At 70.0% G+C, this 230,686-nt stretch carries 194 protein-coding genes, 1 tRNA gene and 10 pseudogenes (2 of these 205 cut by a window edge); 77 read left to right on the forward strand and 128 right to left on the reverse strand.

Going from position 1 to position 230,686, the window contains the following annotated elements; all coding sequences use genetic code 11:
• Positions 1-408, forward strand: the final stretch of a protein-coding gene (locus tag OG574_RS07755) for an amino acid permease (RefSeq protein WP_326772498.1). It extends 1,113 nt beyond the left edge of the window; 408 of the gene's 1,521 nt are visible here — the last part of the coding sequence; the start codon falls outside the window, past its left edge; its stop codon occupies positions 406-408.
• Between the two features lie 83 nt (positions 409-491).
• Here OG574_RS07755 and OG574_RS07760 read toward each other — a convergent pair.
• Positions 492-565 (reverse strand) — tRNA-Pro (locus tag OG574_RS07760).
• A gap of 111 nt (positions 566-676) precedes the next feature.
• Here OG574_RS07760 and OG574_RS07765 point away from each other — a divergent pair.
• Positions 677-1,183 (forward strand): DUF309 domain-containing protein, encoded by a 507-nt coding sequence (locus OG574_RS07765; RefSeq protein ID WP_326772499.1) that lies wholly within the window; start codon positions 677-679, stop codon positions 1,181-1,183.
• Between the two features lie 104 nt (positions 1,184-1,287).
• Positions 1,288-2,127: pseudogene (locus OG574_RS07770) on the forward strand (MFS transporter); the annotation flags it as partial.
• Between the two features lie 7 nt (positions 2,128-2,134).
• On the opposite strand, the gene OG574_RS07775 reads toward OG574_RS07770, so the two are convergent.
• The 4 genes from OG574_RS07775 to OG574_RS07790 all read right to left on the reverse strand — a co-directional run bounded on the left by OG574_RS07775 (position 2,135) and on the right by OG574_RS07790 (position 5,944).
• Positions 2,135-2,890, reverse strand: a complete 756-nt coding sequence (locus tag OG574_RS07775; RefSeq protein ID WP_326772500.1) for a sulfite exporter TauE/SafE family protein — start codon at positions 2,888-2,890, stop codon at positions 2,135-2,137.
• Positions 2,891-2,978: 88 nt separating this feature from the next.
• Complete coding sequence (locus OG574_RS07780; RefSeq protein WP_326772501.1) at positions 2,979-4,499, reverse strand: long-chain-fatty-acid--CoA ligase; 1,521 nt, start codon at positions 4,497-4,499, stop codon at positions 2,979-2,981.
• A 67-nt stretch (positions 4,500-4,566) separates the two neighbouring features.
• The gene (locus OG574_RS07785) at positions 4,567-4,725 is read right to left on the reverse strand and encodes a hypothetical protein (protein ID WP_326772502.1); all 159 of its coding nucleotides are present in this window, start codon (positions 4,723-4,725) and stop codon (positions 4,567-4,569) included.
• Positions 4,726-4,756: 31 nt separating this feature from the next.
• Positions 4,757-5,944, reverse strand: coding sequence for a thiolase family protein (locus tag OG574_RS07790; protein WP_100592896.1), 1,188 nt, complete (start codon positions 5,942-5,944; stop codon positions 4,757-4,759).
• Positions 5,945-6,043: 99 nt separating this feature from the next.
• Here OG574_RS07790 and OG574_RS07795 point away from each other — a divergent pair, with 99 nt between their 5' ends.
• Positions 6,044-6,685, forward strand: a complete 642-nt coding sequence (locus OG574_RS07795; protein ID WP_326772503.1) for a precorrin-8X methylmutase — start codon at positions 6,044-6,046, stop codon at positions 6,683-6,685.
• A gap of 92 nt (positions 6,686-6,777) precedes the next feature.
• Here OG574_RS07795 and OG574_RS07800 read toward each other — a convergent pair whose 3' ends face one another.
• A complete protein-coding gene (locus OG574_RS07800; RefSeq protein WP_326772504.1) occupies positions 6,778-7,521 on the reverse strand; it encodes a cobalt-precorrin-6A reductase in 744 nt (247 codons plus the stop codon).
• 17 nt (positions 7,522-7,538) lie between these two features.
• Between OG574_RS07800 and OG574_RS07805 the strand changes: the two genes are divergently transcribed.
• A complete protein-coding gene (locus OG574_RS07805; protein WP_326772505.1) occupies positions 7,539-8,651 on the forward strand; it encodes a cobalt-precorrin-5B (C(1))-methyltransferase in 1,113 nt (370 codons plus the stop codon).
• Positions 8,652-8,866: 215 nt separating this feature from the next.
• On the opposite strand, the gene OG574_RS07810 is transcribed toward OG574_RS07805, so the two are convergent.
• Both OG574_RS07810 and OG574_RS07815 read right to left on the reverse strand, forming a co-directional pair.
• Positions 8,867-9,505, reverse strand: a complete 639-nt coding sequence (locus OG574_RS07810) for a response regulator (RefSeq protein WP_442816919.1) — start codon at positions 9,503-9,505, stop codon at positions 8,867-8,869.
• Positions 9,502-11,256: a sensor histidine kinase gene (locus tag OG574_RS07815; RefSeq protein ID WP_326772507.1), complete on the reverse strand. Its 1,755-nt coding sequence runs from the start codon at positions 11,254-11,256 to the stop codon at positions 9,502-9,504. The genes OG574_RS07810 and OG574_RS07815 overlap by 4 nt, the downstream gene beginning before the upstream one ends.
• Before the next feature lie 134 nt (positions 11,257-11,390).
• Here OG574_RS07815 and OG574_RS07820 point away from each other — a divergent pair, with 134 nt between their 5' ends.
• Positions 11,391-14,372 carry an NACHT domain-containing protein gene (locus OG574_RS07820; protein ID WP_326772508.1) on the forward strand — a complete coding sequence of 994 codons (2,982 nt, stop codon included), beginning with the start codon at positions 11,391-11,393 and terminating at the stop codon, positions 14,370-14,372.
• A gap of 1 nt (position 14,373) precedes the next feature.
• Here OG574_RS07820 and OG574_RS07825 read toward each other — a convergent pair whose 3' ends face one another.
• From OG574_RS07825 to OG574_RS07860, 8 genes are all read right to left on the reverse strand, one after another.
• Positions 14,374-16,758 carry a beta-N-acetylglucosaminidase domain-containing protein gene (locus tag OG574_RS07825; protein ID WP_326772509.1) on the reverse strand — a complete coding sequence of 795 codons (2,385 nt, stop codon included), beginning with the start codon at positions 16,756-16,758 and terminating at the stop codon, positions 14,374-14,376.
• A 49-nt stretch (positions 16,759-16,807) separates the two neighbouring features.
• Positions 16,808-18,067, reverse strand: coding sequence for an alpha-L-fucosidase (locus OG574_RS07830; protein WP_326778401.1), 1,260 nt, complete (start codon positions 18,065-18,067; stop codon positions 16,808-16,810).
• Entirely contained in the window at positions 18,067-19,086 is a 1,020-nt protein-coding gene (locus OG574_RS07835; RefSeq protein ID WP_326772510.1) for an ABC transporter ATP-binding protein, read from the reverse strand. The genes OG574_RS07830 and OG574_RS07835 overlap by 1 nt, the downstream gene beginning before the upstream one ends.
• The gene (locus tag OG574_RS07840) at positions 19,070-20,146 is read right to left on the reverse strand and encodes an ABC transporter ATP-binding protein (RefSeq protein ID WP_326772511.1); all 1,077 of its coding nucleotides are present in this window, start codon (positions 20,144-20,146) and stop codon (positions 19,070-19,072) included. Before OG574_RS07840 ends, OG574_RS07835 begins: the two co-directional genes overlap by 17 nt.
• The gene (locus OG574_RS07845) at positions 20,143-21,135 is read right to left on the reverse strand and encodes an ABC transporter permease (protein ID WP_326772512.1); all 993 of its coding nucleotides are present in this window, start codon (positions 21,133-21,135) and stop codon (positions 20,143-20,145) included. Before OG574_RS07845 ends, OG574_RS07840 begins: the two co-directional genes overlap by 4 nt.
• Positions 21,132-22,208 (reverse strand): ABC transporter permease, encoded by a 1,077-nt coding sequence (locus OG574_RS07850; protein WP_326772513.1) that lies wholly within the window; start codon positions 22,206-22,208, stop codon positions 21,132-21,134. Before OG574_RS07850 ends, OG574_RS07845 begins: the two co-directional genes overlap by 4 nt.
• A gap of 7 nt (positions 22,209-22,215) precedes the next feature.
• Complete coding sequence (locus OG574_RS07855) at positions 22,216-23,895, reverse strand: ABC transporter substrate-binding protein (protein ID WP_326772514.1); 1,680 nt, start codon at positions 23,893-23,895, stop codon at positions 22,216-22,218.
• A 96-nt stretch (positions 23,896-23,991) separates the two neighbouring features.
• The gene (locus OG574_RS07860; protein ID WP_326772515.1) at positions 23,992-25,038 is read right to left on the reverse strand and encodes a LacI family DNA-binding transcriptional regulator; all 1,047 of its coding nucleotides are present in this window, start codon (positions 25,036-25,038) and stop codon (positions 23,992-23,994) included.
• 198 nt (positions 25,039-25,236) lie between these two features.
• Here OG574_RS07860 and OG574_RS07865 point away from each other — a divergent pair, with 198 nt between their 5' ends.
• From OG574_RS07865 to OG574_RS07890, 6 genes are all read left to right on the forward strand, one after another.
• Positions 25,237-26,478, forward strand: coding sequence for a glycoside hydrolase 5 family protein (locus OG574_RS07865; protein ID WP_326772516.1), 1,242 nt, complete (start codon positions 25,237-25,239; stop codon positions 26,476-26,478).
• A gap of 48 nt (positions 26,479-26,526) precedes the next feature.
• Entirely contained in the window at positions 26,527-28,545 is a 2,019-nt protein-coding gene (locus OG574_RS07870; protein ID WP_326772517.1) for an endo-beta-N-acetylglucosaminidase, read from the forward strand.
• 116 nt (positions 28,546-28,661) lie between these two features.
• The gene (locus OG574_RS07875) at positions 28,662-29,519 is read left to right on the forward strand and encodes a TetR/AcrR family transcriptional regulator (RefSeq protein WP_326772518.1); all 858 of its coding nucleotides are present in this window, start codon (positions 28,662-28,664) and stop codon (positions 29,517-29,519) included.
• Positions 29,520-29,581: 62 nt separating this feature from the next.
• Positions 29,582-30,502, forward strand: a complete 921-nt coding sequence (locus tag OG574_RS07880; protein ID WP_326772519.1) for a 3-keto-5-aminohexanoate cleavage protein — start codon at positions 29,582-29,584, stop codon at positions 30,500-30,502.
• 2 nt (positions 30,503-30,504) lie between these two features.
• Positions 30,505-31,473: a 3-hydroxyacyl-CoA dehydrogenase NAD-binding domain-containing protein gene (locus OG574_RS07885; RefSeq protein ID WP_326772520.1), complete on the forward strand. Its 969-nt coding sequence runs from the start codon at positions 30,505-30,507 to the stop codon at positions 31,471-31,473.
• Positions 31,470-31,946 carry a thioesterase family protein gene (locus OG574_RS07890; protein WP_326772521.1) on the forward strand — a complete coding sequence of 159 codons (477 nt, stop codon included), beginning with the start codon at positions 31,470-31,472 and terminating at the stop codon, positions 31,944-31,946. Before OG574_RS07885 ends, OG574_RS07890 begins: the two co-directional genes overlap by 4 nt.
• Positions 31,947-31,955: 9 nt before the next feature.
• Here OG574_RS07890 and OG574_RS07895 read toward each other — a convergent pair whose 3' ends face one another.
• Entirely contained in the window at positions 31,956-32,879 is a 924-nt protein-coding gene (locus tag OG574_RS07895; RefSeq protein ID WP_326772522.1) for an EamA family transporter, read from the reverse strand.
• A 39-nt stretch (positions 32,880-32,918) separates the two neighbouring features.
• Between OG574_RS07895 and OG574_RS07900 the strand changes: the two genes are divergently transcribed.
• From OG574_RS07900 to OG574_RS07925, 6 genes are all read left to right on the forward strand, one after another.
• The gene (locus OG574_RS07900) at positions 32,919-33,461 is read left to right on the forward strand and encodes a MarR family winged helix-turn-helix transcriptional regulator (RefSeq protein WP_326772523.1); all 543 of its coding nucleotides are present in this window, start codon (positions 32,919-32,921) and stop codon (positions 33,459-33,461) included.
• Positions 33,462-33,617: 156 nt separating this feature from the next.
• Entirely contained in the window at positions 33,618-35,603 is a 1,986-nt protein-coding gene (locus OG574_RS07905) for a hypothetical protein (protein ID WP_326772524.1), read from the forward strand.
• Entirely contained in the window at positions 35,600-37,099 is a 1,500-nt protein-coding gene (locus tag OG574_RS07910) for a branched-chain amino acid ABC transporter substrate-binding protein (protein ID WP_326772525.1), read from the forward strand. The genes OG574_RS07905 and OG574_RS07910 overlap by 4 nt, the downstream gene beginning before the upstream one ends.
• A gap of 214 nt (positions 37,100-37,313) precedes the next feature.
• Positions 37,314-38,399: a toll/interleukin-1 receptor domain-containing protein gene (locus OG574_RS07915; RefSeq protein ID WP_326772526.1), complete on the forward strand. Its 1,086-nt coding sequence runs from the start codon at positions 37,314-37,316 to the stop codon at positions 38,397-38,399.
• Positions 38,396-40,618, forward strand: a complete 2,223-nt coding sequence (locus tag OG574_RS07920) for a toll/interleukin-1 receptor domain-containing protein (RefSeq protein WP_326772527.1) — start codon at positions 38,396-38,398, stop codon at positions 40,616-40,618. Before OG574_RS07915 ends, OG574_RS07920 begins: the two co-directional genes overlap by 4 nt.
• Positions 40,600-41,130 carry an HIT family protein gene (locus OG574_RS07925; RefSeq protein ID WP_326772528.1) on the forward strand — a complete coding sequence of 177 codons (531 nt, stop codon included), beginning with the start codon at positions 40,600-40,602 and terminating at the stop codon, positions 41,128-41,130. Before OG574_RS07920 ends, OG574_RS07925 begins: the two co-directional genes overlap by 19 nt.
• Here the strand turns inward: OG574_RS07925 and OG574_RS07930 are convergent.
• Positions 41,044-41,472 (reverse strand): hypothetical protein, encoded by a 429-nt coding sequence (locus tag OG574_RS07930; protein ID WP_326772529.1) that lies wholly within the window; start codon positions 41,470-41,472, stop codon positions 41,044-41,046. The two genes, OG574_RS07925 and OG574_RS07930, sit on opposite strands and share 87 nt — an antisense overlap.
• 163 nt (positions 41,473-41,635) lie before the next feature.
• On the opposite strand from OG574_RS07930, the gene OG574_RS07935 reads away from it, so the two are divergent.
• Entirely contained in the window at positions 41,636-43,432 is a 1,797-nt protein-coding gene (locus OG574_RS07935) for an acyl-CoA dehydrogenase (protein ID WP_326772530.1), read from the forward strand.
• Here the strand turns inward: OG574_RS07935 and OG574_RS07940 are convergent.
• The 7 genes from OG574_RS07940 to OG574_RS07970 all read right to left on the reverse strand — a co-directional run bounded on the left by OG574_RS07940 (position 43,374) and on the right by OG574_RS07970 (position 49,967).
• Positions 43,374-44,057: a DUF6629 family protein gene (locus tag OG574_RS07940; protein WP_326772531.1), complete on the reverse strand. Its 684-nt coding sequence runs from the start codon at positions 44,055-44,057 to the stop codon at positions 43,374-43,376. The genes OG574_RS07935 and OG574_RS07940 overlap by 59 nt on opposite strands.
• A gap of 141 nt (positions 44,058-44,198) precedes the next feature.
• Positions 44,199-44,882: a GntR family transcriptional regulator gene (locus tag OG574_RS07945; protein WP_326772532.1), complete on the reverse strand. Its 684-nt coding sequence runs from the start codon at positions 44,880-44,882 to the stop codon at positions 44,199-44,201.
• 119 nt (positions 44,883-45,001) lie between these two features.
• On the reverse strand, positions 45,002-46,003 hold the full coding sequence (locus tag OG574_RS07950) for a proline racemase family protein (RefSeq protein ID WP_326772533.1): 1,002 nt from the start codon (positions 46,001-46,003) through the stop codon (positions 45,002-45,004).
• A gap of 58 nt (positions 46,004-46,061) precedes the next feature.
• Entirely contained in the window at positions 46,062-46,958 is an 897-nt protein-coding gene (locus OG574_RS07955; RefSeq protein WP_326772534.1) for a dihydrodipicolinate synthase family protein, read from the reverse strand.
• A 101-nt stretch (positions 46,959-47,059) separates the two neighbouring features.
• Positions 47,060-48,475, reverse strand: coding sequence for an NAD(P)/FAD-dependent oxidoreductase (locus OG574_RS07960; protein ID WP_326772535.1), 1,416 nt, complete (start codon positions 48,473-48,475; stop codon positions 47,060-47,062).
• Positions 48,472-48,804 (reverse strand): (2Fe-2S)-binding protein, encoded by a 333-nt coding sequence (locus tag OG574_RS07965; protein WP_326772536.1) that lies wholly within the window; start codon positions 48,802-48,804, stop codon positions 48,472-48,474. The genes OG574_RS07960 and OG574_RS07965 overlap by 4 nt, the downstream gene beginning before the upstream one ends.
• Positions 48,801-49,967: an NAD(P)/FAD-dependent oxidoreductase gene (locus OG574_RS07970; protein ID WP_326772537.1), complete on the reverse strand. Its 1,167-nt coding sequence runs from the start codon at positions 49,965-49,967 to the stop codon at positions 48,801-48,803. The genes OG574_RS07965 and OG574_RS07970 overlap by 4 nt, the downstream gene beginning before the upstream one ends.
• A 236-nt stretch (positions 49,968-50,203) precedes the next feature.
• Here OG574_RS07970 and OG574_RS07975 point away from each other — a divergent pair, with 236 nt between their 5' ends.
• The gene (locus OG574_RS07975) at positions 50,204-51,562 is read left to right on the forward strand and encodes an aminopeptidase P family protein (protein ID WP_326778402.1); all 1,359 of its coding nucleotides are present in this window, start codon (positions 50,204-50,206) and stop codon (positions 51,560-51,562) included.
• Positions 51,563-51,637: 75 nt separating this feature from the next.
• On the opposite strand, the gene OG574_RS07980 is transcribed toward OG574_RS07975, so the two are convergent.
• From OG574_RS07980 to OG574_RS08020, 9 genes are all read right to left on the reverse strand, one after another.
• Positions 51,638-53,083, reverse strand: a complete 1,446-nt coding sequence (locus OG574_RS07980; RefSeq protein WP_326772538.1) for a glyceraldehyde-3-phosphate dehydrogenase — start codon at positions 53,081-53,083, stop codon at positions 51,638-51,640.
• 140 nt (positions 53,084-53,223) lie between these two features.
• On the reverse strand, positions 53,224-53,820 hold the full coding sequence (locus OG574_RS07985) for a bifunctional 4-hydroxy-2-oxoglutarate aldolase/2-dehydro-3-deoxy-phosphogluconate aldolase (protein ID WP_326772539.1): 597 nt from the start codon (positions 53,818-53,820) through the stop codon (positions 53,224-53,226).
• Positions 53,821-53,853: 33 nt separating this feature from the next.
• Positions 53,854-55,407, reverse strand: a complete 1,554-nt coding sequence (locus OG574_RS07990) for a DgaE family pyridoxal phosphate-dependent ammonia lyase (protein WP_326772540.1) — start codon at positions 55,405-55,407, stop codon at positions 53,854-53,856.
• 67 nt (positions 55,408-55,474) lie between these two features.
• Positions 55,475-56,191 (reverse strand): DUF4310 family protein, encoded by a 717-nt coding sequence (locus tag OG574_RS07995; RefSeq protein ID WP_100592860.1) that lies wholly within the window; start codon positions 56,189-56,191, stop codon positions 55,475-55,477.
• Between the two features lie 13 nt (positions 56,192-56,204).
• Positions 56,205-56,996: a DUF4311 domain-containing protein gene (locus tag OG574_RS08000; protein WP_326772541.1), complete on the reverse strand. Its 792-nt coding sequence runs from the start codon at positions 56,994-56,996 to the stop codon at positions 56,205-56,207.
• A 10-nt stretch (positions 56,997-57,006) separates the two neighbouring features.
• Positions 57,007-57,342 carry a DUF4312 family protein gene (locus OG574_RS08005; protein ID WP_100592858.1) on the reverse strand — a complete coding sequence of 112 codons (336 nt, stop codon included), beginning with the start codon at positions 57,340-57,342 and terminating at the stop codon, positions 57,007-57,009.
• The gene (locus OG574_RS08010) at positions 57,339-57,704 is read right to left on the reverse strand and encodes an SFCGS family glycine-rich protein (protein ID WP_100592857.1); all 366 of its coding nucleotides are present in this window, start codon (positions 57,702-57,704) and stop codon (positions 57,339-57,341) included. The genes OG574_RS08005 and OG574_RS08010 overlap by 4 nt, the downstream gene beginning before the upstream one ends.
• Positions 57,705-57,760: 56 nt before the next feature.
• Positions 57,761-58,171: a hypothetical protein gene (locus OG574_RS08015; protein ID WP_326772542.1), complete on the reverse strand. Its 411-nt coding sequence runs from the start codon at positions 58,169-58,171 to the stop codon at positions 57,761-57,763.
• The gene (locus tag OG574_RS08020; protein WP_326772543.1) at positions 58,168-59,337 is read right to left on the reverse strand and encodes an amidohydrolase/deacetylase family metallohydrolase; all 1,170 of its coding nucleotides are present in this window, start codon (positions 59,335-59,337) and stop codon (positions 58,168-58,170) included. Before OG574_RS08020 ends, OG574_RS08015 begins: the two co-directional genes overlap by 4 nt.
• A 134-nt stretch (positions 59,338-59,471) precedes the next feature.
• Between OG574_RS08020 and OG574_RS08025 the strand changes: the two genes are divergently transcribed.
• Positions 59,472-60,338 (forward strand): IclR family transcriptional regulator, encoded by an 867-nt coding sequence (locus OG574_RS08025; protein ID WP_326772544.1) that lies wholly within the window; start codon positions 59,472-59,474, stop codon positions 60,336-60,338.
• A gap of 104 nt (positions 60,339-60,442) precedes the next feature.
• Here the strand turns inward: OG574_RS08025 and OG574_RS08030 are convergent, their stop codons facing one another.
• Positions 60,443-61,909, reverse strand: a complete 1,467-nt coding sequence (locus OG574_RS08030) for a family 43 glycosylhydrolase (protein ID WP_326772545.1) — start codon at positions 61,907-61,909, stop codon at positions 60,443-60,445.
• 224 nt (positions 61,910-62,133) lie between these two features.
• Here OG574_RS08030 and OG574_RS08035 point away from each other — a divergent pair.
• Positions 62,134-62,876 (forward strand): annotated as a pseudogene (locus OG574_RS08035) (NAD(P)/FAD-dependent oxidoreductase).
• A gap of 47 nt (positions 62,877-62,923) precedes the next feature.
• Here OG574_RS08035 and OG574_RS08040 read toward each other — a convergent pair.
• The 10 genes from OG574_RS08040 to OG574_RS08085 all read right to left on the reverse strand — a co-directional run bounded on the left by OG574_RS08040 (position 62,924) and on the right by OG574_RS08085 (position 75,402).
• Positions 62,924-64,510 carry a carboxylesterase/lipase family protein gene (locus OG574_RS08040; protein WP_326772546.1) on the reverse strand — a complete coding sequence of 529 codons (1,587 nt, stop codon included), beginning with the start codon at positions 64,508-64,510 and terminating at the stop codon, positions 62,924-62,926.
• 59 nt (positions 64,511-64,569) lie between these two features.
• Positions 64,570-65,664 (reverse strand): 5'/3'-nucleotidase SurE, encoded by a 1,095-nt coding sequence (gene surE, locus OG574_RS08045; RefSeq protein ID WP_326772547.1) that lies wholly within the window; start codon positions 65,662-65,664, stop codon positions 64,570-64,572.
• 103 nt (positions 65,665-65,767) lie between these two features.
• The gene (locus OG574_RS08050; RefSeq protein WP_326772548.1) at positions 65,768-67,552 is read right to left on the reverse strand and encodes a glycoside hydrolase family 3 protein; all 1,785 of its coding nucleotides are present in this window, start codon (positions 67,550-67,552) and stop codon (positions 65,768-65,770) included.
• Positions 67,553-67,684: 132 nt separating this feature from the next.
• Positions 67,685-69,019: an MFS transporter gene (locus tag OG574_RS08055; protein ID WP_326772549.1), complete on the reverse strand. Its 1,335-nt coding sequence runs from the start codon at positions 69,017-69,019 to the stop codon at positions 67,685-67,687.
• A 255-nt stretch (positions 69,020-69,274) separates the two neighbouring features.
• Positions 69,275-70,300, reverse strand: coding sequence for a LacI family DNA-binding transcriptional regulator (locus OG574_RS08060; RefSeq protein ID WP_326772550.1), 1,026 nt, complete (start codon positions 70,298-70,300; stop codon positions 69,275-69,277).
• Positions 70,301-70,552: 252 nt separating this feature from the next.
• Entirely contained in the window at positions 70,553-71,686 is a 1,134-nt protein-coding gene (locus OG574_RS08065; RefSeq protein ID WP_326772551.1) for an MASE1 domain-containing protein, read from the reverse strand.
• Positions 71,687-71,789: 103 nt separating this feature from the next.
• Positions 71,790-73,124, reverse strand: coding sequence for a PP2C family protein-serine/threonine phosphatase (locus OG574_RS08070; RefSeq protein ID WP_398376600.1), 1,335 nt, complete (start codon positions 73,122-73,124; stop codon positions 71,790-71,792).
• Positions 73,125-73,368: 244 nt separating this feature from the next.
• A complete protein-coding gene (locus tag OG574_RS08075; protein WP_326772553.1) occupies positions 73,369-73,620 on the reverse strand; it encodes a hypothetical protein in 252 nt (83 codons plus the stop codon).
• An 866-nt stretch (positions 73,621-74,486) separates the two neighbouring features.
• Entirely contained in the window at positions 74,487-74,867 is a 381-nt protein-coding gene (locus tag OG574_RS08080; RefSeq protein WP_326772554.1) for an amphi-Trp domain-containing protein, read from the reverse strand.
• 70 nt (positions 74,868-74,937) lie between these two features.
• Positions 74,938-75,402, reverse strand: a complete 465-nt coding sequence (locus tag OG574_RS08085) for a DUF7144 family membrane protein (RefSeq protein ID WP_442816797.1) — start codon at positions 75,400-75,402, stop codon at positions 74,938-74,940.
• A gap of 326 nt (positions 75,403-75,728) precedes the next feature.
• Here OG574_RS08085 and OG574_RS08090 point away from each other — a divergent pair, with 326 nt between their 5' ends.
• A complete protein-coding gene (locus tag OG574_RS08090; protein ID WP_326772555.1) occupies positions 75,729-76,055 on the forward strand; it encodes a carboxymuconolactone decarboxylase family protein in 327 nt (108 codons plus the stop codon).
• A gap of 223 nt (positions 76,056-76,278) precedes the next feature.
• On the opposite strand, the gene OG574_RS08095 is transcribed toward OG574_RS08090, so the two are convergent.
• Both OG574_RS08095 and OG574_RS08100 read right to left on the reverse strand, forming a co-directional pair.
• Complete coding sequence (locus tag OG574_RS08095) at positions 76,279-77,187, reverse strand: NAD(P)H-binding protein (RefSeq protein WP_326772556.1); 909 nt, start codon at positions 77,185-77,187, stop codon at positions 76,279-76,281.
• A gap of 494 nt (positions 77,188-77,681) precedes the next feature.
• Complete coding sequence (locus OG574_RS08100) at positions 77,682-78,116, reverse strand: MarR family winged helix-turn-helix transcriptional regulator (protein WP_326772557.1); 435 nt, start codon at positions 78,114-78,116, stop codon at positions 77,682-77,684.
• A gap of 118 nt (positions 78,117-78,234) precedes the next feature.
• Here OG574_RS08100 and OG574_RS08105 point away from each other — a divergent pair, with 118 nt between their 5' ends.
• Positions 78,235-78,792, forward strand: coding sequence for a quercetin 2,3-dioxygenase (locus tag OG574_RS08105; RefSeq protein ID WP_326772558.1), 558 nt, complete (start codon positions 78,235-78,237; stop codon positions 78,790-78,792).
• On the forward strand, positions 78,789-79,706 hold the full coding sequence (locus OG574_RS08110) for an alpha/beta hydrolase (RefSeq protein ID WP_326772559.1): 918 nt from the start codon (positions 78,789-78,791) through the stop codon (positions 79,704-79,706). The genes OG574_RS08105 and OG574_RS08110 overlap by 4 nt, the downstream gene beginning before the upstream one ends.
• A gap of 242 nt (positions 79,707-79,948) precedes the next feature.
• Here the strand turns inward: OG574_RS08110 and OG574_RS08115 are convergent, their stop codons facing one another.
• The 7 genes from OG574_RS08115 to OG574_RS08145 all read right to left on the reverse strand — a co-directional run bounded on the left by OG574_RS08115 (position 79,949) and on the right by OG574_RS08145 (position 89,447).
• The gene (locus tag OG574_RS08115; protein WP_326772560.1) at positions 79,949-81,223 is read right to left on the reverse strand and encodes an SGNH/GDSL hydrolase family protein; all 1,275 of its coding nucleotides are present in this window, start codon (positions 81,221-81,223) and stop codon (positions 79,949-79,951) included.
• Positions 81,224-81,364: 141 nt separating this feature from the next.
• A complete protein-coding gene (locus OG574_RS08120) occupies positions 81,365-83,725 on the reverse strand; it encodes a glycoside hydrolase family 95 protein (RefSeq protein WP_326772561.1) in 2,361 nt (786 codons plus the stop codon).
• Positions 83,726-83,752: 27 nt separating this feature from the next.
• Positions 83,753-85,093, reverse strand: coding sequence for a glycoside hydrolase family 27 protein (locus OG574_RS08125; protein WP_326772562.1), 1,341 nt, complete (start codon positions 85,091-85,093; stop codon positions 83,753-83,755).
• A gap of 33 nt (positions 85,094-85,126) precedes the next feature.
• Complete coding sequence (locus tag OG574_RS08130; RefSeq protein WP_100592823.1) at positions 85,127-85,966, reverse strand: carbohydrate ABC transporter permease; 840 nt, start codon at positions 85,964-85,966, stop codon at positions 85,127-85,129.
• Between the two features lie 19 nt (positions 85,967-85,985).
• Entirely contained in the window at positions 85,986-86,963 is a 978-nt protein-coding gene (locus OG574_RS08135) for a carbohydrate ABC transporter permease (protein ID WP_326772563.1), read from the reverse strand.
• Positions 86,964-86,968: 5 nt separating this feature from the next.
• On the reverse strand, positions 86,969-88,237 hold the full coding sequence (locus tag OG574_RS08140) for an ABC transporter substrate-binding protein (RefSeq protein WP_326772564.1): 1,269 nt from the start codon (positions 88,235-88,237) through the stop codon (positions 86,969-86,971).
• 55 nt (positions 88,238-88,292) lie between these two features.
• A complete protein-coding gene (locus OG574_RS08145; RefSeq protein WP_199841707.1) occupies positions 88,293-89,447 on the reverse strand; it encodes an ROK family transcriptional regulator in 1,155 nt (384 codons plus the stop codon).
• A gap of 73 nt (positions 89,448-89,520) precedes the next feature.
• Here OG574_RS08145 and OG574_RS08150 point away from each other — a divergent pair, with 73 nt between their 5' ends.
• Positions 89,521-91,584: an alpha-galactosidase gene (locus OG574_RS08150; RefSeq protein ID WP_326772565.1), complete on the forward strand. Its 2,064-nt coding sequence runs from the start codon at positions 89,521-89,523 to the stop codon at positions 91,582-91,584.
• A 143-nt stretch (positions 91,585-91,727) separates the two neighbouring features.
• On the opposite strand, the gene OG574_RS08155 is transcribed toward OG574_RS08150, so the two are convergent.
• Together OG574_RS08155 and OG574_RS08160 are read right to left on the reverse strand one after the other, a co-directional pair.
• Positions 91,728-93,482 carry an alpha-1,3-galactosidase-related protein gene (locus OG574_RS08155; RefSeq protein WP_326772566.1) on the reverse strand — a complete coding sequence of 585 codons (1,755 nt, stop codon included), beginning with the start codon at positions 93,480-93,482 and terminating at the stop codon, positions 91,728-91,730.
• A 261-nt stretch (positions 93,483-93,743) separates the two neighbouring features.
• Entirely contained in the window at positions 93,744-94,742 is a 999-nt protein-coding gene (locus OG574_RS08160) for a LacI family DNA-binding transcriptional regulator (protein WP_326772567.1), read from the reverse strand.
• Positions 94,743-94,988: 246 nt separating this feature from the next.
• Between OG574_RS08160 and OG574_RS08165 the strand changes: the two genes are divergently transcribed.
• Genes OG574_RS08165 through OG574_RS08180 form a run of 4 tightly spaced genes read left to right on the forward strand, consistent with a single transcriptional unit; the run spans position 94,989 to position 98,688 of the window.
• Positions 94,989-96,908 (forward strand): hypothetical protein, encoded by a 1,920-nt coding sequence (locus OG574_RS08165; RefSeq protein WP_326772568.1) that lies wholly within the window; start codon positions 94,989-94,991, stop codon positions 96,906-96,908.
• 20 nt (positions 96,909-96,928) lie between these two features.
• Positions 96,929-97,189 (forward strand): hypothetical protein, encoded by a 261-nt coding sequence (locus OG574_RS08170; RefSeq protein ID WP_326772569.1) that lies wholly within the window; start codon positions 96,929-96,931, stop codon positions 97,187-97,189.
• A 52-nt stretch (positions 97,190-97,241) separates the two neighbouring features.
• On the forward strand, positions 97,242-98,405 hold the full coding sequence (locus tag OG574_RS08175; protein ID WP_326772570.1) for a winged helix DNA-binding domain-containing protein: 1,164 nt from the start codon (positions 97,242-97,244) through the stop codon (positions 98,403-98,405).
• Positions 98,406-98,445: 40 nt separating this feature from the next.
• Positions 98,446-98,688, forward strand: coding sequence for a hypothetical protein (locus OG574_RS08180; protein WP_326772571.1), 243 nt, complete (start codon positions 98,446-98,448; stop codon positions 98,686-98,688).
• Between the two features lie 151 nt (positions 98,689-98,839).
• Here the strand turns inward: OG574_RS08180 and OG574_RS08185 are convergent, their stop codons facing one another.
• From OG574_RS08185 to OG574_RS08210, 6 genes are all read right to left on the reverse strand, one after another.
• The gene (locus tag OG574_RS08185; RefSeq protein WP_326772572.1) at positions 98,840-99,913 is read right to left on the reverse strand and encodes an LLM class flavin-dependent oxidoreductase; all 1,074 of its coding nucleotides are present in this window, start codon (positions 99,911-99,913) and stop codon (positions 98,840-98,842) included.
• Positions 99,852-100,604: an MFS transporter gene (locus tag OG574_RS08190; RefSeq protein ID WP_326772573.1), complete on the reverse strand. Its 753-nt coding sequence runs from the start codon at positions 100,602-100,604 to the stop codon at positions 99,852-99,854. The genes OG574_RS08185 and OG574_RS08190 overlap by 62 nt, the downstream gene beginning before the upstream one ends.
• Positions 100,605-101,429: a TauD/TfdA dioxygenase family protein gene (locus OG574_RS08195; protein ID WP_326772574.1), complete on the reverse strand. Its 825-nt coding sequence runs from the start codon at positions 101,427-101,429 to the stop codon at positions 100,605-100,607.
• Between the two features lie 122 nt (positions 101,430-101,551).
• A complete protein-coding gene (locus OG574_RS08200) occupies positions 101,552-102,295 on the reverse strand; it encodes an ABC transporter ATP-binding protein (protein ID WP_326772575.1) in 744 nt (247 codons plus the stop codon).
• Positions 102,271-103,143 carry an ABC transporter permease gene (locus OG574_RS08205; RefSeq protein ID WP_326772576.1) on the reverse strand — a complete coding sequence of 291 codons (873 nt, stop codon included), beginning with the start codon at positions 103,141-103,143 and terminating at the stop codon, positions 102,271-102,273. The genes OG574_RS08200 and OG574_RS08205 overlap by 25 nt, the downstream gene beginning before the upstream one ends.
• A complete protein-coding gene (locus OG574_RS08210; protein WP_326772577.1) occupies positions 103,140-104,216 on the reverse strand; it encodes an ABC transporter substrate-binding protein in 1,077 nt (358 codons plus the stop codon). Before OG574_RS08210 ends, OG574_RS08205 begins: the two co-directional genes overlap by 4 nt.
• A 687-nt stretch (positions 104,217-104,903) precedes the next feature.
• Here OG574_RS08210 and OG574_RS08215 point away from each other — a divergent pair.
• The 3 genes from OG574_RS08215 (at position 104,904) to OG574_RS08225 (ending at position 108,288) form a co-directional block, all read left to right on the forward strand.
• Complete coding sequence (locus tag OG574_RS08215; RefSeq protein ID WP_326772578.1) at positions 104,904-105,440, forward strand: helix-turn-helix domain-containing protein; 537 nt, start codon at positions 104,904-104,906, stop codon at positions 105,438-105,440.
• 126 nt (positions 105,441-105,566) lie between these two features.
• A complete protein-coding gene (locus tag OG574_RS08220) occupies positions 105,567-106,724 on the forward strand; it encodes an aminotransferase class V-fold PLP-dependent enzyme (RefSeq protein WP_326772579.1) in 1,158 nt (385 codons plus the stop codon).
• A gap of 178 nt (positions 106,725-106,902) precedes the next feature.
• Entirely contained in the window at positions 106,903-108,288 is a 1,386-nt protein-coding gene (locus OG574_RS08225; protein WP_326772580.1) for an amino acid permease, read from the forward strand.
• Between the two features lie 132 nt (positions 108,289-108,420).
• Here OG574_RS08225 and OG574_RS08230 read toward each other — a convergent pair whose 3' ends face one another.
• The 5 genes from OG574_RS08230 to OG574_RS08250 form a co-directional block, all read right to left on the reverse strand.
• On the reverse strand, positions 108,421-109,026 hold the full coding sequence (locus OG574_RS08230; RefSeq protein WP_326772581.1) for a muconolactone Delta-isomerase family protein: 606 nt from the start codon (positions 109,024-109,026) through the stop codon (positions 108,421-108,423).
• 242 nt (positions 109,027-109,268) lie between these two features.
• Positions 109,269-109,937, reverse strand: coding sequence for a class I SAM-dependent methyltransferase (locus OG574_RS08235; protein WP_326772582.1), 669 nt, complete (start codon positions 109,935-109,937; stop codon positions 109,269-109,271).
• Between the two features lie 84 nt (positions 109,938-110,021).
• Complete coding sequence (locus OG574_RS08240) at positions 110,022-110,966, reverse strand: TauD/TfdA dioxygenase family protein (RefSeq protein WP_326772583.1); 945 nt, start codon at positions 110,964-110,966, stop codon at positions 110,022-110,024.
• Positions 110,967-111,393: 427 nt separating this feature from the next.
• Positions 111,394-112,557 carry an acyl-CoA dehydrogenase family protein gene (locus OG574_RS08245; protein ID WP_326772584.1) on the reverse strand — a complete coding sequence of 388 codons (1,164 nt, stop codon included), beginning with the start codon at positions 112,555-112,557 and terminating at the stop codon, positions 111,394-111,396.
• A 106-nt stretch (positions 112,558-112,663) separates the two neighbouring features.
• Entirely contained in the window at positions 112,664-114,349 is a 1,686-nt protein-coding gene (locus OG574_RS08250) for a succinic semialdehyde dehydrogenase (RefSeq protein WP_326772585.1), read from the reverse strand.
• A 265-nt stretch (positions 114,350-114,614) separates the two neighbouring features.
• Here OG574_RS08250 and OG574_RS08255 point away from each other — a divergent pair, with 265 nt between their 5' ends.
• Both OG574_RS08255 and OG574_RS08260 read left to right on the forward strand, forming a co-directional pair.
• Positions 114,615-115,823, forward strand: a complete 1,209-nt coding sequence (locus tag OG574_RS08255) for an oxygenase MpaB family protein (RefSeq protein ID WP_326772586.1) — start codon at positions 114,615-114,617, stop codon at positions 115,821-115,823.
• A gap of 425 nt (positions 115,824-116,248) precedes the next feature.
• Entirely contained in the window at positions 116,249-116,635 is a 387-nt protein-coding gene (locus OG574_RS08260; protein ID WP_326772587.1) for a hypothetical protein, read from the forward strand.
• Here OG574_RS08260 and OG574_RS08265 read toward each other — a convergent pair.
• Entirely contained in the window at positions 116,607-117,422 is an 816-nt protein-coding gene (locus tag OG574_RS08265) for an IS5 family transposase (protein ID WP_326772588.1), read from the reverse strand. The genes OG574_RS08260 and OG574_RS08265 overlap by 29 nt on opposite strands.
• Before the next feature lie 285 nt (positions 117,423-117,707).
• Complete coding sequence (locus tag OG574_RS08270) at positions 117,708-118,871, reverse strand: TetR/AcrR family transcriptional regulator (RefSeq protein WP_326772589.1); 1,164 nt, start codon at positions 118,869-118,871, stop codon at positions 117,708-117,710.
• Positions 118,872-119,103: 232 nt separating this feature from the next.
• Here OG574_RS08270 and OG574_RS08275 point away from each other — a divergent pair, with 232 nt between their 5' ends.
• The gene (locus OG574_RS08275; protein ID WP_326772590.1) at positions 119,104-120,690 is read left to right on the forward strand and encodes a long-chain-fatty-acid--CoA ligase; all 1,587 of its coding nucleotides are present in this window, start codon (positions 119,104-119,106) and stop codon (positions 120,688-120,690) included.
• A gap of 312 nt (positions 120,691-121,002) precedes the next feature.
• Here OG574_RS08275 and OG574_RS08280 read toward each other — a convergent pair whose 3' ends face one another.
• On the reverse strand, positions 121,003-121,695 hold the full coding sequence (locus tag OG574_RS08280) for a DUF6226 family protein (RefSeq protein WP_326772591.1): 693 nt from the start codon (positions 121,693-121,695) through the stop codon (positions 121,003-121,005).
• 40 nt (positions 121,696-121,735) lie between these two features.
• Between OG574_RS08280 and OG574_RS52685 the strand changes: the two genes are divergently transcribed.
• On the forward strand, positions 121,736-122,155 hold the full coding sequence (locus OG574_RS52685) for a hypothetical protein (RefSeq protein WP_442816798.1): 420 nt from the start codon (positions 121,736-121,738) through the stop codon (positions 122,153-122,155).
• A gap of 281 nt (positions 122,156-122,436) precedes the next feature.
• Here the strand turns inward: OG574_RS52685 and OG574_RS08290 are convergent, their stop codons facing one another.
• On the reverse strand, positions 122,437-123,498 hold the full coding sequence (locus OG574_RS08290) for a PucR family transcriptional regulator (protein WP_326772592.1): 1,062 nt from the start codon (positions 123,496-123,498) through the stop codon (positions 122,437-122,439).
• 315 nt (positions 123,499-123,813) lie between these two features.
• Between OG574_RS08290 and OG574_RS08295 the strand changes: the two genes are divergently transcribed.
• Positions 123,814-124,467 (forward strand): TetR/AcrR family transcriptional regulator, encoded by a 654-nt coding sequence (locus OG574_RS08295; RefSeq protein ID WP_326772593.1) that lies wholly within the window; start codon positions 123,814-123,816, stop codon positions 124,465-124,467.
• A 181-nt stretch (positions 124,468-124,648) separates the two neighbouring features.
• Here OG574_RS08295 and OG574_RS08300 read toward each other — a convergent pair whose 3' ends face one another.
• The gene (locus OG574_RS08300) at positions 124,649-125,029 is read right to left on the reverse strand and encodes a hypothetical protein (RefSeq protein ID WP_326772594.1); all 381 of its coding nucleotides are present in this window, start codon (positions 125,027-125,029) and stop codon (positions 124,649-124,651) included.
• A gap of 205 nt (positions 125,030-125,234) precedes the next feature.
• Entirely contained in the window at positions 125,235-125,693 is a 459-nt protein-coding gene (locus OG574_RS08305) for an ATP-binding protein (protein WP_326772595.1), read from the reverse strand.
• 316 nt (positions 125,694-126,009) lie between these two features.
• Here OG574_RS08305 and OG574_RS08310 point away from each other — a divergent pair, with 316 nt between their 5' ends.
• The 3 genes from OG574_RS08310 (at position 126,010) to OG574_RS08320 (ending at position 128,025) form a co-directional block, all read left to right on the forward strand.
• On the forward strand, positions 126,010-126,876 hold the full coding sequence (locus tag OG574_RS08310; protein ID WP_326772596.1) for a helix-turn-helix domain-containing protein: 867 nt from the start codon (positions 126,010-126,012) through the stop codon (positions 126,874-126,876).
• Positions 126,873-127,124 (forward strand): DUF397 domain-containing protein, encoded by a 252-nt coding sequence (locus OG574_RS08315; RefSeq protein ID WP_326772597.1) that lies wholly within the window; start codon positions 126,873-126,875, stop codon positions 127,122-127,124. The genes OG574_RS08310 and OG574_RS08315 overlap by 4 nt, the downstream gene beginning before the upstream one ends.
• An 85-nt stretch (positions 127,125-127,209) precedes the next feature.
• The gene (locus OG574_RS08320) at positions 127,210-128,025 is read left to right on the forward strand and encodes an SAM-dependent methyltransferase (RefSeq protein ID WP_326772598.1); all 816 of its coding nucleotides are present in this window, start codon (positions 127,210-127,212) and stop codon (positions 128,023-128,025) included.
• Between the two features lie 152 nt (positions 128,026-128,177).
• Here OG574_RS08320 and OG574_RS08325 read toward each other — a convergent pair.
• Positions 128,178-129,707, reverse strand: a pseudogene (locus OG574_RS08325) (alpha/beta hydrolase); the annotation flags it as partial.
• A gap of 480 nt (positions 129,708-130,187) precedes the next feature.
• Between OG574_RS08325 and OG574_RS08330 the strand changes: the two are divergent.
• The 8 genes from OG574_RS08330 (at position 130,188) to OG574_RS08365 (ending at position 140,646) form a co-directional block, all read left to right on the forward strand.
• Positions 130,188-131,162, forward strand: coding sequence for a DUF1259 domain-containing protein (locus OG574_RS08330; protein ID WP_326772599.1), 975 nt, complete (start codon positions 130,188-130,190; stop codon positions 131,160-131,162).
• Positions 131,163-131,726: 564 nt separating this feature from the next.
• The gene (locus tag OG574_RS08335) at positions 131,727-132,569 is read left to right on the forward strand and encodes a helix-turn-helix transcriptional regulator (RefSeq protein WP_326772600.1); all 843 of its coding nucleotides are present in this window, start codon (positions 131,727-131,729) and stop codon (positions 132,567-132,569) included.
• Between the two features lie 318 nt (positions 132,570-132,887).
• Positions 132,888-134,087, forward strand: coding sequence for an 8-amino-7-oxononanoate synthase family protein (locus OG574_RS08340; protein ID WP_326772601.1), 1,200 nt, complete (start codon positions 132,888-132,890; stop codon positions 134,085-134,087).
• A gap of 100 nt (positions 134,088-134,187) precedes the next feature.
• Positions 134,188-135,369, forward strand: a complete 1,182-nt coding sequence (locus tag OG574_RS08345) for an MFS transporter (protein ID WP_326772602.1) — start codon at positions 134,188-134,190, stop codon at positions 135,367-135,369.
• A 1-nt stretch (position 135,370) separates the two neighbouring features.
• A complete protein-coding gene (locus tag OG574_RS08350) occupies positions 135,371-136,975 on the forward strand; it encodes a carboxyl transferase domain-containing protein (RefSeq protein ID WP_326772603.1) in 1,605 nt (534 codons plus the stop codon).
• Positions 136,976-136,984: 9 nt separating this feature from the next.
• A complete protein-coding gene (locus OG574_RS08355) occupies positions 136,985-138,982 on the forward strand; it encodes an acetyl/propionyl/methylcrotonyl-CoA carboxylase subunit alpha (protein ID WP_326772604.1) in 1,998 nt (665 codons plus the stop codon).
• Positions 138,983-139,076: 94 nt separating this feature from the next.
• Positions 139,077-139,937, forward strand: a complete 861-nt coding sequence (locus OG574_RS08360) for a 3-hydroxybutyryl-CoA dehydrogenase (RefSeq protein WP_326772605.1) — start codon at positions 139,077-139,079, stop codon at positions 139,935-139,937.
• Positions 139,938-140,010: 73 nt separating this feature from the next.
• Positions 140,011-140,646 (forward strand): biotin transporter BioY, encoded by a 636-nt coding sequence (locus OG574_RS08365; protein ID WP_326778404.1) that lies wholly within the window; start codon positions 140,011-140,013, stop codon positions 140,644-140,646.
• Positions 140,647-140,969: 323 nt separating this feature from the next.
• Here the strand turns inward: OG574_RS08365 and OG574_RS08370 are convergent, their stop codons facing one another.
• The 6 genes from OG574_RS08370 to OG574_RS08395 form a co-directional block, all read right to left on the reverse strand.
• The gene (locus OG574_RS08370; RefSeq protein ID WP_326772606.1) at positions 140,970-141,455 is read right to left on the reverse strand and encodes a DoxX family protein; all 486 of its coding nucleotides are present in this window, start codon (positions 141,453-141,455) and stop codon (positions 140,970-140,972) included.
• A 260-nt stretch (positions 141,456-141,715) separates the two neighbouring features.
• Positions 141,716-142,468, reverse strand: a complete 753-nt coding sequence (locus OG574_RS08375; RefSeq protein WP_326772607.1) for a helix-turn-helix transcriptional regulator — start codon at positions 142,466-142,468, stop codon at positions 141,716-141,718.
• 156 nt (positions 142,469-142,624) lie between these two features.
• Complete coding sequence (locus OG574_RS08380) at positions 142,625-142,819, reverse strand: lantibiotic dehydratase C-terminal domain-containing protein (RefSeq protein WP_326772608.1); 195 nt, start codon at positions 142,817-142,819, stop codon at positions 142,625-142,627.
• 221 nt (positions 142,820-143,040) lie between these two features.
• Complete coding sequence (locus OG574_RS08385; protein ID WP_326772609.1) at positions 143,041-143,400, reverse strand: YkvA family protein; 360 nt, start codon at positions 143,398-143,400, stop codon at positions 143,041-143,043.
• A gap of 70 nt (positions 143,401-143,470) precedes the next feature.
• Positions 143,471-144,559 carry a PP2C family protein-serine/threonine phosphatase gene (locus OG574_RS08390; protein ID WP_326772610.1) on the reverse strand — a complete coding sequence of 363 codons (1,089 nt, stop codon included), beginning with the start codon at positions 144,557-144,559 and terminating at the stop codon, positions 143,471-143,473.
• A 210-nt stretch (positions 144,560-144,769) separates the two neighbouring features.
• On the reverse strand, positions 144,770-144,997 hold the full coding sequence (locus tag OG574_RS08395; RefSeq protein ID WP_326772611.1) for a Scr1 family TA system antitoxin-like transcriptional regulator: 228 nt from the start codon (positions 144,995-144,997) through the stop codon (positions 144,770-144,772).
• 176 nt (positions 144,998-145,173) lie between these two features.
• On the opposite strand from OG574_RS08395, the pseudogene OG574_RS08400 reads away from it, so the two are divergent.
• Positions 145,174-145,670 (forward strand): annotated as a pseudogene (locus tag OG574_RS08400) (hypothetical protein); the annotation flags it as partial.
• Here OG574_RS08400 and OG574_RS08405 read toward each other — a convergent pair.
• Positions 145,620-146,186, reverse strand: a complete 567-nt coding sequence (locus tag OG574_RS08405; protein WP_326772612.1) for a DUF6817 domain-containing protein — start codon at positions 146,184-146,186, stop codon at positions 145,620-145,622. The pseudogene OG574_RS08400 and the gene OG574_RS08405 sit on opposite strands and share 51 nt — an antisense overlap.
• A gap of 354 nt (positions 146,187-146,540) precedes the next feature.
• On the opposite strand from OG574_RS08405, the gene OG574_RS08410 reads away from it, so the two are divergent.
• Complete coding sequence (locus OG574_RS08410) at positions 146,541-146,711, forward strand: hypothetical protein (RefSeq protein ID WP_326772613.1); 171 nt, start codon at positions 146,541-146,543, stop codon at positions 146,709-146,711.
• 193 nt (positions 146,712-146,904) lie between these two features.
• Here the strand turns inward: OG574_RS08410 and OG574_RS08415 are convergent, their stop codons facing one another.
• Positions 146,905-147,963, reverse strand: a complete 1,059-nt coding sequence (locus OG574_RS08415; RefSeq protein WP_326772614.1) for a zinc-dependent alcohol dehydrogenase family protein — start codon at positions 147,961-147,963, stop codon at positions 146,905-146,907.
• Between the two features lie 253 nt (positions 147,964-148,216).
• Between OG574_RS08415 and OG574_RS08420 the strand changes: the two are divergent.
• Together OG574_RS08420 and OG574_RS08425 are read left to right on the forward strand one after the other, a co-directional pair.
• Positions 148,217-148,442, forward strand: a pseudogene (locus OG574_RS08420) (GntR family transcriptional regulator); the annotation flags it as partial.
• A gap of 295 nt (positions 148,443-148,737) precedes the next feature.
• The gene (locus OG574_RS08425) at positions 148,738-150,006 is read left to right on the forward strand and encodes an AI-2E family transporter (RefSeq protein WP_442816799.1); all 1,269 of its coding nucleotides are present in this window, start codon (positions 148,738-148,740) and stop codon (positions 150,004-150,006) included.
• Positions 150,007-150,221: 215 nt separating this feature from the next.
• On the opposite strand, the gene OG574_RS08430 is transcribed toward OG574_RS08425, so the two are convergent.
• The 8 genes from OG574_RS08430 to OG574_RS08465 form a co-directional block, all read right to left on the reverse strand.
• Positions 150,222-150,869: a ThuA domain-containing protein gene (locus OG574_RS08430; protein WP_326772616.1), complete on the reverse strand. Its 648-nt coding sequence runs from the start codon at positions 150,867-150,869 to the stop codon at positions 150,222-150,224.
• 325 nt (positions 150,870-151,194) lie between these two features.
• The gene (locus OG574_RS08435) at positions 151,195-152,166 is read right to left on the reverse strand and encodes a hydroxyacid dehydrogenase (protein WP_326778405.1); all 972 of its coding nucleotides are present in this window, start codon (positions 152,164-152,166) and stop codon (positions 151,195-151,197) included.
• A 60-nt stretch (positions 152,167-152,226) separates the two neighbouring features.
• On the reverse strand, positions 152,227-153,180 hold the full coding sequence (locus tag OG574_RS08440) for a carbohydrate ABC transporter permease (RefSeq protein ID WP_326772617.1): 954 nt from the start codon (positions 153,178-153,180) through the stop codon (positions 152,227-152,229).
• Positions 153,177-154,073, reverse strand: a complete 897-nt coding sequence (locus tag OG574_RS08445; protein WP_326772618.1) for a carbohydrate ABC transporter permease — start codon at positions 154,071-154,073, stop codon at positions 153,177-153,179. Before OG574_RS08445 ends, OG574_RS08440 begins: the two co-directional genes overlap by 4 nt.
• Positions 154,074-154,157: 84 nt before the next feature.
• Positions 154,158-155,462, reverse strand: coding sequence for an extracellular solute-binding protein (locus OG574_RS08450; RefSeq protein ID WP_326772619.1), 1,305 nt, complete (start codon positions 155,460-155,462; stop codon positions 154,158-154,160).
• Between the two features lie 113 nt (positions 155,463-155,575).
• Complete coding sequence (locus OG574_RS08455; protein WP_326772620.1) at positions 155,576-156,667, reverse strand: LacI family DNA-binding transcriptional regulator; 1,092 nt, start codon at positions 156,665-156,667, stop codon at positions 155,576-155,578.
• A 118-nt stretch (positions 156,668-156,785) separates the two neighbouring features.
• Positions 156,786-158,807, reverse strand: coding sequence for an outer membrane protein assembly factor BamB family protein (locus OG574_RS08460; protein WP_326772621.1), 2,022 nt, complete (start codon positions 158,805-158,807; stop codon positions 156,786-156,788).
• A 49-nt stretch (positions 158,808-158,856) separates the two neighbouring features.
• Complete coding sequence (locus tag OG574_RS08465; RefSeq protein WP_326772622.1) at positions 158,857-159,684, reverse strand: heparin lyase I family protein; 828 nt, start codon at positions 159,682-159,684, stop codon at positions 158,857-158,859.
• 823 nt (positions 159,685-160,507) lie between these two features.
• On the opposite strand from OG574_RS08465, the gene OG574_RS08470 reads away from it, so the two are divergent.
• Complete coding sequence (locus OG574_RS08470; protein WP_326772623.1) at positions 160,508-160,849, forward strand: hypothetical protein; 342 nt, start codon at positions 160,508-160,510, stop codon at positions 160,847-160,849.
• A 205-nt stretch (positions 160,850-161,054) separates the two neighbouring features.
• On the forward strand, positions 161,055-161,366 hold the full coding sequence (locus OG574_RS08475) for a hypothetical protein (RefSeq protein ID WP_326772624.1): 312 nt from the start codon (positions 161,055-161,057) through the stop codon (positions 161,364-161,366).
• Between the two features lie 163 nt (positions 161,367-161,529).
• Here the strand turns inward: OG574_RS08475 and OG574_RS08480 are convergent, their stop codons facing one another.
• From OG574_RS08480 to OG574_RS08495, 4 genes are all read right to left on the reverse strand, one after another.
• Positions 161,530-161,718, reverse strand: coding sequence for a DUF6381 family protein (locus OG574_RS08480; protein WP_100592774.1), 189 nt, complete (start codon positions 161,716-161,718; stop codon positions 161,530-161,532).
• Positions 161,719-162,577: 859 nt separating this feature from the next.
• Positions 162,578-163,705: a catalase family protein gene (locus tag OG574_RS08485; protein ID WP_326772625.1), complete on the reverse strand. Its 1,128-nt coding sequence runs from the start codon at positions 163,703-163,705 to the stop codon at positions 162,578-162,580.
• 55 nt (positions 163,706-163,760) lie between these two features.
• Positions 163,761-165,113: a Dyp-type peroxidase gene (locus OG574_RS08490; RefSeq protein ID WP_326772212.1), complete on the reverse strand. Its 1,353-nt coding sequence runs from the start codon at positions 165,111-165,113 to the stop codon at positions 163,761-163,763.
• 117 nt (positions 165,114-165,230) lie between these two features.
• Positions 165,231-165,704, reverse strand: coding sequence for a hypothetical protein (locus OG574_RS08495; RefSeq protein ID WP_326772626.1), 474 nt, complete (start codon positions 165,702-165,704; stop codon positions 165,231-165,233).
• Between the two features lie 856 nt (positions 165,705-166,560).
• On the opposite strand from OG574_RS08495, the gene OG574_RS08500 reads away from it, so the two are divergent.
• On the forward strand, positions 166,561-167,238 hold the full coding sequence (locus OG574_RS08500) for a GAP family protein (RefSeq protein WP_326772627.1): 678 nt from the start codon (positions 166,561-166,563) through the stop codon (positions 167,236-167,238).
• Between the two features lie 204 nt (positions 167,239-167,442).
• On the opposite strand, the gene OG574_RS08505 is transcribed toward OG574_RS08500, so the two are convergent.
• From OG574_RS08505 to OG574_RS08520, 4 genes are all read right to left on the reverse strand, one after another.
• On the reverse strand, positions 167,443-168,807 hold the full coding sequence (locus tag OG574_RS08505; RefSeq protein ID WP_326772628.1) for a glutamate decarboxylase: 1,365 nt from the start codon (positions 168,805-168,807) through the stop codon (positions 167,443-167,445).
• A 257-nt stretch (positions 168,808-169,064) separates the two neighbouring features.
• Positions 169,065-169,559: a DUF3237 domain-containing protein gene (locus OG574_RS08510; RefSeq protein ID WP_326772629.1), complete on the reverse strand. Its 495-nt coding sequence runs from the start codon at positions 169,557-169,559 to the stop codon at positions 169,065-169,067.
• A 6-nt stretch (positions 169,560-169,565) separates the two neighbouring features.
• The gene (locus tag OG574_RS08515) at positions 169,566-170,054 is read right to left on the reverse strand and encodes an ester cyclase (protein ID WP_326772630.1); all 489 of its coding nucleotides are present in this window, start codon (positions 170,052-170,054) and stop codon (positions 169,566-169,568) included.
• A 435-nt stretch (positions 170,055-170,489) separates the two neighbouring features.
• Positions 170,490-171,062 carry a TetR/AcrR family transcriptional regulator gene (locus tag OG574_RS08520; protein ID WP_326772631.1) on the reverse strand — a complete coding sequence of 191 codons (573 nt, stop codon included), beginning with the start codon at positions 171,060-171,062 and terminating at the stop codon, positions 170,490-170,492.
• A 107-nt stretch (positions 171,063-171,169) separates the two neighbouring features.
• On the opposite strand from OG574_RS08520, the gene OG574_RS08525 reads away from it, so the two are divergent.
• A complete protein-coding gene (locus OG574_RS08525) occupies positions 171,170-172,192 on the forward strand; it encodes an NAD-dependent epimerase/dehydratase family protein (RefSeq protein ID WP_326772632.1) in 1,023 nt (340 codons plus the stop codon).
• A gap of 680 nt (positions 172,193-172,872) precedes the next feature.
• Here OG574_RS08525 and OG574_RS08530 read toward each other — a convergent pair.
• Entirely contained in the window at positions 172,873-173,328 is a 456-nt protein-coding gene (locus tag OG574_RS08530) for a nitroreductase family deazaflavin-dependent oxidoreductase (RefSeq protein WP_326772633.1), read from the reverse strand.
• 162 nt (positions 173,329-173,490) lie between these two features.
• Here OG574_RS08530 and OG574_RS08535 point away from each other — a divergent pair, with 162 nt between their 5' ends.
• Positions 173,491-173,661 (forward strand): hypothetical protein, encoded by a 171-nt coding sequence (locus tag OG574_RS08535; RefSeq protein ID WP_326772634.1) that lies wholly within the window; start codon positions 173,491-173,493, stop codon positions 173,659-173,661.
• Positions 173,662-173,817: 156 nt separating this feature from the next.
• Here the strand turns inward: OG574_RS08535 and OG574_RS08540 are convergent, their stop codons facing one another.
• Together OG574_RS08540 and OG574_RS08545 are read right to left on the reverse strand one after the other, a co-directional pair.
• The gene (locus OG574_RS08540) at positions 173,818-174,279 is read right to left on the reverse strand and encodes a pyridoxamine 5'-phosphate oxidase family protein (protein ID WP_326772635.1); all 462 of its coding nucleotides are present in this window, start codon (positions 174,277-174,279) and stop codon (positions 173,818-173,820) included.
• 342 nt (positions 174,280-174,621) lie between these two features.
• A pseudogene (locus OG574_RS08545) lies at positions 174,622-175,061 on the reverse strand (IS701 family transposase); the annotation flags it as partial.
• 556 nt (positions 175,062-175,617) lie between these two features.
• Between OG574_RS08545 and OG574_RS08550 the strand changes: the two are divergent.
• Positions 175,618-176,832 (forward strand): RNA-guided endonuclease InsQ/TnpB family protein, encoded by a 1,215-nt coding sequence (locus OG574_RS08550; protein WP_326778406.1) that lies wholly within the window; start codon positions 175,618-175,620, stop codon positions 176,830-176,832.
• Between the two features lie 321 nt (positions 176,833-177,153).
• On the opposite strand, the gene OG574_RS08555 is transcribed toward OG574_RS08550, so the two are convergent.
• The 4 genes from OG574_RS08555 to OG574_RS08570 all read right to left on the reverse strand — a co-directional run bounded on the left by OG574_RS08555 (position 177,154) and on the right by OG574_RS08570 (position 178,625).
• On the reverse strand, positions 177,154-177,426 hold the full coding sequence (locus tag OG574_RS08555; RefSeq protein ID WP_116506521.1) for a hypothetical protein: 273 nt from the start codon (positions 177,424-177,426) through the stop codon (positions 177,154-177,156).
• Between the two features lie 39 nt (positions 177,427-177,465).
• Positions 177,466-177,732: a hypothetical protein gene (locus OG574_RS08560; protein ID WP_326772636.1), complete on the reverse strand. Its 267-nt coding sequence runs from the start codon at positions 177,730-177,732 to the stop codon at positions 177,466-177,468.
• A gap of 101 nt (positions 177,733-177,833) precedes the next feature.
• Positions 177,834-178,043, reverse strand: coding sequence for a hypothetical protein (locus OG574_RS08565; RefSeq protein WP_326772637.1), 210 nt, complete (start codon positions 178,041-178,043; stop codon positions 177,834-177,836).
• Positions 178,044-178,046: 3 nt separating this feature from the next.
• Positions 178,047-178,625 carry a DUF5994 family protein gene (locus OG574_RS08570; RefSeq protein ID WP_326772638.1) on the reverse strand — a complete coding sequence of 193 codons (579 nt, stop codon included), beginning with the start codon at positions 178,623-178,625 and terminating at the stop codon, positions 178,047-178,049.
• A 279-nt stretch (positions 178,626-178,904) separates the two neighbouring features.
• On the opposite strand from OG574_RS08570, the gene OG574_RS08575 reads away from it, so the two are divergent.
• Both OG574_RS08575 and OG574_RS08580 read left to right on the forward strand, forming a co-directional pair.
• Entirely contained in the window at positions 178,905-179,399 is a 495-nt protein-coding gene (locus tag OG574_RS08575) for a DUF5994 family protein (protein WP_326772639.1), read from the forward strand.
• 401 nt (positions 179,400-179,800) lie between these two features.
• A pseudogene (locus OG574_RS08580) lies at positions 179,801-180,017 on the forward strand (helix-turn-helix domain-containing protein); the annotation flags it as partial.
• Positions 180,018-180,042: 25 nt separating this feature from the next.
• On the opposite strand, the pseudogene OG574_RS08585 reads toward OG574_RS08580, so the two are convergent.
• Positions 180,043-180,298: pseudogene (locus OG574_RS08585) on the reverse strand (aldehyde dehydrogenase family protein); the annotation flags it as partial.
• The gene (locus OG574_RS08590) at positions 180,249-180,515 is read right to left on the reverse strand and encodes a transposase (protein WP_326772640.1); all 267 of its coding nucleotides are present in this window, start codon (positions 180,513-180,515) and stop codon (positions 180,249-180,251) included. The pseudogene OG574_RS08585 and the gene OG574_RS08590, both read right to left, overlap by 50 nt.
• A 538-nt stretch (positions 180,516-181,053) precedes the next feature.
• Between OG574_RS08590 and OG574_RS08595 the strand changes: the two genes are divergently transcribed.
• Positions 181,054-182,538, forward strand: coding sequence for a UDP-N-acetylmuramoyl-L-alanyl-D-glutamate--2,6-diaminopimelate ligase (locus OG574_RS08595; protein WP_326772641.1), 1,485 nt, complete (start codon positions 181,054-181,056; stop codon positions 182,536-182,538).
• A gap of 407 nt (positions 182,539-182,945) precedes the next feature.
• On the opposite strand, the gene OG574_RS08600 is transcribed toward OG574_RS08595, so the two are convergent.
• The 3 genes from OG574_RS08600 to OG574_RS08610 form a co-directional block, all read right to left on the reverse strand.
• Positions 182,946-184,418 (reverse strand): sialidase family protein, encoded by a 1,473-nt coding sequence (locus OG574_RS08600; protein ID WP_326772642.1) that lies wholly within the window; start codon positions 184,416-184,418, stop codon positions 182,946-182,948.
• 368 nt (positions 184,419-184,786) lie between these two features.
• Positions 184,787-184,987 (reverse strand): hypothetical protein, encoded by a 201-nt coding sequence (locus OG574_RS08605; protein WP_326772643.1) that lies wholly within the window; start codon positions 184,985-184,987, stop codon positions 184,787-184,789.
• A gap of 685 nt (positions 184,988-185,672) precedes the next feature.
• Positions 185,673-185,948, reverse strand: coding sequence for a hypothetical protein (locus tag OG574_RS08610; protein WP_326772644.1), 276 nt, complete (start codon positions 185,946-185,948; stop codon positions 185,673-185,675).
• Positions 185,949-187,091: 1,143 nt separating this feature from the next.
• Between OG574_RS08610 and OG574_RS08620 the strand changes: the two genes are divergently transcribed.
• Positions 187,092-190,274 (forward strand): AfsR/SARP family transcriptional regulator, encoded by a 3,183-nt coding sequence (locus tag OG574_RS08620; protein WP_326772645.1) that lies wholly within the window; start codon positions 187,092-187,094, stop codon positions 190,272-190,274.
• A gap of 336 nt (positions 190,275-190,610) precedes the next feature.
• On the opposite strand, the gene OG574_RS08625 is transcribed toward OG574_RS08620, so the two are convergent.
• Positions 190,611-191,270, reverse strand: coding sequence for a TetR/AcrR family transcriptional regulator (locus tag OG574_RS08625; protein WP_326772646.1), 660 nt, complete (start codon positions 191,268-191,270; stop codon positions 190,611-190,613).
• 73 nt (positions 191,271-191,343) lie between these two features.
• On the opposite strand from OG574_RS08625, the gene OG574_RS08630 reads away from it, so the two are divergent.
• Positions 191,344-192,243 (forward strand): SDR family NAD(P)-dependent oxidoreductase, encoded by a 900-nt coding sequence (locus OG574_RS08630; RefSeq protein WP_326772647.1) that lies wholly within the window; start codon positions 191,344-191,346, stop codon positions 192,241-192,243.
• Between the two features lie 453 nt (positions 192,244-192,696).
• Here OG574_RS08630 and OG574_RS08635 read toward each other — a convergent pair whose 3' ends face one another.
• The 3 genes from OG574_RS08635 to OG574_RS08645 all read right to left on the reverse strand — a co-directional run bounded on the left by OG574_RS08635 (position 192,697) and on the right by OG574_RS08645 (position 195,606).
• Positions 192,697-193,467 carry a CAP domain-containing protein gene (locus OG574_RS08635; RefSeq protein ID WP_326772648.1) on the reverse strand — a complete coding sequence of 257 codons (771 nt, stop codon included), beginning with the start codon at positions 193,465-193,467 and terminating at the stop codon, positions 192,697-192,699.
• Positions 193,468-193,797: 330 nt separating this feature from the next.
• Positions 193,798-194,112 carry a DUF72 domain-containing protein gene (locus tag OG574_RS08640; protein WP_326772649.1) on the reverse strand — a complete coding sequence of 105 codons (315 nt, stop codon included), beginning with the start codon at positions 194,110-194,112 and terminating at the stop codon, positions 193,798-193,800.
• A 402-nt stretch (positions 194,113-194,514) separates the two neighbouring features.
• Positions 194,515-195,606 (reverse strand): PP2C family protein-serine/threonine phosphatase, encoded by a 1,092-nt coding sequence (locus tag OG574_RS08645; protein WP_326772650.1) that lies wholly within the window; start codon positions 195,604-195,606, stop codon positions 194,515-194,517.
• Between the two features lie 180 nt (positions 195,607-195,786).
• Here OG574_RS08645 and OG574_RS08650 point away from each other — a divergent pair, with 180 nt between their 5' ends.
• The 3 genes from OG574_RS08650 (at position 195,787) to OG574_RS08660 (ending at position 199,815) form a co-directional block, all read left to right on the forward strand.
• The gene (locus OG574_RS08650; RefSeq protein WP_326772651.1) at positions 195,787-196,548 is read left to right on the forward strand and encodes a DeoR/GlpR family DNA-binding transcription regulator; all 762 of its coding nucleotides are present in this window, start codon (positions 195,787-195,789) and stop codon (positions 196,546-196,548) included.
• A gap of 89 nt (positions 196,549-196,637) precedes the next feature.
• On the forward strand, positions 196,638-197,585 hold the full coding sequence (gene pfkB, locus OG574_RS08655; protein ID WP_326778407.1) for a 1-phosphofructokinase: 948 nt from the start codon (positions 196,638-196,640) through the stop codon (positions 197,583-197,585).
• A 178-nt stretch (positions 197,586-197,763) separates the two neighbouring features.
• Positions 197,764-199,815, forward strand: a complete 2,052-nt coding sequence (locus OG574_RS08660) for a PTS fructose transporter subunit IIABC (RefSeq protein WP_326772652.1) — start codon at positions 197,764-197,766, stop codon at positions 199,813-199,815.
• Positions 199,816-199,923: 108 nt separating this feature from the next.
• On the opposite strand, the pseudogene OG574_RS08665 reads toward OG574_RS08660, so the two are convergent.
• A pseudogene (locus tag OG574_RS08665) lies at positions 199,924-200,161 on the reverse strand (helix-turn-helix domain-containing protein); the annotation flags it as partial.
• Positions 200,162-200,356: 195 nt separating this feature from the next.
• Here OG574_RS08665 and OG574_RS08670 point away from each other — a divergent pair.
• The 3 genes from OG574_RS08670 (at position 200,357) to tnpB (ending at position 204,749) form a co-directional block, all read left to right on the forward strand.
• Complete coding sequence (locus OG574_RS08670; RefSeq protein ID WP_326772653.1) at positions 200,357-202,681, forward strand: SpoIIE family protein phosphatase; 2,325 nt, start codon at positions 200,357-200,359, stop codon at positions 202,679-202,681.
• A 12-nt stretch (positions 202,682-202,693) separates the two neighbouring features.
• Positions 202,694-203,125 (forward strand): aldo/keto reductase, encoded by a 432-nt coding sequence (locus OG574_RS52690; RefSeq protein ID WP_442816800.1) that lies wholly within the window; start codon positions 202,694-202,696, stop codon positions 203,123-203,125.
• A gap of 151 nt (positions 203,126-203,276) precedes the next feature.
• Positions 203,277-204,749, forward strand: a complete 1,473-nt coding sequence (tnpB, locus tag OG574_RS08680) for an IS607 family element RNA-guided endonuclease TnpB (protein WP_326772654.1) — start codon at positions 203,277-203,279, stop codon at positions 204,747-204,749.
• Between the two features lie 57 nt (positions 204,750-204,806).
• Here tnpB and OG574_RS08685 read toward each other — a convergent pair whose 3' ends face one another.
• The 6 genes from OG574_RS08685 to OG574_RS08710 form a co-directional block, all read right to left on the reverse strand.
• Entirely contained in the window at positions 204,807-205,421 is a 615-nt protein-coding gene (locus tag OG574_RS08685) for a GTP-binding protein (RefSeq protein WP_326772655.1), read from the reverse strand.
• Positions 205,402-205,839 (reverse strand): DUF742 domain-containing protein, encoded by a 438-nt coding sequence (locus OG574_RS08690; RefSeq protein ID WP_326772656.1) that lies wholly within the window; start codon positions 205,837-205,839, stop codon positions 205,402-205,404. Before OG574_RS08690 ends, OG574_RS08685 begins: the two co-directional genes overlap by 20 nt.
• On the reverse strand, positions 205,836-206,309 hold the full coding sequence (locus OG574_RS08695) for a roadblock/LC7 domain-containing protein (protein ID WP_326772657.1): 474 nt from the start codon (positions 206,307-206,309) through the stop codon (positions 205,836-205,838). The genes OG574_RS08690 and OG574_RS08695 overlap by 4 nt, the downstream gene beginning before the upstream one ends.
• Positions 206,306-208,744 carry a sensor histidine kinase gene (locus tag OG574_RS08700; RefSeq protein ID WP_326772658.1) on the reverse strand — a complete coding sequence of 813 codons (2,439 nt, stop codon included), beginning with the start codon at positions 208,742-208,744 and terminating at the stop codon, positions 206,306-206,308. Before OG574_RS08700 ends, OG574_RS08695 begins: the two co-directional genes overlap by 4 nt.
• 134 nt (positions 208,745-208,878) lie before the next feature.
• Positions 208,879-209,661: an MHYT domain-containing protein gene (locus tag OG574_RS08705; protein ID WP_326772659.1), complete on the reverse strand. Its 783-nt coding sequence runs from the start codon at positions 209,659-209,661 to the stop codon at positions 208,879-208,881.
• A 449-nt stretch (positions 209,662-210,110) separates the two neighbouring features.
• Positions 210,111-211,517 carry an extracellular catalytic domain type 1 short-chain-length polyhydroxyalkanoate depolymerase gene (locus OG574_RS08710; protein ID WP_326778408.1) on the reverse strand — a complete coding sequence of 469 codons (1,407 nt, stop codon included), beginning with the start codon at positions 211,515-211,517 and terminating at the stop codon, positions 210,111-210,113.
• A gap of 587 nt (positions 211,518-212,104) precedes the next feature.
• Between OG574_RS08710 and OG574_RS08715 the strand changes: the two genes are divergently transcribed.
• Positions 212,105-213,175 carry an NAD(+)/NADH kinase gene (locus tag OG574_RS08715; protein ID WP_326772660.1) on the forward strand — a complete coding sequence of 357 codons (1,071 nt, stop codon included), beginning with the start codon at positions 212,105-212,107 and terminating at the stop codon, positions 213,173-213,175.
• A gap of 136 nt (positions 213,176-213,311) precedes the next feature.
• On the opposite strand, the gene OG574_RS08720 is transcribed toward OG574_RS08715, so the two are convergent.
• The 3 genes from OG574_RS08720 to OG574_RS08730 form a co-directional block, all read right to left on the reverse strand.
• Positions 213,312-214,727 (reverse strand): FG-GAP repeat domain-containing protein, encoded by a 1,416-nt coding sequence (locus OG574_RS08720; protein WP_326772661.1) that lies wholly within the window; start codon positions 214,725-214,727, stop codon positions 213,312-213,314.
• A 495-nt stretch (positions 214,728-215,222) separates the two neighbouring features.
• On the reverse strand, positions 215,223-216,146 hold the full coding sequence (locus OG574_RS08725) for an endo-beta-N-acetylglucosaminidase H (protein WP_326772662.1): 924 nt from the start codon (positions 216,144-216,146) through the stop codon (positions 215,223-215,225).
• Positions 216,147-216,597: 451 nt separating this feature from the next.
• Positions 216,598-217,800, reverse strand: a complete 1,203-nt coding sequence (locus OG574_RS08730) for an RNA-guided endonuclease InsQ/TnpB family protein (RefSeq protein WP_326772663.1) — start codon at positions 217,798-217,800, stop codon at positions 216,598-216,600.
• Positions 217,801-217,979: 179 nt separating this feature from the next.
• Between OG574_RS08730 and OG574_RS08735 the strand changes: the two genes are divergently transcribed.
• From OG574_RS08735 to OG574_RS08750, 4 genes and pseudogenes are all read left to right on the forward strand, one after another.
• Entirely contained in the window at positions 217,980-221,417 is a 3,438-nt protein-coding gene (locus OG574_RS08735; protein WP_326772664.1) for a protein kinase domain-containing protein, read from the forward strand.
• A gap of 13 nt (positions 221,418-221,430) precedes the next feature.
• Positions 221,431-221,625, forward strand: coding sequence for an alpha-hydroxy-acid oxidizing protein (locus tag OG574_RS08740; protein ID WP_326772665.1), 195 nt, complete (start codon positions 221,431-221,433; stop codon positions 221,623-221,625).
• A gap of 280 nt (positions 221,626-221,905) precedes the next feature.
• Positions 221,906-223,516 carry a benzoylformate decarboxylase gene (mdlC, locus tag OG574_RS08745; RefSeq protein ID WP_326772666.1) on the forward strand — a complete coding sequence of 537 codons (1,611 nt, stop codon included), beginning with the start codon at positions 221,906-221,908 and terminating at the stop codon, positions 223,514-223,516.
• A 38-nt stretch (positions 223,517-223,554) separates the two neighbouring features.
• A pseudogene (locus tag OG574_RS08750) lies at positions 223,555-223,678 on the forward strand (KR domain-containing protein); the annotation flags it as partial.
• A gap of 28 nt (positions 223,679-223,706) precedes the next feature.
• On the opposite strand, the gene OG574_RS08755 reads toward OG574_RS08750, so the two are convergent.
• The gene (locus OG574_RS08755) at positions 223,707-225,806 is read right to left on the reverse strand and encodes a SpoIIE family protein phosphatase (protein ID WP_326772667.1); all 2,100 of its coding nucleotides are present in this window, start codon (positions 225,804-225,806) and stop codon (positions 223,707-223,709) included.
• Between the two features lie 400 nt (positions 225,807-226,206).
• On the opposite strand from OG574_RS08755, the gene OG574_RS08760 reads away from it, so the two are divergent.
• Both OG574_RS08760 and OG574_RS08765 read left to right on the forward strand, forming a co-directional pair.
• Positions 226,207-227,175: a DUF4331 family protein gene (locus OG574_RS08760; RefSeq protein ID WP_326772668.1), complete on the forward strand. Its 969-nt coding sequence runs from the start codon at positions 226,207-226,209 to the stop codon at positions 227,173-227,175.
• Positions 227,176-227,484: 309 nt separating this feature from the next.
• A complete protein-coding gene (locus OG574_RS08765) occupies positions 227,485-228,702 on the forward strand; it encodes a helix-turn-helix domain-containing protein (RefSeq protein WP_326772669.1) in 1,218 nt (405 codons plus the stop codon).
• A gap of 122 nt (positions 228,703-228,824) precedes the next feature.
• Here the strand turns inward: OG574_RS08765 and OG574_RS08770 are convergent, their stop codons facing one another.
• From OG574_RS08770 to OG574_RS08780, 3 genes are all read right to left on the reverse strand, one after another.
• Positions 228,825-229,532, reverse strand: a complete 708-nt coding sequence (locus tag OG574_RS08770) for a GntR family transcriptional regulator (protein ID WP_326772670.1) — start codon at positions 229,530-229,532, stop codon at positions 228,825-228,827.
• Between the two features lie 61 nt (positions 229,533-229,593).
• On the reverse strand, positions 229,594-229,917 hold the full coding sequence (locus OG574_RS08775; protein ID WP_326772671.1) for an L-rhamnose mutarotase: 324 nt from the start codon (positions 229,915-229,917) through the stop codon (positions 229,594-229,596).
• On the reverse strand, positions 229,914-230,686 hold the 3' portion of the coding sequence (locus OG574_RS08780) for a sugar ABC transporter ATP-binding protein (RefSeq protein WP_326772672.1). The gene runs 769 nt beyond the window's last position; the window shows 773 of its 1,542 coding nt (coding positions 770-1,542); the start codon falls outside the window, past its right edge; the stop codon is at positions 229,914-229,916. Before OG574_RS08780 ends, OG574_RS08775 begins: the two co-directional genes overlap by 4 nt.

Raw genomic sequence — 230,686 nt, forward strand, 5'->3', positions numbered from 1 at the left:
CGCACACCCGTTCCCGCGGTATGGCTGTCGGTGGGCCTGGCCGCAGTGATCGCGCTGCCGTCCCTGTACTCCACGACGGCATACGGAGCGGTCACGGCCATCAACGTCATCGGGATCACGCCCGCGTACGCGATCCCGATCCTCCTGCGCCTGCGAGCGGGCGACCGTTTCACCCCAGGACCCTGGAACCTGGGCCGCTGGAGCAGGCCGGTCGGCTGGACCGCGGTGACGTGGGTGGCCTTCGTGACGATCCTGTTCTGCCTGCCGCAGGCGTCACCGGTGACGGTCGACTCGATGAACTACGCGTCGGCGGCCCTGGCCGTGGTGCTGATCCTGGCGACGGTGTGGTGGTACGCGGCGCGCAACAAGTACGGGACGCCTCCGCCGAAGGAAGACGCCCCGGGATAACAGGAGTTCGGAGAGTTTCCGGAACGACCGAGGGGCCGTGTCAGATGTCTCTGGCACGGCCCCTGATCTGCGACTTCGAAAAGTCGGGACGACAGGATTTGAACCTGCGACCCCTTGACCCCCAGTCAAGTGCGCTACCAAGCTGCGCCACGTCCCGGTCGCGCCGCCCGGCGGGTTTTCCGCTTGGCGGCGCAGAAAGAACAATACCCCAAGCTCAGGGGTGGTCCGTCGCCGGTGCGAGGGGCCGCAGGCGCGGCACAATCGAGGCATGAGTGACGTGAGCAGTGGCCTGAACCGCGACCGTGACGAGGAGGGGCGGGCCCGGAACGCGCGCCCCCGCGATGGCCTCGGCCGTCCGCTGCCGTACGGCGCGGAGGGGGTGGCGCGGCAGCCGGAGGGGGTGGTGCGCACTCCCGAGGAAACGGTCGCGGAGGCGCAGGCCCTGCTCGACGCGGGTCGGCCGTTCCACGCGCACGAGGTGTTCGAGGACGCGTGGAAGTCGGGCCCCGAGGAGGAGCGCGGCCTGTGGCGCGCCCTGGCGCAGCTGGCGGTAGGCCTGACGCACGCGGCCCGAGGCAACACGGCGGGCGGCGCCCGCCTCCTGCTCCGCGGCGCCACGGGCCTCACCACCTGGCGCGAGGCGACGGCCCGGCCCACCCCGCACGGAATCGACCTGACGTCCCTGGAAACCTGGGCAACAACGCTGGCCGAGAAGGTGGAAGACCAACCCCCCACCCTGGACGCAGCAACAAACGCCCCCCGCCTACACCCATAACTGCTCGCCCAGGCCCCCGCAGAGAGCCACACCCGAATCCTCTTGCCCCCCTCACAAAGGGGCGCGGGGAACTGCGCGCCCAACCCCCACACACCCGCAGCGAATTCTTCCGTACGCTCGGCAGCTCCTTCGGTACGGCCGTGTTCGGCACCATTTACGCCAACGCGCTCAAGACGAACCTGACTGACGGGGTCGCCGCCGCGGCGCGGACGGGGGCCGCGCGGCCCGCGGTGATCGCCAAGGCGGCGCAGAGCCCGGAGGGGCTGCACCGGCTGCCCGCCCCGGCGCGTCAGCCGATCGTGGAGGCGTATGCCGACACGCTGCACACCGTGTTCCTCTGGACGGTCCCGGTCGCGCTGCTCGGCTTCGTCGTGGCCCTCTTCCTGAAGCAGGTTCAGCTGCGGGACAGTGCGCGGCTGGGGTCGTCCGACATGGGCGAGGGCTTCGCGTCGCCGCAGGGCGGGGACTCGGCGATCCTGCTCGAACGGGCCGTCGGCAACATCGTCAAGTCGGTGGACCTGGACACCGCCCGGCGCATCCTGGACGAGTCGGACACGCGGCTCGACACCGCGGGCGCGTGGGCCGTGATGCAGGTGGAGTTCTTCACGCGGATGGTGGGGCACGCGAGTCTCGGCATGATCGCCGCCCGCCGCCGCCTGCCGCCCGAGGTCCTTGTGCCGGTTTTCGACCGCATGGTCGAGGAGGGCTATCTGACGCGCACCGGCCACTACTTCTCGAACACGGATGCCGGGCAGCGCGAGGCGGATGTGATCAGTCACGCCTGGGGCTCGTGGCTGAGCCGCCAGGTGGAGGCAGACCTCGGCAAGCCGCCGGGCAAGGACCTGCGGGCCGCCGTGGACACCATCGCGAAGCGGCTGCTCGCCGAGGATCTGGAGCACGGCCTGCCGTCCCGCGGCCGGGACAAGGTGCTCTCCGCTTCGTGACGGTGGTTCAGCGCAGCAGGAGCTGCACCCCGCCGACGACGGTCGCCGCGATCACCAGGCGCTCGAACAGCCGCTGGTTGATGCGGTGCACGCAGGCCTTGCCGATGAACGCGCCGGGTACGACGAACAGGACGAGCGCCGCGTCGAGGAGCAGGGAGCGCCCGTTGATCAGGCCGAGGCCCACGCTGAAGGGCACCTTGGCCGAGTTGACGATGAGGAAGAACCACGCGGAGGTGCCCAGGAAGCCGAGCTTCCGGAAGCCCGCCGAGAGCAGATACATCGACATGACGGGCCCACCGGCGTTGGCGACCATGGTGGTGAAGCCGCCGAGCACGCCGTAGGAGCGGGCCTTCGCGCGGCCGGCGCGGCTTGCGGTCTCCTCGACGTCCGGCGCGTCCGCCCGGCGTCTGCGCCACACCGTGACGGCGGCCATCAGGAGCAGGATCGCCCCGATCGACGTACGCACCATGGCGTCGTCGGCCCACACCATGAAGAGCGTGCCGAGGACCACGCCGCCGGCCACGGCCGGAAAGAGGCGCCACAGGGTGGGCCAGTGGGCGTGTCTTCGGTAGGTCAGTACGGCGAGGATGTCGCCGGCGATGAGGACGGGCAGCAGGATGCCGGTGGACTCACGGGCCGGCAGGACCGCCGCGAAGATGGCGAGGCTGACCGTGTTGGCGCCGCTGACGGCCGTTTTCGAGAATCCGACGAGCACGGCCGCGGCGGCGAGCGCGGCGAATTCCCAGAGGGTTATGGAGTACATACCGGGGACAGATGCTAGACCCATCTATCCGGTCGGCGTCAGGGGGCGCCGCATGCTGGGACGCCGCCCCCTGCGCGTGCTCCCGGGGTCAGTCGGTGTACTGGGCGCGCAGTTCCCGCTTGAGGACCTTCATGCTCGGGCCGAGCGGCAGCTCGTCGGCGAACTCGATGCGGCGGGGGTACTTGTGGCGGCCCAGGTGCTCCTTGGACCACTCGGTGATCTCGTCGGCGCCGGCCGCGATCCCGTCGGTCTCCTTGCGGATGATCACGGCGCAGACCTCCTCGCCGTGCACGGGGTCGGGCAGGCCGATGACGGCGACCTGGGCGACGCCGGGGTGGCGCATCAGGACCTCCTCGACCTCGCGCGGGTACACGTTGTAGCCGCCGCGGATGATGACGTCCTTCTTGCGGTCGACGATGCGCAGATAGCCGTCCTCGTCCTTGGTGCCGAGGTCACCCGTGCGGAACCAGCCGTCGACGAGTGCCTCCGCGGTGGCCTCGGGGCGCCCCAGGTATCCGGTGAAGACGCAGTGGCCGCGCACGACGACCTCGCCGAGCTCGCCCTCGGGGAGCAGCTCCACGCGGTCCTCGACCTCGGCGCGGGCGATCTCCACGTCGATGCCCCACATGGGGTGCCCGATCGTGCCCGGACGCGCGCCGAAGATCGGCTGGTTGGTGGCGGCGGCCGGGGAGGTCTCGGAGAGCCCGTAACCCTCGTAGACCGTGGCGCCGAAGGCCTCCTGGAAGCGCTCCAGGACGGCGACGGGGAGCGATGCGCCGCCCGAGACGCAGACCTTGAGGGTGGGCAGCTTCTCGGCCGCTGCCGCCGCGGCCACCAGGTTCACGTACATGGTGGGTACGCCGTGGAAGGTGTTCACGCCCTCGGCGACCATCAGGTCGATGGCCTTGGCCGCGTCGAAGCGCGGGAGCAGGACGAGGGTGGCGCCGGCGCGCCACGTCGCGTTCATGGAGACGGTCTGCCCGAAGGCGTGGAAGAGCGGCAGCGCGCCGAGCGCGATGTCGTCGGAGCGCACGTCGTGGCCGTCGAAGGCGCTGACCGTCGCGTTCATCACCAGGTTGAAGTGGCTGAGGACGGCACCCTTGGGGACGCCGGTGGTGCCGCTGGTGTAGAAGACGACGGCCGGGTCGTCCGCGTCGCGGGTGAGGTACGTGGGCAGGGGCTCGGCGTCGTGCGTGAGCCGCTCCAGGTCGCCGCCCTCGCCGAGGGTCAGCATGCGCACGCCGGTCGCCTCGGCCGCCGCCCCGCCGGTCTTCGCCTGACCCGGGTGGCACAGGAGCAGCGTGGCGCCGCTGTCGCGCAGGACGTGCTCGACCTCTCCGGCGGAGAGGAGCAGGTGTACGGGGACGACGACGGCGCCCGCGGCGAGCGCCGCGTAGTACGCGCGCGGGAACTCGGCCACGTTGGGCGCCATCAGCGCCACCTTGTCCCCCGGCCGCACCCCGAGTCCGATGAGCGCGGCGGCCTGCTTGCGGGCCTGGAGCCACAGCTCCTTGAAGGTGATGCGCAGGTCGCCCTGGACGAGCCCGGCCTTGTCGGGACGGCGGCGGGCGGACTCGGCGAGGATCGCGGCGAGGGACAGGGTTGCCATGAGGGTGGTGCTCCGTTCGGTACTGACTTCTGGTGCGGCTCTGGACCAGGTACAGCTCAGCGATGGGTCAGCGCGCGAAGGTCGCCTCGACGGCGTCCTGAGCGGCGACGTCGCAGCCGTACGCGGATAGCTGTCCGCCCTTGGCGCGGATCGCCTCGACGGTGGCCTCGGCGCGCTCGGCCGTGACGTCGACGACGGCCACGCGGCCGGTGAACCTGCTGCTCATCTTCTTCGAGTTCCTTACGTTGTGCGGGAGTTCACGAGCGCTCGACGAGGACGGCCGAGCCCTGGCCGACGCCGATGCACATGGTGGCGAGGCCGCGCGAGCCGCCGGTGCGGCGCATGCGGTGGAGCAGGGTGGTGAGGATGCGGGCGCCGGAGCAGCCGAGCGGGTGGCCGAGCGCGATGGCGCCGCCGGTGGGGTTCACCAGCTCGGGGTCGATGCCGAGCGCGTCGACGCAGGCGAGGGCCTGGGCGGCGAACGCCTCGTTGAACTCCGCCTCCTGGATGTCGGCGACAGACCAGCCGACGCGGGCGAGCGCCTTCTGCGTGGCGGGCACGGGGCCGATGCCCATGACGTCGGGGTGCACTCCGGCTGAGGCTCCTGCCACGTAACGGCCGAGGGATTCGAGGCCCAGGTCGTGCAGGGCCTCCTCGCTGACCAGGAGCAGGCCCGCGGCGCCGTCGTTCATGGGCGAGGCGTTGCCCGCGGTGACGGTGCCCCCCTTGCGGAAGACCGGCTTGAGCGTGCCCAGCTTCTCCAGGGACGTGTCGGGGCGGATGCACTCGTCCTGGTCGACGACGACGCCGTCCGGGCGCGTGACGGGGAGGATCTCGGCGTCGAAGAGGCCGTTCTTGCGGGCCTCGGCGGCGTTGTGGTGGCTGCGCAGCGCGAAGGCGTCCTGGCGCTCACGTGGGACGTCGTAGCGCTCGGCGACCTCCTCGGCGGTCTCCCCCATGGCGAGGACGCCGTGCAGCTCCTTCATCTTCGGGTTGACCAGTCGCCAGCCCAGGCGTGTGTCGTACGTCTCCATCTTGTGCGGGAGCGCCTCGTCGGGGCGCTGGAGCACGAAGGGGGCGCGGCTCATGGACTCGGAGCCGCCCGCGAGGACGACGTCGGCCTCGCCGGAGGCGATGGTCCGGGCGGCGGTGGTGACGGCTTCGAGGCCGGAGGCGCACAGCCGGTTCACGGTCGCGCCGGGTACGGACTCGGGCAGGCCCGCGAGGAGGGCGGCCATGCGCGCGATGTTGCGGTTGTCCTCGCCGGCCTGGTTCGCCGCGCCCCAGTAGACGTCGTCGATCCGGGCCGGGTCGAGCTCAGGCACACCGGCGAGCAGGCCGCGGATGACGCCGGCCGCGAGGTCGTCCGGGCGCACGGTGGACAGGGACCCGCGCAGCTTTCCGATCGGGGTGCGGCGGGCGGCGGCGAAGTGGACGGGACGCACGTGCGGCTCCTGGGGGAAGTTAATTAGCACTGCTAGTTTTGGACTATAGACCCGGGCCCCGCACCCTGTGAAGTGCGCACCGCTGGATAGGCTCCCGCCGTGAGCACTGCGTTCGAGTACGAGAAGTCCGGGGCGGAGATCTACCGCCGGTCCTTCGCCACGATCCGCGCCGAGGCCGATCTCGGCGGGCTGCCCGCGGAGGTGGCCCAGGTCGCGGTCCGGATGATCCACGCGTGCGGGATGGTCGACCTGGCGGGCGACCTCGCGTACTCGCCGGACGTCGCGGTCCGCGCCCGTGAGGCGCTGCGCGGGGGCGCACCCGTCCTGTGCGACGTGTCCATGGTGGCCAGCGGCATCACCCGCAAGCGGCTGCCCGCGGACAACGACGTGGTGTGCACGCTGTCCGACCCGTCGGTTCCGGCGCTCGCCGAGCGGCTCGGCACGACGCGCTCCGCTGCGGCGCTGGAGCTGTGGCGGGAGCGGATGGGCGGGGCGGTGGTCGCTGTGGGCAATGCGCCCACGGCCCTCTTCCGGCTCCTGGAACTGGTGCGGGAGGGGGCGGCGCCGCCCGCCGCGGTGATCGGGGTTCCGGTCGGGTTCGTGGGGGCGGTCGAGTCGAAGGACGCGCTGGTGGAGCATGCGGAGGAATTGGGGCTGGAGTATTTGGTGGTGCGGGGGCGACGGGGCGGCAGTGCGATGGCCGCCGCGGCGGTCAACGCTGTTGCTTGTGCGGTGGAATAGGTTCGGGCTCACACCCCGGGGACTGCGCCCCCGGACCCCCGCTGTCGCCCTCCGGGCTCGTCCTCAAACGCCGGACGGGCTGGATTGTGCGCTCAGCACTGAACAGTCCCCGCCCACTCCACCGCCTCCGCCACCGATCCCACGTCTGCCACTCCCGCCGGCACGTCCGGCCGTCGTACCACCAGGACCGGGATCCGCGCCTCTCGCGCTGCGACAAGCTTCGGGGCCGTCGCCTCTCCCCCGCTGTCCTTCGTCACCAGCACATCGATGCCGTACTCCCGCAGGACCGCCCGCTCGCCCTCCACCGTGAACGGCCCACGGGCGAGCAGCACCTGCGACCGGGACGGCAGAGGCGGCTCAGGAGCATCCACGGAGCGCACGACGCAGAACACGTCACGGACGCCCGCAAAGGCCGAGAGGCCCAGCCGTCCGACCGTCAGGAACGCGCGTCGGCCCAGCGTCGGCAGACGCCTCGCCGCCTCCTCCAGCGAAGCGACACCGTGCCAGTCGTCGCCCGGAGCGGGGACCCAGCCGGGGCGGCGCAGTGCCAGCAGGGGAACATGGGCCGTGGCGGCCGCCTGTGCCGCGTGGAAACTGATCGTCCCGGCGAAAGGATGGGTGGCGTCGATGAGCGCGTCCACCTGGAGCTCGCGCAGCGCGCGGGCCAGGCCATCGGCTCCCCCGAAACCGCCGGTCCGCACCTCGCCCGCGGGCAGCAGGGGCCGGGCGACCCGGCCGGCCAGCGAGCTCGTCACGCGCCACCCGGGGTGGCCGGTGGTCAGGGCCTCCGCGAGGCGGCGGGCCTCGGTCGTGCCGCCGAGGATCAGTACGTGCACGGGTGCGGAATCCCTTCATGAGTGAGGCGGGCGGGGCCAAGGGCGGACGCGGCGCCCAACTCAAGCACACCGGGCTGCGGCCCGGCTGGACGACCGGAGCCTGTGCGACGGGCGCGGCCACGGCCGCGTACACCGCGCTTCTGACCGGCGACTTCCCGGACCCGGTGACGATCACGCTGCCGAAGGGGCAGACGCCCGCGTTCGCGCTGGCGGCCGAGGAGCTGACCCGTGAGCACGCCATGGCGGGCATCGTGAAGGACGCGGGCGACGACCCGGACGTCACGCACGGCGCGCTCGTGCGGGCGTCGGTGCGGCTGCTGCCCGCCGGGTCCGGCGTCGTGTTCCGGGCGGGCCCGGGCGTCGGCACCGTGACCCGCCCCGGGCTGCCCCTCGCCGTCGGGGAACCGGCGATCAACCCCGTGCCGCGGCAGATGATGCGGGACCACGTCGCGGCCGTCGCCCAGCGCCACGGCGGGAGCGGTGACGTCGAGATCACCGTGTCCGTCGATCACGGCGAGGAGATCGCCCGGTCGACCTGGAACCCGCGGCTCGGGATACTCGGCGGGCTGTCCGTCCTGGGGACGACGGGCATCGTGGTGCCGTACTCCTGCTCCGCGTGGATCGACTCGATCCGGCGCGGTGTGGACGTGGCGCGGGCCGCCGGGCGCACGCATGTGGCGGGCTGCACCGGGTCGACGTCCGAGAAGACCGTGGTCGCCGAGTACGGACTGCCCGAGGACGCGCTCCTCGACATGGGTGACTTCGCGGGCGCCGTCCTCAAGTACGTGCGCCGGCATCCCGTCGACCGGCTCACGGTCTGCGGCGGGTTCGCCAAACTCTCGAAGCTCGCGGCCGGGCATCTGGATCTGCATTCGGCGCGCTCGCAGGTCGACAAGTCGTTCCTGGCCGGGCTCGCGGCCGAGGCGGGCGCGGGCGCGGAGGTCGCGGCGGCGGTGGCGGACGCCAACACGGGCCTCGCCGCACTCCAGTTGTGGCCGCCGCTCGGCGACCTGGTGGCCGCGACCGCCCGCGACGAGGCTCTGCGCGTGTTGCGGGGCGCACCCGTTCAGGTCGATGTACTCTGCATCGACCGCGCGGGTGCGGTGGTCGGGCGCTGCGCACCCTGCTGAACACGGACTTCGTCCCCCGTGGCCCGGTTCCGGTAGCAACTACTCCGGATCTCAGGGCTGGCCCTGATGTCCCAGGCCCGCGCGCTGCCTAGAGTTGAGTTCACCGGCACCGCTCCGCAGTCGACGTACGGGGGAGCCACGGGGGCAAATCGGGGGACGACGTCGCCTTCGGAGCGGTCAGCCGGGACCTCTTCACTCCGCGCGCACGGGCGGGGTCAGGCGCGCAGGTAGGTCAGCACCGCGCGCACACGCCGGTGTTCGAGCAGATCCTGCTCCAGGCGCAGCTTGCCGAAGATGTTCCGTACGTGCGTCTCCACCGTTTTTCCGCCGATGACGAGACGCTGGGCTATCGCCTCGTTCGAGTGGCCCTCGGCCATCAGGGCCAGCACATCCCGCTCTCTGCCGGTGAGGTCGTCGAGAAGGCTCCTTGGGCGGGGGGTGTTCATGAGCTTGGCCACGACGAGCGGGTCGAGGACCGTCTCGCCGGACGCCACGCGCTTGAGCGCTCCGCCGAGTTCGTCGATGTCGGCGACGCGTTCCTTGAGGAGATAGCCGAAGCCCTCGGGCTGCTCCGCCAGGGCCCTGACGGTGTCGGTCGTCTCGACGTACTGGGACAGCAGCAGCACCCCCGTGCCGGGGTGCGCCGCGCGGATCGCGGCCGCCGCGATCAGACCCTCGTCGGTGTGCGTCGGCGGCATGCGGATGTCGAGGAGCACGGCATCCGGACGGTGCTCGGCGACGAGCGCGAGGAGCGGCCCCGTGTCGGAGCACTCCGCGGACACCTCGAACCCCTCGTCCGACAGCAGTCGTACGATCCCCTGCCGCAGCAGCGCCGAGTCCTCGGCAACGATCACCCGCACGGAAGCTCCGCCCTGATTCTGGTCCCGCCACCGGCGGGACTGTGTACATGCAACACTCCGTCGACGGCGGCGAGCCGGTCCGCGAGGCCGCGCAAGCCACTGCCGCGCGCGCTGTCCGCTCCCCCGACTCCGTCGTCGACGGTCTCGATGACGAGCCGGCCGTCGTGGTGCGTCGCGGAGACGCTGACGGCGCGGGCACCGGCGTGCTTGGCCGCGTTGGACAGGGCCTCGCACACCGTGAAGTAGGCGGTCGACTCGACGACCGCGTCGTAGCGCCGGGGTTCGGCCGCGACGACCACCGGCAGGGTCGCTTCCCTGGCCAGCGCCGTCAGCGCGGGGCCGAGGCCCTCGCGCGTGAGGACCGCCGGGTGCAGACCGTGGGCGAGGCCCCGCAGCTCCTCGATGGCGAGCCTGAGGCTGGACTCCGCCTCGGTCACGGATGCGCGCAGGGCTGCGTCGGGATGGTCGGCGAGGCCGCGCTCGACACGTCGCAGCGCCATCAGCGCGAAGACCAGCCTGGCCTGTGCCCCGTCGTGCAGATCCCGCTCCAGGCGCTTGCGCTCGGAGTCGGCCGCCTCCACTATCCGCGTGCTCACGTCCCTGGCGCGGGAGCGCAGCCACACGTTCTCCAGGGCGAGGCGCAGCGCGGCGGCCACCGACGCGAGGAGTTCCGGGTCGTCGATGAGCGCGGGGTCGTGGTGCAGGAGCGCGAGTGGCCGGCCGTCCGCCGCGCCGACGGGGGTGCGGCCGGGGCCGTCCACCGTCACCTCACGCCCGGAGCCGTCGACGTAGGCGCCCCGCTCCTCCCGCCACAGGCCGAGCCTCAGCGTCGGGTCGCCCAGGACGCGGGCCAGCGCCTCGCGCAGCCGGGCCGGGTCGGGGTCGGTGCCGACCTCGATGACGAGGCCGCTGACCTCGGCGCGCTGGAGGTGCATGCGCAGCAGGCCGGCGAGAAACGCGAACGGCACGGCGACCTGCGCGAGGTCGGACAGCAGATAGACGGCCTGCTCACCGGTGTCGCCGACGTGGCCGAACCACGGCACGACGTAGAAGAGCATGTCCCACATCAGGAACACGACGGCGACGGCGATGCCGATCCAGGCCGGGAGCAGCGCCTGCCTGCGGGCGGCCGAGGCGTGCCGCCAGCGCTGCACCACGGCCACCGCCGCGCCGGCGGAGATGACCCAGCCGAGCGCGTGGTACACGGTGTCGACGGGGCCGAAGAGGTCGTGGGTGCCGGGAATGAACAGGGCGTTCGGACCGCAGCCCACGCAGTCGAGATACGTCGCGCCGGTGGCCTGTGCCGGGTCGAACAGGAGCGTGCGCAGCAGGCCGCCGACCGCGACGAGCCCGTACGCGAACTGGACCAGACGCCGCGTCAGGACCGTCGTGAGGCGGCCCTCGGGGAAGCAGAGGATGAGGTGCAGGAGGATCGCCATGTTCAGCGCCTCCCACCAGGCGCCGAACGCGAACAGGGCGGGTACGGAGGTGCCTTGGAGGTTCCCGAGGAACCAGGTGATGCCCTCGGCGACCATCAGGGGGCCGGTCCGGTTGGCGGGCCTGCGCCGCCAGGCCACGATCCCCGCGGCCGCGTACGCCCAGCCCACGGAGAGGTCTCGCACCACGTCGCCCGCGGACCCACCGGCCCGCAGGTACGCCCACGAGCCCGCCGCTCCCGATACGGCGGCGAGCGCCGCGGCCCCGGTCAGGCGCAGCCGAACCGCACGCTTCCCCTGACTGTCCACGGCCCACACGGTAAGCCATTCGGAGGAACGGCGCGCACTCGGTGTCGCACAGCTTACGCACCGTGCTCGATGGACCCCGACCTCGTGTCCTGGCAGAGTGGCGGCCGTCCGCACATGATCCATGGGGGGTTCGGGTGGGTTCGCGCAGGCTGCTGTCGTTGTCGGACGCGTTGGTGCTGCTCGGCGCCGATCCGCCGCGCCTCGCGGCGCTCGACCGGTCGCTCGGCGGGGTGCTGGCCGTGGCGACGGGCGGTGTGAGCGACGGAATCCTCCGTATCGCGGACGCGCGGGGCCGGATCCTGGGGCTCGGCCGTGACGCGGTGCGCGGGGTCGGGGCGCGGCTCAGGGCGGCGGACGGGCGGGTCGAGCGGGGCGAGGTGCTGCGGGCCGCACACACGGTCGTCGTGGTCCTCGGCTGGTTCGAGGCGCTCGCGGAGCAGGACCTTCCGTTCTCCCTCGACGCGGTGCGCATGACCCGCGGCGAGCAGTTGTCGCTGGTCGGGGCCGGGGAACCGGACGCCGGTTTCGCGCGGGCCCTCGCCGCGGTGGACGCACCGTTCCCTGCGCCGCACCTCGCGCCGGAGGACGTGGCGCGGGAGCTCCGCGACTGGTACACGGCCCTGTCCCGGCGCTTTGTGCGGTTCGTGGCGGGCCTCGCGGTGTGGGACACGCTCACACCGGCGGGGCGGGATGCGGCGGAGCGGACCCTGACGGGTGCGCTGCCGGGTGCGGCGTGTGTCCACTATGACAGTCTGTACGCCCAACTCGCCCAACAGGCACCCGAGTTCGGGTTCTGGGCCACGTTGACCGAACACCGGGCGACGCGGGCCGGTGTCCGGCGGGCCCTCGCGGGGATCGAGGCGCTGCTGGCCGGTACGGCGTCGCACGCGCGGCCGCCCGTAGATGTCGCGGCCGCCCTGGCCCGCTCCCACGAGGCAGCGCTCTCCCGTCCGGTGCTGGACGCGGCGTCGGCGCCCGACGGCATCCGCGTACCGGCCCTGGAGGAGATGTATCTGGACCCGGACTTCCGGGTGCGGCCGGTGGCCGGGCAGCACGGGCCCGCCGACGAGGCGTGGTGGGAACGGGCCCCGGTGCGCGAGGACCTGACCCGGTATCTCGCCGGGGCGCTGACCTCGGCAGGACAGGAGCGGACCCCCCTGCTGGTGCTCGGGCAGCCCGGCGCAGGCAAGTCCGTCCTGACGCGGGTACTCGCGGCGCGGCTCCCCGCGGCAGGATTCCTGCCGGTGCGGGTGCCGCTGCGCGACGTACGCGCCGAGGACGATCTCCAGGAGCAGATCGAGCAGGCGGTGCGGGCCGCGACCGGCGAGCGCGTCACATGGCCCGATCTGGTCCGCTCGGCCGGGGGCGCGGTCCCGGTGCTCCTGCTCGACGGGTTCGACGAGCTGCTGCAGACGACCGGGGTGCACCACAACGACTTCCTGGTCCGCGTGGCCCGCTTCCAGGAGCGCGAGTCGGAACAGGGCCGTCCCCTGCTGGCCCTGGTGACCAGCCGCACGTCCGTCGCCGACCGCGCGCGCTACCCGGACGGCATGGTGGCGCTGCGCCTCGAGCCGTTCCGCGCCGCGCAGATCCAGCAGTGGCTCGCGGTGTGGAACGACGCCAACGCGGCCGGGTTCGCGGCGAGGAGCCTGCGCCCGCTGTCGTGGGAGGTGGTGTCGCGGCACGCGGCGCTCGCGGCGCAGCCGCTGCTCCTGACGATGCTGGCCCTGTACGACGTGGCGGGCAACGGCCTGCAGCGCGACGGCGGCGAACCGCTGGACGAGGCCGACCTGTACGAGGAGCTCCTGTTCTCCTTCGCGCGCCGTGAGGTCGGCAAGACGAGCGGGGACGCCGTGCCCGACGACCTCCTGCGCGAGCGCGCCGAGCTGGAGATGCAGCGCCTGTCCCTGGTCGCGTTCGCCCTGCTCAACCGGCGCCGTCAGTGGGTCTCGGCGGCCGAGCTCGAAGAGGATCTGGCCGCGCTCCTGGGCCGCTCGTCCCCCGGGGCCTCCGGGTTCCGCACGCCGCTCGGCGCGGCCGAGGTCGCGCTCGGCCGGTTCTACTTCGTGCAGCGCGCCCAGTCGGTGCGCGACGGCCTGGTCCTCGCGACGTACGAGTTCCTGCACGCCACGTTCGGCGAATATCTGGCGGTGCGGCTCGCGCTGCACGTACTGAGCGCGCTCGTACAGAACCGGCCCGCCCTCGCCCTCGGCGACCAGCGCGTGGACGACGATCTGGCGTACGCCCTGCTCTCGTACGCGCCCCTGTCCGGGCGCCAGATGCTGCGGTTCGCCGGCGCGATGGCGGCGCGGATGGATTCGGCCGAGCGGGACAGGCTCAGCCGCGTCCTGATCCGCGTACTCGACCAGCACGAGACCCGCACCGGTGACCAGCACCCCGCCTACCGGCCCGCGACGCTGAGGGTCGCGTCGCGGCACGGCCTCTACGGCGCCAATCTCGTCCTGGTCATCCTGCTGCTGACGGGCGGCACCACGGCCGCCGAGCTGTTCCCCGGCTCGGCGAACCCGGTCAGTGCCTGGCACCGGCACGCCCTGTTGTGGCGTTCGGCGCTCAACGAGGAGCAGTGGACGGACTTCGCGCTGTCGATGACCCTGCACCGGTCCTGGGACGCCGACGGCCGTCGCACGCTCGACGTCACGCCGCGGCACGGCGCGCCCGCACCGCCGGACCCGGTCGACGCGAACTGGCTCTACCGCTACCCGCGCGGGCACGGCGGGCCCGGCTGGTCCCGGCCCTACTGGGACGAGATCTGGCACAAGATGGAGGTGTCCGGCGGGACGAACGACTCCGTCGTGCGGCACGTCATGGACCCGGTGTTCGCGTGGCTGGGCCCTTCCGTGACCACGTTCGTGGCCACGGAAGGGGAGCCGGCCACCTCGCTCGCGCACGACCTCCTGCACCTCCTGCTCAGCGGCGGCGTGGAACTGACCGACACCGAGCTGGAATTGACGTACCGCCGGGTGCTGCGCGGCATGGAGGCCCTGCCGGGCAGCCACGTCCATCGCGTCACGGCGCTGCTGGCCACCGCCGCGGCGCGGGACGACGCGCGGCTGCCGGCGGACCTGCGGAGCGAGATCTACTCGTTCACGCGGTAGATCAGCTCCGCGCCCTGCCGTACACCTCGACCTCCGCCATGTTCAACTCGACGGGCTTCTCGCTCGCCAGCCACACCCGCACATAGCGGCCGTGTGCCGTCACCGGGATCGCCGTCGGGCCGCCGGCCTGCGCGGTCTCGTGGTGGGACCACACGCCGGGCTTGGTCAGCTGGTCGGCGAGGGTGCCGGTGAAGGGCTCGTCGGAGACCAGGACGTAGTAGTCCTTGGTGCGGTCCGCGCAGCAGTCGCTGCGGTTGTAGACGTCGACTCGCTCCAGGTCGGCGACGGAGCCGAGGTCGACCTGCCACCAGGGCTGTGCCTCCTTGCCGCTGGTGGTCGAGAAGTTGAAGCGGTCGCCGTCGGCCGCCTTGGCCGCGCCGTACGGGAACTCGCCGTCCGAGGCGTAGTCCGAGCTCTGCTTCGTGTCCTTGTTCAGGGCGAGCTGCCGCAGCGGCTCGAGGCCCTTCGAGGCGTCGTGCAGGTCCTGGACCTGGCTGACGAAGTCGCCGAGGAACGGGTCGGCGATCTTCACGGGTCCGGGCTGGTGGTGCTCGGCCGGGTCGATGGTGATGTGCGAGGCGGCGTCGGCCGCCTTCTCCATCGCGGCGCGCTCGTCGGCCGCCTTGTCCGCGTCATGGGCGTCGATGGCCTTCAGCGCGGCGAGGCCGTGCCCGAGGGCCTTGCCCCACAGCGCGGTGGAGTCCAGCCAGGGCCCGGCGTCGTGCAGGAACTGCTGGTCGGGCACGCCGGCGCGGAGGACCGCCGGGATGCGCCCGATGTTCGCCGCGGTCGGCGCGAAGGCGCGGATCGCGGCCGTCGGGTCACTCTCGTACGCCTTCCAGAACTTCTCGAGCTGCGCGCTGAGGATCGGCGACTGCGGCTGCCACGGCTTGGCGCCGAACGTCGGTGCCATGTGGTTGAGGTCGACGAAGGTCTGTACGGCGTCGGCGACGCGCGGGTCCCCGCCGGCCAGGTGCAGCGCGGACTGACGGGCGGAGCGGGTGCGGTCGTAACCGCGGTCGTTCCACGAGAAGTCGGACATGGTGAAGACGGCGAGCTTGCTGGCCGCCTCCTGGTTCATCGGGTTGGAGACGAGGCCGCTGAGGTGCTCGGAGAGGCCGGGCTCACGCTTGTCGTAGGGGGCGAGAAGGAGGCGTCCCGAGGTCCGCCCGAAGTCGTTGACCGGATAGTTGTCCCAGACGAACACCTTGCGCCCGAACAGCTCGGACGCCTTCTGCGCCTGGTCGTTGGTGATCTCCGGCGGGACGACGTCCGTGCCGGTCCACATGACCTCGATGTTCTTGTCGAGGTTCCCGCGGATCTCCTGCTTGTACGCGGTGTCGGTGAGGTCGCCGTACTCGGTGGGCACCATCTGGAGCGGGTTGGCGCCGTCGTGGGTCGCGATGAAGTCCTGCTGGACGGTGTTGAGCAGACCGACCTGGGCCTTCGCGGCGGGGCCGCGCCCCGGGGCGCCGAACTTCTGCTGGTCGGCGTCGCAGTTCCACTTGGTGTAGCTGATGTCGTCGAGCGGCACGGAGAACGAGCGCACGCCCAGGTCGTAGAGCGCCTGGAGCTTCGCGGTGAGGGCCTTCACGTCGGCCGGGTCCGAGTAGCAGACCGAGCCGCCCGGCGAGACGGCGAAGGTGAAGCGGACGTGGTTGGCGCGGGCCCGGTCGACGAGCGTGCCGAGCTGGGCGAGCTTGTCCGCCGGGTACGGCTCGCGCCACTTGTCGCGGTGGTACGGGTCGTCCTTGGGCGCGTACACATAGGTGTTGGACTTGACCTCACCGAGGAAGTCCATCTGGTCCAGGCGCTCCGCCTCCGTCCAGGGCGGTCCGTAGAAGCCCTCGATGGAGCCGCGCAGCCGCATGGACGGGAAGTCGGAGACGGACGCCCCCGCGATCTTGCCCTTGGTGACGAGCTGTCTGAACGTCTGGGCCGCGTAGAACTGGCCGGTCGCGTCGGTGCCGCCGAGCGCTGCGGTCCGTCCGGCGACGCGCACGGCGTAGCCCTCGTCCTGGGTGGGGACGTCGGTGCCGCGCAGGGCTTTCGCCACGTCGGGGCGGGTGGCCGGGCCGAGGAGCAGGGTCAGGGGCGCGTGCCCCGACGCCTTGGTGCGGACGTCGACGTGGCGGACTCCGTGGGCGCGCAGGGTGGCGGTGAGGAGGTCGCGGGCGGGTTTGTCGGTGGTGTCGCCGACGACGAGTTCGGCGCGCGACGGCAGGGCGACGTCGGCTCCGGTGCGGGTCATGTGCTGCGGGGTCGGCGAGACGACGGGCAGGCGGTGGTCCGGCGCGTGCGCCGATACGGGCGGGACGGCCGCGGCGGACGCGGCGACGAGCAGGGTGGCGACGGAACAGGCGTGCAGGGCTCTTCGGGCTGTCATGGGGCTCTGCCTCCGTGATATCGGGTCAGGGGGGTGGAGTGCGGGGGTGTCAGTCGCGGGTGTGTTCGCGGTACAGGTCGAGTTCGCCGTCGAGTTCGAGGGCGACGACCGTGCACAGGGGGTCGAGCTGGTCGTCGGTGACGTACAGGTACTCCCAGCCGGGCACCTCGCCGAGCCCGCCGACGCGCTCGTGGCGGACGTCCGTGCCGGACCCGAGGACCCGCGCCGAGCGGACGGCGTTGCGGACGCCGCGCAGCACGACGTACTCGTTGGGCCGGTCGAAGAGGAACAGGTAGAGGGTGCGGCGGTCTGCGGAGAGGGCGGAGGGGCCGTAGAAGTGGCCGTGGGGCAGGCCGCGCACGGTGTCGCGGACGGCGGGCCGGTGTCCGGCGATCCACTCGCCGAGCGCTTCGAGGCGCTCGGCCTGCACGGGCGGGATCGTGCCGTCGGCCTTCGGGCCCACGGCGAGCAGGAGGTTGCCTCCTCCGCCGACGGTCTCGGCGAAGACGCGGACCAGTTGACGGGGCGACTTGTGGTGGTCGTCCTGCGGCTGGAAGCCCCATGAGTCGTTGACGGTGAGGCAGAGCTCCCAGGGGCCCTTCGGCGGCTCGACGGGCACGCCCTGTTCAGGTGTCGCGTAGTCGCCGTGTCCGGTGAGGCGTCCGTTGACGACGGTGTGTGGGCTCAACTCCTTGATGAGTGCGGCGAGTTCGGCCATGTGCCACTGTTCCGGGCTGCGTTCCCACTCGCCGTCGAACCAGAGCAGGTCCGGCTGGAAGAGCCCGAGGAGCTCGCGGACCTGGGCGCGGTGGAAGGCGAGGAAGGCGTCCCAGCGCTCGGGTGACTCGTCACCGACGGCGGGCATCGAGTACGGGTTGCCGCGGTCGTCGGGGTCCTGCCCGTCCGGCCGGACCGTGGCGTAGTCCGGGTGGGACCAGTCGAGGTGCGAGTAGTACAGGCCGACCTTGAGACCGCGGCGGCGCAGCGCGTCCACGTACGGGGTGATGAGGTCGCGGGCGGCCGGGGTCCGCTTGACGACGGACAGGTCGTTCGCCTGCGTGTCCCACAGAGCGACCCCGTCGTGGTGCTTGGCGGTGAGGACCGCGTACGCGGCGCCCGCCTCGACGAACAGGTCGGCCCAGGCGTCCGGGTCCCACTTCTGGGCGTCGAACCCGTCGAGCTGCGCCATGTAGGTGTCGTACGGGACCTGCCCGTTGAAGAAGGACCAGGACTCGGCGACGCCGTCGACGCTGTAGATCCCCCAGTGCAGGAAGATGCCGAGCTTTCCGTCCGTGAACCAGGGCTGCATCATCGGTAGTTCTCCTCGTCGTAGCTCCAGCAGTGCACCCACTGTCCGTCGTCGAAATGTGTGCGCGGCGGGAACGCCGTGGCGCACACGGGTTTCGCGAGCGGGCAGCGCGGGTGGAAGCGGCAGCCCGCCGGCGGGTCGACGAGGCTCGGTGGTTCGCCGAGGGTCTCCTCGTCGTCGACGACCTCGGGCTCGTCGAGAATCCCTCCGTCGCGGTCGGGGTCGGGCGCGGACTCCAGGAGGAGCCGGGTGTACGGGTGCCTGGGCTGCTCCACGACCGTGTCGGCGGGCCCCGACTCCACGAGCTGGCCCGCGTACAGGACCTTGATCTCGTCGGCGAAGTAGCGGGCACCCGCGATGTCGTGGGTGATGTAGAGGATCGCGAGGCCCTCGTCGTCACGGAGCGTGCCGAGCAGGTTCAGGATGTCGAGGCGGATCGACACGTCGAGCATCGAGACGGGCTCGTCACCGAGGAGGACCTTCGGGCGCGCCGCCAGGGCACGTGCGATGGCGACGCGCTGGCGCTGGCCGCCGGACAGCTCGTGCGGGAACTTGTCGATGAACTGGTCGGCGGGGGTGAGGTTGACGCGGTTGAGGAGGTCGAGGATCTGCCGCTCGAGCTCCGCGCGCCCGGAGGCGTGGCCGTGCAGCTGGAGGGGGCGGCTGAGGATGTAGCGCAGGCGGTGCACGGGGCTGAGAGAGGAGAAGGGGTCCTGGAAGATCATCTGGACCTGGCGGTAGTACGCGCGTTTGGCGCGGGCCGTGCGGGCCTGCCTGACGGGGGCGCCGTCGAGGCGGATCTCGCCCTCGGTGGGCGGGTAGGCGAGGGCGAGCATGCGGGCGAGCGTGGACTTGCCGCTGCCGCTCTCGCCGACGAGTGCGGTGATGCGGCCGGCGTGCAGGGCGAGGCTGGTCGGCTCGACGGCGTGCACCTCCTTGCCGTGCCCGCCGGGCCCGTGCAGCGGGAACCGCTTGACGACGTCGCGTGCTTCGAGGACGGGTTCAGCGGGTGCGGGCATGGTGGTCCTCCTCGCCGCGTACGGTCTGATGCAGATGGCACGCGGCCTCACCGGCGCCGAGGGTGAGGAGCGGCGGGGTCGCCTTGTCGCAGGGTTCGAAGCGGCGGGCGCAGCGCGGGTGGAAGGCGCATCCCGCGGGCAGGGTGCGCAGTCCGGGCGGGGAGCCGGGGATGCCGGTGATCTCGCGGCGCGGCCCGTGCAGCGGCGGGAAGGCGCCGCGCAGGGCCTCGGTGTACGGGTGCTGCGGGTCGGTGTAGAGCTGCCGTGCGGGTCCGGTCTCGACGACCTTGCCCGCGTACATCACGGCGATCCGGTCGGCGATCTCGATGAGCAGGGACAGGTCGTGCGTGATGAACACGACGGAGAACCCCAACTCCCTTTTGAGGCGGGCGACTTGGCGCAGGATCTGGCGTTGCATCACCACGTCGACGGCGGTGGTCGGCTCGTCCATGACGACGAGGTCGGGCTCGCAGGCGAGGGCCAGGGCGATCGTGGCGCGCTGGCGCATGCCGCCTGACAGCTCATGGGCGTACGAGCGCAGCCGGTCGGCGGGGATGCCGACCATGGCGAGCAGTTCTCCTGCCCGCTCCCAGGCCTCCCGCTTGGAGAGGCGGCCGTGGCGGCGGAGGACGTCGGCGAACTGGTTGCCCAGGCGCAGGACGGGGTTGAGGGCGTTCATCGCGCTCTGGAAGACGATCGCGATGTTCTCCCAGCGCAGATCCGCCAGTTGACGTTCGGTCAGGCGCAGGACGTCGATGCTCTGGGTGCCGTCGTGGCCGTGGAAGACGACCGAGCCTGCGGTCGTGACGGCCGGGGGCCGCTCGAGCCGGGTGATGGCGGTGACGAGGGTGGACTTGCCGCAGCCGCTCTCCCCGACGATGCCGAGGGTTTCACCTCGGAGCAGGTCGAGGTCGACGCCGCTCACGGCGTGTACGGGGTCCGCCTTGTCGAAGTAGTCGACGTGGAGGCCACGGACGGTGAGCAGGGGGGTGCGGTCCTCGCTTCGACGAACCGTGTCCTGCTTCGAGATCGATGAGTGCGGCGTGCCGCTGCTGCTCATGACGCGGCCTCCTGAACAGGTGCGGGCTTCCCGGCCGTGGCCTTGGCCGCGGAGCCGCCGGCTGCCGCGTGCAGCCGGGCGGCGCGGGCCCGGGCGCGTACCTCTTTGGAGGGCTTGCGGAGCCGGGGATTGGATATTTCGTCGATTCCGAAGTTGATCAGGCCCGCGGCGACCCCGATCAGGGCGATGCACGCGCCCGGTGGCACGAACCACCACCAGGCGCCTCGGGTCAGGGCGCCTGCGTTCTGCGCCCAGTAGAGCATCGAGCCCCAGCTCGTGATGTTGATGTTGCCGAGCCCCATGAAGGAGAGGCCGGCGTCCGCGAACATCGAGCCGACGACCGCGCCCAGGAAGCTCACGGAGATGATCGGCGCGAGCGAGGGGATCAGCTCGCGGGTGATGACACCCCACCTGCTCTCCCCCGTCATCTCGGCCGCGGACACGAAGTCCCGGTGCCGGAGAGACAGTGTCTGCGCCCGCTTCTGCCGCGCGCCCCACGGCCAGGCCGTGAGCCCGATGACCAGGGCCACGGTGAGCCAGCCGCCGCGTCCCTGCACATAGCTCGCCACGATGATCAGCAGCGGCATGCCGGGGATGACGAGGCAGACGTTGGTGGCGGCGGTCAGGAAGGAGTCTGCGCGCCCGCCGAGATAGCCCCCCGCGACCCCGACGAGGACGGAGAGCGTGGTGGTGATGACGCCCGCCACGAGCCCGACGAGCAACGAGATCCTGCTGCCTACGACGAGCTGCGCGAAGACGTCCTCGCCAGTGGCGGTGGTACCCAACAGGTGCTCTGCGGAGGGGAGTTCCATGGCCTGCGCGGTGTCGACGTCACTGGGCGAGAGACCCATCACGTTCTGCACGACGAACGGGCCGAGCAGGGCGAGGAGCGCGAAGAAGACGAAGATCGCGATCCCGATGCGGACCTTGGGGTTCGGGGGCAGCTTCAGGCGGCGCAGGCTGTGCTTTCTGTGGACCGACGCACTCATGAGCGGGTCTCCCTCGCACGCGGGTCGATCAGCCCGTACACGGAGTCCGCGATGAAGTTCGCGGCGAGGACGGAGAGCGAGACGATCAGGAACAGGGCCTGCATCAGCGGGTAGTCGACACTGGAGACCGCCTGGTAGAGGAGGTATCCGACGCCCGGATAGGCGAAGACGATCTCCACGAGGAGTTGCCCGCTGACGACGGTCCCGATGGTGAGCGCGAACCCGGCGACGCTCGGCAGGACGGCGTTGCGGGCGGCGTACTGGAACATCACGCGCGCCTTGGACAGTCCCTTGGCGCGCGCGAGCAGCACATAGTCCTCGGAGACGGTCGTGACCATCATGTTCCGCATGCCGACGAGCCACCCCCCGACCGATGCCATCACCATCGTGAGCGCCGGAAGGATGCCGTGCTGCAGGACGCTGGCCAGGAACGGCCCGTTGAAGCCGGGCAGCATGTCGCCGTCGTACCCGCCGCTGGTCGGCAGCCAGCTGAGCTGCACCCCGAAGACGAGGACGAGGATCAGGGCGACCCAGAAGAACGGCAGCGACCCCATGAACATGGACGCGGGCGTCATGAACGAGTCGAAACGCGACCCCACGCGGGAGCCCGACACGACGCCGGCGGCGGTGCCGAGGACGAAGGACAGGACGGAGGTGAGGCCGACCAGGCCGACTGTCCAGGGCAGCCCGGTGCGGATCACTTCCCACACGGGAGTGGGGTAATAGGCCACGGATATACCGAAGTTGAAATGCAGGACCTGGTTCAGATACGTGACGTACTGGTCCCAGAGCGGCTCCCCCGGCGTCCCGAACAGGCGGTAGATGGCGTGCACCTGGTCGCCGGAGAGCGTCTGCTTCTGCTGCATCTGCGCGATGAGGGCGGAGGCGGGGTCGCCCGGCATCAGGCGTGGGATGAGGAAGTTGAGGGTGACGGCCAGGGCGGCGGCCACGGCGTAGAAGCCCAGTCGCCGCAGGAAGTAGCGGGCGGTGCCGAGCCTGGCGCTCCTGAGGCGGCGGCCGGGCCGGAGCTCGACGGCGGTGGCGTCCACCGAGCCGAGGGCGGGAACGGTCATGGCGTCGTCAGCCCTTCGCGGGGCGCAGGTTGAGCAGAATGCTCATGGAGTCGATCCCGCCGGCCCAGGGCGCGGGCTGCGCGTACGGGTTCTTCGCGGTCGGCCAGCCGGTCCAGTTCTTGCTGTTGTACTCGCTGGAGACACCGATGGTGATCAGCGGTGCGGCGGGCACGTCGTCGACCATCATTCCCTCGAGCTCGGCGGAGATCCTCTTGATCTCGGCCTGGTCGCCGGTCTCACCCAGCTCCTTGATGAGCGCGTCGGCCTTCTTGCTCTTGTAGTGGCCGTAGTTGGTCCACACGCCCGCGTTCCCGCTCCAGAGCATGTCCTTGAAGTAGTTGTACGGGGTGGAGTAGTACACCGCGCCGCCGATCAGGACGTCGAAGTCGCCCTTCTTGCGCTTGACGTCGAGCTGCGAGGCGTCGGTCGGCTTGACCGACACGTTCACACCCGCCTTCTCCAGCTGGCTGGCCACGACCTTGTCGAACTGGACGGCGTCGCCCCAGGTGGAGACCTCGATGATGGTGAAGGTGAGCTGCTTGCCGCTGCCGTCGACCAGCTTGCCGTTCTTCCTCGTGTAACCGGCCTTCTCGAACTCGGCCAGGGACTTGGCGAGTTCTGCCTTGGGCTGCTCGGCATCCTTGTACTTGGCGTCGATCCACTTGCCCTGAGTCCTGGAGTCCAGGCCGGTCAGGTTGAGCGTGTTGAACATGCCCGGGTTGGTGATGCCGAGCAGCTGGGTGCGGTCGACAGCCAGGGAGAGGGCGCGGCGTACATGCACATCGGTGAACGGTTTCTTCGTGTGGTTGAAGAACATGTACTGCCCGCCGTACGTGGGGTACCAGGCGTGGTGGTTCTTCGGGTCCTTGGAGATGTACTGCTTCTGCACGTCGGGCACGACCCCGCCGCTCCACTCCAGCTCCCCGCTGAGCAGCTTGGGCACCTCGGCAGCCTGGGTGATGACGGGCGCCTTGACCGTCTTGACCGGGATGTCCTTCTGCTTCCAGTAGTTGGCACGGGCCTGGAAGGTGAGCTGCTGGGCGCTGTACTGCCCGAGCTTGTAGGGGCCCGAGCCGACCGGGTTCGGGTTGGTGTACGTCTTGCCGTTCCTGCCCTGCCACTCCTTCTTCGGTACGGGGGTGATCCCGCCGATGGAGTCGAGCTTCGAGTAGGCGGGCTTGTCGAAGGTGATCTCGAGCGTGTGGTCGTCGGCCGCCGTCGCCTTCTTGTAGTCGAAGGCCCAGCTCGGGGGCAGCTTGTTGTCCCGTACGTAGTCCATCGTGAAGACCACGTCGGCGGCGGTGAGCTTGGAGCCGTCCGACCAGTTGGCGCGCTTGTCGAGGTCGATGGTGATCTTCTTGCCGCCGTCGGACCAGGTGTACTTGGTGCCGAGCCACGGCTTGAACTCGCCGCCCTTGAGGATGTTGAAGTCGAAGAGGGCCTCGTACTGGAAGCCGAAGGTGCCCTGCGACGCGGTCAGGGAGAACGGGTTGAAGTTCCGGGTGATGGTGGTGCCCGAGAAGCCCAGGTTCGCGGTGAGGGACGAGGCGCCCGCCCCTCCGGACGCCGTGGGCGTGGCCGAGCAGCCGGTCGCGGCGAGCGCGAGGGCGAGTGCCCCGAGGGTGCCGGTTCTGATCCCGTGGGTGCGGGACCGGCTCGTGGGGGTGGTGGCGTGCGTGCGCTTCATGGGGTTCATGGGGACCTGAAACCTCCGGGACGAGGGGTCGACATCGTTGTCCGAGCGGCGTTGCGTGTGGGGGGCGGCGCAGACGGTGGGTCCGGTTCAGGGCGCGGCGGCGGTGCTGCCGCGCTGTTCGAGATGAGGCAGTTCGTCCTCGACGCGCAGGGCCGGTCCGCCGTCGAGCAGGGCGAGCAGTTCCTCCGCCGCCCGTCGGCCGAAGGCTGTCGTGTCGCGGACGAGCGCGGTCAGCGAGGGGTGCGCGGTGCGGCACAGGACGGAGTCGTCCCAGGCCACGATGGAGAGCCGGTCCGGCACGAGGATGCCACGCCCGGCGGCGACGGCGAGCCCGGCGACGGCCAGGACGTCGTTGTCGTAGACGATCGCCGTCGGCGGGGCGTCGGACGCGAGGACGCGGCGTGTGACCTCGGCGCCCTCGGTGTCCGAGTAGTCCGTCGTGATCGACCGGACGTCGGTGAGGCCGCGCCGCTCCGCCTCGGTGCGCAGCGACTGGATGCGGCGCCGGGTGTGAGCGAGTTCGGGCAGGCCCGCGATGTGCACGATCCTGCGGTGTCCGAGGCCGTGCAGATGGCTCACGATGGACGCCATGGCGCGGGCGTCGTCGGCCCACAGGTTGGAGATGCCGGGGTGTCCGGTGCCGTCGTCGCCGGGCGGCAGCGAGCCGATGACGACGGCCGGCAGGCCGAGTTCGTCCAGGAGCGGCGGCCGGGGGTCGTCCGCCCGCGGGTCGACGACGAGGACGCCGTCCACGCGGCGCTCCGCCCACCAGCGCCGGTAGGCGTCGCACTCCGCGGAGAGGTCCTCGACGACCTGGAACAGCAGACCGAGGCGGCGCCTGGCGAGGACCTCCTGGATGCCGGAGACGAGCTGGAGGAAGAACGACTCGACGCCGAGCGTGCTGGCCGGGCGGGCCAGCACGAGGCCGACCGTGGCCACGCCCTCGCCCGACAGGGCTCGCGCCGCCGCGCTCGGCCGCCAGCCCAGCTGGTCGGCGACGCGGCGGACCCGGTCCCGAGTGGCTTCCGAGACACCGGGCCTGCCGTTGAGCGCGAAGGAGACGGCGCTCTCGGACACGCCCGAGCGCAGCGCGATGTCCTTGATGGTGGGGCGTCTGGCGGGGGTACGCCGCATGGCTTGGCTCCTGGATCCGCTTCGCCGGACGGTTCGCACGGCTGGCTAAAGCGCTTGAGTTCGGTGGAGACTAAAGCGCTAAAGCCGCCCCGGCAAGAGGGCTCGTAAAAATCTTCTGGAACTGCGCAAAGGGTGGATGGGAGCAAGGAGTTGAGGGCAGACTGCCCGGGATTCGATTCCGATAGCCGGGAGTCCGCGATGCGTTTCGGCGCCAACTACACGCCCAGCCAGGGGTGGTTCCACCACTGGCTCGACTTCGACCTCGACGCCGTGCGCGCCGACCTGGACGCGATCGCCGCGCTGGGCCTCGACCATGTGCGCGTGTTCCCGCTGTGGCCCGTCTTCCAGCCCAATCGCTCCCTGATCAGACCGCGGGCGGTCGAGCAGCTGGTGGCGCTCGCGGACGCGGCCGGCGAGCGCGGCCTCGATGTCAACGTGGACGGGCTCCAGGGGCACCTGTCGAGTTTCGACTTCCTGCCCGCGTGGACGCGGACCTGGCACCGCCGCAATATCTTCACCGATCCGGACGTCGTCTCGGCCCAGGAGGACTATCTCCGGACGCTCGCCTCCGCGCTCGCCGACCGGCCGAACTTCCTGGGAATGACGATCGGCAACGAGATCGCGCAGTTCGCGGCGGGCCCTCCGCATCCGGACCCGGACCGCATCACCCCCGAGCAGGCCGGGAGTTGGCTGGAGCGGGTGCTCGCCGCGTGCGAGGAGGGGGCGCCGGGGCTGCCACATCTGCACGCCGAGTACGACGCCTCCTGGTACCAGGACGACCAGCCGTTCACCCCGGCGCACGCGGCGCGGCTCGGCGCGATGACGGCGGTGCACTCGTGGGTGTTCAACGGCACGGCGCAGCGCCACGGCCGCAGCGGCCCGGCGACCTCCGGGCATGCCGCGTATCTGGTCGAGCTGTCGAAGGCGTGGGCGCTCGACCCACGGCGGCCGGTGTGGCTCCAGGAGGTGGGCGCCCCGCAGCCGCTGATCCCGGCCGAGTACGCGGCCGAGTTCACGGAGGCCACCGTCGAGGCCGCCCTGGACTGCCCGGATCTGTGGGGCGTCACCTGGTGGTGCTCGCACGACGTCAGCCGCGACCTCGCCGACTTCCCCGAACTCGAGTACTCCCTGGGCCTGTTGACGAACGACGGCGAGGTGAAACCGGCCGGCAAGTCCGTGTCCGCGATCGCCGCCCAGTGGCGGGGGCGCGAGCACGCGCCGGCTCCGCGCACGACGGCCCTGGTCGTGGACGCGGGCGACGAGGACCGGGCCCCGCACCGCTCGGTGTGCGCACCGGGCGGGCCCGTCTTCGAGGCGTTCACGCGTCTGACGGCGGACGGGGCGCGTCCGACGACGGTCCTGGCGGGCCTCGCGGACGACGCGGGGCATCTCGCGTCGCGCGGGATCACCGAGGTCGTGACGGTTGACAACGTTGCCTGACGCTCGCATCCGCCCCTGAACCCGTCCCCGCCCCACCGGAGTTGACTCATGGCTGACGACCACGCCCCCGCGCGCCCGTACATGCACGGCTACGACGCCGCCGCGCTCAAGAGCTGGAGCCCCGGGACCGACCGCTGGGCGCGCCACTTCCGCTCACGCGTCCCGCTCGCGCCGCGCATCCCCCCGTTCCCCGCCACACAGGCGCACCCGGACCTGGCGACGGGCCCGCAGCTGATGAACCTGACCTACGACTACGACGACGCCTTCTTCACGGCCCGCAAGTACGGCGACGCGTTCGCGCGCCGCCTGCTGCGCTTTTGGCAGTACTCCGACTTCTACGGCTCCTGGCACGGCCTCCCCGTCGACGGCTCGCCCACGGAAGACCCCGCGCACGGCCTGGTCAACCTGCCCAACCCCGCCTACACCGACGCGGCCCATCGCAACGGCGTGCGCAGCCTGGGCTGCTGGTTCTGGCCTCGCTCCGGGGACTTCGAGGACTATCTGGAGCAGCGCCCCGACGGCTCGTTCCCCGTGGCCGACAAGCTGATCGAGATGGCCGCGTACTTCGGCTTCGACGGCTACTTCATCAACCACGAGGCCGAGACACCACCCGGCCAGGCGGCGCGCCTTTACGGCCTGCTGCGCTCACTGCGGGAGCGCGCCCCGGAGGGATTCCACCTCCAGTGGTACGACACGATCACACCGGACGGACACCTCGACTACCTCAACCACCTCAACGCGGACAACGCCCCCTGGCTCGACGTCTCCGACAGCTTCTTCGCGAACTACTGGATGACGCCTGAGGGCGTCGAGACGTCCCGTGCGACGGCCCTGAAGGTGGGCCGCGACCCCTACGCGACGGTCTTCCACGGCACGGAGAACGAGCAGTTCGGCTTCGACCCCGAGTACGATCCGCGGCTGCTGTTCCCGCCGGGGGAAGCGGCGCGCACGAGCTGGGCGCTGTTCGGCTCGCACTTCGTGAAGGAGCTGGCCCCTCGCCACGACGAACCGGACGCCCAGGACGCGGTGTTCCGGCGCGAGCGCCGCTACTGGTCCGGGCCGCACGAGGACCCCACCCGTAGCGGCCGCCTCCTCCTCCACGACCGACAGACGCCACGCGACCGGGACGACCACCGGGCGTGGGACGGCGTGGCGCACCACATCACCGAGCGGTCGGTCATCGGCTCGTTCCCGTTCGTCACCCGCTTCAACACCGGTCACGGACGCGCCTTCTTCCTCGACGGACGGCGGGCCTCGGACGACGACTGGCACAACGCGTCCGTCCAGGACGTGCTGCCGACCTGGCAGTTCTGGACGCGGGCAGAGGGTACGGGCGCAGCGGGTACCGGCGCACAAGGTACGGGCGCCGAGGGCACGGGCCCGGAGAGTGCAGGCGCCCCTCTGTCGGTCGCCTTCGACCACGAGCTCGCGTACGACGGCGGGTCCTCGCTGCTCATCTCCGGTCCGCTCGGGCCGGACGGCGCGACGACGGTGCGCCTCTACAAGACGGCGCTGGCTGTCACCGGGCCCGAGCGCCTCGCCGTGACCGCCCACGGCACGGACGGCGCGGATCTGGAGGTGGGGCTGCTGTTCCAGGACGCGCCCGACGCCTTCACCTGGCTCGCGGCCGGGTCGGCGGCGGGCTGGCACACGACGACGCACGGCCTCGGCCCCTTCCGGGGACGGACGATCGCGGCCGTCGGCCTGCGCGTGTCGTCCCGTCGGCCGACCCGCTGCGCGATACGGATCGGCGAACTCGCCCTGCTCGGAGCCGAGTTCCTAGCACCCGCCCCGCCCGAGGACTTCACGGTCGACGACGTGCTCACGGACGGAGACACGGCCCATGTCTTCCTGTCCTGGCACCTCGCCGGACACGGGGTCCACCACTACGACCTGCTGCGCGACGACGACGGGAGCTGGCTCGGCCGGATCTACGACGACGTGTACTGCGTGAGCCTTCCCTCGCCCGCCACGTCGGAGACCGTCACACGGCTGCGGCTCGTGGCGGTCGCGCCGGACGGGTCCCGGAGCACGCCCGCGACAGCGGAGGCCCGCTGGTCCTGTTGAGCACGTGTTGAGCTGTTGACTGATGCGACAGTTAGTAGCTCAATATGCCGACTGATCTGGATTAATGTATGGCCGCGTGTTGAGATCTGCTCAACACGCGGCTAAGGTCGTCGACCGTGGAGCACGGAGACGAGAACCGAGACGCGGTCGCCGCCCGGGTGCGGGAGGTGATCACCGCCGCCGGGGTGAGCCAGCGCGAGTTCGCCCGGCGGATCGTCATGGACCCCTCCAAGCTGTCCCGGTCCCTGAGCGGCACGCGCCGCTTCACGGCGGCCGAGCTGGCCCGGATCGCCGACGAGGGGCAGGTGGACGCGGGCCGGCTGCTCGGCGCGCGGCACCGGCCCCCGGCCCGCCCGGCGAACACCGCCGTCCCGGTCGAGGGCGGCCGCCCCTCGCAGATCGTGCGCGAGACGGTCCGACTGATCGCCGAGCGCGGCTTCCACGCCGTACGGGTCTCCGACATCGCCGAGGCCTGCGCGACCAGTACGGCCGCCATCCACTACCACTTCCCCGGCCGCGCGGAACTCCTCGAGGCGGCCGTGCGGTGGTGCATGGACGAGGACACCGCCCACCGGGCGGCGCGCATTGCCGACGCGGCCGATCCGGCCGACGAGCTGCGCCAGCTCATCGCGCTCCAGACGCCGCGCACCGCGCAGCAGCGCAGGCAGTGGGCGGTGTGGCTGGACCTGTGGGCCGAGGCGGCCCGCTCCACGGCGGTCGGCGACCTGCACGCCGAGTACTACCGGCAGTGGCGCGAGACCGTCGCCGACGTGGTGCGGCGCGGTGTCGCGCGGGGTTCGTTCAGGCCCGTCGACCCGGAGACGGCCGCGCTCGCGCTCACCGCCCTGATCGACGGCCTGGCCACCCAGGTGCTCGCCACGGCTCCCGGCGCCCCCGGCACCGACGCCGAAGCGATGCACACGGCGCTGCTCGCGTACGTCGACTGCACCCTGACCGCGCCCGCCCCTCAATGAACTGACTCTCCCTCACATCCCCCTGCCCCCAACGGCCTTCGGGCCCAAGGAGCGATGTCCGCATGCCCATGAACCAGGACGTCATCATCACCTGCGCCCTCACCGGCGCCGGCGACACCGTCCGCAAAAGCCCCCACGTACCGGTCACCCCCGAGCAGATAGCCCGCTCCGCGGTGGAGGCGGCGGACGCGGGCGCCGCCGAGGTCCACATCCACGTACGCGACCCCGAGACCGGAGCGCCCTCGCGCGACCCGCGGCTGTACCGCGAGGTCGTCGAGCGGATCAAGGAGACCGGTACCGACGTCGTCATCAACCTCACCGCCGGGATGGGCGGTGACCTGGTCATCGACCCGGACGAACCGCTCAAGCAGCTGCCCGGGACCGACCTCGTCGGCGGCCTCGAAAGGCTCCCGCACGTCGAGGACCTGCTCCCCGACATCTGCACCCTGGACTGCGGCTCCCTCAACTTCGGCGACGGCAGCAACCTCTACGTCTCCACCCCGGACATGCTCCGCGCGGGCGCCCGGCGCATCCAGGAGCTGGACGTACGGCCCGAGTTGGAGATCTTCGACACGGGTCACCTCTGGTTCGCCAAGCAGCTGCTCGCCGAGGGCCTGCTCGACGACCCGACCGTCTTCCAGCTCTGCATGGGCATCCCGTGGGGCGCGCCCGCCGACCCGGGCGTACTCCAGTCGATGGTCAACATGCTGCCTGAGGGCGCCCAGTGGGCGAGCTTCGCGCTGGGCCGGATGCAGATGCCGTGGGTCGCGCAGTCCGTCGTGCTCGGCGGGCACGTCCGCGTGGGCCTGGAGGACAACCTCTACCTCGGCAAGGGCGTCAAGGCCACCAACGCGCAGCTCGTCGAGCGCGCCGTGACGATCGTCGAGGCGATGGGCGCCCGCGTCGCCACCCCGGACGAGGCCCGCCAGAAGCTCGGCCTCAAGCCCCGAGGCCGGTCCGTCGCCCAGGAAGGAGCCGCCTGATCATGACCTCGACCGAACCCGAGAACGTACGCCGCGTCGCCTGTGTGGGCGCCGGGGTGATCGGCGGCGGCTGGGTCGCCCACTTCCTGGCCCGCGGCTACGACGTCACGGCCTGGGACCCGGCGCCGGATGCGGAGCTGCGGCTGCGCCGTCTCGTCGACGCCGCGTGGCCCGCGCTCACCCAGCTGGGCCTCGCGGACGGTGCGTCCACGGACCGTCTCACGGTGACGGCCACCCTCGAAGAGGCCGTGGCGGACGCCGAGTTCGTCCAGGAGAGCGCCCCGGAGAAGCTGGACCTCAAGCGCGACCTGCTGGCCCGCCTGGACGCCGCGACGCCGCCCGGAGTCGTCATCGCCTCGTCCACGTCGGGCTATCCGATGACGGACATGCAGACGGACGCGGAGGGTGCGGGCCGCCTCGTCGTGGGGCACCCGTTCAACCCGCCGTACCTCATCCCGCTGGTCGAGGTGGTCGGCGGCGAGCGGACCTCGGCCGAGGCGGTGGCCTGGTCCTCCCGCTTCTACGAGGTGGCGGGGAAGTCCGTCATCACCATGGACCGCGAGGTGCCCGGCTTCATCGCCAACCGCCTCCAGGAAGCGCTGTGGCGCGAGGCCCTGCACATGGTCGCCAACGGCGAGGCCACGGTGAAGGAGATCGACGACTCCATCACCGAAGGACCTGGCCTGCGCTGGGCGTTCATGGGCCCGATGCTGACGTTCGCACTCGCGGGCGGCGAGGGCGGCATGGCACACATGCTGGACCACTTCGGCCCCTCGCTGAAGTCGCCGTGGACCCGCCTCGAAGCCCCCGAGCTCGACAAGGCGCTGTACGAATCCGTGGTTGCCGGCTGCGACGACGCGGCGGCCGGGCGAACCATCGCCGACCTCGTGGCCGAGCGCGACCAGGGCGTCATCGACGTACTGCGCGCGACGGGCCGCCTGCCGGGCGCGCGAAAGGAGGCCGGCAAGTGACACCGCTGCCCCTGCTGCACAGCACCGTCCGCACCGAGTGGATCGACTACAACGGCCATATGAGCGAGGCGTTCTACGTCCTCGTCTTCGGCCACGCCACCGACGCCCTGATGATCGAGACGGGCCTGCACTCCGGGTACCGCGAGTCCACCGGCTGCTCCCTCTACACGGTCGAGTCCCACCTGCGCTATCTGCGCGACGTGCCGGAGGGAGCGACACTCGCCGTCCGCAGCCGGGTCCTGGGCGCCGCCGCCAAGAAGGCCCGCTTCACCCACGAGATGTACATGGTCGCGGCCCCGGGCACGGAACCCGCCGAGGACGCGCAGCCGGTCGCCACGACGGAGCTGCTCGCCGTGCATGTCGACCAGAAGGCGGGGCGCGCGGCGCCGTTCCCCGACGAGGTCCGCGAGCGCTTCACCGAGCTGACCGAGCCGCCGCCCGAGTGGGCGGGAAGGTCGATCGCGGTGGTGTAGGTCCGGGGTTCACTCATGACGGTGCCCGGCCTCCGGAGCGGGGCCGGGCACCGTCACCGCTGCCGCGGTGACGCGGATCCTCGGGGCGCGGCGCACCCGCCGGCCGATGAGGATGCCGGCGAGGACCAGGAGCAGGCCGCAGACCTGGCGCGCGGTGAGCGACTCCCCCGCGACCAGCGTGCCCAGGAGTACCCCGGTCACCGGGTTGAGCAGCCCGACGAGTCCGACCGTCGCGGCGGGCAGGTGGCGCAGGCCCGCGAACCAGGCGGCGAACGCGAGCGCCGTCGCCACGACGGTGACGTAGCCGAAGCCCAGGACGGCCGGCGCGTCGAGCGACGGCGGCGCCCCCTCCACCATCACGGCGAACGGCAGCAGCAGGAGGCCTCCGGCAATCAGCTGCCAGGACGTCGACGCGAGCAGGTCGGACGCGTGGCTCCAGCGCTTGGCGAGGATGTAGCCGAGGGACGACATGCCCATCGCCGCGACGGAGGCGAGCACTCCGAGAGGGTCGGCCGACGCGGCCCCGGTCAGCAGCATCAGACAGATGCCGGCGATCCCGACGGCGGCACCCACGAGGTGCGCCGGGCTGGGCCGTTCGGCGAGTAGCGCCCAGGCGATGGCCATCATGACCACCGGGGACGTCGCCATGATCGTCGAGGCGGTGCTCGTCGGCAGGAGTTGCGCCGCGACGTAGACCAGGGCGAAGAAGGCGCCCATGTTGAGGGCGCCGAGGACGAGGGACTTCCACCACCACGATCCGCGGGGCAGCTCGCGCCGGACCCCCAGGAGCAGCAGCCCGGCCGGGAGGGCTCTGAGCACCGCCCCGTAGAGCGGGTTCCCCGCGGGCAGGTAGGCGTGGGTGACGAAGTAGGTCGTTCCCCATGCCACGGGCGCGATCGCCGTGACCATCGTCCAGCGCCGAGTAGCTTCCATGGAAGGCATTATGTCTTCCATGGAAGCTATAGTGAAGTCATGCCCCCGGAACAGCCCCACGGGCCCCACCGCCCCGGTCAGCCCCTCGACCACATCGCCCGCATCCAGGCCGAGTGGGCCCGCGAGCGGCCGGACGTCGACGTCACCCCCCAGGGAGTCATCGGCCGTCTGCACCGCCTGGGCGCACTGCTCACCGAGCAGTTGCGCCTCGTCTACCGGCGATACGGCCTGAGCGAAGGAGAGTTCGACGTCCTGGCCGCGCTGCGCCGCGCCGGCGAGCCCTTCGAGCGGGCCCCCGGCGAGCTGGCCGCGCACACCATGGTCACGACCGGAGCGATGACGAAGCGGATCGACCGCCTCGAACGCGGCGGCCTCGTCACGCGCCGCCGCGCGGCGGGGGACGGCCGGGGCCGGGTGGTGGCCCTCACGCCCGCGGGCCGGGACCTGATCGACGACGCGTTCAGCGAGCACATGACCAACGAACGCCGCCTCCTGGACACTCTCGGCCCGGACGAGGCCGCGCACCTGGAATCCCTGCTCACCTCGTGGCTCGCCCGCGTGGAGCCGCCACGCGGCGCCTGACATCGGGGCCGCGCCGGCAACAGCCGCAGGCCGCACCGCCAAAGATCAGCCAACTCCGCTGGAAACCTGAATACTTGACGTCACGGAGTGCCTCCTGTGGCATTCTCGCTGCACTGATGCCCTGCAGATCACCGAGATACGAGGGAGCAGGGGGCCGTGACGGAGCACTCGGCAGTCACCGGCATGCGAGGGCGCGGAGGCATCGTCTCGCTCGTGGAGTCGACGCTCGCGCTCGACCGCGCCGCGGAGCGTCCGCTGACGATGCTGCTCGGGCCACGCGGCAGCGGCACCAGCGAGCTGCTGTGCGTCCTGATGGAGCAGTTCGGGACCCAGTACCCGTTCGGATACGTCAAGTTCACGTCGGGCCAGGAGCTGCTGCCGCGCTACGCCCTCGGCCTGCTCGCCCGGCAGCTGGCCCGGAATCTGCCGAGCTACCGGCACACCTCGTTCCCGCGTCTCGCCCTGGGGCTGCTCGCCTCCGACCAGAACCTTCCGCACCAGGCCCTCACCGGCGGACAGCGCGGTATCAGGGGCGCCCTCACGGACCTCGAGAAGAAGGCCAAGCACCAGCACGGCGACTATCTGGGTGCCTACCTGACGGTTGCCCAGGCCTCGATCGACGCACCCGAAGGGGCGAGCCGGAGCGCGCGTACGCTGCTCTCCGCGGCGACCGACACGTCCGCGCGGTCCTGGGCCGGGCGCTGGGACCACTCGGCCGCCGCCTGGTTCGGACAGCACCGCCTCACCCACAGCTCCGACCCCTGGGAGTCCCTGCTCGAACTCAACCGCTGGCGTCACCAGGGCGAGGAGCGCGACAAGCTCCGGCTCGACCAACTCCTGTGCGCGGCCTTCCTGGAAGACCTCCGCACCAGCGTCAAGGGGCCCTTCCGGCCGCGCTCGTACCTGCTGCTGCTCGACGAGACGCACACCGACCACGGCCGCGAGTTCCTCGATCTGCTGCTCCAGGCCCGGCACGACGACACGGTGCTCGGGCGCCGCCCGTGCGACCCGCTGTCCGTCGTCGCGGGCTGCAACCGGTGGCTGCCCCGCTGGGGTCCCGCGACCGGCGAGGAGTGGCCGTGGCAGCCGCGCGAGCCCGACCGGGCCTCTCTCGCCGACTGGCGCGAGCACCGCCCGTCCGGGGACGGCCAGGACACCTGGTGGTATCCGCTGCGCATGCGCGACCTCGACCGGGAGGAGGTGCGCATCCATGTAGAGCAGCAGCTCAACACGCACCCCGAGCTCGGTCCCTTCACCACGCTCGCGCCGTTCGTCCACCGGCTCACCGGCGGTCTGCCCAAGGCCGTCCAGCAGGTCTTCGAAGTGCTCGGCGGGCCGAACGTGCCCCAGGTGCCGGGCCCGCAGCAGAACCTCTGGCTGCGCGACCTGCCGCAGCGCACCGTGTCGGCCGGGGGACGCAAGCCGTTGCTCGTGGACGCCGCGCTCGACGACCTGCTCGCCGACTTCGACGCCGCGGACCGCGACCGCCTCGCCCAATGTGCCGCCGCCGACGACCTGTTCGTGGGCGCGCAGCTGCTCGGCCGCGGCGCGGAGCTGTTCACCGACATCCGCAGCCGCTGGCTGCTGAGCGCTCCCGGCACCCTGTCCCTCCATCCCTGGCTCCGGCGGATGCTGCTGTGGCACCTGGCCGGTCGGGCCGGGGCCTGGGACACCGCGCACGAGGTCCTCGCAGAGCATTACGCGAACGGGGAGCAGCGCGTTCAGGAGCTCTACCACCTTCTCGCGCTGGAGAAGGTGGACGAGGTCGCCGAGTACCTCGTGACCCTGCGCAACACGGCGCGGACGGAGGAGTGGCTCAGTGCCTTCCACGCCATCACCTCGGCACCCAACCGGCTCGCCCACCCCGGCGGCCCGCTGGAACTGCGGGCGCGGCTCGCGCCGTCCGACCCCGGCGACCAGGTGACCGTCCCCGCCGTGATCCGCGACCTGGTGGTGGCGCGCTGGCTGTGGAGCGACCCGCTCACGGATCCCGGCAGGCAGCTCAGCCCGGTCCTCGCCGACGGCTTCGTGCACCTGTCCCGACTGTGGAGGAACTACAACGTGGCTCTGGTCAACGAGGCGGAGCGCTACCGGCTCACGACACCCACCCGTACGTCGCCGATACTCGGGAGCGGGACATGAGCCCTCTGGCCTGGCCTCGGTGGCGCGAGTGGTCCTGGCGGACGGTGAAGCTGGTCGCGGCCGGCGTGGCGCTCGCGGTGGTGTTGTCCGTCGCCGGATTCGTGATCGTCGACAAGGTCTCGGAGGCCCGCGCCCGCTGCGCCGACGGCGTGACGCATGTGGACCCGGACCGGGAGTGCGTCGGCGTCACCGACGGCTCGTACACGTTCGCCGGACATCTCAAGCGGGTCGAGAAGAAGATCGAGGAGGAGAACAAGCGGGTCTACGACCACCGCGGCACGGATCCGTACGTGACCGTCGCCTACCTCACCTCCTTCACGGTCACCGACGACGACAGCAACTCCGAGGACTCCGTTCGGCACGAGCTCGAAGGCGCCTATCTCGCGCAGATCCGGCACAACACGGGCGACCTCGCCGCCTCCCCGAAGATCCGGCTGCTCGTCGCCAACACCGGTAGTGGGGCGCGCCATTGGGAGCACACCGTCGACGAGCTGATCGCCCGTAAGAGTGCTCCCGACCGGCTCGTCGCCGTGGCGGGCCTCGGTCCGAGCACCGGCCCGGACGTGGAGGCGCTGCGCAAGCTGTCGAAGAACGGCATCGCCACGGTCTCCAGCATCATGACGGCGACCGACATCAAAGGGATACAGGGTTTCGTGCGGGTCGCGCCGACCAACGCGGACGAGGCGCGGGCGGGCGCCGCGTACCTCAAGCGGCAGAAGAACAAGTACCGCACCGCCGTCGTCATCCAGGACGCCGACAAGGACGACCTCTACGCGTCCACCCTCGGTGACGCGTTCAGCGCGGAGTACCCGGACAAGAAGCACCGCCTCGTCGCGGACCGGATCACCTACGACTCCTCGGTTCCCTCGGCCTGGCCCAACGAACTCCACTACACCGCGGAGCAGTTGTGCGGCCAGCGGCCCGAAGTGGTCTACTTCGCGGGGCGTGGACGCCATCTGTCGCACTTCCTGAACGCGCTCGCCAACCGCACCTGCCAGTCGCGGAACTTCACCGTGCTCACCGGCGACGACACGACGAACCTGACACCCGGGGAACTCGCCGCCGCCGCGCGCACCGGCGTGACCATGCTCTACACGGGCCTCGCCCACGCGGACATGTGGCGCAACGACCCGGGCGCGGTCTCGGGACCGTCGGCCGGCAGCTTCCAGCCGGGCGGCACTCTCGACAAGTGGTTCCCCGGCGACGCCCGTTACGACGGCCAGGACATCATGGGTCACGACGCGGTGCTCACGGCTGCGCAGGCGATCCGGATGGCGTCCAACTGGCAGGGCGAGGTGACGGGGCGCTCGGTCGGCCGGATGTTCCTCCAGCTCGACGGGGACCGCAAGGTGCCCGGCGCGAGCGGCTTCCTGTCGTTCAAGGACAACGGGGACCCGCGTGACAAGGCGGTCCCGATCCTGCGGCTCACGCCGAAGGGCGAGTCGGAGCTGGTGGACGTGTCGGCGCCGGGGGGCGAACCGGCCACGGGCGGGTAGGCCCTCTCGCCGCGGCACCTGAAAAGCGCCTGTACGCCTGCCGAATGCATCCACCAGGCACTTGTCGCTGTACCCACGGCGGTCAACCCGGCCTATTCTCAGGAGTGTTGAACTGGCAGACCTCGGAGCCCAACGGCACACCATGGATACCTCCGGTCCGACTCTGAGCGAGTGTCCGTCCCGCCGGACCGTCGGCGGCAGTTTGCGAGGGCGTGTGGATCCATCCGCTTTCTTCTACACGAGCTGCACCCGTGGCGACGGCTGGCCCGCGCTCACCCGTTTCCACGCCGATCTCGAGTACCGGCTGCGGGCGCAGGAGGGTTACGGCATCAGCGGCGCGCTCGGTGCGGCGATGAACCCCGACACGGTGCCGAGCAGCGCCATCACCAAGGCCGGCGTGATGATCGCGCTCTACTCGCCCAGGTATTTCCTGGACCGCGGCTGCGGCCTGGAGTGGGCCGTCATCCAGTCCCGGATGCGCCGCCGCGCGAACATCGAGGGCGTCCAGGTCCCGGGCTGTCTCATTCCGGTCTGCTGGAAACCCGTGGCCGAGCGTCTGATCCCGCAGGAGGTGCGCCGCTCCGAGTCGTTCCCCGGGCCCGGCGCCTTCGACTGGCTCAGGGAGCAGGGCCTGGAGGCCCTGGTGTCGTCGTCGGTCCCGGGCGCGGACGAGCGGTACTACGTGTTCGTCGAGCAGCTGACGAAGAGCATCCTGGAGGCCGGGCGCGCCGGGCTGGCACCGCTCGGGGCCGACGAAGCGCGCGACACGCTCCCCGCGTTCGGCTCCGCGCAGGGCGCGACCGGCGCAAGCGACCCCCGCCTCAGGGTGCCCGAGCAGCCTGGCCCCCGGCACGAGAGCGTCGCCGGTCAGCCCCGCTCGGTCGCGATCAGCTACGTCGGCGCCGACCAGGCGTGGGCCGACTGGATGGACGGCGTGCTCAGCGAGGAGGGCCACACCGTGCGGCTGCGGCGCCGGCGGGTCGGCCGCGAGACCCTGTCGCAGGCGGTGGAGCGCGCGCGGGACGGCGCCGACCGGGTCGTGGTCGTCTTCTCCCGCAGCTACTTCGACGCCGGGGACACCGCCCCCACCGACTGGGAGGCCGCCTTCACCCCACCCGCCTCCGACCCGTCCTGGCTCGTCGCCGTACAGATCGACGCGGCGCCCCGGCCCGTTCTCGTACGCGGAGTCAAGGTCCTCGCTCTGGAGGGCTCCGGTCCCGACCAGGCCGAACGGCTCCGCGAAGGCCTCATGGACACGGCGGGTACGGCGCCCCGCGACCCGGCGGGGGGAGCGCGTTGACCGGGTCGAGACGTTCCGCCACCGATCCGCCGCCGATTTCGAACCTGCCGGTCCAGGCGACCCCGTTCGTCGGCCGTGACGAAGAGATCGCCGCCGTCCACGACCTGTTCGAGGACCATCGCGCGGTCCTCCTCCACGACCCGACCGACCGGCAGCACGGGTACGGCAAGTCGGAGGCGGCGATCACCTACTGCCACCGCTACCGCATGCGCTACCGCGTGGCCTGGTGGTTCAACTGCTCCCACGAGAGCGATCCTCACCGGCTGCGTCAGCTGATCGAGCGCGGGACGGACGAGTTGCACACCCGGTACCGCGAGGTCCTGCGCGTCACGGACATCCCCGAACGGCCCGACGACAAGTGGCTGCTCCTGTACGACAACGTGGCCGATCCCGACCGTATCCAGGACCATTTCCCGGCCGGCGACGCCCGGATCCTGGTCACCTCCCGCCCGCCGGGCGGGGGGTGGGACGAGGCCGCCCGGCTCCCCGTCGGCGACCTCGACCCCGCCGAAGTGGCCAGCCTCTTCCGTCAGTTGGCCGAGATCAGACAGCCCGTGGCCGAAGACCTCGCCCGCGCGTTCGCGGGGCATCCGCAGCAGATCATCGCGGTGGCCGAGCAGATCCGCCGCGGCACCCCGCCCGCCACGTGCGTCGCGCTCGCCGACGCCGTACGGCTCGCGCCCGCGCCCGCACGGCCCGCACCGCCGCAGCCGTCGGGCCATGTGCGGATGAGCGCCCAGGACCGGGAGACGCTCATCGACACCCTGCTGTCCTCGCCGGTCTGCCGGGACCTCCCCAGCTACCGTGCCTGGATCAAGGCCATCGACCGGCGGGCGGCGGTATCGTCCGGCCTGCCGTCGGAGACGGAGACCATCCGCACGCGCGTCGTCGGCCTGGTGTCCATCGCCCTCAGCCGGGACGCTCCCGATGTCCTGCTGGCCCTCGCCGAAGCGTTCGAGGACAGGGCCGGCCGGCACGAGGCGCAGCTCGTCCGGGCGCTGATCGGCCCGGCGGCGGCGAACTGGAACGAGAACAAGGAGCCGATACGCGCCGTGCTGCCCCCTCGCCCCGCCGATGCCCCGTTCTTCTTCACCAGCTACGCGAACCGGGAGGACGACCAGGACCATGTCGCCGAGTTCCACGAGCGGCTCGAACAGGAGCTGCGCATCAAGCGCGGCCGCAACGTGACGAGTACGGGCTTCCTGGACCGCCGCAGTCTCCGACTCGGCCTCACCTGGCGGGAACCGATGGTCGAGGCGATCCGCTCGACGCGGCTGATGGTCGCGCTCATCACCGCGGACTACTTCGAGAGCGAGTGGTGCCGGCGCGAGTGGGCCGTGATGACGGAGCGCGCCCGCCGGGCCGGGCGTTCGCCGGGCGACGAGCCGGTCGCCATCCTGCCGCTGTTCTGGGTCAAGCCCCGCGGTCCGCTTCCCAAGGATCTGGCCGCCATCCAGTACAGCTCGCCCGCGCTGTTCGGCGGGAGCAAAGCCCCGGACAACCTGATCGACCTGCTGCGCGAGGACAAGAAGAAGGCCGCGGCCTTCATCCGCAGGCTCGCCGACACCATGATCGACGCGGCGGACCGCGATCTTCCGGCGCTCGACTCGGACGCCGTACGGGACATTCCGCTCGCCTTCGGCGAGTGGGACACGGGAGACACGTCGCTGTCGGGCTCCAAGGCGGGCTCGAGCCCTGGTACGGGCGATGCGCAGCCGCATCCCGAGCCGCAGCCGACGCCTGAGTCCGAACCGGACCCGGCGCCCCCCGAGCAGACCGAGCACACCCCTGCGCTCTCCCTCGTGCCGGACCCTCGCGTCTCTCCCGACCGGCCCGAGCCCCCGGTACGACCCACCGAACCCCCGCCCGTGACCGCCCCCGATCCCCCGGCGGCGTCCGACAAGACCCGGCTGATCGAGGCCCTGACGACCGGCCCGCTGCGCGAGCCCACGCGGTACACGCCCTGGGTCGAGGCCGTGCTCCGGGACGTCGACCGGGCGCACCATCCCGCGGTCACGCAGTTCGTCGACCCGCTCAGAAGACGGGTGCACCTGCTCGTGAACTTCGCCTACGACCAGACCACCCCCGACCTGTTCCGCGCCATGGCCCGGGCGCTCACGCTGGTCGACCCCGGCGGCGCCACCGCTCCCGACGAGACCGTGACCGCGGTGCACAGACTGGTGGACCGTATCGTCGCGGCATGGCCCCATCACACGTGACACCGAACCGAAGACCGGCGCGCGACTGCCCGTTCTGCCACATCGCCGCGGGTACAGGACCGGCCCGCCTGGTCGTCGACGGCCCGGACGTCATCGCCTTCCTGCCGCTGCGCCCGGTCCATCCGGGCCATGTCCTCGTCGTGCCGCGGCACCACCTGGAGGACATCTGGGAGCTGGACGAGGAGACGGCAACGGCCGTGACCCGTACGGTACTTCGGGTCGCGCACGCCGTGCGTGCGGTGTTCCGTCCCGACGGGCTCAACGTCATCCAGTCGTCGGGGGCCGCCGCGACCCAGACGGTGCCGCACCTGCACGTCCATGTGGTCCCGCGGTTCGCGAACGACCGGATGGGCGCCATCTGGCCCGCCCCCGCCGACGGGTCACCCGTCGCCCTGGACGACGCGGCGAGCCGGCTGTCCAAGGCCCTAGAAGAGGACGACCAGGGCGATGAGTTGGGCCAGGGCGAGGCCGCCGTAGAAGAGCGCGACCGTCAGGGAACCCGCGGCCCGTAGGGCGCCGGCCCGCTCCGCGCCGGCGCTCGCGTCGAGGCTGAAGGGCTCTATGCCGTTGCCCGGGCGCCGCACCTTGTCGTAGAGACGTCTGAACAGCCGCTCCTTGTACAGGAAGTACCCGTCGAGCAGCCAGAACGCCACGATGGGGACGAAGCCGGTGGCCGCCACCGTCCGGCTCTCGTTCCCGGCGGCGAAGGCGAGCAGCGCACCCATCAGGGTCAGCGCCCAGCCCTTGATCAGGAACGAGTTGTTGCCCATCCGCGCGACGACGGCCTGGATCAGTTCGAGGTGCCTGATCTGACCGTCGTCCAGAACGATCCGGCTCGCAGGTTCCCCTGTCACGGCATTCCCCCTTCGGGCGGAACCCTACCCAGCGGCACGTGGCGCCGTTAGCCCCGTCACTTACTGGCCGAAATAAGCGACTGCTTAGTACGCTGTACGGGCGGGGCTCGCCGGCCTCGTGGTCGGTACCGCCCGTCACCACCAGTGCGCCTGGAGTAAACGCATGGCATCCCTGCTGCTGTCCCGCCGCGATCTCGAGTTCCTGCTGTACGAGTGGCTCGACGTCTGCGCGCTCACGTCCCGGGAGCGGTACGCGGACCACTCCCGCGAGACCTTCGACGCGGCGCTCGAGCTGAGCGAGCAGATCGCGACGCGGCACTTCGCCCCGCACAACAAGAAGAACGACGCGCAGGAGCCCACCTTCGACGGGGAGCGGGTGCACATCATCCCCGAGGTGAAGGAGGCGCTCCGGGTCTTCGGGGAGTCGGGGCTCATCGCGAGCACCATGGACCACGAGGTGGGCGGCGGGCAGCTGCCGTCGGTGGTCGCCGACGCGTGCTTCGCCTGGTTCCAGGCCGCGAACGTCGGCACGGCCGCGTACCCGTTCCTCACGATCGGCAACGCCAACCTCGTCCTCGCGCACGGCTCGAAGGAGCAGATCGACACCTTCGTACGCCCCATGGTGGAGGGCCGCTTCCTGGGCACGATGTGCCTCTCGGAGCCGCAGGCGGGATCGTCGCTCGCCGATGTGCGTACGCGGGCCGAGCGGCAGGAGGACGGGACGTACCGCCTCTTCGGGAACAAGATGTGGATCTCCGGTGGCGAGCACGAGCTGTCGGAGAACATCGTGCACCTCGTGCTCGCCAGGAACCCCGACGGGCCGGCCGGCGTGAAAGGCCTGTCGCTGTTCATCGTCCCCAAGGTCCTTGTACACGGCGACGGTTCGCCGGGTGAACGCAACGACGTGGTCCTTGCGGGCCTCAACCACAAGATGGGCTACCGGGGCACGACGAACACCCTCCTCAACTTCGGTGAGGGCGCCCACCGGCCGGGCGGCGCGCCGGGCGCCGTCGGGTATCTCGTCGGTGAGGAGAACCGCGGGCTCTCCTACATGTTCCACATGATGAACGAGGCCCGGATCGGCGTCGGCCTGGGCGCCACCGCCCTCGGCTACACCGGCTATCTGCATGCTCTCGACTACGCCCGCACACGCCCGCAGGGCCGTCCTCTCGCGGGCAAGGACCCGGCCGCGCCGCAGGTCCCGATCCTCGCGCACGCCGACGTCCGCAGGATGCTCCTGGCCCAGAAGGCGTACGTGGAGGGGGCGTTGGCGCTCACCCTGTACTGCGGCCGCCTGCTCGACGAGCAGCACACCGGCGCCACGCCCGAGGCCCGCGCGCAGGCCCGGCTGCTGCTCGACGTGCTCACCCCGATCGCGAAGAGCTGGCCCTCGCAGTGGTGCCTGGAGGCCAACAGCCTCGCGATCCAGGTCCACGGGGGCTACGGCTACACACGCGAGTACAACGTCGAGCAGTTCTACCGCGACAACCGTCTCAACCCCATCCACGAGGGCACGCACGGCATCCACGGTCTCGACCTGCTCGGCCGCAAGGTCGTCATGGACGGCGGGGCCGGGCTCCGCCTCCTCGTGGAGCGCGTCACCGCGACGGCCGCCCGCGCGGCCGAAGCGGGCGGAGAAGCTGCCGAGTACGGCGCCCGGCTCGACGCCGCCGTACTCCGTGCGGTCGCCGTGACCCAGCGCCTGTGGTCGACCGGCGACCCGGAGACCGCCCTGGCCAACGCGAGCGTCTACCTCGAAGCCGTCGGGCACGTCGTCGTCGCCTGGATATGGCTGGAGCAGCTGCTGGCCGCGGCCTCCGGCACGGAGGCCGTCCACGAGGGCAAGCGCGGCGCGTGCCGCTACTTCTTCCGGCATGAACTGCCCAAGACAGATGCGCAGTTCAACCTTCTGGAGTCCCTGGACCGGACGGCTGTCGATCTCGCGGAGGACGCGTTCTGACCGGCTGACCGGCGCTGCGGCCCGTCCACCGGAGCAGGGCGACGGAGCAGACGGCCGCGAACGCGCACCACGTCGAGATGAACTCCCACCGCCACAGCGCGACACACGCCGCCGCGCCGGCCGCGACCAGCACACCGAGCAGTACGAGGCCGCGGTCGGCGGACAGGAGCAGGGAGCCGACCGTGGCCAGGAGGTACCCGGCGACCAGGAGCCCGGCGTGCGGCAGGCCGAGGGCGTACCCGACGGTGTGCCCGCGGATCTCGGCGCTCACGGTGCGGGTCGCCAGTGCGTACGCGAGTCCCGCCGCGGTCACGGCCCCGGCCGCGAGCGGGATCAGCAGCCGCCCGCGGGCGCGCCGGGGCGCCGCGCACACCACCCCGGCGGGCACCCACAGGGCCAGGACCGGGAGCGCGATCACGGCCCAGGCGAGGGTGGCGGGACCCGTCCCGCCACCGGACCGCCACAGGACGGACTCGACGATCTGATGGGCGCCGAGCAGCAGCGGCAGCGCCGCGAGCGGCAGGTCGCGGGGCCGTCGCGCGCGGACCGTCCGTGCGACGCATACGGCTCCCACGGCGGCGATCGCGGTGCCCGCCACGAGATCGGCCGTCGCGCTCCAGCACATGCCACATCACCACGGTTCCGGGTCGTGCGCGCCGACGCCCGTCGCCGTCCGCAGTGCGGCCACGCTACGACGCCGCGGGCCGCAGCCCGCCGCGCCGACACGGGAGCGGCGGGTCACGCGGCCGATCAGCCCGGCGGTGGGCTACTGCGCCCAGAGCCCTCGCACGTGCCCGAGGTGGCGGGTCATCACGGCGCGCACCGCCTCCTCGTCACGGGCGACCAGGGCGTCGAGGATCTCCAGGTGCTCCTCGGCCGACGCCTCCAGACGGCCCGCCTCGACCAGTGCGTTCAGCCCGTAGAGACGGGAACGCTTGCGCAGGTCGCCGACCACCTCGACCAGGTGCTCGTTGCCGGAGAGGGCGAGCAGCCCCAGGTGGAAGCGGATGTCCGCCTCGACGTACGCGATGAGGTCGCCGGCCACCGCCGCGTCGACGATCTCCCGCGCAACCGGGCGCAGCGCCTCCAGTGCCGCGAGGTCGGCGGTGATGGCGAGTTCCGCCGTGGTCGGGATCTCGATCAGTGAGCGGATGTGCTTGTACTCGTCGAGCTGCTTCTCGGAGACGGCCGTGACCCGGAAGCCCTTGTTCGGCACCGCGTCGACGAGGCCCTCTTTCGCGAGGTCGAGCATGGCCTCGCGCACCGGTGTCGCGGACACCCCGAAGCGGACGGCGAGGGTCGGCGCCGAATACACCTCGCCCGCCCGCAGCTCACCGGCGATCAGCGCGGCGCGCAGTGCGTCGGCGACCCGCTCGCGGTAGCTGCTGCGCGTCCCGCCGAGGCTGGGCAGGGCGGGAGCGGCGGACGGGGCGCTGCGCCGGTCGGCCATGGGGTGGTCCTCCTAGGTGACATGTCACGTTCCACAAGTATCCCGTGGCGGGTGGAGTGCTACGGGGCGGGTGCTACGGGAGAGGTGTTGCGGGACAGGTGGCTGTTACGGGACTGGCGCTACAGCACAAATCCCGCCGGAAAGGGGTCGTCCGGATCGAGCAGGTACTGAGCCGTCCCGGTCACCCACGCGCGGCCGGTGAAGCTGGGCAGCACCGCCGGGGTCCCGGCCACGTCGGTGGTGTCGAGCAGCCGTCCGGTGAACTGGGTGCCGATGAACGACTCGTTCACGAACTCCGTGTGCAGCGGCAGTTCGCCGCGCGCGTGCAGCTGGGCCATGCGCGCGCTCGTTCCCGTGCCACAGGGTGAGCGGTCGAACCAGCCGGGGTGGATCGCCATCGCGTGCCGGGAGTACCGGGCGGTCGCCCCGGGCGCGTACAGATGGACGTGATGGCAGCCGCGGATGGACGGGTCCTCGGGGTGTACGGGCTCGTCCTTCGCGTTGATCGCGTCCATCAGCGCGAGACCCGCCGCGAGGATGTCGTCCTTGCGTTCGCGCTCGAAGGGCAGGCCGAACCGGTCGAGCGGCAGGATCGCGTAGAAGTTGCCGCCGTAGGCCAGGTCGTACGTGACCGTGCGTCCGTCGGCGAGTGTGATCTCGCGGTCGAGGCCGACGGAGAACGACGGCACGTTCCGCAGGGTGACGGACTTCGCCGCACCGTTCTCCACGGCGACCTCGGCGACGACGAGCCCGGCGGGCGTGTCCAGGCGGATGGTGGTGACCGGTTCGACGACCTCGACCATGCCCGTCTCGACGAGGACGGTGGCGACGCCGATCGTCCCGTGCCCGCACATCGGGAGGTAGCCGGAGACCTCGATGTAGATGACGCCGAAGTCGCAGTCGGGCCTGGTCGGCGGCTGGAGGATCGCTCCGCTCATCGCGGCGTGCCCGCGCGGCTCGTTCATCAGGAGCTGCTTGATGTCGTCGCGGTGCTCACGGAAGTACAGGCGGCGTTCGTTCATCGTGGCGCCGGGGACGGTACCGATGCCGCCGGTGATCACCCGTGTCGGCATGCCCTCGGTGTGCGAGTCGACCGCGTGCAGGACGAGTTTGCTGCGCATGTCGGAAGCGGCTCCCTGGAAGTGGATGCGGTGGACGTATGCGAGTGCGGTCGCGTGGTCAGACGAGACCGGCGGCGACCGCCTGTTCGGTGGCGGTGCGCACCGCCTTCTCCTGGTCCGGCAGAAGCGGCATGCGCGGCGGGCGGCAGGGGCCTCCATGGCGGCCGATCATGTCCATGGACAGCTTGATGGCCTGGACGAACTCCGGCCGCGAGTCCCACCGCAGGAGCGGGTGGAGCTGCCGGTAGAGGGAGGTCGCGGTGGCGAGGTCGCCCGACACGGCGGCGCGGTACAGCTCGACGGACGCGGCGGGCAGCATGTTCGGGTACCCGGCGATCCAGCCCTTGGCGCCGGCCAGCGCCAGTTCGAGCAGGACGTCGTCCGCGCCGATCAACAGGTCGAGTTCCGGGGCGAGTTCGGCGATGCGGTACGCCCGCCGCACGTCTCCCGAGAACTCCTTGACCCCGCGGACGAACCCCTCGCGGTGCAGCTTCGCGAGCAGTTCCGGCACCAGGTCGACCTTGGTGTCGATGGGGTTGTTGTACGCGACGACGGGGAGGCCCACCGCGGCGACCGCCTCGTAGTGGGCGAGGACGGAACGCTCGTCGGCGCGGTAGGCGTTGGGCGGGAGCAGCATCACGGAGGCGCAGCCGGCGTCCTTGGCCTGCTCGGCCCAGCGGCCGGCCTCGGCGGAGCCGTAGGCGGCGACGCCGGGCATCACGCGCTGCCCGCCGATCGCGGCGACGGCCGTCTCGACGACCTTGGCACGCTCCTCCGGCGTGAGCACCTGGTACTCGCCGAGCGAGCCGTTGGGCACGACTCCGTCGCAGCCGTTCTCGACGAGCCAGGCACAATGCTCGGCGAATTTGGCGTAGTTGACGGAGAGGTCGTCGTTCAGCGGGAGCGGCGTGGCTACGAGGACGCCGTGCCAGGGGCTGCGCTCGGACGTGGTCATGGGCTGTGTCTCCTCTGTGCCTGTGGCGTGTGACATTGCACTTATGGCTACGGTCTGATGTGAACGATCTGATGGATGCGTCCGTTGGCGGGGTGTCCGGGTCACTCGTCGGGCAGGTCCTCCCCCGCCCGAGCGAGCACTCCGAGCGGCACGGGGCGGGCGAACGGCCTTTTGGTCGGCTGCAGTTCACATCCCGCAAGACCGGCGACGGCCGGTCCGCACACGCGGCCCTGGCACCATCCCATACCGGCCCGGGTCAGCAGTTTCACGGTGCGCGCGTCCGTGGCCCCGAGCTCGCCGACCGCCTCACGGATCGCGGAGGCCGGCACCTCCTCGCAGCGGCACACGACGGTGTCGTCGGTGACCTGCTCGGCCCAGTGCGCACGCGGCGCGAAGACAGCGTCGAGGGAGGCGATGAACTCCCTGCTCCTCGCACGGGACTTGGCGGCGGCCTCCCACGCCCGCGGTCGCCCCGCGAGCCGTGCCGCGGCGGAGCACCCCGCGATATGGCCCTCGGCGAGCGAGAGGGCGGCGCCGCCCACGCCGGTGGCCTCGCCCGCGGCCCACACTGCGTGGATGTCGGTGCGCTGCTCGTCGTCCACGGCCACGGCCGGGCCTTCGAGACGGCAGCCGAGCGTCTCGGCGAGGTCGGTGTGCGGCAGCAGGCCGTGGCCGACGGCGAGGGTGTCGCAGCGGACGACCTGCTCGGAGCCCGGCGCCACCCGCCCCTCGCGGTCGAGCGCGGCGATGGTGACGGCTTCGAGCGTGCCGTCACCATGCGCTTCCACGACGGTGTGCCTGGCCTTCAACCGCACCCGGCGGCGCATCAGTTCGGCGACGTACCCGGCCCCTTCGACGAGCTTGTCCGGGTGGGCGGACAGCGTACGCGCGTGCCGGGCCACGCTCTTCGCCCCGGCGGACTCGACCAGCGCGGCGACCTCGGCACCGGCCGCTGCCAGTCCGGCGGCGACCGGCAGCAGCAGGGGCCCGGTGCCCGCCACGACGGCCGTACGCCCCTGGAGCACGAGTCCGCCCTTGAGCATGGCCTGCGCGCCGCCCGCGGTGATCACACCCGGCAGGGTCCAGCCCGGGAAAGGCAGCACCTTCTCGTAGGCGCCGGTCGCCAGGATGACGGCGTCCGCACGCACCACGGACGGCTCCTCCTGGGCCGGACCGTGCAGCGTGTGGACGAGGAAGCCGGATGTCTCGTCGAGCCGTTCCACGCACCACACGTGATGATCCGTCAGGTGGGTGATGCGGCCCGTCGCGATCTGTGCGGCCAGGCCGTCCCGCAGCCGCTCCCAGGTCCGCCACTGGTGGTGGAGCGCCTGCGGGCGGCGGGCCCCCAGTTCCTCTGCGGGCTGGCGGTAGAACTGGCCGCCGGCCTGCGCGCCCGCGTCGATCAGCGTCACGCGGCTCCCGCGGACGGCCGCGGCGAGTGCGGCGGCCAGCCCGGCGGGCCCGGCGCCGATCACGGCGAGCGTGCGCGCCGAGCCCTCATGTGCGCCACGCTTCATGGCCCCTCCCCCTCCGCCGCGTCGTCGTGCCCGGTGCCGTGCTGCGTGCGGATGTCGTCGCCGGGTTCTGCCCGTACGAGGCAAGCCCGTTGGTTGGGGCGGCCGTTGACGGTCACGAGGCAGTCGAAGCAGACGCCGATGCCGCAGAAGACTCCCCGCGGCTCGCCCGTGCCGCGCGTGGTGCGCCATGCGGTGACGCCCGCCGACCACAGCGCCGCGGCGACGGTCTGCCCGGGCAGCACCGCGATCTGCGCGCCGTCGAACGTGGCGGTGTGAGCGGGTCCTGGTTCTGCCCTGACGAGATCCAGTGGTGTGCGCTTGCTGGTCAAGACGCCTCCTCGGGGAACCGGTCCGGGCGGAACGGCGCGAGCGCGGGATCCGGCCCTCCGCCGCCGAGCGCTCCGGCGATCAAGTGCCCTGTGCCCGTGGCGAGTCCGATGCCGGCGCCCTCGTGCCCGCAGGCGTGGAAGAGGCCGGGCACGCGCGCGTCCGGCCCGATGGCCGGCAGATGATCCGGCATGTACGGGCGGAAACCGAGGTAGGACCGCATCACTCGGACGCTCTCCAGGAAGGGGAACAGCCGTGCCGCCCCCGCCGCCAGCGACCGCACGACCGGCAGCGAGAACGCGCTGTCGAAGCCGACGCGTTCGCGGCTCGCGCCGATCAGCACGGGACCGGCCGCGGTGCCCTCGACGACCGGCGACGTCTGCAGGGCAGCCGAGTCGCTCGCGACGTCGGCCACGTAGTCGGCGGCGTACACCTTGTGCCGGACCAGGCGCGGCAGCGGCTCGGTGACGAGGACGAAACCGCGCCGCGGCAGCACCGGCAGCCGGACCCCGGCGAGGGCGGCCAGCTCGCCGCCCCAGGTACCTGCCGCGTTCACCACGGCGGGGGCGTGGATCTCGCCCCGGCCGGTACGGACGCCTCGTACGGAACCGTCCGCCGCCCGGAGCACCGCGGTGACGGGCGCGCCGGTCAGCAGCCGTGCTCCCGCCGCGCGCGCAAGGCGTACGAGGTGCGCGGCGGCCAGCGTGGGCATCACCTGGGCGTCCTGCGGGTAGTAAACGCCGCCCGGCATGCCGGGGGCGAGTTCCGGTTCGAGGACGTAGAGCTCGTCGGCCGTGACGGCGCGCGCGTCGACACCGGCGTCGCGCTGCTGCACGGCGAACTTCTCCAGTGCCGCCAGGCCTTCGCCGGACGACGCCACGACGACTCCGCCCTTGGCCTCGAACTCGACGGCCTCGGCCACCCCCGGCTCGGCGGTGAGTTCGGTCCACAACCGGGCGGAAAGCAGGGCGAGTTCGAGCTCGGGGCCCGGTTCCTTGTCGGAGACGAGCAGGTTCCCCTCGCCCGCGCCGGTGGTGCCTCCGGCCACGGGGCCCCGGTCCACCAGGGCGACGGAATGCCCCGCCCGCGCCGCATAGAGGGCACAGGCAGCGCCCACCATTCCGGCGCCGACCACCACAACATCGCAGGTCAGACGCGTAGTCACGCCAGTACTATGTCACATGTTCCCAAGCGCGCCAAGGGTCACTAGGCTGACAGGCAGCTCAGCCGAAACCACTACGGAACACAGCAGAAGGGTGCACCGTGTCCTCCTCCGAGCCCAGGCCACAGCCCACGACTCAGGCGACGTCACAGCCCACGACGCAGCCCGAGGCCCAACCCCGGCCCACGGGACGCAAGAACGGCCTCTACGCGGGCCTCTCCGACGAACTCTCCGCCCTGATGCGGACGGGCTGGGCCGACACCGAGCAGCGCGACCTGCGCCCGGACGAGCAGGCGCCGTACGCCGCCGGTCGCCGCGCCGCCCTGTCCGCGCGGTTCCCGGGCGAGCGGCTGGTGATCCCGTCCGGCAAGCTCAAGATCCGCTCGAACGACAGCCATTACCCCTTCCGTCCGTACTCGGCCTATGTGCACCTGACGGGAGATCAGGCGCGGGACAGCGCCGTCGTGTTCGAGCCACGCGAGGACGGCGGGCACGACGTCCACCTCTATCTGCTCCCCCGCGACAGCCGTGACACCGACGAGTTCTGGACCGGCATGACGTCCGAGCTGTGGATGGGCCGGCGCCGCAGCCTCGCGGAGTCCGAACTGGTCCTCGGCCTGCCCTGCCGTGACATCCGCGACGCGTCCGCCGAGCTGTCGGCCGCGCCCGGGGCACCGACCCGCATCGTCCGCGGCCACGACCCGGCACTCGAGGCCGCCGTGACGACGGACGCGGAGCGCGACGCCGGACTTGAGGAGGCGCTGTCCGAGCTGCGCCTGGTCAAGGACGAGTGGGAGATCGGCGAGCTGCGCAAGGCCGTCGACTCCACGGTGCGCGGATTCACCGACGTCGTACGCGAGCTGGCGACGGCGATCGCGACCTCGGAGCGCTGGATCGAGGGCACCTTCTTCCGCCGCGCCCGGCTGGAGGGCAATGCCGTCGGCTACGGCTCGATCTGCGCGGCCGGCGAGCACGCCACGATCATGCACTGGGAGCAGAACGACGGCCCGGTGCGCCCCGGCGAACTCCTGCTGCTCGACGCGGGCGTGGAGACCCACACGCTGTACACCGCGGACGTGACGCGCACGCTCCCGATCAGCGGCACGTTCACGCCGCTCCAGCGCAAGATCTACGACGCGGTGTACGAGGCCCAGGAGGCTGGCATCGCCGCCGTGAAGCCGGGTGCGGCCTACCGCGACTTCCACGACGCGGCGCAGCGCTACATGGCGGGCAAGCTCGTCGAGTGGGGCCTGCTGGAGGGCGACCCGGAGCGCGTCTTCGAGCTCGGTCTCCAGCGGCGCTTCACCATGGCGGGCACGGGCCACATGCTCGGCCTCGACGTCCACGACTGCGCTGCCGCGCGCACGGAGTCGTATGTGGGCGGCCCGCTGGAGCCCGGCATGGTGCTGACGGTCGAGCCCGGCCTGTACTTCCAGCCGGACGACCTGTCGGTGCCGCAGGAGTACCGCGGCATCGGCGTGCGGATCGAGGACGACCTCCTGGTCACGGCCGACGGCACGGAGAACCTGTCGGCGGGCCTGCCGCGGTCGGCGGACGAGGTCGAGGCGTGGATGCGCACGCTCGCGGGCGACCGGTAGGGGCCCCGCTGCTGTGACAACAGCCCGAGGGGGCCCGGCCGTCGGAACGGCCGGGCCCCCTCGGGCTGTCAAGGCTTACGCCGTCGGGACCGGGTAGGTCGGGTACTCCACCCCGGAGACGTGCTGGACGACGCGGATGACCTGGCACGAGTAGCCGAACTCGTTGTCGTACCAGAGGTAGAGGATCGCGTTGTCGCCGTCGACCTTGGTGGCACCGGCGTCCACGATGGAGGCGTGGCGCGAGCCGACGAAGTCCATGGAGACCGCGTCGGGAGCGGTGGTGAAGTCGATCTGGCGCTTGAGCGGCGAGTTCAGCGAGACGTCGCGGAGGTGGTCGAGGACTTCCTCGCGGGTGGTCTCACGGCCGAGGCGCAGGCTGAGGATCGCGATCGAGACGTCCGGCACCGGCACGCGGATCGAGCTGCCGGTGATCGGAGCCTTGAGGTCGGGCAGCGCCTTGGCGACGGCGGAGGCGGCGCCGGTCTCGGTGATGACCATGTTGAGCGGCGCGGAGCGGCCGCGGCGGTCGGCCTTGTGGTAATTGTCCAGCAGGTTCTGGTCGTTGGTGAACGAGTGGACGGTCTCCACGTGGCCGCGCAGCACCCCGTACTCGTCGTCCATCGCCTTCAGCGGCGGGACGATCGCGTTGGTGGTGCAGGACGCGCAGGACAGGATCTGCTCGTCCGGCTTGATCATGTCGTGGTTGACGCCGTGCACGATGTTCGGGACGTCGCCCTTGCCGGGAGCGGTCAGGACGACCTTCTCGACGCCGGGGCGGAGGTGCTTCGAAAGCCCCTCGCGGTCACGCCACTTGCCGGTGTTGTCGATCAGGATGGCGTCGTTGATGCCGTACGCCGTGTAGTCGACCTCGGACGGGTCGTTGGCGTAGATCACCTTGATCTCGTTGCCGTTGGCGACGATCGTGCTGTTCGCCTCGTCGACCGTGATCGTGCCGTTGAACTGGCCGTGGATGGAGTCGCGGCGCAGCAGCGAGGCACGCTTGACGAGATCCTGGTCGCCACCGCCGCGGACGACGATGGCGCGCAGGCGCAGACCGTTGCCGGAGCCGGCCTTCTCGATGAGCAGGCGGGCGACGAGGCGGCCGATGCGGCCGAAGCCGTAGAGGACCACGTCACGCGCCTGGCGGCGCTCGATCTTGTTCTCACCCGTGGCGCCGGAGACGGCCTCGGCGGTGAACTCCTCGACCGAGAGACCCCGGTCGTCGGCCCGGTGCGCCTCGGCGAGCAGGCCGATGTCGATCTGCGACGGGCCGAGGTCGAGCGCGGCCAGCGCCTGCAGGAACGGCATCGTCTCGGTGACCGACAGTTCCTCGCCGGCGATCTGGCGGGCGAACCGGTGGGTCTTGAGGATGCTCACCACCGACTTGTTCACCAAGGAGCGGCTGTGGAGCAGGACGGTGACGTCCCGCTCCCTGTGCATCTTCCCGATGATCGGGATCATCGACTCCGCGATCTCCTCGCGGTTCTTCCAGTTGGTGAACGAGTCGTCTTTGACAGTCACAGGTTTATCTTTCGAGCTAGGCGGCGCTCATATGCTAACCCGCCCCCATTTTGATCGTTCAAACGGTCCCCTGGTTGATCGTTCAGACGCTCCCGCCCAGCGAAAGCCTCCCCCGCACCCGGCACGCCCCTCGGTGTCGCTCAGCCGTCGAGGAGGGTGCGCAACCTGGTGGCGTTGCCCCTTATGTCGCTCCCGATGCTGACGGTGAAGGCGCCGGCGGCCAGCCACTCGGCCGTGTTGTCCACGGTGATTCCGCCGGTCGCCATGATCCGCGCGCCGGGCAGTACGGCGAGCAGCGACTTCAGGTAGGCGATGCCTCCGATGTGCGCCGGGAAGAGCTTCGCCACTCCGCGTTCGGCGGCGGTGCGCAGTTCCGAGGGGGTCAGTCCGCCCTCGACCAGCAGCCGGTCGGCGTCATCCGCGACGGGACGGACGTCGGGCACCTGGAACGGGCTGACCAGGAACTGCGCACCGGCGGCCAGCGCCTGCTCGGCGATCCGCGGTGAGGTCACCGTGCCGAGCCCGAACACCGCCTGCGGGAATTCCTGGTGCCAGCTCTTCACCAGGCCCTCCCAGCCGGGGGTGGTGGCCGTGAATTCGAAGGTGGTGAAACCGGCGTCGAGCAGCTCGCGGGCCAGTGCGTAGGCGGCGTCGGCGTCGGCGGCCCGTACGGTCGGCACGGCTCGGGCCTGCTGGAGGTGGTCGACGACGCTCTGGACGGCGGGGGTGAGAGACATGGCGGGGAGGTCCTTCGATGGGCGGGGGCGGAGTCAGGAGGATTCGGGTGCGGCGATGGCTGCCAGCTCGGCGAGTGCCTCGGCCGCCCCTTCGCCGCGCGCGCTGAGGACGATCTCCTCGCCGGAGCGGATGTTGAGCGACATCAGGGACAGCACGCTGCGGGCCGGGACCTCGCGTGTGTCGGCCGCGGAGCTGCCTTCGGTGCCGGCTCGGCGCACCGTCACGGCTGCCGTGCTGCGGCCCGCGGCCTGGGCGAAGGCCGCTGCCGGCCGGGCGTGCAGCCCCGCCGCCTCGGTCACCACCAGGCGGCGCTCCAAGGGCACCACCGGCGTCGTTGTGCCGTCCGAGTCCGCCGCGCGCTCGGGCGTTGTCCCGGCTGCCGGCCGACCGGTCACCTGCGCCTCCTGCTGGTCCGGTGCCGGTGTCCGCCCGGTCTCTGTCGGCTCTCCGTGACCGCGGGGCCCGGCGGTAACCCGCGCGCCACCCAGGATCCCGGTGAGCCGGGCCACGATCTGTTCTTCCTCGTGCAAAGTCAGCGGCCGGGGGTCGACGGCCAGCCTGCCGGTGGCGGCGTGGTGGTCCCGCAGGAAGACGGGCGGCTGACCCTGTGCCAGCTCCGCGGCGAGCTCGGTCGCGTTCCGGCCCGCCTCCTTCGGGTCGACGGTCAGTTCCGTCCGGTGGATGAGCCGGCCGGCCTCGTCGCGGACGACACGTGCGGAGAGTCCCGGCAGCATGTCGAGGCGTTCGGCGAGCCGCGTCATGCGGGCCTGCTGTTGTTCCGGGTCGACGGCCCCTGCTGCGGTCCCGTAGTCGCGCACCGCCCGCACGAGGCCGAGGACGGTTTCCTTGCCGACCTTCATCGGCCGCCCGATGCCGCCGTACTGTGCGCGGCACGCGGCGATCAGGTCGGCCGGCCCGCAGATCAGTCCGGAGGTGGGACCCCCGATGGCCTTGCCCCCGCTGTAGACGACAAGGTCGGCGCCGGTGGCCGGCCAGCGGCGCAGGTCCTCCTCGGCCGCCGCGTCCACGATCACCGGGATACCGTGCTCTCGCCCGATGGCCACCACCGTCTCCAGCGGGACCTGGCCCTTCTGTACGGCGTGGTGCGACTGGACGTACAGGAGAGCTGCGGTGCGGTCGGTGATCGCGGCGGTGAAGTGCTCGGGCCGTGCCTTGTTGACGGCGCCGACCTCGACGGGCCTGCCGCCGCCGATGGCGATCATCTGGCACACGGAGGCGCCGAAGTGGACGGCGTGGCCCTTCTGCAGCACCACCTCGTCGGGCGCACCTCCGGCGTCGGGCAGTCGCTCGATCCGGGCCGGGTCGGTGCCGGCGATGAGGGCGGCGACCGCGATCGCGATGCCGGCCGCGGCACCGGTGGTGGGGCAGGCGTCCTCGGCGCCGGTGGCGCGTGCGAGTTCCCGGCCGGCGGCGACGAGCAGGTCGTCCATGACCACATGACCGCGGGCGGCCTCGCCCATGGCGGCGATCACCCGGTCGTCGAGCCGGCTGCCGCCGAGGGCGGTCATCTTGCCGCTGGCGTTGATGGCGGGGGCGAGGCCGAGGTCCTCGTAGAGCGTGTTCATGGTGCCTTTCGTGGAGAGCCGATCGATGGGGGGTGAGGCCGACTTCTTCGGGGCGCGCCGAGAGGCCCTAGGTGCCCGCGATGGGGAAGAAGAGCCCGAAGAGCATGGCGCCGAGGATGGCGCCTCCGGTCAGCGGCTTCTTCCACCAGTAGAAGAGCGCGGCGCCCAGGGTGGAGCCGAGGCCCACGGGGAGGGAGGCGGTGGCCGCGGCGATGATCACCAAGGGGCCCAGATAGCGGCCGGCGGAGTTTCCGGCGCCCATCATCACGTCGGCGCCGAAGGTGGAGGTGCCGCCCGCCGAGTTCACCGTGGCCCGCCGGATGGCCAGGATCAGGGCCCCGATCAGCGCGCCCAGCAGGGCGCCGGTGGGCAGGGCCAGCCAGAAGTGCTCCAGAGGGGCGGTGATCCCGGCAGCCAGCAGCATCGCGGGGATGCCGATGCCGACGCCGGTCTGCAGCGAGCCGCCGATGTCGAGGATGCCGACCATCGGCCCCTCGATGATGCGGGCGAACAGGAAGCCGGCGCCGAAGGCCGCCGCCGCCCCGTAACTCCCGCTGTCCATACCGCCCTTGAGCATCGCGGTGACTGCGACATCGCTGAAGGTGCCGGTGCGGTAGACGTAGTACAGGTGCGTGCCGGCGAAGATGCCGGCGGCCAGGGCCGCCACGAAGAGCGGGAAGGCCCATTCCGAGAGCCAGAAGCTGCCCTCGCCGGGGACTTTGCCGCGGGTCCTGCCCGCGGGTGCCGCAGCTCCCGCGGTGGTGGTGGCGTCGTTCGTGGTCATCGCGGTGCCTCGCTCACTTCGTCGGGGTGGTGCCGGTCGCGTCGTGGAGCCGGCTCAGCCAATGCGGCACGTCCGCCTTCATCTGCTGCAGCAGCTGGATGTCCACGCCGCGCAGGAAGGCGCTGCCGACGAACAGCAACACCACCGCGCCGGCGAGCGCCTTGGTGACCCTGGTCCAGCCCAGGTCGTCGATGCCCTTGCCGACCACGATGCCGAGCACGATGCCGGGAACCGCGTTGCCCATCACGACGTGCGCCAGACCACCGAGTACGGTGCCCCAGCCTCCGCTGCGCCGCCCCGCGTCGACCGCCGCCATCCAGAAGACGATCGGCATGACGGGGTTGATCAGCCACTCCGAGGCGGGGCCGAGTACGTCGGCTGCGACGTTCTGCAGCGAGTGCGGAATGGACGCGGCGGTGGTGTTCAGAACCGTCACCAGGACCAGGCCGACGCCCGCCCCGTAGGCCGCCATCCGACGCGGGTTGTGCAGCGTCTCGTCGAGGTTGCGGTTCTTGGTCATCGACAGCGCGGCGGCCCAGTGGGGCACGATGCGGTGATCGACGTCCGAGGTCAGCGCGCCGGTGCCGACGGCGCTGGCCCAGGCGTTGAAGAAGAAGCCGAGGCCGAAGGAGAAGTGCGCGACCGGGTCGTTCTCGCAGGCGTTGAGTTCGCCCAGGGTCCGGAAGGCACCCATGCCCTGCACCTTGGGCGCGTGGAACATGCGGGCCACACCCGCGCTCGCCCCGAAGCCGATCAGGGCGCCGATGACCATCGACTCCAGTGCGATGGTGAGCGTCTCGTTCATGCGGGTGTCCTCACCTCATGTGGAGCGCGTGCTGGAGCGGCGTCAGCCGCTCCTCGCGTACGGAGAATGCGATGGCGTCCAGATCGAGTGCGGCGGTGCGCACCTCGATCCGAAGAGTCAGCTCGTAGCGGCGGCGCTCGCGAGCGAAGAGCAGACCCAGGAACCGTTCCGTCCAGCGGTGTTCGACCGCGGACGCGACCTCGACGGCGAGCGGCTCGACCCGGAAGCAGACGCCGTCCGTCAGCTTGCCGACGGCACCGGAGACCTGCTGCATGGCGGCGGCGAACGCCTTCTCGCGAGTGGGCCCGGTGCCGCTGACCCGGACCGTGTGCCGGTCCTCGATCACGCCGACTCCCCGAGCTTCTTCAGCAGCGCCTCGGTCACCTTGAAGCCGAGTTCCTCGCTGTCCAGGAAGCCGAAGCCCAGCACCGTCTTGCCCTGCTGCACAGCGGTGATCCCGGCCTGCGGAGAGCGCATGCCGAACTCGATGTCATGGCCGTACTTGGCCTTGGCCGTGACCGCGCCCGCGCCGCCACTGCCGCAGAACGAGATGCCGAGCGCCGCGCCTTCGGCGGCCATCACGTCGCCGACCTTCATGTCCGCGCCCGGGCCCGGGATCAGGATGGGTTCGCCACCCGCCGCCCGTATGCCGTCGGCGACGGCCTGGCCCTTGCCGAGCCGGTGTCCGATCACGATCTTGACTGCCATGGTGCACTTCCTTTTGTGGTGCGGTGATGTGCCTGGTCCGCTGGTGTGCGGGCCGGTCATGTCTGTGCGTTCTGTGGTGCCGGTGAGCGTTCCTGGAGCTGCCGCGCCGTCTCGAAGTGCAGGGCGAGCAGCACGACTTCGGTGGCGTGGGCGGCGTGATCCAGGGGCGCGCCGTACGTGTCGATCAGCTCGCGGGCGGCGGCCAGCGGGCCCGGCGTGATCTCGTCGGCCACTGTGGGGTCCAGCGCGTCGAGGTGTTCGCCGACTCGTACTCGGCGGACGAAGCCGAGGGCATGCACGGCGAGGGCGAGCCGGCGGTCCTCGTCGAAGGAGATCCGCTCGGCGGCGGCGCGTTCCTCGATCGTGGGGAGCAGCCGGGACAGGGCGCGGCGGTCCTCCTCGCGCACGGGTTCGGCGGTGTCCGCCACGGCGGCGGCGAGCGCCTCGATCAAGGGGTCGGCAGTCATACGGTGGCCTTTCGTATCGGCATCGGGCGTCCGGCACGGACGGTCGCGACGGGCGCGAGCCAGGGTCCTGCCGGGCGGGTGACCCCCTGGGAGTCGGTGAGCCGGTCCGGCGCGCCGCGGTCCTCGAGCAGACTCAGGTCGCCCGCGGCGCCGGGCCGCAGCGAACCCAACTCGCCTGACATGCCCAGCACTTCGGCCGGGTGCGTGGTGGCGCACCGGATGACCTCCGGCAGCGACATCCCCAGGGCGAGCAGTTTGGACAGGGTGCTGGTGAGGTCCCGCACCGGCCCGTTCATGTTGCGTGCGTGCAGGTCGGTGCTGATGGTGTACGGCCGGATACCGGCCGCCAGAGCGCGTTCCGCGGTGTCGAACGCGAAGCTGGCGCTGCCGTGTCCCACGTCGAACCGGACGCCGCGCTCCAGGGCCGCCCGGACCTGCGGCAGCGGTTCGGCTCCGTCGCCGAAGAGCCCGCCGGGCTTGCCGTGGAAGGCGTGGGTGACGACGTCGCCCGGCCCGAGCAGGTCGAGGACGTCGCCGAAGGCGGGCGGTGCGTTGCCGACGTGGACCATGACCGGCAGCGCGTGCGCGGCGGCGAGTTCTCTGGCCGCGCGCAGCGGCGCCAGACCGCTGTCGCCGAGGACCGACCGGCTCATGCGGACCTTGAGGCCCCGCACTGCCGCCGGGTTGTCGGCGAGGATCCGGTCAGTGGCCTTGACATCGATGTCTGCCGCGCCGCCGACGAGTTCTCGGGTGCCGTGCACGAGGCCGTGGCGGGAGATGTTGAGCCAGCTCAGCACGCGGGTGGCGGCCGGGGCGACGACCGAGGAGACGAAGTGCGGCCAGTCGTCGCTGCCACAGCTGCCCGCGTCGACGACGGTCGTCACACCCTGCCGCACACCGGCGTCGTCGGCGGGGATGCCGAGGCCGGTCGCTCCGTCGTAGATGTGGGCGTGCAGGTCGATCAGCCCGGGGGTGACCAGCAGCCCTTTCGCGTCGTACACCTCGGCGCCGGTCGGGTCGAGCGTCCCGGCCGGGCCGACCGCCGCGATCCGGTCGCCGGCGAGCGCGACATCGCCGGGCTCGACGGTGCCCCGCTCGGGGTCGACCACCTGCCCGCCAAGAATCACAAGATCGAATCGGTTTGCGTCGGATGCCTGCACAGCCATGGACGGCGGCCTTCCACTGAGCATGAGATAGGGCGCGAGGGGACAACCGCGGAGCACCTGGGCGTTCCGTAGGGTAGATTCGCGTTCCGTAGAACGGATTGACTGCACGCTAGCCGGATGCCTTCGGAGGGTCAATGGATCGCGAAGAGTCGCTGAAATCGACGGACGCCCCGACGAACGCCTCGTCAGCTACGCGGAAACCGACACCGTCGGAGCTCCGGCCACAGGAACCGCACGGGGCCACCCAGGGACAGTCCGAAACCTCGGGCCCGGTCAACTCCGTCGCCAAGGCGCTACGCGTCCTGCACGCCCTCGCCCACCCCGACGCCCCCCACAAGCTGGGCGAGATCGCCGAGCGCTCCGGTGTCCCCAAGGCCAGTACCCACCGCATCCTCGCGACCCTGATCGAGGAGGGCTACGCCGTCCCGGACGGCGAGGGGCGCTACGGCATCGGCACCCAGCTGCGCGCACTGGCCGCCCAAGTACTCTCGGACGACACCGTCGGCATCGACGCGGTCCTGCGGGCACTCCAGCAACGCCTGGGCCAGGCAGTCCACTTGGCGGTACTCAGCGGCGACCACGCCACCTACACCCACAAGGTCGACCCCGGCCTCGCCTACCGCATCGCCACCGAGGTGGGCACCCGCCTCCCCCTGCACGCCTCGGCCGCGGGCAAGGTGCTGCTGGCCCATCTGCCCGAGACGGAGACGAAGGCGCTGCTCGACCGGGCCGGCCTCCCGGCCCGCACCTCTCACACCGTCACCGACCGCACCACACTGCTCAGCCAGCTGGAAACGGTCCGGCACACCGGTTTCGCGACCGATTGCGAAGAAGCCGACGAGGCGATCTGCTCCCTCGCCGCTCCTGTCCTCGACACCGACGGCTCCCCGGTCGGCGCGGTCTCCGTGTCCTCCCTGGCCGCCCTCGTCACCGAGGAGCAACTCACCGCGTTCGCCCCGGCGGTCCGGCAGGCGGCCCAGGAGGTCTCCCGCAGACTGTGACGCGCACCCACGCCCACGGGACACGCAGGACGTGCGTGTCCCGTGGGTACGCGTTGTCGCCCGCCCCCTGTGCGGGCGACAACCGCAGGCGTGCGCAGCCGCATTCAGTCGGCGTAGACCTCCGCACGGTCGACGCTCACGAACGAGGCGGTGGACTGCGCGTTGTGCTGGCCCGTGACCCGTACGCGCAGCGTGTGGTGTCCGGACGGGAGCCTCGGGCTCAGGTACTGGACCGTTTCCCCCGTGCGGATGGCTCCGTAGAAGTCCACACGTTGCTCCGGACCACCGTCGATGCTCAGGTCCGCGTACCCGTTCCCCACGTCACGTACGGACAGCAGGGCGATGCGGGTGCCGTCGAAGGTGAAGGTGGCTGAGGCGTCGGTGCGGTCGCTCCAGTGGTCGTCGCTCCAGAAGCACTGCGTCGCACACCCGGTGCCCGAGTTCCAGGTACCGCTGTAGGTGACGGTCCCTGGACCGTCGGAGCGACCGTCGTCATTGATCCAGTAGTTGCCGGACCCGGGGTCCCCCGACGGCAGGTCCTGCGTGGCACCCATGGCGAGCGGCCGGCCGAAGTCCGGGCTGCCGTCCGCCTTCCAGCCGAACTTCTGGGCGCGCGTGGTGCGGTTGCTGTAGGTGAGGGCACTCGTCGTCTTCGCGTGGTAGACGATCCAGTCCTCGCTGCCGTCGGGCGACTTGAAGAACGCGTGGTGGCCCGGCCCGAAGACTCCGTGGTCGTCGGCGCGGGAGAAGACCGCGCCCTGGTGCTGCGTCCAGTTCCCCGGCACCAGTGGGTCGGCCGTGTCCGGAAGCGACATCATCCATACCTGGTAGTCCGGTTTGCCCGTGTCGCACGTCGAGTACGTCATCCACGTACGGCCGTTGCGATTCAGGAACTCCGGCCCCTCACGGACCTCCGGGCAGCCGCCCGCGCCGTTGATGGCCACCGCGTCGCCCGAGATCGTGTAGGGGTTGGAGAGCGGTGCGATGTTGAGGCCGTTGTGCTGGTACTGGTTGATGCCGCTGTAGGCGAGGTAGAGCCGCCCGTTGTGCTGCAGGATGCCCGCGTCGATGGCGAAGTCGTTCGCGTGGTTGGGCGGCGCGAGCTTGGCCTTGAAGTGGTACGGGCCTGCCGGATCGTCCCGGTCCGACTCCAGGACGTAGAGACGATGATGGTCGTCCACACCGTCGTCGGCGGTGTAGTACATGTACCAGCGGTCACCGAACCGGTAGAACTCCGGCGCCCAGATGTCGCGGTTGCGCGAGCTGTCCGTGTCGGTCCACACCGTGACCGGATCGGCCGTCAGCAGGGTGCTCAGCGACGGGGATCGCCACATTCTGATGCTGTCGCCCTGCGTCGTCGTGAGGTAGTAGTTGCCGTTCCAGTGCGTCATGTACGGATCGGGGCCGCTGTTCAGCGGATCACGGAATCCGCCCGCGGCAGCGGCAACCGGCTGCGGCGCGCCGGGCGACGGATCGGCGGACGCCGTGAGGCAGCCCCCGACGAGCGCCAGGAGCACACCGAACGAGACGACGGCCAGGCGGATGGTACGGACGGTGCTCGACAGGGACATGTGCAGCCCTTCGGAGGCGGCCCCCGAAGGAAAGCCGGCACGGGACGGCGACGTCGTTACATCGATGTAAATCTGTGGCGTTACCGTAGGGACGGCTGCGACAGCTGTCAATCACCCAGTAATGTCAAGGGACTTCGGGTCATTTCCCGGCCGCGCGTGGCAGAGGCCGATCGCCCCGGTCCGACTACGGCGAAGGCTCCGTCCGGCAGGCCAGGTAGAGGGCTATGCCCTCGGCGGGTTCGCGGACCGCAGGATGCGGGTCGGTCGACCCGTCCAGGTTCGTCGACAGCCTGGCCGCCCGGCTCCGGGACAACGGCGTACACATCGTGGAGGGCGCCCGGGTCACCTCGGTCGACGAGGTACGGGGCGGGGCGCAGGTGCGGTCCTCGGCCGGCACGTACGGCGCGGACCGTGCCGTGGTGGCCGCCGGCGTGTGGTCGCAGACGCTGCTGCGGGGGCTCGGTGTCGACCCCGGCTTGTTCCCCGGCAAGGGCTACAGCTTCTCGGTGCGCTCCAGGCAGCCGCTGCACCGGCTCGTACATCTGGGAACGGCACACGTGGTGCTCACCCGCTGGACGAGACCGGCGAACGGATCCGGGTCGCCGGCACGATGGAGTTCGAGGCCGACGCCGACCGCTACCGCGAGGCCCGGGTCCGGGCCGTCGTCGCGGCCGCTCGCCCCTACCTCGAGGGCGCCGACCGGGCGGACCGTGAGGAGGAGTGGGTGGGCGCCCGGCCGCTGACGCGTGACGGACTGCCCCTGATCGGTGCGGTCCCCGGCACCTCGCGGATCGTCGCGGCGGGCGGTCACAACATGCTCGGCCTGATGCTCGCCCCCGCCACCGGGCGCGCCGTCGCCGCCCTGGTGACCGGTGACCGCGCGGCTGCCGAGGCAACCCGCCCGTTCGCCTTGGAGCGGCTGGCCCGGCGGCCCCGTGCGAAGCGCCCGGCGACGCAGCGGGCCTGACACCGGCCGGTCACCGCACCCTTCGATCACTTACTTCAGTACTTACTTCAGCACTTACTTCCGCCGGGCGCCGTCGGAGACTTTGGTGCGGGGGCGGTGAGCAGAGCGCCTACGTCGGCGTAGCCGTCGCCCGTGTCGGAGGAGCGGGTGTCGAAGACCCGCGTGGTCGGGGCGCTGGAGATCCAGGGCGTCCATCCCGGCCTGCCGTCGCGGATGAACGCGACCGCCGCGCCGTGGACATCCGTGGCAAGGGCCTTGGGCGGCTCGGCACCGGCCACCGCAGTGACCCCTTCGGCGTCGAGGCAGTCGAAGTGGAACGGCACGTCGAGGCAGTGAGTGGCCAGGCCGAGGACGGGCGAGCGCCAGGCGAAGCGGTACAGCCAGGTGGGGGCGGATCCGCGGGCCCTGGCGACCCGGGCCACGGCTGTGCGGAAGAGATGGTCCGTGACGTACTGGCCGACGAGGTCGGCCGTGTCAAGGCCGGGGTGATCTGCGACGTACGCGGCGGCGACGGTCCCGTCCACGCCGCACCCGGCGAGGATCCGGGCCGGCCCCGCCGTGGCAAGTCGGTCCCGCATGGGGTGCAGCGCCATGGTGAACTCGTGGTCGGTGGCACCGAGTACGAGCTCCTTGCCGGCTCCCACGCCCGCGGCGAGGGCGTCCAGGGTGGCCTCGGGGATCAGGTCGCCGTCGACCATGGGGGCAAAGGGCAGGTTCTCGGCGATCAGGCCGGCGATCCCGGCCAGAGCATCGTCCGTGCCCGTGCCCGTGCCCGTGCCAGCGCCCGTATCCGTATCCGTATCCGTATCCGTATCCGTATCAGCATCGGTGTCCGCTGCCGGCGAGGACACCTGCTTCTGCAGATCAAGGATCTGCCCCTCGCTCAGCTGGGACAAGCCTGTTCGGGTCGGTGGCACGCCGCCCAGCTCGGCCAGCTTGCGGCCCAGACGTTCCGCCTCCGTCGTCGACACCTGCGAAACCGGGCCGGACAGACAGTGCACGCGGTGGAACAGGTGCTGCGCACGAGGCATACCCAGCAGGGTCAGCACGGCGGCACCGCCCGCCGACTGACCGGCGATGGTGACCCGGTCGGGGTCCCCTCCGAAGCCCCGGATGTTGTCCCGCACCCATTCAAGGGCCAGCAACCAGTCACGGACGGCGCGGTTGTGCGGTGCGTCGGAGATCCATCCGAAGCCGTCGAAGCCGAGCCGGTAGCCGATCGAGACGACGACCACCCCGTCGCGATTGAAGGCCGCGCCGTCGTACCAAGGGCTCGCCTGGGATCCGGCGAGGAAGCCACCTCCGTGGATCCAGACCATCACGGGCAAGCCGGCATCCGGGGAGAGGTCCGGGGTGAACACGTTGAGATTGAGCGTCCCGTCGCCCGGGATGCTCGGCTCGGGGATGAAGGTGACCTCTGCCAGGGGGCGACGCTGCGCGGTCGGTCCGTAGGCGGTGGCGTCCAGCACGTCGGACCACGGCTCGGGAGGGACGGGCGCGGCGAACCGGAGTGCGCCGACGGGGGGTTGGGCGTACGGGATGCCGAGGAATCGGACGCCGGTGTCGCGGCGCTCACCGCGCACAGGGCCGTGGGCGGTGCGGACGATGGGCGGCTCTGCGGCGTGGTTGGTCACTGGTTGCTCCTTGTGTCTTGTACGGCGTCGAGGTGGAGGAGTCGGGATCTGCTCCGGCCTTACGGGCGCGGGGCGTCCTGCTCGACGTAGTGCTTCAGCTTCCGCAGGTTCTTCCCGCCGTCAACGATGGCGCCGTAGGTGCGGTCCGCGGTGACGGGCGCGACGGCGACATGGCCGCTGAGCAGCGCGGTGGAGTCGGCCCGCCGCACGGTTTCCGTGCAGGAGTCGCCGGGCCTGTCCGCACAGACGCCGGGGACGATGTCGAAGGTGTCGCCGCTGCCTCGGCGTGCCGCGTAGTCGTGCCAGACGACCTTGCCGTGGCCGATGCCGGTCCACAGGGGCGCCTTGGCCCGCCGGCCCCCGCTGACGTCGGGGTAGTCGACCTTGACGGCGAACTTGCCGGTGAACAGGGAGCGTTCGCGCATTCCGGCGAGAAGACGGGCACCGAACTCGGCGTTGTCCCGGTAGTTGGCGACCGGGAAGTAGGTGTTGGTGCTGTCGCCGGATGAGGAGGAGAAGGCGATGGCGGGAACACCCTCGTCGATGGCCGCGACAGCGGCGCCGACCGTGCCGGAGTCGTTGACCTGCGCGCTGACGTTCGGCCCGGAGTTGATGCCGGTCACGACCACGTCGGGGCCGTCGGCCCAGCCGACCTTGGCGGCGAGGCCCGAGCGGAGGGCGAACTTGACGGTGTCGGCCGGCGTCGCGCTCGGTGTGCCGGCGCCACAGGCGTCGTCGGACAGACACACCCCGTAGACGGGCGAGCCGGACGGTGCGCCTGAGCAGTCGTTCTCGTAGCCGGCGGGCAGCCGTGTGCGCCGAGCCAGCGTGAGCGCACCGCCGTTGGTGACGGCGGTGCCCTTGCCGGACTGCACCTGCCACGGCGCCATGACGACGACGTCGGCGCCCGCGGCGCACAGCGCCTTGCGCATCTCGTAAAGGCCCAGCCCGTCGGCGTGGGAGGCCTTGGCTGCCTGCATGGAGTCGTCGTTGGACAGCAGGACGCGCAGTCCGGCCAGCGGTTCGGCCGAGGGTTCTGTGTGGGCGGCGGCCTCCGTGGCCTGCGGCAGGGCGTAGGCCATCGCGGTGAGACTGGCGAGTGCGGCGGTCGTGGCGGTGGCGAGCTTGATGCGGGAGCGGGAGGTGGTGGGCATGGCGGGCGTGTCCCTTTGTTCACGTCGGAGGCGGTGGCGGGCGCGGTTGCCTGCCACCCGGTGGCTGCGAGTCCCGAACAATTCCGGGAGTCGGAGGGGCGAGTCAGAGGGGCAGTCCGTGTCCGTGCGGGAAGACGGGGTCGGGGGTGTCGTTGGGTACGTCCGGACGCGAGGCCGCGACGGCCGCCATGGAGCGGGGCAGCTCGAACGGCAGGCGCCCCTCTCCGGCGGTCCGGCCGAAGGCGACGTCCAGCAGGGCGGTGTCACTCGCGCCGTAGTCGGCGATCAGCGCGGACGCCTTCTCGGCGATCTCCGGGATGACGGCCGGCCGCTCCAAGTTGATACAGACGAGAGTGGGCACGGATTCCAAGAGGCCCACGATGTCGCTCAGTTCCTTCTCGGGGAAGTCGAGTCGCCCGGAGTGGAAGAACGCTTCGAACCTGCCCTCTCGCGGCTCGTACGGCGTGCGTAGCCGCAGGATCGCCAGTTCGGCGGCGGCAGGGTCGGCGACCACCTCTCCGTAGGCGGCCGCCGCGTCCGACGAGACTCCGCGGACGTACAGCTTCGGCCGGGTCCCGGTGACCGGGAGTGTCCGCTCGTGGTTGGTCAGTACGGTCAGGGAGCGGCGCTGTGCGGCCTCGCCGGCCGCGCGGAACTCGCTGTTGCCGACTGTTTCCTCGGCCGTCCCGGGATCGACGAAGGGGCTGTCGAACAGTCCCAGGCGGAACTTGTCGCGCAGCAGGCGTCGCACGGAGGCGTCAATGCGGGACTCCAGGACGCGGCCCGAGCGGACCAGTTCCACGATCACCTCCGGGCAGGCTTCGCCGCCGAACTGGTCGGCTCCGGCGTCGAGGGCCTTTGCCGCTCGCTCGGCGACGCCGAGGTGTTCCACTCCCCAGGCGCGCGCCTGGTGCAGTTCGCCGAGGATCGGGGCGTCGGTCAGCAGCCCCCAGTCGGTGCACACGATGCCGGTGAAGCCCAGCTGCTCGCGCAACAGCCCGGTGACGACACCGCGGTTGAAACCGAATCCCACCTCTTCCCAGTCGGTGCCGATCGGCTGGCCGTAGTACGGCATGATCTGCGCGCACCCCGCGGCGATGGCGGCGCGGAAGGGCAGGAGGTGGTGGTCCCGCATTCCGCCGGGATAGACCTGCTCCTTGCCGTGCGCGAAGTGCGGGTCCTCACCGTCCTTCTGGGGGCCGCCGCCCGGGAAGTGCTTGACCATGGCGCTGACGGAGTGGCCGCCCAGCTCCGCCCCCTGCAGCCCGTGGACATACGCCTGCACCAGCTCGGCGGTCAGGGCGGCGTCCGAGCCGAAGGTGCCTGTCTGGCGGGACCAGCGCGGCTCGGTGGCCAGGTCGATCTGCGGGTGGAGAGCCACGCGCAGGCCGACGGCCAGGTACTCACGTCGGACGGTGTCGGCGAACTGGTGCACCAGTTCGGGATCGCGGGTCGCGGCCAGACCCAGCGGCTCGGGCCACGCGGAGAAAGGCCCTGCGGTGAAGGACGCACCCGGGTTGTCGGTGAAGGCGTGCCGCGGGTCGGTGGAGAGAGTGACCGGTATGCCGAGGCGGGTGCCGGCGGCGATCTCCTGAAGGGTGTTGTGCCATTCGGCCATCTGCCGGGCGCCCGCGGCGCCCAGGACGTTGAAGTGACTGATGAGACGTGTCCGGATCAGTCCGGTGGTGTCTGTGGGCACCATCGCCTCGTCGCCGTCCTCGACCGGGCGTCCGTCCGGATGGAGGGGGAGCACGGTGTGGAAGACCTGTCCGGCCTTCTCCGCGAGAGTCATGCGGGCCAGGAGATCCTCGACGCGCTCGTCGACGGGGCGGGACGGGTCCTGGTAGGGGTGGCCGTCGTCACGGGGCGCGGATGTGGTGGTGGTCATGGGTGCCTCCAGGGCGAAGGGGACGGAATCCGGGGTGGTTCGGCGCACGGCGCGGATCGGGACACGGCCGGCGCCCCGAGGACGGTGGTCACCGCGCGGACGCGGGAGGGACGGCGTGACGGGCCGGACGGCTCAGCGAACGCCCCGGACGCGGAGTACGCCCAGCGCGCCCACGAGGGAGACGGCCGCGACGACCGGGAACAAGGCCTCGTAGCCGCCGGCGGCGACGATCCAGCCGGCGAGGGTGGGGGCGAGAATCTGCGGTCCGGCGTTGGCGATGTTGATGACGCCCATGTCCTTGCCCACGTCGGCCGCGCGCGGCAGGACCTTGGTGATCAGGGCCATGTCGACGGCCATGTAGGCGCCGAACGCCAGGCCCCCGACGATGTTGTACGTGAGCATGCCGCCCTGAGTGGGCCACAGCATCGGAAGCGACAGGGCCAGCGCCGCGACGATGCCGGAGGCGAACACGAACGGCTTCACCCTGCCGACCTTGTCGGCGAGGGGCCCGAGGAGGACGGTGGCGGCGACCGTGCACAGCGCGTTGACGACCATCAGGAAGCCGACGGTCGGCAGCAGATCCTGGGGCGGGACCTTGATGTAGTCGGCGAGCAGGTACAGGTTGTAGGTGAGGACGATGAAATAGCCCAGCATGACCCCGAGTCGGGAGACGAAGGCCCAGCCGAAGTCCGGGTGCCGGCGGGGGCTGACCCAGAAGCCGCCGAGGAACTCCCTGAGTGAGAACGGCTCGCGCGGCAGGTCACGGGCGTCGCGGTCCCGGGACAGGACGACGAACACGAGCGCCGCGACGACGATGACGCCGGCTATCAGGTAGTAGCCGTTCTCACCGGCGAACCGACCGCCGAATCCGCCGATGACGCCGTCCAGGCCGAACTTCGTGCCGGGCACCCCGCCGATGATCAGTGCGGCGGCGATCGTGCCGAGGGGCACGCCCAGACCGACCAGCGCGGAAAAGGTTCCGTACCGGGCGACCGGGACCCGATCGGGCATCGCGGCGGTGAGGGCGGCCTGGTAGCCGTTCATGATGAACTGCACGACGCCCCAGCTCAGGCCGAGCGTCGCGATGCTCGTCGCGTGCGCCTGGGCGACCAGGGCCAGTGCGCCGAGCAGCGCGCACAGAAGGATCCACGGCGCCCGGCGGCCGAACCGGGACCGCGTGCGATCGGACAGTTGCCCGAACACCGGGTTGCCGATCGTCGCGAGGACGGCGCCCGTGGTGCTGGCCGCGGACAGGGCGGATGTGTCGTTCGTGCCGGTGATCTGGGCGACCTGGATGGGCAACAGGAAGCTGCCCACGCCGAGCCACAGCAGGTAGAGCGCGATGTTGGCGGCGGGCAGCGTGACGTAGAACCGCGCGAGGCGCCGGGGAGGCGCGGGTGCGGCGGCCTCGGTGTCGGCGCCGACGACAGCGGTCGCCGCCGCGTTTTCAGGAAGTGAATGGGTCATGGTGAGGCCCCTTGAAGAGCGATGCCGATGAATGCGGACGCGGTGGGGGCGCGCGTTGAGGAGGACAGTAGGTGACACGTGTAATCAGCGGAAGAGGTCTGACGGCACGAGTTGTGTTCGTCACCAGCTGCGGCACCACTCACGTGTTGAAAAGTTGAAGCCAGTGACCGACGCCGGAGCAACGCCTCCCTCAGCCACGACACGGTTGCCGCGTGCGGCGCCGCTGCTGTGACGTCACCTTGCCGACCGCCCTGACTAGGCGGTTTCCCGGATCACCAGACCGGTTCGGAGGTAGGAGCGGGTCTCCGCGGGCGTGTCGGGGGTGCCGATCAGGCGGTCCAGCATCGCCGCGATCTCACGTGCGGGCGTGAAATCCATGCGGACGGTCGTCAGCTTCGGACGGAGGAGTCTGCCGATCAGCAGATCGTCCGCACCCACGACGGCGACGTCCTCCGGGACACGCAGGCCGGCGTCCTGCAGGGCGCGCACGGCGACGGACGCGTACTCGTCGTTGTAGGCGAACAACCCGTCGGCCCCGGCCTGGACGAACAACTCGGCCCACCGCGCCGCCGCCTCCTCGCCGAGGGCGAGTTCCTGCCGCACGACGGTGACCGAAGCATGTGCGCTCGCCGCGGCCTCAGCCCCGGAGAGCCTGGGCACGGCGAACCCGCGCAGCGACGCGTCGGCGGGGACGATCACACCGATCTTCCTGCGTCCGGCAGCCACCAGGTGTTCCACAGCCACCGCGCCGACCTGCATCTGATCCGCCACCAGCGCGTGCGCGCCGGGCATCGGCACCGGCCCGGCGCTGACCACGACCCCGATCCCGGCTCGGTGCAGCACATCGACAGCGTGCTCATCCAGGCTGTCGTCCATCAGCGACAGCACCGCGTCGGGCCTCAACTCGGCCCACCGGCGAGCGGCCTCCGCGCCCCGGTGTCCCGTCGGGCCGTAGAGCACGGCCGTGTAGCCGAGCTCCGAAAGGGCCAACTGCAGCTCGGCGAAGTACTGGGCGAACAACGGCCCCGCGGTCACAGCCGGGGCGGTGAGCAGGACGACACCGCTCCGCCCCGCGCGCAGTGCCCGAGCCACGGCGTGCGGCACATAACCCAGCTGCCGGGCCGCTGCCCTCACCCGCTCCCGGGTCGCCTCACTGACGCGTCCGCTCCGGGTGTTGTTCAGGACGTACGAAACGGTGGCCCGCGACACCCCCGCGGCGCGCGCCACGTCCTCACTGGTGGGCGGCGTGCCGGCTGAACCGTGCGAGGACGTGGAGGCCATGATCACTCATCATCCCAGATGGGGACCGGTGCCGGTGAGGGAGCGCCTGTACCGAGTCAGGCGGAGGCACGCGACCCCTTTCCCCGCCTCCTGGCGGGGGCAGCATCCCCGCTCCCCGCGGAGAGGTCAGCTCGGCTCGGCGGTGAGCCACTCGGCCCGCCCCTTCCCCGTTCCAAGGTGCCCCGCCGGAGCGACGGCATCGCGCACGCTGCGAAGTTCCGACAAACCCCTGCCGGCGGAAAGCCCGGCTGATCACGCCGTTCTTCCGGTTCGTCCGCCGCGCCCTTCCCGTTCGTCCTCTTCGCCGGCCTTGATCTCTTCATCGGCCTTGTTCACTTCGCCGAGCTTGATCTCTTGATCGACCTTGTTCACCTCGCCGAGCTGGTTCTCTTCGTCGGCCCCGTTCACTTCGCCGAAGCGGAGGGGGAGCGTCGGCTGGTAGCCGCCCGCGGAGATCTTGGCCACCATCTCGGCGAGATACCCGCAGGCCTGCGAGATCTCCTGCTGGAACTGGTTGCGTTCACTGACGGCGGCCGCGACCAGCAGGGCGGTCAATGCGGAGGAACCGTTGAAAGCCTGCAGGGTGATCATGCTGGTGAGCAGATCGTGACCGGTGAACGGACCGGTCCCCCGGGCGGCGGCGATGATCGTGAAGGTGGACACGGCCAGTGCGCAGGGTGCGGCCCCGGCCAGCTGGAAGCGGAAGGCCGCCCAGATCAGCAGCGGGAAGCTCAGGAACATGAGGGGCGCGCTGCCGGTCGCGACAAGACCCACGCCGGCCGTGGCTGCGACGAGCAGGAACCCCTCCACCCAACGGAACGGTGGAGCGTCCTTCGGCCAGCGTGCCGAGCGGAGAACGAGCAGGACCGGCGTCACCACCAGGACGCCCATCGCGTCGCCGGTCCACCAGACAGACCACGTCGGCCAGAACCCGTCGGCGCCCACCACACCGGCGAGGGCCAGGGTTCCGCTGCCGATCGTCGCGCTGACCAGCATTCCGGTGAACGCACCGAGAAAGATCAGTGCGAGCACATCCCGCAGACGGGCCAGCTCGATACGGAATCCCGCACGACAGAGCAGTGCGTACGAGCAGACGGGCGCGAGGGTGTTGCCCGCCACGATGGCGAGCACGGCCGGCAGCGACGGGCCGAGGGAGATGTTGACGACGAGCGCGCCGAGCGCGATCCCGGGCCAGACCCGCGGGCCGCGCAGGAGCAGGCTGGCCAGGGCGATACCGGTCGGCGGCCACAACGGTGTTACCTGGCCTCGCACCAGCTGCTGGAGCAGTCCCAGCTTGGCCGAGCCGTAGTAGACCGCGGCCACCACACAGATCTCCAGGGCGGCCGCAGCGCCGCGCCGGAGCCGTTCTCGCCGGGCGGCTGTCATGGGTGCGGCCTCCGCTTCGACATCCCTCCGTGATCCATCATCCGCCGCTTCCCCGGGATCCTCCACGGCACCGTTGAGCCGGGTGTCCGGCGCGGACGCGCGGTCAGGCGGGCGGGGTGCGCAGGGCGAGAACGGCCATGTCGTCGTGACCGTCGCTGGGGTGGTGATCAGCCAGTGCCTGAACGAATTCCGGCAGGGGCAGGGCGGCGTACAGGGTGGCTAGTTCGGTGAGCTCGTCGAGGCTGTCGTCGATGGGCCGGGCAGGATGTTCGATCAGCCCGTCCGTGAAGAAGACCACGGTGGAGTCGGGCGGCATGTATCGGGAGTGATCGGGGCGGGGTTGTTCGGGGTCGACCCCGAGCGGCAGCCCCGGCTCGGCGAACAGGGTTTCCGCCCGGCGGCCAGGGACGATCAGCAGGGGCGGGACGTGGCCCGCGCTACTCCAGTGGAGGCGCCAGCCCGGTCCGGCCGGTTCGATCCGCGCCAGCGTCGTGGTGGTGATGGGGTTGCTTGTCATGGCCTGCAGGGTGCGGTCGAGCTGGGCGAGGACGGCACCGGGCGCACTGCCATGCTCGAACAGCAGAGCGCGCAGCATGTTGCGGGTGGAGGCCATGGAGGCCGCGGCCCGCAGATCGTGCCCGACCACATCACCGATGACGACCGCCACTACGTTGCCGGGCAGCGGGATGGCGTCGTACCAGTCTCCGCCGAGCTGGCTGGGCTCGGCTGCGGGCCGGTAGATCGCGGCCGCGGTGAAAGGCCGCAGGTCGGGAAGTGTCGGCAGCAGCAGCCGCTGGAACTGCTCGGCTCCCACCCGTACCCGCTCGAACAGGCGGACGTTCTCGATCGCGATCCCGGCGGCACCGGCCAGGGCGACGACGACGTTCTCGTCGTGAGCGTCAAAAGGCTGTCCGTCGCGCCGCTCGGAGAGGTAGAGATCGCCGTAGATCTCGCCGCGGACACTGATCGCGACGCCGAGCAAGCTACGCATACAAGGGTGGCCCGGCGGGAACCCGCTGGACGACGGGTGAGACACGATGCTCTCTACGCGCAGCGGCTCCGGATGGCGAATCAGGTGCCCGAGGACCCCCCGACCTCGGGGGAAACCGGCCTGGGCGAGATCAGCGCGTTCGTGTTCGGACAGGCCGGCCGCGATGAACCGCTCCAAATGGTCTCCGGACTCGTCGAGCACACCCATTGCCCCGTAGCGGGCGCCCACCAGATCCATGGCGGTGGTGACGATGCGGTTCAGCACCGCGGGCAGCTCCACCTCCCGGCTGATGGACACCACGGCATCCAGCAGGCCCTGAACTCGGTCCATGGCGTCCAGCAGAGACCGCAATTGCTCGTCGATCCGGCCCAGCTCGGCACGCAGACGTTCGTGCAGGTCCGGGGTATGTGGCTGCCTCGGGTGAATGCCGCGCTCGATTCCCGCCATCACAAGCGCCCGGGGACCGCACGGCCGCTCTCGCTCGCCTTCCGTCTGCGGCGATCGCTCCGCACCGTTGCCGGGTCCGCCCACACGATTGAGGAGTGCATTTCGGCCTCCTGGCAGGACCCTCGGTGATCGAGGTCATGGAATCACCCGACATAAGGGGCAATTGAGGTCATTATTTCAAACAAGTGAGGACGGCGTCGCCGGCGCCCGAGGGACCCGTCGGCTGAGAAGGTCTACACCCGTGTCAACGGTCCGCCGGAAGCCTGACCACAGTGGTTGCGCAGGACAGGTGCACGCGGTTGGCCGCCAGGGCGAGGGCGGTGCGGCCGATCCCGAGGTCCACGGGGGTCCAGCCGTCGTTCGCGATGCCGCTGCGGAAGGTCCACGGCGGGCGGCGCGTCTTCAGGTCAAGGGCCAGAAGCGGCTGCGGGACGTCCTCCGTGTCGCGGTAGAGAATCCCGCCGTGGATGGCCGGTGGGGGCCAAGTCTTCGTCATGGTGCGCAGCGGCCACCCGGCGCGCCCGCCTCGCCCACCTGGACGGGAACGCACGGGCCACGGACGGTCCACGGGCCCACCCGCGACCTGCGCTTCGAACTCAGCCGCCTCTCCTCCAGCGCCGCAACGGCGCCCGGTCGGTTCGGCGCCCAACCCCGTACAAGCGCAGAACCGTCGGGCGCCCCCCCCCCACAGGGGGGCGCCCGACGGCCCTCGTCCTGGGTGCGATGATCAGCGCGCGTCGTGGGCACGGTGCATCGTCTGTGTGACGTAACTGCCATTCGCATCAATCAACTTGACCTTGAGCGTGACGGGCTCGCCGTGATGGGTGACCCTTGCGAGGCCCCTGCCGTGCACATACAGAATCCTCACCCTTTGGGTGCACCACTGCTGGTCCGGGAAGCTCGCGTTGTCCGTCAGCGAGTCCCACTGAGCGGGAGTGGCAGGTCCGTTCACGGGGATGCGGCATCGATGTCCGTGCGAGGATCCCTCTCCCTCCCCCTGCGAGCCCGCGCGCTCTCCGGGGCGGGCACGGTCGTGCTTCTGGTGTTCCTGCCGGCGACCAGCGGCTCTCACCTGGGGCGCAGACCATAGCGCCCAGCCGACGCATTCGGGAGACCGAACGCGAAGCCGTTCCGGGGCGCGACGTCCAGTGCCTACGACGTCAGCGTTACGCGCGGGGTGTTCACGCTGGGGCACCCTCCGTTCGTCGTGCGCAGCTCAGCGCCTGCCGCTGACCGGCCGAGCAGAGGCGTGAGGATCGCGGCGTCGTCGAAAGGACTCCTCGGAGCCTGCAACTGCACATCGCGCGACGCCGCGCACGTCTCTGACGCGGTTCCAGCGGCCGGACCGGCCCTCGGCACTGCTCAGGACGTCTTCTTGGTCCTCGTAGCAGACTGCTTCCCGCTTTTGCTTCTGCCGGCGGAGCCCGTCGTGCTGCGCCTTGGTTTGGCGGGCACGCTCTTTCGCGCTGTGGCCTTTTCCGTGCCCGCGGCCGTCCGCGATGGCGCTGTCCGGGTCGGGGCCGTCGGCCACTTGAACTCGATCTCCAGCTCGATCTCGCCGTTGCCGACCTCGACCTCCACCTCACTGCGAAGGGCGTCGGGAACCCGCAGGCTCAGCGTCGCGGAACCGAGTTCCAGTTCGGCATCCCCGCCTTCCCTCAGTGCTGCTGCGAGCGCCGAGAGCTGGTCAGCCGCTTCAAGGCGTGACAGCGAGCGTTTCTGCTCAAATTTGAGGTCCTTCATGGGTGTCTCCGGTCCAGTGACGGCCCGGGTGTGGGGCCGCAGCGCGAGGACATCAGGACAAGCCCCTGCTTCATCGCTCCGACGGGCTGGGTGCGGCGCACAGCGCCCAGATCACGAAAGCGTTGATCGCGATCAGGACGATGGCCCACAACGGTGCGTACGGGGCCCACAGGAAGTTCGCGAGCATGGCCAGGCCGGTCAGCACAACGCCGGCAACCCTGGCCCAGGTGGCGCCCGTGAACAGGAGGGCGACTCCGACGAGAGCGATGATGACGCCCAGGATGAGATGGATCCAGCCCCATGCGGTGAGATCGAACTGATACACGTAGTGGCGGGTGACGACGAACACGTCGTCCTTCGCGATGGCGGCGATGCCCTGGAAGAGCATCATCAGGCCGCCGAAGACCATGAGGACAGCGGCGAAGACCAGCCAGCCGCTGCCTATGCCTATGCCTATGCCTATGCCTGTGCCTGTGCCTGTGCTCGGCGAACTCCTCGCCGTACCCGAGCCTGTTCCACTCACGTTGCTGGCCATTGCCGGCTCCTTCGCGTCGTACGGCCTCGCACAACCGCCCGTTCACGCTCGGCCGATCGGGCTACTTCCAATCTCTGCCCGCGGGGATCACTTCGCACCTCGGGGTGCCTGACCGGCAGCGCTCGGTAAGTGGTTCCCGGACCATCCGCGCAGGTCAGAGTGGCGCACCGCGCTACCCACCTGCCCCATGTCGCGGCAGACCTTGCGTCCCCTGCGTGAGGCCCGAAGGGGTTCTAGGGTTGAAGCGAGGCCCCACCCAAGCGGAAATCGGTTCCTTCCGCCTCACATCACCCTCGGGCTTGGAACTCGCCAGGAGGACGTGCGACATGTCCACTGCATCCGAAACCCCTGTCCTGGACACCTTGGCCGCCATGACGGTTGATTCGATCGAGCGTTGCGGGCTGACCCCGGACATGCTCATCCTCACGCGCATCGCGGCACTCGCCGCCTCGGACGCCCCGCCGATCTCCTACGCGGCCCACATCGACCCCGCTCTCAAGGCCGGCCTGACCGCCGAGCGGCTGCAGGACGTCCTGGTCGCGATCGCGCCCATCGTGGGCACCGCCCGCGTCATGACGGCAGCGGGCAACATCACCGAGGCACTCGGCATCGCCATCGCCGTCGCCGACGCCGAGATCGAGGCCCAGGGCTGAGAGCAGAGGTCCACCCGGCATCGAGATCCGCGCGGCCGGCATCGGGCGGAGCGCCACGGAGCTGCCCTTTTGAGCCGAGGTGCCCTGTGCCGGGCGTTCCAACGGCCGCAGGAGCAGGGCCGCAGGACCAGGTCAGGAGGATCTTCGATGTCCCAAGAACGCGATCACACGGCGATGCTCGCGTCACCCCACACCACGCCCGAGTCTGGCGGGCTTTGATCGGCTACTCGGCCGGGCGTTCCCGAAACGCGTCGGCGTGATCGGAGGCCCATTGACGAAACGTCCGTGCCGGAACTCCGAGGACGTCGGCCACAGTTGAAGTCACATACGCCGGGCGTCCGATCGTCGCACCCCATGCATCGAGCAGCATCTCCACGACCGGACCCGGCCAGATGCCTTCCGTCGCACGCCGGAACTCTTCGGGCGAGAGCTCCTCGAACGGGATCTGTCGGCCGAGGACGCTCCCGATCACGCCCACTTGCTCCGCCTGGCTCAGCGACTCGGGGCCGGTGAGGACGTAGTCACCGCCGGCGTGCCCTTCCTCATAGAGGGTGCGTGCCGCCACGGCCGCGAGGTCGCGTTCGTCGATCGGTGCGGTCTCGGCCGCGCCGTACGGCCACCGGACGACGCCGCCGTCACGGATCGTGGGCGCCCACCACAACTGCGCGTTCGAGGTGAACATCCCGGGCCGGATGAATGTCGACTCGAGTCCGCCGGCCGTGATCAGGCGCTCGATCTCGGCGTGCATGCGAGCCATGGGGTTCGGCTGCTGGAAGAAGGGATGGTCGATCCGGTGTGGCGAGGAGAGAAAGACGACCCTCCGCGCCCGCGACGCGAGCCGCTTGATGACGGCCTCAGCGGTGGCAGGCGGCGCGGTCCACAGGAGGAACACCGAGCGCACGCCCTGCAGCGCGGGGTCGAGCGACTCGGGCTCGGTGAAGTCGCCCGCCACGACCTCGACCTGTGCCGGCAGCCCGGCTGTCGCAGGGTTGCGCGTGAGCGCGCGTACCGGCACGCCTGCAGCCAAGAGCTCGGCGATCACCGCGCGCCCGATTCGGCCAGTGGCTCCCGTCACCAGGACGGGTTGCATCTTCCCCGGCTCGTTGTACGTCTGTTGTGCACTGCTGGTCACCAGGACTCCCGAACTTCCGTCTGACCTACCCCGCCATGGCGCCGAAAGAGCATCACATCGAGGGCGAGGTCAGGTGCCGTCTTTCCGTTGAGAATAACGTAACTCGGTTCAATTTCTTACCTGGTTTCATGTGGCCGGACGGAGACGGGCGGGGCACCCGGCGCCGTCACCGCGGCGGGTAAGAGGGCGGACGGCTCGGCCGCGTACGCGCGACCGGCGTACCCGCATACCCGCATACCCGCATACCCGCATACCCGCAGCAGGCGAAGTACAGCGGGCAGGGCGACAGGGGCGACGCCACGAGCTACCTCGCGTGCACCCGAAGGGCAGGACCGAGGACGACGCCGAGGAGTGGGCGGACGCGCCGTTCCGGTCCGGACACCAGGAGTGGTGCGCGAGCAACGACGGGCTGAGCACGGCCTGCACGCGTCGCAGGACGCGAAGCCGACTCCGGCGGCCGTACGTTCGGCATGCCGGGAGCGCGGCCCGCGTGATCAGCCGGTGGGCGGTTCGCCCCAGGGCTGTTCCAGCGCGGACCGCAGCGCCGCGACCACGTCCTTGCCGATGCGGTCGGCGAGTTGATCCTCAAGGCGGTCGAGGGCGCGCCGGGCTCGGTCGTGGGTCCGGCGCCCCTCCGCGGTGCGGCGGATCAGCCGGCGGCGGGCCGACGCGGGGTCCGGCACCTGCTCCAGGAGCCCGGTGGCGACGAGGGAGTGCACGGCCTGATGGACGGTCTGACGGGTGACACCCATCTGGCGGGCCAGTTCGGAGACGGTGGTGCCGTCCTGGTCGAGTGCGGCGAAGAGCTGCACCTGGGGCGGCGTGACCGCCGACACCCCCTCCGCCGCCAGGGCGGCGAGCAGCCCCTCCTCGAACCAGCGCCGGGCCTCGCCCAGGAGTTGCGGCAGGTCACGTCCGGTGCCGGTCATCGCTTCCTCTCCCTCGTGGGTCGTGGGCGTCCTGTACGGCACTTGCCTCCGTCCCCGTCACGTGTCAGGGTACCTGACGTATATCGTCAGGCAACCTGACATAGAGAGGTGAGCGGTCATGACCATGCAGTACGCCACGCGCTACCGGAGCGCGTCACGCATCCCCGCGGAGCCGGGCAAGCCGTACGTCATCGAGAAGGGCGAGGGCGACCGGGCTCATCTGTTCGCGGACTTGATCACCGTCTACGCGGGCGGCGAACAGACGGAGAACACGTTCAACTTCTTCACCTGCGAGGGGCCGAAGGGCGACATCATCCCGGCCCATCTGCACGAGGACACGTACGAGGTCTTCTACGTGACCCACGGCGCGGTCCGCCTGTTCGTCGAGGACACCGAGGGCGCGCAGCAGGAGCGGCTGCTCGGTCCGGGCGACTTCGGCTTCGTGCCGAAGAACTGCCCGCACGCCTACCGCATGGAGCGCCATCACTCCCAGGTCGTCGGGGTGGCGGCCGGACCGCACGGCACCTTCGAGCGCTTCTTCGAGACGCTGGGCACCCCGGCCGAGCAACTCGGCCTGCCACGCGAGCCGTTCGTGCCCGAACCGTCGAAGTTCGCCACGGTCCCACGCGAGTACGACGTCCGTTTCCTGCCCGACCATCAGTGGCGGACCAAGTGACCCGGACGCTACGGGAGTTGATCGCCGCGCCTCACCCGGACGTCGGTCCGCTGCCGCCGGCGGCAGAGCGCCCTGCCGGGGTGCGTGTGCTGCGCGGCGTCCCGTACGGGGTCCTGGAGGGCAGCCGGCCGCTGGAGCTCGACCTCTGGCTGCCGCCCGCGCCGGGCCCCCCGCGCCCCTCCCCCGTCGTGCTGTTCGTGCACGGTGGGGCGTGGCGGCGTGGGCGGCGCGACGACATGGGTCTGCACACGCGCGCGTGGGACCCGGGTCCCTTCGAGCGGATCGCGGCGGCCGGGTTCACGGTGGCCTGTGTGGACTACCGGCTCAGCGGTGAGGCGACGTTCCCCGCAGCCCTGGCCGACCTGCGCACGGCACTGCGCTGGCTGAACGTGCGCGCGCCGGAACTCGGCACCGACCCGCGCCGTACGGTGGTGTGGGGCGAGTCCGCGGGCGGACATCTGGCCTCACTACTCGCTCTCACCCACGACGAGCCGCCGCTCGCGGGGGCCGTCGTCTGGTACGGGCCCGCGGATCTGACCTCGGCCCGCGATCCCTTCGACCCCGCCGACGCGGCCACCCCTGAGGCGCTGCTGCTCGGCGCCGCGCCCGCGTACACACCCGAACTCGCCCGTGCGGCCAGCCCGTTGAAGAACGCGCATGCGGGTGCCCCGCCCTTCCTCGTCGTCCATGGGGAGGACGACTCGATGGTGGCGTGCTCGCACGGCCGGGACCTCGCCGCGGCACTGAGCGGTGCGGGAGCGCCCGTCGAACTGTGGACGATTCCCGGCGCCGATCACGGCTGGCACGGCCTGGACCAGGGCTCCGTGACCGGAATCTTCACCCGATCCCTGGAGTTCGCACTGAGGGTGGCTGGGAGGCCCGACTTGGTTGCCGGGAACAATGCAACCCTGTAGATGACATGGGCTCGGCGCGGGCGACAGACTCGGGGCAACGTCGTGCCTCTCATCACGGACCAGGGCGACTCGCTCTCCTTGCATACCGAACACCTCTCCGGCAAGCCGGTCACCTCCAACTGTGGGACGATGCCCGGCCAACCCTGCCCCCAGCCAAGTAGGTCCACCGGGGGCACAACTGCCCCCGGTGGAACAGGTACTTCGCCCACCGGCGTCATCCCCCAAGGACGGCCGGTCCCGCGTCAGTGCCGCAGCAGGCCGAGGTCGACCGCATCGGCCATGGCCTTCATGCCCGCGTCGTCGGGGTGTATGTGATCGCCCGAGTCGTAGGCGGGGTTGAGGGCCGAGGGGTCCGCGGGGTCGCGCATGACCCGGTCGAAGTCGATGACGCCGTCGAAGGCGCCGGCGGTGCGAATCCAGTCGTTGACGCTGCGGCGGAGCTCCTCGGCGGCGGGCGTGTAGTAGCCGTTGCCCTTGACCGGCATCAGGGTCGCGCCGATGACACGGACACCGGCGGCGTGCGCCTCGTCGATGAGGGTGCGCCAGCCGTCGATCAGATCCTGCGCGGTCAGCGGTCTGCCGTCGGGTCCGGCGTTGTTGCCGATGTCGTTGATGCCTTCGAAGAGAATCACGTCTTTGACGCCGGGCTGACCGAGGGCGTCGTGGCGGAACCGCTTCAGGGCGCTGACGCCCTGCCAGAGGTTGGGGACATCGGTGAGCACGCGGTTGCCGCCGATACCGGCGTCGACGACGCTCAGCCGCTGCGGACCCGGCTCGGCCTCCAGGCGGCGGCCGAGCACGTCGGGCCACCGGGTGTAGGTACCGGTCGAGGAGTGATAGCCGTCGGTGATGGAGTCGCCGAACGCGACGACGGTGCCCTTCGCCGTCGGAGACAGGACGTCGAGCCCCGCCAGGTAGTACCAGGAGGTCGTGGTGGTGACGAAATCGGCCGCGCTGTCGTCCCCCGCGTGGTCGCCCGAGGCCGTGTACGTGGTGTCGAAGGCGTCCGAGTGCCAGGTCGACATGCCGGTCGCGCCGGGCACATAGAGGCTGACGAGCAGGTTCTGCCCCGCCCGCAGCGAGATCGGGACGACGTCACTGACGGCCTCGCCGCCGGCGGGGAGCGTGACGCGGTCCGAGCCGCCGAAGGTGATGCGCCGGGCGGTACGCGGCCTTGCCTCGCCGCCGTGCGCCTGGACGGCGACGTTCGCGGCCGCCACCTCCAGCGGGCCGGGGCTGTAGCGGTTCGAGAGCGTGATCCGGGCGCGCGATCCCGCCACGCTGCTGTGCACCACCATGCGAATGGTCTGGTTCTCGAAGGACGGGCCGCCGGTCGTCATGCTCGGCGACCAGGCGCTCACCCGGGTGCCCGGGGCGTGCGCCGACGGCGTGGCGGCTCCCGCGGTGCCCACTGGCGCGGCCGCCAGGGCGAGCGCGAGCAGCGTTCCGAACAGGGGCCACAAAGGTCTGCGGCGGGCGCGACTGCGCACCGCTCGGTGCGGCTGATCGAGGGTCATCGGCACTTTCTCCGCTCTTCTCGACGTTCTTCCAGGCGTTCAGGTCGTCGTTCAGGGACGTGCGCCCTCGGGAAGGCGCGGTGCAGGGCAGGGCGCCCGCGAGGCCGGGCGCCCTGCCGTGCACCGGTCGTACCGACCGGTTCAGCCCTGGAGGTCCGTGAGCCTCATCGACTGACCGGGCCGCAGGGTGACGGTCGTGCTGCGGCCACCCGCGGTGACGGTGGTGCTGCGCCCCCCGACGCTGTGCAGCGTCGCCCGGCGTACGCGGCCTCGCTCCCAGGTCATGTCAACGGTGAAGCCGCCGCGGGCTCCCGCGCCCTCGATCGAGCCGGATTCGGCCCAGGCGTCCGGGAGCGCCGGCAGCAGCTCGATGTGGCCGGGGCGGGAGTGGACGAGCATTTCCAGCATCGCGGTGGGCGTGCCGAGGTTGGCGTCGATCTGGAAGATCGCCCGGGTGTCGGAGACTCGGTACATGTCGAAGAAGTTCATGGCCGTGCCGGTGTCACCGCCCGCCCAGGGCTTCAGGTTCGTCAACAGCAGCCGGTAGGCCTTGTCGGCGTCCTTGAGCCGCGCCCAGCACGCTGCCCGCCACGCGCAGGCCCAGCCGTAGCTCTCCATGCCGCGAGAGGTCAGCAACTCCCGGGCCCCCTTGAGGAGTTCGGGGTCGCCGGCGTCCGGGCGGATACGGTCGCCGGGGAACAGGTTGATGAGCGGCGACAGATGGCGATGGGTGGTCTCGCCGAGGTCGTCCTCGCTCATCCACTCCTCGAGACGGCCGGACTTCGGGCTGACCTTCGGGAGGTAGAGGCGGTCACGCAGCTTCCCTATGGCGGCGGCGTGTTCGGCGTCGCGGCCGAGAGTGCGGCACGCCTGCTCGTAGTGGCCGAAGAGGGACCACAGGAGTTCCTGGGTGTACGTGATGCCGCGGGCGTCCTGCGGGCCCTGTTCGGGCGACCAGTCGTGGTCGTCGATCAGGACCTCGCGGCCGTCGACGGTCGTGGTGATCAGGCGCGCTTCCCAGAATTCGCAGGCACCCTTGAGGAGCGGCATGATCCGTGCCAGGTACCGCGCGTCCTGCGTGTACTCGTAGTGCTCGTAGAGGGACTCGCACAGCCAGGCGTTGCCCGCCGGGTGCCACCACCAGCCCAGGCCGCCGTAGGGGTTCGTGGAGAAGGCGACCGTCCAGCCCGCGACCTTGCCGGAGGTGTTGCGGTAGCGGTTGCGGGAGTCGTTGAACTGCTTCTGCGTCACCTCGCTCCACGCGGGGAGCTGGGCCAGGCAGTAGTCGGCGAAGGCGGGGAAGGTGTCGCCGAGGCCGGCCCGGTCGGCCAGCCAGTAGTTCATCTGGAGGTTGATGTCGGTGTGGTAATCGCCCATCCAGTCCGGGGTGTTGCCCTCCAGCCACAGCCCCTGGAGTCCCATGGGCAGCCCGTCGCGCGAGCCGCAGATGGTCAGGTAGCGGCCGAACTGGAGGTAGCTCGCCTCGAGTTCCGGGTCGGGCGCCGATCCGTCGGCCGCGCGGGCCTTCAGGCGCGTCCAGGTGTCCATCCGGCGCTGCCCGCCGCTGGAGCGGCCGAGGTCGAGGGTGAGCCGGTCGTAACGGGCGCGGTAGTCGGCGACGTGCGTGTCGCGCAGCCGTACGGCCGAAGTCCGGGCCGCCGCGAGGGCCTTGTCCTGGGCGAGGGCGAGCGGGTCCGCGTCCGGGTTCCGGAAGCCGGTGGCGTGGTCCGGCGCGTAGTCCGTGCCGCCGCTGATCACGAGCGTGACCTCGGAGCAGTCGGTGAACGTGACGCGGGTTCCGGTGGCGGTGATCGTCCCGTCCCCGGCGGCGGTGACCGCCGCGGCGTAGCGCAGCTTGTTGCCCAAGGCGGCGGAGAAGGAGGCGAGGTTCCGGTCCTTGTCGACGCCGGTCGTCTCGCCGTGGGTGCCGGAGAGGATGACGGCGCCGGTGAGGGAGCCGCCGCCGCTCTGGCGGAGCCGGACGACGATGGTGTCGTCGGGCGCGCTGGCGAACATCTCCCGCGTGTAGCGGACCTTGTCCTTGGTGTACGTCGTGGTGACGAGGCCGTTGCTGAGGTCGAGGGTGCGGCGGTAGTCGGTGACGGCGGAGCGCTCGTGCCCCGGCAGGTACAGCATGACGCGGGCGAGCAGTGTGAAGCTGCCGAAGTCATCGCGCCCGTACGGGAATTGGCCCTCGCCGTCGAGGGTGGTGTTGGCGCCGCCCGTCCACAGGGTGGCGTCGGTGACGTGCAGGAGTTCCCGGGCCGGGTCGGCGCCGACGAGGGCACCGAGGCGGCCGTTGCCCAGCGGCAGGCCCTGCTCGATGAGGAGGTCCTCGTCGGCGGGCTCGGGGTACCACAGGGTCGTCGCCTCGCCGGCCGGTACCAGCGGGGACGTGGTGGGGCGGCGCGGCGCGGCGTGCGCGGTGAAGGCGGGCAGGGCGCTCAGCGCGAGGGCTCCGCCGAGGCCGAGCACCAGGCGTCTGGAAGGTCCGTTGCTCATGTGCGGCTCCTTGGACGTGACGGGCGGTCAGGAGAGCTTGATCAGGCGGGAGCCGTGGGCCGGGACGGCGGTGGCGGTCCAGGAGCCCTTGGCGGTGCCGAGGTCCTTGCGGGCGACGACGTCGCGCAGGTGCTGGGGGCGCTTGATGCCCAGGTCCTTGAGGTCGACCGTGATGTCGGTGGCCTCGGAGCCGAGGTTGTAGACCGCGAGGTAGGTGGCACGGCCCGTCGTCTTCGTCCACACCTGTGTGTCCCCGGAGCGGATCTGCTTCGGCAGGACGGCGGCCTGGTCGACGGCGATGACCTCGGGGTTGGTCAGGATGGCCTTGGCCTTGTCGTCGAGGAAGTAGATGTCGCCGCCGACGTACAGCGGGGACGAGGCCATCGACCAGAAGGTCATGACGGTCTGCCGCTCGGTGTCGTTGATGCCGTCCTGGAGTCCGCTGCCGGAGTTGTTGTTGATCGGCATCGAGTCGAGGTCGCCGAGGTAGCCGGGGGCGGACAGCTTGGGCAGCCACTTGGGCAGGTCGGCGAAGCGGTCGTCGACGGAGCTGGTCCACGTGCTGGTGGTCTCGCAGTAGCACTCGATGTCGGTGTCGACACGGACGCCGTTGGCGTAGGGCCGCAGGCCGTCGCCGGCCTCGAGGTCGACGGGCCAGGCGCTGGCGGACAGCCACATGCTGCGGCCGCTGTGGTCGATGGCGGTGGACCATGCCTTGATGTCGGCGACGTTGTCCTTCGTCACGCCGTCGATCTTGATGAAGTCGATGCCCCAGGAGGCGTACCGCGCGACGATCGAGTCGATGTACTCCTGGGCACAGGGGTTGCTGTAGTCGATCTTCCAGCTGCCGCCCCACTTGTTGGTCGGGGTCAGCGGCTTCACGGCGATGTCCTGCGCATGACAGTCAGTGCCGAGGATCGGCGCGTTCTTGTCGTAGACCTCCTTCTCCAGTCCGGCGGCGCCGTACAGACCGAGCTTGAGGTCCTTGCCGTGGACGTAGTCGGAGAGCGACTGCATACCGCTGGGGAAGCGGTCCTTGTCGGCGTTCGGGATGCCGTTGGCGTCGGTGTGGAAGTTCCAGTCGTAGTCGAAGTTCCAGCCGGCGTCGATGTTCAGGTTCCTGTAGCCGGCCGAGGACAGCTTGCTGCTGAGCGCGTCGGCGGCGTTCTTGATGTTGCCCTCGTTCAGCCAGTGTGTGCCGTAGCCGGCGCGCGAGGAGGACTCGACGCTCCAGCTGCTCCAGCCCATGAACGGCTTGACGTAGGGGGTCTTGGCCTGGGCGGTGCCGGTGGACAGGGCGAGGGTGAGGGGCAGGGCGCAGGCGGCGGTGAGTGCCGCGCGCCGGGTCGTTCTGGTCGTACGGGTCACTGGAAGTACCTCCGGTACGGGGGAGAGGGAGTTTCAGGACTTGAGACCGGACATCGCTATGCCCTGGACGATGTGGCGCTGGGCGACCAGGAACATGATCACGAGCGGGAGGATCGCCACGACCGTCCCGGCGAACAGCTCGGGCAGGTTGACGGTCTGGGACGTGAGGAAGCTGGAGAGGGCGATCTGCACGGTCCAGCTCTCGGGGTCCTGGCCGATCATCAGGGGCCACAGGAAGGAGTTCCACGCCTCGATGAAGGACAGTGCGCCGAGGGAGGCGATCATCGTGACCGAGTTGGGCAGGATGATGCGCCCGTAGACACCGAGGTAGCTGAGGCCGTCGAGGCGGCCCGCCTCCTCGATCTCGGCGGGGAAGGACAGGTAGAAGCTGCGGAAGAGCACGACGGCGAAGGCGTTGAACAGGCCGGGTGCGATCAGGCCCCACATCGTGTTCACGCCGCCCATCGAACCGACCACGACGAACGTCGGCAGGAAGGTCACGGCCTGGGGGATCATCAGCGTGCCGACGATGAGCGAGAGGACGACCCCGCGACCGGGCACGTTGATCCGGGCAAGGGCGTACCCGGCCATCGAGGCGAGCAGCGTGGACACCGGGGCCGAGATCACCGCGATCAGCAATGAGTTGGCCAGGGACCGGCCGAAGGGTCGCTCCGGGTTGTTGAAGAGGGCGCTGAAGGTGTCCCAGCTCAGCGCGGACGGCAGCCAGTGCCAGTCGGTGGCGGTGACCTCCGGCGTCGTCATGAAGGCGTTGCGCAGAAGCACGTAGAACGGGATCAGGAAGACCACGGACAGCAGGCACAGCACCAGGTACGTGGCGGCGGAGCCGAGCACGCTCCCTCGGTAACGGTTCATGGGTTCAGTCCTTGTCCGATCAGTCCTTGTCGCGGGAGAACCCGAGGATCCGGCCCTGGAGGAGTGTGACCAGCACGATCAGGAGGGTGAGCAGGAAGGCTCCGGCGGAGCCGACGCCGTAGTCCTGGTCCTGGAGGGCGACGCCGTAGAGGTGCATGAGGGGGGTGCGCACAGGTTCGCTGCCGAGCGAGGCGCCGGTGGAGAAGATCGCGTAGAACTCGTCGAAGGCCTGGAGTGCGGCGATGAGCATCAGCAGCAGGATCGCGACCGACGTGTTGCGCAGCATGGGGAAGGTGATGCTGCGGAAGGTGCGCCAGGCACCGGCGCCGTCGAGGGCCGCGGCTTCGTACAGGTGCTGCGGAATGGACTGGAGCCCCGCGATGAACAGGATCATGTAGAGGCCGACTTGGAGCCACAGGCGGAGCGTGACGAGCACGATCCAGTACAGGGGCGGGCTCTGCGTCTGGATCCATGGCGTGGGGTCGGCGCCGAACAGCGCGCCGAGCGTGTTCGCGAGGCCGGACGGCACACCGCTGAACAGGGCCATCTTCCAGATCATCGCGGCGGCCACGTAGCTGACCGCCGCGGGCAGCAGGAACGCCGTGCGGAAGAAGGCCCGGCCGCGCCGAACTCGGTTGACGAGGACGGCGAGGCCCAGGGACGCGGCGAAGGTGATCGGCACGATCATCGCCGTGAACAGCACGATCATGGTGAGCGAGTCGCGGAACCGCTCGTCGCTCAGGAGCTGTTGGTAGTTCTCGAGACCGACCCAGGTACCGAGGGAGATGGTGCGGCGGGCCTCACTGAAGCTGAGCAGGAAGCTCCAGCCGATGGCCACGTAGCGGAAGACGCCGAGGCCGATCAGCATCGGGGCGGTGAGGACCACGAAGGCGAGGGCCTTCGAGCGCCGCTCTGTCAGCCGCCGGCGACGCGGCGCCGTGGCGGGCGCCGGGCGGGCGGCACTCCCCTGCAAGGGCGTGGTGCCGGTGGCGGTCATGACGGTCAGCCCATCTGCTTGTCGAGGTCGGACTGCGCCTTGGACTGGGCCTTCTTCAGGGTCTTCTCCGGCGCCGATCCCTGGGCGATGTCGGCGGCCGCGGCGATGAACTCGGCCTGCATCGCCTGCGTCCACTCGGCCGGGAAGGAGATGCCGTACTTGGTCCCGATGGTGACGGTGTCCTTCGCGGCGCCCTTGCTCAGCTCCGGCGTCTTGGCGGCGACCGCGGTCTGCGGCGGCACGTGGAAGCCGTACTTGACGGCCCAGTCGATCTGGATGTCGGACTGCTTGATCCACAGCCACTCGAGGTACTTCTTGGCCTCCGCGATGTGCTTGCTCTTGGCGTTGACCGCCTGCGTCCAGCCGCCGAGCCGGGCGACGGGCTTCCCGGAGGAGTCGTACGCGGGCCAGGGCGCGACCCCGAAGTCGTCGCCGAGCGCCTTCTCGATGGTGGGCAGCGCCCACAGGCCGCACCACTGCATGGCGGTGGCGCCCTGGGTGAACGCCCCCGCGTCGTACCAGTCGGTGGTGAAGCCGAGCAGCACCGACTTGTCGGAGTGCAGATCGTGCAGGCCGCCGATGGACTTGGCGGCGTCGGCGTAGACGACCTTGTCGCCGTCGATGAGGTCCTTGCCCTGGGACCAGGCGAGGAGGTAGGGGCTGTCGCCGATGCCGTCGTTGCCTATGAACAGGCCCTTGACGTCGCCGGAGGTCAACTTCTTCGCGGCGTCGGCGAGTTCGGCGAAGGTGGTGGGCACGGCGACGCCCGCCTTCTTCAGCATCGACTTGCGGTAGAAGAGCATCATGATGTCGTCGATGGTCTTCATGCCGTAGAGCTTGCCGTCGACGGTGAGGTAGTCGAGGTCGGCCTTGTTGAAGCCGTCCTTGGCGGAGCCGTACACGTCGTCGAGGGGTTCGAGTTGTCCCTTGCGGGCCATCTCGGCGCGGAAGTCCCCGAGTTCGAAGACGTCCGGGGCGTCGGCACCGAGCAGGGCGGCGTTCAGCTTGGTCTCGTACTGGGAGGTGTCGGCGCCCCACACGACGTTGATCGCGATGTCCGGGTTGGCCTTGGTGAACTCCTCGGCGTACCGCTTCACCGCGGCCTGGGTGCCCTCCTCTCCGTACTGGTGGTACCACTGCGTGAGGGTGACCTTGGCGCCCTTGGCGGACGCGGTCTGCTGCGGGTTGCTGGAGCAGCCGACGGCGGCACCCGCGACGAACAGCAGGGACGTGCCGAGGAATCCCCGGCGGGACAGGGCGGAACTGGCAGTCATGACAGGGTCCTTCCGGGGAACGGATATGTGCGAGAGATCAGGCGCCCGCGTGGGTTCACGCGGCGAACAGTGACTGGATGCTGACGGCGGCGGCCCCGCGCGCCCATTCCTCCCAGGGCAGCGGGCGCACGACGAGCGGGCAGCGGGCCGCGGTCCCGAAGGCCTGGGTGGTGAAGGCGGCGCGGATCTGCTCCTCGAAGAGGTCGTACGCGGCCACGCCCTCACCGGAGACGACGACCCTCTCGGGGCCGACGAGGTTGACCATGGCCGCGAGGCCCAGCCCGATGGCCTCGCCGGCCTCGTCGAAGACGGCCCGCACGGCGGCGTCCCCGCCATGGGCGCGGTCGATGGCCCCGGCCATGTCGAGGTCAGGCTCGCCTGTCGCGCGACGTGCCCGGGCGACGATGGCCTCTTCGGAGGCGATGGCCTCGACACAGCCGCGGGCGCCGCAGTGGCAGTCGGGTCCGTCGCCGGCGGCCACCGGGATGTGGCCGATCTCGCCGGCCACGCCATAACCCCCGGCCACCAGGCGGCCGTTGACCACGAGCGCGCAACCGATGCCGACGCCGACTGTGGCGAGGGCGAAGGAGTCCGCGCCCACACCCTCGCCGAACCACTGCTCCGCGACAGTGAGCGCCTTCACGTCGTTCTCGACCGTGACCGCCAGCCCCGTTGCCGCGCGGACCAGGTCGGCCAGCGGCACGTCGCGCCAGCCGAGAAACGGCGAGTAGCGCACGACACCGCCCGTCCGGTCCACGTCACCCGAGACGGACACCCCGATGTGGTGGGTCCGCTCGGCGTGCGCGGGGGTCAGCTCCGCGACGAGCGCGGCGATGCCGCGGACGACCTGCTCGACCGACCGGTCCGTCACCGGGATCCGGTGCGCGGCACGCACCTGCGCCCTCAAATCGGTCACCACACCGATGAGTTCGTCGGCCGTGACCTTGACGCCCACGAAGAACTCCCGGTCGGCGCGGACGGCGAGGGGGTGCGCGGGACGCCCCGCACCTTCGACCGTCCTCGGCCCCTGCGGCAGCTCCTCCAGGTATCCGGCTTCGATCATCGGCTTGACCGCCTTGGTGACGGCGGCGGAGGACAGACCGGTGATTCGGGCGATCTCGGGGCGGACGACCGGACCACGGGTGAGCACTGTCGTGAACACCGTGTTGGCCGCCGGAGACGCGAGCAGCTTCGCTCGGTTCAGCAACATGGGGGAAACGTAGAGGCAATAATTTCCTTCGTCAATATTTAAATTCAGGGAGTTCGGATCTAGGCTCCAGCTCATGTCACAGGTGTACTTCGACGAGCCCAGTCGCACGTTCCTCCTCACGACCCCCGCCTCCTCGTACGCGCTGCGCATCGGCGCGGACGACAGCCCACGGCATGTGCACTGGGGCGCGCCCCTCACACTCGACCAGGTCGCCGCACTGCCCACGCACGACGGACTGACCAGCAGCTTCGCCTCAACAAGCGGTGAGGAGCTCGCCGTTGAGGGCGGTGCCCGGTTCGGGGTGCCGTCACTGCTGGTGCGGTACTCGGACGGCACGCGCGGCGTCGAGTGGACCTACGAGGGCCACGAGATCGACGGCGGCCACCTCCACGTACGGCTGCGGGACCGCCACTACCCACTCGGCTGCACGCTGCGCTACGCGGTGCACCCCGACAGCGACATCGTCGAACGCTCCCTGACGCTCAGCCACTTGGGCACGGACGAGGCGGCCTGCGAGCCCGTCGAGATCCTGCGCTGCGACGCCGCGAGCTGGTCCGTACCGGCGGCGTCGGGCGTGCGGCTGAGCCATACGGTCGGCAAGTGGTCGGGCGAGACACAGCTGCGACGCACCGAAGCCCCGTATGCCGAGACCGTGTTCACGAGCCGGCGCGGCGTCTCGGGGCACTACGGGAATCCTTGGCTGATGGTCGACGCGGGTGACGCGGACGAGGACCGCGGCGAGGTGTGGAGCATGGTCCTCGCCTGGTCGGGGAGTTGGCGGATCACCGCGCAGCGCGACCACACGGGCGGCCCGTTCACGGTGACCGGTGGCGCCGGGCACGACGGTCTGACCTGGCGGCTGCAACCCGGCGAGAGCCATGAAACCCCGGTGTTCGCCGGGCAGTTCAGCCGCGGCGGCTTCGGCGCGACGAGCCGCGGCTGGCACCGGTATGTCGCCGGGCACGTACTGCCGCGCCCCGACGAGCCGCGGCCCGTGGTCTACAACAGCTGGGAGGCGACCGGCTGGGACGTCACGCTGGAGGGGCAGCGGGCCTTGGCGGCGCGCGCCGCCGAGCTGGGCGTCGAGCTGTTCGTGGTGGACGACGGCTGGTTCGGGCAGCGCACCAGCGACCGGGCCGGACTCGGCGACTGGCACCCGAATCCGGAGCGGTTCCCGTACGGGCTCGGCCCGCTGGTCGAGGAGATCCGAGGGCTCGGCATGCGCTTCGGACTTTGGGTGGAGCCGGAGATGACCAACCCGGACAGCGACCTGTACCGCGAGCACCCCGAGTGGGTGCTGCACATGCCGCACCGCCGCCGCACCGAGCTGCGCCAGCAGCTCGTCCTCAACTTCGCGCGTACCGATGTCACGGAGTGGGCCTTCAAGTGGCTCGACCGACTGGTCTCCACGTACACGATCGACTTCCTGAAGTGGGACATGAACCGGGCGCTCACGGAGGCGGGCTGGCCGGGCCACCCCGACGCCGAACGACTGTGGACCGACCACACGCGGGGCGTCTACTCGGTGCTCGACCGGCTGCGCAGCGCCCACCCCGGCCTGCGGATCGAGGGCTGCGCGGGCGGCGGCGGCCGCGCGGACCTCGGGATGCTGGCCCGCACCGATCAGACCTGGATCTCCGACAACACGGACGCCGACGACCGCACAGCCATCCAGCACGGCTACAGCCAGGTCTACCCGGCCCGCACCATGTCCGCCTGGGTCACCGACAGCCCCAACCCGCACACTCGCCGCACCACTCCGCTCCCCTACCGCTTCCATGTCGCGATGACCGGCGCGCTCGGCATCGGCGGCGACCTCTCGCGCTGGACCGGGGCCGAACTCGCCGAAGCCCGCGACCTGGTGGCGCTGTACAAGGAGATCCGCCCGGTGGTGCAGTTCGGCGAGCAGTACCGGCTCGACGAGGCCGTCCAGTACCGGGCCGGCGATCGGGTCGTGGTCATCGCCTGGGGCCGGGACCGCGATCTGCGGCTGACCGGCCTCTCCCCTGCCTCGGTCTACGTGGACGAGTCCACCGGCACCGAGCACACCGCGGCGACCCTGCTCTCGCAGGGCCTGCCTCTGCGGTTGCCCCGGACGGACCGGCCGAGCACCGTGATACAGCTGACCCGGCGATGAGCTGACGCGGGTCGGCGAAGGTGCCGTGGTCGGCGCGTCACCGGGGTCATGCGGCCGGCTCATGTCGGTCAGCAGGCCCCCGGGGCGAGGCTGGTGCTGGGCCCGCCTCGCCCCGGGGGCAGTGTCCAACTCGACAACCGGGATCAGCCGTTGGCCTGCCAATCCGTGTTGAGGCCCTCGTCGTAGTGGTTGTGTGCGATCCGGATGCCCGAACTGCCGTGGAAGACGAACAGCGGTGAGGTGTACGGCGGTTGGTCTGCCGCGTCCAGCCGCCGGACGGTGTTTCCGGTGAAGGCGAAACCACCGACACTCTTGGCATCGACAACGGTGACGTCTCCGATGTCGAACGAGTTGTGCTCGACCGAGATGTTGTGGTGCACCGGGTTCGCGGGGTCGACGACCTGGTTGGTCGGTTCCACGAAGATGACCGGACCACTGGGCCGCGTGAACGAGTTCCCTCGGATCGTGAGGTCGGCGACCGGCCCGGACTCGTACCACTGGTAGGCGTCGGCGGAGACGTAGATGCTGGCCATGGACATCGCGTCGAACCGGTTGCCGGTGATCAGTACGGGCTTGCGGGTGGTGACCAGAATGCCGCGGGTCGGTACGTTGCGGAACACGTTGCCGGAGATGACGACCGACGGGGTGGCCGTGATGTTCTCGACGACCGTGCCGCCGGTCTCGACCCCGTCGGGCACCGGCCGGTCGAAGGTGACGGTCATCGTGGTCAGCGGCTTGTCGTGGTCCGTCCCGCTGGGCCCGTCGACCGCGGTGACCTTCGCGTGCGCGTCCGCCGGCGGGGCCATCGTGCGCTTGGTGGTGAACTCGACCTCGTCGCCCGGGGCGAACTGCGGGAATCCGGCGGTCTGCGGGTGCTTGTAGGCGAGGGTGAGGGTGTTCGGCCCGGGCTTCCCCACGACTTCGAGGTAGGTGCCGTGGATGTTGATCGGGTCGTCGTGCGGGCCGTCGAAGAGACTCCGAGTGATCGAGACCTTCCCCTTGACGCCGGACATCTGCACGAAGTCCGCGAAGGAGGCCGTCGACCGGCCGGACTTCGGATCGGGCGCGAAGTTCACCTTGTCGATGGAGATGTTCTCGCTGAACTGCCCCACCACGCCGAAGGATTGGAGGTAGTAGGCGTTCATCGAGCGCATCGTGACGTTTTTCGACTGCCAGATGAAAGCGCCCGGCTCCGTCCGCTCGATGAGGCGCATCTGGTAGACGAGCCCGGCGTCCGCCGGCCGGGCCGCGGTGGTGTAGTCGATCCGGATCCGACGGCCACCGAGGTCGGTGACCGCGGCGACGTCGTTGAAGAGCGGATTGCCTCCGCGCCAGGTCCGTTCGGCCTTGGGGTCGTGGATCTGGGTGTACTGGAGTCCGTCGACGCCCGACCAGTACGGCTGCCCGGTGGCCGGGCTCTTCTCGCCGAGCCAGGTGATGTGCGTGCCGTTCACCTGGTACGGGCTGCCGGCGGGGATCTTCAGGACGCGGTAGGCGTGCCCGTCCGCGACACCGGTGTCGGCGACGGTCGCGTCGATGACCTCGGGGGCCGCGTAGTCGAAGGAGAAGTTCGTGAACGTCACGTCGGTCGAGCGGATCGACGCGAACGCCGTCTGCAGGCCGTGGTAGACGAGCTTGGCACCGCCGCCGTCGAGGGTGACGTAGTGCATGTCCTCGACGAGCAGCCCGATCTTCTTGTCCCGGTAACGCTGGTCGGCGCCAACGGTGTTGGACACGTACAGCTCACGCTTCTCGGCCCGCTCGGGGTACAGCTGGTAGGTGCCCTGCGAGAACACGATCCTGACCGGCCGGTCGATGCTCCTGGCGTGCCGCAGCGCCGCGGTGACAGCGGGCGTCGAGTCCGTCCGCCCCGTGGGGTCGGCTCCGTAGTCGTCCACGTCGACCACCACCGGTCTCGCGCCGGGCGCTGCGGCGACAGGACCGGCGGCGCCTCCGAACAACGCGAGCGCCAAGCCGAGAAACAAGAACCGAGACTTTGGCATAGCCCCTCCGGAGCATCCATGAGCACGAAACACCCGATGGATTAGGGGAGTTGCGGCCGGTTGTCCGGTCGAATCTCCGAGCAGAGTGTCCATAGAACCGATGTCTAGGTCAATGGTCTGGACGCACGGTCGCGACTCGTACCGACGTCCGGCGCCTCACTCCGCCTTCGGCGCCGCCGTGCTCGCGCGGATCACCAGTTCGGGGTCGAAGAGGAGCTCGCCGACGGGGACGTCGCGGTTGCCGACCAGGGCGAGGACGCTGCGGGCCACCTCCGAGGCCAGGCGGTCGGCCGGCTGACGGACCGTGGTGAGCGGGGGGTCGACGAAGTCCATGATCATGGCGCCGTCGTAGCCCACCACCGACACGTCGCCCGGGACGTCGTACCCCTGACGGCGCGCGCCGCGGATCGCGCCCAGGGCCATGTAGTCGCTGGCGGCTACGACGGCCGTGGCGCCGCGGCCGAGGAGCGAGATCGCGGCGGACTGGCCGCCCTCGACCGTGTAGGACTGCCGGACCACCCACTGCTCCGGGTCCTCGACACCGCGTCTGGCGAGCGAGGCGACGAAGCCGCTGACGCGGCGGTCGGCCGGGCGGTTGCCGACCGGTCCCGATGCCATGCCGATACGGCGGTGACCGAGCCGGAAGAGGTGGTCGACAGCGAGTTCGGCGGCCAGCAGGTCGTCGGTGGAGAAGACCGGCGCCTCACCCACGCCCTCGAACTGACCGTTGACGCCCACGAACGGGATCCTGCGGGAGCGCAGGAGTTCGTACACCTCCGGGTCCGCGCCCTCGATCGTGTTGCTCGCCGAGAGGAACACGACGGCGGCGACGCCCCGGTCGGCGAGGGAGGTCACGAAGTCCAACTCCTGCACCCCGCCGGGGAAGCACGGGCACAGGACCGTCTTCAGGCCGTGCGGGGCGAGGGTGGACTCGATCCGTTCGCAGACGTCGGCGAAGAACGGGTTGGAGACGAGCTCGGTGATGACCGCGACGAGCTGACCCCGCGTCTGCCGTTCGTAACCCAGGTCGGCCATCGCCTGCTCGACCGCCTCACGGGTCTTGCGCGACACGCCCTGGCGCCGGTTGACGACCCGGCTGACCGTGGCCTCGCTCACCTGCGCCCGCACCGCGACCTCGGTGATGCCGACCTTCATCGCTTCCCTCCGGCCCAACTTGCAGAATTCCAATGAAAGTTTTCAGATCGATATGCCACGCAACATAGCAGTCGGTCTGCAGGTCTTCCATGTTTCTTGTGCATGCCCGTTGAACCCGCTCTTCGGCCCCTGTTAGCTTGCCGCCACCACTCGGCCGCCCGCCCACTCGCCGTGACCGAAGACCCGGGAGACCCGTTGAAGCCCTCAAGGCTCGCGCTGCTTACCGCTGTTGCTCTGCTCACGCCGATGGCCCCCGCACTGTCGGCAGCGGCGGACACGTCCGCCTCTGCCGCCTCCCGTCCCCAACTCTCCGTCCAGGACCCGGGCTTCGAGAACGGCGGTACGGGCTGGACCTTCGGCCCGGGCACCGGGGTCGGCGCCGGCAACTCGCACGGCGGCGCCCGCTTCCTCTACCTCGACGCCGGAGCCGGCAAGAGCGCCGAGCTGACCACCGTCGCGCCCCGGAACGGCAGTTACGACTTCTCCGCGTGGATCGGGAGCGCCGGCACCGGCGGCACGTACACGGTCCGGCGCAACGGCGAGACCGTCCAGACGATCACCCTGCCCGAGCGTCGCGCGTACGCCCGGTACACCATCAGCCGCGTCGAGCTGAGAACCGGCGACCGGCTGCAGATCGAATTCGGCTCCGGCAGCGCCTGGGTCAACGCCGACGACCTGATGATCTCCCCCGCCGCCCCCGCCGACCCAGAGGTCACCTCGTCCGACCCCGAGGCCGCCGAGATGTTCAACTGGGCCAAGAGGAAGGCCAACAGCTGGGTGCAGCTGCCCGGCACGACGGGCCCGGTCAACGTCGACGAGAACCAGACCGGCGGCACCGGCACCGCGCCGTACGCGCCCACCTACTGGGCCGGATACGCCAACCGCAGCGCCTACTACTCCCGCGACATGACCCACCAGCTCGCCGGGGCCCACCTCCTCGGCCTCGACGCCGAGAACGAGACGATGCTCCGTTCGTACGCGGCGTCGGCCACCGCCGAGCACAAGTACTTCCCGGTGTGGTCCCTCAACTTCGACGCCAGGACGTACCTGAGCATCGACTACAAGAGCCCGGACAACTTCGTGCGCGAGGTACCGGCCACCTTCGAACTCGTGGAGAAGGCTGCCCAGGCATACCTCTGGACCGGCGACCGGCGATACGTGGACGACCCGGCGCTGTGGGACTTCTACCGGCACGCCACCGAGGAGTTCATCGACCTGCACAACTCGGCCAGGCCCAACGGCAAGGTCAAGGTCGCCGAGGGCACGGGCAACGGCATCTTCGCCGGCGCCGCCAGCTACAACGAGCAGGACGGCGACGGTCTCGCCGAGGCCGGGGACGGCATCGCCGCGGAGTGCCAGGCGTATCTGGCGATGGCCACGCTCGCCCGCGGCAAGGGGGACACCGCCCTTGCCAGGACGTTCGACCGGCGTGCCGCCGACCTGAAGACCTACTTCAACGACGACTGGAGCGGCACCGGAAGCGGCGCCGACATGGTCCGCGCGTACACCCTGTCCGGCACGCCGGTCACCGGCTGGGGCAAGGAGAACAGCGTGTTCATGCCGATGAAGCAGATCCTCGATCCCGGCCCGCGCAACGACGCCTATCTCGACTACATCCAGGCGCAGGAACTGGGCCCGGACGGATCGACCAACATCGAGTCGACGACGTACCTGCCCGACATGTTCTTCAAGAACAACCGCAACGACACGGCGTGGACGTGGATGAAGAAGATCTACGGCGAGCGGGAGCTCCAGCACGTCAACTCCAGCCAGGGGCCCAACGGCGACTACCCCGAGGTGTCGTTCACCCTGGTCAGCCAGACCGTTCAGGGCCTGATGGGCATCACACCGGACGCACCGAACCACACAGTGACCACCCAGTCGCGGCTGCCCTCCGGCATGAAGTGGCTCCAGACCGCGGACGTACCCATCGGAACGGGCAGCATCACCGTGCGGCACGACGGCGCGACGAAGACCACGCTGACGAACAACGCACCCAAGAGCGCCTACCGTTGGGAGGCCCGCTTCCCCGGAGTCCACAAGAACATCACGGTCAACGGCGTCCCGCAGCGGGTGCGCAGCAAGACAGTCGACGGCGTGACATACACGTACGCGACGCCGACGGTGCGGGCGGGCACCACAGCGGTGGTACAGGTGACCGACTGAGGCGAACGCTCCGCGGATCCATGGACCGCACGACGGAGTGGACCATGGCGAAGCTCGCGGGAGAGACCGCGCTGGTGACCGGGGCGACGAGCAACTTCGCCGAGCACTTCGCCGGCCGGCTCGCCACCCGGCACGGCTGGGTGGGCGTCGGCCGTCTCGGCGCGGCGGCTGGTGGGCGTGTCACGCGGGCCGATGACCCCCGCTGGCCCGCGCAAGCCTGGCAACCCACGCGACCGGGTTGCTGGTTGGTGGGCCGGCCACCACGTACGGAACTGCCGTAGTCAGCGCTCAAAGCGGACTGCTTCTGACCTAAATGAGGGTTAGCGTCAGGTCATGCCGACACCCACCGTGAGCTGGCCCGGGGCGAACGCCCGCCGTATCGAGCGCCAGGGCCTGGCCTCACCGGTCCCCGTCTCCCCCACCGCCACCCCTTTGCTCGCCGGCGTAATGCTGGGCGCGCACGCCCAGGTGCTGTCGGCCGCCGAGCTCTCCCTCGGTCTGCGTGTCGAAGGGGCGACGCGCGCCGATGTGCGTCGTGCACTGTGGGAGGAGCGGTCACTGGTCAAGACGTACGGCCCGCGCGGCACCGTACATCTGCTGGCCGCTACGGACGTGCCGATGTGGACCGGCGCGCTCTCCGCGATCCCCGGCCGGGCAGGTCAGCTTTCCAAGGACATCCGGCTCACAGCGGCACAGACCGACGCGGTCGTAGCGGCCGCCGGAGAGGCTCTGTCCGGCACGGAGTTGACCGCCGACGAGCTGACGGCGGCCATCGTGGCGCGGACCGGGGCCTGGGCCGGTGACCCCGTCGTTCCCGCCTTCCAGGCCATGTGGCCGCGCTGGCGGCAGGTGATGCACACGGCGGCGCACCGCGGGGTACTCGCCTTCGGACCGAACCGGGGGCGGAAGGTGACGTACACGAACCCCGGCGCGGTCCCGATGGAGCAGAACGCGGCGCTCTCCGAGCTCGTACGCCGCTACCTGTACGCGTACGGCCCGGCCACCCCGCAGCATTTCGCCAAGTGGCTGGCCGCACCGAGAGGTTGGGCGAATGCACTCTTCGGGGAGCTGGCCCGGGGCGGGGAGATCGAGGAGGTCGACTTCGAGGGAGTCGGGGAGGCGTGGGTGGCGGCCGGGGACACCGAGTTCCCGGGGGCGGGAGAAGGGGCTGAAGGGGTGCGGCTCCTCCCCTACTTCGACGCCTTCGGGATCGCCTCGCAACCGCGCGAACTACTCTTCCCGGGAAGGGCCTTCGAGCGCGCTCTGGCGGGCGGCCAGGCCGGCAACTATCCGCTGCTGCTGGTGGACGGGGCAGTGGCCGGGGTGTGGCACCAACGCCGTTCGGGCAAGCGCATCACGGTCACCGTGGAGCCGCTGGAGAAGCTGACGGCCGGGCAGCTGGAGGAGCTGGAACGGCAGACAACACGCATCGGCGAAGTGGCAGAAGGAGCGGTGGAGTTGACGGTGGGAGAGGTGACGGTAGGGCCGCACGCTTAGACACCGTCATCTCCAACATTGTGTAGCGCCGGAGCCTCGGGTGCTCACCGAGACGGAGGCGGAGGCGGAGGCGGAGGCGGAGGCGGAGGCGGAGGCGGAGGCGGAGGCGGAGGCGGAGGCGGAGGCGGAGGCGGAGGCGGAGGCGGAGGCGGAGGCGGAGGAGAAACTCCGCCTGGTGGCGCTGTTGTACGAGCACGGGGTGCCGGCCCACGAGATCGTCAACACGACTCCCGAACTTCCCGGGCAGCAGGAGCGGCCCGCGGCAAAGGCTGAGGAAGGGTAAGTGCCCTTACCGATTGACGGGCGCGTTCTCGAGCTCCGTGAAGCCCGGAGCCCGGCACACCTCGCTCTTCGTCGACGGGCCACGCTTTTGCCGCCTGGCGGGCTGGTCGCCTGGGAGGGCCGTGACCCAGGTGATGACGGATTGCCTGCCTTCACGCTTCCCGCAGCCTGAGCAGCAGTTGGTCACCGATCCGGCTGGTCTCCTCCTTGTAGGGGGTGTCGGACAGCACGAAGTGCGTGATGCCGAGCGCACGGTAGGCGTTGAGCGCCGCAGCCACGTCGTCGGGTGAGCCGACGAGCCACGTGGTGGCCGCTCCCCCACCGCCGAACCTGCCCGGCGCGGTGTACAGGCAGGTGTCGAGGACCTCGCCGCGTTCGGTGAGGTCGAGCAGCCGCCGTTGGCCGACCGCTGTTCTGCGGTTGCCCGTCCAGGTGTCGATCTCGCCCGCGTCGGCCGCCATTTTCGCAACTTTCTCCTCCGCCGCGCGCCACGCCTCCTCCGTGGTGTCGCGTACGACGGTGGTGATCCGCAGGCCGTACTCCAGCGGCACATGGCGGCGCCCCACCTGCCCGCTCAACTCCTGCAGGCGGGCGATGCGTTCGGCGAATCCGTCGAGCGGCTCACCCCAGAAGAGCTGCACATCGGCCTCGGCCGCCGAGACGCGTTCGGCGGCTTCGGACGCGCCGCCGAAGTAGAGGGTCGGATGGGCCCGCTCGGCGGTGGCGTAGGGGCTCGGGCTGACCGTGGAGCCGGTGACCTGGAAGTGCTCGCCGTGGAAGGTGACGTTTTCCTCGGTCCACAGGCGGCGTACGAGGTGCAGGAACTCCTGGGTGCGGGCGTAACGCGCGGCGGGGTCGACGGTGGTGTCGCCGTAGGCGGCCGGGGTGTCCAGGCCGCTGACGATGTTGACCAGGACGCGGCCGCGGCTGAGCTGGTCGAGAGTGGCGGCCGCACTGGCGAAGTTCGCGGGCTGCCAGTAGCCGGGGCGGACGGCGATCAGGGGCTTGAACGTCGTGGTGCGCGCGGCCAGGGCGGTGGCGACGGTGAAGGTGTCCGGGCGTCCCCATCCGGTGCCGAGCAGGGCGCCGTCCCAGCCGTGGGCTTCCGCCGTGCGGGCGAGTTCGGTCGAGTACTCGATGGACCCCCAGCCGGATGTGGTGTCGTCACCGCGGTGTCCCGGCTGGACGGTGTTGGGGATGTACCAGAGGAATTGCGGGGTCATCATGCTTCCGATCGTCGTTAGGGCGGTAGGGCGGTGGCGGGTCGGCGGGGAGCCGTCCGGTAACGGTGTGTGGGAGCAAGTGGCCCTGAAGCGTCGCGAGTTCGAGTTCTTTCCGGGAGCTGTGGAGGGCTTCTTTCAGCGCGGCCCCACGCAGTCGTGACAGCACGAGAGCCACCGCGAGCAGCCCGGCGCAGACACACGAGGCGAGGGCGTACGCGGATCGGGGACCGTTGCCTCCCGGGGGGGCAGCGGCGCGGAGTGGAGACACACCGCCGGGACCGCGCTGAGGCAGACCGCTGCCGCTTATCGACCGCGCCATCTGCAGGGTGCCGATCACCTCGGAGTTGACGAGCCCCGCAGCGGCGCCTTGTACCAGTCGCGCGGCGATCAGTGTGCCGGGCCCACCGCCGGACGCGGCCGTCGCCCCCGCGAGGAGGAAGACGGCCACGCCGGCGAGGAGGAACCGCTTGCGCCCGTGCGCGTCGCCGAGGCTGCCACCCGGGACGAACGCCAGACCGAAAGCCAGCGAGTATCCGGCCACGATCCACTGCACGTCGCCGACGCCCGCCCTGAGGGACCGCCGCATCCTCGGCACCGCGATGTTCAGAACTGCCTGGTCCAGCAAGGTCGTCGCGCCCGCGGCCAGGCAGACCATCAGCACGCGCCGGGCGGCGCGGTCTTCTCCCGGGAGCATTCAGGGACGAGCCCCCGGCGCGCGGCCCGCCTCCGGCTCCACGCCGATGACCTTGCGGTAGACGCGCGCCCCGTCGCCGTAGTCGTCGACGGCGTAGTGCCAGGTGGCGCGGTTGTCCCAGAGAACGAAGTCGCCGGGCTGCCAGCCGAAGCGGATGGTGTAGTTCGGCGAGGAGGCGTGCCGCAGCAGGTGGTCGAGCAGCACCTTGCTCTCCGCGGGGTTCACGCCGGTGAGGCCGATCGCCGAGGTGCTGAGGAACAGGCCCTTGCGGCCGGTGGCCGGATGGGCCAGGACGACGGGGTGCTCGACGGGCGGTCCGCTCGCGGTCCTCTTGCTGCCCTGCGCGTAGTTCTCCGCGTTGCCGTCGTACACCGCGCTCACGGACTCCAAGAGCTCCTTGAACGGCTCCGACAGATCGTCGTACGCCGCCTGCAGGTCCGCCCACAGCGTGTGGCCGCCCAGCTCGGGCACCACCTCGTACGTCAGCGACTCGATGGCGAAGACCGGGTCACGCCACAGGCCGCCGATGTGCCAGGTGCTGGCCTTGCCGGTCCGCCGCACGTTGTACGGGTAGACCAGCGGGTTGGCATCGTCCTTCACGGCGGTCGGGTGGTCGAAGGGTTCGGCGAAGATCCGCACGGCGGCGACGTGCTGATTGGGTGTCAGGTGCTGGCCGCGGAACACCAGCACCTTGTGGTCCTGGAAGGCCTGCCGCAGTGCGTCGGCGGTGGTCTCGTCGACGGGGGCCGTCAAGTCGACGCCGGCGATCTCCGCGCCGAAGCGCGGTCCTGCCCTGAGGATGTCGAAAGTGGCGACGGTGGTCATGGCTTCTTCTCCTCTTTGTACGGTGCGGGTCGTGCCGGGGCTGAAACGTTCTGGGCCCCTGGTCGGGGGCGGTCAGTCGGCGGCCGGGGTGAAACGTGCTGGGCTCCCCCGGTCGGGGGCGGTCAGCCGGCTGCTTCCACGCCGAGGCGGGCGAGCAGGCGGTCCCGCAGTGCCGCGTACTCCGGGCCGCCGTGTCTGCGCGGCGCGGGGAGGTCGACCGGGATGTCGACCGCGATCCGGCCCTCGTCGAGGACAGCCACCCGGTCGGCCAGGGCGATGGCCTCGTCGACGTCGTGGGTGACCAGCAGCACGGCGGGCCGGTGTCGCTCGCACAGCTGCCGCAGCAGCGTGTGCATCCGGATGCGGGTGAGGGCGTCGAGCGCCCCGAACGGCTCGTCCGCGAGCAGGAGTTGGGGCTCACGGACGAGAGAGCGGGCGAGCGACACCCGCTGCTGCTCGCCGCCGGACAGCTCGACGGGCCAGGCCCGCTCGCGGCCTTCGAGGCCGACTTCGGCGAGGGCGGTGCGGCCCCGCTGTTCGGCGTCCGGGCCGGGCAGGCCCAGAACCACGTTCTCGAGCAGCCGCTTCCACGGCAGCAGCCGCGCGTCCTGGAAGACCACTGACACGTCATCGGGGGCGGCCAGTTCACCGCTTCCCGCCACGCCGTGGTCGAGGCCGGCCAGCGCCCTCAGCAGGGTGCTCTTGCCGGAGCCACTGCGTCCGAGCAGGGCCACGAACTCACCTGGGGCGATGCCCAGTTCGAGGTCGTCGAGCACGCGGCGCCCGCCGAGCGTGCGTACCAGATCCTTGATGCGGACCGTCGTGCGGTCCTCGGCCGCGGTCAGCCCGCCAGCGTCCGCCGCCATGACAGGGTCCTCCTCTCGACGAGCCGTACGAGGGCGCCGGAGACGAGCCCGAGGAGTCCGTACACGACGAGGCCGACGATGATCACGTCCGTCTGTCCGTAGGTCCGCGCGAGCTCCATCATGTAGCCGATGCCGCTGGTGGCGTTGACCTGCTCGACGACGACCAGCGCCAGCCAGGCGGCGGTCACCGCGAACCGCAGCCCCAGCAGGAACCCGGGCAGCGCACCCGGCAGGACGACATGCCGGACGAACTGGATCCTGCTCAGCCGCACCGTCTCGGCGAGTTCGGAATAGCGGCTGTCGATGGAGCGCAACCCGTTGTGCGTGTGGATGTAGACCGGGACGAAGACGCCGAGCGCGATCGTGATGACCTTCATCGTCTCGCCGATGCCGAACCAGAGGACGAGCAGAGGGATCAGTGCCAGCGAGGGGATCGCCCTCTTGATCTGCACCGGCCCGTCGACGATCCCCTCGCCGAGGCGGCTCAGTCCGGAGACGAGCGCGAGCAGCAGACCCGCGGCCGTGCCGAAGACCAGGCCGAGCAGGGCGCGCCAGGCGGAGGTCGCGAAGTTGGACTGCAGCCTGCCGTCGGCGATGAGGTCGCCCGCGGTGCCGGCGATGGTCCAGGGTGCGGGCAGACTGCGGGCGTCGATGAGTCCGGTGCCGGAGCCGGCCGCCCACACCGCGAGGAGCAGCAGCGGGCCGAGCGCCCAGCCGTAGGGGATGCGGCGGCCCGGCCCCAGCCTCTTGCGTGCCCGTGGGCGAAGGCGAGGAGAGGAGACCGCGGCGTCGTCCGTCGCCGTCACGGTCGCGGTCGCCGCCCTCTGGTCGAAAGCCGTGGTGCTCATGGTGTCTTCCTTTCACCGGCAACGGCGTCGGCGGCTACGCGCTCGTATCGCCGGTCGAAGAGGATCCCCGCGTCGAAGGCCTTGTGCTTCTGCTCCCGCGCCAGCAGGTCCACGGTCTGCTGCTGGCGCTCGATGGCGCCCGTCCAGTCCGCGGGAAAGTCCGGGTGGCCGGACCTTTCGACGAGGTATTCACCGTCCTCACGGCTCAGCCCCTGGTCCTTGACGTAGTAGCCGTCGATCCACTGCTTCGGATGTTCGTCGATCCAGATCTGGGCTCGGGCCCAGAACGTGATGAGTTCTCTTACGGCAGCGGACTTCTGCGGATTGCTCACTGAATCGGTGAGCGCCCACAAGTGCCCCGGGTCGTCGCGGAGACCGTGCTTGATGGTCGTGCCGCCGTCCCTGCCGTATTTCGTCAGATAGCGCTTGATATTGACGTCGCCGATAGGCGCGGCATCCACCTGACGATTTCCCAGAGCGGTGGGGTAGACGTCACCGGTACTGGCAAGTTCGACGAGGTCGACGTCCTGCTGGGTGAGACCGGCCTTCTTCAGGATCCGCAGCACGAGAGCCCCCTGCGCCTGCCCGGGGCTGTAGGCGATCTTCTTCCCGCGAAGGTCGGCGAGAGTCTTGATGTGAGCGCCCGGAGCGATCCCCAGCTCGTAGATCGGGTACGCGGTCGGATCCTTGCGGAACTTCGCCGCCACGAGCTTGGTGTCCAGGCCCGTCCAGTGGGCGTTGATCGACGGAATCTCCGCCGCCGAGCAGATGTCGAGCGCGTCGGCCCGGAAGGCTTCGGAGCATTGCGGGCCGCCGCTGATATTGGCCCACTTCACGTTGAAGGGCAGCTTGTGGATCTGACCCGACAGTTCCAGGGCGACTTTGAGATCGGGCGCGCCGACGGCCAGAGAGGTGTCGGCGGCGACCTTGGCCGGAATCTTCTTCGCCGCGACGTTCTCGCTGGTAGCCGTGGATTGCGTGTTGTTCACACACGCGGTCAGCAGAAGGGATACGGCGACTGCGGTCATCGCGCCGACGCGCAGGGATGCGGGCATGGCGGTACGTGGGGACATTCGTGCCTTCACGGGACGAGGGGCACGCCTCAGCGCAGGGCGAAAGGGAGGGGAGGCGTGAAATGGGAATCGAGCGGGTGCGGTGCGGCGAGGCGCCGAGCACTCGGCTCAGCGCAGCAAGGAGGTCGGCCACACACCGCGGTATCGAGCGGGTGCGGCGGGGCGCCGAGCGGCCCGGCTCAGCGCAGAGAGGAGGTCAGCTACACACCGCGGTGGCGACGCGCATCAGATCGATGGCCCGCCGCTTCCGGAACCGCCTGCAGATCCTCATGCCACCGAAGCTATCCACCGGCCAAGCTCCCTTCAAGAGAGGGGGGTTGACTGTCATCGCGCTGCAATACCCCCTTCATGGCCATGCCATGTGCGCGCCGGCGGGTTCCCGGCCCTTGTCGCCGTCCGACAGGAATCGGGCCGGACGTCATCGACCGTCTGCGGGTGCCGGATGTGGCCGCCGCTCTCCACGTACGGGCTGCCGTTGCCGCCCGAGTACACCGATGCCGGAATCGGCGGCACCAGCACCGGAACCGGCGAGTAGCTCGAAGAAGCGAGCGGCGGCAGGATGACGGTCGTCGACGCCGACCCGGAGATCGTGGTCGACGGCCGCCGGCCGATGCTGCGCCTCCGGGAGTCACGTGAGGGCGAGGCACCGTTCCGCCCGCGTGAAGGCGGCTGAGTTACCCTCACCGCGTGATCGGCAACCGGATACGCGAGCTGCGCCAGTCCCGCAAGATGACCGTACGGGACCTGGCCTCGCGCGCCGGGGTGTCGACCGGTCTGGTCAGTCAGGTCGAACGCGGCCTGACCGATCCCAGCCTGGCGACGCTGCGCAGGCTCTCCACCGCTCTCGGACTCCCCCTTTTCGACCTGTTCCGGCAGGACGAGCCGGACGCCGTCGCTCTGGTGCGGCGCGACCGCCGGATCGTGGTGCGTTCGCCGCAGGGCGGGATCGAGTACACACGTGTCTCGGCCGGCTCCGCACACCTCGAGGTACTTGAGGGCGCGCTGGAACCGGGAGGCACGTCCTCGGAGGAGCGCTACAGCCACCCCTCGGAGGAGTGCGTGGTGGTGCTGAGCGGCAGTCTGGTCGTCGAGGCCGGCGACGACCGCCAAGAGCTGAGGCCCGGGGACAGCTGCACCTTCGACTCCCGCCTTCCGCACCGCTACGTCAACGAGGGCAGCGAACCCGCACGCTTCCTGGTGAGCGTGACACCGCCGAGCCGGTGACCCTCAGAAGTTGACGGCCGACCCCAGAGCGACGGCCGGCCACCCACCCATTGACGGGCACATGACTCGGCTGCTTCGATCACCCACACTGAACAATTTCACTGTGATTGAAATGCGAGCCACCACGTGTCCATCGCGCCACTCGACGCCGCCGAGCGTTTCCGTGCCCGGTTCCCCTCCCTCAAGGACACCGTCCACCTGGCCAGTTGCAGCCAGGGCGCGGCATCCGAGCACGTGCTGACGGCGCTGCAGGAGTTCCAGTGGTCCATGCGCAGCCAGGGCGCACCCTGGGGCGAGTGGATGGCCCAAGTGGACGCCGCCCGCGCCGCCTTCGCCGCCCGTATCGGCGCGCAGCCGGACGAGATCGCGGTCGTCGGCTGCGCCTCCGAGGGCGCTTACCAGGTGGCGTCCACGCTGGACTGGTCGCGCCGCCCCGGCCTGGTCACCACGGACATGGAGTTCCCGTCCATCGCCCACGTCTGGCTGGCGCAGGAGCGACGCGGCGCTCGGGTGCGCCATGTCCCGGAACGGGAAGGGGCCGTCCCCGCCGAGGACTACGCCGCCGCGATCGACGACTCGACCAACCTGGTCTCCGTGCCGCTGGTCTCCTACCGCAACGGCGCCCGGCTGCCGGTTACCGAGACGGTCCGAGCGGCACACGCGGTCGGCGCACGAGTATTCATCGACGCGTACCAGGGATTGGGTGTACTCCCGGTGGACGTGCGGGAGTTGGACTGCGACTACCTGGTGTGCGGTGCGCTGAAGTATCTGCTCGGCGTCCCCGGCATCGCGTTCCTCTACGTACGCGGCGGGCTGCGCGATGACATGGATCCTCAACTCACCGGTTGGTTCGGCCGAGTTGACCCCTTCGCGTTCGACCCGCGCTCCCTCGACTTCCCGGACACCGCGCGCCGCTTCGAGACCGGCACCCCGTCGATCCCCTCCGCGTACGCCGCCGCGGCCGGGCTTCGCACCCTGGCCGACGTCGACCCGAGGGACATCGAGGCGCACGTCGGCGCGCTCACCACGTACGCCCACGCGCGCCTGACCGAGATCGGCGAGACGTCGGCCTCGCCCGCCGACCCGGAACTGCGCGGCCCGCAGGTGGCGATCGCCGACCCCGCCCCGGACGCGCTCGCGGCCGCGCTCGCCGAGCGCCGCATCGTGACCAGCCCGCGCGGCACCCTGCTCCGCGTCTCATTCCACTACTACAACAACACGTCCGACGTCGACGCGCTGATCGACGCGCTCGGTGAGATACGGGCCCAGCAGCACATCCAGTAGCACGTCCAGGAACACCGCACCCCACGGAGCGAGTGACATGCCCGACGACGCCGGAAGCAGCCCAACGGCCGCCCCCTCCCCCACCACTGGCCCGCATCAGCGCCACGGCGAGAACGGTCAGGACCGGCAAGACGGCCGAGGCAGGCAGGACAGGCAGGACCATGGTCTGAAACGGTCCTTGACTGGACGTCAGCTCAGCATGATGGGTCTGGGCGGTGCCATCGGTACCGGTCTGTTCCTCGGCTCGGGTCTCGCCATCTCCGCTGCGGGGCCCGCCGCCGTGATCGCGTACGTGCTCTGCGCGTTGATCGCCCTGGTGATCGGCTGGGCGCTGGCCGAGATGACCGCCGTACACCCGGCGACCGGCTCGTTCGGCACCATCGGCCGCCACTATCTGGGCCCGCTGGCCGGCTTCGTGATCCGCTGGACCTACTGGACGATCCAGGTGATCGCGATCGGCGGCGAGGTCATCGCCGGCGGCATCTACGTCCGATTCTGGTGGCCCGAACTGCCGCTGTGGGCACCGGTGGTGGCGTTCTCGCTACTGCTCCTGGCCGCGAACGCGCTGACCGTCGGGGTGTTCGGCCGCCTGGAGTACTGGTTCTCCACCATCAAGATCACGGCGATCGGTGTCTTCGTCCTGCTCGGCTGCGCCTACGTCTTCCTCGGCCTGCCCGGCCACGAGGCGGCCGGCACCTCGAACCTCTCGGGGCCCGGCGGTCTCCTTCCGCACGGCCTGAGCGGTCTGGGCACCGCCTTCGTCTTCGTGATCTTCAGCTACATCGGCACCGAGATCATCGCGGTGACCGCCGCCGAGTCCGAGAACCCGGTGCGAGACATCCCGCGTGCCGCCCGCCGGATGGTCGTGCGCCTCGCGCTCTTCTACGTTCTGGCCATGGCGGTGGTGGTCACCGTGGTGCCGTGGTCGCGCACGGCGGCGGGCGGAGACGTCACGGCGAGCCCCTTCGTCCAGCTCTTCGACGTCGCCGGGATCCCGGCCGCCGCGGGCATCATGAACTTCGTGGTACTGACCGCGGCGCTCTCCAGCGCCAACGCCAACACCTATCTGGCCACCCGCATGATCCACTCCTTGGCGGTGGACCGGCACGCGCCTCGGATGTTCGCACGGGTGGGCCGCGGCGGAGTCCCGCACCGAGCGCTCGCCGTCTCCGGACTCGGCCTGGGTGCCGCCGCGATCCTCTCGGTCCACTCCGAGGACACGGCGTACGTCCTGCTCTTCGGCATCTCGGTGTTCGGGGCGCTCGTCGTGTGGATCCTCATCCTCGCCACGCACCTGATGTTCCGCCGCCACCGCGTCCGCCACGACCTCCCCTCCTCGCCGGCCCGGCTGCGCGGCGCTCCGTTCACCACCGTCGCGGCGGCCCTCGCGCTGGCGGCGATCCTGGTCTCCACGGCGTTCATCGAGGGCCTGGAGGACTCCTGGAAGGCCGGCCTGCCGTTCTTCGCGCTGCTCGTCGTCGTGTACCGCTTCGGTGCTCGGCGCCACGAGACGGCGGAGCCGTTGCCGGACAGCACGCTGCCGCCGGAGGGTCGGACCCCCTGAAAAGGGGGCTGTGGACAGTGTCACGGGTGTACGCCCGCGACAGGTCTTCGATGCCAGGTGGAGATGGTCGAGAAGGTCATCGCCGAAGCCCGGGAGCGCTGCTTTCCTCGCGCCGTCCGGACGAGGCAGCCGTCAGCTCCTGACCGCCCCCGGGTCACTGGGGTGCTCACTCAGCGGCGTCGTCTCCATGGAGAGCCACGGGGCCTGGGGAAGTGAGTCCAGCACTGTCTGCATCTCGGCGGCGTCCCGGGCGCGCCACAGGCCGAGCGCGCGGCGCTCGCCAGGCGTCTTCCACAGCCGCACCAGGTGTCCCTGCCCGGCCAACTCCTTCGCACGGACCGCTTCCGCTGCGGTGGCGTCCCTCAGCGCCTGGGAGGTGCCGTCCTCGGTCGCGGCCGGGGCGAAGGCCACCAGGAACTCCTTGGCGGCACCCGATGCACCGGTGGAGGCCTGCCCCGGGTCGTTCGGGTGCGGCGTCAGAGGTGTGACCTCGTCGCTCCGCCACACACGCAACGGCATCGAGGACAGGACATCCTCCAGGTGCACGGCGTCCTGCGCGGCGAACAGTCCGAGCGTGCGCCACTCCCCCGGCTGCAGAGGCGGGCGCCACAGCCTCAGCAACTGCCCCTGTTCGGCAAGCCTGCGGGAGTGCGCGGCCTCGCGGGTGCGGACCTCGTCGACTTCCGCCTGCGAGGTCCCCTCCGGGACATGGGTGGTCATGGTGACGAGATGTTCCATGGCCGATGCTCCTCTCAGCCGGGGCTGCGGTGCGGGTCGGACGAGACCTGGTAGGGACCGGTCGCCGGCGTCCCGGGCATCGCGGAGACACGGAACCGCCACCTGGATCCACCGTCTCGCGCGTGGCGGTCGATCGCATCCGTTGGGGAGCCCCTGGGGAGTATCCGAACGGGAAGACAGCGGTAGGCGCCAGGTGACCGGGCCCGGCACGATCCCTGTCCCACCGCCGGCGCGCCTGGTCCTCAGGCAGGGCGCTTGGCCATGATGACCAGGCCAGGCCCGCTTTGCTCATCTGCGGGGAGCCGAAGTTCGGCGACCGGGCACAGGCCGGCTTGCTCGATCAGGTCCACGAGCTGTTCCGGCCGCCATTTGTGCGTGGTCCAACGAACGGGGACCCCTCCGTAGGCCTCGGTGCGCACCGCGTCTTCGTCGCCGACGTGTGTTGCGGTGATGAAGTGGCCGCCTGGCTTCAGGGCGCGCGCGAACAGGGCGAGGACCTGAGGAAGGACGTCGCGAGGGAGGTTGAACAGTGACCACCACCCGAGTACGCCGCCAAGAGACGCTTCTTCAAGGTCGAGGTCGGTGGCAGAGGCGACGCTGAAGCGGCATTGCGGATGAAGACGGCGGGCGTTTTCGATCATGCGGGGCGAGAGGTCGACTCCGGACACGTCGAGTCCGCGTTCGGCGAGGTAGGCGGTCACCGTGCCTGGTCCGCAGCCGACATCGAGCACGGGCCCGAGCTCGCTCACGGTGTCGGCGAAGGCGTCGATCGACGCCTTGAGCCATGGATGGCTACGGATGTCACCGACTCCCGTCGTCACCACCATGTGGGCGTAGTTGTCAGCCACCCGGTCATAGGACTCACGGACCACGTCGAGATCGGCTGGGCGGTCAGTATGGCGTGCGCGCATCAGCCAACCATAGGGCGGCCTGCGGTGCCGGAGACCGCTCAACGGTCATCCGGCACACACCCCGGTAACGCCGCCGCGCGCTGCTCAGCCGAACGGACGGTCCCCGGCGATCGCCACGCGTTCCGCGACCCGGGGGTACGGCGCGTAGTCGTTGACGGCGTAGTGCTGGGTCGCGCGGTTGTCCCAGAAGGCGACGTCGCCCGCCTGCCAGCGGAACCGCACCTGGAACTCCGGGACGTGGGCCTGCTGGAAGAGCAGCCGGAGCAGGCGATCGCTCTCCGGGCGCTCGAGGCCGATGATCCGGGTGGTGAAGGAGGTGTTGACGAACAGCATCCGGCGTCCGGTCTCCGGGTGTCGACGCACCACGGGGTGCTGGACCGGCGGCAACTGCTCCTGGAACGGGGCCAGTTGTTCCGGCGCGTAGAAACGCGCGAAGCCCGGCAGGAAGTCGTGGACGGCACTCGCGCCGTCGATCCGCTCGCGCACCTCGACCGGCAGGTTGTCGTAGGCGGCCGCCATGTCCGCCCACATCGTGTCGCCACCCATCGGCGGCACCTCCCGCAGCTGCAACACGGCACCCAGGGCCGGGCGTTCACGGAAGGTGACGTCCGTGTGCCAGACGTTCTCGTAGGTGGGAACGGCACCGGCCGACTTGTCGAAGCGGACCACGTCGTCGGCGTCACCGGGAGCAAGCAGCGGATTGGTCTCCAACTCACCCCAGTTACGCGCGAATTGGCGCTGCGCGTCGGAGGTCAGGTGCTGGCCACGGAAGAAGAGCACCTTCCATTCGAGGAGCGCGCGGTTCAGTTCCTCGCGCACCGCGCAGGACACGGGCCGCGAGAGGTCGAGGCCGCGGATCTCCGCTCCGATGACGCGGCCCTGCGGAACGAGTTCGAACCGCTCGTACGGCCGCTCCCGCACACCGTCCGGCAGGCGATTCAGGATGCGGCTGCCCTCGTACAAGCCGTCGGCGGGGATGCGGTGGTCGCGCAGGGCTGATGCGGGGGCAACGTCATGGGTGAGCGACATGGCGAACTCCTTGGAAGCTCAACAGGGGGCCGGCGGCGGACGGCGCGATGCGACGTTTCCGGGAACCGGTACGGGAAAGCTCAGGCCCGAATACGGAGGCCTACGGCGGATTCAGCGACAGGAAGACGCCGGGGGCGAACCCACCCGGCCGCGGCGGCGCAGAAAGCCGTACCCGCGGGGCGCGCACTCACCGCGGGGGCCGCTGTGCTGCGGCTCATCCTCACGGAAGTTCGAGTGCGTGTGCATGTCGGCCACCCTAACGCAGAGACCTGCGGGCCGACACCAGGCCTCCCTACTGCGGAGATCCGCGCAACGGAAGCGGAGGGGTGCGACGTGCTGGTGGCGACGGCTCAGGACGGCCCTGCCCCCGAGGCCCGCGAACGAGCGACCGCCGCAGCCGGCGCGTTCCACAGCGACGGGGCGGGTGCTACAGACCCAGGTCGCGGGCGACGATCTCCTTCATGATCTCCGTGGTGCCTCCGTAGATGGTGGTGATACGCGAGTCGAGGTAGTCGTGTGCGATGCGGTATTCGAGCATGTAGCCGTAAGCGCCGTGCAGTTGCAGGCAGCGCCCGACGATGTCGACGTAATGCTCCGTGGCCCAGAACTTCGCCGACGCGGCTTCTACGGCGCTCAGTTCGCCGCGGGAGTGCCTGGAGAGCAGTTCGTCGATGTAGGTGCGGCCCACACGGGCGGTGGTGACCATGTCGGCCAGTTGGAAACGGGTGTTCTGGAAGGAGCCGACGGTCCGGCCGAACGCCTTGCGCTCCCGGACGTACTCCACGGTCCGCTCCAGCACGCCCTCGATGGAAGCCACGGCGTTGGCCGCGATCGAGATGCGCTCCTGGGGAAGGTTGCGCATCAGCGCTGTGAAGCCGGAGCCCTCCTCCCCGAGCAGGTTGGCGGCCGGCACGCGGACGTCCTGGAAGAACAACTCGCTGGTGTCCTGCGCGTGCAGGCCGATCTTCTCCAGGTTGCGACCACGCGAAAAGCCGGGCCGATCGGCCTCGATGACCAGCAGGCTGATCCCGCCGTGGCGGTCCGCGCCGGTCCGTACGGCGGTGACGACCAGGTCGGCGTTCTGACCGTTGGAGATGAAGACCTTGCTTCCGTTGACCACATAGTCGTCGCCGTCGCGGACAGCGGAGGTGGCGATGCCGGCCAGGTCGCTCCCGGTTCCGGGCTCGGTCATCGCGACCGCGACGATGAGCGTCCCGGCAGCAATGCCCGGCAGCCAGCGGGCCTTCTGCTCGTCATCGGTCAAGCCGGTGAAGTAGGGCACGACGATGTCGTTGGACAGCCCTACTCCGGCGAGGCCGTCCGACGCGGGATGGCGGGAGAACTCCTCGCCGATCAGCGCGTTGAAGCGGAAGTCGGTGACCCCACCGCCGCCGTACTCCTCCGGGATGTTGAAGCCGAGGATTCCGGCCCGGGCGGCCTCCTGGAAGAGTTCGCGGTCGACCTTGCCCTCGGCCCGCCACCGCTCGGCGTGCGGCGTGGCGTGCTTGTCGACGAACGCACGAACCGTCTCGCGCAGGAGTTCGTGGTCATCCTCGTAGAGCGACCGTTCAGCGAAGATCGCACTTGTCATCGGGACTCCGATCTGGACTGATCTCGTACATACGGCAGGAGATGAGCAAGAGGGACGCGGAGGGGGAACGCCCGGCATGGTGCGCGCACGGCCGACATGTCGCCGCTCAGCGCACACGCAGCCGACGCAGGAGGCCCAGCTGTCCGTTGGTGCGGCGGACAAAACTCTCGACGGAGCTCTTCACGGAGGTCTCCGCAGAGCTCTCCACGGCCTGCGCCGGTCCGAGCGGCAGGAGCCGCTGCGTGGCGACCGTCTGGCTCTCGGTGTACTTGCGGATTCCCTCGGCCCCGTGGCGCCTGCCGAGTCCGCTGTCGCCCATGCCGCCCATCCCTGCCTCGATGCTGCCGGCCGCCGCGGCGGCACCGTCGTTGATGTTGACCGACCCGGCGCGGATCCGCACCGCCATCCGGCCGGCTTCGCGGGAGTCCTTCGACCAGATCGACGCCGACAGTCCGTAGGTTCCTTGGTTGGCCAGGCCCACCGCTTCGCTGTCCGTGCCGTAGACGTAGAGCGAGAGCACCGGACCGAACGTCTCCTCGTCGCACACGGCCATCTCGGGTGTGACGCCTTCGAGGACGGTCGGTTCGTAGAAGAGCGGGCCGATGTCGGGACGGGCCCGGCCACCCGCGAGTACGGTCGCCCCCTCGGCCACCGCGCCGTCGACGTGTGCCTCGACAGCCGCGAGCTGCGCCGCCGACGTCAGTGACCCGATGTCCACCGAGTAGTCGTAGGACCGCCCGAGCCGAAGCGCCCGCGTCGCCCGGACGAGCTCGGCGCGGAAGGTTTCGTAGACCTTCTCGTGCACATAGACGCGTTCGATGTGGATGCACATCTGCCCGGTGTTGGCGAAGGCCGCCACCACCGTGCCGGCCGCCGCGGCGGCCACGTCCGCGTCCTCCCGCACGATCAGCGGGTTCTTGCCGCCGAGTTCGAGAGAGGCCCCGACCAGTCGCCGCGCGGCACGTTCCGCGACGGTGCGTCCTGTGGCGGTCGACCCGGTGAAGCAGACGAAGTCGACGGCGTCGACCAGGGCGGCCCCCACCGCGGCCCCGGGACCGGCCACGATCTGCCAGAGACCGGTCGGCAGCCCGGCCTCCGCCATCAGGGCACGAGTCCACAGCATGGTCAGCGCGGTCTGGGAATCCGCCTTGGAGATCACGGCGTTGCCGGCCATCAGGGCCGGCAGCACATCGCCGACACCGAGGTAGAGGGGGTAGTTCCACGGAGAGATGACGCCGACGACCCCCTTCGGCACCCGCACCTCCTTGACCTTCGTCAGGCCGGGCACCATCCCGCGCACGTGGTGGGGGGCCAGGTAGTGCCGGGCACGCCGTGCGTAGTGTCTGGCGATCGCCGCGACCTGGGCCACCTCCTGCCAGGCGTGGTACCGCGCCTTGCCCGTCTCCCACTGGATCAGGTCGATCACCTGGTCCTGCCGTTCCAACAGCAGGTCGTGGAAGGCGAGTACCACATCGCCGCGGCGCCTCAGCGGCGTCCCCGCCCACTCCGGCTGGTCCGCCCGGGCACCGGCCACCGCCGCCGCGACGTCCTCCGGGGCGCACGCGGGAACGGCCGCGATCGGCGCAAGGTCGAACGGTGCGACCGCGGTCACGGGCTCGGCACTGTCGCGCCCGAGACGCGACTTGTCCCGGCGCACCCACGCGCACCACTGCGCAATCAACTCGTCCGTCACCCACGTGGGCCGAGAACTCTTCGGCACAGGGCTGGAAGGCACGGGACTGTCGGGCGCTGGGCTGTCGGGCGCGGGGATCTGGTCCTGCTCCGTGGTCATGCGGGCTCCTCGGTCGTACGGGACTGGCTCGAGCCGGAATGCCGTGGCCCTGCCTCCGGCTCGCCCTGTGCGGATCCGGCGGGCCGGGGCCCGAGCCGACGGCGGCTCGTCGGTCACGTCGATGCCCTTGTCGACGGCAGCGCACCTCGCTATGTTAATCAGAAATCACATCCTGGAACAAGCTTTGAACCGTGCCGGCATCACCAACTCACCTCCATGCAAGGCGAGATGCGCCGCACGTCCTACCAGGAAAGCGAGCAAGTCAATGCCAAATCTCAGCCGCAGAAGAGTCCTGTCCCTCGGTGCCGCGCTGGGCCTCGTGAGCGCGACGAGCACCACCAACGCGTGGGCGTGGTCGCCGACGGGCTCGGTCGCCGGAACCGGCAGGGGCACCGACCCGGAATACGTGTGGGACGACGAGGTGGACCAGCTGGTGGCCTCGCTCTTCGACAACGGTCAGGTTCCGGCGGTCAACACCGCGATGGCGTCATGGGTGAACAACAACGACCCGCTGCCCAGCGGCCTGCCGGCCGACCTCACCGGATACCTGCAGAGGGTCAACAAGCTGCCCTCCTGGGCGGATTCCGGCAAGCTGGCTCGCGCCGCCGACTTCAACCGGCGCAAGGACACGTACCTCTTCATGCTCTACGGGCTCGGCAGCGGGATCATGAGCACCGTGATCCCGCGGGAGGCCAGGAGCGTCTACTGGTCCGCAGGCGGCGCCAACATGAAGGACCGCGCGGCCAAGACGTTCACGTTCGGCTACGACCTGGCCCAGCTGAAGGGCTTCGAGCCGACGGGCCAGTTCGTGGTCACCGCCAACAAGACCCGTGTGGTGCACGCCGCGGTGCGCCACCTGCTGCCGCAGTCACCCCATTGGACTGCGGTCACGGACGAGCGCATCCCGATCAGCAACGCCGACATCCTGGTCACCTTCCACAGCCTGGGCACCTTCGTGCGCAGGAAGCTGCTCGAGTGGAAGGTCCCGTTCTCGGCCGAGGACCAGGATGCCTTCCTGCACAGCTGGCAGGTCGCCCTGCACCTGCTCGGCGTGCGGGACGAGTACATCCCCAAGTCGTGGGCCGACGCGGAAGCGCAGTCGGGGCAGGTACTCACACCGATCCTCGCCCCGACGACCGAGGGCATCGAACTGGCCGAGGATCTGCTCGGGTTGACCGCGCAGGTCGACCTGGGCGTCACGCGCGGATTCCTCAACGAGTTCGTACGCTACGTCCTCAGCAACGAGATCGGCGACTGGCTGGGGCTGAAGCGCGACTACGCCTCGGCGGCACTGATCCGCACCGCGTGGCCGGCCTTCATCCTGTTCCGTGAGGGGCTGTCACCCGTCGCGCCCGGCGCCTTCTACGTGTTCGACCAGTTCGTGCGCGCCTTGGCCATGGCGTTCCTGAACAACGGCTCCTCGGGGACGACCACCCCCATCGTGATCCCGACGGGGAACAGGCCGACATCCTGAGTACCCGGACCGACCTCGCGCAGGCCCGTCCCACGGCACACCTGCCACAGGACGGGCATCTGCTCGCTCTCCGCCGAGAAACCCAGGCTCTGCCCAGACACCCAGGGCTCTGCCCAGACACCCAGGTCTGCTCAGACACCCAGGTCTGCTCAGACACCCAGGTCTGCTCAGAGACCCAGGTCTGCTCAGAGACCCAGGTCTGCTCAGAGACCCAGGTCTGCTCAGACGCCATCCGCTTTCCGAACGTGATCGTCTAGTTCGGGAACGTGGGCATGAACTCCCTTCCGTGGCGGGAGAGATGGGCGTGGTTCGTCCGCTCGCCTGGCTTGTGGAGGTCGCTGGTGGCGTCAGTGCTTGGTCTGTTGGAGGCCAGGGAGAAGAGGGTCCGGGAGGAGATCGCGCGGTTGCGGGAGGAGTCCGAGCGGGTGCAGGCCGCACTCGGTGAGGCGGAACGCGATCTTCAGCGGCTGGTGGATGCCCGGGTGACAGTGACCGAGGTGCTGGCCGGGCCGCCTTCGGTGGTCACGGAGCCGATGGGAAGCGCGGTGGCGGGTTCGACGGTGCCCCGGCGGGAGACGGGCATGGCGGCGACAGCCCTTGCGCCGGACTACCAGCGGATCCTGTCGGTGCTGGAGTCTGAAGCGGGCCGGGAGGGCATGCGCTGCCAGCAACTGGCCGTCGCGCTGGGACTGGAGGCCATCCCAGCGAAGGTCGAGGGACTGCGATCGAAGGCGAAACGCCTGGTGGAACGGGGGTGGGCACTCCAGGTGCGGCCGGGAGTGTTCACCGCTCCCGCGGTGCCGGCCCTCTGAAGCCGGCCGGGCGGCGTCCGGCCAGGCGACCGCTCATGAGCATGGTCATCGACCACAGCACCATGGCTTCGTGCATGGCCGGCAGTGTTTCGTAGTCGCGCACCAGGCGACGCGAGCGCATCAGCCAGCTCAGCGTCCGCTCCACCACCCACCTGCGCGGCAGCACCACGAACCCCGCCGTGTCATCGGAGCGTTTGACGACCTGAAGGGTGAGCCGGGCCTCTTCACGGGCCCAGTCGACGAGCCGGCCGGCATAGCCGCCGTCCGCCCACACCAGTCGGACGGAGAAGTACTGCCGTCGCAGGCGCTGAAGCAGCGGGACGGCGGCATCGCGGTCTTGCACGCTTGCCGCGGTCACCGCGACGGCCAGGACCAGGCCGAGGCAGTCCACCGTCAGATGCCGTTTGCGGCCTCCCACCTTCTTGCCGCCGTCCCAGCCGGAGGTCGAGCGCGGGATGTTCACCGCTGCCCGCACGGACTGGGAGTCCACGATCGCGGCCGTCGGGTCCGGCAGACGGCCTTCCTTCTCCCGGACGCGGTCGCGCAGTCGGTCGTGGAGTTCGGCGAGCAGACCCGTGACCTGCCAGCGGCGGGCGAAGGCATGCACACGGCGATACGGCGGGAAGTCCGCGGGCAGGTTGGCCCACTTGACGCCGTTGTCCACGACATAGCGCACCGCGTCGAGCATCACGCGGTGGCAATAGCCCTCCGGCCGCCCGCCCCGCCCCTCCAGCCAGGGCGGAACCGGAAGCAACGGCCGCACCACCCGCCACTCCGCCTCCGTCATGTCGGAGCCATAACTCGGGGTCCTGTCCGGCCCGTCCGCCGCGTTGCCGAACCTGTGCGCGAGACAGTCACACGACGGTGGCAGCGAGTTGGACTCCACGCAGGCGGACGCGAAAGACTGCGGCAACAGGGCCTCCTGGTACTCGGTTGGGATCGCACCCCCGAACTACCAAGAGGCCCTGCTGTCATGCGTCGGCCCTCACTCGATCACTCGATCAGGAACCCTGTTCGACCAGCCCAGCCTCGTGATCGATAAGCGGATGGCGTCTCAGAGACCCAGGTCTGCTCAGAGACCCAGGGCGCCCGCGACCAGGCTGGTCACGGCGGCCCGGTGGTCCGGGCTGTCCTGCCATCTCAGTCTCCGCCCGGCCTCGACCACCACGCCGAACCCGGCGTGCACCAGCACCCGGGCCTGACGCGGGTCCAGCTCCGGACGCGCCAGTCGCAACTGCTGCTCCCAGACGGCGATGTACTCACGCTGCGCAAGGACCAAGGGGCGCTGCAGGTCGGCCGGCAGACCGACGAGCTCGGCTTCGGCAACGCTCGTGAGAGCGGTGTACTCGAAGCTGTAGGCCACGTACGTCGCCGCCAGCGCCACGACGGCGTCATGCGGATCGGTCACCTCCTGCAGACACCGGTCCACCGCCTGCGCCAGCAGCCCCGCAGCCTGCAGGCATGCCGCGGCCAGGATGTCGACCTTGCCCGGGTAGTGACGGTAGAGCGCGGACGGGGCCAGCCCCACCGCCTGCGCGATCTGACCGTTCGTGACGTTGGCGAACCCGTCCCGGGCGAACAGCGGGACGGCGGCCGCGAGGATCTCCGCACGCCGTGAGCGCGCCACCGGCAGGGCCGGCAACTCGACGGAGCTCTTGCCCCTTATGGCCGGTACGGGGTCGGTCGCGATCACGCGCAGGGCGCACGCCAACAGCAGTTCCTCGAGCCGACGTTGAGCAATGGAGGTGCGATGCATCGTGATGGACCCGATCGCGCCGAGAGCCGCCACAACCCGCAGCTGCTCGTCGGACAGCGGACCCTCGCGCCGCACCGCCTCGGTGACCCGCCCGACGACGTGCCCGAACTTCGCCCTGAGAAGTCTGCGATCGTCACGGTCGAGATACCTGGCCTCCCATCGGTACACACCGCCCGACGCGCGATGCGCGACGGTGACCCGGATGAGGGCGGTGAGTACGTCTGCCGGGGCCGCCTCGGACGGCATCTCGTCGAGCGCGCCGACGAGTCGGTCCACCATGACATGCGCGCACTCGGCGAACAGTGCGTACTTGTTCGGGAAGTGCCGGTACAAGGCCGTGGCGGTGATGCCCACACCGGCGGCGATCTCCTCCATGGACGCCGCGTGGTAGCCGCGCTCACTGAAGAGCCGGCCGGCCGCCTCGACGATGAGCTGTCTGCGGTTGCGGGGGCGAGTGGCCGCGGTCGGCTCGGCGGTCATGAACGCACACACGAATGCGGAGACGGGGCCATACGGCCCAGTCAATCACACGTCGAGCAAGCCCCGGGGCCACCCGCGTGCGGACCGCGCGACCAGCGGGTCCCAGACGCCACTCGCGTGATTCTCCATTAACAAAATGCGTCACGACGCTTCTCCAACAGCGACATTGAACGGCACAATGCCGCAGCGACCACCGATCGATACGCCCCCTTACGCCCCTGAGGAGTCGCCCATGTCGACCGACACGGCGCCCGCCTGGTCCTTCCGGCACCACTGGATGTCCCAGGCCGCCACCCACGCGATGACGCGACCCGACAAGCCCGCGCTGCGCCATCTCGGGGTGACCACGACCTGGGCACAGTTGTCGCGACGGTCGCTGCAACTGGCCGCCGCGCTCGCCGACCGAGGCGTCGCCGCGGGTGACCGCGTGGCCCTGCTCACGCTGAACCATCCATGGTTCGTGGAAAGCGTGTTCGCGGCGAACAGCCTGGGGGCCATGGCCGTGCCGCTCAACTTCCGGCTCGCGCCTCCGGAACTCGACCACATCCTGACCGACTGCACTCCTTCAGTGATCGTCGTCGACGCACGGCTCCTGCCGCTGCTCCGGTCCGTACCGAGCACCGCGTCGATCGGCACGGTCGTGGTCATCGGCGAATCGAGCGAGGCCGAGGCCGAAGACGGCATCGCGTACGAGGACTTCCTGTCGGCGTACGAGCCGATGGAACTGCCCGACATCAGTGAGGAGTCGACCGCGCTGATCATGTACACCTCGGGCACCACCGGCCGGCCGAAGGGGGTGATGCTGTCCCACCGCAACATGCAGGTACAGGCGATCACGTGCATCCGTGCGATGGAGATATTCGACGACTCCGATGTGGGCTTCCTGACGGCGCCCTTCTTCCACATCGCGGGGCTGGGTTCGATGGTGGCGAACTTCGTGGTCGGCAGCACGGTCGTGATCCATCCGCTGGGGGCCTTCGACCCGCAGGCGGTGCTCGACGCCTATGAACGCGAAGGCGCCACCGTCGTGTTCAACGTTCCGCAGCAGTGGGACCTGCTTTGCGCCCAGCCCGAGATCGACAAGCGTGACCTGAAGCTGCGGATCGTCAGCTGGGGGGCCGCCCCCGCGAGCGACGCGACCCTGCGCGCCATGGGCGAGAAGTTCCCCGGCGCACTCAACGTGGCAGTGTTCGGCCAGACCGAGACCTCGCCCATCACCTGCGTGCTCCGTGGGGAGGACTCCCTGCGCAAGCTCGGCTCGGTCGGCCGGCCGATCCCGAGCATCCAGTACCGCGTCGTCGACGCGGACATGAATGACGTCGGCGTGGGCGAGGTCGGTGAGATCGTCTACCGCGGGCCCACGCTGACGCAGGGGTACTGGAAGAAACCGCAGGAGACCGCGGAGGCCTTCGAAGGCGGATGGTTCCACTCCGGTGACCTGGTCAAGCAGGACGACGAAGGCTTCGTCTGGGTCGTCGACCGCAAGAAGGACATGATCATCAGCGGCGGCGAGAACATCTACTGCGCCGAACTGGAGAACGCCGTCGCCACGCACCCTTGCGTACGGGAGGTCGCGGTGATCGGCAGGGCCGACGAGCGCTGGGGACAGGTGCCGGTCGCCTACGTCACCGTCACCCCGGGAGCCGACCTCTCGCTGCGTGAACTGACGGGGTTCCTCGAAGGAAAGCTCGCGTCTTTCAAGAGGCCCAAGGACCTCGTGCTGGTCACCGAGCTTCCCCGCAACGCAGGCGGCAAGGTGGTCAAGTCCTTGCTCCGCACCCAGGACGCAGCACGCGTTCCAGGCCAGGATGAGGGGTGACTCCGGCGATGGGGTGCGGATCGTCGATCACAGCCGTCCGGCAATGCTCCGCGACGACCAGCAACTCGTACTCGGTCCGTCGCCCTGCTCCGCGGCATCACCACAGAAGAGGCCGACGTCAGTGGCGGTGATCGATTTCGCGTGACGTGACCTCACCGGCAGGCGGCGGCCACCACCTGCGGCGCATGCCTCCGCTCCCAGGGAACGCACTTCCCGCGCACGTTGGGCGCATCGGGATGCCGCAGAGCGAACCGCCCCCGTCCGCTCCGGACCGTCACCCTCCCCAACAGCGTCCTCTCCGTTCACGGGTGATCACTCCCAGGCCGTCCCACGCACAACGCGGAACGGCGACCGCCCGGCCCGCGCCGCGGCAAGCGCCTCCTCGACCGGCGGCCCGGACGCATCCCAGTTGCTCGCCGACCAGCCGTCCCCCGTACACACGATCTCTCGCCCCTGCCCGGCGTCGACCTGCACGAACGTGCCGGTGACCACGGCGGCCACTACTTCGTCCACCACCTCGAGCAGGTCGGCGGAACCGCTGTCACAGGCATCGCAGCCACAGTCCGGAAGTTGCTCGAGACTCACCGCGGGCTCCCCCGCCCCCACCACGAGAACCGTCCTGGGAACCTTGTCGATGGCCGAGAACCCGAAGACGAGAGGTACGGCGTGTGCGCGCACCGGGTGCAGCCGGACAGCGTCGCTCACCCCCACGTCCGGCGCCCGCCGCCAGATCGCCGCCGGGTCCGCAACCGTCTCCACCTCGGCAAGCCCGAGCCGGGACAACGCCCGTGTCCAGGCCTCGGCCCGGGCAGCGAGCACGAGGTACTTCGCCGGCTCCAGACACCGTGAATACTCCTCGTCCCGCACTTCGCCACCCGGATGCGGATCGGGCCAGGGAGGGGTGTCCACCCCAGTAACGGCGAACTCCTCGTCGACAGCCCGGCAAAGCCCCACAAGATCCATACCGGCAACCCTACGGCGCGGAGCCGGGACGGCCTTCGCCACCGGACTGAGGTACATCGACAGCGGCGGCGCTGCACTGCGAATGACCCCAGTTACCTACGCACGGGGGGATGACGCGAGTGATCTCGGACTCGACAGCGGCGATGCGGTCGGCCGGCGGGCCCAGCGCGGCGACCGCGCGGACGACGGGGTCGCCGTCCGCGCCGCCGAGCGGGCGGGCGCGGACGTGGGCAGCCTTCAACTCCGCCCAGTGTTCGGCCTGCTGGGGCGTGAGGCTGCCGCGCAGTTCGGCGAACCTGAGCAGGCTTGCCTCGGCGCTCGCGGTGAGCATCCGGGCCCGGGCCGCGTAGTGGTCGTCGAGGCCTGGGCAGAGTTCGAGGGCTGCGGCTTCGGGGAGGTCGTCATCCCCTCTCCCGAGGAGGCGGCATACGAGGACAGCCAGGCCTCGGCGAGGGAGCGGCGGGTGGCGGGGTCGGTCACACCGGCGAGGTCGGCCTCGTAGGCCGACCTCGCCACAGCGCGACGGAACTTGTCGAGGAGCGTACGGGTGGCGGCCGACGTGACGAAGCCGTCGGGCGGGCGCAGGTCAGCTCCGCGAAGACGTAGTCGGCGGCCGGGGCGTCGCCTATGCGGGCCGCGAGTTCGGCGCACCAGTCGGCGATGGCCGGGGCCAGGCCGACGGGGTCGCGTGCGCGGGCGAGCGAGACGGCGCGGCGGGTCCACTGCTCGCGCTCGTCCCCACGCGACCTGTGTACCCCGTGCGCATGATGACGCCGAATCACGTCACAGCGGCTGAGCAGGCCAGTCGAGGAGCCGGGCGCCAATGACCGCAGTCTGCAGCGTGTAGCGGTGGACGGGGTCGGCGGGGTCGGCTCCGGTGAGTTTGTGGATGCGTTCGAGGCGGTACGTCATGGCGCGCACGCTGAGCGACAAGCGGCGGGCTGCCTCGGCAGCGACACAGCCCGAGTCGAAGTAGACGGCAAGAGTCTCGATGAGCGGTCCGGCGCCCCCACGCGCCTTGCGGAGCGGACCGAGCGTCGTCGTGACCAGGTCTGCCATGGCCTGCCGGTCGCGGGTGAGGACCGGATAGACGAGGAGGTCGGCCGAGCGCAGGACGGGGACGTCGAACTCCAGCCGCTCGGCCAGCTCGAGGGCGCCCAGTGCCTCCTCGTACGACTGGACGACGCCGCCGGGACCCGGCTGGGCGCGGCCGATGGCGACACGACCGCCGTCCGTGGCCGCGTACGCCTGCTTCGCGAAGAACGCCAGCACCTCGTCCTGGTCGCCCGGCGCGATGCAGATCAACCGGCCGTCCTTGGTGGTCAGAAGGATGCTCCGGTCACCGAACCGGGAGATCAGCGCCCGCTCCACATCCCGCGGCACGGCATCACCCGCGTCGTACGCGACCTCGCCCTGCGCCACCGCCACGGCGTGCGCGTACGAGAGCCGCAGCCCGAAGCGTTCCGCGCGCTGGGCGAGCAATCCCAGATCACTGCGGCCGTACAGCAGGTCGTCGATGAACTCCCGGCGAGCCGCCTCCTCTTGGCGCACGGCCATGCGCTGGGCGCGCTCGTAGCCCTCGGCGAAGGCGTCGACGGCCTGTTCCAGCGCGCCGAGCACGCTGTCCAACGTGACACCGCCACCCACGTGCGTACGGGCGAACGTCAGATGCGCGCCGACCAGGGCACGCAGTCCCAGGCCGGCCTCCGCCGCCCGCTCTCCCAGATCACGCCGCGAGGCGAGTTCGTCGCGGTTCAGTCGGCGCCCGGTCGCACCGGCGTCGGCAAGCATGGCGGCGAAACCGTCGAGGTACTCCTCCGGTATGGCCTGCCCGCGCTCGGTCATACATTGTCCCCGTGTTCCTGCCGACGTCCTGACGCCTTTCTAGCGCACAGTTGATGTCTGCTTGACGGTGGGGGTAAGGCTGGTTGCCGGACTCCGGAAATCCCGACCGGACAGAGGTGAGGTTGCCACCTACCGTGAACACCGGTCTCACCAGCCCGACGCTCCTCGCGTGTCACCGGGGCGAGGCGGACAGCGGGAGGGGAAGGTACGGCCGTCGGCGCCGCCCACTCTCCACTGACCGCACGATCGTCCACTTAATCGGTACACTGATTCCCTATCGCGCACCGCGAGCACCTGGGACAGGTAGGAACAGCCATGGCAGCGACACACATCGACGGACGGGTCGCCCGCGGGAATCAGACCCGTCAGCTGGTCCTCAAGCGCGCCATGCAGGTCGCATCCGTCGAAGGCCTGGAGGGCCTCTCCCTCGGCCGGCTCGCGGGCGAGCTCAAGCTCAGCAAGAGCGGCGTGTTCGCTCTGTTCGGCTCCAAGGAGGACCTCCAGCTCGCCACGGTGCGTGCGGCGATCAAGGTCTATCTGGAGCATGTGGTCCAGCCCGCCCGTGAACTCCCGCCGGGGATCAACCGGCTGTGGCGCGTGTGCACCAGCTGGCTCACCTACTCGCGCGAGCGCGTCTTCCCCGGCGGCTGCTTCTTCTACTCGACGTCGGCGGAGTACGACGCCCGCGCGGGCAAGGTGCACGACACCCTCGCCGCGGCCCGCACCAACTGGTCCACGTATCTGGAGCAGACCATCGTCGAAGCTCAGCAGACAGAGGAGATCGCGGAGGACATCGATGTCCCCCAGCTCGCCTTCGAACTGGTTGCGCTCCTGGAGATGGCCAACGCCGAGTCCGTCCTGCACGACGAGTTCACCAGCTACGACAAGGCAGCCACGGCCATCCTGAACCGGCTGCGCGGCGCGGCCACCGACCCTTCACTGCTGCCCGGGACCATCGACGGCCAGTGAGCAGTACGGAGATGCGCGTGCCGGCCGGGGCGTCGCGAAAGGCGCCGACACCTGCGGCCCGACCCACCCCTCCGCAGCGATCCGCGCCCCCTCTGACCTGCGCACCATCCCTCTACTGCGTCGACATCTCCATACCGTCACCGGCCAGGTGAATCAAAGATCTGGACATCGCCGAGCGGGATCACGGGGCCTCGTCGCTCCTCGATGACAAGGGCGCCCAGGTGTACTGGACGCGCACGCCGTGGTCGTGGAGCCAGGCGGTCTCGCGGTGCCGGAGTTCGTGCGCGGACTCCGGGGCGATGGCGCTGGGCCAGCGGACAAGTACCGCGGTGACGTGGCCTGTCTGTGCCAGCTGTCGCACACGCCGCCACCCTCTGCGCTGGGCCGGGTCGGGCTCACCGTACGTGTCGGTGACGACCTCGGCGATCGCCAGCCCGCGCTCCTGGGCGAACGCCTGGCCTTCCGTCTGCGCGCACTGCGTGGCTGCCCCGGGCGCGCCCCGGGCTCGGTCGGCGCATACGTACAGGACGACAGGAGGAGCGGATTCGCTGTGGGGGGTCATGGGCGCCTTCTGTAGGTGGATCGAGGAGAAGGGGTTCCTCGCCGCGTGAAGGGGACGTAGCGGGGCCGTGCGGTGCCGGCTGCGGTCTCTGCCGTTGGACGGGGGAACTGGTCTGGTGCGCAGCAGGCCGGGCCTGGCCACGCTGCATCCGGGCTGTCCCTGCCGGGGCGGGCGCCACATTCGGCACCGGCCGGTGCCCATGGCGTCAGGAGTGAGCCGTCAACTCTGCCCAGACGACCTTGCCTTCGGCCCGCGTCGAGCGTGCGGAGCCCCAGCGGTCCGCGAGTTGCTGGACGAGGAACAGGCCTCGCCCGTTCTCCTCGCCGGGGCCGGCGTGGTGCTCGGGCGGGCGGACCGGGGTGCGGCCGTCGTCGTGGAGTTCGATGCGCAGGCACCGCTCGTCGCTGGTCAGCGTGAGGCCACACAGGACATGACCGCTGTCGGTGTGGAGTACAGCGTTCGTGGTCAGCTCGGAGACCAGCAGCACCGCGTCGCAGCATGTGTCGCCGGGCACCTTCCAGGCACGGAGCCGGTCGCGCACGGTGTCGCGGGCGGATCTCGCGCTGGTGCGCAGGGCGGGCAGGCCGAACCAGTACTCCCGACGAGGCACGGTCGTGGCTAAGGCGGGGGCCGAGGCCGGAGGTGAGGACGTGGGCAGAGTCACGGATGTCGCCTTCCAGTGCCTTCCCGGGGGCAGGCGCGGTGTGGGGATGCGGGCTGCAGCTCGAGGGGTGAGAGGCGGGTGCCGAGACAGGCGCCCTGGGGTGGGGTGCCCACGGCGGCATCAGCATCACGTGTCCCGTCCGGGCCGGATGCTGCGTCAGAGCTGTGACTTGACCACTCACATGCCAACTATGCGCGTGATCGCTATCACGCTGCAACCGACTCTCTGATAATTTCAGCAGCGCGAGTATCACCCTGGCGTCGTCTTCAAGTCACTGTCAGAATGGTGATGTTGATGAACCATCAGGAGGTTGGGCGTGAGTGAGGCCCGTTCCAGCACCAGCGCACCGACAGTCCTGCGCATGATCCTCGGCCGTCGGCTGCAGGACATGCGGCTCGGCGCCGGTGCCTCGCTGGAGGACGCGGCAAAAGCACTGCGCGTGAAGACCCTGACGATCCGCCGGCTGGAAAAGGCCGAGGTCGCGCTGAAGCCTCTCTACGTGGAGAAGCTCCTGGAGACCTTCGGCGCGGACCGCCAGGAGATCGACGAGTTCGTCGACCTGGCCGAGCGGGCCAACGAGCCCGGCTGGTGGCACTCCTATCGTGACGCCGTCCCCAGCTGGTTCACCGCCTACGTCAGCCTGGAGACCGACGCCAAGACCCTGCGCACCTATGAACCCCAGTACGTCACCGGCCTTCTGCAGACTCCCGACTACGCCCGCGCCGTGCTGCGCGGCGGGTTGCCGAACGGCAGCGAGGAGGAGCTCGCGCGCCGCGTGGAGCTGCGGCTGCGCCGCCAGAGCCTGCTGGAGGGGGAGGACGCCCCCACGTTGTGGGTGGTCATGGAGGAAGCCGTCCTGCACCGGACGGTGGGCAGCCCTGACGTGATGCGGGAGCAGATCGAGCGGCTCCTGGAGGTGTCCGAGCTCGAGCACATCAGCATCGACATCGTCCCGTTCGCCGCTGGTGCCCATGTCGGGGCGTGCGCCCCCTTCACCTATTTCCGGTTCGAGGAACCCGAGCTGCCGGACATCGTCTACAGCGAACTCCTGTCCGCCTCCGTCTATCTGGACCAGCGCGCGGACGTCGTCGCGCATCTCGAGGCGCATTCCCGAATGGCGTTGCTGACGTCGTCGGAGGACAGCAGGGCGCTCTTGAACCGCATGCGCAAGGAGTACTCATGACGATCATCAACGAGGGCGTGTACAACGGGATGCCGGCCCACAATCTCGGGGAGCACGGCTGGGAGCGCCCGTGGAGCGGGCCGAACGGCGGTCAGTGCGTGGAGGCGAAGCAGCTCGCCGACGGCCGCGTGGCCGTACGGCAGTCGACCGACCCGGCCGGGCCGGCGCTGATCTACACGCCGGAGGAGATCGCCGCGTTCGTCCGCGGGGTCAAAGAGGGCCTGGCCGATCACTTGGCCGCCGGGTGAACCGGCGGCGGGCAGTAGGAAGGACGACGACACCGGTCCCGTCCTTGGCCTGCGGGCCGACAGACACACACCTGAAGGGGAGAACATGACCACCAGGCAGGCCGGCCGGGACCTCGACACGAGCAAGGCGCACTCGGCCCGGATGTACGACTACTTCCTCGGCGGCAAGGACCACTTCGAGATCGACAAGGAGGCGGCCCTCGTGGCCGCCCAGGCCCACCCCGGCATCTACGTGACCGCCCGCGAGAACCGGGCGTTCATGCACCGGGCCACCCGTGTGCTGGCGCAGGAGCACGGCATCCGCCAGTGGCTGGACATCGGCACGGGCGTCCCGACCGAGCCCAACCTGCACCAGGTCGCCCAGTCCGTCGCGCTCGATGCCCGCGTCGTGTACGCCGACAACGATCCCCTCGTCCTCAAGTACGCCGAACGCCTCATGCGCAGCACGACGCAGGGACGCACGGCCTACATCGAGGCCGACGTCACCGACCCCGATGCGTTGATGAGCGCCGTGGAAGCCTCGGAGGTCCTGGACTTCGACCAGCCCATCGCCCTCTCCCTCAACGCGCTGATGCACTTCATCACCGACCCGCACGACCCGTACGCCATCATCCGCCGGCTGCTCGACCCGCTCCCGGCGGGCAGCGCCCTCGCCATGAACCACTGCACGCCCGACTTCGACCCCGACACCTGGAACAAGGTCGCGGAGGTCTACACCAAGTCCGGGTCTCCGGTGCAGTTCCGTTCGCACAACGACGTCCGCCGATTCTTCGACGGGCTCGACCTGATCGAACCCGGCATCATCTGCTGCCACCGCTGGCGGCCCGCCGGTCCCGCCGACGGGACGGAGCCCGCGGACGCCGAGATCAGCCTGTTGGCGGGCGTGGGCATCAAGCGCTGACCTGGGTCAGGCCGACAGCCCGGTCGGCTGGGCACCTGTCTCCGCAGGGCAGTTGACCAGGGGGAGCCGGCCATCCCACCGCCGCCGGTGGCGACGCCCCCGACCGGCTTGGGCGCGCGGAAGGGGGGCTCGTCCTGTCGGCAGGTCGTTCCGGCCGGCGGGAGCGTGCCGTCGACGAGGTACCGGCTCTCGTACGCCTTCACGCAGCTGCTGGGGTTGATCAGCGCGGTGTGACCGTATCCCTCGTGGGTGAGCAGGCGGGCGTCGGCCAATTCCCCGGCCATCGCCTGCGCGTCCGCGTAGGGAGTCCCGGGGTCGTACCTGGTGCCGACCACCAGGACCGGGTGTGCCGTAGGTCTGTTCCACGGGCCGCGGTAGCGGTCGGCCGCGACGGCCGGCCAGGAGATACACGCCGCGGTGGACCAGGTCCAGAAGCGCCCGGCGTCGCCCGCGCGGCCGGCGGCGGCCTCTTCCATGGCGGGGTAGACGGCGGGGTCACGCGGATTGGGGCTGTCGCCGCAGAGCACCGCACCCGCCTGTTCCTCGCCGACGTACGGATTCGGATGCGGGACCATCGGCGGGGGCGGGAGCGGGGACGCCTTGGCGACGCGGCCCTGCCAGAGGTCCCGCAGCCTGCCGGCGAGGTCCGTCCAGCCCGGGTGGACCACGTAGAGGCTGCTCATCACGTCGGCGACCGTGCGGCCGTAGGTCCACTCACCCACGGGATGCGCCCGCAGCCGCCGCATCAGCTGGTCGAACCTGTCCCGGGTCGCTTTCGGGCTGCCGGCGGAGAAGGCGCAGCCCGCGGTGTCCGTGGATCCGCACAGGGTGAGGAACCGCTCCAGGACCGCTGCCGCGGCGCGGTCCAAGCCCATGCGCAGGAACGTGGTCAGCCGAGGGTCCGCGTCGGAGGCGTGGTTCGTCCAGGCCTGCGGATCGATGTCGCTGTCGAGGACCATGGCACGGACCCTGCCGGGGAACAAGTTGGCGTAGGTGGCGCCCAGGATCGTGCCGTAGGAGATTCCGAGGTAGGTGAGTTGCGCATCGCCCACCGCCTGGCGCAGCCCGTCGAGGTCGCGAGCGGTGTCGGTGGTCGACACATGACGCAGCAGCTCGGGGTCACGCCGCTCACAGCGCCGGGCCAGGTCCTCGTACGCGGCGATCACAGCCGCTCGCTGCTGTGCGCCCACCGGGACGCCGGCCGGTTTGCCCGCGTTCCACGCGGCGGCCTCCTCGGGAGTCGCAAAGCAGTTCACCGCGGTGCTGCTGCCGATCCCGCGGGGGTCCCAGCTGACGATGTCGAACCGCTCCCGCACCTCGCGCGGGAAGAACTCGTAGTCCTGTGGCATCTGGACTGTGCCTGGTCCCCCGGGTCCGCCAGGGTTGAAGAGCAGGGTGCCGATGCGTCGACCGGGGTCGGTCGCCTTCCGTTTGATGACTGCCAGTTCGATGGTGCGACGACCTGGGTCGTTGTAGTCCAGCGGCACCTTCGCGGTCGCGCAGTCGAACGGGCTGCCTTGAACGCAGGGTCTCCAGTCCAGCTTCGGGGCTGGCACCGAGGGTTCGGGCAGGCCTCCGGCCGCGGCGAGGATCTGCCCGGTCAGAACCGTCGAGCCGGCCATCAACGCGGCGATGACCGCGGCACAAACCCGACGGCCCGCTATCGGTCCAGATATGTGCATGCCTTGTCCTTCCACGGCTGAGGGCCGGACGTCCTTCCGCACTGGACGTCGGCACGCATCTGTGTCAACGGGACCGCGGCCCGGCAACGCGCGCAAGCCGACCGCGGCCACATGGCCGAACCACCGTCACCGTGCCGCCGGCGACGAGGCCGGTAGCACCCGGCCGGCTCCTGACCTTCCGCCGCCGCAGGGGCGACTCGAGTGGCTTCCCAAGTAACTGGCGCGGTAGCCGGCCATCGCGGCTTCGGTGCCGAGCACCGCGGCCGGCACCAGCTTCGCCGCTGTCCAGAACAGTGCCGCCCGCCGGTCGATCAGAGCAGGGCCCAACTCCCGTACTTCGCGGGGGTACTGACGCTTCGCAAGGCACCACTCAAGGCACCATTCGATGACAGTCGAAAAGGCGCATTTGGCCTATCTGGGCACAATCAATGCCGATAACACACATTCCTTATGGTTTCATCTCGCCATGGAGGAGATCAGATGATGACTGGAGACAAACAGGCGGCCACGTCTCGGCGACGCGTGCTGACCGCTGCCGCACTGGCACCGGTGCTGGCCGGGGCGGGGCCGGCCAGCGCTCGCGCGATGCCCGACGGGGCGCTGGTCAAGCCGTTGACCACCACCGAGTCGGACTGGGCGGCCGTAGCGAAAGCACTGGGCCGCAGCGGCAACCTGCTGCGCGGGACGACGTACCACACCCCGTTCCCACGCGACGATCTCCGCGTCGTCGTCGAGGGCAACGTCGTCATCACACCGGAGCTCGCACTGGGTGCGCACGTGGCCTTCGTCCGCTACGCCGACGGCAGCACGATGTGCATGGGCGATGTGGCGGTCACCGAGAGGGAACTGCAGCGGGTGATCGACGCCTGGCAGGCGAACGGAATCACGCAGACCGCGCTCCACAAGCATCTGCCCACCCATCGCCCCGACATCTGGTGGGTCCACGTCCACGGACACGGCCATGACGAACTGGCCCTGGCGCACGGCCTGCGCGCGGGATTCGACCGCACCGGCATCCCGCCGGCAACACCGTCCGCCCCGCCGAGCCCCGTCGACCTGGACACTGCCGCAATCGACGCTGCGCTGGGAGCCAAGGGTTCCAGCGACGGCGTGGTCTACAAGGCCGTCTTCGCCCGCCGAGAGACAATCTGCGACGGCCATCTGGTACTGCCCTCCGGTCTGGGCGCGACCAGCGCGTTCATCTTCCAGCCGCTGGGAAACGGCAGGGCAGCGCTCAGCGGCGACTGCGTCATGCTCGCCGAGGAGGTCCAGAACGTACTGGGAGCCTTGCGGCGGGGCAGGATCAAGCTCGTCGAGCTGCACAACCACCACTTGACGGAGAGCCCCCGCCTGTTCTTCACCCATTTCTGGGCCGTGGGCGACGCCGTCGAGCTCGCCAAAGCGCTGCGCCCCGCAGTGGATGCCACCAACGTGGTGCCGACCAGCGGAGTATGACGAGCAGACGGCCGATTGCTGCCTCCACACGCACGGCACCCCCGCGGCCGCTGACTCTCGCGATCCGCGACCGGGGAGTGGGTCTTGCACCAGTCTTGCACCAGGAGCACAGGACGCGCCCCCTCGCCGAGCGTCAACACGACGTCAGCCAGGGGGCGGCAGCACGTCGTGAGGGTTCCGACGTGCCAGGCCGCGCCCTGGAGAGTCGGCTGAAAGGTGCGTTCCCGGCGAGTCCCCATACGCACTCCGCCTCGTGCCGCTGCAGCGCCTCCACGCCGCGCACCCGGGCCACCAGCTCGCGGCACCGGGCCACGTAGTAGTCGTTGGCGGCCGCCTTGTGGAACACCGGCCGCCCATTGGATGCGCGACGAAGACCGACTCCTTCCACCTGGCCGGTTGTTGGCGCGGAACGTGGACGGGCACGCCGGGTTACCCTTGTGCGGGGTACCTGACCTGCATTCATCCTTTCGTGACAGTGCGGGCGCCGCCTGTATGCGGTACTCCACGCCGGCCGCTCCCGCCTGAGCCACGGCACCAGGAAGCAGCCAGAGTAGGGCCCCATTCATGCAGCGCGAAAACTTCACAGACCGACCCGGCCTCGGGCATCTGCCAGACGAAGAGGTGGGGCTCGCGGTGCTCCTACGGGCGTGGCGGGCGCGAGCGGGCCGCAAGCTGGGCCTCGGCAAACCGCTTCCGCAGGTGGAGGTCGCCGCCGCGGTCGGCATGAGCGAACGCTGGTACCGGGACCTCGAACGCGGTGCGACGCCCCGCCTGGACGCACGGACCCTGACCGCGCTGGCGGGCGCGCTGCGGCTGTGCGCGGACGAGCGGGCGACCCTGTTCCTCTTCGCTGCCGGCGGGGAGCCCTTCCCCGCCGTCTCGCCTGCCGACGGCGTCGATCTGGCACCGCTGCGGCGCCTGCTCGACCTGCAGCCCACGCAGCCCGCCTATCTCACCGACAACGCGTGGAACGTGCTCGCCCACAACGAGGCCATGGCCGAGTGGTTCCCGTGGGTGCAGGTCCCCGGCGCGAACCTGATCCGCTGGGGGCTGACCGACCCCGAGGCCCGGCAGCAGCTGGCCGACTGGCCGCGGCACGGGCGGGCCTATCTCGCGATGCTGCGCTACGCCATGGCGCAGTACCCGGGGCACCCCGAGCTCGCGGAGATCCTGCTGACGGCACTCGCCGACCCCGAGTGCCGGCGGATCTGGGACGACGGTCCGGTCATCATCGCCAACCGGGACGGGCACACGTTCCGTCTGAGCATCCCCCGCTTCGCTCCGCACGCCGTCGACGTCGTCACCCAGGTACTGCATCCCGTCGGCCATCCCGGACTTCGGCTCACCTTCCTCAGCCTGCTGCCGGAGTCCGACGTAGAAACCGACGCCGACCGCCTGGACGGCTGAGCTCTCACTCTGGCCGATACCGGCGGCGCGTTCAACAGGTGCCGACCGGCAAAGATTTTCCGGTCCGGATACCGGCAATTTTCTGCCGGTCCGTTTTCTGCCGCCCGAGTGCAACCGGCAGAACATTGCCGGTCGAATCCGTTGACTTTCGCTACGCCGAGTTGCGAATCTCAGTGACGACCGGGCCCATGGGGACCCCTCCCGCTTGCGGAGTACATGGCGGTGGACGGTGGTGTGACACCCGTCCGCCCCGCTCCGGTTTGATTCCAGGCTCGGACTCGACTGAGGAATACTTCGGGAGCTATTTTGCATGCCTTCATGAACATCAAGAAGACGATAGGGATAAGCAACGACTTCTGGAACGTCACCGCCGACTCCGGGATGGCGGGAATTGTCGCCGAAAACGTCGGAGCCGGGCGCTATGCCGCGCGGGCCGACGGCCACGAGTTCCTGAACATGTCGTCGTACTCGTATCTCGGTCTGGACTCCCATCCGGCGCTGATCCGCGCGGCGGCCGACGCCGTCACCCAGAACGCCTCGCTGAACACCTCGGTCTCCCGGATGCGTGTGCACTTCGGGATTCTCAAGGACGCCGAGGACGCGCTCTCGGACCTGTTCCGGGTCGAGGCGGTCACCCTCGCCTCCTGCGCCGCGGCCGCCTGGTCCGCGCTGCCCCTGGTGGCGTCCGGCGCCTTCACCGACGGCGTACCGCCGCTCATGGTGTTCGACAAGCACGCGCACTTCTGTCTGAACGCGATGAAGCCGAGCGTCGCCGACGAGGCCGAGGTCAGGACCATCGCACACAACGACCTCGACGCCCTGGAAGAGCTCTGCCGCACCCACCCGAACGTCGCCTATGTGGCCGACGGGGTGTACAGCACGGGCGGGCAGGCGCCGGTTCGTGAACTCTTGGCACTGCAGGAGAAGTACGGGCTCTTCCTGTTCTTCGACGAGGCGCACGGGGTGTCGACCTGCGGCGACCAGGGGCGCGGTGTCGTCCTCGACGCCATGGGTGAGATCAACGACCGTACGCTGATCATCACTTCCCTGAACAAGGGCTTCGGCGCGTCCGGCGGCGCGATCTTCCTCGGGCCGCAGGGCTCCCGGCACCGCCGTGATCTCGCCCTGCGCTACGGCGGTCCGCTGACCTGGTCGCAGCGGATCAACACGGCCGGACTCGGGGCGATCGTCGCCTCCGCGGCGCTGCACCGTTCGCCCGAGCTCAAGGAACTCCAGCACCGGCTGCAGGAGAACATCGACTGCTTCGACGCGCTGGTGCCGACCGCCAACCGCGGCGACGGACTGCCCATTCGGTTCATCGACATCGGCTCCGAGGAGAAGACCGTCCGTATCGGTCGGGCCCTCCTTTCCGCGGGCTATTACACCTCTGCCCTCTTCTTCCCCGTCATCGCCCGCGGAAAGGCGGGGCTGCGCATCATGCTCCGCGCGGACATGACGCGTACCGACATTGAGAACTTCGGCCGTCTGGTCAATGAACTGCGGAGCCAGAATGACTGAGCAGCAAACTTCTCCGGCCGACGAAAAGCAACAGGCCGGCAGAACATTGACGGTAGATGAAGAGGAGGTGGCCAAGGGAAAGCAGGCCACGCTTCATCACGTGAACCGGCGCATCATGGCGCTCTCCTGCCTCCTGGTCTTCATGGCCCAGATGGCGACCACCATCTACCTGCCCTCGCTGCCCATCGTGGCGCACGACTTCGGAATGTCCCGCAGTTATGCGGCGCTTTCCATCTCAGCGTTCGTGATCGGCGCCGCAGCTCCGGTGGTCCTGTGGGGCGTGGCGGCGGACCGGTTCGGGCGGCGAGGCCCGCTGCTGACGTCGCTGGCGCTGTTCGTGCTCACCAGCGCGGCGATCGCGCTGATCCGGTCCCCCGAGGGGCTGTTGGTGCTGCGTGCGCTGCAGGGCATCGGCGCCGGAGGCAGCGCGATCATCGCCCGCATCCTGGTGCGTGACCGCTGGAGCGGCGACGAGCTGGCCCGACGTCTCTCGGTGCTGTCGATCGCGTTCATCACGGCGATGGGCGGCGGCCAGTTCCTCGGCGGCCTGATCGGCAGGTACGCGCACTGGGAGGCCGGCTTCGTCGTCCTCGCCACGGTCGGCGCGATCGCGGCGGCCCTGACCTTCACCGTGCCGTTCGAGTCGGGCCGTACCGTGCAGCGGCCGTCGGAGGTGCTGCGCATCTGCCTCACCATCAGCAGGCAGCCCGGATTCCTGCTGCCGGCCCTGGCCGGCGGCGCGGGGTTCGCCACGATCGTGCTGCTGCAGGAGGTCAGCCCGTTCGTCTTCCAGGAGCACTTCGGGCTCGCCACCGACCAGTACGGAAGCCTCGGACTGCTGCTCGGCGCGGCCTACTTCGCCGGCGCGATGACCGTCAACCGGCTGGTGGCCAGGGCCGGTTCGGGCCGTCTGATGACTGCGGGATCGATCGTGATGACCGCGTCCGGCGTGCTGATGATCGCGCTGTGGTCGGTGCCCGGTCTGCCGGACACCGGCGTTCTGGTGGCCTTCGTCGCGCTGTACTGCGTGACCACCTTCGGGCAGTCCGTGCTGTTCCCCAACAGCATGGCCACCGCCGTCACCAGCCAGCAGGGCCACGGCGCCTACGCCGTCTCGCTGTGCGGCTTCCTCCAGCAGTCCATGGCGGGCGTGGCCGCGGCGGGCGCCGCGCTGCTGCACGCCGACCTCGCCTGGGCCACGGTCGCCGCCGCGCTGGGGGCCGCGGCCTGGCTCCTGACCCGGATCGCCGTCCCCACGGCAGTCGCCAAGGAAGGGAAGTGACATGGCGGTTCTGCGTTCCCACATCAGCCCTTCCAGCGAGGTGTTCCGCCGCAACAGTGCGGCCTACGGAGCGCTGCGCGAGCAGATCGCGGCGGCCCGCGCCGCCGCGACGGCCGGCGGCGGCGCCGCGGCGCAGGCCCGGCACGCCGCGCGCGGCAAGCTCACCGCCCGGGAGCGGGTGACCCGGCTGCTCGACCCGGGAACCCCGTTCCTGGAGATCGGCCAGCTCGCCGCGCACGAGGTGTACGAGCAGGCCGTGCCGTCGGCGGGCATCATCACCGGCGTCGGCATGGTGGAGGGCCGGCCCACGGTCGTGTTCGCCAACGACGCGACCGTGAAGGGCGGTACGTACTACCCGCTCACCGTCCGCAAGCACCTGCGCGCCCAACAGGTCGCCCGCGAGAACGGGCTGGCCTGCATCTACCTGGTCGACTCCGGAGGCGTCTTCCTGCCGATGCAGGAGGACATCTTCCCGGACGAGAACCACTTCGGAAAGATCTTCCGCAACATCGCGGAGATGTCCGCGATGGGCCTGCCGCAGATCGCGGCCGTGATGGGCTCGTGCACCGCCGGCGGCGCGTACATCCCGGCGATGTGCGACGAGACCGTGATCGTACGGGGCAACGGGTCGATCTTCCTGGGCGGTCCGCAGCTGGTGCGGGCGGCGACCGGCGTGATCGTCGATGCCGAGACCCTCGGCGGGGCCGACCTGCACACCGCGACCAGCGGCGTCGCCGACCACCTCGCCCTCGACGACGAGCACGCCCTCACCCTGGTCCGGGAGATCGCCGCCCGAAGCGGCACGGGAACCCCGGCCGCACCGCCCGAGATACCGGCGGAGCCGCTGTACGACCCCGCCGAACTGCCGGGCATCGTCAGCGCCAACCCGCGTGAGCCGATCCCGGCCCGGGAGATCCTCGCCCGGCTTCTGGACGGCAGCGAATTCACCGAGTACCGCGCCCGGTTCGGGACGACGATCGTGTGCGGCACCGGCCGGATCGGCGGCTACCCGGTGGGCGTCCTGATCAACGACGGCGTGCTCTTCTCCGAGAGCGCCCAGAAGTCCGCGAACTTCATCGAACTGTGCTCGCAGCGCGGGATCCCGCTGCTCTTCCTGCACAACATCAACGGGTTCATGGTCGGTGCCGAGTACGAGGCGGGCGGCATCGCCAAGCACGGCGCCAAGATGGTGAACGCCGCGTCCTGCGCCGCCGTCCCGAAGTTCAGCATGCTGATCGGCGGCAGCTACGGCGCGGGCAACCTCGCCATGTGCGGCCGCTCGATCGGCCCGCAGCTGATGGCCATGTGGCCCAACGCCAAGACATCCGTGGTCGGCGGAGAGCAGGCCGCGACCGTTCTGGCGCTGATCAAGAACGAGCAACTGGCCAAGGAAGGCCGCTCGTTGACCGCGGAAGAGGAAGAGGCTTTCAAGAAGCCGATCCGGGACAACTACGACCGCGAGGGCCAGCCCCTCTATGTCGCCGCGCGCCTGTGGGTGGACGCCGTGGTCGACCCCGCCGACACCCGTGAATGGCTGACGCTGAGCCTCGCTCTGGCCGCGGCAGCACCGCAACGAGAGACGCGCTTCGGCGTGTTCAGGATGTGATGGTCCGTCATGGTGAAACGACTCCTGATCGCCAACCGGGGCGAGATCGCCCGCCGTATCGCCCGCACCTGCCGGCGCCTCGGTATCGAGTACGTGGCCGTCCACTCCGAGGCTGACGGCGCCGCGGCCCACCTGGACGGCGCCTTCGAACAGGTCCTGATCGGCCCCTCCCCGGCGGCCGACAGCTATCTGCGCGCCGACGCCCTGATCGACGCGGCCCTGCGCACCGGCTGCGACGCCGTCCACCCGGGCTACGGATTCCTCTCGGAGAACGCGGAGTTCGCCTCCGCCACCGCGGCTGCGGGCCTGGTCTTCGTCGGGCCCGACGCGAGCACCATCGCGGCCATGGGCGACAAGGCCACCGCGAAGCGGCTGATGGCCGAGGCGGGCGTGCCGGTCCTGCCGGGCTCGGCGGACGCCACCGAGTCGGCGGACGACATCCGGGCGCACGCGGACCGCATCGGCTACCCGGTGATCCTCAAGCCCGTCGCCGGAGGCGGCGGCAAGGGCATGCAGGTCATCGAGCACGAGCGCGACCTCGCCCCCGCCGTCGAGGCCGCGGTCCGCCTGGCCCGCGCGAGCTTCGGCGACGGACGCCTGCTGGTCGAGCGGTATCTGCGCAGGCCCCGGCACATCGAGGTCCAGGTCTTCGGCGACACCCACGGCAACGTGGTGCACCTCTTCGAGCGGGAGTGCTCGCTGCAGCGCCGCCACCAGAAGATCGTCGAGGAGGCGCCGGCCGTCAATCTCCCGGCGGACGTCCGGGAGGCACTCCTGTCGGCCGCCGTACGCGGCGCGCAGGCCATCGGCTACACCAACGCGGGCACCTTCGAGTTCATCCTCGACAGTGCCGGTGACAGCGACGGCGGGTTCTACTTCCTGGAGGTCAACACCCGCCTCCAGGTCGAACATCCGGTCACCGAGGCCATCACCGGCCTCGACCTGGTCGAATGGCAGCTCCGGACCGCCTCAGGTGAACAACTCCCGCTGGCACAGGGCGAGATCACCGCGTCCGGTCACGCCATCGAGGTCCGCGTGTACGCCGAGGACCCGGACGCGGACTTCCGCCCCGCCCCCGGCCGGGCGCTGGCCGCCCTGTGGCCCACCGGTCTGCGGGTCGACGCCGCCTTCGACGGCGCGGGCGACGTCCCGGTCTTCTACGACCCGATGATCGCCAAGCTCATCGCGCACGACCCGGCCCGCCCCGCTGCCCTCGCCCGACTGCTGCGCGCGGTCCGCTCCACCGCCGTCCTCGGCCTCACCACCAACCTCGGGTTCCTCGCCGATCTGCTGCGCGACACCCGGGTCGGCGCCGGGCTGATCGACACCCACCTCGTGGACGAGTTCGCCGCCCGCGCCGCCGAGAACCGGCGGGACCTCGAGCCGGTGGCGGCCGCCTGCGCGGCGGCCATGAGCCTGCCCGCCCGCCCCGCCGCGTACGGAGCCGAGTCACCGTGGAGCGGTTCCCTCGGCGCTCTCGACCGGCAACTGCTCGACCGGCACGCCCCACTGGGCCGCGTCGCCTGCCGGGTCGGCGGCCGCCCCCTCGAAGCGGCGCTGCTCTCCCGGCGGGAGAACGCGCTCACGGTGGCCGTGGGGGGCGAACCCTTCACCGTCACGTGCACGCCGGACGGGGCGCTGCTGCGCGGCACGGTCGGCGAGGCGCTGTGGACGGGCCTGCGCCGGGCGGACGGCTGCGAACTCGTTGTCGACGGCCGCCGGCTGACCCTCACCCTCGATGTCGCCGGCGAGGACGACAGTGCGGCCGGCGGCGACGCGGTCACCTCGCCCATGCCCGGCACCGTGGTCCAACTATCCGTAGACGTAGGCGACTTCGTGCAGCAGGGCGACACGGTGGCGATCGTCGAGGCGATGAAGATGGAGAACCGGGTGCTCGCCCCCGCCTCCGGCGTGGTCGAGGAGGTCCGCTGCGCTCTGACCGACATCGTCTCGGCGGACCAGGTCCTCGTCGTCATCGCGCCGGAACAGCGCGAAGAGGCCGCGTGAGCCGCACACCCTCACCGGCCTCGCATCCGCACCCGTACCGCCTCCAGGCACCACGTATTCAAGGCAAACCAAGACGGAAGAAGTGATACACCAGATGATCCCCATCAGTCGTGTCGGAGTGGTCGGCTCGGGCGCCATGGGCGCCGGAATCGCCGAAGTGAGCGCCCTGGCAGGCATGGACGTGCTGGTCGCGGTCTCCCGCGAGGCGTCGCTGACCACCGGGCGGCACCGCGTCCTCGCCTCCCTCGACCGCGCCGTCGCCAAGGGCAGGCTCGCTGCCGCCGAGCGGGACGCGGCCGCGGCCCGCATCGGATTCACCATGGATCTGGGCGAGTTGGCCGACCGGCAGCTGGTGGTCGAGGCCGTCCGCGAGGAGGAGACGCTCAAGCTCGATCTCTTCGCCACCCTCGACAAGGTGGTCGAGGACCCGGAGGCGGTCCTGGCCTCCAACACCTCCTCGATCCCCATCATGAAGCTGGCCGGGGCCACCGGCCGCCCGGCCCAGGTCATCGGCACCCACTTCTTCAACCCCGTACCGGCGATGCCCCTGGTGGAACTGGTCGGCTCCCTGCACACGTCCGACGCGACCATGGACAGGGCCGAGTCATGGGTCGCGCAGACCCTGGGCAAGCAGCCGATCCGCTCCAAGGACCGGGCCGGCTTCGTCGTCAACGCGCTGCTCGTGCCCTATCTGCTGTCCGCCGTGCGCATGGCGGAGACGGGCTTCGCCACCGTCGAGGACATCGACCAGGGCATGGTGCTCGGCTGCTCGCACCCGATGGGCCCGCTGCGGCTGACCGACATGGTGGGCCTCGACGTCGTGGCGGCCGTGGCCAATGCACTGTACGAGGAGTTCAAGGAGCCCCTCTACGCGGCTCCGCCGCTGCTCTCCCGCATGGTCGAGGGCGGCCTGCTCGGCCGTAAGTCGGGCCGCGGCTTCTACCCGTACCCGTAGCCGCCGCGCGCACCGGTACCTGCACGACAGCCCCACAGAACACGCAGAAACGGACTCCCCTGAGGTGAGCACAATCTCCACCATCACTTCGCCGACGCCCCGTCCCGCGGTACGGGTCCTCGCCGACCTGCTGCCGGCCGAGGGCACCGCCCGGACCCGGGCGCGCGACGCCGCGCTGGTCCTCGGCGGCGCCGCACTGACCGGGATCGCCGCGCAGTTCGCGGTGCCGGTGCCCGGGTCGCCGGTCCCGGTGACAGGGCAGACCTTCTCCGCCCTTCTGGTCGGCATCGCTCTCGGGGCGCGGCGCGGGGCGCTGGCGCTCGCCGTCTACGCCGGTGCGGGCGTCTGCGGCATGCCCTGGTTCGCCGAGGGCACCTCCGGCGCGGCCGTGCCCACCTTCGGCTACATCCTCGGCCTGGTTCTCGCCGCCGCCGTGGTGGGCGGCCTGGCCCGCCGCGGCGGCGACCGGAGCCCACTGCGTACGGCCGGTGTCATGGCCGTGGGGACCTTCTGCGTGTACGCCGTCGGAGTGCCGTATCTCGCGCTGTCCCTGCATCTCTCCCTGGACCGGGCGGTCACCCTGGGCGCCGCGCCCTACCTGGTGGGCGACGCCCTGAAGGCGGCCCTGGCGATGGGTGCGCTTCCTGCGGTGTGGCGCGTGCTGGGGAACTCCAGGACTGACGATGGTCAGGCTGATCTCTCTCGCTGAGGGGGGAGAAAAAGGGCCGGGACGCGCTCGTACCCTCTTCCTTGATCTCGGCGCCGATGCCGTATGTGCAGCAGAAGTCGAGCGTCTCCTGCGTCTCGGCGATGCCGCCGATGAGCGATCCGGCGTAGGAACGGTTGCCCGTCGCCCGCTGACAGCGGACCTGCGCCCGGTCCGTGTCAGCGGCGACTAGGTACACAGTCGGCAATCAGCGAGCGGGCGATACGCGTCCGTGCATGCGGCGCAACCGGACTTGCCCAGCGGTCATCGAGGCCCTGTCGGCACTCCGTCGTGCGGGCGAGGCTTCGCAGGGGGCCGCCTTGGTTCTACAGACTGAGCGTGATAGCGGCGGCGATGCCGCCCAGGCCGAGGGCGAAAGCGGCCTCTTTCCAGCCGCCCTTGCCCCAGCGGAAGGGGCGGTCGGCGGCCAGCGCGCCCGGCCCGATGGCGGCGACGGCCAGCGCGACGACGGCGATGCAGACGCTGTATTCCACACCTCCGTTCGCCTCCCACAGGCCGTGGACGCCGGTGACGTTGACCATGGCGTTGATCATGACGCCGATCAGGGCGGCGGCCGCCAGCGGCGTCAGCAGGCCGAGGGCCAGGCCGAGGCCACCTAGCAGCTCGGACATACCCCCGATCACGGCAAAGAGCTTTCCCGGGTGGTAGCCCAGGGCCGCGAATCCCTTGCCCGTCTCCGTCAGGCCCTGGCCTCCGAAGAGTCCGAAGACTTTCTGGGCCCCGTGTCCGGCCATCATCAGGCCGAAGGTCAGCCTGATGAGCAGCAGACCGAAGTCGGCGGCGGTCACCATGGGCGCTGCGGTGGAAGCGGGCTGCGCCGCTCGTGCCGTGGAAGAGTCAGAAGATTTCAGAACGCATTTGGGCAACATGGCAATGCTCCGATGGAACGCCGGAACGGGCGTTTCCCCAGCTCGACGACACGTCGAGCACCGATGCCGGGTGTGCCCCGCATGAGATCGCGGGCAATTCCCTGCCCATTCGGTCCTTTATCTCTGCGGGCAGAGTCGTGCATCGGATCGGTGGCCCGCGGGGGCGGGCGGCCGGTGCCGTGTCAGTGATCCTGGGGCATCTGCTCATCACGATCGGTGTCGTTCGGGCACAGCCGTACGCAGCATTCGCCGGGCTCGGGGGTCAGGACGGCCTTGACCCCGTTGACCTCGAGGCCGATGAGGTAGCCGCTGAGGAATGCCTGGTTCATGCCGCACACCAGGTCGGGGGCCTTCGTGGCAAGCGGTTGGAACGGGCAGTTGCGCAGCCGAAGCCGGGTGGGGGCTTCCCGGACGGGTTCGTAGCCGTACTCCTCCAGCAGCCCCTCGCAGACGGTCAGCCCACGCTCGGGGCCCAGGCGCCCTGGGCGGGTCTCCTCCCGTGCGGCTGCGCCCAGCTGACAGCCGCGCTGCCCCGCGGTCCGCATGGCCGCCTGCGCGGCGTTCTCGTCGGCCTCCTCGGTCAGAACGGCGTCCAGGAGAAGGTCCGCCAGGAGTTCGTGACGCCGTTCTGGGATGGTCACGGTGATCTGCGCGTCGGTGGGCTCGTACACCTTTGGCCGCCTGCCGACCTTGCGGATCCCGCCGGGCGTTTCGTAGCGAGCGCGCAGCAGGCCGGCGTCGACGAGCTTGTCGAGGTGGAAGGCGGCGAGCTTGCGGGAGATGCCCACGCTCGCGGCGGCCTCGTCGCGGGTGACGGCGTGGCCCGCACGGCGGATGAAGGTGAACATACGCCGTCGCGAGTCCTCGCTCAGGACGCTGACGGAGTCGATGGCGCTGCCGGCCGCGTCGGCCGACGCTGTCTGGACGGAAGCCACAAGACCATGGTAATCCCCATCCGCGTAGGCCCAAGTGTTCCTTCTGTCTTGATGTCCTGCGTATCTTGCCGACTTCCCTCAATAAGACCAAGATTTATTGGTGAAACTAGGAGGTCCCGATGAATGCTGATTCACAGCTTCAGGCGAGGCGTCCGGTCATCGCCTCGCTGCTCGCGGGGCCGAGCTCATTGCCCGGACGTCGCCCTGTTCGTAGAGATCCTGTCCGGCGGCGAGCAGCATCCGGGTGACCAGCCTGACGCCGAACTCGCGGCGGTGATCGTCGCTCTTGTGGGCGAGGCAGGCAAGGATGTGGCGGCTGTCGGCGTGGAACAGGTCGTGGGCTGCCCGCATGGCTTTCCGGTCCGCATGGCTTTCCGGTCCGCCGAAGCGGCGGGTCCCGGACTCGTCGATGACGCCTTCGGCGTGCCGGATCGCAGCCGTTCGGTGAACGTGCTGGTCAGCCGTCGGAGGACAGCAGTCGCGTCACGGCTGTGGGCGGGGAGGACGCGCAGCCACCAAGATTCGCCCTTTCGGATGAACCGAACCACCAGGCGGCGACGTCCCCGTTCTCCTCAGCCGCGACCAGCAGCCGCCCCAGGTGGTTGATGGCCATCTGCTCGGCGACCTGCCAGGTGTCGCACCCCAGGTTGACCTGCCACCAGCGGGTATCCGGTTCGCGCCGCGACGTGCACGGCGCGCAGGGCCAGCAGCAGGAATCCGATGTCGTCGAGGTAGACGGGGTCCGGCAGCAGGTCGACCGGTGACACCGTGTAGATCACGGCGGCCCAGACCAGCGCCTTGTTGCGGAGCGGGATTCCCGCGTCGAGGAGCAGCCTCTTCGCCCGGATCACTCGCACCAGGAGAACTGCGGCGATGCCCATGGTGAGCAGCACGACGGCTGCGGCGAGGATGAGCCAGGCTTTGGTGTCCATGCCTCATCGTGTACCCGCTGAGCGGGGGGGGGAGCCAGGGCCGAAGGCCCTCTCCGATGCGGGGATGCCGTCAGAGCGCTGAGCGGCGCAGCGCGAGGAGCGCCTGGTCGTCCTGGGGCCGGCCGCCCGTGTGGCGCCGAACGTCACGGATCAGCATGTCGAGGACCTGCGCCGGTGTGGGGTGCTCGCCGGACCGGGCGCGGTGCCGGAGCAGAACGGGCAGGCGCGCCGCAGCGTCGTAGAAGGTGCCTTCGGCGTCCCGGGACTCGGTGACGCCGTCCGTGTAGCACAGGAGTGTCGCGCCGGGCGGGAACGGAAACGTGTCGACCGGTGCGTCCCAGCTGCCCAGCACCCCCATCCCCAGCGGAGGGACTTCCTGAGTCGGTTCGAGGACGGTGGCCGAGCCCTGTGCGTCGAGGAGCAGAGGCGGCGGATGGCCGCGGTTGACGATGCGTACGGAACTGAGATTCGCGGGGAACTCCGCGATCAGGGCGGTTGTGAATCCCTCCTCCTGTTCGAGGCCGCCTCGCCGCCCGCCCTCGCGCAGCAGTGCCTGCTCCAGCGAGCACACAAGCTGTGCGAGGTCCTCCGCCTCGTCCGCGGCGTATCTGAACGCGCCGAGATCGGCGCAGACCGCGCTCACGGCGCCCAGGCCCTTGCCCCGTACGTCACCGACGAGGACGCGTGTGCCGTACGGGGTGTCCTGTACGACGTACAGATCGCCGCCGATCATGGCCTCGTCCTCGGCGGGCACGTACCGGGCGGCAATGTGCAGGTCGCCCAGGCGCGCCGGCGGTCTGGGCAGCACGGCGCGCTGGGCGACGGCCGCGACGCGCTGAGCACGCCGGGTCCGGGCGTCCTGGCTCTTCAGCGTGCGGTTGATGAAGATGGCCAGCAGGGTCACGGCCAACAGGGTGAACTGGTTGGCCAGACCGCGATGCCAGCCGAAGGTGCCGTCCACCCAGGCCAGTCCCGCGTGGACGGCCATCGAGGCGAGGCCCACCCAGACGATGCCGGGCAGCGAAAGGAGCGGGGCGGCGGCGACGGGCGCCGCCATGATGAGCGGGGCCGACGTCACCTGGGTCGGGGTCGCCAGGTCGAGCACTACGGCCAGCACGATCACGCCGGCGGGAATCCACTGGGCCTTGTTCTGCACCACTCCCCCACGCTGGCGGCAGCCGGCGTGCGCCGCATCCCGACGGACACAGCCGAGAACTCATGCGAGGAGAACGCCGGGGTGCGGGGCGGCCGCGCAGGCGGCGTCGAGCCGGATGCGATGGTTCGACCCTGCCGCCAGGGGGCTCCAGGATCGCCTGATCGCCGATCTCGGGGGCGCGGACGCGCAGCAGGTTCAGGGGCGGAATCCCCGTCATCGGGTGCGGGGATGATCGAGCGGCACCACCTGCACGGTGAGGTGCGGCCGGTGGGCGGCCTCGGCCGGCACTTCCCGCTGCTCGTCCATCGCCTTGTGGTCACCGACCTTGGTGTGGAGCGCGGCGTGAACCTGGCGGAGGCGGACAGCGACAGCCTGCCGAAGTCGTCGATCGACGCAGAGCTCTGGAGCCCCGCGAGACCCCGGACGACGTGGTCGCCTCAACGTGGTCGCCTCTGCCGGCTTCCCCCTGGGAACCGTGCTCCAGGGCCTGCACTCGCATGATGAACGACTCGTTGAGCAGCTTGCCTCTCGCGCGCTGACACCCAGCAGGCAGGAGCGGAAGGTGCACATGACGCGCGACGGGAACGGCCAGCGCCGCACCGCTCCAGGTCTTCGGCCTTCCGCGCGAGACGCTCCGGCGGATCCGGCTGCTGGTCCGACCAGACACGGTACTGCTCAGGGACCGCGACCTGATCGCCCGCCGCCACGCCACCGCCGCCCGGCCCAAGCGAGGCGGCCGACTCCGCACCGTGCACTCGATCCGGGCACTGGTAGAACGTTTGGCCAGGGAAAATCCGAGTTGGGGCTACCGACGCCTGCACGGTGAACTGCTCGTGCTCGGGGTGAAGGTGGCAGCATCCACGGTCTGGGAAATTTTGAAAGAGGCCGGAATCGAGCCGGCACCCGAGCGCGCATCGAGCTCCTGGGCAGACTTCCTGCGCTCCCAGGCCGACGCGCTCCTGGCCGACTCCTGAACTCGATTATGGAGCGGTGGGTGCAGACCTGCAGGCGCGAGCTGCTGGACCGCACGTTGATCTGGAGCCGATGCCATCTCCTTTACGCCCTACGCCAGTTGCTGCGGAGCCGCAGCAAGCACCGTGCGGCAGTCCGACCAAGCAGGGTGGCTCAGCAGGGGCCGGAATCGTGTGAACAGAGCGAGGAGTTCGGCTCCCCACTTCTCGCGGAAGACGGAGTCAATCCGGGCAAGGTCGAGTTCGTTGGCGGCGGACAGCTCAGCGAAGTCCCGTCGAAGGTGCGGCTCCGGAGCGTGGAGACGTCCGGTGAACCGGTCCCGGAAGGCCCCCTCGGCATCCATGAGCGTCGGATACGTGGCCCTGCGGTCACACGACGCGTAGAGATACACAATGGCCTCAGCCTCGGCACCGATCACCTCTACAAGTTCGGCGCGGCGGTCCAGAGACAGCAAGGCAGTGGGGAAGCCGTCGGTGCCGTAGAAAGCGTGACACAGACCCGCGACCTGGAGGGCGGGACGGGCGCCCCATACAGCGAGTTGGCCGTGGACGCGCTGGAGGTGGGCGACGAGAGTGCCACCTGGATGAGCGATGTCGGCAGCACCGAGCTTGCTCAGTAACACGATGGCCTGGTCGGCAGGGGCAGGAGAAGCAGGCACAGGGCAGTGTCCTTCTGGCTCACGAGGTCGGCACCCGCCCGGGCCTTGGCCTGTGGTCCGGACCCGTGAAAGCACCGGACGGGTTGTCACCTGGGTCCTGCGCTTATCATCGTGGACCCCCATAACCCCGGTCAATCCTAGGGATTTCTGAGCAATACCCAAGCTGTAGCTCGGGGTTATGGCTTTGGAGGACCTGCGGGTCTTCGCGTCCGGTCGTGTGCTACCCGGGGGACGCTGGCCGTATTTCTCCGCCGTGCAGAACGTACGGGCTTCCCGAGCTCGACTCAGGCAATGAGACACCAACGCCCCGGAGTGATCGCTACGGTGGTCGTCTCGACGAGGAGGGGGTCTCTCGTGGCCGACTATGCCGCGCACGCGCACAAGGCTCAGGACCTGCTTGAAGCAGCTGAGAGAGGGGAGAAGGGGCGGCTCTCCGCCGAGACCCGCGTACGGATGGCCCAAGTTGAGGCGCTCCTTGCACTTGCCGCCGCGATAGACAAGCAGGAGAGCGCGGCATCCCGTTGAAGGACGGCCCTGTCACTCGTACAGCAGTGCCGTACCGCAACCCCAGCAACCGCCCCGGCCGGTATCGCCCTTAAGGGGCCTCGCCTCGTAGCCGCCGGTATGGCCGTCGTTGACCGTTCCATCCAGAGCTGCGGATCAGATGCTCCTTTGCACCTCCGCCGCAGGTCACCGCTATCCAACCAAATACCGCGACCTACTCGTCACCTTTGTCGCGGCCATCTTCGAAGACGAGGAGCGGTTTGGCGCCATGAGCGGGCGTTTCCGCGAACGAGACGGCTTCAGCGAAGCGTTCGATCGGGAACGGCCGGCCTTGAGGGATGCTCAGCACTTCATCAGCGACGAGGCTGCGCACCTCGGACAGCGCGCGCAGCGCATCCGTAGGTGAGGCAGTGCCGAACCAGCGGTTCAGCCAGAAGCCACGGACCGCTTTGGTCTCGTAGATGACCGAGCGCGCCAGCAGCGGAATCGTGAGCGCCGCCGGGTCAGTCTGCCGATGGGTGGAGAGCGCGCCGTAGATCACGACCTCTCCTCCCGGAGCCAATGCCTGGGACACCTGGGCACCTATTTCTCCCGCGACACAGTCGATGGCCTTGCGCACGCCAGCCGATCCTGCAATCTCGGCCACACGCTGCAACAGGTCCTCGTCCTCAGTACAAATGACCTCGTCGCCACCAAACGCCTTGATCTCCTCAACGGCATCGCGCCGCCGCACCACATTGATCGTGCGAATACCCAGATGTCTGGCCAGCTGAATGACGAGTCGGCCGACGGTGGAACCCGCCGCCGTCTGCAACAACCACTCTCCCGGCTGTACGTCGAGTTCGCGGGTCACCAGGAGCAGTGCGGTCAACGGATTGACAGCGAGTTGACAGGCGCTGGAGTCGCTCAGACGATCGGGGACGGGCAGAAGCCTATGTATATCGGCAACAAGGTATTCCTGCCAGGTGCCGGCCACACGCGGCCCGGGTATCGCCGGGACAGCAACGGCCACCACACGCTCGCCAATCTTCAGTCCCTCGGTATCCGGACCCAGGGCCTCAATACGGCCCACGCATTCCATGTGACCCCCGACGGTGGGAAACTCGGGGGAGAATCCGTAGCGACCACGCAACACATGCAGATCGCTGGCGTGAATCGGAGTCGCCTTCACACGGATCAACGCCTGGCCGGCTTCTGGCGTGGGAACAGGCCGGGATTCCAGCCGAAGGACGTCGTTCGGCTCGCCAACCTTTCCGGCTACGAGTGCGCGCATGGATTGCGGCATGAGTGACCTTTTCTCTCAGCACCCGACGAACTCGGCGGACGTTCTGGGCAGAAACGACGCAACCTCCGGCGGGCCTCGACGCCGTATGTTCAGCTCGCCTGGCCTGATCGATCGCCAGGTGTCACCCTCCACTCCTCCCCAGCTTGCGCTCCTTCGCGAGCGCTGTCATGTCGTAAGCAGGCTTGCCCCCCGACGCGAGGCTCGCGACGCATAAGAGAGCTGCACCAACGCGCCGGGCCTTGTCACGGAGCCTCGGCCGCGCATGCGCGTGGTCCGCTCCGCGGCGCGCGAGCAACCAACCCGACGGTTCTCCGTTCAGCGCGGATATGAGGGCCGTGGGCAAACAGGGGGACTGGGAAAGTCGTACTGAGGCCAAGGTGCCTGTGTGCGCGGAGATCACGGAGCGGCTCGGTATCGCCAAGGGCGGTTTCTGTGTCCGGACTGTCTACGAGTTCCTCGCCGACGGCACAGCCCGGATGGCCCAGAGCGGATCGCTATCGCTGATCAACCAGCCACACCGAGCACCAGAGCGCCCCGCTGCGGGAGGAGAGGGCTCCCCTATGCCCGACTGAACGTCAGCGGAGGCCGTCGGGCCGCCCTGGCAGGGGCTTGGCCGCCCCCATCCCGGCTTGCGACGACTCTTGTACAGCCACACCCTGTCCATGACGCCTCTTGTGTTCGCTCCGCTTTGGCCCAGTCACGTGATTCCGACGGCGTTGTCGAAGCTGCCCCTTGGGGAACACGTAGCTGCGCGACTCGACGATGGGAGGCGGTGACACACAGGTGGACGACGGTTCGCGTCGTTCGCAGCGGCAGCAGCCGGGTGGGCCCGGCTCGCGTCCCCGCTCCGGTCGCGGTGGGCGACGGCGGCGGTATGTCGTGCTGGGGAGCCGGCCCGCCCGCGGGGCGGCGGCACGTACGGCTGGGACGGCGGTGCGGCGCGCCGGGGACCACGACGGCGCGGCTGTGAACCGCGGGCTGCGCGTGGCGGCGGCGTACGCATGGCGGCTGCTGCTGCTCGGGGTGGCCGTGTACGCGGTTTTCACGATCCTGGGGCGATTGCAGCTGGTCGGTGTCGCGCTGTTCCTCGCGCTGGTCGTGACTTCGGTGCTGCGTCCGCTCGCTGATCTGCTGGCGCGGCGTCTACCGAGGGCCGCGGCAGTTGCGTTGAGCGTGGTCGGGAGCCTGATCGTCGTGCTGGGGCTGCTGGTGCTGGTCGGCGGACTGGTCGCGAAGGAATCGACACAGCTGGGGCAGGAATTCTCCGGGGGCGTCGGGCGGATCCAACGGTGGCTGGAGGGCGCACCCTTCCACGTGAACCACGCAGTGCTCTCGGATCTGCAGGGCAAGGTGTCCACCTTCGTCTCGCAGCACCGTTCAGAACTCATCAGCAGAGCGCTCAGCGGCGCCGGGCGGCTGGTGGAAGTCCTCACCGCAGCTGCGCTTGCCCTGTTCTGTTCCTTCTTCTTCATGCATTCCGGGGACAAGTACTGGTACTGGTTCCAGGCTCTGTTGCCGGAGGGCGCTCGGGACACCTGGGGCCGCGCGGGACGAACGGCGTGGCGCACCTTCGCCGGGTACACGCGGGGCATCATCATCGTGGCGGCATCCAACGCCCTACTGGTCGGGATCGCCCTGTTCGCGCTGCGCGTGCCGCTGGCCCTGCCACTGATGCTGCTGGAGTTCTTCGCCGCCTTCATCCCGCTGGTGGGCTCCCCCATCGCACTGGCCGTGGCCACGGTCGTCGCCCTGGCCACGCGGGGCCCGGTCATCGCGATCGTGGTGCTCGCCCTGATCGTGGTCGTCGGCCAGATCGAAGGCCACGTATTGCATCCACTTGTACTGGGCTGGGCAGTGCGGCTGCACCCCGTGGTGGTGGCTCTCTCCGTCATCACCGGCAGCATCCTGGCCGGAGTGGTCGGCGCAGTCGTGTCGGTTCCCATGGTGTCGGTCGCCTGGTCCGTGCTCAGCGAGCTCCGCATCCCGCGTACCCGGCCCGAGCCGGACCACCCCGGACGCTCGCCGGACTGACACGCTGAGGGCCGAAGGGCCCAGGGTTTGCCGGGCGCCAACTGCAGGTCGGCCCAGCCTTGGCGCGCCCTCCGCCTGCCCGCTCGCCCGCCGACGAGATCAAGCCGGCAGGGCCGCCGCTCCCCGCGCACACCACGGCAGATGGGCTTGATCAAGTGAGGCGGCGCAGGCCGGCCCGCTGGAGGTGAAGTCGCCCCGAACGCAGCTCGCGAAGGTCAGCCCGCCGCTCCCGCCGCCCAGCGCAGGCCGCCCAGGAGGTGGCGGCGGAAGGCCGGGGCACTGTAGGCGTCGATCGCGTGACCCAGCGCCGTGTAGAAGGAACGGCCGGCGCCGAACTCCTTGCACCAGACGACGGGGTGATCGGCGCCCATGCCGCCGCCCTCGTATCCGGACTCGTCGATGGTGGCAAGGACGCGTACGCCGGGTCGGCGCGGGTTGTTGCGGAAGTCGTACCACTCGTCGTTCCAGTCCCACCGCAGCGGGAGGTGGGCCATCGCCGGATGGCTCTGGTCCTCGACCAGCACAGTGCCGGGCTGGACGGCGGGGTGGCGGGCGAAGCGCGCGCCGAGCAGGTCGCCGTAGTACGGCCACTGGTACTCGGTGCACGCGGCGGAGTGCACGCCCATGAAGCCGCCGCCGTCCGCAATCCAGCGCCGCAGCGCTGCCTGTCCGTCCGGGGTGAGCACCTCGCCGCTGGTGGACAGGAAGACCACGGCGCTACGCCCTGCCAGGGAGGCATCCGTGAAGCCGTGCGCCTCGCCGAGCTCGCGCAGTGCGGCCGTCCCGGCGTGGATGGAGTCGTGGCGGTAGCCCGTGATGCGGGTGTAGACGAGAACGTCCGACAGGTGGCCGGTGTGGGGCATGGTGGCACTCCGAGTTGTGGCAGGCATGGGAGGTGCGGAGGTCGGACCCGCCCTGTGTTGGGGGCGATGCTCCGGCGGGTTGATCTCCTATCGGTGGCAGACCGGTGTTGAAAGCCGCCGGGGTGCGCTGTGTGGATTCGACCTGCGGCCCTGTGGGAGCCGAGGTTCTTCCGGCTGGGGAGACCACTCGGTGCCCCGTCGTCCACGGCGAGCGGGTGAGCGTGGAGACGGAGAGAGCGCCTTTCGCAGGTTCGTCGTCTCGGTTCAGGGCAGGGCGGCAACCCCCGATCCAGCAGCACAGGGAAAAGTGTCCGTCGCCCAGGACTCACGCGGAAGTCGTCAGGGCCGCGCGGGTCACGGGATGGGTGAACTCCCGCCCTGCGCAGTAGCGTTCGACCTCGTCCAGGGCGCTCCGCGTGATGCGCTCGAGCTCGCCGCCGAGCGAGCCGGCGATATGCGGGGTCAGGAGTACGTTGGGCAGCGAGTACAGCGGCGATGTCTGCGGCAGCACCTCGGGATCGGTGACGTCGAGGACCGCGTGGATGCGTCCTGACATGGCTTCGGCGGTGAGGGCCTGGGTGTCGATGAGCGAGCCCCGCCCGGTGTTGATGAGTGTGGCGCCGTCCCGCAGGAGCGACAGCCTGTGGGCATCCATCAGGTGGTAGGTCTCGGGCAGAGCGGGGGCGTGGAGCGAGACGACGTCGCAGGCGGCGAGCATCTCCTCGAGGTCGACGAGTCGCGCTCCCAACGCCTCGGCCGTCGCAGCGTCGATGTGCGGATCGGCCAGCAGGACTTCGAAGTCGTAGGGGCGCAGCAGCTCCAGCACCCTGCGCCCCACCAGGGATGCGCCCACCACGCCGACGGTCTTGCGGTAGTTGCCGAAGCCGGGAAAGCACGCCGACCAGTCCAGGGTGGCTCGATGTTCGCGGTAGAGCCCGCCGATCTCCAGTACTCGCTTGTTGGCGAAGAGGACTGCGGCGACGGTGTACTCGGCGACAGGTACGGCGTTGGCGGCGGCCGCGGTGGAGACGAGGAGTCCGCGGTCCCAGCACGCCTCGGTCACGTGGTGTTTCACGCTCCCCGCGGCGTGCACGACGGCCTTCAGCGCCGGCATTCGGGCCAGCACGGTGTCATCGAGCGGAGGGCATCCCCAGGAAGTGATCAGGAGTTCGACAGTCGCCAGGTCCGGAACCTGGCCGAAGTCCTCGGCGACGAGCTGCGGATCGATGTCGACGTGACGGGTCAGCCGTTGGACGGCGGTCGCCGGGAAGAGGGCGTCGCGGTGTGGGCGGCCCATGGCGAACAGGGCGCGCGGGCGCGGCTGGGTGGGTGGCATGGGGATCCTCATGACGATGGCCTACTTGACGGCGCCGGCGGTCATGCCGGACTTCCAGTACCGCTGGAGCATCAGGAAGAGGACGACCAGAGGAGCGACGGACACCAGCGATCCGACGACGGCCAGGAGGTAGTCCTGCGGGTGGCCCTGGGAGAGCGCGGACGAGTACCAGACGTACAGCCCGAGGTTGACCGGGTAGAGGTGCTTGTCGGAGAGCATCACCAGGGGCAGGAAGAAGCTGTTCCAGATCTGGGTGAACTGGAAGAGAAAGATGGTTACGAAGGCGGGTGCGAGCATGGGGAAGGCGATGCGGCAGAAGGCCTTGAACTCGCCGGCCCCGTCCATCCGGGCGGCCTCAAGGACTTCGTTGGGTACGTAGGCCGCGCTGAACACGCGGGCCAGGTAGACGCCGAAGGGGAAGACGAGGCCGGGGACGAACACGCCCCAGAAGGTGTTCACCAGACCGGCTTTGGCAGCGATCAGGTACAGCGGGATCGCCATTGCGGTTCCGGGCACCATGACCCCCAGCAGGACGAAGGAGAAGAGCTTCTCCTTGCCGGGGAAGGCCAGTTTGTCGAACGCGTACCCTGCGGCCACGCTGAACGCCGTGGCCAGCAGCGCGCCGACACCCGCGTACAGGACCGTGTTCGCCAACCAGCGCAGATAGATGCCGTTGTCGACCTGGAACAGGTGGCTGAGGTTGTCGAAGAGCGCGAAGTCCTTGCCCGGTGCGAAGCCGTTGGTCGCGAAGAGGTCCTTGCGGCTCTTGGTGGACGACAGGACCAGCCAGAGCATCGGCAGGAGTGTGTAGAGGGCGGCGAGGCCCAGCATCGCGGTCACGCCGGTCTTGGACAGCAGGGCCGAGGATCGCTTGCGGGGGCTCCGCGGACTGGACCCGGTCGGCCCGCTCTCGCTCTTCCGGTCCGGGGCCGCCGCGGTGGGCGCCGGGGCACTGAGTGTCGTTGTCTTGGTCACGCCTGGCTCCTGCTGCGCGAAAAACGGGTGACGAGGAAGGACAGCACCGCGGCGAACAGCGCGATGAGCAGCGAGGCTGCTGCTGCCAGACCGAAGTCGTTGTGGGTGAAGGCGGCGGCCTGGACGTACATGTTGGGCGTCCAGCTGCTGCCGATCGAGCTGGAGGCGCTGTAGATGACCTTCGGCTCCGTGAAGAGCTGGACCGACCCGATCACCGTGAACAGCACGGACAGTGCGATGGCCGGGCGGATCATGGGCACCTTGATCGACAGGGCGGTACGGATGCCGCCCGCACCGTCGATCTTCGCCGCGTCGAGGGTCTCGCCCGGCACCGCCTGGAGCGCGGCATAGAAGATGACCATGTTGTAGCCGATCCACTCCCAGACGGCGATGTTCGCCGCCGAGAACACCGCGTTGTCCGCCGACAAGAAGCTGATGTCGAGGCCACCGGCGCTGAGGAAATCGATCACCGGGCTCAGCCCCGGGGTGTACAGGTAGACCCAGATGAGCGCGGCGATCAGACCGGGCACCGCGTGCGGGAGGAACAGCGCCAGCTGGAAGAAGGCGCGTGCCTTGACCAGTGCCGAGTCCAGCAGCAGAGCGAGGGCCAGCGCGCCGCCGATCATCACCGGGATATAGACCGCGACGTAGGCGGCGATGGTGATGAACCCGTCGCGGAACGTCGGGTCCGACAGCGCGCGGACGTAGTTGTCCAGACCGGCGAAGACCTCTTCGGTGCCGCCGAAGCCGAGGCCGGACGTGCGGGTGGTGAACAGGCTCATCCAGCCCGCGTAGAGCAGCGGGGCCACGGTGACGGCGCTGAAGAGGACGAAGAACGGTGCCAGGAGCATCGCGGCGGTGCGGCGCTGGGCACGGGCTGACAGGCTTGCCATACCGGCCTTCCTCAATGAGAGCGGGAAAGTGCGGGTGAGCCGGGTACCGGCGGTGCCGGCACTGACTCACCAGGGGTTTCGCGACTACGGGGCGAGCGTCATACCGCGGTGCTGGATGTCCTTTACGGTGGCCTTCTGCGCACCGGCGAGGACGTCGGAGAGCTTCACGTTGCCCTCGGCGACCTTCGGGAGTTGGTCGATGATGGCCGTGTTCGTGGTCCCCATGACGGGACCCCACGTCCATCCGGGCACGACCGCGTCGTACGACTTGCTGCCCACGGCGTAGACGTCCTGGCCGCCGAAGTAGTCAGTGGGGAAAGCGGACTTGGTGACCGGCACGAGCCCGGGGTCGGCAGGGAACATGCTGCTGGTGCCGGAGGAGACCCACGCCTTCATGCCCGCGGGGTCGGTGGTGATCCACTTGATGAACTCCGTGGCGGCGCCGCTGTTCTTGGCACCCTTCGGGACGACGAAGGATGAGCCGCCGTACATCGCGGAGGCCGGCTTGCCGTCCCAGGTCGGCACCGGGGCCACCGACCACTTGCCCTTCTGGTCGGCGACGGTTGCCTGCTGCGCTCCCGCGCACCAGCTCGCACAGACGTAGGCGACGGTCCGGTTCTGCTGGACGCTCGTCCAGAACGGGTCGAGCGAACTCAGCGAGCTGACGAGGTCCTTCCGGGCGAGGTCGCCCCAGAAGTCGGCCACCTTCCGAGAGGGAGCGTCGTCGAGCGAGACCTTCCAGGCGTCCTTCTTCGTGGAGAACCACTGTGATCCGGCCTGCCAGGTGAGGGCGCTCAGCAGTCCCGGGTTGTCGGTGTACAGGACCCCGCCGCGGGCCTTCGGGTCGGCCTTCTTCACCCGCGTGGTCATGTTCCGGTACTCGGTCCACGTCTTGGGGACGTCGATCTTGTGCGTCTTGAAGAAGTCGTTGCGGTAGTACAGCATCAGCGGCGCGGCGTCGCGGGGAACACCCCACGTCTTGCCCCCCAGCTGGACCAACTTCCTTGTCGACTGCGGAAAGTGCTTGTCCACCAAGGGGCCAAGAGTTCCGTCGAGGCTCTCCAGCTTGCCCTGAGTGGCGAACTCCGGCAGCTGGGGGTACTCGACCACCGCGACGTCCGGGACGGTACCGGCCTTCACGGCGTTCGAGAGCTTGGAGTAGTACTCCTGGCCCGACGGCACCGTCTCGAAGTTCACCTTGATGTCGGGATGCGTCCGGTTGAAGGCCTCAGCCACCTTGTCGGAACCCTTGACGAAGGACCAGAAGGTGACCTCGCCGGTCTTCTTCTCTGCCGCGGATCCTCCGCTGTCCGAGCCGCCACATCCCGTGGCCAGCAGGCCGAGTGCCGCGACAGAACAGACCATCGCCGTCAGACGTCTACGAAACATGATGTGCCACCGATCGTTCGCTTGGGTGTCACCGCAATCATTCGTTACAGACGACAGCTAGTCAATGGATTCGCTTTCGTTTGTTAGAAACGAAGCAATATGGCATCACATGATCAGGCGTCGGCCTGGCGATCGGCGCCGCAGGACGCACGCACCCTCAGCTCCGGGCGCAGCAGGATCTCGGCCAGTGGCGTGGACGGTTCGGACAGCCGGCGTACCGCCAGGTCCAGGGCCCACGCCCCCACCGCCTGCTTGGGAGGAGCCACCGCGGTGAGGGGGACCTCGCTCAGCTCGGCGACCTCGTCGTCGTACGTGACCAGGGCCAAGTCCTCCGGCACGCGCAGCCCCCGTGCGCGCAGAATCCCGACGAGAGCGATGGCATCGATGTCGTTGTGCACCAACGCCGCCCGCACCTCGCCTGCTTCCACGGCCTGGACGACCTCCTCGAAACGCGCGTCGGCCGCAGCAGCAGCACCAGAGGTGGTGATGCGGTACTCCGGCCCCGGCGTCAGACCCATGGCCTCCACGGCTTCGGCATATCCGGCGCTGAGAAGAGGCGTGTTCGGGCTCTCGACCCTGGCGACCAGGGCCACCTTCTCGTATCCCAGCCCAGCGAGGTGACGTACCGCCAGCGCCGCCCCGTAGGCATGGTCGGAGGCCACCTGCTCAAGCCGGCCGGCCCGTAGCCCCGCCCGGCGCTCCACCAGGACGGCGGGCACCTCAAGGCTGCTCAGCCACTCCTCGGCCTCGTCCAGGGGGCGCAGGCCCGGGTGCAGCATCAGGAGCAGGCTGTCGATGCCGCCGGCCATCAGGTGGCGGACCTGCTCCTGGTTCTCCGCAAGAGACTCACCCGACACGGCCAGCACGACGCGGACACCGCGCGAGCGGGCCGCGTCCTGAACGCCGCGGATCACCTCTGCGTAGTAGTAGCCGCCAGGAGGCACCACCAACCCGACCACGTAGCGCTCCCCCGCGGCGGGCGGGGCGGGGGCGGGAGTCTCCGCTGCCGGCACGTCGGCCGCGGGAGCCAGCGCCCTCGCACCGCCGTGCACACGAGAGAGCAGTCCGCGGCCTGCCAGTTCCCGTACGTCTTGGCGCAAGGTGACGGCGGAGACGCCCATCTCCGCCGCCAGTTCCTTCACCGTGATCGATCCTTCGCGCTCCACCGCGCGCAGGATCGCTTGCCGCCGCTCGTCAGCCAACACCTTCAGTCCCCATCTCGGTAGCGAGTGAGTAATCCTCTTTCACTCGATAACCGAAAGATATCAATCAAAGGTCAACATCGGCTTGGATCACGGGTTTTCATGAAGGGACAGCGGCCGCTCAGTGCGACGGCCTGTCGTCGACCTCGACGAGGTTGTGGTCGCGGAGGGTGTAGAGCCGATCCTCGTGGACGTTGACGTGCGGGCCGCTGTACCAGGCGCCGTTGATGCCTGCTACGACGGTGGTGAGGGCGAACGTCTTCGGGTGGAAGCGGAAGAGCGTGGTGTCCGAGACGCCGTAGACCATGCCACGGTTGACGACCATCGCGGCGAAGCCCTTGGAGACGCTGCTCACATCGGCGGTGTGCACCGTCTTCCGGGTCTTCACGTCGATGACGAACAACCTGCCCGCCGTAGTGAGTCCGTAGAGGTTTCGCCCTTGCACCGCCAGGGCCGCCACCCCCGCGGACTGCTGCGTATCGACGCGCCACTTCTCCTCGCCGGTGACCGGATCGACAGCGACGATCGTGGCGCGCGGCCCTTCCTTGGAGGCGTTGTCGCCGCCCAGATAGGCGATGCCGTCCCGGTTGACCACGGCCCGGACAAGCTGGACGTCGTCGATCGGATTGACGTAGGAGGCCGACTTCCCGGTCTTCGGGGAGTAGGTCCACAGGGCGCCGCCGCCCTCGGTGTCGGACTGCACACCGACGAGGAGCAGCTTGTTGCAGGGGTCCCACGAGACGTCCAGCGGCCGGTTCTGCTCACTGGGGAAGTGCGCGGCCTGCCGCGGCTGCTGGCGCCGGGCCGGGTCGTACCGCCAGATGCCCTGCGCGTTGTACTGGCCCGTGTACAGGACGCCTTCGATCACTTCGGCGTCCTTGGCCTCGCCGGGCGCCTGGAGATTGACGACCGCGCCGGTCTTCAGATTGTGCCGGGCGATGGCGCCGTTGCCGCCGAGGTAGACGTACCCGCGGCCCGCGGCGATCCCCATGCCCGCCTGCGCCCCGGCGACCGCACCCGCGTCGTGCAGATCGGTGATCACCGACGTATGGGCCGACACATCGATCTCGGCGACGAAGCCGTAGCCCGAAACGACCGCCAGCTTTCCGTCGACGTGGTCCACACCCCAGATCTCGCCGAGGTCGGGCCCGTCGAACTCCACCGCGGAAATCGTCTTGTCCGCCTTCGAGTAGGCCTTCACACCTGTGTCCGAGGCGAAGTAGATGCGGTCTTCGTCGGCGGCGAACGACTTGACCGTCGTGCCGTCCGTGGGCACCACGGTGTACGAGGAGAGGTCCTTCAGGTCCATCACGGCGAACTTCGCGGGATCGACCGCGCCCGAGGTCCCGACGACCAAGTGCCCGTCCATGACGGCGAGTTCCCTCAGGCTCGGGTCCTTCTCCATCTCCTTGGGCACGACCGAGGTGAACGCGTGGGTCTCTCGGTCGAAGGCGAACAGAGATGCCTTGCTCGCGCCACCTCCGCCGGCGAGGACGCTGCCCGCCCCGAAGAAGACGGTGGTGTCGGAAGCCGCGACCGCCCTGGCGAGGGTCGCCTTCGGGTCGGGGGTGCCCCGGTCGGTGACGGTGCCGGTGGCGGGGTCGTACTCCCACAGAACGGGCGCCTTCCCCGGGGCGCCGCCCACGGCGTAGACCATGCCGTCGGGGGCGACCGCCAGATCGCGGATGTCGCGGTCTTCGGTCCTGCCGATGGCCACGGCAGGCTTGTCCGGCGCCTTCAGGTCCCACCGGAAGAGGTTCGGCTTGCCCTGGTCGGCCTTGACCAGGAAGCCGATGTAGAGGTACCTGCCGGTGGGGTCCGCGGCGAGCGCCTGGATGGAGGGCTCGGGCCCTGCGTCGAAGGTGGTGTGCGAGACCACCTTGCGGCTCGGGAGATGGAATCCGATCACGCTGGGCGGGTTCAGGTTGCGCGACCCTATGTAGACGGTGTCACCGACCAGGAGACCGCTCATCAGCGAGAACTGGACAAGGCCCGGGCCCAGATCGGTCACCACGGTTGTGGGCCGCTCCTCGTCCGCGGCATGAGCCTGCGTGGCGACGAGGGATTCGGCGACCGCCGCCAGCCCCAACGCGCCACCGGACTGGAGCAGTCGGCGCCTGCTCAGGGAAGAACTGTCGGTCATGTGTGCTCCTCGATGTGTTGAGTCTGCGGATCGAGCCTGCGGATTCACGTCATGACAGGTCGAAGATGCGGATGTCGTCGTGCTGGACGATCCGCGTGGGTACGTCGCCGTTCTCGATCGATTCCGAGGGACGGTAGAGCCCCCACTTGATGTAGCCGTGGTCGGCCGGATTCACCGGCTGGTAGGTACGCACGTTCTCGTACGAGACAACCGGCCTGTATCCGGACTGCCCCGGGAGCTGCGCGGAGACCTTGAAGTAGCCCGTCTCGTCGGTGGTCCAGCGCGCGTCCACGCGGAAGTTCATCCACTTGTTGATGTAGGGACGGAGATCCGGCACGACCGTCGTCTGCTTGTTCAGGTGCGGCGACCGGAAGGCGACCTCGTTGCGCTTCGTCATGAGGTAGAACGCCGGGACATTGCCGCCCGCGTACTTGCCCTGGAAGATGATGTCGCCCGACTCGCTGTCTCCCGGCTCGTACGGCTTCCAGTCCTTGAGCAGCACACTGAACTCGTAGCGCTGCACGTCGCCCACGTTGAACTGCCCTGCTTCAAGCAGGTCCGTCGCGCTCTCGCTGCGCGGCGCACCGTTGGACTCGTACGCCGGATCGCCGAGCGTCACCTTGTGCTGGACCGCGTACGAGCCTGCGTGCCCGGGCTGCACGACGCCGGACGCGTCCGGTGCTGTCGCGTGTGTGGTGGTCAGGCCTTCGACCCCAGAGTTCAGGGTTCCGCTCTCGTAGTCCACCCGAAGCGCTTCCGCGGCGTCCTGTGCGACCCCCGGCGCGCCGCGCGAGGTCATTTGCGCATCAGCGTCCTGGGCCTGCGACAGCAGGAAAGGAACGGCCAGCGCTCCCGCGCAGAGTGTCGTGGTAACCATGCGAAGCTTGATCATTTCAACCCTTCGACATCTTGGGACTGCAGGTCGGGTGACGGTCGGCACGGGGCAAAGCAGGCGCCTGCGCCTGCTTCGGCCGGAGTGCCCGGACGGCACACGCTCGATGCAGTCATATGATGCAGACGTAAGCCTCTACGGCTACCTGACATCACTTTGACTGAGATCGAAGGCGCCACCGCCCGCTGCATGGTGACATGGTTCCGAACGATATCGAAAGACTGCTGCAAGAAGGCGTCAAATCTCTGATGGAGGTCCAGCACCGCCTCGCACCTACCGGAATGACGTGCTCTCGCTCATCAGAGCCAAGCCCAAGGCTCGCTCGTCGATGTTTCGTTCGATGAAATGGGGTGCCGGATGATGCACTCGACGAGCGAGCCGCGGACAGCCTCAGGCCGCCGCCTACTGCTGCAGGAACCACCCACGCCGCACAACGCACCCGCGCCCGGTCCCGCCCGACGCAGCCTTGGGTGTCCCGCGCCGCCCGCTACCGCCGAAGCGCCGCAAGCCGGGGCGCCGGGAGCGGTACAGACGACCGCCGGCACCTGCTCAGCATCCTCGGGAGGACGTCGCCGGAGCCCTGCCATGGTGAGGTCGCGTGTATTCATGGAGCTGACCGAAACGGGCCCTGGGAGCTGCGGGCCCATCTGGTCGACGCACCCGCCGAACTGGCCCTGCGCGACAGTGGCCGGCAGGTGGCCGACGAGCGGGCGCCGCGTCCCGACAGCGGCCCGAGCCGCGCCACCGCCACCACGGCGACGGGCCACACCAGTACCTTCGTCTCCTCTACGGGCACGGCGAGGTGGCCGTGGAGGCGCGTGAGGGCTCCAGTGCGTTCGGGCCGCGCGCGGCAGGCCCGTACGCGACAGCCGCACGCACCGCGGACCGGGCGGTGCACGTAGCCCTGATCGGCCTCACCGGGTACGACGCACCGCACCCGTCCGTACGCTGCGAGATCGACGGGACGCGCGTCACAGCGCGCTTCCCCGACGGCACTTGGGTCCTCGTGGCTCTCGGTGGCTGTCAGGCACCGGGCGCCGTGGAACTCGGCGGGACCCTCCTCGACGGCCCCATGCGCTACGCCCGCCTCTCCCCCGGCGAACCTCCCGTCGTGATCGCTTTCCGACCCACGGCCGAGGTGACCGGATGAGTACACCGAGCCGCCCAAACGCGTCCATTTCCTCAGGGCCGACGAGCACCGCGCTGACGTCGCGGGCGACCCCGTGGTCCGTACGCCCGTCCTCGGCGAACTGGCCCGCAACGGAGCCGTGTTCACACATGCCTGCGCCCCCGCCGATCTGCATATTGGCCCGGCAGAGTTCTCGCGGCCTGGCAGTTCCCGCGGACGACGGGCCGTGAGCGGTACGGAGGTCCTCCGGCCCGGCCCTATGACGTTCGCCCGCTGTTTCGCCCAGTACGGCTACCAGACGGTCGCCTGCGGCAAGTTGCACCACACCGGCATCGACCAGATGCCGGGCTGGCTGCGCCGCTGCGGCCGGGGGGTCGCCGTGGACCCGGACCTGGTGACCGGCCGCGTCCACCCGATGCCCGTACCGATGGAGCTCAAGTGGCCGCAGGACAAGCAGGTCAGGCGCGCGGGACCCAGCCGCGCCTCGCTGGAGACGGAGGACGAGTACGCCGTGCGGGGCGGGCTCGACCGATTGTGACCTGGCTGGATGATCTATCGACACCAGCAGCGCCGCCGCCCGGTCCACTGACCGCTCGTCACCATCCCGCGTTCGCTGCGCGCTGCACACGACACCGGCCGGCGTCTCTCCCGCGCAGAATCGATGGCGTGGGCAGACACCGGCCGGTATTTGTGCAGGGCAGTCACATGGGGTCGACGCCCCCGCGGCCCGGCTCGCTCTCCTTCTTGCTCTGCTCCTCGATCCGGCGGGCCTTGTCCTTCAGCCGCTGACGCTCCGCCGGGTCAGAGGCACGCTCCGCGGCCTGCTCGATCTTCTGCACCTGGGCACGCATCTGCTGGGCACGGTCGCCGGATTCGCCTGCAACGCTCATGATCACTCCTGGGATCGGGGGGAGAGCGGATGCCACCAGCGAATCAGCGCCCCCATCACCGCGCACCTCGAACGGTCACCCACCGCTATCCCTGCAGCGGAGGCCATGTGCGCAGGAGGTCACCCGGCCGACGGACAGCACACTTCTCAGCGCAGGGGGCGGCGTGGGTGGCGTCGCAGGCGCATGCCCAAGTCGCGGCGCACCCCGAGCATTACGTGATGGGTGCCGATGCCATCGGAGCGCGCGTGGTAGAGAACATCGACCCCCACGTCTGCTCCATTTACATGGGCGGCTGGGGAACGGACGCGATGGCCTGGGCCACGGAAGCGTAGGCGTAGGCGTAGGCGCTTCTCCCGGAGTCCGAGTTCCCGCGCGAGATGTCGTCGAACCTGTTCCTGGCCGACGGCACGGTCGTCGGGCAGGCGCTGATCCAGTTCGGTGACACCGCTGACGGCTCTACCGCGAACCTGATGGTCTAGCTGCCCACCACGTGCCCGGATGTCGTCCTGGAGCACCATCTCCCGTACTACGCCGTCGAGTTCAGGAACTGGATCACCGCCTCAGCGGCGGCCTGTGTCAGAGAATCACGACCGGCCGTAGGGCCTCAGAGCTCACCAGGTCACACCCCTGTTGCTACCAGAGACCTCCCCCGGTCTGATCACGCGTCCGCCCGCCGGCCGACTCGGAAATCGATCGCGGTTGAAGGGCTGCTGGAAAAGCATCGCCCGGCACGGGTTGCCCGGTTGAGCCGTGGCGGAACGAAGAAGGCGCGCAGTTGCCCGCCGAGGTGCCAACCTGCTCCCGGGTGTTCCCCGTGGTTCCCCGCACTGAACGCTTGCCGTCCCGTCGGTCGGCTTGATCAGGCCGGGCCGAGTACCTCATCGGCGCTGCGGGGCTCCGTGCGCGGCTGCTTGTTGAGCTTGTGGCGCGCGATGGAGGATTGCCGGTAGACCTCCTTGCGGGCCCGCATGATGTTGCCCAGGGGCGCGTGCTCGGCGGTGACCCGCCAGGGCGTGAAGGACAGCGCGTCCATCTTTTCCAGGTTTTCCGGGCTGGAGATGTCCTGCTGCGGCAGTCGCAGTTTGGCCACGGTGACGGGCGGCGAGAGCTGCTCGGGCCACTCCACGGTGGTGTCCTCCACTGGCATGCGCTCCAGATCGGTGCAGAGCTGGACCTGGATGTCGAAGGCGTAGGGCCGCTCCTGCAACTCGGCCACCAGGGCCGGTCGGAAGACCTCCGCCGCCGAGGTCGGGTCGATGTCGCGCCGGACGACCGCGGCGGCGAAGGACGGATCGGGGGTGATGCGCACCTTGGCGATGTAGTCCCCGTGCCGGACCGCGCCCATCGTCCAGTAGCTCGACAGCAGCAGGTTTGCCGGAGGGGTCTTCGACAGACGCAGGAAGGCCAGGAACTCGTCCCACGCCCAGTTGTCCTGGTCCAGCGTTCCCTTTCCGGTCACGAACTCGGTGAAGAAACGATGCACGCCGGGTCGGCCCTGGGAGAAGTAGGCCGGCGCGTTCAGGAACAGTTCCTGGATGAACAGGTAGTGCTCGACCGTGTTGCAGAAGAAGATCGGTCCGTTGATGTTGGCGTAGTCGAAGGTGCCCGCGTCCGGTTCGTCTTCCAGCAGGGTCGGGCCGGGGATGTCGAAGATCTTCAGTGCCAGTCCGGTGGCGGCACCCAGTCGCGCGTCGGCTCCGGCGTGAGGCGAGCCGTTGGAGAAGCGGATGAGCGCATCGTGGGTTCCCGGAGTCGCGTAGATGCCTTGGGCGTACTCGGGGGGAAGCCCGCCCAGGATCTCCACTTCCCCGCGGACCAGCCCGTAGCCCTTGGCATGGGCGTCGCGGAGGGCCCGGCCGGTGCCACCAGCGGTGACCGACTCGGTGATGTAGGCCTCGGTCTTTTCGATCACCGTCTGCACGTTGCGGTCGAAGTGCGGGTCGTCGTCTTCGACGTCCGGCGTGTAGGGGACGAACTGTGCTGCCATGACGTCGACCTCTCCTCGGAGACCGTGATGGGACCTCAGGGGGCAGGAATTGCCCTCAGTCCTCCAGTTCGGCAAGCCAGCGCAAGGCGCGCAGACCCGGCACGAAGCAGTACTCACCGCCCCGGGTGACCACGAAGCTGGGCAGGTTCTTCAGGCGGCGCCGGACCGGCTTCTCCGGGATGGTGACGCTTCCGGTTCCGCCGTGGTGCCCGGCTACCGGGTCCTTCTCGCCGGGATAGCCGATGAAGTTGCCGTCGTTGACCCACTCGGCCTTGATGAACTCGAACTGCCGTTCCAGATGGGCTCCTAGAAAGACCCCGACCAGGCCGCGGTCGGCGCCGTCGTCCTCCAGTACGCCCTCCGGCAGCGGCGGGCCGTAGGTGGTGCCGCGGCGGATGAGGCGGTGCATCCGTGCGTCGCCGATGATGGTGGAATCTCGGGGGTTGGTGCGCCGGATGTGCGCACCGGCAGGGCACCGGAGGCCGCGATCGTCGTTCTCCCGGTACAGGAAGTTGTTGACGCGGTGCGGATCGGCCGCCAGCTCCGGGTCGTCGTGCTCCGGTGTCAGCGTCAGCGGCGCCCCGCTGGGCCAGCGCCCCACCATCTTCGCCGCCAGGAGCGCCTCCTCCTCGGCGCTGGAGGTGTTCGCGCGCAGGTACTGCCGCCAGGCCGCCACGTTGGTGTGGACCTTGCGCACGGCCGCGTAGGTCCCGTTGCGCCCCAGCACATCGGGGCTGGGCATGGGCGGCAGATTGCCCGTTTCGTCGGGGTAACCGAGGATGAACTCGCCGGCCTTGATGGGAACTTCCTGCGGGTTGGAGCCGGGCAGTCCGACGCCCTCGATGTTCGGATGGCTGATGCCGTCGCGGAAGCCGAAGGTGGTGCGCCCGGTCGGGAGCTGGTGGACCTCCTGCTGCCAGATCACCTGGACACCGGGCGTGTCCTCGTAGGCGACACGGGCCCGCTCCAGTTCCTTGTCCAGCTGGGCCGCATCGGAAGACAGGGCGCTCAACGCGATGTGCACATCGCCCGTTCCGAACGGTGCCTCCCAGTGGGCCGCGGCACTCTCACCCACGTCACCGATCAGCTCCGCCCGCGCGGCCATCCCCTCACGAAACGCCCGCGGAAAGCTGTCCAGCGACTCCTGGGGCACCCCCAGGGCCCTCAGGCCCTGGTAGGTGAACGCCACAGCCACCCAGGCATCCCGGCTCGGGTCCACGCTGGGCAGGCCACCCGCGGTCACCGGGAGCAGTCGCCGCAGCAGGGCACGCCCGGCGTGGCGGTCATCGACGCGCAGGAAGATGAACTTCCCCTCGTACGGCACCGGCCGTGGACGCAGTGCCCCGCTTTGGACGTCGTCGATCTCGACGCGCACGCTGGCTGCGCTGCTACTTGCCGCCGTGTTCATGCTCGCTTGTGCCTCCATATCGGCCTCTGCCTGGGCAGCCCTGTGGCGGCCGACCCGCGCCCGCTGACGCGGTCCACAGATGTGGGGTCGGCTCCGAGGGCTGGTTGTGTTCGGGGTCTAGGCCGAGGCTTCCTCCAGCAGCTTCTGGAAGGCCGGCGTGCCCACCAGCGCCGCGTTGGCCGGGTTGTCCAGCATCGCCCGGAATTCGGCGGTGTCCAGCACCGCCTGGAACGCGTCGTCCACGCGCTGGTCCTTGTAGATCTGCTGAACGGTCAGATCGGGATAGGCGCTGACGAAGACACCCGCGGGCTCCTGCTGTGCGACGAACCAGTCCTTCGCCCCTGGGTCGGTGACGCCGGGGAACCCTTCGCAGTGCGAGAAGACCTTGTCGAAGCGGGCCCCGACCACCGTCTGGGCGAAGTCGTCGATGTACGTGTCCCAGGAGCCGTCGAAGACACTGGCGAACATGAACCGGCTGTCGTTGTCGAAGATCACGTGCCGTGCGTCATGCAAGGTGCCGATCTGGCGTACCGCCGCATGGACGTTCTCGTCAGCCGCCGCGTCGGCCATCGCGGCGAGATCCTCACGCAACGCATCAGCATGGCCCCGCTTGATCTTGGTAAAGACGGTGAACTCGCTGCAGACCCCGTCCGACCTGCCCGGGCGCTCAGGGTGAGCTGATTGGGTTGCACCTGTCGTCGCAGTCATCGTGAGATTCTCCTGCCACGGATCGGTCCGAGGGTCGCCAAGCGTCCGAACATGAGGCGCCATCGCCCCCACCCCTTAAGCGTGACTGAACCTGCGCCGCCGTGCATCTCCGGCCCGGGGTGATGTGGTCACCTGGGGGCGGCTTCTTGAGAGGCCCCGGCGCTGCGGGGTCCAGCCGGGTCCAGCCCGATCACTTCACGATTCCTCCCCGCAATGGCCGGCTACGGTCCGTGCCGGATGGACCGTAGGGACGTGCCTCGTCCGTCAGGGTGCCGAGAAAGAAAGCCGCCTCGGGTGACGACTTGCCGTCCAGTTCCGGGAAGGCAGCAATGCGGGTGGCCGGCAGGCCAAGGACAGGGTCCCAGCGTCCTGCGGACCTCCCGAGGACAGATCCGGAAAGGCGCAGGAAGATGGAACTGGGGCGTGCCGAGTACGTCGTTGTCACGTTCTCGGGCAGCGCTTCCGCGTGGCCGTGAAAGACAGCGGCGCAGCCGACCGCGCAACAACCCGCCGCTCCACCCGGGCGCCGCCCACGCTGCACCATGAGCGGGTTTGAGCGACGAGGCGCTCAGCATCTGAAACGGCGACTTCCGGAGAGGCCGCGCCCCAGGGCCCAGGGCCCGTCTGCAAAACCTGGGCACGTCCACGACAGTCCGAAGGCTGCCCGCGCAGGCCATCGGGGCACCCACCAAGCGTTGCTCAACTGGATCGCCGTTCTGATCCCCTTCTGGAGGCAACCATGGGCGCAGTTCTCGGTGACGTGCTGGGTTTTGCGGCCGCCGTCGCGATCAGCCCGCTCCCGATCATCGCCATCATCCTCATACTCGCCACACCTCGGGGACGTCTCAACGGACCCCTCTTCACCGTCGGCTGGATCCTGGGACTCTCGGCACTGGGCGCGGTAATGCTGGCAATCGCTTCTCCCGCAGGGGCCTCCGCCCACAATCACCCGGCCACCTGGGTGGGAGCCCTCAAGCTCGCTCTGGGCGTACTCCTCGTCCTCTTCGGCGCCCGGCAATGGCACCGGCGCCCGAAGGATCCCTCACAGGCCCAGCTGCCGAAGTGGATGGGTGCGATCGACCGCCTCACGCCGGTCAAGGTCTTCGGACTCGGACTGGCCCTGGCCGCGCTCAACGCCAAGAACGCCCCGCTGACCATCGCCGCGGCCGCCTCCATCGGCTCAGCCGGGCTGCCGGTCGGGCAGCAGATCGCATCGCTGGCCATCTTCGTCCTGATCGCCACCCTCGGCCTGCTGGCCCCACTGGGAGTCTTCCTGCTCGGGGGAGAGCGAGCGAAGACCACACTCGGCAACTGGAAAGACTGGGCAGCTCAGCACAACGTCGCCGTGATGGCGGTCCTGTTCCTCGTCCTCGGGCTGAAACTGCTCGGAGACGGCATCGGCATCCTCACCCACTGACGGGTTTGCCCACGCGTTGTGCGCTGCGACGGTGGTCAGTCACGAACGCGTGGGCGCCGCTGTGCTCCTCGACTGACCGTGGCTGACGCTGACCGTTCGATCTGGCACGTATCCGGCACGCGCAGCAGATCTACCCGAGGCGGCGTTCACGGTGGAGACGCCCTCAGAGCCGGCAGGTGTGCGCAACCGGGGAGCAGAGGTGCGTCAGTAGCCCGTGCCGCGCTTGACCTGGGCCCGCTCGATCTCATGGGTCGCACCCTTGTCGTCCAACGTGCGACACGCGTCGTCAATGTCCTGGCTCAGGCGATCGATCTGCTCGCGGCTCAGGGTCTCCTTGACCAGGGCACGCATGATCTTCACCCCCTCCGCGTTGGGCGGGAGCGTGTACGCCGGCACCATCCAGCCGCGCTCGGCCGCGAGTTGCCAGGCGACGTCGGACTCGTCGTAGGCGTGCTTGCCGGCGAGACGGAAAGCCACCAGCGGCAGCTGCTCGAGGTCGCTCCCGATCACTTCGAAGCGGCCGCTGCTCCGCAGGTTGTCCGCCAGCGCGTGGGCGTTCTCCTGCAACATCTTCATGACGTAGGTGTAGCCCTGGCGACCGAGCCGGACGAAGTTGTAGTACTGCGCGAGCATCATCGACGCGCCGGTGGAGAAGTTCAGGGTGAACGTCGCGTCGGTCTTGCCCAAGTAGTTCTCGAGGAACACGAGATCCTTGGGCAGGTCGGACTCCTCGCGGAAGACCAGCCAGCCGATGCCGGGGTAGACCAGGCCGTACTTGTGTCCCGAGACGTTGATCGAACGGACCTGCTCGAGCCGGAAGTCCCACTTCGAGTCCGGGTAGAGGAAGGGCCACACGAATGCGCCACTGGCTCCGTCGACGTGGATCGGGATGTCGAGGTCCCGCTCCTTGCGGACGTCCCGCAGGAGCTTGTCGATCCCGACGACGTCGTCCTTGTGGCCGGTGAACGTGGTGCCGAGGACGGCCACGACGCCGATCGTGTTCTCGTCGAGGAGAGGCTCCACGTCCTCCGGGCCGATCGTGTACTTGCCCTCGGCAAGCGGCACGATCCGCGGCTCGACGTCGAAGTAGCGGCAGAACTTCTCCCACACGACGTGGACGTCCCCGCCGAAGATCAAGTTGGGTCGGTCTACCGACAGATTGGCCGCCTGGCGGCGCTTCCGCCACTTCCACTTCAGCGACAGCGCCCCGAGCATGATCGCCTCGGACGAGCCCTGGGTCCGACATCCGGTGGTCCTGCCCGGCGCGTTGAAGAGGTCGGCGAGCATGCGCACGCAACGCTGCTCGATCTCGGCGGAAATCGGGTACTCCGCATGGTCGATGAAATTGCGGTGGAGATTCTCGGCGATGATCCGCTGCGCCTCCGGCTCCATCCACGTGGTGACAAACGTGGCGAGATTACGCTGCGGGTCACCCTCCATGGCGAGGTCCACATCCAGCAGCCTCATTGCGTCCGTCGCAGCCATGCCTTCCTCGGGGAAGGTCTCCGAGGGAGCGGGCACGGTCAGGAATCGGTTGCCGAACAGGGCTGCTTCATCACCCTTAGTCATATGACGATTCAAACAGCGCTGGTGCAGCCCCGGCGGGGGACACGCCGAGACAAAGAGCGAGGCTCCGAACTGGCTGCGGCCCCGCGCGCATGGAACAGCCCTTTCTTCGGGGAAAAGCGCCGACCAGCCTCCCAAAGGTCGTCGGCTCGTCTGACCCCACACCGACCCACCCAACTCCCCTCCCGTCTGCCGGAAGAACACGTCCTGGCGTGGGTCGGTGATTCAATCGTCGCTTCTCCTGCTGTCGCAGAAGCCGTTCACACAACTTGTGAGATCTTGTACGCGATTCCGCCTTCGATCAGATACCCCGAGCCCACGCAGACGACGTCGTTCAGCCATGCGTATCGCTTCGCCCCCGTTTCGAAGAGGGGGTTTGTCCGGAAGTAATAGCGGGCGGGGTCGACTCGGTGCCTCGTGGCGGGATCGGCCATGTCGGCCCGCAGTTCGGGTGGGGTTACCCAGCGGCCGCCGTAGGTCATGTGCAGCAGGTCGCCGTCGTACGTCCGCAATGTCAGCCGGACGTCGAGCGTCATCACCCCGTCGGGGCGGAACAGCGTCCAGTCCCCACCCCCGGGGAGCACCTCTCCGCGTAGCCTCGGCCCCTCGAACGTCCCTCCGGCGGAGCCGAAGAGGACCCGTCGGCCCAACGGGCCGGGGCCGATGTCCAGCCGCGGGTCCAAGTCCACGGCCATGTCGAAGAGATGCGTCGTCTTGATCTCGTCGATGTCTTTCAGCCGAGCGTCTGCAGCCATGTCCCCTCACCTTTGAATTGGTTCGATCCCAGGAGTGGAGGGCGCGAACGCGGCTGTTCCGAACAGCTTTCGCCTGACCGCGTCCGTCGAGACGCCTGACTGTGCACAGAGCTCCGACAGATCGAAGAAGAATCGCTCGCCTGCGATCAGGCCGTCCTTGAAGGCGAACTGAATGAACACCGGCAACTCGGCTCGTCTGCCGTTGGGGTGCACGCCGAACCGGTCACCCGTCATCGTCATCTTCACCGTCCCCCAGCAGACCAGTGCGTCGCCGTCGGCAGCGTGGCCTTCGAGAGCGACCTGGTAGTCAGGGAAGGAGGCGAAGAACCCGGTCAGCGCCTTTTCGTTCGCGGCCCGGCCTTGAGCCCTCGTCCCGAAAGCCGGGGCGTCCAGGACCATGTCCCGGTGGAAGAGCTCCATGGCTGCGGGCACGTCCTGCCGGCTCTTTGCGGTGGCCAACGCCTGCGCCAGCTCAGACATTCGACGGCTGTCCAAGTCGCACACACCTCCTGATTGTCCGTCCCAGGAAATAAACGTACGATCGGTCGTACGTTATTGGCAAGAGAAATCCGGCAGGAAGGGGCGATGAGCGAAGTGGAACAGCGGGACGTTGTCCGTTCGGCCGACGGCGCTGACGTGGTGACGCCGGATCCGCACATGCCAGTTCCGCCCCCAGGGCCGGGACGGCCTGCGGCAGCACCAGCCTTCCGGCGCGGCCCGCAGCCTCGTAAGGACCAGGTGAGTACTCACCTTGGACAGCCGGGCCGCAGCGGTCCGCGCCCTGGCCGCACAACCCACCCATGACGCGGGCCATCTCGCCCCAACACCTGGACGTAATCGCGGAGTTCAGGTCCACAGGTCGAGCCGACAGGGCGCCCGCGATACGGCTGATCACGGCCCTTGCACGTGCGGCCTTTGCGACCGGCCGGGTCAGGAGTCGGCGGGCCGGGTTCTCAGTCCGTCGAGGATGAGGTCCAGGATGCGGGCAGCGCGGACCTCGCAGTCCTCGCCGGGCGGGATACGCCACAGGACGCTGAGCTGGAGGAGCACGTCCTGCGGGTCGGTGCCCGGTTTGAGGTCGCCGGACGCGCTGCCGGCGTCGAGCAGGACGGCGATGGCTCCGAGGAAGGGTTCATAGTTCTTGTCGTCGAGGCCCCCGTTGGTCGCCGCGTGAATGACCTCGGAGACGCCGTACTTGAGCCTCCCGTATCGGGAGACTTCCTCGAACCAGCGGCGCAGGGCATCGAGAGGGGGCAGATCGGCCGCGAGGGCGTGGGCGAGGTCGATGACCTTCTGGATCTCGTGGTGGTAGAGCTCCACGATCAATGCCTCGCGGGTGGGGAAGTGCCGGTACAACGTCCCCACCCCGACCCCGGCCTGCTTGGCGATGCCCGTCATGGAGGCCCCCGAGGACGCGGCGAAGGCTTCACCGGCGACCTCGAGGATGCGGGCCCGGTTGGTCAGCGCGTCGGAGCGGGGGGCGCGGGCAGAAGGTGGGGTCATGGCTGGTCCGATCGGTCCGGTTGCAAAGCGGAAGGGCTTCCGTTACGTTCGGAAAGCAATACGGAAGGGCTTCCGTTTAATCCTGTCACACTCCATGGAGGACAGCCATGCCGGAAACGGTTCTGGTCACCGGAGGCAGCGGCTATGTCGCCGGCTGGTGCATCGTCGAGCTGCTGCACCGCGGCTACCGCGTGCGCACCACCGTGCGCAGCCATGGCAAGGAGCAGGCGGTGAGCGAAGCCGTCGCCACCCAGGCGGACACGGCCGGCCGGCTGGAGTTCGCGATCGCCGACCTCACGGCGGACGAGGGCTGGGACGCCGCGGTCAAAGGTGTCGACCACGTCCTGCACGTCGCTTCCCCCCTGGGCGGCGCCGTCACCGACAACTCGGACGCCATGATCGCCCCCGCGCGCGACGGGGCCCTGCGCGTACTGCGCGCCGCCACCGAGGCCGGGGCGCGGCGCGTAGTGATGACGTCCGCGGCGAACACCGCCAGCCCCTCCTCCTACAGCGAAGAGGGCGTCACCGACGAGGCCCTGTGGACCGACCCCGACGACCCGACACTGATCCCCTATCGCCGCTCCAAGACGCTCGCCGAACGCGCCGCCTGGGACTTCATGGCCACCTACGACGGCCCCACCGAACTCACCACGGTCCTGCCCGGTGCCGTCTTCGGGCCGATCCTGGCCACCAGCACCATCGGCTCGGTCGGCATCGTCCAGCGCATGCTCGCCGGCGCCATGCGGGGTGTGCCGCGCATCGGCCTGGAGATCGTTGACGTCCGCGACCTCGCCGACATCCACATCCGCGCCATGACCTCGCCCCAGGCCGCGGGCGAACGCTTCCTCGCCACCGGAGAGTTCACCTGGATGCTGGACATGGCCCACGCCCTGCGGGAGGAACTGGGCGAGGGCGGCCACCGGGTCTCCACCCGCCGGATCCCCGACCTCGCCGTCCGCCTCACGGCCCGTTTCCGCGACCCGTCACTGCGTGACATCACCCCGGCCCTGGGACGCCGCAACCGCCACAGCACCGCCAAGGCGCACCGCATCCTGGAATGGCAGCCGCGCCCGGCCCGCGAGACCGTCATCGACTGCGGCCGCAGCCTCCTGGCCCACGGCGCCGTGTAACGGATACGGATACGGCGGCTCGCCGAACCACGCTCACCGGCGGCAGCAGTGTCCGGCCCGGGATCTCACAAACGACCAGTTGCGAGAGTTCCGTTCCGTCCGTGCCGTCGGCAACGGCCGGTTCACCGACATGTTTCGTCCGTCCCGGAGCCGGCGGCACGGCACGGCGGTCCAGTGTCCCCGCCACCTTCCTGAAGGAGATTCCGCTCCCGTGGCACCACCCCGCACGCAACCGCGACCAGCCGCAAACAGATGGGGGCTCCCGCCCCGCAAATGCGGCCGCCCCGCCGGGCCGGCCCGCGTCATGACGAACGTACGGGTCCTGCTGTAGACCGACGCACTCGTGACGGAGAGCGGCGAGGCCACCGGTCTGGAACCGCAGCGCGTCGCCGACGCGGCGATCGCCCACTACTCGGCACGTCTACGGCGCACCGGCACAAGTCGCCAAAGGCATTCGAGGATTCCCCCAGAAGCGGCCCGAAGCATCCTGAACGCCCCACCCGAGCGGCCCCGTGGCCATACCCACGGGGCCGCTGACGCGCCGACCCGAGACTCACTTTGGCTGGACCCCGACATGGGTTCGGCGGCCATCCGTGATCACGGTGCGTGCGACCGCCGAATCGCCAGGACAGTCGTCGCGGCTGCAAGACGAACAGCGGGCCCAAAGCGGGCGTCCGGGCTCAGCCCTCGGGGGCGGTGGCCGGTTCGATGACGACGATCGGGATCTCGCGGTCCGTCTTCGCCTGGTACTCGTCGTACGCGGGCCAGTGCTTGACCATCAGCGGCCAGTAAGCGGCCCGCTCCTCGGCGGTCGCGGTACGGGCCGTGCCCTGCAGGATGGTGGGCCCGACCTGGATCCGCACCTCGGGGTGCTCCCGCAGGTTGCGGTACCAGAGCGGGTGCGCGGGGTCACCGCCCTTGGACGCGACGATCAGGTAGGCGCCGTCCGCCTCACCGTAGATGAGCGGCGTACGCACCGGATCACCCGACTTGCGACCGATGGTGGTCAGCAGCAAGGTCTGAGTGCCGTTCCAGTACTGGCCCTCGGCCCCGTTGGCCACGTACTGCTTGACGTGGTCCAGCTGCCAGGTGCCCGGCTTGGGGTCGGTCGGGTGGTCCCAGTCGATAGTGGTCACGGGGAAACTCCCTGCCTTCAATGGTGAACGGTCATCGAACATCGACAACGAGCAGCAACACCCTGGGGCACGGTATTTATGTCCGAACGGTGGGCGCGCAGGGGGCCTGTTGCCTCGGCCTGGGGCGCCGGGAGCAGGGGATGGGCGGCTTTGGGGCGCACCTTGGCCGGCCGGACGGGGCAGGAGGACCAGCTCGGCGCGCTCGGGCTCGTGCTGAATACCGCCGTGCTGTGGACGACCCCTTACCTGGACGCCGAAGTCGAGGAGTTGCGGGCGCTGCCGGCCGAGGAGCGCGAGCACGGCGTCCTGGACGAGGACGAGCACTGCAGGTAGATGCGGCTGGTGTGTGCGGGCCCCGGGGAATCGTGCCGGCGAGACCGAGTCTCGCATGACGCCGGGTTGGCGCCGGGGGCGCCCACGAACCCGGACATTCCGAGGCTCGTTGGCAGCGCGAATCCAGCGTGGATGCGCGTCGGCGAGGGACGGCCGTTATTCCAGCCACATTCCGTCGCGCATGATGACTCTCCCGCGTAGTTCCGGCTCGCCGCGCCAAGCGCGCACAGTCCTCGGGACCACTCGTACATACAGAAAGGAACCCTCTTCCACGCGTGGATCCCAGCCGAACTTGTCGGCGAATGCCTCCGCTGCGCCTCCGGGCACCTCCTGGTCCGGGAAGCACTCCGCCTCACCCTGGAGGAGCACCACATCGAAGGTGTCCGGTAGCGCCAGGCGCACGCGCGGCTCCTTGCGGACGTTCCGCGCAGTCACGGAAGTGGCGCTGGTGCACATCCACACTGCTCGCCCCTCCCACAAGAACCACAGCGGCACCTGGTGCGGCCCGTGATCAGGGTGAGCCGTCGACACCCATACATCCCGCTCGGTAACGAGCCGCTCCAGAGCGTCGCGCATACGCTCCGCCGTCTGCCGGCGAACGATTCCCGTGGTCTCCATGCGGACCGACCCTAGCCAAGCAGGCGCGAAGCGCGCCTGAGGCGCAGGACCTACTCCCAGCGACCGATGAACCCCACGGCCTTTGGCTCGGGGTGACCAACTTCGGTGCTCAGAGTGGCCAGCGGAAATGCTCAGTCACACTTGTCTCCGGTAATGGCTGGCTCGTGATCGCGCCTGGTGGCTGCGTAGCCAGACGGACCAGCTGAGCCGGTGGGCCGGTGGGCCGGTGGGCCGGTGGGCCGGTGGGCCGGTGGGCCGGTGGGCGGGTGGGCCGGTGGGCCGGTGGGCCGGTGGGCCGGTGGGCGGGTGGGCCGGTGGGCGGGTGGGCCGGTGGGCCGGACCGTGAACGGGCCGGACAACAACACTGATGAACAGGCGCTGGATCTCGTTGCGGTCAGCGGGATCAGGTCGCCCGGCGTGGGGCGGTGTGCGTGTTCGTCGGCACGGACGACGGCGAGGAAGGCATGAGCCAGCATCGCGAGAGTTACCCAGCGGGCCCAGGAAAGGTAGCGGCGGACCTGGTGCTCATCCAGTCCGGCCAGCCCCTTCTCGCTTGGGAAGGTCTCCTCCACTCGCCATCTGGAACCTGCGACCTTGATCAGGGTGGCCAGGGATGCCGACGTGGTGGAGTGACGGCGATAATAGGCGAGTTCATCGGTAGTGTGGTTGCGACTGACCAGGAGCTGGTGGTGACCCAGTGCCACCTCGACGAGGTCGATGACGGCCCAGTCGTAGAACCGCTGTCCCTTCGCGCCGCGTCCGGCCGAAAGCTTCTGCCAGGCCGGCGAGTGAGCCTACGGCGGCACCGAACAATGCGGTGAGTCCAGCATCCATGGCCCCATTCGGCCTACGCGAGCCCTGAGTTGGGCCTCCTGGGCCGCCATTGGGCGATCGATACCGAAAGCTTTCCGCACGCCTCTCGCTCGGCATGACCGACGTCAGGCGCATGCCGGTTTGACATCCACGAGTGACATCAACGGCGCCGGACGGCAGCACACTTGTAGGTTGCTGTGTGGACCGAGCCACCGCTGGCAGCTACGGCCGGGGCGTACGTCGATCGAACTCCCGAAGCGAGTGTCGACCGCTCACCCGTGCTGGGAGAGCGCCGGACCAGTCGAGATCTCTAGCCACGCGCCTACCGTGCGGGACGAACCAGCCCTCAACGAGAAGGATGACCGCCATCTCTTGTCTTGCGTGGGTATCCCCGGCTTCAGCCGGGGTGGGAAACGCATCTCGGGGCTGCTGTGACGGGTCATGTGTGCATGGGTGTTCTGTCTGCGGAGGGGTTGTCAGTGGCCTCGGTTATGTTGCTGTCAAGAGCCGAAGGGGGTGGGCCGGGTGATTCGTGCGTACAAGTTCGTCATGCGGCCCACGGTGCGGCAGGCTCAGGCGCTCGGCGAGATGCTGCGTGATCACTGCTCGCTTTACAACGGTGCGTTGCAGGAGCGTCGTGACGCTTACCGGCACGCCTCGAAGACGAGCATCAAGTACGGGCAGCAGTCCGCACAGCTCAAGGACATCCGGGCGTTCGACCCGGAGCGGCAGGGCCGTTGGTCGTTCTCCAGTCAGCAGGCCACGCTCCGGCGGTTGGACAAGGCGTTCGCGGCGTTCTTTCGCCGGGTCAAGTCCGGTGAGAAGCCCGGCTATCCGCGCTTTCGTGGGGTGAACTGGTTCGACACGGTGGAGTTCCCGAAGGACGGGGACGGCTGCCGGTGGGACTCCACGCCGCACGACCCGGTGACTCGCGTCCGCCTTCAAGGTGTCGGGCACGTCAAGGTGCACCAGCACCGGGCGGTGGCCGGCAGGGTCAAGACCGTCAGTGTCAAACGTGAGGGCCGGAAGTGGTTCGTCGTGCTGAGTGCCGAACAGGTCCAGCCCGAACCGCTGCCCGCGACGGGTCTGGTCGTCGGCATCGACCTGGGTATAGCCAACTTCCTCGCCGATTCCAACGGCGGATTCGTCCCCAACCCGCGCCACGGGGCGAAGAGCGCCGCGAAGCTCGAAGCCGCACAGCAGGCCCTGTCGAGGTTTTTGCGTGTGCGCCGCGACAAGCGGACAGCCAACCACCGGCGTGCGGTCGAGAAGGTCGCGAAGCTGCACCGCAAGATCCGCCGGCAGCGCCTCGACCACGCACACAAAACCGCCCTTGACCTCGTACGCCAACACGATGTCATCGCGCACGAAGACCTCAAGATCCGCAACATGGTCCGGCGCGCCGCGCCGAAGCCCGACCCTGACAAGTCGGGAGCCTTCCTGCCCATCGGGGCCAGTGCGAAAACGGGACTCAACCGCTCGATTGCCGATGCCGGATGGGGGGTGTTCCTGACGATCCTGGCCGCCAAGGCTGAAAGCGCCGGACGGGAAGTGATCGCCGTGGGCCCCCGCAACACCTCCCGCCAGTGCCCCGAATGCGGGCATACCGGCGCGGAGAACCGGCCCACACAGGAGAAGTTCCACTGCGTCTCGTGCGGCCACACAGCGCACGCTGACACGGTGGGCGCCACCAACGTTCTACGGGCCGGGCTGGTCCGTCGCGAAGCCGCGCCGGCGTAGCGAGAAGTCCCCCATTCATGAGGGGGAGGAGTCACGAATAGGACGGTTCCGCATGGTCGTCGGTCACGTGGTCGTGGTCCTTATGGCGGCGGTTCGTCGCAACGGCCCCGGCGCATTCACTCCGCCAGGGCCGCCCTTCCGGATCGTCGCACGTGAGAGTGCTCGATCCACTTTCAATTGTACGACTGCGGGCCGGATGGGCCGGGGCCGCGAGCGAGCCGACCCCGCCCCCTCTCGTTCTTGTGTGCAAGTGGGGCCGTGCAGGCCAGGCCGTAAGTGCCGGGCTGAGCGGTGGACGGGGCGGCCCTCAGGCACCCCGGCTCAGCCGCGCTCCTCTTCTTCGGCCTCCATGCGTCGGATTCCCTGGTGGGTGAGGGAGACCATCGCGGGTGTGTTGCCCGGTTCCCAGTCGACGGTGATCAGGCCCTCGCCGGCCAGGTAGGTGCAGGCGGCGGCCAGGTCCTCCTCCGGGATGCGCAGGTCGTTCCGCAGCGTCCGCCCCGGGACCCCGAGGAGACGGTTGCCTTCGGTGGCTTCGTAGAGGGCGGTCAGGACCCGATCGCGGTAAACCTGCCGCTCGCGGAGGGTCGCCATGACCGAGTCCTTTCGTTCATGTGAAGGTTCCGATGCTTCTCAGACTTCGTCGCCGTAGGCGCCGGTGCGCGTGGACGGTCTGCTGGTGGTGAGCCAGGCGAGGGCCGGTGCTGCGGCGGCTTCGGTGTCGACGGTGAGGTGGAGCCGGGTACCGCCGTCGGGAACGGGATAGCTGCGCTGTTCCGTACCGGCGAAGGCATGGCGGAGCAATTCGGCGACCGTACGGGCGGCTTCGGGGGTGGCGGCAACGATGCGGATCTCGGCGTGTCCGGCCGAGGGCAGGGCCGCGGTGTCGGTGGGATACAAGGTGCCTGCTCCCTTCAGGGGCGAGCGAGGAGCCGGTGTGAGGGTTGTCCAGGGTTCCGGGCGTCCCACCCACGGCCTTCGGTCGGAGGAGTGGTCTGATGTCAGGGCCAAGCGCCCGTGAGCCCGCGGCTGAGGGCTTGCCCTGTCGACCTGTGGTTGCTGCGGCCGGATGGCCGGCTGATGGCCGGGAAGGGGTCGCTGAAGTAGTAGGCCGCGATGCGTGCGTCGTGCTGGGCGTTGAGTCGGTGGATCAGGCTCAGGCCGAGCGCGACCAGGAAGGCGCCTGCCGCGAGCGCGATCAGGGTCTCCATGCGTCATCTCCGCATGTTCCCCGGCAGAGGGATCATCCGTGCGCCCACGACCGGATGCCGGAGGGGCGGCAGGGCGGACCCGCCGTCGTTCTCCCAGGTGTCCTCGCTGCTTCGGGCGTCCCTGATACGGCGGCCGGTCTCGGCTTCGTCGGACATCAGCACACCGGCAGTGAGGACACCGCCGGGGATGGCGGCGGCGGTCAGGAGTCGGGCGGCTGCGGCGGGTTCGGTCCCGGGCGGGATCACCAGCAGGTCGAAGCGGCCGACGGTGTAGGAGAGAAGGATCAACTTGTCGGGATCCAGTTCGGTGAACCAGCCCATGTGCACCGTGTGCCCGCTGATGGGAACCTTGTGCGGGACGACGGGCCAGCGGGTGGGGTTCACCATGGCGCGCGTAATGCGCCCCAAACGCCCTTCCAGCGCTTCGACCAGGGGTGGAAGCTCGGTGGAGAGATCGCGCGAGTAGGGCCACCAGGCACCGTCCAACTGGCTGGCGAGGGTGGTCTTCGGCGTCAGGGAATAGCGTGTCGGGTGCGGGGGAACAAGCGCCCGTGCCACTCCGCGTTCGGCGGTCGTGGTCATGATGCGGACCCGTCTCCGGGCCGCCCTGCAGGGCGGCCCAGTGTCTTGATCGCCGGAAACGACGTCCGCGTGGGAGCGGGTGTTCGGGTTACTCCCGGTACTTTCAGCGTACTCCGCGCCGCGGTCCGACGAGCCGTTCTGACCAGGTGATTTCCCACCGGGGCATCGCCCGGCTGCTGCTAGCGGGCAAGATCGCAGGCACGCGGAGTAGCGTGAGACCACGGCGGTATCTCGTCGGCCATGAGGTGTCGGCGGCCCCGCACAGGCAGGCGGACCACCATGGCTGAATCTGACACCCCCACCCCCCGGAAGCTCCTTCCGGACGAGATCCATCGGGCGGTGAAACCCGGCACGGCACTGCTCCGGCTGCAGACGACGCACTCCCGCGAAGGCGTCCTCGACGGCGCCTGGTGGCCCCGCTCCCGTGATGTCACGGCAGAGCTGCCCGCCCTGATCCAGGTGCTCACCACGCACCTCGGACCCATCACGCGGGTCGGCCTGGACACCGCCGCCTGGGAGGAGGTCCCGACCCGATTGGTCGTCGACGACCGGGTCGTGCACTTCGACACCTTCCCTGTCGGCGACGACACTGTCCTCATCACCCGTGGCGACAACGATCATTTCGTTCTGCTCGTGGTCCCGCCAGCCACGACGGCCGATGCGGCCCGCGTGGCGATGGCCCGTGCGGTCGACGCCGACAACGTCACCCAGGCTGCCGACATCCTGGTCGCCAGGCTTCCCGAACCGGCAACCGAGCGCGCGGAGTCGGGATGATCGCGATGGCGGAAAGACGTGAGTGGCGGACTCACGACCTGGTGGACACAGCGGCCACAGGATCCGCGGGCTGGAGGCCTTCGGCATTGAGGATCTCCCGGACTGTGGAGGGAGCGACCTTGGCCCCGAGCACGGCCGGCTCCCCGTGGATGCGGCGGTAGCCCCAGCCGCTGTTCTCGCGGTATGGGCACAGGACCAGAGCCCGAATCGAGCGGATGGCGGGCGGTCGTCCAGGCCGCTTGGGACGGCAGGTGCCTGCATGCCGCTGTTTCATCAGGCCGCGGTGCCACCGCAGGAACCGTGTCCGGCCGTACGAGCAGGCGCAGACAGAGCAGCACCTCGCGGGGCAGCGGTGCGAGAGCTGCGGCAAGCAAGGTCCGGCCCTCGGGAGAGACCTTCACATCCTCCGGGCCGAGTTGCCGTTCCAGGACGGTGATCTGGTCGCACTACGCTCCGTCCGCGCCCTTGTGCTGAGTCTGGCGAAGGAGAATCCCAACTGGATCTCGCCGTCTGCACGGCGAACTGCTTGTCCTGGGAGTGAAGGTGGCCCCATCCACCGTCTGGGAGATCCTCAAAGAGGCCGTCATGGATCCGGCACCCGAACGGAATTCCAGGACAGCGTGACTGCTTCCAGGAAGTCCCACGCGAGCAGGGCGTCGGTCTGGGAGCGCCACACGCCGCCGCTGAGCCCGTAGTCGGAGTCGTTGGCGATGCGCACCGCCTCGGTCTTCGTCGTCGTAGGGGATGACGGCCAGGACGGGTCCGAAGATCTCCTCCTGCGCGACGCGCATGTTGCTGTCCAAATCGGCGAACAGTGTGGGCTGCGCGTAGAAGCCGCCCTCCAGTCCTTCAAAAACATCGGGGCCGCCCGTCACGAAGCGGGCCCCTTCCTTGGTGCCGCTCACTGCGGGTCAGGCCATCGCGCTCGCCCGCATCGACCTCGGCCTGACTGACCCACAACCGCACCGCGGTCTCGGTCAGGTCGAAGTCCTTGGCGATCTGACCGACCGAGTGGTCACCGCGCCGGCACAACTCAACGATCTCGGCCTTGAACTCGGGCGTGAACGAACGGCGAGGGCGTGGCTTCTGCTTCCCCGTGCTCTCCATCACGGACATCCTTCCGGGGCAGAACCCCTGATCTCAGATGTCCCTCAAAGCAGATCAAGCCCACCTCACCCTTGGAAGGCTTGCAGGTCACACACGCGACCGACCACCGATCACGACGCCAGTTCCACCGAGACGGCACACCCGCCGTCCAAGATCAGGCAGGAACTTCGGGAGATCGCTCCCGCGGCCGGACGTACACTCCACACATGGGTCGCACATGTGCAATGAGGGAGTGCCTGTTCCAGGCCACTCATGCCCTGTGTCCGTCCGCCACACGTGCGCGCGTCAACCTGGTGAACATGCCGGCGGCCTGCTGCCGCGCGCTGCACGGCCACGGTTAGCGATTCCGGGCAGTTCTCGGCCCTGATCATTCCGTCTCTCTGTCGGCGGAGCCCTTTTCGCGCCGCCGTCTTCTTCCCCTCTGCAACCGCACTGTGGCTGTCCTCGCCACAAACTCTCCTGCTCTGTCACTCCTTGGCGCCCTGGGCGCCACCTGCGCGCCGACCGCCGGACGACCGGCAGCCGGTGCATCTCCGAGAGGACCCCTGTGAAGTTGAGCGAGCTGCTCGCCGGGCACAACCATGAAGTCCTTGCGGGCGATCCGGAGACGAGGATCACCGCGGGCGCGTGCTTCGACGCTCACCGCGCCGCTCCGGGTTCCCTCTTCATCGCGGTGCCCGGTCACCGCGAGGGTGGCCTCGAGTCCGTCGGACCGGCTGTCGCACGCGGCGCGGTGGCGATCCTCGTCGACTCCGCAGCACCGAAGCTTCCGGCCGCGACCTGGGCGTCGGACGCGGGCGTGTGCGTCGTGGCGGTGGCGGACACGCGCAAAACCGCTGCGGTCGTCGCCTCCCGCTACCACGGCGAGCCCGGACGGCAGATGGACATGGTGGCCGTCACCGGCACCAACGGGAAGACGTCGGTTTCGTACATGGTCGAGTCGGTGCTGAGGATCGCCGAGCGCGCCAAGGTGGGGGTCATCGGGACGGCGGGCAGCCGGATCGGCGACGAGCTGATTCCGATGCCGAGGTCGGTACTGACCACCCCGGAGTCGCCGGACTTCCAGTATCTGCTCGGGTGTATGCGCGACCGCGGTGTCGCCACCGTCGTGCTGGAAGCCACGTCGATGGGTCTGCTGACGCACCGCCTGGACCACTCATTCATCGACGTAGGGGTGTTCACCAACCTGACGCAGGATCACCTGGACGACCACGGCACCATGGAGAACTACCGGGACGCCAAACTGCGCCTGTTCCAGGGGCTGTGCCGGCGTGCGGTGGTCAACGCCGACGATCCGCTCGGAGCGGGCATCGGTGCGCTGATGCCCGGCGCGGTCGTCACGTACGGCATCGACGCGGAGGCGGACTACCGGGCGACCGACCTCACCATGGACGCCGTCGGCACCCGATTCACCCTGCACCACGCCGGCCACAAGTATCCGGCCGCGATCCCGCTTCCCGGACGGTTCTCCGTCTCGAACGCACTGGCCGCTGTCGCCGCCTGCCACCTCGTCGGGCACAACCTGGGCGGACTGGTCGGCGCACTCGAGCAGATGCCCCCGATCCCGGGAAGGTTCGAACGCTACGAGACCCCGGACGGCACGTCCGTCATCGTGGACTACGCACACTCCCCGGACTCGCTGGAGAAGGTGCTGACCACCATCCGCGGCTTCGCCTCGGGCCGGGTCGTCACCGTCTTCGGCTGTGGCGGGGACCGGGACGTCACCAAGCGCGCCCCGATGGGGGAGATCGCCGGCACCTACTCCGATCTGTGCGTCCTGACCTCGGACAACCCCAGGAACGAAGACCCCCGGGAGATCATGGACCAGATCGTCCCGGGTCTGACGGCAAGCGGCGTCACCTTCGAGCGGTTCGCCGACCGCCGCCGCGCGATCTCCTTCGCCCTGTCTGCCGCCGGGCACGGCGACATCGTCCTGATCGCGGGCAAGGGCAGCGAGCCCTACCAGATCGTCAACGAAGAACTGCTCCCGTTCAGCGACATGGCGACGGTACGCGAACTCGCCACGCGGTAGGGGCACGAACGAGCTCGACGCCGGGCAGGCCGCAGCACGCTGTAATCGGCGTCGGCGAGGGGCCAACTTCCGCGCAAGCGAAGAAAGCACCCGCCCGTTGCAGCGGCCGTCGGCGTGGGGCTCGGTGTCCTGTACACACAACGTCGGCCACTACGAGGGCCCCGCACGCGGCTGGTGTGCGGGGCCCTCACGCCGTTCGCTGCTCCACAGGCTCGGGGCGCATTGTCCGGGTCGTAGCCCAGCGACGCCCCGGAGAACGGCGGGGTGCCGACATCTCGCTGGCGAAGGGCTACGACTTGGTTCGCCGCAAGGAGTTCCCGGGCAGCGCCAGTACGTCCTCGCCGCCAAGGGTCCGAGGCCTGCATGCAGCCGTCGGCGGTCGGGCCGGCCGACGGCGTCCGCGTCGGTCAGCGGGTGCGGAGACTGCTGGTGTACACGTCCGTACGGTTCTGTGGTGCGCCGGAGTGGGTCTCGGTGAGCACCGCCCGTACTCCCTTGCCGTCTGCCACCAGGCCTTGGTAGTCGCCGAGGAAGTAGCCCCCGGCGAACGGCGCCTGCAGCCAGTCGAAGACCCGCGAGATCCGTCGTTCGGTCTGGAGCTTCGGGTCTCCGTGCGGCAGTGTGGCCAGCTGGTAGGCGGTAGGCAGGGTGGTGGTGTCGCCCGGCTTGAGGAAGCGCAGGTCGTAATAGGTGAGTGCGACCGTGCCCCGCTCGGCGACCGCGATCGACGGTGAGAAGGCCGGCACGCCTTCCGGGCTGATCAGCTCGGGGGTCCCCCAGGTGCGTCCACCGTCGGTGGAGCGCACGAGCTGGACGGAGTCGAACCTGCCGCCGGAGAAGTCCGAGCCCTCGTAGGCCATGTACAGCCTGCCTGTCTTGGGGTCGACGGCCGGGCTGGGCAGGGTGGCGGCGGCGCGCAGCAGTTTGGTGGGGTCGTTCGGGTCGACCTCCGGTACGGAGGTGTCCCGGGCCACGGTGGCCGGGGCGCTCCAGGTCTCTCCGGCGTCGGTCGAGGTGACCATCTCGTAGTGGGCTTCGATGACGGTGCTCAGGTCGTCGGAGTACGTGATCCGGTCGAAGAAGTCGTACAGGGTGCCGGTGCGCCGGTCGGCGACGATCACATGGCCGATGGTCTGGGTGTTGGGCACGGTGCTGGTGCCGACGAACGGCCGCGCCTTGCTCCAGGTGCGGCCGCCGTCGCGGGTGACGGAGATGTAGCCGGGACCGTCGAGGGAGCTGGGGCCGGGTGGGTCGTTGTCGAGGCGGTTCCAGACCTGGTAGGCGGTGCCCTTACGGATCGGGTCGGCGGTGAGTGAGGGCTTGTCGTTGAAGAACGGCTGCTCGTCGACGTGCGTGGTGGTGAGGTTCCGCCAGGTGCGGCCGCCGTCGCGAGACGTGGCGGCCAGAAGGGCGCTGCGCGTGCTCTTCGTGAAGTCGACGCCCTCGCCGCTGGCGTAGACGGTGCCGTCCGGTCCGGTGCTCACCCAGGGGTCGGAGGCCCGTTCGAAGTCCGCGCCACCGGGGGCGCACAGGCTGAACGGCAGCGTGCTCCGGTGGAAGGTGTGGCCGTCCTTGGTCCAGCCGGCCGCCAGGCCGCGGGCGCCGCCGTCGTTCCAGCGGTCCTGCTGGAACACGGTGACCACGCGCTTGGGGTCACGCGGATCGACGGACAGGTACGGCTCGACCTCGGTGGCCGGGTAGACGATGCTGTCGGGGGACCTCGCGCCGATGGTGCAGTCCGCGTACGGGTCGCCGTGGGACACCTTGACCAGTGGTGTTCCGTCAGGGTTCCGGTCTGCTGCGGCGGGAGTCGCGCCGGTGACCGTGACGAGCAGGAGCGCCGCGGTGGTGACAGCGGTCAGGGGCAGGAAGACGCGCATGCGGGATCTCCTCCGGGCCTGTCGGCCGGGGTACGGGACCGCCGTCGTCGCGGCGGCCTGGGGCGCGGAGGCGTACCGGAACGCGGGGGTGGGGCGACTCCGCTTGATCCTTTTCGGCGTTGTTGCCGGTGCCCTTGATGGGCCGAACGGCGGAGCCCTCCCCGGGGTCGTCGAGGAGCACGGCGGAGCCGACCGGCGGTGTACCGTGCCGGTCGGCTCCTTGGCCGTGCTGTTACGGCGCCGTCTCGCCGAGCGCCGGAAGGGCCGTGGGCCGCGTGGCAGTTGGCGATGTCGACGAGGTGGACCTTGGCTCAGACGGGATGGTAGAGCGGGATGACCTGCTGGACCTCTTCCGCGGCGGGGATGAGTCAGGGCATCGGCAAGGACCACCTCGATGCGGACAGCGGCACGATCATCGCCCGCGCCAGAAGGAAGACTCCATCACCGTCGGCACATCCAGGCTCGCGGCCGTTCAGGACGGCGGCGCGCGCGGTGTTCATGACGTCGCGGACCGCCTCAAAGCTCAAAGCGGTGACGGCCTTGGCTTCGAGTCGGTCGGCGTCCACCATCGCGAGTGCCGCGGTGTCGAGACGGGCGTGGGCGAGCCACCCAACGGTGGACCGGTGCCGTCACCCCGCACGCACCGAGCCGGGTGCACCGGCCGGACTGGTTGCCCAGCCGTGCGCCGACTGATCAAGCGATCGGCTGCGTGGTCCCGTCAGGCAGCGTGCAGGCGTAGCCGACGTAGGGGGCGTGATGTGATCCGTCCGCCGACGGACGTGCACTCGTCTCTGGTGATGTTGGGAGACGAGGCGGCCTCGGCGCTGACAGCGCCGACGGCGCTCATACCGGCAAGGGTTGCCGCGGCCAGGGCCAGGCCTCATGCGGAGCGCCCGTGCCGAGTAGGAGGGCGCCGTCGTCCTGAGACTTGTCCTTCCCGAAACCGAACGAAGACGCCTGGAAGGAGGAGGAAGTCATGCGCATCCGAGGAATCCTGAGGCCCGCGAGGCGAGGCTGGGCGCCGCGCCCGGGCGGTGGCTGCCCCACTCCGGAGAGGCATGACGTCACCGCCCTCGACCAGCCGCATCGGTGCGCCGCGCGCGCGTCGGTAAGGAGCTGGGCGACGTCGATGTCCTTGGCGTCGAGGCTGCCCACCGGCGCCGCGTTGTGTCCGGGCAGGCCGGGGGTTGGGGAGGAGACGGGCCGTACCCTGCCTCCGATCGGTACCGGCGGCCGGCTACCGCGCGCGGTCCTCTAACGCGGTTCGTGGGCCGCCGCCCGGCAGGCACCGTTCGCGGCGCCGCCCGCCACTCCGGCCTCGGTCAGCCCGGTCACACAACTCTGCATGTCTCCGACCACGCCACGGCTGCAGGCCGCTGTGACGGAGTCGGAGGCGGTGCCACCGGCCTGTCCGGCCATCTGTGTGCAGGCAGGGATGTCCGCCTGGACTGCGGGGGCGGCGAGGACCATACCCCCGAGGGTGAGGGTCAGGCCGGTGAGGACACCGGCGATACGGGTCGACGTGTGCATGGGACGCACCTGCCTTCCGGGTCGGTCGCGCGGTCCTGGTCCCGGCGGGCCGGATCCGCGCGGTAACGCCGCCTGGCGACGTTCGGTGAGTGGTGCGCCTGGCCGGCGGGCTCACAGACTGACCGCACGGCTCTGCGTTGCAGCCATTGAGCCGCACCGGGACATGGTCACCAGGCCGAAGGAGATGGCCCCGGACCGAATGAGACGCACTCGGACCTCCACTCGCAGGCCCCTCACTCCAGCGTCGCATCCTCTCCCCCGCTCGTCCTGGGCACCACAGAGAGCGGTCGCGCTGAGTACCTACGCCTGTGCGAAGCGCGGTAGCCGGCCGGGGAGGCGGTCGGCCTTCGCTTCCCTTGAGATGCTGGGCCGCCACTGAGGTGGCACTCCACGGCGAGCGCCGATGGGAGGCCAAGGTGTCGCCGGGGGAATTGAAGCCCTGCAGGGCCGCGAGGGCGGCGCGGCCCATGCCGGCCTCCGGCATGCCGCCACACCGGACCGGGACGCCGTGGGCGTGGGCGATGTCGCGCGTGCTGCGGCCCTCGATGCAGGCGCCGACGGCAGCGCCCCTCCCCAACATCCCAAGATCCGGACCATTTTCGGACCAGCCCCGCTCAAGGAGCCGCACCGACCGCCGTTTGCGCTGGTCGGCGTGGGCACAGCCGCTGTACCGCCAGCAGACGAGGAAGGCGTAAGTCAGTGTGTGATTTGCTGAGACGGCGGCACGCCAGCCCTGAGGAACTGTGGGCAGCCGTCAGGCGACCCGGCCGACGTCGAGGTCAAGGACTAGGCACCCCACTGCCACGTAGACGATCCAGCAGCGCCTGCGAAGCATGGCGTCGACCATCGTTGCGGGGCATCTCCGAGTGCGGCCGCCGCCTCTGCGACCAGCGGTGGCCACCAACTCCACTTCGGGCACTGGGCATTCTCTTCGGTTGTGCGGGTTACGTAATGTCGTGGCCACCACCGTGTCCCGGCGTGCTGCAATGCCAATGATTTTTCGATGACGTGGGCGGCGTAGGAAGTGGAGGCCTCGCGGTGGACGGTGGATCTCCTCAAGTGCTTCGGTTCGAGATGCTCGGGCCGTTACGAGCATGGCGGGACGGGATACCACTGGAGCTGGGGCCGGTCAAGGGGCAGGCCGTGCTGTCCGCGCTTCTGCTGAGCCAGGGCGCCATGGTGAGTCATGAGCGGCTGCTCGACGCGGTGTGGGGGGTGGGGTTACCCGCCGGCGGTCGCAAGGTGCTGCCCACGCACGTCAACTCGCTGCGCAGGACGCTTGATCCGGACGGCACCCCGCCCGCGGAATCGGTGATCCGCAGCGGCAAGGGCTGGTACCGCTTAGCCGTCGAGGGGGTCCGGCTCGACACGACGGATCTGGAGGAGCGGGGCGGCGAGGCGATGCGGTCCGTAGCGGCCGGAGACTTGGCCACCGCCGCAGATCAACTGTCCGCTGCCATCGGGCTGTTCCGGGGCGAGCCGCTGGCCGGCCTGCCGGGGCCGTTCGCGCAGGAGGAACGGCGGCGATGGGAGGAGCGGCGGCGGACGCTCCGGCTGGAGTGGCTCAAGTGCCTGGTTCTGCTGGGCCGTTACGGGGAGGCCCTGGACGGCCTCAGCGGGGTGGCGTCCGCCTCCGACCGCTACGACGAGCCGCTGACGACCCTGCGCATACGGGCCCTTTACGGCTGCGGCCGACAGGCGGAAGCGCTGCATGCCTTCGAGGACATGCGCGTACGGCTGCGGGACGAGCTCGGCGCCGATCCCGGTGAGGAACTGCGCCGGGTCCACGAAGCGGTGCTGCACCAGGACAGCGCCTTCCTCCAGCGCCCGCCGACGCCCTCCCCACCGCGCGAGAGCGCCGTGCCCGCCGAGCTCCCCCACAATGCCGCCGGATTCGTCGGCCGCACCGGCGAACTCATCCGGCTCCACGCGCTGTTCCCGCCCGAGCAGGAGCAAGGCCCGGCAAACACTGTCGTCATCTCCGCCATCGGCGGCGCTGCCGGCATCGGCAAGACCGCGTTGGCCGTGCACTGGGCGCACCAGGCGCGCGACCGCTTCCCGGACGGCCAGCTCTACGTCAACCTGCATGGCTTCGACCACGACCGGCAGCCCCTCGAACCCCGCGAGGCCCTCGAACTGCTGCTGCGCAGCCTCGGCCTCGCGGCGTCGGAGATCCCAGCGCGCGCCGAGGCCCAGGGCCGTGTGTTCCGGACCCTGCTCGCCGACCGGCGCCTGCTCGTCCTGCTGGACAACGCGGCCTCGGCCGAGCAGGTGCGCCCGCTGCTCCCGGGGAGCCCGACCTGCTGCGTCATCGTCACCAGCCGCAACCGCCTCGGCGGCCTCGTCGCCCACGACGGGGCCCACGCCCTGCCACTGGATCTCCTCCAGCCGGCCGAGGCCCGCGCGCTGTTGAGCCGGACTCTCGGCGCGGAGCGGGTGGCCGCCGACGAGCACGCGGTGGGCGAGCTGATCCGGCTGTGCGGCAGCCTGCCCCTGGCCTTGCGGGTGGCCGCCGCCCGGCTGGCGGGGGATCCGGGCTTGCGCCTGGCCGACCTGGTCGCCGAGATGACCGCGGGCAATCGGCTGGCGGCCCTGGAGCCGGACGATGACGCCGGCTCTCCTTTGCGCACGGCCTTTTCCGTGTCGTACCGGGTCCTGGCACCGCCCGCGCGCCGGCTCTTCCGCCTGCTCGGCCTGTTCCCCGGGGCAGAGTTCACCGCCGAGGCCGCTGGGGCGCTCGCTGACGCGCCACTACAGCAGGCCCGACGCCTCCTCAGCACGTTGGCCGCTGCCCACTTGATCGAGCCCACAACGGTGGGCCGGTACCGGTTCCACGATCTCCTTCGCGCGTACGCGCACGAGTGCGCGCAGGCGGAGGAGACTGCGGCGGATCGCGACGCCGCGCTGGAACGGATCCTGCTCTGGTACCTGCACGCGGCGCGCGCTGTCGGGGGAACCTGGCTCTTCCCGGAGCTGCCCCCCGGCCTCGGCCACGGCGGCCAACCGGGCCTGCCATCCGCCACCGGATCCTCACCATGGCTGGAGGCGGAACAGGCCACTCTGCTCGCCGTCATCCGCCATGCCGCACACCATGGCCCCCGCCCCATCGCATGGCACCTGGTCAACGCACTGTTCGGCTACTTCTTGCTTCGGCTACCGCGCGCAGCGTGGCAGGCCACCACACAGACGGCACTCGACGCGGCCACGGCCGAAGACGACCTGTTCGGCCAGGCCGCCATGCACGTCAGCCTCGGACTGATCCAGGCGGACCAGGGGGATCCCGACCAAGCGCTGGAACATCACGCCCGCGCACGGGACATCAGCCGGCAACTCGGCTGGGCGACGGGCGAGGCAGCGGCCATCGGCGGCCAGGGCCAGGCAGAGTGGTACATGGCGCGTCTGCACAGTGCGCACGAGCATGTCACCACCGGTATGCGGATCGCCCGGGAAGCTGGAAATCCCTACCTTGAAACCTTGGGGTTGATGGTCACCGGTCTGGCCTGTCGGGATCTGGGCCGATTGCACGAGGCGGCCGAACAGTTCGAGCTGGCCATCAGCCGAAGCAAATGGATCAGCTGGTGGGACGACAGCCTGGCCCTGGAAAATCTGGGCTGGGTGTACTGGGAGCTCGGCCGTCTGGCCGACGGCCTTGACGTCCTAGCCCCCAAGGGGGCCGTCGGCGAGACGGACGGGAGCCGCAATGCCCGCGCCACGGTGCTCAACGCCGTCGCCAAGATCAACATCACACTCGGCCGGCACGCCGAAGCGCTGGAACAGGCCATGCGTGCCTTCGCCAAGGCCCAGGACAAAGGGCGGCGCTGGATCCAGGCCAGCATTCTCAACACGGTGGCCGCAGCGCACCGAGAACTGGCACATTTCGACCAAGCGATGCGGCTTGGCTCGCAAGCACTCGCCCTGGCCCGCGAGTCGAGATACGCCCGCCCCGAGGCGGACGGTCTCCTGGGCCTCTCCCTCACCCTCAAGAAGTTGGGCCGTAACGACGAGGCCCGCGCCCACGCCGAGCAGGCCCTGGCCCTGGCACGCGCCCACTCGTTCCGCGTCGTCGAGGGCCAGGCGCTGACCGCCCTGTGCGACATTGCAGCGTCCGAGGAAGCACACGCCACAGCAGTCGAGTTGGGCCGGGAGGCCCTGACCATCCATCGAGAGACCGGCCACCGCCCCGGCGAGGCCCGCGCCCTCTTGGTGCTCGCCCGCGCCCACCGGAAGACCGACGGCACTGCCGCTGAGCTGATGAGACAGCAGGCATGGGACATTTTCTCGGACATCGGCGTGCCCACGAAGGAGGACGAGGATCTCGACCAGTGACTTCCCACAGCCGACCCTGAGGGGTCCAAGAAGTCATCGCTGCACCTGAGGTAAGTGCGGATCAGTAGTCTGCGACGCTGGGGCAGTGATCGGTTCGCTGGTGTGCCGCGCGGTTCAGGGACTGCTATCACTGCCGCAGCTGCTGCTCCGGCAGTGATACGTCGGTAGTGGCCGACCGTGCTGGTCCAGCGGTACGAGAACACAGCGGGGCCGTCCGACCAGTTCGCCCGCCGGTACGGCGTGATCCATCCATCACGCCCGCTGTTCTGCTGCGAGTCAGACCTCTTCTGTGAAGGTGAACCGAAGCGTCGTTCACTCCGAGGGGTCTCAAGAGCCTCAACAGGCCGGAACCCGGACTCCCGTCAGGAACGCGGCGAGGATACGGCGCAGTCGGGGCTCCACCTCGACGATCGCGTGCCCGAGCCGGGGGTCGTCGGCGTAGAGCTCCCGCAGGCGCGGGCCCGGGCTGGCCATCTGCCACAGCGCGCCGGCCATGCCCGTGGCGGTGGAGATCATGTCGAGGACCTGCTCTTCGGTGAGGCCCAGCAGGCGGCTCAACTCGCTGCCGATCAGGTCGACTTCGTGCAGCGTGACGAGCTTGAACGTGCGTACCGCCTCCAGCGACACGTTGCGCTCCAGGTTGAGCGGCGCCTGCGCGAGCAGATCGCAGAACACGGGGCGCGCCGCCAGCGTTGCGGCGAAGACGCCGGCGACGTCCGTGGGGGTCGCCTCGCTCCGCGCCGCCAAGTCGGCGCGGAGCGAGGCTGACCATTCCCGCCAGCCCTCCGCGGTGAGCTCGAGAAAGATCTGCTCCCTCGTCTCGAAGTAGCGCAGTAGCGCCGACTTGTGCATGCCCACTTCGGTGGCGATGTCGGTGAGGGTGACGTCGCGGATGCCGCGTCCCCGGCCGAGCGTCCGGGCCGCGTCCAGGATCGCCCCTTCACGCGCTTGCTTGGCCTCGGCGCTGCGCGCCCGCTGGAACGCTGGCTGACTCATGGGGCCATCATAGGAACGCCACGCTTAACAGAACGACGTTGCGTTATTTAGAGAACGGTGTTGTACTAAATGCATGAGTGAAGACGTACGCACTACGCAGCAGGTCTGGTTCATCACCGGTTCGTCCCGCGGATTCGGCCGCGCTCTGGTCACTGCCGTCCTCGATGCGGGTGATCTGGTCGTGGCCACCGCCCGTCGCCCCGAGGCCCTCGCGAAGGAACTGGCTGAGTACGGCGACCGCGTCCTCGCCCTGCCGCTGGACGTCACCAGCCCCGACGCAGCACGCACGGCGGTCGACGCCGCGCTCGCCCGCTTCGGCCGCATCGATGTGCTGGTGAACAACGCGGGGTACGCGAACGTGTCTCCGGTCGAGACGTCGGACGACGACGACTTCCGCGCCCAGTTCGAGACCAACTTCTGGGGTGTCTACAACGTGACCAAGGCGGCGCTGCCCACCCTGCGCCGGCAGGGGTCCGGCACCGTGGTGCAGTTCTCCTCGGTCGGCGGGCGCGTCGGCGGGTCCCCGGGCATCGCCTCGTATCAGGCGGCCAAGTTCGCGGTCGACGGCTTCAGCCGGGTACTGGCCGCGGAGGCCGCGCCGTTCGGGGTGCAGGTCATGGTCGTCGAGCCGAGCGGCTTCGCCACCGACTGGGCCGGCTCGTCCATGACCGTCCACCCAGTTCCCGACGCCTACGACGAGACCGTGGGCGCGATGAACCGGCGGGTGCGCCAGGGCACGTCCGGCGGCGCCGGCGACCCGGAGCGGGCCGCCGCGATCATCGTGCGTACGGTGCGGCGCGGTCGGGTCCCGGGCCATCTGCTGCTCGGGGTGAACGCGGTGACCATGGCACTCGACTACTCCCGCCGGCAACTGGCCGAGGCGGGCGCCTGGGAACAGGTGAGCCGCTCGGCCGACTTCGTCGAGCCGTACCCCGTAGACCTGCCGGCGCAGGCCGAGCGTGCCATCCCATGAGCTGGGACCGCCCCCAAAGCTGTCCGCTACCGCCTCACGCTCATGTCACAGGCGGGTCGCCGGCTGCGGACACCGACAGCGCCCTGTCAACAACCTCACGACCCGCAACAGCCAGGGCCAGCAAGAAGCGGAAGCGCTGATGCCCGGCATCCGGGAAGTCGACCCTCTCCCCTTCGCCCACGAGAACAGCGAGTGGGTCGAGCTCTTCGACAGCCCTCGCGGGGCATGTACACCTGACGGGACTCCCCGCCTTCAAGGGGAAGCGCCGACGCAGGGCCCTGTGGCCACCAGGAAGCCGGTGTGCGCCTAGGCGGGCTGCACGCCCCATCTGCGCCATGACACGCGGCGACGGTCGCCCACCCGCATGGAATTGCACCCATGGTGAATGCCCCGGCCGGCGAACCGGTCGGGGCCTTCACCCGATGGAGGATGCGCACCCGCCCCGCAGTGTCCCTATCGGGCCGTGCCGAAGTCCTGGGTCCAGTAGCTGCCGGGCTGCGCGAGGCCGATGCCGATCTCCTTGAACGAGCAGTCGAGGATGTTGCGCTTGTGGCCCGGGCTGGACATCCAGCCCGCCATGACCTTCTCGGGCGTGGAGTAGCCGTAGGCGACGTTCTCGCCGTAGGAGCTCCAGCTGTAACCGGCACGCGTGATCCGGTCATCGGGCGACGACCCGTCGGAGCCCGTGTGGGACATGTTCCGGTGGGATGCCATGTCCTTGCTGTGGTCCTGAGCGGCCTTGGTCAGTTTCGCGTTCATGGTCAGCGGGGAGCATCCGGCCTTGCTGCGCTCGTTGTTGACGAGCGTCAGCACGCGGGCCGTGTCCCCGGATGCCGGTGCGGCCGTAGCAGGTGCGCTGGGAGCCGCGGTGGTCCGCGGTGCGCTGTGAGTCCCGGTGGTCTGCCGTGAGCTGGGAGACGCCGTGGTCCGCGGTGCGCTGGGAGACGCCGTGGTCTGCCGTGCGCTGGGAGACGCCGTGGTCTGCCGTGCGCTGGGAGTCGCAGTGGGGCTCTTCGACGCTCCCGCTGTCGGCTCATGACCCCAGGACGAGCCCGTCCACCGATGGTGGGAGCTCGCCTTCTCCCAGTGGCCGGAGGAGCGACCGCCCGTATCGCCCTGAGTATCCAGGCAGGCCATGGCGACGGAGGGCACACCCACGGCTCCTACGGCGATGACAGCGATGGCTATCGGCCGGCGGTACGACTTCTTGCGGTGCTTCCTCATGCGTGACCTCGCTCGGTGATCGCGGAGCGCCCCCAGGGGGTCCGGCCCTGCCCAGTTCCTGCACCAGGGCCGCGGAGACGCCTTGCGGCCGACATTCTGGGAACTGCTGTCGGCGTGCGGCAACAGGCGGCAGTACTACCTCGGCCCGTAGCGATGGACGGCCCTTGAAACAGGCGCGCAGGCGTGCTGGTCCGGCTCTCGAGGTGGCGACGAGGTCTGTTGGTCCGTCAGAAGCCGTTGTTCGCCGCACGAACGGGCGAAAGCGTTGAGCGGGTCGAATACCGCTCGATCCGGCTCGGAGTATTTCTGCAACAAGACCGATAAAACGCACTATGCCGTCAAGCCTCGATCTACTATGCGATGACCTGAGAGCCAAAAGTCTGTGTGGCTGATGTCACGGGACGACGGGTGCGCCGGCCTCGCCATGCCGCCGGTGGTGCAGGCGCTGGACGGCCGTAGCGCTGCGGCGGCCCTGCGACGCCGCCGCCCGTGAAACCGTACGTACCCCCACGACGCCGTAGGCCACAGCGGCGTCACCGGGCGGGGACCACCGATCTGCCCAGCACAGCGCGCCGCCATGCCGCTCCAGCACCGCCGAGAAGTTCCGCTCCCCCACCACGAGGTGTGCCGGAGTTCGACGGCCACCCGAACCGTGTCGGGAAAGCCGGGAAAACAGCCCGCTCCGGTCCAGGTCGGCCGGCCGGCCGGTAGATCCGGATCGGGATGTCCGGCGCGCTACCACCTCGCACAGCTTCGCCGCGGCGGCGTCCTCGTCGTCGAGGCTCGGAGTCCAGATACCCCGCGAGCAGGGCGATGTCGTGACAGGGCGACCACCACGTACTCCTCGCTCCGTTTGTCGCGGATCACCGCTCTCCAACGCGCGCTCGCATGACGGGAGCCACCCGGGGCAGCGACGGGCCCGGCCTTCGTCCCTCACGACACCTCGCAGCAACCATGTGAATCAGCCGCACAAGCCACTCGGTGTACCAGCGGGCGATCGTCACGGGCATCCCGTCGTCATCGAGCAGCGGCACGAGGTCGGCATCGTCAGGGCTCACACAGGCGTACGGCGAGGGCGGCGACGTCGTCGTCAAGGCGTTCTCTGCTGTGGCGCAGGAGATCACGGTGAAGAGCCGTGAGCAGTTCGCGGGGCGGCGTCGGGGGCTGTCGACGCATCCAAGCTGCCAGCGGGAAGAACTCGCCGTCGCGGGCGCGGGCTTCGGCGATCCCGTCGGTATAGAGAAGCAGCAGGTCGCCGGGGGTGAAGTCGAAGGTGTCGACGTTGTACTGATCGCCGATCAGCTCCGAGAGGCTGAGCAGCGGCGAGGGGGTGGCCGACTCGAGGGCACGGAGTTTCCCGCGGTTCAGGAGCAGTGGCGGGGGGTGTCCGCAGTTGAGGATGCCGATACGTCTGCCATCGTGCGGGATCTCGACGAGAAGGGCGGTGGCGAAGCGCTCCATCGGCCCCTCGGGGGGAAAGGCGGCGTTGTAACGGGTGCTGCTGGCGTCCAGCCTGCGTGCGACGTTGACCATGTCGGGCTCGCCGTAGGCCGCCTCCCGGAAGGCGTTGACGATCGCCGCGGCCGCCCCCACTGCCGGCAGGCCCTTGCCCCGCACGTCACCGATGAGCAGCCTGACCCCGTACGGCGTGTCGACCACCTCGTAGAAATCCCCGCCGATGCGGGCCTCCGCCGCGGCCGCGAGATACAGCGACTCGACCTCGACGCTGCCGAAGCGGCGTGGCATAGGGCTCAGCACCACCTGCTGCGCCGCGTCGGCGACGAGCCGTACCTGAAGGAGGGTGCGCTCGCGCTGGAGCCGGACATGGCTTCCGTACGCGGCGGCCACGGTGACCGCGATGATCCCCGCGGCCGTCCACCACGTTCCCAGACCGGGGAAGACGAGGCTGAGGCCGATCATCAGAAAGAGGCAGACCGTCCCGAGCAGGACGGTGGGGAGGACCGGCCACATGGCGGCGGCCAGGGCCGGCGCCGCAGGCAGGAGGCGGCTGAAGGCCATTTCCGGCGGAGTGGCGTACGCCAGGCTGGCGATGACGACGGTCAGGATGACCGGCGACAGCCGTACAAGCCTTCCTGGGCCGGGACTCCTACGGAGCCGCGGCCGTCCGGACTCGATCACATTTCCCAGAATATCTATGTAATGAGGGCATGGCGCTCTGACGAACAGGGTCGACTGATCAAAGTCCGATTGTGTCTGCGATACGCCCGAACCTGTTTACTTTCTGGAAATCCAGTCGTAGCCTCAGATCGAAACCACAGACTCGGGCACATCCGGGCGAGACGTCGGAGGCAGACGGACATGTACGCACCGGAGCGGCAGCAGGAGATCCTCCGTCTCGCGCGTGACGGAGGACGCGTGGACGTGCTGTCACTCGCCGAGGAGTTCCAAGTCACCGCGGAGACCATCCGCCGTGACCTGAAGACCCTGGACAGGGCCGGTCTCGTACGGCGTGTGCACGGCGGTGCCATACCGGCCGGGCGGCTCGACTTCGAGCCCGACGTCGCCGAGCGCGAGGGCACCGCGGCCGACGAGAAGGACCGCATCGCCCGGCTCGCGCTCGCCGAGCTGCCCGAGGACGGCACGGTGATCCTCGACGCGGGCACCACCGTCGCCCGCCTCGCCGCGGCCCTGCCTCTGGAGTCGACGCTCACCGTCGTCACCCACGGCCTGCCCGTCGCGGCCCGCCTCGCCGACCACCCCGGCATCCAGCTGCACCTCGTCGGAGGCCGCGTCCGCCACCGCACCCGCGCCGCCGTCGACGCCTGGGCCCTGCGGGCGTACGGGGAGATCCGCGCCGACGTCCTCTTCCTCGCGGCCAACGGGTTCTCCGCCGAACACGGCCTCACCACGCCCGACCTCGCCGAGGCCGCCGTGAAGCGCGCGGCCGTCTCCGCCGCCCGCAGGGTGGTGCTGCTCGCCGACGCCGCCAAGTACGGGCAGGAGCACTTCGCCCGCTTCGGCGACCTGGGCGACGTGGACGTGCTGATCACCGACAGCGGCCTCAGTGACGCGGACGCGGACGCCATCGAGAAGGGCGGCACGGAGGTGGTCCGCGCATGAGCCCCCCGACTCCGGCCGGAACCGGCTCCAGACACCGGGGCATCGGCCCCGACACCCCCACGCAAGCCACCACGGAAGACACACGCGGCATGATCCTCACCGTCACTCCCAATCCGTCCCTGGACCGCACCTACGAGGTCCCCGCACTCGACCGGGGCGAGGTCCTGCGCGCCACCGGGGAGCGCATGGACCCGGGGGGCAAGGGCGTCAACGTCTCGCGGGCCGTCGCCGCCGCCGGCGCCCCCACACTCGCCGTGCTCCCGCTGGGCGGCGCGCCCGGCGCCCTGGTCGCCGAACTCCTCGACGCCCAGGGGATCAGCGTCGACCCCGTACCCGTAGCCGGACAGACCCGGTCCAACATCGCGCTCGCCGAGCCGGACGGAACCCTGACGAAGATCAACGCGCCGGGGCCCGAACTCACTCCGGAAGAAGCCGAGTCGCTACTGACCGTCGTCGGCGAGCGCTCCGCGGGCGCCGACTGGATCGCCTGCTGTGGCAGCCTCCCGCGCGGCCTCGCCCCGCCGTGGTACGCCGAGCTGGTAGCCCGCGCCCACGCGGCCGGCGCCCGTATCGCCCTCGACACCTCGGGCCCGGCCCTCCTCGCGGCCCTGCGCGAACGGCCCGACGTCGTCAAGCCGAACGCGGAGGAGCTCGCCGAGGCGGTCGGACGTCCGCTCGCCACCGTCGGCGACGCCCTCAAGGCGGCCGAGGAGCTGCGGGACCTCGGCGCGCGCGCCGTACTCGCCTCCCTCGGCTCGGACGGGCAGCTGCTCGTGGACGGCACGGGCTCCTGGTTCGCCACCGCCCCGGTCGACACCGTCCGCAGCAACGTCGGAGCGGGCGACTCCTCCCTGGCCGGCTTCCTCATCGCGGGCGGCACCGGTCCGCGGGCGCTGGCCTCGGCCGTCGCCCACGGAGCCGCGGCGGTCCAGCTCCCGGGCAGCGCGATGCCGACCCCGGCCGACCTGGACCCGGACGCGGTGACTCTCACGTCGGACGTCCCGCTGGACCGCGCACTGAAGGAGCCCGCGCCATGACGGCCTGCGCCCCGCCCCTGGCTACGCCCCATCCGGTCGCTTCCGGCCTGATTACTCTCCACCCGGTCGCTTCCGTCCCGATCACCTCCCCCGCTCCCTTCCGGAGCCGCCGTCCCCACGGCGAAAACCCCGTCCCCACCCCCGCCGCCAAGGCGATACGCGTGCGAAGGAGCCCGCGATGAGCGAGATGATCACCGCGGACCTGGTCGATCTCGACCTGTCCGCCGACACCAAAGAGGCGGCGGCCCGCGCCCTCGCCGAACGGATGGCCGCCCGGGGCCGGGTGACCGACCTGGACGGCTTCCTGGCCGACGTCGCGGCCCGCGAGGCGCAGATGCCGACCGGCCTCGACGGCGGCATCGGCATCCCGCACTGCCGTAGCGAGCACGTCACCGAGCCGACCCTCGCCTTCGGCCGCAGCGCCGACGGGATCGACTTCGGGGCGCCGGACGGCCCGGCCGACCTGATCTTCCTCATCGCCGCGCCGGCCGGAGCGGACGACGCCCACCTCACCATCCTGTCGTCGCTGGCACGGCAGTTGATGGACGAGGACTTCAAGGCGGCGCTGCGCACGGCGACCGACGCGGGGGCCACGGCGGCGCTGATCCGCGGGGACGAACCCGAGCCCACGCCCGAGCCGGAGTCCACGCCCGAGCCGGAGCCCACACCCGAGCCCACTGCCGAGATGGAGCCCACGCCCGAGACCGAGACCGCTCCCGCGGCCCCCGCCGCGAAGTTCAAGATCGTGGCAGTCACCTCCTGCCCCACCGGCATCGCCCACACCTACATGGCGGCCGAGTCCCTGGAGAAGGCCGGCCTGGCGGCGGGGGACGTGGAGGTGGTGGTCGAGACGCAGGGCTCGGCCGGGTTCACCCGTCTCGCCCCGGAGGTGATCGCCGCCGCGGATGGCGTGATCTTCGCGCACGACGTGCCCGTACGGGAGAAGGACCGCTTCGCCGGGAAGCCCACCGTCGACGTCGGCGTGAAGGCCGGCATCAACCGGCCCGCCGCACTCATCGGCGAGGTACGCGAGAAGGCCGCGCGCGGCGAGACGACGTCGGGCGCCGCGTCCGCGACCCCCGTGGACCGGGCCGGTGACACCGGCGACAGTTACGGCACCAAGCTGCGCAAGTGGCTGATGAGCGGCGTCAGTTACATGGTCCCCTTCGTCGCGGCCGGCGGTCTCCTCATCGCCCTCGGCTTCGCGATCGGCGGCTACACCATCAACAAGGCGCCGTCCGTCGCCGAGCACTTCGTGTGGACCCAGACCGACAGCTGGGCCGCGCTGCTCTTCCAGGTCGGCTCCGTCGCCTTCGCGTTCCTCGTCCCGGTCCTCGCGGGCTTCATCGCGTACGGGATGGCCGACCGGCCGGGGCTCGTGCCCGGGTTCGTCGGCGGTTCGATCGCGCTCACCATCAACGCCGGCTTCCTCGGCGGCCTCGCCGCCGGTCTCATCGCGGGCGGCGTCGTGATGGCGATCCAGAAGGTGCACGTGCCCCCCGTGCTGCGGGGGATCATGCCGGTGGTCGTCATCCCGCTGGTCTCCTCCGCGGTGGTCGGCTTCCTGATGTTCCTCGTCATCGGCAAGCCCATCGCCTCCCTCCAGCGCGCCCTGACGGACTGGCTGAACTCCCTGTCCGGCGCCAACGCGATCATCCTCGGAGTCATCCTCGGCCTGATGATGTGCTTCGACCTGGGCGGCCCGCTGAACAAGGTCGCCTACGCCTTCGCGGTCGGCGGCCTCGCGAACCCCACCGAGGGTTCGCTCAAGGTCATGGCCGCGGTGATGGCCGCCGGCATGGTCCCGCCGCTGGCCATGGCCCTCGCGACGACCGTGCGCGGCCGGCTCTTCACCAGGACCGAGCGCGAGAACGGCAAGGCGGCCTGGGTGCTCGGCGCCTCGTTCATCACGGAGGGCGCGATCCCGTTCGCGGCGGCGGACCCGCTGCGCGTCATCCCCGCCTCGATGGCGGGCGGCGCGGTCACCGGCGCGCTGTCGATGGCCTTCGGCTGCACCCTGCGCGCCCCGCACGGCGGCATCTTCGTGGTCCCGCTGATCGGCAACCCGTTCCTCTACCTCATCGCGATCGCCGCCGGTGTCTGTGTGTCGACGGCCTTGGTAGTGATCCTGAAGGGTATGCGGAAGTCCGCGCCCGAGGGCGGGGCGGACGGGGCGGGTGACGCGACGGCGCAGAAGGGGGAGGAGCCGAAGATACCGGTGGCCGCCTGACAGCAGATTCCGGTGGCTACCTGACAGCAGATACAGGTAGCCACCTGACAGTTCTGCACTGTCCGCTCATGCGAGATAGGTCATGGTCCGGGGCCAAAATCCCGGCCTGACCTGCACGTTTGCCGAGAACCGGTAGGTGCGCGGGGAAGCACCGACCTTCTGGTCGCGGACCGGGGTCAGGGTGCCGTCGACGATCCGGAGCCGCTCGACTACGTCAGCGGGTCACACCCGCCTGCTCGATGGGCAGGAGCGGGCGCAGCCGCTGAATGACCCGGCACACCGTTGCCAGCGAGCAGCCGAACAGCGGCGCGAGCTGCCGCATGGTGCGGTTCGTGCGGCAGTGGACGGGCCACAGGAACGTCCCCGGCTGCTGAGACGCTGGGAGGCCTGGCTCATCAGACGTCTGTGCCCCATGCTGCCTCCCCAATGTGCGGCGCCCCACGCCGCAAGGCACCCTGGAAGTGGCCTGACGGGACGCAGGCTCCCGGCCTGCCGGGCTGATGCCCGTCGTCGGGAAGCGATGCATGGAGGCGATCAGCCCATGGCACCGGACGACGAGCTGCTCAAGATCGACGCAGCGGGTGTCGTGGTGGCGTGGAGCCAGGAGGCAACGTCCCTTTTCGGCCACGGAGCATCCGAAGCGCTCGGCCGTCCCGTCATAGAGCTGCTGCCCGGACCGTGGGCTCCGGCCGGCGCCGACCCCGACAGTCGTTCCAGCAGTCCAGGGGCGGTCCCGGGCCTCGTGATGCGGCCCGTGACGCTGAGCGACAATGGCTTGGGCTGGGTCTTCAACCTGCTCCGGTCGGAGGAGGTCGGGGATGCGCGCGAGCACGCTCTCCTGAAGGCGCTGTTCACGCAATCGCCTATCGGCATGCAGGTGCTGGATCCCGATCTGCGAGTCCTGCGAGTGAACACGGCAGCGTCAGGGATGGCCGGTTTCGACCACACACGAACGCTCGGTCGCCGACTCATTGACGTGTTCCGGCTGTCCGACCCCGAAGAGTCTCTGGCAATGGTGCGCCACGTGCTTGCCACCGGTGAACCTGCACTGGACAGGCTCGTGCGCGTCCGCCCGCCCAACGACCCGGACCACGAGCATGTGTTCTCCGTCTCCGTGTTCCGGCTCCAGGACACCGACGGCCAAGTCCTGGGCCTCTCCGCGGCAGAGGTGGACGTCACCGTGCGCGAGCGCGCCCTCGCCCGCGCACGGGTCCTCAACGATGTACGGAATCACGTGGGAACTTCGCTCGCGCTGGACGCCACCTGCACCGAACTCGTCGACGTGCTCGTACCTGCCTTCGCCGACGCCGCGGTGGTGGACCTGCTGGACCCGGTCGTCCGGGGCGACGACCCCCCGTCGGCGCCGGTGGGACCCGACGTGCCCCTGCGACGGATGTCCGTCGCGTCGGCGGACCGTCAACAGAGCTCGACGGGGGCCGGTACAGCCCCGTTCCGCTTTCCGGCAGCGTGGCTCCAGTCCCTGACCGACCTGCGGCCCCAACTCATCATGTACCACCCTGACGACGCCCCCGCCACCGATCCGCGGAGCTCGAGGTCCACGCGCGCACCAGCCTCGCATTCCGCCATCGTCACCCCGCTCACCCTCCGGGACCGCGTATACGGAACGCTGAGCCTCTACCGTGCCCCTGACCGCGACCTGTTCGTGGACGAGGACCTCGACCTCGCACTGGAGGTCGCCTCCCGTACCTCACTGCATATCGACAATGCACGCCGCTACACCCGAGAACACACCGTCGCCCTGGCCCTGCAGCGCCGTCTCCTTCCCCAGCGCCCAGAGCCGCTGGCAGCCGTGGAGAGCGCCCAGTTCCACCAGTCGGTCGATGTCGGCGGCGGCTGGTTCGACCTCTTCCCGCTCTCCGGCGCGCGCACCGCCCTCACCGTCGGCCGCGTCTCCGGTACCGGCATCCAAGCTGCCATGGCGATGGGCCAGTTGCGCACCGCCATCCACACCCTGGGCGCGCTCGACCTGGAACCCGACGAACTCCTCGCCCGCCTCGACGACACGGTGGTCCGACTCGCCGACGAACGCACCGACCTGTCCCCCGGCGACCCCCTGCGGAGCCAAGATCTGACCGCCGACTGCCTCTACGGGGTCTACGACCCGTTGAGCAAGAGCTGCGTCATCGCCCTCGCCGGAGGCCCACAACCCGTCATCGCATATCCCGACGGAACAACCGAGACAGCCGACATTCCCGTCGCTCCCCCACTGGGTTGCGGCGAGAAAGCACCGTTTGCCAGTACCCGTCTCGACCTCCCCGAGGGGAGCGTCGTCGCGCTGTGCACCGACGCGTTTCTGTCCGTGGGCGAGGCCGGGAGGAAGGCCGGCCAGGACCGTCTGCGCCAGATCCTCGCCGACAGCGGACGGCCGCTGGGCGACCTGCGCGACGAAGCGGTACGCACCGTGCCGGCTCCCTCCCCCGGCACCGACGCCGTATTGCTCCTCGTGCGGACGCACACACTCGATCCCAGCCTCGTCGCCACCTGGGAGCTGCAGGCCGACCCTGCGGCCGTCGCCACCCTCCGAGCTCGCACCCGGCGTCAGCTGGCCGAATGGAACCTCGACGAGCTCTCACTCACCACAGAACTGATCGTCAGCGAACTGGCCACCAACGCCGTCCGTTACGGCGCCCCGCCCATCACGCTCCGCCTGATCAAGGGCCGTACGCTCACCGTCGAGGTCAGCGACTCCAGCCCCGTCTCACCGCATCTGCGCCATGCGCAGACCAGTGACGAAGGCGGCCGCGGCCTGTTCATCTGTGCGGAACTCGCACAGAGCTGGGGCGTCCGCTTCAGCGACGGCAGCAAGACCATCTGGACCGAGCAAGAACTCCCCCAGCCGGCATAGAAGTTGGCGTCGGTGGTCAGGTCTGAGGCCGAGTCGATCCGCACCATCCACAGCGCGCTGGACCGGGGCATGAACTTCCTCGACACCGCCGACATGTACGGCGCGGGCCTGAGCGAGGAGATCGTCGGCCACGCCCTGGCCGGCGGGCACCGCGACTGCGTCACGCTCGCCACCAAGTGCGGCCTGATCCGCACCCCCGACGGCAGGTCTTGCGATGCGCAGATCCCGCGACGGGAGAAAGACAGACGAGTCGGGCTGTACCTGGATCCCGACCGACAAGAAGTACATGGCCCACGAGCAGGTGCCGTGTGCGGAGGGCTAACAACTGCTGCGGGATGCATAGTCGGATCTCAACGAACGTCTTCTTTCTCTGACGCTTGGGGTGCTCGTCCCGCCAGACATCCAGGGCTTTTGCCTCTCATAGGAGGGGCCGTCCGATCATAGGAGGGGTCGTCTGATGTTCTTAGGCTTGGGAAAGTCTGGGTTTTGGCGGTGGAGGTTGTAGAGGGTGCGTCAGGCGATTTCCGGCCGCTGGCAGGCTTCACCGCTGGTGGTAGTGCATAGTCAATGACTGGCTGGTGAGGGGGTGTTCAGGGTGAAGAAGTTCCAGCCGCAGCCGGGCTTTGTGGTGCAGGCGTTCCGTTTCGCCCTGGACCCGAATGCGACTCAGGAATCCGCGCTGCGGTCGCACTGCGGGGCTGCTCGGGTCGCGTACAACTGGGCGGTCGGCTGGGTGACGGCCTCGTGGTGGCAGCGGAAGGCGGAAGCCTCGTACTCGGTCGCCGAGGAGGAGCTGACGCCGTGGCGGCCGTGGTCGCTGCCCGCGCTGCGTAAGGAGTTCAACCAGGTCAAGCGCACCGATCCGCGCTATGCCGACTGGTGGCACGAGAACTCCAAGGAGGCGTACAGCACCGGCCTGGCCAACGCGGCTGCCGCGTTCGACAACTACACGAAGTCGAAGAACGGCCGCCGCAAGGGCGCCCGCATGGGTACGCCACGTTTCAAGTCCAAGCGCAAGGCCCGTCTTGCGTGCCGGTTCACCACCGGTAGCATCCGCGTGGCCGACGACCGTCACGTGACGCTGCCGGTGCTGGGAACCATCCGCACTCATGAGTCCACCGTCAAGCTTCTGGCCCGCGTGCAGGCCGGTATGGCACGCATCCTGTCCGCGACGGTGCGGCATGAGCGGGGCCGCTGGTTCGTGTCCTTCCAGATGGAGGTCAAGCGGGAGATCACCCGCGTGGCCCGTCCTGGTGTCGCCGTCGGTATCGACCTCGGGGTGAAGGTGCTCGCGGTGATGGCCGACAGTGCCGGGCAGATCGGTTACGTCGACAACCCCACGCACTACGAGGGCGAACAAAAGCGGCTGCGGCGTCTGTCCCGTCGTGTGTCGCGCCGCCAGGGGCCGGCCGTGCACGACCCCGCGACCGGCAAGACCATCCGCCGGGAACCGTCGAAACGATGGGTCAAGGCGAACGCCGAACGCAACCGCGTGCACCACCGCGTGGCGAACCTCCGCGAAGACGCCCTGCACAAGCTCACCACCGCCGTGCGTGCCGAGTACGGCACCGTCGTGGTCGAAGACCTCAACGTCGCCGGGATGCTCCGCAACCGCCGTCTGGCACGGAAGATCGCCGATGCCGGATTCGGAGAGATCCGCCGTCAGCTCACCTACAAAGGCCGGCGCAACGCCTGCCCCACGGTCGTCGCCTCGCGCTGGTACCCGTCCTCGAAAACCTGCTCGTCGTGCACGACAGTGAAAGCCAAACTGCCCCTGCACGTGCGAGTGTTCTCCTGCGACGCGTGCGGCCTGGTCATCGACCGGGACGAGAACGCCGCCCGCAACCTCGCCGACCTCGCATCGGCCGGCACAACCGGTACCGGAGTGGCCGGAGACCGGGGCACGCCCAGCGTGCCGAAACCGCGTGGAGCCGTCCAGAAGACCCGCGTCAGCCGGGCCGGCCGCAAAGCTGACCCGGTGCGGGCAGGTGGCGCAAAACCGCCCCACAGGCGGAAGGAACCGCGAGACCTTCAACAGGACACCACCGCCCAGCTCGGGCTGTGGTGACACCGTTAAGGACCATCTGTGCGTAAACGCACGGATTGCTGAGATCTGACTATGACCTCAGCAACGGTCAGTTGGGGGTCGGATCCAAGGATCCAAGGCCAGTACGTGCTCGACCAAGGAGATCAGGACCTCCTTGCCGGAGTCCCGGTCGCGTACGTCGCACAGCAGCACCGGGGTGTCGGCGGTCAGGTCGAGGGCGCGCGCCACCGCATCTTGGCTGTGCGTTCGGATGCCGTCGAAGCAGTTCACAGCGACGATGAAGGGGATGCCGCGGCTCTCGAAGTAGTCGATGGCGGGGAAGCAGTCCGCGAGACGGCGGGTGTCGGCGAGGACGACCGCGCCCAGGCAGCCCGTGGCCAACTCGTCCCAGACGAACCAGAAGCGGTCCTGGCCGGGGGTGCCGAAGAGGTAGAGGGCCAGTGTGTCGCGCAGGGTGATCCGGCCGAAGTCCATGGCGACCGTCGTCGTGGACTTCGTGGCCACGCCCTCCAGGCTGTCCACCGGGCGTGAGGCCTCGGTGAGGGGTTCCTCGGTGCGCAGCGGGCGGATCTCACTGACCGACTCCACCAGCGTGGTCTTCCCCACGCCGAAGCCGCCGGCGATCAGGAGCTTGAGAGCGGTGAAGTCGGCGGGCGCCGCGTGCGCGGCGCGGTCAGAGTGCACGGAGGCCATTGATCACTTCTCGCAGGAGGTGGGCGGAGACAGGTTCTTTCCCGGCGGCGGTGGACTCGGGCGGGGTGATACGGATCAGCCCTTGGGCGGTGAGGTCGCCGAGCAGGACGCGTACGACGCCGAGCGGCAGGCCCGAGTCCGAGGCCAAGTCCGCTACCGGGCGCGGCCCTTGGGCGCATTGGGCCAGCAGGCTGCGCTGCTCGGGCGGGATCGGGCCGCGCGGGGTGGCGGCCGTGGAGCGGACGATCGCCATCAGGTCGACGCGTTCCGCGCCGTTGTCCGTACGCGCGCGGCCCGCGGTCATGGCGTAGAGGCGGACCAGAGGGCCGGCCTCCGCGTCATAGCGGTCGGTCCAGGGGTCGGGGTCCCGGTCGGCGGCGTCGGGCGTCGGTCGGCGGCCGGATGGCAGGTCGGTCACGACGTCCCGCCGTCCGGCGTCGGGGCGCCGTCCGTCCTCGCGGGTACGGCGAGGTGCTCACGTACACGCTCGACCAGCAGGGCCATCTCGTAGGCCACGAGGCCGATATCGGCGTGCCCGTCTGTGAACACCGCGATGCAGGATCCGTCGCCGGCGGCGACCACGAAGAGGAAGCCACCGTGCAGCTCGACCATCGTCTGGACGACGCCGCCCGCGTCGAAGTGGCGGCCCGCGCCCTTGGCGAGGGAGTGGAACCCGGAGGCGATGGCGGCGAAACGCTCGGACTCGTCACGCCCCAGGGCGTGGGAGGCGCCGACGCACAGGCCGTCGGTGGAAAGCATGACCACGTACCGGACCTCCGCGACACGGTCGACCAGGTCGTCGAGGAGCCAGTCGACAGCGCCCGCGCCACCCGTGCCATGGTCGTCGGGGTTGTCACCGAGGTTCGTGACGGTGAAGGTCGGGGTCATCGGTTTCGGAATCCTTCTTCGGTCGCGGTGTGAGGGTGGGGCGCGGCATGCGGGGCGCCGGACGGGCTCCCGGGGGCGGACGGTGTGCCCGGCTCGCTCCGAGTCGCGGACGCGCGGCGCCGTCCGGAGCGCAGGGACGCCATCGTGGCGCGCGCGGCCTCCGGGGATCGGACGGCCGGGCCCTGGGCCGGCTGCGGACCAGTGCCCGTGTTCTCGTCGTCGCGCAGTTCGGGGGCGAGGCTGGCCTGGCGCACCCGGCGCGGCAGACCGTCCTCGGAGTCATCGCTCGAGGTGGCTTCCGCGGTGAGGGCGAGCGAGGGCTGCGTCGGCTGGGGGGCCGCGTGGCGGGCCCGAGTGGGGAGTTGGAGGGGCGCAGGGTGAGTGAGCGGTGGCTCGGGCTCACGCTCCGGTCGGGGGATCAGTTCCTGTTCGGGGCGCTGCTGTGCCGGTAGGGGAGGGGCGACCGGATCAGAGGCCGGTATGTGACCGGACGCCCGCGGCTCCGGCTCCGGCAGGGGCCGCAAGCCTGGGTGCGGTGCCTCCAGAAGCTGCTGCGGAACGAAGACGACGGCGGTGACGCCGCCGTAGACCGAGCGGCGCAGGGTGACGTCCACGTGCTGGCGCTCGGCGAGGCGGTTGACGACGAACAGGCCGAGCCGACGCGAGTCGAGGAGGTCGATGTCCGCGGTCCGGATCTTCTCGTTGGCCGCGGCGAGCGCCTCGTCGCCCATGCCGAGACCGCGGTCCTCGATCTCCAGCACGGCACCGGCCCCGACCTCCTCTCCGCGCACCACCACGGGGGTGTGCGGGGGCGAGAACGCGGCGGCGTTCTCCGTGAGTTCGGCAATCAGGTGGACAAGGTCGGCCACCGCCGTGCCTGCCAGGCGCAGATCGGGGATGTCGTGCAGTTGGACGCGGTCGATGTCGGCGGTCTCCGCGATGCCCGCGCGTACGGCGTCGATCAGCGGGACCGGGTTGCGCCAGGCACGGCCGGGCGCGGAGCCGGACAGGATGAGCAGGGACTCGGCGTGGCGGCGCATCCTGGTCGTCAGGTGGTCCAGACGGAACAGGTCTTCCAGGTCCGAGGGGTTCTCGGTGCGGCGCTCCATCGCGTCGAGGAGCTCCAGCTGGCGGTGGAGCAGCACCTGGCTGCGGCGGGCGAGGCTGACGTAGACGCCGGAGACTCCGGTGAGGACGGCGGCGCGGCCCGCGACGGCGCGCAGGGCGGCCCGCTGCACGGTGGTCAGCGCCGCGCCGACCTGGCCGATCTCGTCCCGGATGGGGGTGCGGGCGAGCGGGGCCTCGGCGTCGAGGTCGAGGTCGTCGCCACCGTGGATGCGGCGGATCGCGGCCGGCAGCCGATTGGCGGCGAGCTCCAGAGCGGAGTTCCGCAGTCCGGTGAGGTCGTCGACCAGGCCGCGCCCGATACGTACGGAGAGCAGCAGTGAGAGGACCACACCGAGCAGGCCGAGGGCCACCGCCAGGCCCGAGCTTCCCAGAGTCGCAAGGGAGTACGGCTCCGCGTCGGCGCCCGTGTCGACGGTGCCCCGCTCCGCTGCGGCAAGCCCGGCCAGGGTGTGTCCCGCGAGGGAGTGCCACTCCCTCGCCGGCACGGCGGACACGGCCCCTTCCTCGCCGGCGTCGAGGACGGCGTCCTGAGCGGTGGCGAGTTCGGTGGCGCTGTGAGAGGCGAGAACGGCGCGGTAGCGGGCGGCACCCTCGGCCCGCAGGTCGGGCACCGCTGCCTTGGTGAGCCCGCGCTGCTGGGCGATGTCGCCGATGAACGCGCGGTACTGGCCGGCGGACATGGTGCCGCTCGCCTGCGCAGCACCGAGCACGGCATCCTGGCGGCTCAACGCCTCGCGGGCACGGGCCAGTTCGAGGACGGTGCGGGTGTTGGAGGCGCGGTCGGGGCGGTCGGCGCCCGCGAGCCCGGCGCGCACCGCAAAGGCCCGGTCGACGGACGTGCTGTAGCCGGAGAACACGGCGGCGGAGTCGTGGGGAGTCTCTCGCTGCTCGGGGAGAGACCCCGCGCTCTTGAGCAGAGCACTGATCCGGTCGGGCAGCTGGGCGTCGAGGGCCGCAAGATCGGTGCTGCTGGAGCGGATGCCCGCGCGCAGAGCGGCGACGGCCTTGTCCGTGCGGGACTGGGCGGCATCGAAGTCACGGCGGGCAGATGGGCCGGGAGCGGCCCGGAACTTCAGGGCGGCGGCACGCTCGTCCTGGACCGTGGTGGTGAAGTCCGCGATCGGCTTCACCAGGGCCGAGTTGATCTGCCGCAACTGCTCGGTGGACGAGACCTGCGACGCGGTGGTGACGGCAGCGTGCCCCCACAGGGCCATCAGCGAGAGGACCGGCACCGTCAGCAGGGTGACGACCTTCGCTCGGATCGACTTGGGGCGCCACCGTTCGGGCAGCGGAAGGCGTGCGGGCATGACCAGGGATCTCCTTGGCGGTGCAGGAGTGTTGAGGGCGCGCGAAGTGGCGTTCGGCCCGGGGAACGGTGGCGGCCTGCGGCGTGGCGAGAAATGCGCCACGGAGATGACGCAGGCGGCTCAGGGAATCCGGATCAGGCGACCGGAAGCTCGACCTCGTGCAGCGGCCGGGCCGCGGCCTCGCCCTCGGCGCGCTCCCGCGCCGTCGGGGACAGAGCCACGAAGGCGCAGGTGAGGAAGAGGAAGGAACCGAGGACCACGGCGAGCGGCAGGATGAACGCGGTAGCGCTCGCGCCCGGCAGAGGTGCGTTGCTCGCATGCACGTCCACGGTGACCGCGGCCATGCCGGTGTAGTGCATGCTGCTCACCGCGAGCCCCATCACGAGGGCGGCGACGGCGGCGACGGCCGGGCCCCGCACGGAGAGCGCGGCCCACAGCGCGGCGGATGCCGCAGCGATCGCGATGACGACGGAGGCGGTGACGACAGCCGGGCTGTACGAGATCGTGCCGTTGAGCTCTACGGCGGCCATGCCGATGTAGTGCATCGCGGCCACACCCAGTCCGGTGCCGACGCCACCGAACAGGATGGAGCGCACGCGGGACTTGCCATATCCGGCGGTGAAGACTCCGGCGCCGACGACAGCGATGGCGACGAGGAGGCTGAGCAGAGTGAGCGGGATGTCGTAGCGGATCGCGGTGCCGTCGACGGCGTAGCCGAGCATCGCGATGAAGTGCATGGTCCAGATTCCGGCACCGATCGCGATCGACGCGCTGACCAGCCAGTTCCTTTTGGACCGTCCCCCAGCTGTCAGGGCGCGCACCGTGCAGCGCAATCCCAGCGCGGATCCGACGACGGCCATGGCGTACGACAGGACCGGTGTGGCCCAGCCTCCGGCCATGTGGTGCATGTGACCCACGGGTTTCCTCTCACTGTGCTGTGTCGGCCCCCCGGCGACCGGGACGCTAGCACGCAGTGGATCTCTGTCCATGGGGACCGGAAATGCGCCTGCAGGCGGGTTACTGGACGGTAAAGCCCTGGTTCAACGGCCTTTCGCGCATCGGCTCTTCATATCTCGCCCACATAGGTGCGACTCTTGTCACGCCGCACATCGAAGCGCTTCAGACACCCTGGACGAGACGCTCAGGTCGGGATGTGTGGGACATACCCGCTTAACTGAAGGCGGGGCTGGCTGCGCTGGAGTTGAGAGCGGCTGACTCGGTACCGGCCTGCCCTCCCGCCCAGCCGGCGCAGCTGCCGCACGGCGCTTTGCGCGGCGTCCCGAGGGGCAGCGCAGGCTCCGCCGGGGTGCAACACGCGGCGGCTTCACCGGGTGAAGGGGAAGCCGCCGCCGCGCCGTTGGGTCCGTCAGGACGGGCAGCCGGAGTCGGCGATCACGAAGGTGCCGGGCGAGGTTTCTTGCAGGGTGTGGGTGACGTAGAGGTTGTACAGGCCCATGTTCTGGTTGGAGCCGTTGGCATAGACGTAGCCGAGGCTCTGGTGGGCGCGTCCGGCGGCGACCTGGTTGTAGTTGTTGTCTGTGTAGCACTTGTGGGTGGCACCGGTCGTGGTCGCCTGCGCCGACGTGGAGGACGCGCCTACGGCCCCGGAGGCGTCCACGGCGGCGACGGTGTAGCTGTACGTCGTGCCGGGGGCGAGCCCGGTGTCGGTGAACGAGGTCGAGGAAGGCGAGCCGACCTGGCTGCCGCCGCGGTAGACCCGGTAGGAAGCTGCTCCGTCGACGGCGGTCCAGGACAAGGACGCCGAGGTGTCGTTGGTGGCGGTGACGCTGAGCCCGGACGGCGCGGGCAAGGAGCCACCGCCGTCGGTGGCGTCGAGGCCCCAGGAGTGTCCGATCCAGTACGAGGCGCAGATGTTCGTGTCCGGCAGGTACTGGCCGGCCGTGCCGCACTGGGTGGCCCCGGCGCCGGGGTCGACGGCCTGCCCGTGCGACATGCCCGTAATGCTGTACGACTCGACGACGCCGCGGCCGGAGGCGTCCCGGTAGACCTTGTGCGGGTAACCCTGCACGGTGTCGCTGACGTCGGCCGTGGCGTCGGTGCCATGGACGTTGGCCCACTGCTCCACGAGCTCGGTCATGTTCATCGGCGCCACAGTGGTGTCCTGGGATCCCTGCCACACGGCCACCGTCGGATAAGGGCCGCTGTAGCCGGGGTAGGCCGCGCGGACCTTGTCGCCCCACTGCTGCGGGGTGAGGTTGGTGCCGGGGTTCATACAGGTCAGGCCGTCGGTGACGGTGCGGGCGCAGTCGAAGGGAAGGCCGGCGGCCACCGCGGCGCCGGAGAAGACGTCCGGGTAGGAGGCCGCCATGACCGCAGTCATCGCCCCGCCTGCGGACAGGCCGGTGACGTAGACACGTGTGGGGTCGGTCCCGTAGTCGGCCGCCATCTTGTCGACCATCTGCTTGATGGACAGGGCCTCGCCCTGGCCGCGCGAGAAGTCGGACGACTGGAACCAGTTGAAGCACGAGTTGGCGTTGTTGGCGCTCTTCTGCTGGGGCAGCACCAGCGCGAAGCCCCAGACATCGGCCCACTTGGTCCAGCCGGTCTCGCCGTCGAACGCCGAGGCCGACTGGGTACAGCCGTGCATGGCGACAACCAGCGGGCGCCCGGACGGCAATCCGTCGGGGACATAGCGGAACATCTGCAGGCTACCGGGGTTGGAGCCGAAGCTGGTCACCTCTTGCAGGGACGCGGCCTGCGCCGGTACCGGGGACAGCAGCCCCAGGGTGAGTGCGATGACGGACAGCACCAGTGCGACGGCGGACCCGGAGCGCGGCCGCCATCCTCGGCCGGCGGACCGCCTCCCGCGTCGGAAGCGGCGCCGCGAGGATTGAGGGGAAGCAGGATGCATCGTGCCACCAGGTGATCGCGATGGATGGGGAGAGGGACAACCCCCGGCCCTGGCCGGCCGGCCGGCACCGAACAGCGGCACACGTCCCGGGAGTTACGGGGACGTTACGTCCGGCCGGCCGGCGACAGTAATGGTGACGCGCCCCACCTCGAAGGGGTGCGGGCTGTGGGCCGTCACCGTTGCGCCACTCGGGAAGGCCACGGCGGCGGATGAATGTGCCTGATGCCGTCGCATGGCCTCGCCTGCGGCACGAGGGTGCGGACCCGGTACGCAAGGCCCGACCCCGTGACGGCGGCGGTGACGTCGGGCGGGCCCTGGAAGACGCCCAGGCCGGCACAAGGGATTTCGACCCCGTTGTTCAGCGTAAGCGCAGTATTTGTTGTGGTTTGTCGCTAAATTGCACGGCGGTGGCTCGCACTCCGAGCGGGGACCGTGCGAGATGCGGTCGGCCGGATCGGTCGAGGCGCGCGATGACCTTGGAGGCGAAAATGTCGGTGAACCGAGTCGGCCTGGTCGTTCACGGTGGGCGCGCGGAGGCCGTGGAGGTGGCCCGAGTGGTCCGTGCTTGGTGCGAGGAACACGCCGTGCGGTGCACGGACATCGACGTGTGGCACAACGATGGGCCGCGTGACGACCGTACGGAACTAGAGGCAGCCGGCCATCCCGATCTCATCGTCACACTGGGCGGAGACGGCACCTTTCTGCGGGGTGCCCGGCTCGCCGTGGAGGACGACGCGCTGGTTCTGGGAGTCGACCTGGGGCGCGTGGGCTTCCTGACGGACGTGTCGGCCGATGACGTGCGTTCAGCGTTGAACGCGGTACATGAAGGACGGTTCAAGGTCGACAGTCGCATGCTGCTCGCCCTGCGGGCCTCCCGCCGCCTGGAGGTTCCCAAGGACGTGGAGGACTGGATGGAGTACGGCCGTGGGCGCATGATGCCGCCGCCCCCGGTACACCCGGACCTCAAGGGCGACGGCGAGTGGGGTACCCCCTTGAACGTCACCGCGCTCAACGACATCGTCGTGGAAAAGCTCACCAGGGACCGCCAAGTGTCGGTCGGCGTCTACATCTGCGGCCGACTGCTGGCGTCCTACTCCGCTGACGCGCTTCTGGTGGCCACCCCGACCGGCTCGACCGCCTACAGCTTCGCCGCCGGCGGCCCAGTGGTGTCACCCCGCGCCGACGCCCTCGTCTTCACACCGGTGGCCCCGCACATGGCGTTCAACCGGTCCATCGTCGCCGCCGCCGACGAACCCGTCGCCCTGCGAGTCCTCGAACGGTCCGGGCAGGCGGCAGTCAGCATCGACGGACAGCTCCGAGGTGTGCTGGATCCGGGGGACTGGATCGCCGTGTATGCCGCCCCTCGCCGCCTGCGGGCCGTGCGCCTGGCACCGATGGACTTCTACGGCCGCCTCCGCAAGCGGATGAACCTGACCGACGCCCCGGCCGCCGTCGCTGACGGATGCGCGCCCCCGCTGTGGTCCATCTCCACGCCTCCGCCCGCGGACATCGCCCATCTTGAGATGCTGCCGGTTCCGGACCCCTCGCCAGGCCCATGACGGCCCCGGCCGACGGTGGGTCAGCGCCGGGACGCCAGGGCCTCGAAGGGCCCATGAGAAGGGCGGGGTGGGCCAGGCCCGCCTGGAGCTGAGCGGGCTCGCAGTTCTGTGATCCGGCATGTACGGAGTCCGGAAACTACGAGGCGAAGTCGCGCGTGGAGAACGACATCAGGTCGCGCCGCGTCGCGACGTCAGTCACCCACCAGTAGGTGACCCCGCTGTCCGCCGAGTCCGGGGAACACCTGAGGACCAGCTCCTGTCGGCCGTCCCCGTCGAAGTCAGCCGCGGCGACGGGCATCGCGACCCGCGAGGTCTGCGACACCTTCTGGCCGTCCACCCGGGCAGGGATCCGATGCGCCACGGAGGCGCGGCGCTCCCCGTCCACGTACGTGAGGGTCGCCCCGGAACCGGCCACGTATCCGTCGCGGCCGTCGCCGTCCGGGTCGATCGCGAGGCGCGGGGTGTCGCCCAGGGCCTTCTCCTGGTGCCGGACGGGTGCGGCGCCCGAGCCCGGGTACAGGAACCATCCGTCGAAGGCGTGCGACGCCTCGTCCTCGTATCCGGGTTCGACCTCGTCGTTGCGGCTGCCGCTGTCACTGACCGCCAGGTCCTGGGTGCCGTCGCCGTCGAAGTCACCGAACTCGACGGCGTTGCCGACGTGGGTCTCGCGGCCACGGGCCCGGCCGTTCAGGTAGAGCGTCCCGGCGGTCTGCTCGCCGTCGTCGTCGTGGTGCAGATACAGCGGGGTCGCGCGGTGCGCGCCGGAGGCGTCGACGGGGGCCGCGAGCAGGTCGATGTCGCTGGAGTCCGGGAGCGTACGGATGCGGGATGCGGCCCCGGCGCGGCTGAACGGCCCGAACAGGATCCGCACATGGCCCGGACTCGTGTCGGGTCCCGCGGCGCTTCCGCCGCCGATCGCCAGGTCGTGGTGGCCGTCCCCGTCGAAGTCGCCCCGAGCCAGCGGATCGCCGGCCGTCACCACGGCGCCCGGCGGCAGCACGAGCGGCGTCGCGGGCCGCCCGGTCGGACCGTGCGCCGATCCCCACGCCACATAGGTGACAGAGCGGCCGGTGGCGGCGCGCTCCGTCGTCACGAAGTCGGGGAAGCCGTCCCCGTCCAGATCCGCGGTGTGTACATGGTCGACACCGAGGTAGTCGCCCGGCCCGTAGTCCGGGTCGGTCCGTTCGGGCAGCCCCAGGTCGCTGCGCCCGTACACGGCCCGGGTCGTCGGGTCGAGCCCGCGCGCCGAGCCGAAGAGCACACCGATCCGCTGATCCACGCGCCCGATCGAGGGGGCCGGTCCCGGTACCGAGAGCATCAGGTCGCGGTATCCGTCCCCGTTGATGTCGTCGGGGTCCTTGGAGCCCTTTCCGGCGGCGGGCGGGCGGGCGTCCGCCGGCACAGGCTTCGGCACCGCGCCGTCCCTGACCGAGGGTGAACTGCCGCCGCCCGACGTCGACTTGCGCTCCTGCGGGGGACGGTCGGCGTCCCCGCAGCCGGTCGTCAGAACCGACGAGGCGAGGACCAGCACGAGCACGGCACGGCATCTCATGCGCGACACCTTCACCCGCTGCTCCTGATCTTGGCCAGATCCCTCCGCCGACCGTTACCCAGTCGTGCCAGGTCACGGACGCACGAAGGAGGTCGTCGCGAACGACATCCTCTCTCGGCACGACGTCCCTGCCGCGATCCACCAGTGCGTGGCGTTGAAGAGGAGAGCGGGAGCGGCATGGCTGGCCACGACTTCGAGGTGGACCAGCCAACCCGCAACGGTGACCCTGCTCTTGCCGAATGCCCCGTCCATGCCGGTGGGAGGATTTCGACGCTGCTTGAGACCGCTCGAACCGTCGGCATCGCACGAGGCGCGACTCGGTGGCGCCCCCCACGCGTACGAACATGCGGCCTGAGAAGCTCGGATGAGGTATTCGGCAAGCGCAGCGCCACCGCGCCCCCGACATCGTTGTCGAAGGCACGGCTGCACGGATCGTTGCACTACGGGATGCGGCAAGTCCCGAGGGAGTGTCGCGCACTGGGGCCTGCGGTCGCCTTACGGCGTGTAGACAGCGTCACTGCCGTACAGCTCCCTGGTGAACGCGGAGACATCTGCGGTGCGGTCGGCGCCGTCGAGGTTGTACGTCAGATAGACGCCGTACCCCTCGCTGACGGTGCGGCGGGCGAGGTCGGCGGTGGTGCTCTGCGAGGTCCCGCCGATCTCGACGGCCGCCGGTGACAGCTTCGACTTGGGCAGTGCGATGCCGGGGACCTGCCAGCTGCCGTAGTACGGGTTCCAGGCGTAGTCGAACTTGGACGAGACGTCGACGCCGCCGTAGGAGAGCCGCGACGCGGCCGGGCCGATGTTGTAGAGACTGATGATCTTGTCCGGCATGTTCGCGCGCAGCGCCGTCACCAGGTTCACGAACGAGCTGTCGTTGGGCTGGCCTGTGCCGTTGTTGCCGTACTCGGCGTACTCGTCGTCGAAGTCGATGCCGTCGAGGCCGTACTTGGTCACGGTGTCCGACAGTTGCTTCGCGAACGCCGAAGCCGCTTGCTGGGACGGGAAGTTGGCGAAGCCCGCGCCCTGGTGGTTGCCGAGAACCGAGAGGACGACCTTGATGCCCTTCTGCTGCAACGGCCGTATCTCCGTGGCTGCGTTGTCGAGGACGCGCTGCACGTTCTCGTTGAAATACAGATACGCCGCCTTCGTGCCCGTGTCGTAGTTGATGTTGGCCGCGAAGATCACGGCGACGTCGAAGACGTTGCCTCCGCCGTTGGCGAGGGTGTACTTGCCGACGTTCAGCATGCTGTTGTTGTTCACCTCGACGTACGCCACCGAGGTCGGCCCCTGTTTCGCGGGAGCGGGGGCAGGGGCCGCTGCCGCGCCGGTCATGGTGGCCGTACCGAAGGCGAGGGCCGCGACGGCCGAGAGCGCGAGCGCGGCCGTCCGTGCTCTGCTCCGTACCAGAGTGAACATCGTTGATCGGTCTCCCATCGCATGGGTCGGCGCCCGACCTGTTCGGAAGCGCCGAGTGAGCCCTCCGAGTTTTCCGCTCCCGTGACCGAATCCCGAGAATCGTGCGCGAACTCTTCACGAGTCCCACGCACACCGCCCCGCAACCCGGCGCCTCGGCAAGGGAGTTGGTGCGCCCAAGTCCACGGTCGACGCCGACCTGCTGTGGGCCCATGCCCTCCGCGTCCGCCCCTCCACCCCGGCGGCCGCGTGGTCCGCTTCGAGGTCGGCCCGATCCTGCCGCTGCACCGTAGAACACGGGAGGCAGCGGCAGTACCCTCCGCCTCAGACGCAGTTGAGGCAGTTGACGCAGTCACCGACCGGCTTCGGCACCGGGCGTCACGGGCAGGGGGAATCGCATTGACGTCCTCCCTCCGCTGATGCAGGGGGATTTCTAGCTCACTTTGCCTGGCACCTAGCAGGTGGCAGGGCTTACAAGATCAGCACTAGCCGGGTTGAGACCAGCCCGGACGAGCATCACGCGGGCGGAGTTCTTGTCCCTGGGGGACACGGTTCCGCACGCGGTGCACGTATACGTTCTCTCGGAGAGAGGCAGGCGATGCTTGGCTCTCGCATCGCAGTGCCCGCAGTCCATGGTGGTGTACGCGGGGTTGACGAGGTGCACGGCGCGGCCGTGTTTGCGGGCCATCTCGACCAGGGCGCTCTTGGTCGCGCCGATCGCTGCGTCGGCGGCCTTGCGGGCCATCGTCGACTTCGCCAGGAACTTCGGGCGGAAGTCCTCTACCGCCAAGGCATCGTGGTCGCGGACCACACGCTTGGCCCACTTGCGGGCGGTGTCCTGGCGCTGCCGGGCCACCTTCTTGTGGAGCTTCGCCGCCTGCTTCTTGGCGCCCCTGTAGCCGTTCGAACCGGGCCGGCCCTTCTTCGGCTTCCTGCGGGCCATCATCCGCTGGTAGCGGGCGAGGCGCTGCGCGGCCCTGTGGCCATGCTCGGGATGGGGAAGGTCGTAGTCGTCGGATGTGGTGGTCGCGGTCTCCTTCACACCCCAGTCGATGCCGATCACGCAACCGGTTTCGACAAGCGCCTGGATGCTGGTGGCGACAACGAACGAGGCGTACCAGTGGCCGAGACTGTCGCGGTAGACGCGCACGCTGGACGGCGGCTCGGGCAGCTCACGCGACCACACGACCGTCGCCGCGATGCCGCCGGCCAGATGCAGACGGCCGTCTTTCACCCGGAAACCGCGCTGGGTGTAGTTCAGGCTCGGGTCGACCTGATGCTTCTTCTTGTACTTCGGCATACCGGCCCGCTGCCGCATCGGCAACCGGGCCTTGATGTCTTTCAGTGCCTTCGCGCGGGACTTCGCGAAGTCCCGTATCAACTGCTGCTGCACCACGCTGGAGCCCTCACGCAGCCACGCGTTCGCGGTACGGGCCGCGGTCAGCATCTTGTCGAGCTGCGCCGGGCCACACGTTGTCTTCTCGCCGGTGGCCTTGTTGTGCAGATGCACGGCCTTCGACTTGGCCACCGACTCGTTCCACACCCAGCGGCAGCGCGCCCATTCCGCTTCCAGCGCGCGGATGGCCGTGGACGACAGACGCAGCCGGAAAGTGTAGCGGGCATGCCCGCCACCTGCCGTCAACGCTCCGGTCGTCATGAAACACAACCTATCTGGGAGGACTGACAGTTGAGCACAACTGATCTCGGTGGGGTTCCTCATCATCACGCGGGATGGACGCCGGATCGCCCCGACGACGATCCGGCCTTCTCTGCCCTGCTCCCCAGGAGTCCGATACCTCCCCGGCCCAAAGGCCGGCGCATCCTCGGAGGAATCCGGTGAGCGCACCTACGCCGTCCGCCGTCTGGTCGACCGGCACGACCGTCGACGGCCGCTATCGGGTGCTCGGCGAGCTCGGGCGGGGCGGGATGGGCGTGGTGCACCGGGTCCGGCATCTGGCTTGGGGCATCGACATGGCGGTGAAGAGTTCGCGTCCGGAGGTGTTCCGCGGGCTTGGCGATCGGGAGCTGTTCGTCCGGGAGGCCGAGGCGTGGGTGTCGCTGGGGCTGCACCCGAACATCTGCGCCTGCCACTACGTGCGCGTGATCGCCGGGGTGCCCCGTGTGTTCGCCGAGTACGTCGACGGCGGCAGCCTCGCGGAGTGGATCGGCGACGGCCGGCTCTACGCCGGGGACGCGCGCCAAGTCCTCGCCCGCGTACTCGACACAGCCGTCCAAGCGGCCCGCGGGCTCGAGCACGCGCATCGCAGGGACCTGGTGCACCAGGACGTGAAGCCGGCCAACATCCTGCTCGACGGCGCGGGCGCCGCGAAGATCACCGACTTCGGCCTGGCCCGGTCCATGGCCGCCGTGGCCTCGACGATGAGCGAGACGGGGCCTGGTGCCAGCGTTCTGGTGCCGTGGGGCGGTATGACGGTCGGCTACGCGTCCCCGGAGCAGCTCGCGGGAGAGCGCGTCGGGCTGCGCAGCGACGTCTACAGTTTCGCGGTCACGGTCCTGGAGATGTTCACCGGCGGTGTGCGCTGGTCGGCCGGTTCGGTCGCCGGCCTGGCGCTGGAGGAGTACCTGGTCGACCCCACGAACCCGGTCGCCGCGCCTCCGGAAGTCGCCCATCTGCTCCGCCGCTGCCTGCGGCAGCACCCGGCCGACCGGCCGCCCTCGATGGCGGACATCGCGGACGTGCTGACCGGGATCTACGAGCAGCAGACCGGCTCGACGTATCCGCGTCCAACGCCGCAGGAGGCCGATCTCCGCGCGGACGAGCTCAACAACCGTGGCCTCTCGCTCCTGGACCTGGACCGGGCCGCCGACGCCGAGCAGGCCTTCGACCAGGCGCTCGCGGTCGATCCGCACCACGTCGGAGCGGTGTACAACGGCGGCCTGCTGCGGTGGCGTACGGGGGCGATCACCGATGCGGAACTCGTCACCCGGCTTGAGGCGATCCCGCAGGGATCCGGAGCGTCCGCCTGGCAGGCAGACCTGCTGCTGGCCCGCGTCCACCTCGAACGCGGCGACCTCGCGGCGGCACACGGCCTCCTCGACGCCCTCGCGCGCGAACGGCCCGACGGCGCCGACGTGCGGGCGGCGCTGCGGGTCGCGACGTCCGGGAGCGTGACCGATGCCCGCCGCACCGGGACACGTCCGGTCAGCGAGCCGTTCGCGCTGCCGGGCGCACCGGTGAAGCTTCTCGCCCGCCACGAGGTGATGGGCTACCTGCCGATCCGGTTCGCTCCCGACGGACGCCTCGCGGTCAGCGGCCACTGGGACGGCGTGATCCGGCTGTGGGACGCGGCGACCGGCGCACAGCGGATGGCGCTCAAGGGACAACGCACGCAGGTACTCGGCGTCGATCTCACCCCGGACGGCTCGTACGCGCTGTCCACGAGCCGCGGCGGCACGGTGCAGTTCTGGGACCTCAGGGCGGGCAGGTGTTCCCAGGTCATCCACGCCGTCGCCCATGCGACGGGTTGCCCGGTCAGCTTGAGTGCCGATGGGCGCATCGGCGTGTGGAAAGGCGCGGACGGGCGCGTCCAGGTCTGGGAACTCGGGACCGGAACCTGCCGCTGGTTGCTCGGTCCTGCCCTCAAGGACGGCGCCCTGGACGGCTCGCTGTACGAGGTGAGCGCCGACGGACGCCACGTGCTGACCGCCGAGAACGACGGGGCGCGGCTGTGGAGCGTGGCCGACGGCCTGTGCCGTGTGCTGGCCGCCGGCTCGCGGACGCATGCCCTGTGCTTCAGTCCCGACGGACGGCTGGCCGCGATCGCAGGCCAGGACCGGGTGATCCGGTTGTGGGATGTGGAGGACGGCCGGCAGGTCCGTACGCTGACCGGGGAGACCGCCGCGGCCGGCCACCTGGCCTTCAGCCACGATGGCCGCCGACTCCTCTCCGGCACGACCGGAGACCACACGATGCGGCTCTGGGAGCTGGACAGCGGCCGGTGCCTGCGGACCTTCTCCGCCGACGCGTACGGCATGCATCACGTCGGGTTCCGCGACACCGACGCCCGGTTCGGCTGCTCCGTCGGCGGGCACCCCGAACTGCCCCTGCATCACTGGCGGCTGCCCGACGCCGGGTACGTCGCCGAGCCCCACGTCAGCAAACCGCGCGAGTACGCCGAGGTGAGCCGGCTCGGCGGTCTGGCCGAGGAGCTGATCGCCGACGCACGACGAGCACTGTCGGACGGGCGACACCGGTCCGCCCTGGACCTGTTGACCCGCGCACGGGCGGTCCCCGGCTACGAGCGCGCGCCCCAGGCCCTGGCCGCCTGGCACGAACTGGGCCGCACGGCCCGCCACCTGGGGCTGCGCGCGGCCTGGTCGCAGCCGCTGGACGCCGGCCCTCTCCCGTTCGGCGGCATCACCGCGATCGGTGTGGCCGCCGATGCCCGGCTCGCCGTCAGCGGCCAGAGTGACGGCACCATCCGGATCTGGGATCTGGACCGCGGCACGTGCACCCGGGTCCTCGACGACCATCGGGGCAGGGTGGGCGAGGTGGCGTTGAGCGACGACGGCCGGCACGTCCTGTGCAAGGCCACCAAGCCCCTCGCGATCACTCGATGGCGCCTTGCCGACGGCGAGCGCCGACAGGTGACTCCGGACTGGGACATGACGCGGACCGTGCTGTTCACCGGCGACGGCAGGCATGCCTGGTTCGGCGGCGGAGACGGCGTCATCCGCCGGTGGGACCTCGACGACGACCGCTGCGTCGCGACGATCGGGTCCCGCGGCGCGGTCAACGTGATCTCCACGTCCACGGACGGACGGCTCGCGGCGGTCGGCGACTCCAACGGCGTGGTCCGGCTGTGGGACCTCGACGCCGGAACGTGTCTGCGGACCTGGACCGGCCCGCGGGAACCGATCCTGTCGGTGTGCCTCAGCGCTGACGGCCGCCTGGCCCTGTCCACGCACATGGTCATGTCCTCAGGCGGGCAGAACGAGCCGATCCGCCTGTGGGACGCCGGGACCGAGCGCTGTCTGCGCACGTTCGAGGGGCACGAAGGCTGGTCCTCCGCAGTGCGGTTCACGCCCGACGCCCGGTTCGCGTTCTCGGCGGCTCACGACCGGACCATACGACTGTGGGAGGTCGCCACCGGTCGGTGCCTGCACGTCCTCGAAGGACACCAGGGATACATCCGGCACCTCGAACTCACCCCCGACACACGCAACTTGGTGTCGGCGGGCGACGACGGCATCCGACTGTGGCACCTCGACTGGGAACTGACGACCGACGCCACTCAACGAGACGGGAAGTGACGCTCCCAGGGCCATGCCTCTGCACGTAGGTCGGCGAACCGCTGTCGGTGTCGGCCGCCCTTACGCATACGCCCTCGCCCACGGCGGCGACGCCGGCATCGTCCACATACTGCGGGCCCCGCTCGCCGAAGAAGACCTGATCATGGCCGTCGACGGCTGGCTCTCCGTCGCCGACCTCACTCCCGACGTGCTCCACCGCCTCACCTGACACCGCCGACCAGCCCGCCAGATGCGCCGACGATCCCTCGCCCACCGATTGGTTCGCCCTGGCCGCTCCCCCAGCGAACCGGCCATGCCGTCATACAGGCCTGTCACCGAACGGACCACATTTCGCGACGGGCCCCTTCTTGTCCAGCAGGATCAGATGGGCGCACCAGTCCTGGCGCCCCACGACGCTCGGGAAGGCATTCGAGCCTTCTCCGGGAAGCTCTCACCCCGCTGGCGGGCCCGTTGAGCCCGCAGCCCCAGCAGGAAAGCAGATGGCCACCATGACCGAGCAATCCACCGTCCGTAGCGTGACCTACGACCTGCTGCGGGCCCTGAAACTCACCACGGTCTTCGGTAATCCCGGCTCCACCGAGCAGCCCTTCCTCCAGGATTTCCCCGACGACTTCACGTACGTCCTGGCGCTGCAGGAGGCGTCCGTCGTCGCCATGGCCGATACGTTCGCCCAGGTGACCGGCCGCCCCGCACTGGTCAACGTGCACTCCTCGGCCGGGCTGGGAAACGCTGTGGGCAACCTGGTTGCGGCGTATCACGGAAACACCCCCCTGATCATCACCTCGGGACAGCAGCATCGGGACCTGTTGATCGGGGAGCCGTATCTCGGCAACCGTGAGGCCATCACACTGCCGAAGCCATGGGTGAAGTGGTCCTATGAGCCGGCCCGCGCCGAAGACGTCCCAGAAGCCTTCATGCGCGCCTATGCGGAGGCGTTGCAGCCGCCGACAGGTCCGGTCTACCTGTCGATTCCCATGGGCGACTGGAAGGAGCCCCTGTCCGATTTCACCCGGGTGCGGACAGTGAGTGACCGCGTCGCCCCCAGCACCGAGCGGCTGCGCGCATTCGCCGACCGCATCTCCGCCAGCAGCAGGCCCGCACTGGTCTTCGGGCCGGAGGTCGACCGCGCCGGCGGATGGGAGGCGGCCGTCGCCCTGGCGGAGAAGCTGCGTGCGGCCGTCTACGGCGCCCCGCTGCTGGACCGCGCCTCCTTCCCTGAAGATCACCCCCTCTTCCGGGGCCCGCTCGGCATGTCGGTGAAGACCATCAGCGACCGGCTGACCGGGCACGACCTGGTGGTCGTGATCGGCGCTGAGGTGTTCCGCTACTACCCCTACGTGCCAGGCGACTACCTCCCCGACGGCACGGAGCTCCTGCAGATCACCGGCAATCCGGCGGTTGCCGCGGCGGCACGTGTGGGCGACAGCCTCCTGGGCGATCCCGCGATCGCGATCGAGCTGCTCCTGGACATGGTCACGGAGGGATCGACGCGAACGGCTCCGGAGCCGATGGCGCGGCCCCGAGAACTGCCGCAGGAACCGAACAGCCCGCTCACCCCGCCCGAGGTCTACGCCACCCTGAGCGAAGTTCGGCCGCCCGACGCGGTCATCGTCAACGAATCGACCTCCACGATGGCGCAGCAGATCGAATGGCTCCCCACCACCCGGACCGGATCGTTCTTCGCCACGGCCAGCGGCGGGATCGGCTGGGGTACCCCGGCCGCGGTGGGCGTCGCGCTCGCCGACCGGGACAGAGCTGTCCGACGTCCGGTGGTCGGCCTGATCGGCGACGGCTCCTTCCAGTACTCCGTGCAGGCCATCTGGACGGCGGCGCAGCACAACCTCCCGATCGTGTACGTGGTGATGCACAACCACGAGTACTCCATCCTCAAGTCGTTCGCGGTGCTGGAGGAGACTCCGGGCGTTCCGGGACTCGACCTGCCCGGGCTCGACATCGCCTCCGTGGCGCGCGGCTTCGGATGCAACGCGGTCGACGTAGAGACCACTCAGGACCTCGAGCGGGAGTTCAAGGCGGCCCTGGCCGCCGGCACCACCACTGTCATCGTGGTGTCCACGCAGCCCCAGAAGGCGATGTTGTAGGCCATGCGGCCCTCAGGACCGGAGAGGGGAGTGCAGCCATGGACCTCGGCCTGAAGGGCCGGGTGTACATCGTCACCGGTGGCATCCGCGGGCTGGGCCGGTCCGCCGCGCGCGAGTTGGTGGCGGACGGTGTGAGAGCGGTTGTCAGCGGGCGCAGCGAGAAGTCCCCGCCGTGTTCGGCCCGTGCCCGTCAGGCGGACAGGCTCAGCTCGGCCCAGATCGTCTTGCCTCGTCGGGCAGGGCGGGTGCCCCAGCGCTGGGTCAGCTGGGCGGTGATGAACAGTCCGCGGCCGGACTCGTCGTCCTCCTCGGCATGTCGCAGCTGCGGGGCGGTGCTGCTCGTGTCGGAGACCTCGCAGATCAGCGTACGGTCGCGGATCAGGCGCAGGCCGATCGGCCCCTCGGAGTAACGCACGGCGTTGGTGACCAGTTCGCTGACCACCAGCTCGGTGGTGTACTCCAAGTCGGCCAGTCCCCATGCGGACAGCCGGTCGGCGGTGAGTCTGCGCGCCTCGGCCGCGGCCTCGGGCGCGCCGCGCAGCGTCCAGGAGGCCACCTGGTCGGGGCCCTTGGCACGGGTTCGTGCCATCAGCAGGACGGGGTCATGCTGATGGCCGTCGGCGGGGAGCACCCGCAGCACCCGCTCGCATGCCTCTTGGAGGCAGCGTGATGCCGGGGCGAGCGCGGCACGGATGCGGTCGAGCTGCTGCACGGCTTGCTGGGGATCTCGGTCCTGGACCAGGGGGGTGTTGCACAGGAGCAGGATGCTGCCCTCGGGCAGTTCGCGTTCCGTGGTCCGATGGGTGGCGATGCCCTGGCCGAGGGGCGGGCCCTGCGGGACGTCGGCGAGCTCCGCCGTTCCGTCGGGGCGAATGATCACGGGCGGCGGATGGCCGGCGCTGGACATGGTGCACCGCCGGATCACCGGGTCGTAGACCACGTACAGGCACGTGGTTCCGACGACCCGGTAGCGGGAGGCGTCGTGCGGGGTGGAGGTCACCTCGTCGTCGAGCCGGGTCACCAAATCATGCAGGCGTTCGAGAAGTTCGTCCGGTGGCACATCCAGGTCGGCCAGGGCGCCGATCGCGGCGCGGAGCTCGCCCATGGCGGCCGCGGCGTGGAGGCCCTGACCCTCGGTGTCCCCGGCGATCAGGGCGACACGAGCGCCGGAGAGCGGGATCACATCGAACCAGTCCCCGCCTGAGCCGGACGGCAGATAGCTGTGCGCGGTCTCGACAGCGGCGTGGACAGGGACCTCGGGGGGCCGGAGGCTGAGCTGGAGCAAGCGGGCGGCCGACCGCTCCCGGTTGTAGAGCCGGATGTTGTCCAGGGACAGCGCGGTACGGGCGACGAGCTGGGCGGCGAGGGCGGTGTCCTCGTCGACATACGGGTCCGGACGTCGGCCGCGATAGAAGCAGGCCAGGCCGAGGACCACACCGCGGGCGCACATCGGAACCACGATCATCGAGTGGACCTGGTTCTGGCGCAGCAACCGACCGCGGACGGGGTCCCGGTCGAGCCACTCGGCGTCCGGCACGAGCCGGGCCACCAATCGCGGACGGAGGTCGGTGAGGCTCTCGCGGTACGGGGTTCCCGACGGGAAGCCGCTCACCTCTCCTGCCACGGGCCACCCGGCCGTCACGGGACTGCCGTGTGAGCACCAGCCCGCACGACGCAGCGGGATAGCCCCGAGATGAGGTCCAGGTTCGGGTGCCTCACCGCGCAGTACAGGGTCGAACAGGTCGACGGTGGTGAAGTCCGCGAAGTCGGGGACGGTACCTTCCGCCAGCTCCTGCGCGGTGTCGAACAGGTCGAAGGCGGTGCCGATGCGGCTGCCGACCCGGTCCAGCAGAGCAAGCCTGGCCTGTGCCTGGTTGCGGTCCGTGACGTCCAGGATGGCCGCCGCCACCCCCAGGGGGCACCCCTCCAGGTCCTGGAGCCGGAACCAGGACGCCTGCACGGCGACCTCGGCATGCGGAGGCCGGAGTGAGCGCAGCGTCAGCAGCACGTCGCGCCTGGGACGGCCGGTCTCCAGCACCTCGCGGACCATGGCCTCGACCTCATCCGCCTGATCCTTGCCGTACTCGCGCAGCACCTCGGCGACCGTGCGTCCGAGCAGGTCCTCGACCGGGAACGCCCGGATGTACCGCGCGGCCGCGTTGAAACGCACCAGACGCAGCTGCGTGTCCAGTATGTGCAGACCGATCGGCGACTCTGAGAACAGCGCCCTGAGAGTGGCGTCATCCACGTCGCGCGAAGTACCACCCGGGATGTCCGGCGAAGTATTCATCAGTGAGAATTATTGCTCTCCTACCACGTACCGGCACCTGCACGGAACCGCCGACGTGGACGCGTCGGGTACGGACGGTGATGTGTCCCGGGCCGTGTCGTCAGTGGCCGGGAACAGGTGAGGGCAGCGCGCGCCGAGCCGGCCACAACTCGCTGTATGAGCCACCGAGCCCGCACTCCGTTGTGCATCTCCGGTGGGCTCGGCTCGCACACGTGGACCTTCAAGCGGGTGCCGAAGACACCACTGATCACGGGCCTCCGCCGACCGTACGACTGACAACGACGCGGCTCACGCTCGCCTCAGCAGGCGGAACCGACGCGGTGGCCAAAGGAGTGATCCATGGGCCACCGCCCGGTGACGCCGCCCGCGGCACGAGGCCCGCGGGTGCAGGCTGACGGTCATGTCTCATCACCTCAGCGGAGCCGACCTGCGGTCTCCCATGAACGACGCCCGGCTGGACCTGACGGACCTGTTCGCCTTCACCGTTCCCGGCGGCCGCACCGCGCTGATCATGAACGTGAACCCCATCGCCCCCACCGGCGGCCAGGCGTTCCACCCCGACGCCGTCTACCGCATCAACGTCGACACCGACGGCGACCAGCAGGCCGACATCGCGTTCAGTTTCGTCTTCTCCGAGCCCCGGGACGGGCAGCAGACCGCCACCGTGTACCGGGCGACCGGCGACGAGGCACGTGCTCACGAAGCCGCCGGGCAGGTGATCGTCACCGAGGCACCGGTCTCCTTCGGACCGGCACCCAACGTGATCGAGGCAGGTCCCTACCTCTTCTCCGCGGGCCTGCGCAGCGACCCGTTCTTCGCAGATCTGGACGGCATCATCCACGACTTCCAGTGGACGGGTGTGGACTGGGGAGCCGACAAGAACATCTTCGGTCTCGTCCTCGAGATGCCCGACACCGAGCTCGGCTCGAACCCGGTCTTCGGAGTGTGGGCTCGGGTGAGCCTGAGGCAGAACGGCGCGCTCAAGTCCGTGGACCGGGGCGCCCATCCGTCCCTGACCGCGTACTTCAACCCCGAGAACGACGCGAAGACCGCCTACAACGAAGGCGAGCCCGCCCAGGACTGGGAGACCTACCGCGTACCGTGGACCGCCGTCCTCCAGCACACCGGCGACTACGAGCCCCAAGACGCCGAGCAGGCCCTGCGCACGGTGCTCCCCGACATTCTGCGCTTCGACCGCGACCAGCCGGCCGCCTACCCCAACGGCCGCACGCTCACCGACGATGTGACCTCGGCACGTCTCGCGATGGTGTCCGGCGGAAAGATCACCAGCGACCGCATCGGCCCGCACACCGACCTCCTGCCCGAGTTCCCCTACCTCGGCACTCCGCACCCGGCCCCTGCGGGCTAGGAGTTGTCGTCGGAGTGGGTCGGGTCGGTTGACGACAGTGTGATGGTTCGTCGTCATGAACTGTCCGATGTGAACTGGGAGTTGCCGGAGCCGGTCATGTAACCGTCCCCTCTGGCGCTGACGAGCGAGCCATGCCGCGCCCCCTCCCACTGTGCCCCCCAACACTCCTTGCCGTGCCGATCTGTGCCGGTTCACAGGAATGCGCCGAGGGCTCCGCGAGCCGTGCCGCGACGCTTGTCCGGCGCACTGGCCGCCGTGAGAGTGACTCCGGTCCGACCGCTGTCGGCCGCGCCACACCTGGGATTCCCCATGCGCATCCCCACGGGATCTGTGGACGCACCGGTGGCGCCCCCGGAGATCCTCAGCCGCGCGGCGCGACTGCTGCGCGGACAGACCTCGGTCCTCGTGGAGAAGTCCCTGGAGCGCATCCGTGAGGGCGTCAGCCACTACTCGAGCCCGATGCTCGCGCCCGCCGATGTGACGGAGCGGGTCCACGAGGCCCTGGAGATCGCGGTCGAGGCACTGGCCGTGCCCGAGCGCTTCCTCGCCTCGGGAGAGCACGCCTGGAGCGTGGGCAGGAAGCGGGCCCTGGAGGGCACACCGATGCTCGCGGTCCTGCAGGCGTACCGCATCGGCGCGTCCGTGCTGTGGGACAGCCTGGTCGACGCCGCGTTGAAGGGCGCCCCGGAGCAGGCGGGGCCGCTGGTCCACGCCGCCAACGACTTCTGGCGGTTCGTGGCCCGGGACACCACGATCGTGATGGAGTCGCACCGCCGTACCCTCGCGGGACTGGCCCGGGACGACGGCCGCAAACTTCTACCGGTCCTCAAGGCCCTGCTGCGCGGGCACAGCGACCCGATGGACATCGCCGCCACCGCATGCGCCTTCGACGTTCCGGTGGCGGGCCGCTACGCCGTGGCCCGCCTCGACGGTCCCGCCGCGTCCCGCCCGGCGGAGGCCGCCGTCCGTGAGGACGTCGGCGACCTGCGGCTGTACTGGTGTGCGCTGCCGGACGGCCAGGCGGTCGTGGCGCAGCTCGGGGACGCCTCGCTGGAGGAGCTGGCGAGCGCGCTGGCCGCCGGGCCGGGTGTCCGCGGGGGCATCAGCCCGGTTGTCGCGGGACTCGCCGAACTCGGCCGGGCCAAGGAGCTCGCCGAACTCGCCCTCGGCGCGTGCCGTCGGGACGATGAACTGGTGCTCCTGGAAGACCGCATGGTCTCCGGCCTGGTACTGGCCCGCCCGGACCTGGCGTCGGGCATCGCGCACAGAGTGCTGGGTCCGGTACTGGACCTGGACCCCGCCGATCGCGCGGCGCTGCTCGACACTCTGGAGGCGTGGCTCGACTGCCAGGGTTCAACGGACCGTGCCGGTGAACTGCTGTACTGCCACCGCAACACCGTACTCAACCGGCTGCGCCGCCTCGAGCGGCTGACCGGGCGGCTGCTGGACCACCCGCGCGATCTGGTGGACCTCACCCTGGCCCTGGAGGCATGCCGGACCGGGTCGGCGGACCAGAGCTCTCACTGACGACAGCGTCGGCAGCGCTTCGACAGAGTCCGACTTCGGCAGGAACTCCCCCGCGCCACGGCCGTCACTCAAGGCCGCCCGGCGCACACCAGGGCACGGAGAGCGCCCGGCCGCTCCGCCCGCTACCCGGCGTCCCCGCGGTTGCGCTGCCGTTCCAGGCTGAGCCGCAGGTGCTCGGCCATCGCTTCCGATGCGCGCTCGGGACTGCGGCGCAGCACCGCACGGACGATGCGCTCGTGCTCGGCGAGGGTCGGCTCGCCCGCGCCGGGGATGGAGCGGAGCCGGAAGATGTGCAGATGGGAGTGGAGGCGCTCGATGGCGTCCGCGAGGAGCAGGCGCCCGGCGCCGGCCGCAACGGCATCGTGGAAGCGCTGGTCCAGCGCCACGAAATCGCGGTAGGCGGCGTACCGGCCGTCCACTGCGGGGCGGGTCTGCATGTCCTCCAGCAGCTGCTCGAGGGTGTCCAGCTGCGCCTCGTCGGCATACCTCGCTGCGAGAGCCGCGGCCCGCGGTTCCAGGAGCAGCCGCATCTCGAAGAGCTGCTCCAGCCCTTCCGGCGTGAGCAGTTCGGTCGCGCGGTAGCCCGCCAGCGACCGTTTGACCAGCAGCCCGTCGGACTCCAGGCGGGCCAGGGCCTCGCGCACCGGGGTGGGCGAGACCTGGAGGGACCGCGAGAGGGACTCGATGCCGACGCGGGCGCCGGGGACGATCTCGTGGTCCATCACCATGGCCTTGATGGCCTCGTACACGGTGTCCGTCAGCACCTGGCGCTGCGGCTTCGCGGCCGGGCCGTTCAGGCGGTCGGAGGCAGGGGGGTCGTGGGACGGCATCCGGCCTCCAGGTGCGCAGCGAAGGATCGATCGGTGGGGACGAGTCTATCGAGGCCGTTCCCTACTCCATGAGGAACACCTGTTCAAGGCCGGTCCACCACTCCCCCGGCGCCGCCTCCTCGACCGGCTCCTGGCAGGGGTCGGTGAGCGCCCACCACGCCTGCGTCGCCTCGTCGTCCGCCATGGCCCGCAGGTCCGCTTCCAGGTCGTCGCCGTGGTACTCGAAGTAGCTGAACAGCCGGTCCCCCAGCAGGTGGATCGAGTAGTTGGCGATGTGGGAGCGGCGCAGCCGGTCGAGGACCGGCTGCGGGACGTCGCGGTGCAGCTGCCGGTACACGGCGAGCTTCTCGGGCCGCACCTTGATGACCTGGGCCATGCGCTTCATGCCGTGTTCCTCTCCTGTACGGCCTCCTCGGGCCGGCCGTGGATGAGACGGATGATCCGGCCGCTCATCTCCTCGTAGTCGTGATCGTTCTGTACTTCGCCGCGCGTGCGGTAGCCACCCATGACGACGATGCGGTCCGCCAGGGTCACCATCTCGCCGAGGTCGCTGCTGATCAGCAGGATCGGCAGGCCCTTGCCCGCGAGCTCCCAGAGCAGTTCGTGAAAGGCCCTCTTCGTACGGATGTCAACGCCCACGGTGGGCTCGTCGACGACCAGCAGACGGGTGTCGGCGGCGAGCCCCTTCGCGAGGCTCACCTTCTGCTGATTGCCCCCGGAGAGTTCCCCGGCGGGCTGGTCGAGTCCCGAGATACGGATGCCGAGTTGCTCGACCAGCTCCGCCGCCGTGGCGCGTTCGCGGTCGGCCGGTACGTACCCCAGGGCGCGGGCCAGCTTCCGCCAGACGGTGACCGTGATGTTCCGCACGATCGGCTGCTCCAGGAAGACGCCCTCCTCCTTGCGGTTCTCCGTCACATAGCCGATGCCGTGCTCGTGCAGCGCCTGCCTGGGCGAGTTGATGCGCACCGGGGCACCGTGCACCCGGACCTCGCCGGACTCGATGCGGTCAAGTCCCAGGATCGCCTTGGCCAGTTCGCTGCGGCCCGCGCCGACGAGTCCGTACAGTCCCACGATCTCGCCCACCCGGACATCGAGCGTGATGTCCCGGTGCCCGGCGCCGGTGGAGAATCCGGAGAGCGAGAGGGCGGGCGGTG

Origin of the sequence: Streptomyces sp. NBC_01445 (assembly GCF_035918235.1) — a bacterium.
Taxonomy (GTDB): domain Bacteria; phylum Actinomycetota; class Actinomycetes; order Streptomycetales; family Streptomycetaceae; genus Streptomyces.

What these genes read in the sequence shown, in the direction of transcription:
- OG574_RS07845 (WP_326772512.1), bottom strand. Translation starts at nt 21,135, where the DNA reads ATGAGTGCGTCGGTCCACAGAAAGCACAGCCTGCGCCGCCTGAAGCTG.
- OG574_RS07775 (WP_326772500.1), bottom strand. Translation starts at nt 2,890, where the DNA reads ATGTACTCCATAACCCTCTGGGAATTCGCCGCGCTCGCCGCCGCGGCC.
- OG574_RS07945 (WP_326772532.1), bottom strand. Translation starts at nt 44,882, where the DNA reads ATGGCCGACCGGCGCAGCGCCCCGTCCGCCGCTCCCGCCCTGCCCAGC.
- OG574_RS08105 (WP_326772558.1), top strand. Translation starts at nt 78,235, where the DNA reads ATGACCATGCAGTACGCCACGCGCTACCGGAGCGCGTCACGCATCCCC.
- OG574_RS07910 (WP_326772525.1), top strand. Translation starts at nt 35,600, where the DNA reads ATGAGCCCTCTGGCCTGGCCTCGGTGGCGCGAGTGGTCCTGGCGGACG.
- OG574_RS08520 (WP_326772631.1), bottom strand. Translation starts at nt 171,062, where the DNA reads ATGACCCCACCTTCTGCCCGCGCCCCCCGCTCCGACGCGCTGACCAAC.
- OG574_RS08240 (WP_326772583.1), bottom strand. Translation starts at nt 110,966, where the DNA reads ATGTCGCTCACCCATGACGTTGCCCCCGCATCAGCCCTGCGCGACCAC.
- OG574_RS08320 (WP_326772598.1), top strand. Translation starts at nt 127,210, where the DNA reads ATGACCACCAGGCAGGCCGGCCGGGACCTCGACACGAGCAAGGCGCAC.
- OG574_RS08500 (WP_326772627.1), top strand. Translation starts at nt 166,561, where the DNA reads ATGGGCGCAGTTCTCGGTGACGTGCTGGGTTTTGCGGCCGCCGTCGCG.
- OG574_RS08575 (WP_326772639.1), top strand. Translation starts at nt 178,905, where the DNA reads ATGGCTGAATCTGACACCCCCACCCCCCGGAAGCTCCTTCCGGACGAG.
- OG574_RS08020 (WP_326772543.1), bottom strand. Translation starts at nt 59,337, where the DNA reads ATGGCTGTGCAGGCATCCGACGCAAACCGATTCGATCTTGTGATTCTT.
- OG574_RS08330 (WP_326772599.1), top strand. Translation starts at nt 130,188, where the DNA reads ATGATGACTGGAGACAAACAGGCGGCCACGTCTCGGCGACGCGTGCTG.
- OG574_RS08065 (WP_326772551.1), bottom strand. Translation starts at nt 71,686, where the DNA reads ATGACAGCCGCCCGGCGAGAACGGCTCCGGCGCGGCGCTGCGGCCGCC.
- OG574_RS08730 (WP_326772663.1), bottom strand. Translation starts at nt 217,800, where the DNA reads ATGACGACCGGAGCGTTGACGGCAGGTGGCGGGCATGCCCGCTACACT.
- OG574_RS08340 (WP_326772601.1), top strand. Translation starts at nt 132,888, where the DNA reads ATGAACATCAAGAAGACGATAGGGATAAGCAACGACTTCTGGAACGTC.
- OG574_RS08060 (WP_326772550.1), bottom strand. Translation starts at nt 70,300, where the DNA reads ATGGCCTCCACGTCCTCGCACGGTTCAGCCGGCACGCCGCCCACCAGT.
- OG574_RS08235 (WP_326772582.1), bottom strand. Translation starts at nt 109,937, where the DNA reads ATGCGCGCACGCCATACTGACCGCCCAGCCGATCTCGACGTGGTCCGT.
- OG574_RS07860 (WP_326772515.1), bottom strand. Translation starts at nt 25,038, where the DNA reads ATGCGGCGTACCCCCGCCAGACGCCCCACCATCAAGGACATCGCGCTG.
- OG574_RS08100 (WP_326772557.1), bottom strand. Translation starts at nt 78,116, where the DNA reads ATGACCGGCACCGGACGTGACCTGCCGCAACTCCTGGGCGAGGCCCGG.
- OG574_RS08485 (WP_326772625.1), bottom strand. Translation starts at nt 163,705, where the DNA reads ATGGCAGCACAGTTCGTCCCCTACACGCCGGACGTCGAAGACGACGAC.
- OG574_RS08635 (WP_326772648.1), bottom strand. Translation starts at nt 193,467, where the DNA reads ATGAGGAAGCACCGCAAGAAGTCGTACCGCCGGCCGATAGCCATCGCT.
- OG574_RS08075 (WP_326772553.1), bottom strand. Translation starts at nt 73,620, where the DNA reads ATGACGAAGACTTGGCCCCCACCGGCCATCCACGGCGGGATTCTCTAC.
- OG574_RS08610 (WP_326772644.1), bottom strand. Translation starts at nt 185,948, where the DNA reads ATGCACACGTCGACCCGTATCGCCGGTGTCCTCACCGGCCTGACCCTC.
- OG574_RS08230 (WP_326772581.1), bottom strand. Translation starts at nt 109,026, where the DNA reads ATGGAACATCTCGTCACCATGACCACCCATGTCCCGGAGGGGACCTCG.
- OG574_RS08030 (WP_326772545.1), bottom strand. Translation starts at nt 61,909, where the DNA reads ATGTCCCTGTCGAGCACCGTCCGTACCATCCGCCTGGCCGTCGTCTCG.
- OG574_RS08025 (WP_326772544.1), top strand. Translation starts at nt 59,472, where the DNA reads ATGGATCGCGAAGAGTCGCTGAAATCGACGGACGCCCCGACGAACGCC.
- OG574_RS08505 (WP_326772628.1), bottom strand. Translation starts at nt 168,807, where the DNA reads ATGACTAAGGGTGATGAAGCAGCCCTGTTCGGCAACCGATTCCTGACC.
- OG574_RS07895 (WP_326772522.1), bottom strand. Translation starts at nt 32,879, where the DNA reads ATGGAAGCTACTCGGCGCTGGACGATGGTCACGGCGATCGCGCCCGTG.
- OG574_RS07850 (WP_326772513.1), bottom strand. Translation starts at nt 22,208, where the DNA reads ATGACCGTTCCCGCCCTCGGCTCGGTGGACGCCACCGCCGTCGAGCTC.
- OG574_RS08135 (WP_326772563.1), bottom strand. Translation starts at nt 86,963, where the DNA reads ATGACCGCCACCGGCACCACGCCCTTGCAGGGGAGTGCCGCCCGCCCG.
- OG574_RS08715 (WP_326772660.1), top strand. Translation starts at nt 212,105, where the DNA reads ATGTCGGTGAACCGAGTCGGCCTGGTCGTTCACGGTGGGCGCGCGGAG.
- OG574_RS08600 (WP_326772642.1), bottom strand. Translation starts at nt 184,418, where the DNA reads ATGCGCGTCTTCCTGCCCCTGACCGCTGTCACCACCGCGGCGCTCCTG.
- OG574_RS08555 (WP_116506521.1), bottom strand. Translation starts at nt 177,426, where the DNA reads ATGGCGACCCTCCGCGAGCGGCAGGTTTACCGCGATCGGGTCCTGACC.
- OG574_RS08315 (WP_326772597.1), top strand. Translation starts at nt 126,873, where the DNA reads ATGACGATCATCAACGAGGGCGTGTACAACGGGATGCCGGCCCACAAT.
- OG574_RS07785 (WP_326772502.1), bottom strand. Translation starts at nt 4,725, where the DNA reads ATGAGCAGCAGGTTCACCGGCCGCGTGGCCGTCGTCGACGTCACGGCC.
- OG574_RS07830 (WP_326778401.1), bottom strand. Translation starts at nt 18,067, where the DNA reads ATGCAGCCCTGGTTCACGGACGGAAAGCTCGGCATCTTCCTGCACTGG.
- OG574_RS08170 (WP_326772569.1), top strand. Translation starts at nt 96,929, where the DNA reads ATGGACCGCACGACGGAGTGGACCATGGCGAAGCTCGCGGGAGAGACC.
- OG574_RS08460 (WP_326772621.1), bottom strand. Translation starts at nt 158,807, where the DNA reads ATGACCGACAGTTCTTCCCTGAGCAGGCGCCGACTGCTCCAGTCCGGT.
- OG574_RS08590 (WP_326772640.1), bottom strand. Translation starts at nt 180,515, where the DNA reads ATGTCCGTGATGGAGAGCACGGGGAAGCAGAAGCCACGCCCTCGCCGT.
- OG574_RS08425 (WP_442816799.1), top strand. Translation starts at nt 148,738, where the DNA reads ATGGGAGGCGGTGACACACAGGTGGACGACGGTTCGCGTCGTTCGCAG.
- OG574_RS08625 (WP_326772646.1), bottom strand. Translation starts at nt 191,270, where the DNA reads ATGAGTCAGCCAGCGTTCCAGCGGGCGCGCAGCGCCGAGGCCAAGCAA.
- OG574_RS08245 (WP_326772584.1), bottom strand. Translation starts at nt 112,557, where the DNA reads ATGACAAGTGCGATCTTCGCTGAACGGTCGCTCTACGAGGATGACCAC.
- OG574_RS08130 (WP_100592823.1), bottom strand. Translation starts at nt 85,966, where the DNA reads ATGAACCGTTACCGAGGGAGCGTGCTCGGCTCCGCCGCCACGTACCTG.
- OG574_RS08370 (WP_326772606.1), bottom strand. Translation starts at nt 141,455, where the DNA reads ATGGTGACCGCCGCCGACTTCGGTCTGCTGCTCATCAGGCTGACCTTC.
- OG574_RS08160 (WP_326772567.1), bottom strand. Translation starts at nt 94,742, where the DNA reads ATGAAGGTCGGCATCACCGAGGTCGCGGTGCGGGCGCAGGTGAGCGAG.
- OG574_RS07855 (WP_326772514.1), bottom strand. Translation starts at nt 23,895, where the DNA reads ATGAAGCGCACGCACGCCACCACCCCCACGAGCCGGTCCCGCACCCAC.
- OG574_RS08185 (WP_326772572.1), bottom strand. Translation starts at nt 99,913, where the DNA reads ATGATGACCCCGCAATTCCTCTGGTACATCCCCAACACCGTCCAGCCG.
- OG574_RS08050 (WP_326772548.1), bottom strand. Translation starts at nt 67,552, where the DNA reads ATGACCACCACCACATCCGCGCCCCGTGACGACGGCCACCCCTACCAG.
- OG574_RS08525 (WP_326772632.1), top strand. Translation starts at nt 171,170, where the DNA reads ATGCCGGAAACGGTTCTGGTCACCGGAGGCAGCGGCTATGTCGCCGGC.
- OG574_RS07805 (WP_326772505.1), top strand. Translation starts at nt 7,539, where the DNA reads ATGAGTGAGGCGGGCGGGGCCAAGGGCGGACGCGGCGCCCAACTCAAG.
- OG574_RS08380 (WP_326772608.1), bottom strand. Translation starts at nt 142,819, where the DNA reads ATGCGGGCAGCCCACGACCTGTTCCACGCCGACAGCCGCCACATCCTT.
- OG574_RS08760 (WP_326772668.1), top strand. Translation starts at nt 226,207, where the DNA reads ATGTCTCATCACCTCAGCGGAGCCGACCTGCGGTCTCCCATGAACGAC.
- OG574_RS08480 (WP_100592774.1), bottom strand. Translation starts at nt 161,718, where the DNA reads ATGAGCGTTGCAGGCGAATCCGGCGACCGTGCCCAGCAGATGCGTGCC.
- OG574_RS08695 (WP_326772657.1), bottom strand. Translation starts at nt 206,309, where the DNA reads ATGACCCCGACCTTCACCGTCACGAACCTCGGTGACAACCCCGACGAC.
- OG574_RS08275 (WP_326772590.1), top strand. Translation starts at nt 119,104, where the DNA reads ATGTCGACCGACACGGCGCCCGCCTGGTCCTTCCGGCACCACTGGATG.
- OG574_RS07865 (WP_326772516.1), top strand. Translation starts at nt 25,237, where the DNA reads ATGCGTTTCGGCGCCAACTACACGCCCAGCCAGGGGTGGTTCCACCAC.
- OG574_RS07840 (WP_326772511.1), bottom strand. Translation starts at nt 20,146, where the DNA reads ATGAGCAGCAGCGGCACGCCGCACTCATCGATCTCGAAGCAGGACACG.
- OG574_RS08435 (WP_326778405.1), bottom strand. Translation starts at nt 152,166, where the DNA reads ATGGGCCGCCCACACCGCGACGCCCTCTTCCCGGCGACCGCCGTCCAA.
- OG574_RS07835 (WP_326772510.1), bottom strand. Translation starts at nt 19,086, where the DNA reads ATGCCCGCACCCGCTGAACCCGTCCTCGAAGCACGCGACGTCGTCAAG.
- OG574_RS07940 (WP_326772531.1), bottom strand. Translation starts at nt 44,057, where the DNA reads ATGTGCTGGAGCGCGACGGCCGATCTCGTGGCGGGCACCGCGATCGCC.
- OG574_RS07975 (WP_326778402.1), top strand. Translation starts at nt 50,204, where the DNA reads ATGCGGACGGGCTGGGCCGACACCGAGCAGCGCGACCTGCGCCCGGAC.
- OG574_RS08085 (WP_442816797.1), bottom strand. Translation starts at nt 75,402, where the DNA reads ATGGCCAGCAACGTGAGTGGAACAGGCTCGGGTACGGCGAGGAGTTCG.
- OG574_RS52685 (WP_442816798.1), top strand. Translation starts at nt 121,736, where the DNA reads ATGACCCCAGTTACCTACGCACGGGGGGATGACGCGAGTGATCTCGGA.
- OG574_RS08385 (WP_326772609.1), bottom strand. Translation starts at nt 143,400, where the DNA reads ATGGACACCAAAGCCTGGCTCATCCTCGCCGCAGCCGTCGTGCTGCTC.
- OG574_RS08465 (WP_326772622.1), bottom strand. Translation starts at nt 159,684, where the DNA reads ATGGTTACCACGACACTCTGCGCGGGAGCGCTGGCCGTTCCTTTCCTG.
- OG574_RS08770 (WP_326772670.1), bottom strand. Translation starts at nt 229,532, where the DNA reads ATGCCGTCCCACGACCCCCCTGCCTCCGACCGCCTGAACGGCCCGGCC.
- OG574_RS08175 (WP_326772570.1), top strand. Translation starts at nt 97,242, where the DNA reads ATGCCGACACCCACCGTGAGCTGGCCCGGGGCGAACGCCCGCCGTATC.
- OG574_RS08490 (WP_326772212.1), bottom strand. Translation starts at nt 165,113, where the DNA reads ATGAACACGGCGGCAAGTAGCAGCGCAGCCAGCGTGCGCGTCGAGATC.
- OG574_RS08295 (WP_326772593.1), top strand. Translation starts at nt 123,814, where the DNA reads ATGGCAGCGACACACATCGACGGACGGGTCGCCCGCGGGAATCAGACC.
- OG574_RS07870 (WP_326772517.1), top strand. Translation starts at nt 26,527, where the DNA reads ATGGCTGACGACCACGCCCCCGCGCGCCCGTACATGCACGGCTACGAC.
- OG574_RS08120 (WP_326772561.1), bottom strand. Translation starts at nt 83,725, where the DNA reads ATGAGCAACGGACCTTCCAGACGCCTGGTGCTCGGCCTCGGCGGAGCC.
- OG574_RS08015 (WP_326772542.1), bottom strand. Translation starts at nt 58,171, where the DNA reads ATGACTGCCGACCCCTTGATCGAGGCGCTCGCCGCCGCCGTGGCGGAC.
- OG574_RS08070 (WP_398376600.1), bottom strand. Translation starts at nt 73,124, where the DNA reads ATGGCGGGAATCGAGCGCGGCATTCACCCGAGGCAGCCACATACCCCG.
- OG574_RS08195 (WP_326772574.1), bottom strand. Translation starts at nt 101,429, where the DNA reads ATGACCACCGTCGCCACTTTCGACATCCTCAGGGCAGGACCGCGCTTC.
- OG574_RS08200 (WP_326772575.1), bottom strand. Translation starts at nt 102,295, where the DNA reads ATGGCGGCGGACGCTGGCGGGCTGACCGCGGCCGAGGACCGCACGACG.
- OG574_RS08265 (WP_326772588.1), bottom strand. Translation starts at nt 117,422, where the DNA reads ATGACGGAGGCGGAGTGGCGGGTGGTGCGGCCGTTGCTTCCGGTTCCG.
- OG574_RS08080 (WP_326772554.1), bottom strand. Translation starts at nt 74,867, where the DNA reads ATGAAGGACCTCAAATTTGAGCAGAAACGCTCGCTGTCACGCCTTGAA.
- OG574_RS08055 (WP_326772549.1), bottom strand. Translation starts at nt 69,019, where the DNA reads ATGACCCATTCACTTCCTGAAAACGCGGCGGCGACCGCTGTCGTCGGC.
- OG574_RS07950 (WP_326772533.1), bottom strand. Translation starts at nt 46,003, where the DNA reads ATGCGCAGCAAACTCGTCCTGCACGCGGTCGACTCGCACACCGAGGGC.
- OG574_RS08650 (WP_326772651.1), top strand. Translation starts at nt 195,787, where the DNA reads ATGTACGCACCGGAGCGGCAGCAGGAGATCCTCCGTCTCGCGCGTGAC.
- OG574_RS08000 (WP_326772541.1), bottom strand. Translation starts at nt 56,996, where the DNA reads ATGAACGAGACGCTCACCATCGCACTGGAGTCGATGGTCATCGGCGCC.
- OG574_RS08290 (WP_326772592.1), bottom strand. Translation starts at nt 123,498, where the DNA reads ATGACCGAGCGCGGGCAGGCCATACCGGAGGAGTACCTCGACGGTTTC.
- OG574_RS08270 (WP_326772589.1), bottom strand. Translation starts at nt 118,871, where the DNA reads ATGACCGCCGAGCCGACCGCGGCCACTCGCCCCCGCAACCGCAGACAG.
- OG574_RS08450 (WP_326772619.1), bottom strand. Translation starts at nt 155,462, where the DNA reads ATGTTTCGTAGACGTCTGACGGCGATGGTCTGTTCTGTCGCGGCACTC.
- OG574_RS08090 (WP_326772555.1), top strand. Translation starts at nt 75,729, where the DNA reads ATGTCCACTGCATCCGAAACCCCTGTCCTGGACACCTTGGCCGCCATG.
- OG574_RS07780 (WP_326772501.1), bottom strand. Translation starts at nt 4,499, where the DNA reads ATGGCAACCCTGTCCCTCGCCGCGATCCTCGCCGAGTCCGCCCGCCGC.
- OG574_RS08725 (WP_326772662.1), bottom strand. Translation starts at nt 216,146, where the DNA reads ATGTTCACTCTGGTACGGAGCAGAGCACGGACGGCCGCGCTCGCGCTC.
- OG574_RS08540 (WP_326772635.1), bottom strand. Translation starts at nt 174,279, where the DNA reads ATGGAGACCACGGGAATCGTTCGCCGGCAGACGGCGGAGCGTATGCGC.
- OG574_RS08630 (WP_326772647.1), top strand. Translation starts at nt 191,344, where the DNA reads ATGAGTGAAGACGTACGCACTACGCAGCAGGTCTGGTTCATCACCGGT.
- OG574_RS08205 (WP_326772576.1), bottom strand. Translation starts at nt 103,143, where the DNA reads ATGAGCACCACGGCTTTCGACCAGAGGGCGGCGACCGCGACCGTGACG.
- OG574_RS08145 (WP_199841707.1), bottom strand. Translation starts at nt 89,447, where the DNA reads ATGTTGCTGAACCGAGCGAAGCTGCTCGCGTCTCCGGCGGCCAACACG.
- OG574_RS08670 (WP_326772653.1), top strand. Translation starts at nt 200,357, where the DNA reads ATGGCACCGGACGACGAGCTGCTCAAGATCGACGCAGCGGGTGTCGTG.
- OG574_RS08565 (WP_326772637.1), bottom strand. Translation starts at nt 178,043, where the DNA reads ATGGAGACCCTGATCGCGCTCGCGGCAGGCGCCTTCCTGGTCGCGCTC.
- OG574_RS08660 (WP_326772652.1), top strand. Translation starts at nt 197,764, where the DNA reads ATGAGCGAGATGATCACCGCGGACCTGGTCGATCTCGACCTGTCCGCC.
- OG574_RS07880 (WP_326772519.1), top strand. Translation starts at nt 29,582, where the DNA reads ATGCCCATGAACCAGGACGTCATCATCACCTGCGCCCTCACCGGCGCC.
- OG574_RS08250 (WP_326772585.1), bottom strand. Translation starts at nt 114,349, where the DNA reads ATGACCACGGAGCAGGACCAGATCCCCGCGCCCGACAGCCCAGCGCCC.
- OG574_RS08570 (WP_326772638.1), bottom strand. Translation starts at nt 178,625, where the DNA reads ATGACCACGACCGCCGAACGCGGAGTGGCACGGGCGCTTGTTCCCCCG.
- OG574_RS07765 (WP_326772499.1), top strand. Translation starts at nt 677, where the DNA reads ATGAGTGACGTGAGCAGTGGCCTGAACCGCGACCGTGACGAGGAGGGG.
- OG574_RS07995 (WP_100592860.1), bottom strand. Translation starts at nt 56,191, where the DNA reads ATGACCACGAACGACGCCACCACCACCGCGGGAGCTGCGGCACCCGCG.
- OG574_RS08700 (WP_326772658.1), bottom strand. Translation starts at nt 208,744, where the DNA reads ATGCCCGCACGCCTTCCGCTGCCCGAACGGTGGCGCCCCAAGTCGATC.
- OG574_RS08150 (WP_326772565.1), top strand. Translation starts at nt 89,521, where the DNA reads ATGTCACAGGTGTACTTCGACGAGCCCAGTCGCACGTTCCTCCTCACG.
- OG574_RS08755 (WP_326772667.1), bottom strand. Translation starts at nt 225,806, where the DNA reads ATGAATACTTCGCCGGACATCCCGGGTGGTACTTCGCGCGACGTGGAT.
- OG574_RS07925 (WP_326772528.1), top strand. Translation starts at nt 40,600, where the DNA reads ATGGCCCCATCACACGTGACACCGAACCGAAGACCGGCGCGCGACTGC.
- OG574_RS08360 (WP_326772605.1), top strand. Translation starts at nt 139,077, where the DNA reads ATGATCCCCATCAGTCGTGTCGGAGTGGTCGGCTCGGGCGCCATGGGC.
- OG574_RS08115 (WP_326772560.1), bottom strand. Translation starts at nt 81,223, where the DNA reads ATGACCCTCGATCAGCCGCACCGAGCGGTGCGCAGTCGCGCCCGCCGC.
- pfkB (WP_326778407.1), top strand. Translation starts at nt 196,638, where the DNA reads ATGATCCTCACCGTCACTCCCAATCCGTCCCTGGACCGCACCTACGAG.
- OG574_RS07935 (WP_326772530.1), top strand. Translation starts at nt 41,636, where the DNA reads ATGGCATCCCTGCTGCTGTCCCGCCGCGATCTCGAGTTCCTGCTGTAC.
- OG574_RS08775 (WP_326772671.1), bottom strand. Translation starts at nt 229,917, where the DNA reads ATGAAGCGCATGGCCCAGGTCATCAAGGTGCGGCCCGAGAAGCTCGCC.
- OG574_RS07985 (WP_326772539.1), bottom strand. Translation starts at nt 53,820, where the DNA reads ATGTCTCTCACCCCCGCCGTCCAGAGCGTCGTCGACCACCTCCAGCAG.
- mdlC (WP_326772666.1), top strand. Translation starts at nt 221,906, where the DNA reads ATGACCGAGCAATCCACCGTCCGTAGCGTGACCTACGACCTGCTGCGG.
- surE (WP_326772547.1), bottom strand. Translation starts at nt 65,664, where the DNA reads ATGCCCACCACCTCCCGCTCCCGCATCAAGCTCGCCACCGCCACGACC.
- OG574_RS08350 (WP_326772603.1), top strand. Translation starts at nt 135,371, where the DNA reads ATGGCGGTTCTGCGTTCCCACATCAGCCCTTCCAGCGAGGTGTTCCGC.
- OG574_RS07900 (WP_326772523.1), top strand. Translation starts at nt 32,919, where the DNA reads ATGCCCCCGGAACAGCCCCACGGGCCCCACCGCCCCGGTCAGCCCCTC.
- OG574_RS08685 (WP_326772655.1), bottom strand. Translation starts at nt 205,421, where the DNA reads ATGGCCTCCGTGCACTCTGACCGCGCCGCGCACGCGGCGCCCGCCGAC.
- OG574_RS08510 (WP_326772629.1), bottom strand. Translation starts at nt 169,559, where the DNA reads ATGGCTGCAGACGCTCGGCTGAAAGACATCGACGAGATCAAGACGACG.
- OG574_RS07990 (WP_326772540.1), bottom strand. Translation starts at nt 55,407, where the DNA reads ATGAACACGCTCTACGAGGACCTCGGCCTCGCCCCCGCCATCAACGCC.
- OG574_RS08190 (WP_326772573.1), bottom strand. Translation starts at nt 100,604, where the DNA reads ATGCTCCCGGGAGAAGACCGCGCCGCCCGGCGCGTGCTGATGGTCTGC.
- OG574_RS08140 (WP_326772564.1), bottom strand. Translation starts at nt 88,237, where the DNA reads ATGACTGCCAGTTCCGCCCTGTCCCGCCGGGGATTCCTCGGCACGTCC.
- OG574_RS08010 (WP_100592857.1), bottom strand. Translation starts at nt 57,704, where the DNA reads ATGGCAGTCAAGATCGTGATCGGACACCGGCTCGGCAAGGGCCAGGCC.
- OG574_RS08165 (WP_326772568.1), top strand. Translation starts at nt 94,989, where the DNA reads ATGGCCCCCGCACTGTCGGCAGCGGCGGACACGTCCGCCTCTGCCGCC.
- OG574_RS07885 (WP_326772520.1), top strand. Translation starts at nt 30,505, where the DNA reads ATGACCTCGACCGAACCCGAGAACGTACGCCGCGTCGCCTGTGTGGGC.
- OG574_RS08355 (WP_326772604.1), top strand. Translation starts at nt 136,985, where the DNA reads ATGGTGAAACGACTCCTGATCGCCAACCGGGGCGAGATCGCCCGCCGT.
- OG574_RS07955 (WP_326772534.1), bottom strand. Translation starts at nt 46,958, where the DNA reads ATGACCACGTCCGAGCGCAGCCCCTGGCACGGCGTCCTCGTAGCCACG.
- OG574_RS07960 (WP_326772535.1), bottom strand. Translation starts at nt 48,475, where the DNA reads ATGAAGCGTGGCGCACATGAGGGCTCGGCGCGCACGCTCGCCGTGATC.
- OG574_RS07825 (WP_326772509.1), bottom strand. Translation starts at nt 16,758, where the DNA reads ATGACAGCCCGAAGAGCCCTGCACGCCTGTTCCGTCGCCACCCTGCTC.
- OG574_RS08765 (WP_326772669.1), top strand. Translation starts at nt 227,485, where the DNA reads ATGCGCATCCCCACGGGATCTGTGGACGCACCGGTGGCGCCCCCGGAG.
- OG574_RS08605 (WP_326772643.1), bottom strand. Translation starts at nt 184,987, where the DNA reads ATGGTGGACGCCGACCGACTCGAAGCCAAGGCCGTCACCGCTTTGAGC.
- OG574_RS08335 (WP_326772600.1), top strand. Translation starts at nt 131,727, where the DNA reads ATGCAGCGCGAAAACTTCACAGACCGACCCGGCCTCGGGCATCTGCCA.
- OG574_RS08445 (WP_326772618.1), bottom strand. Translation starts at nt 154,073, where the DNA reads ATGGCAAGCCTGTCAGCCCGTGCCCAGCGCCGCACCGCCGCGATGCTC.
- OG574_RS08210 (WP_326772577.1), bottom strand. Translation starts at nt 104,216, where the DNA reads ATGTCCCCACGTACCGCCATGCCCGCATCCCTGCGCGTCGGCGCGATG.
- OG574_RS08255 (WP_326772586.1), top strand. Translation starts at nt 114,615, where the DNA reads ATGCCAAATCTCAGCCGCAGAAGAGTCCTGTCCCTCGGTGCCGCGCTG.
- OG574_RS08740 (WP_326772665.1), top strand. Translation starts at nt 221,431, where the DNA reads ATGCCTCTGCACGTAGGTCGGCGAACCGCTGTCGGTGTCGGCCGCCCT.
- OG574_RS08430 (WP_326772616.1), bottom strand. Translation starts at nt 150,869, where the DNA reads ATGCCCCACACCGGCCACCTGTCGGACGTTCTCGTCTACACCCGCATC.
- OG574_RS08415 (WP_326772614.1), bottom strand. Translation starts at nt 147,963, where the DNA reads ATGCGCGCACTCGTAGCCGGAAAGGTTGGCGAGCCGAACGACGTCCTT.
- OG574_RS08720 (WP_326772661.1), bottom strand. Translation starts at nt 214,727, where the DNA reads ATGAGATGCCGTGCCGTGCTCGTGCTGGTCCTCGCCTCGTCGGTTCTG.
- OG574_RS08300 (WP_326772594.1), bottom strand. Translation starts at nt 125,029, where the DNA reads ATGACCCCCCACAGCGAATCCGCTCCTCCTGTCGTCCTGTACGTATGC.